Origin of the sequence: Nonomuraea sp. B1E8 (genome assembly GCF_039871515.1) — a bacterium.
In the GTDB taxonomy this organism is placed as follows: domain Bacteria; phylum Actinomycetota; class Actinomycetes; order Streptosporangiales; family Streptosporangiaceae; genus Nonomuraea.
Genome location: NZ_JBDPLS010000001.1, coordinates 1578050 through 1801004 on the forward strand (window position 1 = coordinate 1578050; position 222955 = coordinate 1801004).

Annotated in this window: 228 protein-coding genes, 4 tRNA genes, 3 pseudogenes and 1 riboswitch (2 of these 236 cut by a window edge); of the genes and pseudogenes, 105 read left to right on the forward strand and 130 right to left on the reverse strand. The window is 69.8% G+C overall.

Annotation, left to right across the window (positions count from 1 at the left end; genetic code table 11):
• From purD to ABGA98_RS07625, 5 genes are all read left to right on the forward strand, one after another.
• Positions 1–631: the 3' portion of a phosphoribosylamine--glycine ligase gene (gene purD / locus ABGA98_RS07605; RefSeq protein ID WP_347617428.1), read on the forward strand. Its footprint begins 584 nt before the window's first position; the window shows 631 of its 1215 coding nt (coding positions 585–1215); its start codon lies beyond the left edge, outside the window; its stop codon occupies positions 629–631.
• Complete coding sequence (locus ABGA98_RS07610; RefSeq protein ID WP_347617429.1) at positions 628–1464, forward strand: phosphoribosylaminoimidazolesuccinocarboxamide synthase; 837 nt, start codon at positions 628–630, stop codon at positions 1462–1464. The genes purD and ABGA98_RS07610 overlap by 4 nt, the downstream gene beginning before the upstream one ends.
• 79 nt (positions 1465–1543) lie before the next feature.
• A complete protein-coding gene (gene murA / locus ABGA98_RS07615) occupies positions 1544–2809 on the forward strand; it encodes a UDP-N-acetylglucosamine 1-carboxyvinyltransferase (protein WP_347617430.1) in 1266 nt (421 codons plus the stop codon).
• A gap of 201 nt (positions 2810–3010) precedes the next feature.
• Complete coding sequence (locus ABGA98_RS07620) at positions 3011–4300, forward strand: GTP cyclohydrolase IIa (protein WP_347617431.1); 1290 nt, start codon at positions 3011–3013, stop codon at positions 4298–4300.
• Positions 4301–4684: 384 nt separating this feature from the next.
• The gene (locus ABGA98_RS07625; RefSeq protein ID WP_347617432.1) at positions 4685–5698 is read left to right on the forward strand and encodes an EamA family transporter; all 1014 of its coding nucleotides are present in this window, start codon (positions 4685–4687) and stop codon (positions 5696–5698) included.
• On the opposite strand, the gene ABGA98_RS07630 is transcribed toward ABGA98_RS07625, so the two are convergent.
• Complete coding sequence (locus tag ABGA98_RS07630) at positions 5579–6880, reverse strand: glutamate-1-semialdehyde 2,1-aminomutase (RefSeq protein WP_347617433.1); 1302 nt, start codon at positions 6878–6880, stop codon at positions 5579–5581. The genes ABGA98_RS07625 and ABGA98_RS07630 overlap by 120 nt on opposite strands.
• Between ABGA98_RS07630 and ABGA98_RS07635 the strand changes: the two genes are divergently transcribed.
• From ABGA98_RS07635 to ABGA98_RS07645, 3 genes are read left to right on the forward strand one after another with little or no spacing between them, the layout of a single operon-like run.
• A complete protein-coding gene (locus tag ABGA98_RS07635) occupies positions 6879–7034 on the forward strand; it encodes a hypothetical protein (protein WP_347617434.1) in 156 nt (51 codons plus the stop codon). The genes ABGA98_RS07630 and ABGA98_RS07635 overlap by 2 nt on opposite strands.
• 56 nt (positions 7035–7090) lie before the next feature.
• The gene (locus ABGA98_RS07640; RefSeq protein WP_347617435.1) at positions 7091–7951 is read left to right on the forward strand and encodes a fumarylacetoacetate hydrolase family protein; all 861 of its coding nucleotides are present in this window, start codon (positions 7091–7093) and stop codon (positions 7949–7951) included.
• A 39-nt stretch (positions 7952–7990) separates the two neighbouring features.
• Positions 7991–9070, forward strand: a complete 1080-nt coding sequence (locus ABGA98_RS07645; RefSeq protein WP_347617436.1) for a helix-turn-helix transcriptional regulator — start codon at positions 7991–7993, stop codon at positions 9068–9070.
• An 18-nt stretch (positions 9071–9088) separates the two neighbouring features.
• Here the strand turns inward: ABGA98_RS07645 and ABGA98_RS07650 are convergent, their stop codons facing one another.
• From ABGA98_RS07650 to ABGA98_RS07675, 6 genes are read right to left on the reverse strand one after another with little or no spacing between them, the layout of a single operon-like run.
• Positions 9089–10405: a transcriptional regulator gene (locus ABGA98_RS07650; RefSeq protein ID WP_347617437.1), complete on the reverse strand. Its 1317-nt coding sequence runs from the start codon at positions 10403–10405 to the stop codon at positions 9089–9091.
• A 2-nt stretch (positions 10406–10407) separates the two neighbouring features.
• The gene (locus ABGA98_RS07655) at positions 10408–11208 is read right to left on the reverse strand and encodes an amidohydrolase family protein (RefSeq protein ID WP_347617438.1); all 801 of its coding nucleotides are present in this window, start codon (positions 11206–11208) and stop codon (positions 10408–10410) included.
• Positions 11205–11960, reverse strand: coding sequence for an amidohydrolase family protein (locus tag ABGA98_RS07660; RefSeq protein WP_347617439.1), 756 nt, complete (start codon positions 11958–11960; stop codon positions 11205–11207). The genes ABGA98_RS07655 and ABGA98_RS07660 overlap by 4 nt, the downstream gene beginning before the upstream one ends.
• Complete coding sequence (locus ABGA98_RS07665; protein WP_347617440.1) at positions 11957–13675, reverse strand: heparinase II/III family protein; 1719 nt, start codon at positions 13673–13675, stop codon at positions 11957–11959. Before ABGA98_RS07665 ends, ABGA98_RS07660 begins: the two co-directional genes overlap by 4 nt.
• On the reverse strand, positions 13675–14673 hold the full coding sequence (locus ABGA98_RS07670; protein WP_347617441.1) for a Gfo/Idh/MocA family oxidoreductase: 999 nt from the start codon (positions 14671–14673) through the stop codon (positions 13675–13677). Before ABGA98_RS07670 ends, ABGA98_RS07665 begins: the two co-directional genes overlap by 1 nt.
• The gene (locus ABGA98_RS07675) at positions 14657–15940 is read right to left on the reverse strand and encodes a sugar ABC transporter substrate-binding protein (RefSeq protein WP_347617442.1); all 1284 of its coding nucleotides are present in this window, start codon (positions 15938–15940) and stop codon (positions 14657–14659) included. The genes ABGA98_RS07670 and ABGA98_RS07675 overlap by 17 nt, the downstream gene beginning before the upstream one ends.
• Before the next feature lie 177 nt (positions 15941–16117).
• Between ABGA98_RS07675 and ABGA98_RS07680 the strand changes: the two genes are divergently transcribed.
• The 3 genes from ABGA98_RS07680 to ABGA98_RS07690 are packed head-to-tail and all read left to right on the forward strand — an operon-like array spanning position 16118 to position 19387.
• Positions 16118–17005: a sugar ABC transporter permease gene (locus tag ABGA98_RS07680; RefSeq protein WP_347617443.1), complete on the forward strand. Its 888-nt coding sequence runs from the start codon at positions 16118–16120 to the stop codon at positions 17003–17005.
• Between the two features lie 8 nt (positions 17006–17013).
• Complete coding sequence (locus tag ABGA98_RS07685) at positions 17014–17829, forward strand: carbohydrate ABC transporter permease (protein WP_347617444.1); 816 nt, start codon at positions 17014–17016, stop codon at positions 17827–17829.
• 22 nt (positions 17830–17851) lie between these two features.
• Positions 17852–19387: a hypothetical protein gene (locus ABGA98_RS07690; RefSeq protein ID WP_347617445.1), complete on the forward strand. Its 1536-nt coding sequence runs from the start codon at positions 17852–17854 to the stop codon at positions 19385–19387.
• 5 nt (positions 19388–19392) lie between these two features.
• Here the strand turns inward: ABGA98_RS07690 and hisC are convergent, their stop codons facing one another.
• From hisC to ABGA98_RS07725, 7 genes are all read right to left on the reverse strand, one after another.
• Positions 19393–20451 (reverse strand): histidinol-phosphate transaminase, encoded by a 1059-nt coding sequence (gene hisC / locus ABGA98_RS07695; protein ID WP_347617446.1) that lies wholly within the window; start codon positions 20449–20451, stop codon positions 19393–19395.
• A gap of 51 nt (positions 20452–20502) precedes the next feature.
• Positions 20503–22044 (reverse strand): serine/threonine-protein kinase, encoded by a 1542-nt coding sequence (locus ABGA98_RS07700; RefSeq protein ID WP_347617447.1) that lies wholly within the window; start codon positions 22042–22044, stop codon positions 20503–20505.
• A gap of 101 nt (positions 22045–22145) precedes the next feature.
• Positions 22146–22811 carry an NUDIX domain-containing protein gene (locus ABGA98_RS07705; RefSeq protein WP_132506484.1) on the reverse strand — a complete coding sequence of 222 codons (666 nt, stop codon included), beginning with the start codon at positions 22809–22811 and terminating at the stop codon, positions 22146–22148.
• A 57-nt stretch (positions 22812–22868) separates the two neighbouring features.
• Complete coding sequence (locus ABGA98_RS07710; RefSeq protein ID WP_347617448.1) at positions 22869–24656, reverse strand: DUF4434 domain-containing protein; 1788 nt, start codon at positions 24654–24656, stop codon at positions 22869–22871.
• Positions 24657–24689: 33 nt separating this feature from the next.
• Positions 24690–25778: a glycosyltransferase gene (locus tag ABGA98_RS07715; RefSeq protein WP_347617449.1), complete on the reverse strand. Its 1089-nt coding sequence runs from the start codon at positions 25776–25778 to the stop codon at positions 24690–24692.
• A 19-nt stretch (positions 25779–25797) separates the two neighbouring features.
• Positions 25798–27045, reverse strand: coding sequence for a nucleotide sugar dehydrogenase (locus tag ABGA98_RS07720; RefSeq protein WP_347617450.1), 1248 nt, complete (start codon positions 27043–27045; stop codon positions 25798–25800).
• 133 nt (positions 27046–27178) lie between these two features.
• Complete coding sequence (locus ABGA98_RS07725; protein ID WP_347617451.1) at positions 27179–28729, reverse strand: glycosyltransferase family 4 protein; 1551 nt, start codon at positions 28727–28729, stop codon at positions 27179–27181.
• A 188-nt stretch (positions 28730–28917) separates the two neighbouring features.
• Between ABGA98_RS07725 and wecB the strand changes: the two genes are divergently transcribed.
• Both wecB and ABGA98_RS07735 read left to right on the forward strand, forming a co-directional pair.
• Entirely contained in the window at positions 28918–30048 is a 1131-nt protein-coding gene (gene wecB, locus ABGA98_RS07730; protein WP_347617452.1) for a UDP-N-acetylglucosamine 2-epimerase (non-hydrolyzing), read from the forward strand.
• Positions 30049–30197: 149 nt separating this feature from the next.
• On the forward strand, positions 30198–32210 hold the full coding sequence (locus ABGA98_RS07735; RefSeq protein ID WP_347617453.1) for a glycosyltransferase: 2013 nt from the start codon (positions 30198–30200) through the stop codon (positions 32208–32210).
• Between the two features lie 4 nt (positions 32211–32214).
• On the opposite strand, the gene ABGA98_RS07740 is transcribed toward ABGA98_RS07735, so the two are convergent.
• Positions 32215–32853 (reverse strand): hypothetical protein, encoded by a 639-nt coding sequence (locus tag ABGA98_RS07740; protein ID WP_347617454.1) that lies wholly within the window; start codon positions 32851–32853, stop codon positions 32215–32217.
• A 377-nt stretch (positions 32854–33230) separates the two neighbouring features.
• Here ABGA98_RS07740 and ABGA98_RS07745 point away from each other — a divergent pair, with 377 nt between their 5' ends.
• The 5 genes from ABGA98_RS07745 (at position 33231) to ABGA98_RS07765 (ending at position 38453) form a co-directional block, all read left to right on the forward strand.
• The gene (locus tag ABGA98_RS07745; RefSeq protein ID WP_347617455.1) at positions 33231–34832 is read left to right on the forward strand and encodes a hypothetical protein; all 1602 of its coding nucleotides are present in this window, start codon (positions 33231–33233) and stop codon (positions 34830–34832) included.
• A gap of 193 nt (positions 34833–35025) precedes the next feature.
• Complete coding sequence (locus tag ABGA98_RS07750) at positions 35026–37137, forward strand: nitrate- and nitrite sensing domain-containing protein (RefSeq protein WP_347617456.1); 2112 nt, start codon at positions 35026–35028, stop codon at positions 37135–37137.
• The gene (locus tag ABGA98_RS07755) at positions 37134–37541 is read left to right on the forward strand and encodes a roadblock/LC7 domain-containing protein (protein ID WP_347617457.1); all 408 of its coding nucleotides are present in this window, start codon (positions 37134–37136) and stop codon (positions 37539–37541) included. The genes ABGA98_RS07750 and ABGA98_RS07755 overlap by 4 nt, the downstream gene beginning before the upstream one ends.
• Positions 37538–37900, forward strand: a complete 363-nt coding sequence (locus ABGA98_RS07760; RefSeq protein WP_347617458.1) for a DUF742 domain-containing protein — start codon at positions 37538–37540, stop codon at positions 37898–37900. Before ABGA98_RS07755 ends, ABGA98_RS07760 begins: the two co-directional genes overlap by 4 nt.
• Complete coding sequence (locus tag ABGA98_RS07765) at positions 37881–38453, forward strand: ATP/GTP-binding protein (protein ID WP_347617459.1); 573 nt, start codon at positions 37881–37883, stop codon at positions 38451–38453. Before ABGA98_RS07760 ends, ABGA98_RS07765 begins: the two co-directional genes overlap by 20 nt.
• 65 nt (positions 38454–38518) lie before the next feature.
• Here the strand turns inward: ABGA98_RS07765 and ABGA98_RS07770 are convergent, their stop codons facing one another.
• From ABGA98_RS07770 to ABGA98_RS07790, 5 genes are all read right to left on the reverse strand, one after another.
• Positions 38519–38896: a DUF742 domain-containing protein gene (locus ABGA98_RS07770; RefSeq protein ID WP_347617460.1), complete on the reverse strand. Its 378-nt coding sequence runs from the start codon at positions 38894–38896 to the stop codon at positions 38519–38521.
• Entirely contained in the window at positions 38893–41346 is a 2454-nt protein-coding gene (locus tag ABGA98_RS07775) for a nitrate- and nitrite sensing domain-containing protein (RefSeq protein ID WP_347617461.1), read from the reverse strand. Before ABGA98_RS07775 ends, ABGA98_RS07770 begins: the two co-directional genes overlap by 4 nt.
• Positions 41347–41402: 56 nt before the next feature.
• Positions 41403–42077 carry a DUF998 domain-containing protein gene (locus ABGA98_RS07780; protein WP_347617462.1) on the reverse strand — a complete coding sequence of 225 codons (675 nt, stop codon included), beginning with the start codon at positions 42075–42077 and terminating at the stop codon, positions 41403–41405.
• A gap of 135 nt (positions 42078–42212) precedes the next feature.
• Positions 42213–43628: an FGGY family carbohydrate kinase gene (locus tag ABGA98_RS07785; protein ID WP_347617463.1), complete on the reverse strand. Its 1416-nt coding sequence runs from the start codon at positions 43626–43628 to the stop codon at positions 42213–42215.
• Between the two features lie 169 nt (positions 43629–43797).
• A complete protein-coding gene (locus ABGA98_RS07790; RefSeq protein ID WP_132590911.1) occupies positions 43798–43986 on the reverse strand; it encodes a hypothetical protein in 189 nt (62 codons plus the stop codon).
• A 193-nt stretch (positions 43987–44179) separates the two neighbouring features.
• Here ABGA98_RS07790 and ABGA98_RS07795 point away from each other — a divergent pair, with 193 nt between their 5' ends.
• The 8 genes from ABGA98_RS07795 (at position 44180) to ABGA98_RS07830 (ending at position 50670) form a co-directional block, all read left to right on the forward strand.
• Entirely contained in the window at positions 44180–44416 is a 237-nt protein-coding gene (locus ABGA98_RS07795; protein ID WP_347617464.1) for a hypothetical protein, read from the forward strand.
• 202 nt (positions 44417–44618) lie between these two features.
• Complete coding sequence (locus tag ABGA98_RS07800; RefSeq protein WP_347617465.1) at positions 44619–45779, forward strand: MFS transporter; 1161 nt, start codon at positions 44619–44621, stop codon at positions 45777–45779.
• Between the two features lie 303 nt (positions 45780–46082).
• Positions 46083–47090 (forward strand): S1 family peptidase, encoded by a 1008-nt coding sequence (locus ABGA98_RS07805; protein WP_347617466.1) that lies wholly within the window; start codon positions 46083–46085, stop codon positions 47088–47090.
• A 152-nt stretch (positions 47091–47242) separates the two neighbouring features.
• Positions 47243–47620, forward strand: coding sequence for a VOC family protein (locus ABGA98_RS07810; RefSeq protein ID WP_347617467.1), 378 nt, complete (start codon positions 47243–47245; stop codon positions 47618–47620).
• A gap of 163 nt (positions 47621–47783) precedes the next feature.
• The gene (locus tag ABGA98_RS07815; RefSeq protein ID WP_347617468.1) at positions 47784–48944 is read left to right on the forward strand and encodes an aspartyl protease family protein; all 1161 of its coding nucleotides are present in this window, start codon (positions 47784–47786) and stop codon (positions 48942–48944) included.
• A 193-nt stretch (positions 48945–49137) separates the two neighbouring features.
• Positions 49138–49743 carry a fasciclin domain-containing protein gene (locus ABGA98_RS07820; protein WP_347617469.1) on the forward strand — a complete coding sequence of 202 codons (606 nt, stop codon included), beginning with the start codon at positions 49138–49140 and terminating at the stop codon, positions 49741–49743.
• Positions 49744–49990: 247 nt separating this feature from the next.
• Positions 49991–50374 carry a YbaB/EbfC family nucleoid-associated protein gene (locus tag ABGA98_RS07825; protein ID WP_347617470.1) on the forward strand — a complete coding sequence of 128 codons (384 nt, stop codon included), beginning with the start codon at positions 49991–49993 and terminating at the stop codon, positions 50372–50374.
• Complete coding sequence (locus tag ABGA98_RS07830) at positions 50371–50670, forward strand: hypothetical protein (protein WP_347617471.1); 300 nt, start codon at positions 50371–50373, stop codon at positions 50668–50670. Before ABGA98_RS07825 ends, ABGA98_RS07830 begins: the two co-directional genes overlap by 4 nt.
• A 254-nt stretch (positions 50671–50924) precedes the next feature.
• Here ABGA98_RS07830 and ABGA98_RS07835 read toward each other — a convergent pair whose 3' ends face one another.
• Positions 50925–51506: a hypothetical protein gene (locus ABGA98_RS07835; protein WP_347617472.1), complete on the reverse strand. Its 582-nt coding sequence runs from the start codon at positions 51504–51506 to the stop codon at positions 50925–50927.
• A 334-nt stretch (positions 51507–51840) separates the two neighbouring features.
• Here ABGA98_RS07835 and ABGA98_RS07840 point away from each other — a divergent pair, with 334 nt between their 5' ends.
• Positions 51841–56613, forward strand: a complete 4773-nt coding sequence (locus ABGA98_RS07840) for a hypothetical protein (protein ID WP_347617473.1) — start codon at positions 51841–51843, stop codon at positions 56611–56613.
• A 133-nt stretch (positions 56614–56746) separates the two neighbouring features.
• Here ABGA98_RS07840 and ABGA98_RS07845 read toward each other — a convergent pair whose 3' ends face one another.
• Positions 56747–57163 carry a TIGR03668 family PPOX class F420-dependent oxidoreductase gene (locus ABGA98_RS07845; RefSeq protein ID WP_347617474.1) on the reverse strand — a complete coding sequence of 139 codons (417 nt, stop codon included), beginning with the start codon at positions 57161–57163 and terminating at the stop codon, positions 56747–56749.
• Between the two features lie 7 nt (positions 57164–57170).
• A complete protein-coding gene (locus tag ABGA98_RS07850; RefSeq protein ID WP_347617475.1) occupies positions 57171–58106 on the reverse strand; it encodes a helix-turn-helix domain-containing protein in 936 nt (311 codons plus the stop codon).
• A gap of 41 nt (positions 58107–58147) precedes the next feature.
• Here ABGA98_RS07850 and ABGA98_RS07855 point away from each other — a divergent pair, with 41 nt between their 5' ends.
• The 3 genes from ABGA98_RS07855 to ABGA98_RS07865 all read left to right on the forward strand — a co-directional run bounded on the left by ABGA98_RS07855 (position 58148) and on the right by ABGA98_RS07865 (position 60930).
• Entirely contained in the window at positions 58148–59068 is a 921-nt protein-coding gene (locus tag ABGA98_RS07855) for an NAD-dependent epimerase (RefSeq protein ID WP_347617476.1), read from the forward strand.
• A 182-nt stretch (positions 59069–59250) separates the two neighbouring features.
• Entirely contained in the window at positions 59251–60555 is a 1305-nt protein-coding gene (locus ABGA98_RS07860) for an MFS transporter (protein ID WP_347617477.1), read from the forward strand.
• Between the two features lie 39 nt (positions 60556–60594).
• Positions 60595–60930, forward strand: a complete 336-nt coding sequence (locus tag ABGA98_RS07865) for a hypothetical protein (protein ID WP_347617478.1) — start codon at positions 60595–60597, stop codon at positions 60928–60930.
• Positions 60931–60974: 44 nt separating this feature from the next.
• Here ABGA98_RS07865 and ABGA98_RS07870 read toward each other — a convergent pair whose 3' ends face one another.
• On the reverse strand, positions 60975–61811 hold the full coding sequence (locus tag ABGA98_RS07870; protein ID WP_347617479.1) for an alpha/beta hydrolase: 837 nt from the start codon (positions 61809–61811) through the stop codon (positions 60975–60977).
• A gap of 60 nt (positions 61812–61871) precedes the next feature.
• Here ABGA98_RS07870 and ABGA98_RS07875 point away from each other — a divergent pair, with 60 nt between their 5' ends.
• Complete coding sequence (locus tag ABGA98_RS07875; RefSeq protein WP_347617480.1) at positions 61872–62468, forward strand: CGNR zinc finger domain-containing protein; 597 nt, start codon at positions 61872–61874, stop codon at positions 62466–62468.
• 32 nt (positions 62469–62500) lie between these two features.
• On the opposite strand, the gene ABGA98_RS07880 is transcribed toward ABGA98_RS07875, so the two are convergent.
• Positions 62501–63466, reverse strand: coding sequence for a hypothetical protein (locus tag ABGA98_RS07880; protein WP_347617481.1), 966 nt, complete (start codon positions 63464–63466; stop codon positions 62501–62503).
• Positions 63467–63772: 306 nt separating this feature from the next.
• Here ABGA98_RS07880 and ABGA98_RS07885 point away from each other — a divergent pair, with 306 nt between their 5' ends.
• A complete protein-coding gene (locus ABGA98_RS07885) occupies positions 63773–64336 on the forward strand; it encodes a dihydrofolate reductase family protein (RefSeq protein ID WP_347617482.1) in 564 nt (187 codons plus the stop codon).
• A gap of 213 nt (positions 64337–64549) precedes the next feature.
• Here the strand turns inward: ABGA98_RS07885 and ABGA98_RS07890 are convergent, their stop codons facing one another.
• On the reverse strand, positions 64550–64753 hold the full coding sequence (locus tag ABGA98_RS07890; protein WP_347617483.1) for a hypothetical protein: 204 nt from the start codon (positions 64751–64753) through the stop codon (positions 64550–64552).
• Between the two features lie 421 nt (positions 64754–65174).
• On the opposite strand from ABGA98_RS07890, the gene ABGA98_RS07895 reads away from it, so the two are divergent.
• Complete coding sequence (locus ABGA98_RS07895; RefSeq protein WP_347617484.1) at positions 65175–67913, forward strand: AAA family ATPase; 2739 nt, start codon at positions 65175–65177, stop codon at positions 67911–67913.
• Between the two features lie 83 nt (positions 67914–67996).
• Here the strand turns inward: ABGA98_RS07895 and ABGA98_RS07900 are convergent, their stop codons facing one another.
• The gene (locus tag ABGA98_RS07900; RefSeq protein WP_347617485.1) at positions 67997–72181 is read right to left on the reverse strand and encodes a phospholipase A2; all 4185 of its coding nucleotides are present in this window, start codon (positions 72179–72181) and stop codon (positions 67997–67999) included.
• A gap of 193 nt (positions 72182–72374) precedes the next feature.
• Between ABGA98_RS07900 and ABGA98_RS07905 the strand changes: the two genes are divergently transcribed.
• Positions 72375–72854 carry a S26 family signal peptidase gene (locus ABGA98_RS07905; protein WP_347617486.1) on the forward strand — a complete coding sequence of 160 codons (480 nt, stop codon included), beginning with the start codon at positions 72375–72377 and terminating at the stop codon, positions 72852–72854.
• Here ABGA98_RS07905 and ABGA98_RS07910 read toward each other — a convergent pair.
• From ABGA98_RS07910 to ABGA98_RS07935, 6 genes are all read right to left on the reverse strand, one after another.
• Positions 72776–74668 (reverse strand): ABC transporter ATP-binding protein, encoded by a 1893-nt coding sequence (locus ABGA98_RS07910; protein WP_347617487.1) that lies wholly within the window; start codon positions 74666–74668, stop codon positions 72776–72778. The two genes, ABGA98_RS07905 and ABGA98_RS07910, sit on opposite strands and share 79 nt — an antisense overlap.
• The gene (locus ABGA98_RS07915) at positions 74665–75216 is read right to left on the reverse strand and encodes a hypothetical protein (protein ID WP_347617488.1); all 552 of its coding nucleotides are present in this window, start codon (positions 75214–75216) and stop codon (positions 74665–74667) included. Before ABGA98_RS07915 ends, ABGA98_RS07910 begins: the two co-directional genes overlap by 4 nt.
• A 31-nt stretch (positions 75217–75247) precedes the next feature.
• Complete coding sequence (locus tag ABGA98_RS07920) at positions 75248–75808, reverse strand: MauE/DoxX family redox-associated membrane protein (protein ID WP_347617489.1); 561 nt, start codon at positions 75806–75808, stop codon at positions 75248–75250.
• 24 nt (positions 75809–75832) lie between these two features.
• Positions 75833–75991, reverse strand: coding sequence for a hypothetical protein (locus ABGA98_RS07925; RefSeq protein ID WP_347617490.1), 159 nt, complete (start codon positions 75989–75991; stop codon positions 75833–75835).
• Between the two features lie 431 nt (positions 75992–76422).
• A tRNA-Ser gene (locus ABGA98_RS07930) sits at positions 76423–76511 on the reverse strand.
• Between the two features lie 191 nt (positions 76512–76702).
• On the reverse strand, positions 76703–77263 hold the full coding sequence (locus ABGA98_RS07935; protein WP_347617491.1) for a YceI family protein: 561 nt from the start codon (positions 77261–77263) through the stop codon (positions 76703–76705).
• A 101-nt stretch (positions 77264–77364) separates the two neighbouring features.
• Here ABGA98_RS07935 and ABGA98_RS07940 point away from each other — a divergent pair, with 101 nt between their 5' ends.
• A complete protein-coding gene (locus ABGA98_RS07940) occupies positions 77365–77859 on the forward strand; it encodes a MarR family transcriptional regulator (protein WP_347617492.1) in 495 nt (164 codons plus the stop codon).
• A 73-nt stretch (positions 77860–77932) separates the two neighbouring features.
• Here the strand turns inward: ABGA98_RS07940 and ABGA98_RS07945 are convergent, their stop codons facing one another.
• Complete coding sequence (locus ABGA98_RS07945; RefSeq protein WP_347617493.1) at positions 77933–78427, reverse strand: SigE family RNA polymerase sigma factor; 495 nt, start codon at positions 78425–78427, stop codon at positions 77933–77935.
• 217 nt (positions 78428–78644) lie between these two features.
• On the opposite strand from ABGA98_RS07945, the gene ABGA98_RS07950 reads away from it, so the two are divergent.
• Together ABGA98_RS07950 and ABGA98_RS07955 are read left to right on the forward strand one after the other, a co-directional pair.
• On the forward strand, positions 78645–79583 hold the full coding sequence (locus tag ABGA98_RS07950; RefSeq protein WP_347617494.1) for a hypothetical protein: 939 nt from the start codon (positions 78645–78647) through the stop codon (positions 79581–79583).
• Positions 79584–79588: 5 nt separating this feature from the next.
• The gene (locus tag ABGA98_RS07955; protein ID WP_347617495.1) at positions 79589–80380 is read left to right on the forward strand and encodes a MauE/DoxX family redox-associated membrane protein; all 792 of its coding nucleotides are present in this window, start codon (positions 79589–79591) and stop codon (positions 80378–80380) included.
• A 103-nt stretch (positions 80381–80483) separates the two neighbouring features.
• On the opposite strand, the gene ABGA98_RS07960 is transcribed toward ABGA98_RS07955, so the two are convergent.
• Positions 80484–81665: an ATP-binding protein gene (locus ABGA98_RS07960; protein WP_347617496.1), complete on the reverse strand. Its 1182-nt coding sequence runs from the start codon at positions 81663–81665 to the stop codon at positions 80484–80486.
• Between the two features lie 274 nt (positions 81666–81939).
• On the opposite strand from ABGA98_RS07960, the gene ABGA98_RS07965 reads away from it, so the two are divergent.
• Complete coding sequence (locus tag ABGA98_RS07965) at positions 81940–82398, forward strand: MaoC family dehydratase (protein ID WP_132590854.1); 459 nt, start codon at positions 81940–81942, stop codon at positions 82396–82398.
• A gap of 2 nt (positions 82399–82400) precedes the next feature.
• Here the strand turns inward: ABGA98_RS07965 and ABGA98_RS07970 are convergent, their stop codons facing one another.
• The 6 genes from ABGA98_RS07970 to ABGA98_RS07995 form a co-directional block, all read right to left on the reverse strand.
• On the reverse strand, positions 82401–82637 hold the full coding sequence (locus tag ABGA98_RS07970) for a hypothetical protein (protein ID WP_347617497.1): 237 nt from the start codon (positions 82635–82637) through the stop codon (positions 82401–82403).
• On the reverse strand, positions 82634–84178 hold the full coding sequence (locus tag ABGA98_RS07975; RefSeq protein ID WP_347617498.1) for a radical SAM protein: 1545 nt from the start codon (positions 84176–84178) through the stop codon (positions 82634–82636). The genes ABGA98_RS07970 and ABGA98_RS07975 overlap by 4 nt, the downstream gene beginning before the upstream one ends.
• Positions 84175–84906 (reverse strand): prolipoprotein diacylglyceryl transferase family protein, encoded by a 732-nt coding sequence (locus ABGA98_RS07980; RefSeq protein WP_347617499.1) that lies wholly within the window; start codon positions 84904–84906, stop codon positions 84175–84177. The genes ABGA98_RS07975 and ABGA98_RS07980 overlap by 4 nt, the downstream gene beginning before the upstream one ends.
• 3 nt (positions 84907–84909) lie before the next feature.
• A complete protein-coding gene (locus ABGA98_RS07985; RefSeq protein WP_347617500.1) occupies positions 84910–85203 on the reverse strand; it encodes a hypothetical protein in 294 nt (97 codons plus the stop codon).
• A gap of 342 nt (positions 85204–85545) precedes the next feature.
• Positions 85546–86175 (reverse strand): response regulator transcription factor, encoded by a 630-nt coding sequence (locus ABGA98_RS07990; protein ID WP_347617501.1) that lies wholly within the window; start codon positions 86173–86175, stop codon positions 85546–85548.
• A gap of 28 nt (positions 86176–86203) precedes the next feature.
• On the reverse strand, positions 86204–87340 hold the full coding sequence (locus ABGA98_RS07995; protein WP_347617502.1) for a histidine kinase: 1137 nt from the start codon (positions 87338–87340) through the stop codon (positions 86204–86206).
• 134 nt (positions 87341–87474) lie between these two features.
• On the opposite strand from ABGA98_RS07995, the gene ABGA98_RS08000 reads away from it, so the two are divergent.
• Both ABGA98_RS08000 and ABGA98_RS08005 read left to right on the forward strand, forming a co-directional pair.
• Positions 87475–88020, forward strand: a complete 546-nt coding sequence (locus ABGA98_RS08000) for a hypothetical protein (protein ID WP_347617503.1) — start codon at positions 87475–87477, stop codon at positions 88018–88020.
• Between the two features lie 56 nt (positions 88021–88076).
• Positions 88077–88149 (forward strand) — tRNA-Arg (locus ABGA98_RS08005).
• A gap of 54 nt (positions 88150–88203) precedes the next feature.
• On the opposite strand, the gene ABGA98_RS08010 is transcribed toward ABGA98_RS08005, so the two are convergent.
• From ABGA98_RS08010 to ABGA98_RS08115, 22 genes are all read right to left on the reverse strand, one after another.
• Positions 88204–89652 (reverse strand): tyrosine-type recombinase/integrase, encoded by a 1449-nt coding sequence (locus ABGA98_RS08010; protein WP_347617504.1) that lies wholly within the window; start codon positions 89650–89652, stop codon positions 88204–88206.
• Complete coding sequence (locus ABGA98_RS08015) at positions 89649–89849, reverse strand: helix-turn-helix domain-containing protein (protein ID WP_132641527.1); 201 nt, start codon at positions 89847–89849, stop codon at positions 89649–89651. Before ABGA98_RS08015 ends, ABGA98_RS08010 begins: the two co-directional genes overlap by 4 nt.
• Before the next feature lie 178 nt (positions 89850–90027).
• Complete coding sequence (locus ABGA98_RS08020; protein ID WP_347617505.1) at positions 90028–91215, reverse strand: DUF3631 domain-containing protein; 1188 nt, start codon at positions 91213–91215, stop codon at positions 90028–90030.
• Positions 91216–91261: 46 nt separating this feature from the next.
• Positions 91262–91423, reverse strand: a complete 162-nt coding sequence (locus ABGA98_RS08025; RefSeq protein ID WP_347617506.1) for a hypothetical protein — start codon at positions 91421–91423, stop codon at positions 91262–91264.
• Between the two features lie 81 nt (positions 91424–91504).
• A complete protein-coding gene (locus ABGA98_RS08030; RefSeq protein ID WP_347617507.1) occupies positions 91505–92413 on the reverse strand; it encodes a bifunctional DNA primase/polymerase in 909 nt (302 codons plus the stop codon).
• Positions 92410–93324 carry a hypothetical protein gene (locus ABGA98_RS08035; RefSeq protein ID WP_347617508.1) on the reverse strand — a complete coding sequence of 305 codons (915 nt, stop codon included), beginning with the start codon at positions 93322–93324 and terminating at the stop codon, positions 92410–92412. The genes ABGA98_RS08030 and ABGA98_RS08035 overlap by 4 nt, the downstream gene beginning before the upstream one ends.
• Complete coding sequence (locus tag ABGA98_RS08040; RefSeq protein ID WP_347617509.1) at positions 93321–93626, reverse strand: hypothetical protein; 306 nt, start codon at positions 93624–93626, stop codon at positions 93321–93323. Before ABGA98_RS08040 ends, ABGA98_RS08035 begins: the two co-directional genes overlap by 4 nt.
• A 28-nt stretch (positions 93627–93654) precedes the next feature.
• Positions 93655–93909, reverse strand: a complete 255-nt coding sequence (locus tag ABGA98_RS08045) for a hypothetical protein (RefSeq protein WP_347617510.1) — start codon at positions 93907–93909, stop codon at positions 93655–93657.
• On the reverse strand, positions 93906–94385 hold the full coding sequence (locus ABGA98_RS08050) for a hypothetical protein (RefSeq protein WP_347617511.1): 480 nt from the start codon (positions 94383–94385) through the stop codon (positions 93906–93908). The genes ABGA98_RS08045 and ABGA98_RS08050 overlap by 4 nt, the downstream gene beginning before the upstream one ends.
• A gap of 261 nt (positions 94386–94646) precedes the next feature.
• Positions 94647–96704, reverse strand: coding sequence for a hypothetical protein (locus tag ABGA98_RS08055; RefSeq protein WP_347617512.1), 2058 nt, complete (start codon positions 96702–96704; stop codon positions 94647–94649).
• Positions 96704–97111, reverse strand: coding sequence for a hypothetical protein (locus ABGA98_RS08060; RefSeq protein ID WP_347617513.1), 408 nt, complete (start codon positions 97109–97111; stop codon positions 96704–96706). Before ABGA98_RS08060 ends, ABGA98_RS08055 begins: the two co-directional genes overlap by 1 nt.
• The gene (locus tag ABGA98_RS08065) at positions 97108–97536 is read right to left on the reverse strand and encodes a hypothetical protein (protein ID WP_347617514.1); all 429 of its coding nucleotides are present in this window, start codon (positions 97534–97536) and stop codon (positions 97108–97110) included. Before ABGA98_RS08065 ends, ABGA98_RS08060 begins: the two co-directional genes overlap by 4 nt.
• A 5-nt stretch (positions 97537–97541) precedes the next feature.
• On the reverse strand, positions 97542–97823 hold the full coding sequence (locus tag ABGA98_RS08070; RefSeq protein ID WP_347617515.1) for a hypothetical protein: 282 nt from the start codon (positions 97821–97823) through the stop codon (positions 97542–97544).
• Positions 97820–98776, reverse strand: a complete 957-nt coding sequence (locus tag ABGA98_RS08075) for a hypothetical protein (RefSeq protein ID WP_347617516.1) — start codon at positions 98774–98776, stop codon at positions 97820–97822. The genes ABGA98_RS08070 and ABGA98_RS08075 overlap by 4 nt, the downstream gene beginning before the upstream one ends.
• A complete protein-coding gene (locus ABGA98_RS08080; RefSeq protein ID WP_347617517.1) occupies positions 98773–99039 on the reverse strand; it encodes a hypothetical protein in 267 nt (88 codons plus the stop codon). Before ABGA98_RS08080 ends, ABGA98_RS08075 begins: the two co-directional genes overlap by 4 nt.
• Positions 99036–99422, reverse strand: coding sequence for an RRQRL motif-containing zinc-binding protein (locus tag ABGA98_RS08085; protein WP_347617518.1), 387 nt, complete (start codon positions 99420–99422; stop codon positions 99036–99038). The genes ABGA98_RS08080 and ABGA98_RS08085 overlap by 4 nt, the downstream gene beginning before the upstream one ends.
• Positions 99419–99610 (reverse strand): hypothetical protein, encoded by a 192-nt coding sequence (locus ABGA98_RS08090; RefSeq protein ID WP_347617519.1) that lies wholly within the window; start codon positions 99608–99610, stop codon positions 99419–99421. Before ABGA98_RS08090 ends, ABGA98_RS08085 begins: the two co-directional genes overlap by 4 nt.
• Positions 99610–99849, reverse strand: coding sequence for a hypothetical protein (locus tag ABGA98_RS08095; protein ID WP_347617520.1), 240 nt, complete (start codon positions 99847–99849; stop codon positions 99610–99612). The genes ABGA98_RS08090 and ABGA98_RS08095 overlap by 1 nt, the downstream gene beginning before the upstream one ends.
• Entirely contained in the window at positions 99849–100184 is a 336-nt protein-coding gene (locus tag ABGA98_RS08100; protein ID WP_347617521.1) for a WhiB family transcriptional regulator, read from the reverse strand. The genes ABGA98_RS08095 and ABGA98_RS08100 overlap by 1 nt, the downstream gene beginning before the upstream one ends.
• Entirely contained in the window at positions 100181–100324 is a 144-nt protein-coding gene (locus tag ABGA98_RS08105) for a hypothetical protein (protein ID WP_347617522.1), read from the reverse strand. The genes ABGA98_RS08100 and ABGA98_RS08105 overlap by 4 nt, the downstream gene beginning before the upstream one ends.
• Before the next feature lie 76 nt (positions 100325–100400).
• Positions 100401–100763 carry an RNase adapter RapZ gene (locus ABGA98_RS08110; RefSeq protein ID WP_347617523.1) on the reverse strand — a complete coding sequence of 121 codons (363 nt, stop codon included), beginning with the start codon at positions 100761–100763 and terminating at the stop codon, positions 100401–100403.
• 29 nt (positions 100764–100792) lie between these two features.
• On the reverse strand, positions 100793–100966 hold the full coding sequence (locus ABGA98_RS08115; protein WP_347617524.1) for a hypothetical protein: 174 nt from the start codon (positions 100964–100966) through the stop codon (positions 100793–100795).
• 368 nt (positions 100967–101334) lie between these two features.
• Between ABGA98_RS08115 and ABGA98_RS08120 the strand changes: the two genes are divergently transcribed.
• From ABGA98_RS08120 to ABGA98_RS08130, 3 genes are all read left to right on the forward strand, one after another.
• Entirely contained in the window at positions 101335–102120 is a 786-nt protein-coding gene (locus ABGA98_RS08120; protein WP_347617525.1) for a GntR family transcriptional regulator, read from the forward strand.
• A 7-nt stretch (positions 102121–102127) separates the two neighbouring features.
• Positions 102128–102814, forward strand: coding sequence for a 2'-5' RNA ligase family protein (locus ABGA98_RS08125; RefSeq protein WP_347617526.1), 687 nt, complete (start codon positions 102128–102130; stop codon positions 102812–102814).
• A 511-nt stretch (positions 102815–103325) separates the two neighbouring features.
• Positions 103326–103538 carry a hypothetical protein gene (locus ABGA98_RS08130; protein WP_347617527.1) on the forward strand — a complete coding sequence of 71 codons (213 nt, stop codon included), beginning with the start codon at positions 103326–103328 and terminating at the stop codon, positions 103536–103538.
• A gap of 190 nt (positions 103539–103728) precedes the next feature.
• On the opposite strand, the gene ABGA98_RS08135 is transcribed toward ABGA98_RS08130, so the two are convergent.
• From ABGA98_RS08135 to ABGA98_RS08145, 3 genes are all read right to left on the reverse strand, one after another.
• Positions 103729–103992, reverse strand: coding sequence for a hypothetical protein (locus tag ABGA98_RS08135; RefSeq protein WP_336217088.1), 264 nt, complete (start codon positions 103990–103992; stop codon positions 103729–103731).
• Entirely contained in the window at positions 103985–104338 is a 354-nt protein-coding gene (locus ABGA98_RS08140) for a hypothetical protein (protein ID WP_347617528.1), read from the reverse strand. Before ABGA98_RS08140 ends, ABGA98_RS08135 begins: the two co-directional genes overlap by 8 nt.
• A gap of 302 nt (positions 104339–104640) precedes the next feature.
• Complete coding sequence (locus tag ABGA98_RS08145; RefSeq protein WP_347617529.1) at positions 104641–105348, reverse strand: SDR family oxidoreductase; 708 nt, start codon at positions 105346–105348, stop codon at positions 104641–104643.
• A 631-nt stretch (positions 105349–105979) separates the two neighbouring features.
• On the opposite strand from ABGA98_RS08145, the gene ABGA98_RS08150 reads away from it, so the two are divergent.
• Positions 105980–106435, forward strand: a complete 456-nt coding sequence (locus ABGA98_RS08150; RefSeq protein WP_347617530.1) for a GNAT family N-acetyltransferase — start codon at positions 105980–105982, stop codon at positions 106433–106435.
• Positions 106436–106510: 75 nt separating this feature from the next.
• On the opposite strand, the gene ABGA98_RS08155 is transcribed toward ABGA98_RS08150, so the two are convergent.
• Entirely contained in the window at positions 106511–106984 is a 474-nt protein-coding gene (locus ABGA98_RS08155; RefSeq protein ID WP_347617531.1) for a tetratricopeptide repeat protein, read from the reverse strand.
• Positions 106985–107021: 37 nt separating this feature from the next.
• A complete protein-coding gene (locus tag ABGA98_RS08160; protein WP_347617532.1) occupies positions 107022–107873 on the reverse strand; it encodes a helix-turn-helix transcriptional regulator in 852 nt (283 codons plus the stop codon).
• 129 nt (positions 107874–108002) lie between these two features.
• On the opposite strand from ABGA98_RS08160, the gene ABGA98_RS08165 reads away from it, so the two are divergent.
• The gene (locus ABGA98_RS08165; RefSeq protein WP_347617533.1) at positions 108003–108998 is read left to right on the forward strand and encodes an aldo/keto reductase; all 996 of its coding nucleotides are present in this window, start codon (positions 108003–108005) and stop codon (positions 108996–108998) included.
• Between the two features lie 142 nt (positions 108999–109140).
• Here the strand turns inward: ABGA98_RS08165 and ABGA98_RS08170 are convergent, their stop codons facing one another.
• The 7 genes from ABGA98_RS08170 to ABGA98_RS08200 all read right to left on the reverse strand — a co-directional run bounded on the left by ABGA98_RS08170 (position 109141) and on the right by ABGA98_RS08200 (position 114892).
• Complete coding sequence (locus ABGA98_RS08170) at positions 109141–109956, reverse strand: class I SAM-dependent methyltransferase (RefSeq protein WP_347617534.1); 816 nt, start codon at positions 109954–109956, stop codon at positions 109141–109143.
• Positions 109957–110053: 97 nt separating this feature from the next.
• Complete coding sequence (locus tag ABGA98_RS08175; RefSeq protein WP_347617535.1) at positions 110054–111037, reverse strand: arginase family protein; 984 nt, start codon at positions 111035–111037, stop codon at positions 110054–110056.
• A 32-nt stretch (positions 111038–111069) separates the two neighbouring features.
• On the reverse strand, positions 111070–111711 hold the full coding sequence (locus ABGA98_RS08180; RefSeq protein WP_347617536.1) for an amino acid ABC transporter permease: 642 nt from the start codon (positions 111709–111711) through the stop codon (positions 111070–111072).
• A gap of 2 nt (positions 111712–111713) precedes the next feature.
• Positions 111714–112469 (reverse strand): amino acid ABC transporter permease, encoded by a 756-nt coding sequence (locus tag ABGA98_RS08185; RefSeq protein ID WP_347617537.1) that lies wholly within the window; start codon positions 112467–112469, stop codon positions 111714–111716.
• Between the two features lie 3 nt (positions 112470–112472).
• A complete protein-coding gene (locus ABGA98_RS08190) occupies positions 112473–113330 on the reverse strand; it encodes a transporter substrate-binding domain-containing protein (RefSeq protein WP_347617538.1) in 858 nt (285 codons plus the stop codon).
• Positions 113331–113349: 19 nt separating this feature from the next.
• Positions 113350–114078, reverse strand: coding sequence for an amino acid ABC transporter ATP-binding protein (locus ABGA98_RS08195; RefSeq protein ID WP_347617726.1), 729 nt, complete (start codon positions 114076–114078; stop codon positions 113350–113352).
• Positions 114071–114892 carry an FCD domain-containing protein gene (locus tag ABGA98_RS08200; RefSeq protein WP_347617539.1) on the reverse strand — a complete coding sequence of 274 codons (822 nt, stop codon included), beginning with the start codon at positions 114890–114892 and terminating at the stop codon, positions 114071–114073. Before ABGA98_RS08200 ends, ABGA98_RS08195 begins: the two co-directional genes overlap by 8 nt.
• 325 nt (positions 114893–115217) lie before the next feature.
• Here ABGA98_RS08200 and ABGA98_RS08205 point away from each other — a divergent pair, with 325 nt between their 5' ends.
• Positions 115218–115847, forward strand: a complete 630-nt coding sequence (locus ABGA98_RS08205) for a GAP family protein (RefSeq protein WP_347617540.1) — start codon at positions 115218–115220, stop codon at positions 115845–115847.
• A 57-nt stretch (positions 115848–115904) separates the two neighbouring features.
• On the opposite strand, the gene ABGA98_RS08210 is transcribed toward ABGA98_RS08205, so the two are convergent.
• Together ABGA98_RS08210 and ABGA98_RS08215 are read right to left on the reverse strand one after the other, a co-directional pair.
• Positions 115905–116297: an SHOCT domain-containing protein gene (locus ABGA98_RS08210; protein ID WP_347617541.1), complete on the reverse strand. Its 393-nt coding sequence runs from the start codon at positions 116295–116297 to the stop codon at positions 115905–115907.
• Between the two features lie 206 nt (positions 116298–116503).
• Positions 116504–117241, reverse strand: coding sequence for a hypothetical protein (locus ABGA98_RS08215; protein WP_347617542.1), 738 nt, complete (start codon positions 117239–117241; stop codon positions 116504–116506).
• A gap of 405 nt (positions 117242–117646) precedes the next feature.
• On the opposite strand from ABGA98_RS08215, the gene ABGA98_RS08220 reads away from it, so the two are divergent.
• From ABGA98_RS08220 to ABGA98_RS08230, 3 genes are all read left to right on the forward strand, one after another.
• Positions 117647–118831, forward strand: coding sequence for a helix-turn-helix domain-containing protein (locus ABGA98_RS08220; protein ID WP_347617543.1), 1185 nt, complete (start codon positions 117647–117649; stop codon positions 118829–118831).
• Positions 118832–118981: 150 nt separating this feature from the next.
• The gene (locus ABGA98_RS08225) at positions 118982–119383 is read left to right on the forward strand and encodes a hypothetical protein (RefSeq protein WP_347617544.1); all 402 of its coding nucleotides are present in this window, start codon (positions 118982–118984) and stop codon (positions 119381–119383) included.
• A 186-nt stretch (positions 119384–119569) separates the two neighbouring features.
• Positions 119570–119824, forward strand: coding sequence for a helix-turn-helix domain-containing protein (locus ABGA98_RS08230; RefSeq protein WP_347617727.1), 255 nt, complete (start codon positions 119570–119572; stop codon positions 119822–119824).
• A 46-nt stretch (positions 119825–119870) separates the two neighbouring features.
• On the opposite strand, the gene ABGA98_RS08235 is transcribed toward ABGA98_RS08230, so the two are convergent.
• Positions 119871–120854: a YafY family protein gene (locus tag ABGA98_RS08235; RefSeq protein ID WP_347617545.1), complete on the reverse strand. Its 984-nt coding sequence runs from the start codon at positions 120852–120854 to the stop codon at positions 119871–119873.
• 59 nt (positions 120855–120913) lie between these two features.
• On the opposite strand from ABGA98_RS08235, the gene ABGA98_RS08240 reads away from it, so the two are divergent.
• On the forward strand, positions 120914–121501 hold the full coding sequence (locus ABGA98_RS08240; protein ID WP_347617546.1) for a DinB family protein: 588 nt from the start codon (positions 120914–120916) through the stop codon (positions 121499–121501).
• On the forward strand, positions 121498–121959 hold the full coding sequence (locus ABGA98_RS08245) for a VOC family protein (RefSeq protein ID WP_347617547.1): 462 nt from the start codon (positions 121498–121500) through the stop codon (positions 121957–121959). The genes ABGA98_RS08240 and ABGA98_RS08245 overlap by 4 nt, the downstream gene beginning before the upstream one ends.
• Positions 121960–121988: 29 nt before the next feature.
• Here the strand turns inward: ABGA98_RS08245 and ABGA98_RS08250 are convergent, their stop codons facing one another.
• On the reverse strand, positions 121989–122375 hold the full coding sequence (locus ABGA98_RS08250; RefSeq protein WP_347617548.1) for an STAS domain-containing protein: 387 nt from the start codon (positions 122373–122375) through the stop codon (positions 121989–121991).
• A gap of 249 nt (positions 122376–122624) precedes the next feature.
• Here ABGA98_RS08250 and ABGA98_RS08255 point away from each other — a divergent pair, with 249 nt between their 5' ends.
• From ABGA98_RS08255 to ABGA98_RS08265, 3 genes are all read left to right on the forward strand, one after another.
• Positions 122625–122972, forward strand: a complete 348-nt coding sequence (locus ABGA98_RS08255; protein ID WP_347617549.1) for a MarR family transcriptional regulator — start codon at positions 122625–122627, stop codon at positions 122970–122972.
• Positions 122973–123047: 75 nt separating this feature from the next.
• Positions 123048–124118: a DUF6745 domain-containing protein gene (locus ABGA98_RS08260; RefSeq protein ID WP_347617550.1), complete on the forward strand. Its 1071-nt coding sequence runs from the start codon at positions 123048–123050 to the stop codon at positions 124116–124118.
• 10 nt (positions 124119–124128) lie between these two features.
• On the forward strand, positions 124129–124566 hold the full coding sequence (locus ABGA98_RS08265; RefSeq protein ID WP_347617551.1) for a hypothetical protein: 438 nt from the start codon (positions 124129–124131) through the stop codon (positions 124564–124566).
• An 8-nt stretch (positions 124567–124574) separates the two neighbouring features.
• Here the strand turns inward: ABGA98_RS08265 and ABGA98_RS08270 are convergent, their stop codons facing one another.
• From ABGA98_RS08270 to ABGA98_RS08280, 3 genes are all read right to left on the reverse strand, one after another.
• Complete coding sequence (locus tag ABGA98_RS08270; RefSeq protein ID WP_347617552.1) at positions 124575–125561, reverse strand: LLM class flavin-dependent oxidoreductase; 987 nt, start codon at positions 125559–125561, stop codon at positions 124575–124577.
• Between the two features lie 92 nt (positions 125562–125653).
• A complete protein-coding gene (locus ABGA98_RS08275) occupies positions 125654–126988 on the reverse strand; it encodes a glycoside hydrolase family 6 protein (RefSeq protein ID WP_347617553.1) in 1335 nt (444 codons plus the stop codon).
• Between the two features lie 139 nt (positions 126989–127127).
• Complete coding sequence (locus ABGA98_RS08280; protein WP_347617554.1) at positions 127128–127694, reverse strand: TetR family transcriptional regulator; 567 nt, start codon at positions 127692–127694, stop codon at positions 127128–127130.
• A 19-nt stretch (positions 127695–127713) separates the two neighbouring features.
• On the opposite strand from ABGA98_RS08280, the gene ABGA98_RS08285 reads away from it, so the two are divergent.
• From ABGA98_RS08285 to ABGA98_RS08320, 8 genes and pseudogenes are all read left to right on the forward strand, one after another.
• Positions 127714–128388: a transposase gene (locus ABGA98_RS08285; RefSeq protein ID WP_347617555.1), complete on the forward strand. Its 675-nt coding sequence runs from the start codon at positions 127714–127716 to the stop codon at positions 128386–128388.
• Between the two features lie 148 nt (positions 128389–128536).
• A complete protein-coding gene (locus ABGA98_RS08290) occupies positions 128537–130345 on the forward strand; it encodes an MDR family MFS transporter (protein ID WP_347617556.1) in 1809 nt (602 codons plus the stop codon).
• Positions 130342–130752, forward strand: a complete 411-nt coding sequence (locus ABGA98_RS08295) for a hypothetical protein (protein ID WP_347617557.1) — start codon at positions 130342–130344, stop codon at positions 130750–130752. Before ABGA98_RS08290 ends, ABGA98_RS08295 begins: the two co-directional genes overlap by 4 nt.
• On the forward strand, positions 130749–130985 hold the full coding sequence (locus ABGA98_RS08300; protein ID WP_347617558.1) for a hypothetical protein: 237 nt from the start codon (positions 130749–130751) through the stop codon (positions 130983–130985). Before ABGA98_RS08295 ends, ABGA98_RS08300 begins: the two co-directional genes overlap by 4 nt.
• 21 nt (positions 130986–131006) lie before the next feature.
• A pseudogene (locus ABGA98_RS08305) lies at positions 131007–131162 on the forward strand (hypothetical protein); the annotation flags it as partial.
• A 29-nt stretch (positions 131163–131191) separates the two neighbouring features.
• Entirely contained in the window at positions 131192–131923 is a 732-nt protein-coding gene (locus ABGA98_RS08310) for a M15 family metallopeptidase (RefSeq protein ID WP_347617559.1), read from the forward strand.
• A gap of 10 nt (positions 131924–131933) precedes the next feature.
• On the forward strand, positions 131934–132779 hold the full coding sequence (locus ABGA98_RS08315) for an NUDIX hydrolase (protein WP_347617560.1): 846 nt from the start codon (positions 131934–131936) through the stop codon (positions 132777–132779).
• A 291-nt stretch (positions 132780–133070) separates the two neighbouring features.
• A tRNA-Ser gene (locus ABGA98_RS08320) sits at positions 133071–133160 on the forward strand.
• 51 nt (positions 133161–133211) lie between these two features.
• On the opposite strand, the gene dnaE is transcribed toward ABGA98_RS08320, so the two are convergent.
• On the reverse strand, positions 133212–136763 hold the full coding sequence (dnaE, locus tag ABGA98_RS08325; RefSeq protein WP_347617561.1) for a DNA polymerase III subunit alpha: 3552 nt from the start codon (positions 136761–136763) through the stop codon (positions 133212–133214).
• Positions 136764–136857: 94 nt separating this feature from the next.
• Positions 136858–139011: an AAA family ATPase gene (locus tag ABGA98_RS08330; protein ID WP_347617562.1), complete on the reverse strand. Its 2154-nt coding sequence runs from the start codon at positions 139009–139011 to the stop codon at positions 136858–136860.
• A gap of 114 nt (positions 139012–139125) precedes the next feature.
• Between ABGA98_RS08330 and ABGA98_RS08335 the strand changes: the two genes are divergently transcribed.
• The gene (locus ABGA98_RS08335; protein WP_347617563.1) at positions 139126–140082 is read left to right on the forward strand and encodes an NAD(P)H-quinone oxidoreductase; all 957 of its coding nucleotides are present in this window, start codon (positions 139126–139128) and stop codon (positions 140080–140082) included.
• A 5-nt stretch (positions 140083–140087) separates the two neighbouring features.
• Positions 140088–140606 carry a bacterial proteasome activator family protein gene (locus ABGA98_RS08340; RefSeq protein ID WP_132505806.1) on the forward strand — a complete coding sequence of 173 codons (519 nt, stop codon included), beginning with the start codon at positions 140088–140090 and terminating at the stop codon, positions 140604–140606.
• Here the strand turns inward: ABGA98_RS08340 and ABGA98_RS08345 are convergent.
• On the reverse strand, positions 140597–141367 hold the full coding sequence (locus tag ABGA98_RS08345; protein WP_347617564.1) for an HAD family hydrolase: 771 nt from the start codon (positions 141365–141367) through the stop codon (positions 140597–140599). The two genes, ABGA98_RS08340 and ABGA98_RS08345, sit on opposite strands and share 10 nt — an antisense overlap.
• 250 nt (positions 141368–141617) lie before the next feature.
• Here ABGA98_RS08345 and ABGA98_RS08350 point away from each other — a divergent pair, with 250 nt between their 5' ends.
• The 3 genes from ABGA98_RS08350 to ABGA98_RS08360 all read left to right on the forward strand — a co-directional run bounded on the left by ABGA98_RS08350 (position 141618) and on the right by ABGA98_RS08360 (position 144541).
• A complete protein-coding gene (locus tag ABGA98_RS08350) occupies positions 141618–141821 on the forward strand; it encodes a cold-shock protein (protein ID WP_043619750.1) in 204 nt (67 codons plus the stop codon).
• Positions 141822–141981: 160 nt separating this feature from the next.
• The gene (locus tag ABGA98_RS08355; protein ID WP_347617565.1) at positions 141982–143307 is read left to right on the forward strand and encodes a hypothetical protein; all 1326 of its coding nucleotides are present in this window, start codon (positions 141982–141984) and stop codon (positions 143305–143307) included.
• 70 nt (positions 143308–143377) lie between these two features.
• Positions 143378–144541: an FAD-dependent monooxygenase gene (locus tag ABGA98_RS08360; protein ID WP_347617566.1), complete on the forward strand. Its 1164-nt coding sequence runs from the start codon at positions 143378–143380 to the stop codon at positions 144539–144541.
• A 9-nt stretch (positions 144542–144550) separates the two neighbouring features.
• Here the strand turns inward: ABGA98_RS08360 and serS are convergent, their stop codons facing one another.
• The 3 genes from serS to ABGA98_RS08375 form a co-directional block, all read right to left on the reverse strand.
• On the reverse strand, positions 144551–145813 hold the full coding sequence (serS, locus tag ABGA98_RS08365; RefSeq protein ID WP_347617567.1) for a serine--tRNA ligase: 1263 nt from the start codon (positions 145811–145813) through the stop codon (positions 144551–144553).
• 96 nt (positions 145814–145909) lie between these two features.
• On the reverse strand, positions 145910–146830 hold the full coding sequence (gene pheA, locus ABGA98_RS08370) for a prephenate dehydratase (protein WP_347617568.1): 921 nt from the start codon (positions 146828–146830) through the stop codon (positions 145910–145912).
• Positions 146831–146960: 130 nt separating this feature from the next.
• Positions 146961–148151: a glycosyltransferase 87 family protein gene (locus tag ABGA98_RS08375; protein WP_347617569.1), complete on the reverse strand. Its 1191-nt coding sequence runs from the start codon at positions 148149–148151 to the stop codon at positions 146961–146963.
• A 394-nt stretch (positions 148152–148545) separates the two neighbouring features.
• Here ABGA98_RS08375 and ABGA98_RS08380 point away from each other — a divergent pair, with 394 nt between their 5' ends.
• Positions 148546–150927, forward strand: coding sequence for a hypothetical protein (locus tag ABGA98_RS08380; RefSeq protein ID WP_347617570.1), 2382 nt, complete (start codon positions 148546–148548; stop codon positions 150925–150927).
• A 268-nt stretch (positions 150928–151195) separates the two neighbouring features.
• Here the strand turns inward: ABGA98_RS08380 and mptB are convergent.
• From mptB to ABGA98_RS08395, 3 genes and pseudogenes are all read right to left on the reverse strand, one after another.
• A pseudogene (mptB, locus tag ABGA98_RS08385) lies at positions 151196–152332 on the reverse strand (polyprenol phosphomannose-dependent alpha 1,6 mannosyltransferase MptB); the annotation flags it as partial.
• 92 nt (positions 152333–152424) lie between these two features.
• The gene (locus tag ABGA98_RS08390) at positions 152425–153153 is read right to left on the reverse strand and encodes a glycosyltransferase (protein WP_347617571.1); all 729 of its coding nucleotides are present in this window, start codon (positions 153151–153153) and stop codon (positions 152425–152427) included.
• Between the two features lie 30 nt (positions 153154–153183).
• A complete protein-coding gene (locus ABGA98_RS08395; RefSeq protein ID WP_132328427.1) occupies positions 153184–153531 on the reverse strand; it encodes an STAS domain-containing protein in 348 nt (115 codons plus the stop codon).
• 312 nt (positions 153532–153843) lie between these two features.
• Between ABGA98_RS08395 and ABGA98_RS08400 the strand changes: the two genes are divergently transcribed.
• Positions 153844–154125, forward strand: a complete 282-nt coding sequence (locus ABGA98_RS08400; RefSeq protein WP_347617572.1) for a hypothetical protein — start codon at positions 153844–153846, stop codon at positions 154123–154125.
• 12 nt (positions 154126–154137) lie between these two features.
• On the opposite strand, the gene ABGA98_RS08405 is transcribed toward ABGA98_RS08400, so the two are convergent.
• The gene (locus tag ABGA98_RS08405) at positions 154138–155271 is read right to left on the reverse strand and encodes an ATP-binding protein (protein WP_347617573.1); all 1134 of its coding nucleotides are present in this window, start codon (positions 155269–155271) and stop codon (positions 154138–154140) included.
• Positions 155271–155969: a response regulator transcription factor gene (locus ABGA98_RS08410; protein WP_347617574.1), complete on the reverse strand. Its 699-nt coding sequence runs from the start codon at positions 155967–155969 to the stop codon at positions 155271–155273. Before ABGA98_RS08410 ends, ABGA98_RS08405 begins: the two co-directional genes overlap by 1 nt.
• A 94-nt stretch (positions 155970–156063) precedes the next feature.
• Here ABGA98_RS08410 and ABGA98_RS08415 point away from each other — a divergent pair, with 94 nt between their 5' ends.
• From ABGA98_RS08415 to yidC, 3 genes are all read left to right on the forward strand, one after another.
• Positions 156064–156237: a hypothetical protein gene (locus ABGA98_RS08415; RefSeq protein WP_161714338.1), complete on the forward strand. Its 174-nt coding sequence runs from the start codon at positions 156064–156066 to the stop codon at positions 156235–156237.
• Between the two features lie 4 nt (positions 156238–156241).
• Positions 156242–156442 carry a DUF6412 domain-containing protein gene (locus ABGA98_RS08420; RefSeq protein ID WP_132505839.1) on the forward strand — a complete coding sequence of 67 codons (201 nt, stop codon included), beginning with the start codon at positions 156242–156244 and terminating at the stop codon, positions 156440–156442.
• A gap of 81 nt (positions 156443–156523) precedes the next feature.
• Positions 156524–157165, forward strand: a complete 642-nt coding sequence (gene yidC, locus ABGA98_RS08425) for a membrane protein insertase YidC (RefSeq protein ID WP_347617575.1) — start codon at positions 156524–156526, stop codon at positions 157163–157165.
• Here yidC and ABGA98_RS08430 read toward each other — a convergent pair.
• The gene (locus ABGA98_RS08430; RefSeq protein WP_347617576.1) at positions 157149–157586 is read right to left on the reverse strand and encodes an ATP-binding protein; all 438 of its coding nucleotides are present in this window, start codon (positions 157584–157586) and stop codon (positions 157149–157151) included. The two genes, yidC and ABGA98_RS08430, sit on opposite strands and share 17 nt — an antisense overlap.
• A 119-nt stretch (positions 157587–157705) precedes the next feature.
• On the reverse strand, positions 157706–159586 hold the full coding sequence (locus tag ABGA98_RS08435) for a PAS domain-containing sensor histidine kinase (RefSeq protein ID WP_347617577.1): 1881 nt from the start codon (positions 159584–159586) through the stop codon (positions 157706–157708).
• A 96-nt stretch (positions 159587–159682) separates the two neighbouring features.
• Here ABGA98_RS08435 and ABGA98_RS08440 point away from each other — a divergent pair, with 96 nt between their 5' ends.
• Positions 159683–160258, forward strand: coding sequence for a methylated-DNA--[protein]-cysteine S-methyltransferase (locus ABGA98_RS08440; protein ID WP_347617578.1), 576 nt, complete (start codon positions 159683–159685; stop codon positions 160256–160258).
• Here ABGA98_RS08440 and ABGA98_RS08445 read toward each other — a convergent pair.
• From ABGA98_RS08445 to ABGA98_RS08455, 3 genes are all read right to left on the reverse strand, one after another.
• The gene (locus tag ABGA98_RS08445; protein WP_347617579.1) at positions 160221–161555 is read right to left on the reverse strand and encodes a cytosine permease; all 1335 of its coding nucleotides are present in this window, start codon (positions 161553–161555) and stop codon (positions 160221–160223) included. The two genes, ABGA98_RS08440 and ABGA98_RS08445, sit on opposite strands and share 38 nt — an antisense overlap.
• Positions 161546–161658: riboswitch (TPP riboswitch) on the reverse strand. (Overlaps the previous gene by 10 nt.)
• Positions 161659–162067: 409 nt before the next feature.
• Positions 162068–162391, reverse strand: coding sequence for a rhodanese-like domain-containing protein (locus ABGA98_RS08450; protein WP_347617580.1), 324 nt, complete (start codon positions 162389–162391; stop codon positions 162068–162070).
• 202 nt (positions 162392–162593) lie between these two features.
• Positions 162594–163028, reverse strand: a complete 435-nt coding sequence (locus ABGA98_RS08455; RefSeq protein ID WP_347617581.1) for a helix-turn-helix domain-containing protein — start codon at positions 163026–163028, stop codon at positions 162594–162596.
• A 75-nt stretch (positions 163029–163103) separates the two neighbouring features.
• On the opposite strand from ABGA98_RS08455, the gene ABGA98_RS08460 reads away from it, so the two are divergent.
• Positions 163104–164582, forward strand: coding sequence for an MFS transporter (locus ABGA98_RS08460; RefSeq protein ID WP_347617582.1), 1479 nt, complete (start codon positions 163104–163106; stop codon positions 164580–164582).
• 195 nt (positions 164583–164777) lie between these two features.
• Here the strand turns inward: ABGA98_RS08460 and ABGA98_RS08465 are convergent, their stop codons facing one another.
• Together ABGA98_RS08465 and ABGA98_RS08470 are read right to left on the reverse strand one after the other, a co-directional pair.
• On the reverse strand, positions 164778–165656 hold the full coding sequence (locus ABGA98_RS08465; RefSeq protein ID WP_347617583.1) for a DNA-formamidopyrimidine glycosylase family protein: 879 nt from the start codon (positions 165654–165656) through the stop codon (positions 164778–164780).
• Between the two features lie 46 nt (positions 165657–165702).
• Positions 165703–166308, reverse strand: coding sequence for a transcriptional regulator (locus ABGA98_RS08470; RefSeq protein ID WP_347617584.1), 606 nt, complete (start codon positions 166306–166308; stop codon positions 165703–165705).
• A 23-nt stretch (positions 166309–166331) separates the two neighbouring features.
• Here ABGA98_RS08470 and ABGA98_RS08475 point away from each other — a divergent pair, with 23 nt between their 5' ends.
• Positions 166332–166991, forward strand: coding sequence for a GPP34 family phosphoprotein (locus tag ABGA98_RS08475; protein WP_347617585.1), 660 nt, complete (start codon positions 166332–166334; stop codon positions 166989–166991).
• Positions 166992–166996: 5 nt separating this feature from the next.
• On the opposite strand, the gene ABGA98_RS08480 is transcribed toward ABGA98_RS08475, so the two are convergent.
• Complete coding sequence (locus ABGA98_RS08480; RefSeq protein ID WP_347617586.1) at positions 166997–168262, reverse strand: LCP family protein; 1266 nt, start codon at positions 168260–168262, stop codon at positions 166997–166999.
• Positions 168263–168554: 292 nt separating this feature from the next.
• Here ABGA98_RS08480 and ABGA98_RS08485 point away from each other — a divergent pair, with 292 nt between their 5' ends.
• Both ABGA98_RS08485 and ABGA98_RS08490 read left to right on the forward strand, forming a co-directional pair.
• Positions 168555–169901, forward strand: coding sequence for a hemolysin family protein (locus ABGA98_RS08485; RefSeq protein ID WP_347617587.1), 1347 nt, complete (start codon positions 168555–168557; stop codon positions 169899–169901).
• On the forward strand, positions 169898–170914 hold the full coding sequence (locus ABGA98_RS08490) for a hemolysin family protein (RefSeq protein ID WP_347617588.1): 1017 nt from the start codon (positions 169898–169900) through the stop codon (positions 170912–170914). Before ABGA98_RS08485 ends, ABGA98_RS08490 begins: the two co-directional genes overlap by 4 nt.
• 547 nt (positions 170915–171461) lie before the next feature.
• On the opposite strand, the gene ABGA98_RS08495 is transcribed toward ABGA98_RS08490, so the two are convergent.
• Positions 171462–171544, reverse strand: a tRNA-Leu gene (locus tag ABGA98_RS08495).
• A 199-nt stretch (positions 171545–171743) separates the two neighbouring features.
• On the opposite strand from ABGA98_RS08495, the gene ABGA98_RS08500 reads away from it, so the two are divergent.
• The 7 genes from ABGA98_RS08500 (at position 171744) to pknB (ending at position 180445) form a co-directional block, all read left to right on the forward strand.
• Entirely contained in the window at positions 171744–172484 is a 741-nt protein-coding gene (locus tag ABGA98_RS08500) for a DUF3662 and FHA domain-containing protein (protein ID WP_132630681.1), read from the forward strand.
• A gap of 17 nt (positions 172485–172501) precedes the next feature.
• Positions 172502–172972 carry an FHA domain-containing protein gene (locus tag ABGA98_RS08505; RefSeq protein WP_132590700.1) on the forward strand — a complete coding sequence of 157 codons (471 nt, stop codon included), beginning with the start codon at positions 172502–172504 and terminating at the stop codon, positions 172970–172972.
• Positions 172969–174267: a Stp1/IreP family PP2C-type Ser/Thr phosphatase gene (locus ABGA98_RS08510; RefSeq protein WP_347617589.1), complete on the forward strand. Its 1299-nt coding sequence runs from the start codon at positions 172969–172971 to the stop codon at positions 174265–174267. The genes ABGA98_RS08505 and ABGA98_RS08510 overlap by 4 nt, the downstream gene beginning before the upstream one ends.
• On the forward strand, positions 174268–175662 hold the full coding sequence (locus tag ABGA98_RS08515; RefSeq protein WP_347617590.1) for an FtsW/RodA/SpoVE family cell cycle protein: 1395 nt from the start codon (positions 174268–174270) through the stop codon (positions 175660–175662). It abuts the gene before it with no gap.
• Entirely contained in the window at positions 175659–177119 is a 1461-nt protein-coding gene (locus tag ABGA98_RS08520; protein ID WP_347617591.1) for a penicillin-binding protein 2, read from the forward strand. Before ABGA98_RS08515 ends, ABGA98_RS08520 begins: the two co-directional genes overlap by 4 nt.
• Positions 177120–177140: 21 nt before the next feature.
• Positions 177141–178496: a protein kinase gene (locus ABGA98_RS08525; protein ID WP_347617592.1), complete on the forward strand. Its 1356-nt coding sequence runs from the start codon at positions 177141–177143 to the stop codon at positions 178494–178496.
• Between the two features lie 83 nt (positions 178497–178579).
• Entirely contained in the window at positions 178580–180445 is a 1866-nt protein-coding gene (pknB, locus tag ABGA98_RS08530) for a Stk1 family PASTA domain-containing Ser/Thr kinase (RefSeq protein WP_347617593.1), read from the forward strand.
• Between the two features lie 141 nt (positions 180446–180586).
• Here pknB and ABGA98_RS08535 read toward each other — a convergent pair whose 3' ends face one another.
• The 3 genes from ABGA98_RS08535 to ABGA98_RS08545 are packed head-to-tail and all read right to left on the reverse strand — an operon-like array spanning position 180587 to position 181933.
• Positions 180587–181159 carry a gamma-glutamyl-gamma-aminobutyrate hydrolase family protein gene (locus ABGA98_RS08535; RefSeq protein WP_347617594.1) on the reverse strand — a complete coding sequence of 191 codons (573 nt, stop codon included), beginning with the start codon at positions 181157–181159 and terminating at the stop codon, positions 180587–180589.
• On the reverse strand, positions 181156–181314 hold the full coding sequence (locus ABGA98_RS08540; RefSeq protein WP_347617595.1) for a hypothetical protein: 159 nt from the start codon (positions 181312–181314) through the stop codon (positions 181156–181158). The genes ABGA98_RS08535 and ABGA98_RS08540 overlap by 4 nt, the downstream gene beginning before the upstream one ends.
• Before the next feature lies 1 nt (position 181315).
• Positions 181316–181933: a class E sortase gene (locus ABGA98_RS08545; protein WP_347617596.1), complete on the reverse strand. Its 618-nt coding sequence runs from the start codon at positions 181931–181933 to the stop codon at positions 181316–181318.
• Positions 181934–182090: 157 nt separating this feature from the next.
• Between ABGA98_RS08545 and ABGA98_RS08550 the strand changes: the two genes are divergently transcribed.
• A complete protein-coding gene (locus ABGA98_RS08550) occupies positions 182091–182336 on the forward strand; it encodes a cell division protein CrgA (protein ID WP_132505902.1) in 246 nt (81 codons plus the stop codon).
• A gap of 35 nt (positions 182337–182371) precedes the next feature.
• Here the strand turns inward: ABGA98_RS08550 and ABGA98_RS08555 are convergent, their stop codons facing one another.
• Together ABGA98_RS08555 and ABGA98_RS08560 are read right to left on the reverse strand one after the other, a co-directional pair.
• On the reverse strand, positions 182372–183235 hold the full coding sequence (locus ABGA98_RS08555; protein ID WP_347617597.1) for a rhomboid family intramembrane serine protease: 864 nt from the start codon (positions 183233–183235) through the stop codon (positions 182372–182374).
• 177 nt (positions 183236–183412) lie between these two features.
• Entirely contained in the window at positions 183413–183952 is a 540-nt protein-coding gene (locus ABGA98_RS08560) for a peptidylprolyl isomerase (protein WP_347617598.1), read from the reverse strand.
• A gap of 221 nt (positions 183953–184173) precedes the next feature.
• On the opposite strand from ABGA98_RS08560, the gene ABGA98_RS08565 reads away from it, so the two are divergent.
• A complete protein-coding gene (locus ABGA98_RS08565) occupies positions 184174–184611 on the forward strand; it encodes a hypothetical protein (protein WP_347617599.1) in 438 nt (145 codons plus the stop codon).
• Positions 184612–184722: 111 nt separating this feature from the next.
• Here the strand turns inward: ABGA98_RS08565 and ABGA98_RS08570 are convergent, their stop codons facing one another.
• Positions 184723–185157, reverse strand: a complete 435-nt coding sequence (locus tag ABGA98_RS08570) for a hypothetical protein (protein ID WP_347617600.1) — start codon at positions 185155–185157, stop codon at positions 184723–184725.
• A 124-nt stretch (positions 185158–185281) separates the two neighbouring features.
• On the opposite strand from ABGA98_RS08570, the gene ABGA98_RS08575 reads away from it, so the two are divergent.
• Positions 185282–185953, forward strand: coding sequence for a response regulator transcription factor (locus tag ABGA98_RS08575; RefSeq protein ID WP_347617601.1), 672 nt, complete (start codon positions 185282–185284; stop codon positions 185951–185953).
• Positions 185950–187491, forward strand: coding sequence for an ATP-binding protein (locus ABGA98_RS08580; protein ID WP_347617602.1), 1542 nt, complete (start codon positions 185950–185952; stop codon positions 187489–187491). Before ABGA98_RS08575 ends, ABGA98_RS08580 begins: the two co-directional genes overlap by 4 nt.
• Here ABGA98_RS08580 and ABGA98_RS08585 read toward each other — a convergent pair.
• From ABGA98_RS08585 to ABGA98_RS08605, 5 genes are all read right to left on the reverse strand, one after another.
• Positions 187470–188423 carry a GNAT family N-acetyltransferase gene (locus ABGA98_RS08585; RefSeq protein ID WP_347617603.1) on the reverse strand — a complete coding sequence of 318 codons (954 nt, stop codon included), beginning with the start codon at positions 188421–188423 and terminating at the stop codon, positions 187470–187472. The two genes, ABGA98_RS08580 and ABGA98_RS08585, sit on opposite strands and share 22 nt — an antisense overlap.
• Before the next feature lie 10 nt (positions 188424–188433).
• On the reverse strand, positions 188434–188781 hold the full coding sequence (locus tag ABGA98_RS08590; RefSeq protein ID WP_347617604.1) for a hypothetical protein: 348 nt from the start codon (positions 188779–188781) through the stop codon (positions 188434–188436).
• Entirely contained in the window at positions 188778–189155 is a 378-nt protein-coding gene (locus tag ABGA98_RS08595; RefSeq protein WP_347617605.1) for an SgcJ/EcaC family oxidoreductase, read from the reverse strand. The genes ABGA98_RS08590 and ABGA98_RS08595 overlap by 4 nt, the downstream gene beginning before the upstream one ends.
• Positions 189156–189265: 110 nt before the next feature.
• Positions 189266–189838 carry a PadR family transcriptional regulator gene (locus ABGA98_RS08600; protein WP_347617606.1) on the reverse strand — a complete coding sequence of 191 codons (573 nt, stop codon included), beginning with the start codon at positions 189836–189838 and terminating at the stop codon, positions 189266–189268.
• A gap of 68 nt (positions 189839–189906) precedes the next feature.
• Positions 189907–190704, reverse strand: coding sequence for an MBL fold metallo-hydrolase (locus ABGA98_RS08605; protein ID WP_347617607.1), 798 nt, complete (start codon positions 190702–190704; stop codon positions 189907–189909).
• Positions 190705–190735: 31 nt separating this feature from the next.
• Between ABGA98_RS08605 and ABGA98_RS08610 the strand changes: the two genes are divergently transcribed.
• Positions 190736–191167, forward strand: a complete 432-nt coding sequence (locus ABGA98_RS08610; protein ID WP_347617608.1) for a VOC family protein — start codon at positions 190736–190738, stop codon at positions 191165–191167.
• Positions 191168–191432: 265 nt separating this feature from the next.
• On the opposite strand, the gene ABGA98_RS08615 is transcribed toward ABGA98_RS08610, so the two are convergent.
• Positions 191433–193304 carry an NAD(P)/FAD-dependent oxidoreductase gene (locus ABGA98_RS08615; protein ID WP_347617609.1) on the reverse strand — a complete coding sequence of 624 codons (1872 nt, stop codon included), beginning with the start codon at positions 193302–193304 and terminating at the stop codon, positions 191433–191435.
• Positions 193305–193495: 191 nt separating this feature from the next.
• Here ABGA98_RS08615 and ABGA98_RS08620 point away from each other — a divergent pair, with 191 nt between their 5' ends.
• Together ABGA98_RS08620 and ABGA98_RS08625 are read left to right on the forward strand one after the other, a co-directional pair.
• On the forward strand, positions 193496–193738 hold the full coding sequence (locus tag ABGA98_RS08620) for a hypothetical protein (protein ID WP_347617610.1): 243 nt from the start codon (positions 193496–193498) through the stop codon (positions 193736–193738).
• Positions 193739–193920: 182 nt separating this feature from the next.
• The gene (locus tag ABGA98_RS08625) at positions 193921–195267 is read left to right on the forward strand and encodes a hypothetical protein (RefSeq protein WP_347617611.1); all 1347 of its coding nucleotides are present in this window, start codon (positions 193921–193923) and stop codon (positions 195265–195267) included.
• A gap of 56 nt (positions 195268–195323) precedes the next feature.
• Here the strand turns inward: ABGA98_RS08625 and ABGA98_RS08630 are convergent, their stop codons facing one another.
• Entirely contained in the window at positions 195324–195758 is a 435-nt protein-coding gene (locus tag ABGA98_RS08630) for a protein-tyrosine phosphatase family protein (RefSeq protein ID WP_347617612.1), read from the reverse strand.
• Between the two features lie 77 nt (positions 195759–195835).
• Positions 195836–197584 carry a serine/threonine-protein kinase gene (locus ABGA98_RS08635; RefSeq protein ID WP_347617613.1) on the reverse strand — a complete coding sequence of 583 codons (1749 nt, stop codon included), beginning with the start codon at positions 197582–197584 and terminating at the stop codon, positions 195836–195838.
• Between the two features lie 400 nt (positions 197585–197984).
• Here ABGA98_RS08635 and ABGA98_RS08640 point away from each other — a divergent pair, with 400 nt between their 5' ends.
• Positions 197985–198854: a hypothetical protein gene (locus ABGA98_RS08640; RefSeq protein ID WP_347617614.1), complete on the forward strand. Its 870-nt coding sequence runs from the start codon at positions 197985–197987 to the stop codon at positions 198852–198854.
• A gap of 245 nt (positions 198855–199099) precedes the next feature.
• Here ABGA98_RS08640 and ABGA98_RS08645 read toward each other — a convergent pair.
• Positions 199100–199186 (reverse strand): annotated as a pseudogene (locus tag ABGA98_RS08645) (IS5/IS1182 family transposase); the annotation flags it as partial.
• Positions 199187–199304: 118 nt separating this feature from the next.
• Between ABGA98_RS08645 and ABGA98_RS08650 the strand changes: the two are divergent.
• Complete coding sequence (locus tag ABGA98_RS08650) at positions 199305–199529, forward strand: hypothetical protein (RefSeq protein ID WP_347617615.1); 225 nt, start codon at positions 199305–199307, stop codon at positions 199527–199529.
• A gap of 18 nt (positions 199530–199547) precedes the next feature.
• Here ABGA98_RS08650 and ABGA98_RS08655 read toward each other — a convergent pair whose 3' ends face one another.
• Complete coding sequence (locus ABGA98_RS08655; protein ID WP_347617616.1) at positions 199548–200663, reverse strand: alpha/beta fold hydrolase; 1116 nt, start codon at positions 200661–200663, stop codon at positions 199548–199550.
• Between the two features lie 144 nt (positions 200664–200807).
• On the opposite strand from ABGA98_RS08655, the gene ABGA98_RS08660 reads away from it, so the two are divergent.
• Entirely contained in the window at positions 200808–201389 is a 582-nt protein-coding gene (locus ABGA98_RS08660) for a hypothetical protein (protein ID WP_347617617.1), read from the forward strand.
• 12 nt (positions 201390–201401) lie between these two features.
• On the opposite strand, the gene ABGA98_RS08665 is transcribed toward ABGA98_RS08660, so the two are convergent.
• Together ABGA98_RS08665 and ABGA98_RS08670 are read right to left on the reverse strand one after the other, a co-directional pair.
• Positions 201402–202058 (reverse strand): glycosyltransferase family 2 protein, encoded by a 657-nt coding sequence (locus tag ABGA98_RS08665; RefSeq protein WP_347617618.1) that lies wholly within the window; start codon positions 202056–202058, stop codon positions 201402–201404.
• On the reverse strand, positions 202055–203035 hold the full coding sequence (locus ABGA98_RS08670; protein WP_347617619.1) for an NAD-dependent epimerase/dehydratase family protein: 981 nt from the start codon (positions 203033–203035) through the stop codon (positions 202055–202057). The genes ABGA98_RS08665 and ABGA98_RS08670 overlap by 4 nt, the downstream gene beginning before the upstream one ends.
• A 130-nt stretch (positions 203036–203165) precedes the next feature.
• Between ABGA98_RS08670 and ABGA98_RS08675 the strand changes: the two genes are divergently transcribed.
• Genes ABGA98_RS08675 through ABGA98_RS08685 form a run of 3 tightly spaced genes read left to right on the forward strand, consistent with a single transcriptional unit; the run spans position 203166 to position 205758 of the window.
• A complete protein-coding gene (locus ABGA98_RS08675) occupies positions 203166–204506 on the forward strand; it encodes a glycosyltransferase 87 family protein (RefSeq protein ID WP_347617620.1) in 1341 nt (446 codons plus the stop codon).
• A 29-nt stretch (positions 204507–204535) separates the two neighbouring features.
• Positions 204536–205150 (forward strand): TIGR04282 family arsenosugar biosynthesis glycosyltransferase, encoded by a 615-nt coding sequence (locus tag ABGA98_RS08680; protein WP_347617621.1) that lies wholly within the window; start codon positions 204536–204538, stop codon positions 205148–205150.
• The gene (locus tag ABGA98_RS08685) at positions 205147–205758 is read left to right on the forward strand and encodes a methyltransferase domain-containing protein (RefSeq protein WP_347617622.1); all 612 of its coding nucleotides are present in this window, start codon (positions 205147–205149) and stop codon (positions 205756–205758) included. The genes ABGA98_RS08680 and ABGA98_RS08685 overlap by 4 nt, the downstream gene beginning before the upstream one ends.
• 31 nt (positions 205759–205789) lie before the next feature.
• Here ABGA98_RS08685 and ABGA98_RS08690 read toward each other — a convergent pair whose 3' ends face one another.
• Both ABGA98_RS08690 and ABGA98_RS08695 read right to left on the reverse strand, forming a co-directional pair.
• A complete protein-coding gene (locus ABGA98_RS08690) occupies positions 205790–207196 on the reverse strand; it encodes an MFS transporter (protein WP_347617623.1) in 1407 nt (468 codons plus the stop codon).
• 5 nt (positions 207197–207201) lie between these two features.
• Positions 207202–208143: an NAD(P)/FAD-dependent oxidoreductase gene (locus ABGA98_RS08695; protein WP_347617624.1), complete on the reverse strand. Its 942-nt coding sequence runs from the start codon at positions 208141–208143 to the stop codon at positions 207202–207204.
• A 53-nt stretch (positions 208144–208196) separates the two neighbouring features.
• Between ABGA98_RS08695 and ABGA98_RS08700 the strand changes: the two genes are divergently transcribed.
• On the forward strand, positions 208197–208613 hold the full coding sequence (locus ABGA98_RS08700) for a MerR family transcriptional regulator (RefSeq protein ID WP_347617625.1): 417 nt from the start codon (positions 208197–208199) through the stop codon (positions 208611–208613).
• Here the strand turns inward: ABGA98_RS08700 and ABGA98_RS08705 are convergent.
• Positions 208592–209335, reverse strand: coding sequence for an NUDIX domain-containing protein (locus tag ABGA98_RS08705; protein ID WP_347617626.1), 744 nt, complete (start codon positions 209333–209335; stop codon positions 208592–208594). The genes ABGA98_RS08700 and ABGA98_RS08705 overlap by 22 nt on opposite strands.
• 160 nt (positions 209336–209495) lie before the next feature.
• On the opposite strand from ABGA98_RS08705, the gene ABGA98_RS08710 reads away from it, so the two are divergent.
• From ABGA98_RS08710 to katG, 3 genes are all read left to right on the forward strand, one after another.
• The gene (locus tag ABGA98_RS08710) at positions 209496–209951 is read left to right on the forward strand and encodes a hypothetical protein (protein WP_347617627.1); all 456 of its coding nucleotides are present in this window, start codon (positions 209496–209498) and stop codon (positions 209949–209951) included.
• 73 nt (positions 209952–210024) lie between these two features.
• On the forward strand, positions 210025–210462 hold the full coding sequence (locus tag ABGA98_RS08715) for a Fur family transcriptional regulator (protein ID WP_347617628.1): 438 nt from the start codon (positions 210025–210027) through the stop codon (positions 210460–210462).
• A gap of 31 nt (positions 210463–210493) precedes the next feature.
• Positions 210494–212725, forward strand: coding sequence for a catalase/peroxidase HPI (katG, locus tag ABGA98_RS08720; protein ID WP_347617629.1), 2232 nt, complete (start codon positions 210494–210496; stop codon positions 212723–212725).
• Positions 212726–212800: 75 nt separating this feature from the next.
• On the opposite strand, the gene ehuA is transcribed toward katG, so the two are convergent.
• Genes ehuA through ehuB form a run of 4 tightly spaced genes read right to left on the reverse strand, consistent with a single transcriptional unit; the run spans position 212801 to position 215930 of the window.
• Positions 212801–213562, reverse strand: coding sequence for an ectoine/hydroxyectoine ABC transporter ATP-binding protein EhuA (gene ehuA / locus ABGA98_RS08725; protein WP_347617728.1), 762 nt, complete (start codon positions 213560–213562; stop codon positions 212801–212803).
• 46 nt (positions 213563–213608) lie between these two features.
• Positions 213609–214262 carry an ectoine/hydroxyectoine ABC transporter permease subunit EhuD gene (gene ehuD / locus ABGA98_RS08730; RefSeq protein ID WP_347617630.1) on the reverse strand — a complete coding sequence of 218 codons (654 nt, stop codon included), beginning with the start codon at positions 214260–214262 and terminating at the stop codon, positions 213609–213611.
• Entirely contained in the window at positions 214259–214993 is a 735-nt protein-coding gene (ehuC, locus tag ABGA98_RS08735; RefSeq protein ID WP_347617631.1) for an ectoine/hydroxyectoine ABC transporter permease subunit EhuC, read from the reverse strand. Before ehuC ends, ehuD begins: the two co-directional genes overlap by 4 nt.
• A gap of 7 nt (positions 214994–215000) precedes the next feature.
• Positions 215001–215930, reverse strand: coding sequence for an ectoine/hydroxyectoine ABC transporter substrate-binding protein EhuB (gene ehuB, locus ABGA98_RS08740; RefSeq protein WP_347617632.1), 930 nt, complete (start codon positions 215928–215930; stop codon positions 215001–215003).
• A 649-nt stretch (positions 215931–216579) separates the two neighbouring features.
• On the opposite strand from ehuB, the gene ABGA98_RS08745 reads away from it, so the two are divergent.
• Both ABGA98_RS08745 and ABGA98_RS08750 read left to right on the forward strand, forming a co-directional pair.
• Complete coding sequence (locus tag ABGA98_RS08745; protein ID WP_347617633.1) at positions 216580–216840, forward strand: type II toxin-antitoxin system prevent-host-death family antitoxin; 261 nt, start codon at positions 216580–216582, stop codon at positions 216838–216840.
• Positions 216825–217232 carry a PIN domain-containing protein gene (locus ABGA98_RS08750; RefSeq protein WP_347617634.1) on the forward strand — a complete coding sequence of 136 codons (408 nt, stop codon included), beginning with the start codon at positions 216825–216827 and terminating at the stop codon, positions 217230–217232. Before ABGA98_RS08745 ends, ABGA98_RS08750 begins: the two co-directional genes overlap by 16 nt.
• Here ABGA98_RS08750 and ABGA98_RS08755 read toward each other — a convergent pair.
• Complete coding sequence (locus ABGA98_RS08755; protein ID WP_347617635.1) at positions 217229–218128, reverse strand: hypothetical protein; 900 nt, start codon at positions 218126–218128, stop codon at positions 217229–217231. The genes ABGA98_RS08750 and ABGA98_RS08755 overlap by 4 nt on opposite strands.
• A 587-nt stretch (positions 218129–218715) precedes the next feature.
• Between ABGA98_RS08755 and proS the strand changes: the two genes are divergently transcribed.
• Positions 218716–220158, forward strand: a complete 1443-nt coding sequence (gene proS, locus ABGA98_RS08760; protein ID WP_347617636.1) for a proline--tRNA ligase — start codon at positions 218716–218718, stop codon at positions 220156–220158.
• Here the strand turns inward: proS and ABGA98_RS08765 are convergent.
• Positions 220152–220358 (reverse strand): hypothetical protein, encoded by a 207-nt coding sequence (locus ABGA98_RS08765; RefSeq protein WP_347617637.1) that lies wholly within the window; start codon positions 220356–220358, stop codon positions 220152–220154. The two genes, proS and ABGA98_RS08765, sit on opposite strands and share 7 nt — an antisense overlap.
• Before the next feature lie 244 nt (positions 220359–220602).
• On the opposite strand from ABGA98_RS08765, the gene ABGA98_RS08770 reads away from it, so the two are divergent.
• Positions 220603–222009, forward strand: coding sequence for a hypothetical protein (locus ABGA98_RS08770; RefSeq protein ID WP_347617638.1), 1407 nt, complete (start codon positions 220603–220605; stop codon positions 222007–222009).
• On the opposite strand, the gene ABGA98_RS08775 is transcribed toward ABGA98_RS08770, so the two are convergent.
• Positions 221999–222955, reverse strand: partial view of an FHA domain-containing serine/threonine-protein kinase gene (locus ABGA98_RS08775; protein ID WP_347617639.1) — the 3' portion only. It continues 234 nt past the right edge of the window; 957 of the gene's 1191 nt are visible here — the last part of the coding sequence; the start codon falls outside the window, past its right edge; the stop codon is at positions 221999–222001. The two genes, ABGA98_RS08770 and ABGA98_RS08775, sit on opposite strands and share 11 nt — an antisense overlap.

The window sequence follows — 222955 nt, forward strand, 5'->3', positions numbered from 1 at the left end:
CCCGCTGCAGCTCGCCCAGGACTTCAAGCGGGCCCGCGACGGCGACCAGGGCCCCAACACCGGCGGCATGGGCGCCTACACGCCGCTGCCGTGGGCGCCCGACGGGCTCACCGACCAGGTCATGCGGGAGGTCGTGCACCCGACGATCGCGGAGCTGGCGCGGCGCGGGCTGCCCTACCAGGGGGTGCTCTACGTCGGGCTGGCCCTGACCTCGAAGGGCCCCAAGGTGGTCGAGTTCAACGCGCGCTTCGGCGACCCCGAGACGCAGGTGCTGCTCGACCGGCTGGAGACGCCGCTGGGCGGGCTGCTGATGGCGAGCGCGACCGGTGAGCTGGGGCTCGACCCGGTGTTCAAGGGCGGCTCCGCCGTCACGGTGGTGATCGCCGCCGAGAACTACCCCGGCACCCCGGTCAAGGGCGACGTGATCACAGGGCTGGAGCCGTCCGGCAACGCCTACGTGATCCACGCCGGCACCAGGCGCGAGGGCGACACGATCGTCTCCAACGGCGGCCGGGTGCTCAACGTGGTGGGCCACGGCCCCGACCAGGAGAGCGCGCGGCGCAACGCCTACGACCTGGCCGCGCGGATCACGCTGCGCGGCTCCCACTACAGGACGGACATCGCCTCATGAAGCACGTGCACTCCGGCAAGGTGCGCGATCTCTACGAGACGGACGACGGCCTGCTGCTGATGGTCGCCTCCGACCGGGTCTCGGCCTTCGACCATGTGCTGGAGCCCGACATCCCCGACAAGGGCGCGATCCTCACGCAGATGTCGTTGTGGTGGTTCGACCAGCTCAAGGACATCGTGCCCAACCACATCGTGGCCAGGGGCGACGAGCCGCGCAGCGTGGTGTGCAGGCCGTTGTCGATGGTCCAGGTCGAGTGCGTGGCCCGGGGCTATCTGGCGGGCGGCGGGCTGGCCGAATACCGCGAAAGCGGCACCGTCTCCGGGGTGCGGCTGCCCGAAGGGCTGCAGGACGGGTCACGGTTGCCCGAGCCGATCTTCACGCCGTCCTCCAAGGCGCCGATGGGGCAGCACGACGAGCCGATCTCCTACGACCAGGTGGTGGCGGAGGTCGGCGCGGAGGTGGCGGAGGAACTGCGCCGCATCACGCTGGCCGTCTACACGCGCGGCGCCGAGATCGGCCGCGAGCAGGGCATCATCGTGGCCGACACCAAGATCGAGCTCGGCTGGGACTCCGAGGGGGTGCTCACCCTGGGCGATGAGGTTCTGACGCCCGACTCGTCGCGTTTCTGGCCGGCCGATGCCTGGCGACCAGGCCGTTCACAACCTTCTTTCGATAAGCAATTTGTACGCGATTGGCTACTATCGCCCGAATCCGGATGGGACAAAGCATCTGGAAACCCCCCACCTCACCTACCTGACCCCATCGTGGAACGCACGCGCGAACGATACCTAGAAGCGTATGAGCGCATCACGGGAGCTCCCTTTAGCGGATGATTCGGCTGGGTCATGTGGTGTTAGCGACTACTGTTGGCCCGATCGAGCCTCACCGCCAGAATTCAAGGAGCCGCACGAAATGGTCCGTTACCGCGTGCGCGGTGGCAACGCACTGCGTGGAACCGCGTTCATCCAGGGCGCGAAGAACGCCGTGCTGCCCATGATCGGTGCGGCTCTGCTGGCCGCGAAGGGCCGCACCGTCCTGCGCAACGTGCCGATCATCGAAGACGTCCGCCGCGCGATCGAGCTCGCCGAGGCGGTCGGCGCGTACGTCGAACTCCACGAATCCGAGCGCACGCTCGTCATCGACGCCTCCCGGCTGTCCAGCCCGGTGCTGCCCGCGGAGATCGCCCGGCGCTTCCGCGGCTCGGTGTTGTTCACCCCGGCGCTGCTGCACCGGCTCGGCGAGGCCGTCGTCGAGGGAGTCGGCGGCTGCAACCTCGGCAGCCGCAACCTCGACTTCCACTACCTCGGCTACAAGCGGCTCGGCGCGATCGTCGACGAGGGCGAGACCGTCATCCACGTCAAGGCGTCCGGCCTGACCGGGGCGACCCTCTACCTCGACACCCCCTCGCACACCGGCACCGAGAACCTCATCATGGCCGCCTCCCTGGCCAACGGCACCACCGTGATCGAGAACGCCGCGCTCGAGCCCGAGGTGCTCGACGTCATCGACATGCTCACCAAGATGGGCGCGCGCATCAGCGGCGGCGGCACCGGCTTCATCACCGTCGAGGGCGTCGACGAGCTCCACGCCGTCGAGCACACGGTCATGCCCGACCGGCTCGACGCGGGCGTCTTCGCGATGGCCGCGGCGATCACCGGGGGCGAGCTGAGCCTCGTGGGCACCGGCCTCGACCTGGGCGTGGTGCGCTACAAACTGGAGCAGATGGGCGTCGAGTTCGCCCGGCAGGGCGCGGTGCTGCACGTGCGCTGCGAGGGCCCGCTGCGGCCGATCAACATCATCACCGACACCTATCCCGGGTTCGCGACCGACCTGCAGTCGCCGATGATGGCCGTCGCGGCGCTCGCCGAAGGCACCAGCTACATCCACGAGCGCATCTTCGACGGCCGTTTCGCGCTCGCCGGCGAGCTGAACAAGATGGGCGCCGGCGTCGAGGTCGAGGGCAGCAGGGCCATCGTGCGCGGCCGCACACCCCTGACCGGCGCCGAGGTGACAGCCCACGATCTGCGTTCCGGGATCGCCCTCGTGCTCGCCGGACTCGCCGCGGAAGGCGAGACCGTGATCGGCTCCGGCTACCTGATCGACCGCGGCCACGCGCATCTCGCCGCCCGAATGCGCGCGCTCGGCGCGGACATTACACGAGAGATTTCCACGCACTAACAAAGGCGAGAAAAACCTCGTTGAGCTGCTAGGACATCTTGTCGGGCGGTCAACCTGAACGGCTTTCCGGAAAAGTCGGGCGTGACATTACGGCCCCCGCGAGCGATCGTTCCAAAAGAGAGCACTGCAACGGACAGCAGGATGGGACGAACATTGGTCGAGAGGGCCGAAGAAACTCCCCGAGTGTCACGCCCGGGCGCCATGACACCGGACCTCACCATCGGCGTGGTCGGACCCCACGACCTTGTCGAGCGAGTAATGCTGATGGGTCACGCCGCGGCACCGCTGCCATGTCGACTGGTGGCGGCCGCCTACCGCGACGAACAGGAGGCGCCCGACAAGGTGACGAGGCTCGGACCCGGTGTCGACGCATGCTTGTTCGCCAGCCCGGTCCCCTACGATCTGGCCAGGCGATCCGGCGTGCTGACGATGCCCGCGACCTACGTGCAACTCGGCGGAGCAGCACTGGTGGCGGCGCTGGCCAAGGCCGCGCTCGACACCCGGATGGACCCCAAACGGGTCAGCATCGACGTGGTCAGCCGGGCTGACGTCGAGGAGGCGTACACCGACCTCGGCATCTCCGCCACGGACGTGCACAGCCGCGACGAGCCGGGAGCCACCGGCACGATCGCGGCCTACCACGAACGCCTGGCCAGGCAGGGCGCCACCACGGGAGCGCTGACGTGCCTGCCCTCGGTGGCCGAACGCCTGCACACGGCGGGCGTACCGGTCATCAGGATCAGGCCGACCTCCGCCGCGGTCCGCACGGCGCTGCACACCGCGGCGCTGCTCGGGGCGCATCACCGGCTGGAGGAGTCGCAGCTGACCGTGGTGCTGGTGGAGGTGCCGACGCTGCGCGAGCCCGTGCGCCGCGCCGCGCCCCGCTACTGGCGCGACGAGCTGCGGCTGTCGCTGCACCGGCTGCTGGTCCAGGAGGCGAACCGCATCAACGCCACCGTCTGGCCCATCGACGATCACAGCTATCTGGTCACGGCGACCAGAGGCTCGATCGCGGCGGCCACCGACGGCTTCCGGGTGTTGCCGTTCGCGGCCAGGATCAGGGACGAGCTGGGGCTGGCGGTCGAGGTCGGCGTGGGCATGGGTCGTACGACCCACGACGCGGAGTCGCACGCGCGGGCGGCGCTGGCCCGCACGCAGGCGGGCAAGCAGGCGCAGGGGTTCGCGGTCGACCGCGAGGGGCGGGCGCTCATCCCGGCTCCGCGGATGCCGCCGACCGGGGCCTCCGCACTCAAACCCAAAGGGGTCGAGGTGCTGGCCCGGCTGGCGGCCAAGCTGGAAGGCGGCGACACGGTCGTGGACGCCGAAGGGGCCGGCAAGATGCTGGGGGTGACACCCCGTACGGCTCGGCGGTTGCTGCGCACGTTGGTTGACGAGGGACTCGCGTGGCCGCTACCGCCCAACCGCACCCCCCAGCCCGGCCGGCCCCGGCAGCTGTACCGGCTGATCGTGGAGAAGCTCGGGCCGCGCTGATCCACCAGGGCTGATCCGGGCTGATCCCCTGGGGCTGATCCACCGGATACAGGGCCCGCCGCCGCACCTTCCCCCTCCGACGGCGGCGGGCCCTGTATCCGGTTGCCCCGCAGCGGGGCCTCCCGTGCCCTGGCGCATGTCCGGCGGGCCATGACTTGGCCAACTGGCGGTTGACATTTGGGGAAATGGCGGTTGGTCCTCGCGAGAGGGGGTATGAAATGCGACGCCCCCGATCGACGGGATTCGGACGGGGGCACCAATCTTCGAGGGTCCCTCGTCCGGCGCTGCGCAGGTGAGAGCTCCCTGCCACCGCAAGGATCGGGCCAGCAGGTTGTCCGATAGTCGCGCGGTTTCTGTCGGGCTGCTCGGCTACTGTCATGACCCATGGACCACAACGCTCCTGACCAACGATCCCCGCTCATCGTCTGGGGCGCCCTCGCCATCGTCTACGTGGTCTGGGGGTCGACCTACCTCGGCATCGGCATCGTGGTCGAGTCGATCCCGCCGCTGCTCGGCGCCTCCATGCGGTTCCTCGCCGCGGCCGTGCTCCTCGGCGGGTTCCTGCTCCTCACGTCCGGCAGGCGGGCGTTCACGATGACCCGGCGGCAGCTTCTCAGCGCCTCACTGGTGGGTGTGCTGCTGCTCACCCTGGGCAACGGCATGTTGTCCGTGGCGGAGCAGTACATCTCGACCGGGCTGGCGGCGCTGCTCGTGGCGTCGGTTCCGCTGTGGCTCGTCGCCTTCAGGTTCGCGGTGCGTGACCGTCCCAGGGCGGCCACGATGGCGGGCGTGCTGGTGGGGCTCGGCGGCGTGGCCGCGCTCTCGCTCACCGGCGACGAAGGCGCGGCCGCCACGGGCATCGCGGTGGTGCTGCTCGGCTCGCTGCTGTGGGCCGTGGGCTCGTTCCTGTCGGGCCGCGTCACGATGCCGGCCAACTCCTTCGCGACGAGCACGATCGAGATGCTCGCGGGCGGCCTCGGCCTGGCGGTGCTCGGCACCGCGACGGGCGAGCGGCTCGACCCGTCGACGATCACCGGCAGGTCCTGGATCGCGCTCGCCTACCTCATCCTCGTGGGGTCGCTGATCGGGTTCACGGCTTTCTCGTGGCTGCTCGGCAACGCCCCCATCTCGCTCGTGTCCACGTACGCCTACGTCAATCCCGCCGTGGCGGTGATGCTCGGCGCGCTGGTGCTGAGCGAGCCGATCACGCCGCGGATCCTCGTGGGCGGCGTGATCATCCTGGTCGGCGTCGCGCTGGTCATCTCGACCGAACGCAGGTCAAAGGTCCCGCAGCGCGCCGGCGAACGCGTCGACCGTGGCCGCGACGTCCGCCTCGGTGTGCGCCGTGGACATGAACCACAGGCCGCGCGGGACCATGTTGACTCCCCGGTCGAGTAGCGCGGCGTGCAACCTGGCCATCCCGGCCCGGTCGGTGGCGGCGAAGTCCCGGTAGTCGCGCACGGCGGCCGCGTCGGTGAAGTACGTCTGGAACACCGGTCCTGGGCCGTCCACGAGCATCGGCACGCCCGCGCCGGCCGCGGCCGACCGCAGGCCCTCCATCAGCGACCTGCCGCGCTCGTACAGCGTGCCGTAGATCTCGTCGCGCTGCTCGTCGAGGATGCGCAGCGTCGCCTCGGCGGCGGCGATGCCGACCGGCTGGGAGTTGAACGTCCCCGCGTGGGCCACCTTGCCCGTCGAGATGTGGTCCATGACGTCCGCCCGGCCGGTCAGCGCCGACACCTGCATGCCCGCGGCCATGGCCTTGCCGAACACCGACAGGTCGGGGGTGACCCCGAGGTGTTCCTGGGCGCCTCCGGGCGCGAGCCGGAAGCCGGTGATGATCTCGTCGAAGATCAGCAGGGTGCCGTGCTCGTCGCACAACCGCCGCACGCCCTCCAGGTAGCCGGGGTCCGGGCTGATCGCCCCGGTGTTGCAGAGGATCGGCTCGGCGATGACGGCGGCGATCTGCCCTGAGTGCCGTTCCATCAGGCCGGCCAGGGTCTCCAGATCGTTCCACGGGCAGATGATCAGGTCGTCCGCGTGCCCCGGCTGCTGTCCCGCCGTGCCGGGCACCGCCACGGGCGCGCCGGCCGGCCCGGCCGCGTCCACCGCCGGGTGCACGCTGTAGAGGACGGGGTCGAGCCAGCCGTGGTAGTGGCCCTCGAACTTGAGGATCTTCGACCGGCCGGTGTAGCCGCGGGCCAGCCTGAGGGCGCCGTGGACGGCCTCCGACCCGACGGTGTTGAACCTGACCCGTTCGGCCGAGGGCACCATGGCGCAGATCCGCTCGGCCACGCGCACCTCGGCGGCGTGCTGGGCCGAGTAGACCATGCCGCGGGCCGCCTGGGCCGCGATGGCCTCGACGACCTCCGGCGGGCAGTGGCCGAGCAGCGCGGGCCCCTGGCCGAGCACGTAGTCGACGTAGGAGTTGCCGTCCACGTCCCACAGGCGCGCGCCCTGGGCACGGTCCACGTAGAGGGGGACACCGGCCACCCGGCGGGCGTCGCTGGAGACGCCGCCGGCCAGGTAGTGCCGGCCGGCGGCATAGAGGTCACGGCTGACGTGCAAGGTCCTGCTCATGGGACCATCAAAGGCCGCGGCGCCGCACGCCGACAAGGAGGAGAGCAACAAGGAGGGCGGCATCGCAAGGACGGGCCCTTGTGACGCCCGCGACACACCTGGTGAGCTGCTCATGGAGATCTGCTGGGCGGGCTGCCACCACGGCCTGACCTGAGAGGACGTCTGAGCAGGTTTCCTGTGAGTGGAAGCGATTCCCAGGAAGGAACGGCCGTGTTTCTCGGGCGTATCCGGCGGTCTCCCGCCGAGCAAGTCGAACTGGTGGCCTGGCGCGAGGGTGGCGAACTCCTCAGCCTGGCCGGGCTGGACGCCGGTGACGATCCGGTGGCCCTGCTCGATCGGTACGGGCTGGACCGGCTCACCGACGAGGTGAACCGGCTCTGGGCCGGCGCGCCGGAGGTGCTCGACGAGTCGTCGGTGGTGTTCGAGCCGCCGGTGGCGACCTGCACCAAGATCTGCTGTTTGGCGCTGAACTACGTCGCGCACGCCGAGGAGAGCGGGCTTGAGGTGCCGCCCGAGCCGGTGCTGTTCTTCAAACCGCCGTCCGCGCTGACGGGCCACAACCGCCCGGTGACCGCTCCGGCCCGTACGAAGCATCTGGAGCACGAGGTCGAGCTGGCGGTCGTGATCGGCTCGACGGTCCGCGACCTGCCCGCCGAGCGCTGGCGGGAGGCCGTGGCCGGATACACCGTGATCAACGACATGACGGCCCGCGACCTCCAGCTGGCCAACATCGCCCGCAACGCTCCGTGGGACCAGTCCAAGGGGTTCGACACATTCGCCCCCGCCGGACCGTACCTCGCGACCGTGGACGAGGTGCCCGACCCGCAGGACCTGGAGCTGACGCTGGAGGTCGACGGGGAGGTGCGGCAGCGGGCGAACACCAAGCAGATGGTGTTCGGGATCCCCGAGCTGATCGCCGACCTGTCGGACGGGATGACGCTGCTGCCCGGCGACCTCATCGCCACCGGCACCGTGGCGGGGATCGCCCCGCTCAAGGACGGGGACGTCATGCGGGCCACCGTGCAGGACGTGGGCACCCTGGTCAACCGTGTCGACTTTCGGTCCGCCTAAACCATAGATATCGGCGCACCTTACCCGTACCTTGGAGGCATGGACTTCACGGTCGGCGCCCTCATCGACATCGACGACTACGTCGCCTCGACGCGGGCCCGCGGCCGGGAGTGGGCGCGCCGGCAGCTCGGCCAGGCCGATCGCGCGGTGCGCGCGGTGGCGGCACGGCGCCCGGCCTCCTGCGAGCCGCTGCCTCCCGACGAGTGGCTGGTCAGGCTGAGCGGCGACGACCCCGTCAGGCTGATGGGCGAGGCGACCGCGCTGGCCGAGCAGATCCGCGCCGGCATCGTCAGCGCCACCGACCTCACCGCGACCGTCAGCCTGGGCACCCCTCGGCGGGGCCCAGACAGCACCACGGTGACCGAACGGGACGCCCGGCGTACCAACGCCTACAAGCTGCTGCTCGGCGGCGACAGGGTCATCACGGCCCCGCAGGAGGAGCACTCCGAGGCGGCGCCGCCCGTGCGCATCGAGGCGGAGCTGGCCCGCCGGATCCAGGCCGGCGACAGGGGCGGCGCGGCCGGGCTGCTGGCGGGCTGGGTGGACAGGTGCGTCCAGGAGCGCGGCCTGTCCCCGAGGACGCTGCACAACTGGCTGATGGGCGAGTTGCTCTTCGTCGTGGACGTGGTCAACAGGGGCCGGCTCGCGGGCGGCTCCACCGACTGGGTCGACGCCTTCGCGCGCCTGCCGATCGAGGAGCTCACGACGGTGACCCAGATCCACGAGCGCTCCTACCTGCACATCTGGATCGAGGAGACGTTGTGGCGGCTGATGCCGCCCGCCGCGCGCGACATCCTCTCGATGGCCGAGAGCTACATGGCCGCGCACTACACCGATCCGCGCCTGCGGCTGGCGGCGGTCGCGGAGGCCGTCTCGGCCAGCCCGTTCTACATCGCGCACCTGTTCGCCGACGTGCGCGGGACGACGTTCCTGCGCCACCTGACCGGGCTGCGGCTGCGCCACGCCCGCGTCCTGCTCACCGCCACCACCGCGCCGATCGACACGGTCGCCGCGCGCTCGGGCTATCTGAGCGCGAAGGTGTTCCGGGGCGTGTTCAAGCGGCACGTCGGCTGCTCGCCCAGCGAATATCGCCGCAACCACCGGCCCGTGCCCCTGTGAGGTCCTCACCCGGGCGCGCTAGTCGACACGCGACACCAGCCGGTACGGCTGCCGCGGCCGGCCCGCCTGCGACGACCTGACCGGCGGGAGAGCCCAGGCCAGCCCTTCCTCGACGAGGTTCTGCAACACCCGGCGGGCGCTGCGCGGCGCGACGCCCAGCACCTCGGCCACGCTCTCCGCGTCGACCACCATCGCCTCGGGGTCGTCGCCCAGCCGCTGGAGGAGCCGGTCGAGCGTCTTGGCCGCCTTGGAGTCGACCATGGGCTCGTCCGCCTGCTCGCGCCTGCGCCGCTGCCGCAGGGGCAGCGAGGTCGCGGTGCCGTCACCGCTGACCAGGAAGGCGGCCGTGGCGTCGGCCGCGCGCGCCCGCTCGACGGCGATGAGGGCGTGGGCGTCGGCGTCGCGGGCGGTGTTGCCGAGCCCGATGCCCACCTCCACGACCATCCCCAGGTCTGCGCGCACCCGGTCGGCGAACGGCGCCACCCGGAACCCGTCGGTGGCCTGCGAGAGCGCCCCCACGGTAGCCGTGATCACGTAGCTGTTCTCCTCGCGCGGGGCCACGGTCGCGCCCATCAGCCGGGCCTCGGCGAGCAGCGACCTGTGCAACGACAGCTTCAGCTCCTGCTGCCAGTAGTTGCCCGGCCCCGACTGGGCGGGGCGGGCCGAGGCCGCGAGCTCGACCAGCACGATGGCGATCTGCGACTCCTCCAGGCGGCTGCCGGTGCCCAGCAGCGTCGCGGTGTTGATGGCCAGGCGCAGCGTGTGCGGGGTGGGCATCATCCGCAACACCGGCACCTTGGCCGCCTCCAGCTTGCGGGCCACGGTCCTGACCGTGGTCAGCGCCGCCGTGGTGGCGCCCTCGCGGTAGAGGCGCTCGTGGAAGCCGACGAAGTCGCGCACCGAGTCGGGCTGGCGGTATTCGGAGACGTGCACGCCGTCCATGGGCACGCCGATCTCCTGGTAGGCCTCGGCCACGTCGGCGCGCGCGATCGAGTCGATGCTCACCCTGGCGGGGTCGATCCGCATGGACAGCGTGCCGCGCAGCAGGCTGGAGTAGAGGCCGGCCCCGCTCACCGGCACGAACGTGGCGGGCACCGGCAGCTCGCCCGCCTCGGTGGCCAGGTCGTGCTGGAGCGGCCCGGTGAACAGGACCGCGTCGATGTTGCCGGCTATCTTGGCGAGCTTCTCGCGCGTCTCGTGCTCACCCGCGTGCGGGGCGCCCACCAGCCGGAACGACGCGGCCGACGGCAGGCTCGCGCCGATGTGCACGATCTGCTCGACCAGATCGTGCGGCCCCACCACACCAATCGAGATCTTGGATCGTAGCCCGTCCACCTCTATGCCCCTGTTCTCCCGAGCAGAGCGGTGATCGTGCCCCCGAGTACCGCTGCCCTGTCGTCGTCGCCGAGATCTGAGAACAGTATCCGCCCCAGCGACATGCGCAGATCGATGAAGGGGAAGTCCGACCCGTACACGACCCGGTGCGCGCCGAGCCTGCGGACCATCTCGGCGATGTCCGCGCCCGTGTTGAAGGACCCGCACACCTCCAGGATGACCCGCTCGTGCCGCTCGGCCACCTCGATCGACTGGTCGATGCCCAGCGGCGTCACCCCCGAGTGCCCCGCCAGGATCGTGGCCCGCGGGTGCCTCCCCGCCACCTCGTCGACCAGGGGCAGGTCGTTGTACGGCGAGCCGGAGTAGGTGTGGGTGAGCACCGGCCGGCCGGTGAGCTCGGCGTACTCCCAGACCGGCGCGTAGCGCGAGCCGGTCAGCGGGTATTCGTGCAGGTCGGGATGGACCTTGATCCCGCCGAAGCGCGGGTCGCCGCCCCACCGGTCGAGCTCGGCGACCGGGTCCTGCCACGGGTTGACGGTCAGGTAGCCGGTGAACCTGTCGGGCGCCCGGTCCACGATCTCCGCGGTGACCGCGTTGCCCTTGGCGGCGTCGAGCTGGATCGCCAGATGGCTGGAGAGCATCGCGTGCGCGACGCCGCACCGGTCCATCACCCCCAACATCCCGGCCGGGTCGGGGTCGGGGATGAAGAACACGCTGTACGGCCCGGCATGGGCGTGCGCGTCGACGATCCTCGTCGCCTGCTGCGGGCGGCGCTCCCACAGAGCCGTCGTCAACTCGTTCATGCCGCTCTGGTCTCCCTCCTCAGCAGCCGGTGCACGTTCCCCGCGCCGATGGCCGCGACCTCCGCCTGCCCGAGCTCCGACCAGAGCAGCCGGGTGACCGCCTCGGCGGGGTCGCGGTAGGGCGCTCCGGTGCCGAAGACGAACCTGTCGGCGCCGAACCGGGCGACCAGCCACTCCAGCCCGCGGTGGGAGGACAGGTCGGCCAGCCCGATGCTCACGTTGCCTGTCCTGTCCAGAACGCCGGCGATCTGCCGCAGTTTCCGGTAGCCCACGCCGCCGACGACGATCCGCAGGCACGGGTGCGCCCGCGCGAGCGCCTCCACCTCCTGCCAGGTGGTCTGACCGGCGTCCACGAGCAGCGGCAGGCGTACGGACTCCACGGCGTCGACAACGGCGGCCGCGTCGGCGCCCGCGAGCTCCCAGCCGTGGTCGAGCGGGAAGGCGCGCACGGCGACCACGCCCGCCTCGACGGCGGCGCCGGCGAACCCGGAGCCCGTCTCACCGCACGTGTCGGGCAACATCACCCAGCACGGGCTGAGTCTGGGCTGCCCCGCGAGCTGACCGATCAGCTCGCGGTTGCCCCGCGCCGGGTCGTGCAGCCACGACGTCATGCTGCCGGCCACGGCCTCGGCGATGCCCACGCGGTCCATCGCGGCGAGCAGCTCGGCCACGGTCCCCCCGCCCACGTCGCGACGCGGATGGCAGCCGAGCATGATGTCCGCGTCGACCAGGACCGGCCGGTCCACGCTCATCGGCCGCCCCAGTGCTCGGCGAGCCCCTGAACCTGCCCGCGCGCCCAGCCGTGCGAGGTGAACGTGTCGGTCACGCCGCCCACGCGGATGGTGGACGGGCTCACCTGGACCTCGGGCGGCGCGTCCCTGAACGGGAAGACCGCGACCGTGAACCGGCCGTCGCGGCGGCGCAGCCCCAGCGAGTGGATCTCGCCGTACGGGGCGGTCGCGGTCTCCGGGTCGGGGATCCTGGCCCGCCCGCTGCCGAAGGTGACCTCGTCCGGCGGCTCCACGGGCACCACGAGCAGCCCGGGGCCCTGGCTGCTCGCGTAGCCGCCGCCGTGCCCGGTCCACGGCGACGTCCCGTGCAGCAGCCAGATCGCCTCCGCGTCGATCGCGTCGGTGATCAGCCAGTACGACGGCTCGCTCCTGACGAAGACGATCCGGCGGTCGTGCCTGGCCCGGTAGCCGTGGTGGTGACCGGCGAAGACGTCCACGTGCTCGCCCGCGTGGAACAGGTCGCGGGCCGCCCTGCGGTCCTCGGTGTACTCCTCGCCGGGCACGAGCAGGGTGTTGTGGCCCCTGGTCGCCTGGAACCAGTCGTAGTAGCCGGGATCGTCGTACGACGGCGGGCCGCCCGCCTCCCAGGCCAGCGGCACCCCCCAGCCGGACAACACGAAGTCGAGCGCCGCGTGGTGGCTGTGCGGCTCCAGTTCGTGCCCGATGTAGGGGCCGTGGTTGATCACGGTGTGCAGGGTGCCGGCGCGGAAGATGGTGTACGCGCTGTCCTCCAGGGCGTGCGAGCCCTCGGCGGGCACGATCGCCTCACCCAGTAATCTCTCCCCGGTCCGCACCATCTCGGCGGGCCAGACCACGCCGCTGTCCTGCAGGTGCGGGACCCACCCGCCCGAGGTCGTCAGCGAGACCAGCCAGTCGTGCATGGCGCGGAAGCGCGGGTGCGCGACGAGGTCGGGGTCGACGGACGCGGCCCGCTGCACGCCTCCCAGGCACATGCCGTGGTAGCCGGGAGAACGCTCGTGGTGGCCGCCGTCCTCGCGCACGTCCCGTTCCAGATGTTCCAGGATGCGCGCCCTGGCCACCTCGGCCCACTGCCCCGACTCGGGCAGGTCGGCGAACACGCGGGCGACGTGCAGCAGCTCGCAGACGGTGGCGAACTGCCAGTTGCCGTGCCGGAACTCGTCGTGCTCCTCGGCCGCCCACCGGGCGCCGCCGAGCACGGTCTTCATCATCTGCAGCCAGCACTCGTCGCTGAGCGCGGGCTCGGTGGCGAGGACGGCCAGCGCCCGGGTGACGTGCATCGACCGGGAGGACACCCCGAGGGAGTACCAGACCACGTCGAGCCCGGGCCAGTCGCCTTCGACCTGGTCGCGGCTCGCGTACCACTGCCGGAAGAGGCGGTCCCACTCGCGGGCGTAGCGGGGGTCGCGGGTCTGCGCGTAGGCCGAGACCAGGGGCATCATCCACCGCAGGTAGTGGAACCCGTACAGCCGGGACCGGCCGTGGCCCTTGTCGAGGAAGTCGACCTCGGTCCCGATCAGCCGGTCCGCCTCCGCCACGTCCTCGGGGCGGGGCTCCGGCCAGACCGGGTCGGGCCGCCGCCACGGCCGGGCCTGCGCGACCGTCGCCACGCCCAGCTCGGCGAGCAGCGCCTCGTCGGTGATGTGCAGCATCCGCACCGGGTCGACGTGCGGCGGCTTCTCCACGTACGTCCCCATCAGAGCTTCACCGGCTGCCCCGTCCGGGCCGACTCGTGCGCGGCGGCCAGGACCGCGGTCACGTGCCGGGAGCTCTCCACGGTGATCAGCGGCTCGGTGCCGGCGATCGCGCAGTCCACGAAGTGGTGGATGGCGTCGCGGTAGGCCCCCGCCGGGACCCCGTGCACGACCCGCTGCAGCATGTTCCTCGGGTAGGTGTAGCCGTCCTCGGTGGCCAGCTGGATGTTCTCCTTCTGCCGGTCGAGCTGGATGACGCCCGTCTCGCCGGCCACGGTGACGTAGCTGTCCACCATGGTCGGGAAGGTGTTGGGGTAGATCCAGGCCGACTCGAACGTGGCGACCGCGCCCCGGCCGAACCTGGCCTGGATCTGCATGGCGTCGGGGGTGTCGATGCCCCGGCCGCGCAGTTTGCCGTATCTGGCCGTGGCGAACACCTCGACGACCTCGTCGTCGTACAGCCAGGTCAGCAGGTCGATGTCGTGGCTGGACAGGAACCAGGCGCAGGTGGTCCGGTCGGCCCAGCCGATCATCTCGGTGGGCACGTGGATCGTGTCGTCCTTGCGCGCGTAGCCCACGACCGGCTCGCCGATCACCCGCATCTGCTCCTTGGCCTGCGCGTACGCCGGCACCCAGCGGTGGTTGAACAGGCACATGGCCACCACGCCGGCCGACCGGATCGCGGCGACGGCGCGGTCGGCGTCGGCCACGGTGGTGGTGAACGGCTTCTCGACCAGGATGTGCACGCCGGCGCGGGCGGCGGCCACCATGACGTCGGCGTGCAGGTGGTCGGGGGTGGTGATGGAGATCGCGTCCACGGTGCCGGAGTCGAGCAGCTCCTGGTAGCCGGGGTAGACGGTCGCCCCAGGAGCGTGTTCGAGCGGCCGGCGGGCGACCGCGGTGATCTCGGTTGCGGGATGGGCGGCGAGGACCTCGGCGTGGCCGCGGCCCATCAGGCCGGCGCCGACGATCCCGATGCGAAGTTCAGGCAAGTGCGTCATTCCATCGTTTCTCTGCGGCGTCGAGTGCTTCCTCGGCGCTCTGGGATCCCTGGAGGAAGGCTCTGACCTCTTCCATGAGGTATTCGGCGAGCTCGGCGTCCTTGCTCGTGCCGAGCGGGAGGTACTGCAGCTGGGGCAGCCCCTTGACGATCACCTGGCGGGCGACGGCCATCGGGTCGTCGCCGGAGGCCTCGGTGAAGAAGGGGTCCTTGGTCGAGGAGACCGTGGACGGGTAGATCGGCACGATCTTGCAGAAGGCCAGCTGGTTGACGCCGTTGGTGAAGAACTTGATGAACTCGGCGGCGGCCTTCTTGTGCGTGGACGCCTTCGGGATGGAGAAGGCCTGCTGTGCGAGCAGCAGGTAGCCGCCGGTGTCCATCTTCACCGGCTCGGTGATGACGAGGTCCTTGTAGACGTCGGGGGCGTTCTTCTGGATGTTGAGCAGCTCGGCGGCGTTGGCCATCGGCTTGAAGGCGACCTGGCCGTTCTCCAGCGACTGGGGCAGGTTGCGGATGTCCTTGGAGATGGCGCCGGGCGCGATGCCGTGCTTGTCGTAGCTCTTCTTGAACGTCTCCAGGACGGCGACCGCCTCGGGCGTGTTGAAGGCCGCCTTCTTCTTGTCGTCCGTCAGCAGGGAGACGCCGTGATAGCGCAGCGCGGTGTGGTCGGGGATGGCGTTGGTGCCGTTGACCTTGGTCTTCTCGTAGACCTTGTCGGCCAGCGTGAGCGCCTCGGCGAAGGAGGTGGGTGGAGCCTTCTCGTCGAAGCCGGCCTTGCTGACGACCGACTTGCGGTACATCGCGACCGGTGAGCCGCCGTTGTACCAGGGCACGGCGTAGAGCTTGCCGTCCATCCGCATCGGCTCGACGAGGTTGGGCTGGAAGTCGGCCAGCTCTTTCTGGCCGAAATAGGCGTCGAGCGGCTCCAGCGACGGGACGAACCTGCCCAGCTCGACCGAGTTGACGTTGACCGCGTCGGGCACGTCGCCGCTGGCGACGGCGGCGAGCAGCTTGGTCGCGCTCTCCTGGCCGGGGACGTCCACCCACTTGATGCTGACCTTGGGGTGTTCCTTCTCGTACTGGGCGATCAGGCCGGTGATGTAGTCGCTGTAGTTCTTCTTCAGGTTGATCGTCCAGAACTCGACCTCACCCTCGAAGGGCGGGTCGTCCGCGGGCGCGGCGGCGGTCTGGGGCGACGTGCCGGCGACGCAGCCGGCGGTGAAGAGGGACAGCGCCAGCGCGCCGATCGTTAAGGCACTTCGAGTCATCTCCGCGAGCCTCCTGCAAGATATGGCCGTCCTTTATCGCCACTTTCGGCACCATGTCAGCCTTGCGACAGAACGTCAAGAGGCAGGTCTTGACCATGTCGATCAGCCGAATGTACGCTTCCCCAAATTCTGGCCAGCCTTTATCAAATCTTAGGACGGCAAAAAGGATGTGATGCGATGGCCGCCGGCCGGATCCCAGGGCAGCGGTGGTACACGCCCTACCTGTTCGTGATCCCGGCACTCGCTCTGTTCGGCGTGTTCTTCGCCTGGCCGGCGATCACCGCGATCCAGCTGTCATTTCTCGAGTACGACGTGGTGTCGCAGCCGGTCTTCGTCGGGGTGGAGAACTTCACCAGGATCGTCGGAGACAGCAGATTCTGGACCGCGCTGCTCAACTCGCTGCTCTTCCTGGTGGGCATGTTCCCGCTGCTGGTGGTCGTTCCGCTGCTGCTGGCCGTGCTGGTCAACCAGAAACTCCCCGGCATCAGAACGTTCCGGATGCTCTACTACCTGCCGGTCGTGACCTCGATGGTCGCCGTCGGCGTCGCCTGGGAATACGTCTTCCACCAGCAGGGCGTGCTCAACTGGATCCTCACCGGAGCCGGGCTCCTCGACGAGCCCATCCAGTATCTCCTCGACCCCTTCTGGGCGCTGCCCGCGCTCGTCCTGGTCGAGGGCTGGAAGAGCATGGGCTTCTACATGATGATCTATCTGGCCGGGCTGCAGACCATCCCCACCAACCTGTACGAAGCCGCGAAGGTCGACGGCGCCACCGCCTGGCACCGGCTGCGCCACATCACGGTGCCGCTGATGGTGCCGTACATCGCGGTCGCGGTGACGGTGGAGATGCTGGACGCCATGCAGGCCTTCACCTCCATCTACGTGATGACCAGGGGCGGCCCGCAGGACGCCACCCTCACCCTCGGCTACTACATCTGGTCGGCGGCGTTCGAGCACTACGAGATGGGCTACGCCAGCGCGATGGGCCTGGTGCTCTGGGTGCTGATGATCGCCATGGCCATCCTCAACTACCGGCTCACCCGCGGACGGACGGTCATGCCATGAGCCTGCCCATGAGACTGCGGCGCGCGGGGATGTACATCCTGCTGACGGCGATCGCCCTGGTCTTCGTCGGCCCGTTCCTGATCCTGCTCAGCGCGGGGCTGAAGCCCGCCGGCCAGGCGGTCTTCTCCTTCCCGCCCGACGTCATCCCCCGGCCGCCCGTGCTCGACTGGGCGGTCGAGGCCTGGACCGCCATCCCGTTCCCGACCTACCTGCTCAACTCGGTGATCTACGTCGGCGTGACGGTGCCGCTCTACATCGTCGTCTCCGCGTTGTGCGCCTACCCGCTCGCCCTGATGACCTTCAGGGGCAAGAACCTCATCTTCTTCGCCATCCTGTCCACGATGTTCCTGCCGAGCGAGGTCATGCTCATCCCCAGGTTCCTCGTGGTCTCCGAACTCGGGATGGCCGACACGTTCGCGGGGGTGATCCTTCCCGGAGTGCTCTCCGCCTTCGGGATCTTCCTGCTCCGTCAGACGTTCGCGGGCGTGCCCCGCGAGGTCGTGGACGCCGCCCGCACCGACGGCTGCCACGAACTGCGCATCTTCTGGCACGTCATGCTCCCCGCCGCCCGTCCCACCCTCGCGATCCTCGGCATCTTCGGCTTCATCTCGGTCTGGAACAGCTTCATCTGGCCGCTCGTGGTGCTGAAGGACTCGGCGAAATACCCGGTCGCGCTGGGGATCGCCTATCTCGCCGGAATCACCGGCACGGATGTTCGCAGCCTGGCGGCCGGAACGATCATCTCGATCATCCCGGTCGTCATCGTTTTCATGATCATGCAACGGCACGTACTCGAAGGCATGCGCGGCGCGGTCAAGGGCTGACGCCGCCGGAGGTGAGGAATCGATGGTGACACGCAGGCAGTTCGGTCTCGGCGCGCTCGCGATGGGCGTGCTGGGAACCGTGCACACGGGCACGGCTCGCGCCTCGGCGGGCCACGACTACACGGCGCGGGAGACGTTCGACCTCTTCGAGCGGACCTTCCACGAGAGCGGCGCCGTGGGGCAGCCGACCGACAACAACGAGCACGGCGGCCTGGCCTGGGGCCAGTCCTACGTGCTGGCCGCCTTCATCCGCATGTACGAGGCCTACCGCGACACCCACTACCTGGACCGGCTCGTCACCAACATCGACCTCGTGCTCGGCAACCGCGACTCCGAGCGCGGCGTGGCCGACTATCGCGGGGAGTCGCTGCCCGCGTGGCGGGCGATGCACCCCTACACGGTCGGCGTCGCCGCGTTGAAGGACGCGAGCGGCCGGCCCGTGCTGGAGGTGCGCAGCTCGCTGTCCTACGCCGACCTCACCACGGCCACCGTACGGGCGGGCAGCACCGAGGACCGCTTCACGTTAGAGGTGAAGACCAGCAGGAACGGCGCGGTCGCCACCTTCACCGACCTGTCCATGGACCCGGACTCCCCCGACTACGCCGTACGCAAGATCCTCGACGCCTACCCGACGCCCACCCAGGTCACCGCGCGCGACCTGCGCGAGGGAGGGGAGGTCGCGCCCCCCGCCCAGGGCGCGACCCGGCTCGTCTCCCAGCCCGTGATCTTCGCGGTGCACACCGGCATGATCACCTACCCGATCGCGTCGTTCGCCCGGATCGTGATGCGTACGCCGAAGCTCCACGCCGACCCGCGCTACCGGGCCAAGGCCGCGGAGTATCTCGAGGCCGCCAAGGCCGCGGCCGCCGTGCACGACCGCGAATGGCGGCAGAGCGACGACGGCGGCGGGCACCTCGCCTGGGTCAAGGGCACCCCGCTCGGCTACGACGGCACCGAGATGCCCACCAACCAGTTCCTCGCGCTCGGGCTCACCTACGCCGAGATCGCCGCCGCCACCGGCGACCCCGCCTACGCCGACCGGGCCAGGCGGATGGCCCGCACCTTCGCCCGCGAGCTCAAGACGAACGCGAAGGACGCCTACCACTGGTCGTACTGGCCGTCGTTCGGCGTGACCTACCGGGGCTTCTCGGCCGACGAGGGCATCTCCGAGTTCACCCCGTCGGGCAACGGCGCCAAGCAGATCGAGGACCTCAGCCACGGCGCGATCGACGTCGAGTTCGCCGCCCTCGCCTTCCGCCACGGGCTCGGCTTCAAGGGCACCGACATGGCCAGGTTCGCCAGGTCCTACAGCAAGAACATGGCCACCACCGACCCCGACGGCGTGCCGACCACGTTCCTGCGCGTCGACGGCACCGGCGGCCTGGCCTCCTCGGGCCAGTATCTCCAGGCGCCGCGGTGGATGGCCGTGGCGCAGTGGGACCGGGTGGTGTTCGACCACGCCAGGTCGATCTACGAAGCCCGCGCGCTCGAACCCAGCCAGGGCTCCCACATCGCCGGCGTGGGCTACCTCAACTGGCAGGCCCGCCGGCAGGAGTGACGACCCTACCTGGCGAAGGTGGCGGCGGCGGCCAGGAACGCGTCATTGGCCTCGGGAGAGCCGATCGAGACGCGTACGCCCTCCTCCGCGAAGGGCCTGACCGCCACGCCCTCCGCCGCGCACGCCGCGGCGAAGTCGAGGGTGCGCCCACCGAGCCGGAGCCAGACGAAGTTGGCCTCGGTGGGCGGCACCGTCCAGCCCTGCGCGAGCAGCGACTCCCGCACCCGGGTGCGCTCCTTGACCACCTGCTCGACCCGGTCGAACAGCTCGTCCTCGGCCCGCAGCGAGGCGATGGCCGCGACCTGCGCGAGGTGGTTGACCGCGAACGGGATGATCGTCTTGCGCACGGCCGACGCCACCGGCTCCTGCGCGATCAGGTAGCCGACCCGCAGGCCCGCCAGCCCGTACGCCTTGGAGAAGGTGCGCAGGACGCAGACGTTGGGCCGGTCGCGGTAGAGGGTGAGGCCGTCGGGGACGTCGTGGTCGCGGACGTACTCGCGGTAGGCCTCGTCCAGCACGACGAGCACGTGCTCGGGCACGCGGTCGAGGAACGCCTCCAGCGCGCCGCGGCGGATGGCCGTGCCCGTGGGGTTGTTGGGGTTGCACACGAACGCCAGGCGCGTGCGGTCGTTGATCGCCTCGGCCATGGCGTCGAGATCGTGGTCCTCGCCGGCCAGCGGCACCTGGACCGAGGTGACCCCGGCCAGGTCGGCGAGGAGCGGGTAGGCCTCGAAGGAGCGCCACGCGTAGACGACCTCGACCCCGGGCTCGCCCACCGTCTCGAACAGCTGCTGCGCCACCGTGACCGACCCGGCCCCGAGCGCGACGTGCTCGGGCGGCACGGAGCAGCGCTCGGCGATGGCCTCGGTCAGCTTCGTCGCACCGGGGTCGGGGTAGCGGTTGATCTGCCGCGCCCCCTCGGCGATGGCCTCGACCACGGACGGCAGCGGGTCGTACGGCGTCTCGTTGGACGACAGTTTGTACGACCGCCCATCGGGAGCCGCTACGGCCTTGCCCGGTTTGTACGGGGCCATGGTGTCGAGAATGTGGCGGAAACGAGGCATGGCCCAACTGTAGAAGGCGCGGCGCGGTGAAGCATCACCCCGTCCCCGCCTTCAGCGGAGCTTGACGAGGGACGCCTGGACGAACCTGGCCGCCCTGTCGCCCGCGGCGAACCCGGGTCTACGCGTGGTGACGGCCACCTGCACCCAGACGTCCGACGAGCGGAAGGTGATCTCGGTCCTGTAGAGCTGCCCGCTGAACGAGAAGGGGGACTTCTGGGTGAAACTGAACGCCTCGTCCCCGACCTTCGGCCCCTTGCGGAGCTTGGTCCCCGGGACACGTTTCGGCTCTTCCTTCATGGTCACGACCGACTGGTCGAAGGCGATCTCGACGCCCGTGGGTATGCGGCTCGCCACGAGGCTCACGTTGCTGCCGTCGTCCCGCTTCCACCCGCAGCTGGCGGAGACGACGAACTGGCGTTTCGCCGGCCCGCCGAGCAGTTTGCGCACCTGCGCGCCGGTCAGCAGGTCGCAGGCGTCGAAGTCGCGGGGCTTCTTCTTCGGCGGCGACGGCGACGACGACGGCCGCACGCTCGCGAACGTCTGCGGCACGGAGTAGGTGGTGCGGGGCGTCACGATGAACGCGATCGTGCGGATGATGTTCGGCATGAACGGCACCATGGCCACCGCCGCCGCCGTGACCAGCGCCACCGCGATCGTGGAGCCCACGACGACCCGCCGGCGCGGGCGGCGGAGCAGGCGGCCGGGCACGGTCCGCTGCGCGCGCAGGGCGGGGTCGGTCGTGGGGTTGCCCTGGGCGATGGCGTCGAGCCAGCCGGCCGCCTGGTCGGAGGTGCAGCGTCGCGCCGGGTCCTTGTCGAGGAGGGCGGCGAGCACGGGTGCGAGCGGGCCGGCCCGCCGGGCGGGGTCGGGCTCCTGCATCAGCACCGCCGCCATCACGGCGGCCTGGTTGGGCCGGGCGAAGGGCGGCGCGCCCTCCACCGCCGTGAAGAGCGTGGCGCCGAGCGACCACAGGTCGCCGAGCGGGCCGTCGGCCTCGCCGCGCAGGCGCTCGGGGGCGATGTAGCCGGGGGAGCCGCTCAGGAACCCGGTCTGGGTGAGTTCGGCGTCCCCGGAGACGGTCGCGATGCCGAAGTCGGTGAGCAGCACCCGCCCGTCGTCGGTGAGCATGACGTTGGCGGGTTTGACGTCCCGGTGCAGGATGCCCGACGCGTGCGCGGCGCCGAGCGCGTCGAGCATGCGCGTGCCGATCCAGGCGACCTTGTGCGGCGGCAGCGGCCCGCCCTCGCGTACGGCCTGGTCGAGGGAGTGGCCCCGCACCAGCTCCATGACGATCCACGGCCGCCCGCCGTCGAGGACGACGTCGTGCACGGTGACGATGGACGGGTGGGAGCGCAGCCGCGCCGCGGCCCGCGCCTCGCGCAGCGTGCGCTGGGTCAGCTCCTCGCGCGACGCCGCGTCGAGGTCGGGCGGCAGCTTGACCTCCTTGACGGCGACCTCCTGCTGGAGCAGCTCGTCCATCGCCCGCCAGACCGTGCCCATGCCGCCCTGGCCGAGCTCCGCCAGCAGCCGGTAGCGGTCGGCGAGCAGCGGCGTCATCGGGCCGTCGCCGGCGCCGAAGGGCTCCCCAGACATCCGCCGTCTCCCTTCGATGTCGCGACCGGCTCGCACATTGACATGTGATCTTACGGGCGTACGGAGCCGAATGTCCGGTTTTCTGGGTAAGCGCGAGCGCGTCAGTCTTTGAGCGTGCGCAACATCGGCGGGTGGAGCAGCTCGGCCGGGCCCCGGCGGTAGAGCTTGGCCGGGCGGCCCCCGTCGCGGGTCGTGGTCGCGCCCGTCTCCACCAGGAAGCCCTCGGCCTTGGTGACCTTGCGGTGGAAGTTGCGGGGGTCGAGCAGCCGGCCCCAGACGATCTCGTAGACGCGGCGCAGGTCGGCCACCGTGAAGTCGGGCGGGCAGAAGGCCGCCCCCAGCGGGGTGTATTCCAGCTTGGAACGGGCCCGCTCGACGCCGTCCTTCATAATGCGGCGGTGGTCGAAGGCCATGACGGCGAGCGAGTCGACCGGCTGCCAGCTCATGTGGGCCTTCTCCGAGGCCGGCAGGTCGGGGGCGAGGCCGAGGTAGGCGACGCTCAGCACCCGCTGGCGGGGATCGCGGTCGGGATAGCCGTAGGTCTGGAGCTGCTCCAGGTGCACGGGCGCCCCCGGCAGGCCGGCCCGCTCGGCCAGGATGCGGTGGGCGGCGGCCGGCAGGTCCTCGTCGAGCTGGATGAAGCCGCCGGGCAGCGACCAGCGCCGCAGGAACGGCGGATTGTCGCGCCGCCACACCAGCGCGCTCAGCGCCTGGTTGCGGACGGTGAGCACGACCAGGTCGACGCTGACCGGGATGCTCGGGACCATGGCAGGCACGTTACACGCAGCCGCGGACGGGGAGCGAACGGTGCGACGGCCCTCGGGTCAGGTGTCGATCCGCACGTGCAACGGCTCCGTCGTCGACTGTCCTGACGGCACCTTCACCCCGATCCTGACCCACTCTCCGGCCGGCACCTGCGACCAGTTGAACGGCACCCACGCGGTGACCATGCCCTCGGGCAGCTCCTCCAGCGGGTCCTCGTCGAGCCAGCCGACCGCGGACACCACGAGCTCCTGAGTCCCGCCGGACCACTGGATGGTGACCGTGCCGCCCCTGAAGTTGTAGCCGCGCACCTCCACGCCGTCCTGGACGTCACGCCCGCGGCGGATCGCGTCGACCGCGACGGGCCGCTGCCAGTCGGCGGTGATCTCCTGCTCCAGCGAGGGCCGGCCGCACGTCATGAAGTCGCTCCACATATAGGAGACGATCTTCTGCACGTAGCGCCCGGCCATGGTCACGGCCTGGTCGAGCCGCTTCTTGTCGGTCTTACCGCGGGTGCCGTGCGGGGCGCACGGCTCGTCGCCGGACGGCTCGAACGCCTCCACGTTCGCCCACAGCTGCACCTCGTAACCGGCCATGAGCAGCTCTTCGCGGGCGATCGACATCTCGCGGTAGTAGTCGCGCGTCGAGCCGTGGTACGCGGTCTCGTACGTCGACTCCCCCACCACCGGCCGCAGCCGCTCGTCGACCTCGCTGTCGCGCTCGTCGGGCCAGAACAGGCCCACCTTGCCGGTGCCGCGGCTGTCCTGGGGCGCGATGATGCCGACGCCCGTCTTCGTCAGCGCCCTGAACCCCTCGGCCACCTGCCTGGGCGTCTGGCCGAACGCCACCCGCGTGCGGGCGTCGAGGTAGGGGCTGATCAGGATGGGCTTGCCGGGTAATTCCTGCTCCACGATCCGGTGCTGGTCGGCGTAGACCTCCAGCGTCGGGTTGTCGGCCAGGGTGTCGGACATCTGGACCTCGAACGGCTGGTAGACGCCGCCCAGCGACTCGCGCTCGGCGAAGCGCACGCCGTAGTCCTGCAGGATGCGCCGCGTCACCGTGGTGAGCGTGCCGATGTGCTTCTTGTTGGCCCTGATCGGCGTCTTGGGGTCGCGGGGCGCGAGCGGCAGCGCCGGGAAGACCCGCATGCCGAACTGGTCGGCCAGGTCGAGCAGCTCCGTCAGGCTGTCCGTGGGCTTGCCCGCGATCAGGATCATGTCGTAGGAGACGGCCTTGCCGCTGAAGTCGCACGTGGAGTCGTCAGAGCCGTCCGGCTGGGTGATGAGCCGGAAATAGGTGCGCTTGGGCGTCTGGATGGCGTGTTCCATCTCGGGGCAGCGGAACAGGCTCTCGCCGAACGACTCGTCGGTTCGGTAGACGTACGTGCGGCCGATCCGGTTGCCGGGGTTGGCCTTCTTCAGATCCCGCTCGGCGGCGTCGTGACAGGTCAGGCCGTCCTCTTCGCAGGCCTCGTACAACGAGTCGAGCTCGCCGTCCTTGGTCTTGATCTCGCCGGAGGCGGTGACGGGGCGATATTGCAGGCCGTAGCCGATCCTGATGATCGTGTCGCCACCGACGCTGTGGATCTCCTGCAACTGCTTGCGCCAGGTGCAGGGGTTGGACCTGGGGGTGATCCAGTAGCCGGTGACGGCGTAGGGGGCCTGTTCCTTGGTCTCGAACGTTCCACACCGGTCGGTGACCGCGCTCACCTTCGGCGTCGGCTGGGTGCTCGACGGCTCGGGCGTGGCCGGCCGGGCGACCGGTTTCTCCGACGAGATGGGAAACACGATGATCGCCGCCGCCACCACGGCGACGATGGCCGCGCCCACAGCGAGGAAAAGCCAGCGCACGTTCAGGTACCTACCGCCCTTGAAGGAGAACCGTTATCGGCTGAGGCCCGCCCACGACTCCAGCTGGGCGACGAACCGCTTCGCGGAGTTGGGCCAGTGGTGGTTGGTGCGGGCCGCCGCGTAACCGCGTGCCCCCTGGGCCCGCCGCTCCCGCACGTCGTCGCGGAGGGTCAGCACCGCCTGCGCGACCGCCTTGGGGTCCTCCCACGGCACGACGACGCCGCTGTCGTACCGTTCGACCAGCTCGACAGCGCGCGGGGACGGGGTGGTGATGACGGGGATGCCGTGGGCCATGTACTCAACGATCTTCGTCGGCATGGAGTGCCGGTAGTTGGGCTCGTCGTGGAGTAAGGAAAGCCCCGCGAGCGCCCCGTCGAGCCGCTTGAGCGCCTCGTCGTTGGGCATGAAGTCGCGCCATTCCAGCAGGCCCTCGGTGACGGCCTGGTTGAGCATCGGGCGGCTCTGCGGGTCGGCGTACCCGATCAGCTCGACGGCCACGCGGTACGGCTGCAGCAGCTTGGCCACCTCGACGGCCTCGATCACGCCCCTGGCCCGCGACAACCAGCCGAGATAGACCACCCGGTCGTCGCCCGGCGGGGTCACGGAGTCGGGCACCCACGTCTCGTTGGGGACGATGGGGTGGGCGTCCTTGAACCGGCCCGCGTACGCCGTCTCGGCCAGCATCAGGTGCATGTGCCGCTCGGCGGTGCCTTCGAGCATGCGGGCCATGAAGCGCACGGGCGGCCGCAGGGGCGAGGGGAGCCAGGGCTTCAGCGAGAGCGTGGCCGGGGTGTCCTCGTGCACGTCCCACACCACGGGCGGCCTGTTGCGTACGCCCCACACGGCGAACAGCAACTCGGGGTCGTGGACCAGGACCAGGTCGACCTTGTCGCGCATGCGCTTGAACAGCCGCCGGGCGGCCCACACCGCGGACAGGCGTTTGCGCTGCGCGGCCCTCGGCAGATCGACGCCGGTGACCCAAGGACGGGGGACGACGCCGAAGGCGGTGAACGACGCCGCGTACGTGACCTCATGACCGGCGTCCACGAGAGCACGGATCTGCCGATGCAGAATCCTCGCGTCCTCGGGGTTATGCACCACCGTCATGACGAGCACGTGCACTGCGCGCAGCCCTCCGTCGCTACAGCCGCTCGACGCGTTCACCCTCGGCGAGAACGCCCCGGGTGTCCAGCACGAGCTTGGCTTTCGCCTCGACCATGTCGAGGTCGAACGCGGCGTGCTGCTGCAGGAGCAGCGTCACGTCCGCGTTGGTCACGGCCTCGGCGAGATCCTCCTCACGCGGCACCGGGGTGCCGTCGACCGACCACTCCTTGACGTACGGATCGGCGAACGAGAGCTCCGCCCCCAGCTCCAGCAGCGCCCGCGCCACCGGGAGCGCCGGGGTCTCACGTTCGTCGGCGATATCCGGTTTGTACGTGACGCCGAGCATAACCACTTTGGCGCCGTTCACGGGCTTCTTGTTGCTGTTCAGCAATCGCTGGACCCGCGCCACCACGTACGACGGCATCCGCTCGTTGATCTCCTGCGCCAGCTCGACGAACCGGAACGGGTAGCCCAGCTTGCGCACGGTGTAGGAGAGATAGGACGGGTCGACGGGGATGCAGTGCCCGCCGACGCCCGGTCCCGGCAGGAACTTCTGGAAGCCGAACGGCTTGGTCGCGGCCGCCTCTATCGACTCCCACAGGTCGATGCCGAGCTCGTCGCAGAAGATCGCCATCTCGTTGACGAGGGCGATGTTGACGTGCCGGTAGGTGTTCTCCAGCAGCTTGGCCATCTCGGCCTCGCGGGTGCCGCTGACCGGCACCACCTGCTCGATGAAGCGCCCGTAGAACGCCGTCGCGCGGTCGCGGCAGGTGGGCGTGTAGCCGCCCACGACCTTGGGGGTGTTGTGCAGCCCGAACTTGGGGTTGCCGGGGTCGATGCGCTCGGGCGAGAACGCCAGGTGGAAGTCCTCGCCCGCGACGAGCCCCGAGGTCTCCAGCAGCGGCCTGGCCACCTCGTCGGTGGTGCCCGGCCAGGTGGTGGACTCGAGCACGACGAGCGTGCCCTTGCTCAGGTTGCGGGCGACGGTCTTGGTGGCGCCCTCCACGGCCGACAGGTCGGGACGGTGGTCCTCGTCGAGCGGGGTGGGCACGCAGATGACGATGGTGTTGCTTCTGGCCAGCACGGTCTCGTCGAGGGTGGCGCTGAACCCGTTGGCGAGCATGTGCTCGAGGTCCGCGTCGGTCAGGTCATCGATGTAGGACTGCCCGGCGTTGAGCGCGTCGACCTTGCGGGGGTCGACGTCCACGCCGACGACCCGCAACCCGGCGGCCGCCGCCTCTTTGGCGAGCGGCATGCCGACGTAGCCCAGACCGATGACAGCCAAGTCGATTTCTGTCACAGCTGTGCCTTGAGGAGCCGGAAACAACACTTCATGGTCGCAAAGGTTATCTCAAGTCCACCTAGCTCACGCCTAATGCGACCGAACCCGTCGTAAGAGACAGCTAACACCAAGGTCATCATTCACCAAGAGACCGGTATAGAGCTTGATAAGTCTCGGCAACCCGGCTCCAGGTGCGCTTCGCCGCCACTTCGGCCCGTCCCGCATCGCCCATCTCCGCGCGCTTGGCGGGATCTTCCCTGAGCCCGGCGAGCGCCTTGGCCAGCGCGGCGGGATCGCCGGGCGGCACGAGCATTCCGGCGCCGTCGGAGCCGACGAGCTCGGAAAGCGCGGGCAGATCGCTGAGCACGACCGGCTTGCCGAGCGCCATCGCCTCGACCGGTTTCAATGGCGTAACAAGTCGGCACACGCGAAGGTCCTCGCGCGGGCAGACGAAGATGTCGATGGCGTCCTGCGCCTGCAGCGCCTCGTCGGGACCGACCCGCCCCGGCAGCACGGCGTCGCTCAGGCCCAGCTCGTCGACCAGCTCGAGCAGGTTGTCGCGCTCGGTGCCGTCGCCGACGATGAGCACCCGCACCGGGGTGCGGTCGTCGCGCAGCAGCGCGGCGGCCCGCAGCAGGGTGGCGAACCCCTCGTAGGCCACGATGCTGGACACCGACCCGACGACGATCTCGCCGGGCTCGATGCCGTACGCCTGCCTGAACGAGGCGCCGTCGTAGTGGGCCGACAGCAGCGAGTCGTCCACGGCGTTGGGCGCCAGGTGGATCTTCTCCCTGGGCACGCCGCGCTCGACGATCTCGGCGGCCATCGTCTCGGCCAGCGTCACCACGGCGTCCGCCTCGCGCATCAGGAACGCCTCGCGCTCGCGCTGGAGCACGTGCCGCTGGCTGCCGACGCGGATCGGGTCGCGCGAGGCCCAGGTCTCCTCCAGGAAGCCGCGCACCTCGTAGACGAACGGCGTGCCCGTCCTGTCGCGCACGGCGTGGGCGATCGAGCCGTTGCGGTGGTCGGTGGCGGCGTGCACGACCCGCGGCCGCAGCTCGGTCACCAGCTTGGTGACCCCGTCGGCGCCCCTCGTGATGCGGCCCTGGGTCTCGAACGGCATCTCCCCGTGCCCGTCCGGCAGCAGCCGGTAGTAGGGGATGCCGTCGATCTCTTCGTACGGAGCCGCGTCCGTGTGGCCCTGCAACATCGGCCAGCCCCAGCTCGTGACCACGTGCGGGTCGATGCCCGCGGCCTTCTGCGAGCTGACGATGCGGTGGGTGCGGACGGTGTAGCCGGCCTGCGTGTACGGCAGCGCGTTGGTGACGACGTGCAGCACGCGGTTCTCGACCCGGCTCAGGATGGCCACCTTGGGCCCCGGCGGGATCGGGTCGGGGCTGATGGCGGCCAACTCGCCGCGGTAGTAGGCGGCCCTGCGCTTGACGAAGGGGTATTTGGTGTGCGCCTCGAGCACGGCGGCGGCCTCGCTGACGCGGCCGGCGTCCCAGTGGGTCTTGGCTTCGTTCCACGGACCCTTGACCACGCGCATGCCGAACTTGCGCACCATGCGCCGGGCCCGGCGCGCGGCCGGCCAGGCCACGCTGCCCACGACGGGCCGCATCCGGGGCGGAAGCGTTTCGGCGGCGGCCTGGGCCACGCGGACGGGGTCGGATCTGACCTTCGTCATGACCACCCGGGAAACGATGATCGGGTGCTGGACGAAGCCTTTGAGAAGTCCACCGACGCCGACACGGGCGGACTTCGCGGAAACCCTGTCGGATGAGCGGGAGGAGTCTTGACGACTGGCGTCGGATGCCACGCGGTGACCGTACCATAGGCAGCGTTTTTTCCCTTCCGCTATGAAAGGCGAGGTCAATGAGGGAGAACCCCCTGGTCCTGCACGTATTGGGTGCTCGTCCCAATTTCGTGAAAGCGGCCCCGGTGGTCCGGGCACTCGGTGAACTCGGCGTGCGGCAGGGCATCATCCACACCGGTCAGCACTATGACGCGCTGATGTCGGACGTGTTCTTCGCCGATCTCGGCCTGCCCGAGCCGGTGGCGAACCTGGGCGTCGGCTCGGGCAGCCACGCCAGGCAGACCGCGGCGCTACTCGTCGGCCTGGAGGAGGTCGTGCAGGAGCAGGAGCCCGACCTGGTCGTGGTGTACGGCGACGTCAACTCGACGCTGGCCGCGATCCTCGTCTGCGCCAAGCTGGGCGTGAAGACCGCGCACGTGGAGGCGGGGCTGCGCTCGTTCGACCGCGGCATGCCGGAGGAGGTCAACCGGGTCGTCACCGACGCGCTGGCCGACGTGCTGTTCGCCACCTCGCCCGAGGCGCTGTCCTACCTGGCGTCCGAGGGCGTGCCCGCGTCCAAGGTGCACCTGGTGGGCAACCCCATGATCGACAGCCTGTACGCGGCCCTGCCCTCGCTGGACCCGGCGCCCGTGGCGGAGCGGCTCGGCCTGCCCGGCCGCTACGCCGTGGCGACCCTGCACAGGCCGGCGAACGTGGACACGGCCGAGGCCGCCAAGGAGCTGGTCGACGCGGTTCTGGACGTGTCGCGGCAGATCCCGCTCGTGGTGCCCGTGCATCCGAGGGGCAAGGCCCGGCTGGCCGAGGCGGGCCTGGTCGACGGCCCGTCGGTCAAGGTGGTGGACCCGCTGGGTTATGTGGACTTCCTCTCACTCGTCCGCGGGGCGGCGCTGGTGGTCACCGACTCCGGGGGCGTGCAGGAGGAGACGACCGTGCTGGGCGTGCCCTGCCTGACCGTGCGGCCCAACACCGAGCGGCCGATCACGATCACGCACGGCACGAACCGGCTGGTCACGCCCGCGCTGCTGCCGGCGGCGGCGGAGAAGTCACTGGCCGACGGCGCCTCGACGCCGGCGGGCGAGCTGCCGGTGTTGTGGGACGGCCAGGCCGGCCCGCGGATCGCCAAGGTGATCTCCGCCTGGCTCAAGGGGGACAACCTGGCCCCTGCCTCTCAGGGCAAACGCCCCGAATAGTGGCTATTTCCGCCGTAGCATGATGTACCTCCGCTGAGCGTTAGGCGTCCACCATGGCCGAAAATCCCCGCGGGGGGCAGGCCCCTCGCGTTCCCTCCGAAAATCTCGGTGCTTCGCACGGATCTTCTCAACACGAACCCTCCGGGTTCGTGTACCAGCGACTCGGCCCCGTCAACTGGCTGCCCGAGGACCGCAAGGTCGTCGAGCGGTACGAGGCGGAGCTGAGAGAGTTGCGGCGGCGGCTGGAGATCGCCGAGGCCAAGGCCGCGTACGCCGGCTGGAAGCTGGAGGCGACGCAGGCCAAGCGCACGTTCAAGCTGGGCGAGGCGCTGGGCTCGAAGAGCCCCGGGAAGATCGTCGAGGCGGTCAGGTCGAAGCAGAAGGCTCCCAAGCCGCCCACACCCGTCACCGAGGCCATCGAGGCGGCGAACAACCGGCCGCCGCTGGTCGACGTGCCGGCGGTGAAGTGGCCGGCGGGCCCGGTCAACAGGCCCGACCTGAAGGTCGCGGTGATCCTCGACGACTTCTCCAGGATGGCCTTCCGCTACGAGTGGGACCAGATCGAGTTCGGGCTCAAGGACTGGCCGGAGATCTTCGCGGACAAGCGGCCCGACCTGCTGTTCTGCGAGTCGGCCTGGCACGGCAACCAGGGCCGCTGGCGCTACCAGATGACCGGCACCAACGCTCCCAAGGAGCCGCTGCGCGACCTGGTGGCCTGGTGCAAACAGGAGGGCATCCCCACGGTCTTCTGGAACAAGGAGGACCCGCCGAACTTCGACTTCTTCATCGACACGGCCAAGCTGTTCGACTACGTGTTCACCTGCGACGGTGACATGTTGCCGAAATATCGCGAAGTTCTCGGACATGACCGGGTGGACGTGCTGCAGTTCGCCGCCCAGCCCCGCGTGCACAACCCCATCCAGCAGCGCCAGGGCCGCCTGCACGACGTGGTGTTCGCCGGGATGTACTTCCGCGACAAACACCCCGAGCGCCGCGAGCAGATGGAGACCGTGCTCGACCCGATCAGGGAGCTCGGCCTGCACATCTTCGCCCGCAACGGCGAGGTGGACGAGAAGTACGCCTGGCCGGAGAAGTACCGGCCGCACATCGTGGGCGAGCTGCCCTACGACCGGATGCTGGCCGCGTACCGGATGTACAAGGTCTTCCTCAACGTCAACTCGGTGCTGGACTCGCCGACCATGTGCGCCCGCCGCGTCTTCGAGCTGTCGGCCTGCGCGACCCCCGTCGTGTCGGGGTGGTCACGGGCGATCGAGGAGACCTTCGGCGAGCTCGTCCCCATCGCGCGCGAGCCGGTCGAGTCGTACAACCAGGTGCTGCACCTGATCAACAGCCCCGAGCTGCGGGCCAGGACGGGCCACCTGGCGATGCGCGAGGTCTTCGACAAGCACCTGTTCTCCCACCGCGTCGACCAGATCCTGCAGCTCCTCGGGCAGCGGACGCAGACCCGGTCGCGCTCGATCTCGGTCGTGCTGCCCACCAACCGCGCCTCCCAGATCGAGCACGCGATCTCGTCGGTCGCCCGCCAGATCCACCGGCCGCTCCAGCTCGTCATGGTGCTGCACGGCCTGGACATCGACCCGGTCGTGGTCGCCGACAAGGCCCGCATGGCGGGCATCACCGACGTCGTCGTCCTGCCCGCGGACGCCTCGCTCTCGCTCGGCGCCTGCATGAACCTGGGAATCGCCGCCGCCGAGGGCGACCTGATCGCCAAGATGGACGACGACAACCTCTACGGCGAGCACTATCTGTCGGACCTGGTCAGGGCGTTCGACTACTCCGACGCCGAGCTGGTCGGCAAGGGCGCGCACTACGCCTACTTCGAGGGCATGAACACGACCATGCTGCGCCTGCCCGGCCTGGAGCACCGCTACTCGTTCCTCGTCCAGGGCGGCACGTTCCTCGGCAAGGCAGACATGTTCCGTTCGTACGGCTTCGCGGACATCACCCGCGGCGAGGACACCCAGCTGGTACGGCGGCTGAAGGAGGACGCCGTCAAGATCTACTCGGCGGACCGCTTCAACTTCGTCTACTGGCGCAGCGCCGACGCCTCGATGCACACGTGGCAGGCCGACCACATCAAGCTGACCCGCAACGCGCAGTTCGCCTTCGTCGGCCGCCCTGACGACCACGTGCTCATCTGACCCGTCAGGCGACCTGTTCGAGGTTCTTGTCGGCGAGACGGGCCAGTTCGTACAGGCCCTGCGCCTTCACCTTCTGGCCGACCACGAGCATGCTCATGACCACGGTGCCCCGCCTGATCATGACGGAGCCGATCTGCGCGTTCTTCTCGCCGCCGGCGGCCGAGGTGAGGTAGGCCCGCGACTCGTCGCCCTTGGGCGGCATCTTCAGCGTCCTGGTCGTGTACGTCACCTGCGTGCCGCCGACGTCGGCCGTGTAGGAGGCGCACTGGCGCGGCAGCGGCTTGGGGAAGGACTCCGACGGCAGCGACACCACCGCCTGCGTGATCGAGCCGCGCTCGGCGGCGAACGCGATCACCGCGGCGGGCGCCCCCGCGATGTCGGGCTGCTCGATGTCGAGCTGGGCCGCGCCCGCGCACTCCGGCCGCTGCAGTTTGGCCTGGCGCAGCGCGGCGATGCCCTGCTGCGTGGACTTGAGCTTGCCGAACGCGCCCAGTTCGGGACCGTAGGCGACGTGCATGCCGTCGGGCACCGGCAGCAGGGCGGCGCGGAGCTTGGCCGAGGCGGCGGACGGCGAGGACGCGGACGCCGAGGCGGCGGGCGCCTGCGGCTCCTCCCCGGAGGAACATCCGGCAAGGGCCAGCATGCCCAGACATATGCCAGAAATGGCCTTAAGCATATACGCTCCAATTCACTCGCGCGGCATTGTCGAAAACGCTAGAGGAAGCGGAGAGTACGCAGCCGGGCAACGTCGCTATTCGCGGAATTCAATGGTTTCGCGGCTTTTTCCGGTTCCGCGAGCCTGCGAAGAGCGCCACGATCGTGCTGGTCAGGCACTCACCACTCCCGGACGGAGCCCGCCAGGATGCGTCGAAGGGGTGCGTGCCGGTCACTTGACTCCCCGGCCTGACATGCCGGACGGGTGACCCGATCAGGCATTCGCCGTAATAGGTCGCGCAAAATGTTTCTCGAACCACTGCGCGGCATGACGCCGCTTTTCACCCGGCTGCTGATGATCGCGCCATGGGCCTGACTCCACGCGACCTCGGGATGAAACAGATCATTTCCCGCCGGGACTTCTTCGACGGCATAGCCGTGAGCGCTCTGGGGAGCCCGGTGGCGGCGCGAGTGGCGCATGGCGCCCCTGGGCAAGCTGAGACGCCTCAGAACGCCGCGTACGGGCCGGGTAGCTTCACGGTGCGGGGAGACACCAGTGAGGCGCTCAGCGTGCCGCACGCGCTGCGGGACGGGCGGTTCTGGGCCCACGCGGGCGCGCCGGAGGCGACAGGCGAGCGCTACGACCTCGTGGTGGCCGGCGGCGGGCGCAGCGGGATGAGCGCCGCCGCCGAATGGCTGCGGCGCGATCCCGGCGCCTCCGTCCTCGTCCTCGACAACCACGACGAGGCCGCAGGGCAGCCCCGGCGCGACGCGCTGCGCCGCAGGACCCGCCAGGGAGCCGGGCGGGAACGGCCCGACGGCGTGATGTGCGACGCGGAGACCTTCGGCGCGGACACGCTCGTCAGGCTCGCCTCACCCGGATGGGCCGACGAGGCGCCGGTCGCCGAGCGGGCCAGGCGCGACCTGCGCATGCTCCACGAGGACCCGCCCGACTGGTTCCCCAGGCTGTCGGCGGAGGAGAAGCAGGAGCGGCTGGCCGCGCTCACGTACTCCGAGTTCCTGCTGCAGGTGTGCGGCGTCCATCCCGACGTCGAGCGGTTCTGCCGGACCATGCCGTGCCGCGAATGGGCCTACGACACCCGGGCCTTCGGCGCGATCGACGCCTGGGGCTCAGGCTATCCGGGGTTCGCCGGCCTCGGGCTCGACCGGGACAAACCCTCCCGGCTCAACTCGCCCAGCGTGCGGCAGGAATGGCAGGCCGGCGCGCGAGGTGACCACGTCGCCCCGCCGCCGCCCGACGGCCGGGCGCGGCTGCGGTTGTCCAGCCCGGTGGTGTTCGCGCGCGACGGCGCCCACGCCGCGACCGTGGGCTACTTCGACGGCCACCAGGTCATGACCGTCGAGGCCGGGGCGGTGATCCTGGCCTGCTGGAGCGCGGTCGTCCCGTACCTGGTGCCCGAACTCCCCGAGGACCAGCGGCGGGCGCTGCGCTCGGCCATCAGGGTGCCGCTGCTGCACGCCACGGTACAGGTGCGCGACGCGCGGGCGTGGCGGCGGCTCGGCGTCCAGCGGGTGCGCTGGACGGGCGCGTACTGGTGCTTCTGCGAGCTCGAACCGCCCGCCACCGTGCACCTCCTGGCCGCGCCCTGCCGCTCCGAGCTGGGGCCCGGCGCGGGCGCGGCGGCGGGCAGGCGGGAACTGGTCAGGACGCCGTACGGGCGGCTCGAACACACCATCCGCGGCCAGCTCGCCCGGCTGCTCGGCCCCGCCGGCTTCGATCCCGCGGCGGACATCGAGGCGATCACCGTCGACCGGTGGGGGCACGCGAACACGCCCGAGTACTGCCGGCCCTGGCACCCGTACTATCCCGACGGGCCCTTCCCCGCGGACGTCGCGCGCAGGAGGTTCGGCAGGATCGCGATCGCGGGCTCCGACTCCGCGCCCGTCGGCCGCGCCGACGCGGCCGTGTCCGCCGCGCTGCGCGCCGTCGGCGAACTCGCGCCATGACGCCATGGCTGCCCCGATCCTCCCAATAATCCCGGTAATGAACGTCTTCCCCCCACTGCGCGGGGACCATAAACGGTGCTAGTCTCCTGTGCGATCTTCCGGAGGTGTATTTACACAAGGTGTGGAAATGCCCCCGACTCGAGGTTGGGACATGGGCTCGCGAAACCGGTCAATTCGGTTCAAGATCTTCTTATTGCTGCTGCTACCCCTCCTGTCTCTGAGCGCGCTGTGGGGTTTCGTCCTCAACCTCACCATGGGCGACACCCAGTCACTACTCCGGGCCGACACGCTCTACCAGACGATCGGTGTGACCTCCACCGACCTGGGATTACAGCTGCAGGCCGAACGCGTGCGCTCGATGGAACCGCTCACCGCGCGTGAGCTCTCCGAGGTGCTCGGCGGCCAGCGCTCCCGCACCGACAAGGCCGTCGACGACTTCCGCCGGGCCGTCGACGAAGCCGGCGACGCCGTCGACGGCGACCTGCGCCGCCCGATCGGCAACCTCAACGTCGCCCTCGACCGGCTCGGCCAGATCAGAGCAGGCGTCGACGAGAGCCGCGGCAACCGCCTCACCACGCTCAACGCCTACAACCACGTGCTCGACCGGCTCTTCCTGGTCTACGACCACCTGGTCACCGTCTCCGACCTGGCCATCTACCAGCAGGCCAGCGCGATGCAGGCCATGGGCATGGCCCGGGAGTACATCGCCAGGGAGCACGCCCTCATCGTCGGGACGCGCGGCGCCGAACGGCTCAGCGAGGCCGAGGCGGCGGCCTTCACCGAGTACGTCGCCTCCAGGAAGTTCCTGCACGCGCGCGGGCTCGCCGGGCTCGACGTGCGGCTGCGCGAGCCGTACAAGCTGGTCTTCGCCACCGACCCGTTCCTCTCCTTCACCACCCTGGAGGCGCGCGTCGCCGGATCCGGCGAACTGCCCGCCGAGGAGGACCGCTGGCACGAGGTCGTCGACCGGCTCACCGCCCAGCTCGACGAGATCGGCGCCGAGTCGTCCGCGACCGTGGCCACGCGCGCGGCCGAGGCCGCCACCTCCACCATCGTCAAGATCGCCGTCGCGGGCGGCGTCGGTTTGATCGCGGTGCTCGCGTCAATCATCATCTCTGTACGCTTCGGTCGCCGCCTGGCCGGCGAGCTGGGCGGGCTGCGTTCCGCCGCGGTCGAGCTGTCGCAGACCCGGCTGCCCGAGATCGTGGCGCGGCTGCGCAGGGGCGAGGACGTCGACGTACGGAAGGAGACGAAGGCGATCAAGGTGAGCGGTTCCGCTGAGATCACCGACGTGGCCAGGGCCTTCGGCTCCGTGCAGCGCACCGCCGTCAACGCCGCGGTCGGCCAGGCGTCGCTGCGGCGCGGCGTCGGCCAGGTCTTCCTCAACCTCGCCCGCCGCAAGCAGGGCCTGCTGCACCGCCAGCTCGCGCTCCTCGACGGCATGCAGCGCCGCACGCACGACCCCGACCGGTTGGAGGAGCTCTTCCGGCTCGACCACCTGACCACCCGCATGCGCCGCCACGCGGAGAGCCTGATGGTGTTGTCGGGCGCCGAGCCCGGACGGGCCTGGCGCAGGCCGGTTCCCGTGATCGACATCGTCAGGGCCGCGGTCGCGGAGGTCGAGGACTACACCAGGGTCGCCGTGGAGGCGATGCCGGTCAGCGCGGTCGACGGCACCGCAGCGGCCGACATCACCCATCTGGTGGCCGAGCTGGTCGAGAACGCCACCATCTACTCGCCGCCCGACACCACGGTCCAGGTGCGCGGCGACATGGTGAGCAACGGATACGCCATCGAGGTGGAGGACAAAGGCCTCGGGCTGTCGGCCGGCGAATACGCCCAGTTCAACGCGCTGCTGGCCGCGCCGCCCGAGTTCGACCTGGCCGACAGCGACAGGCTCGGCCTGTTCGTGGTGGCCAGGCTGGCCGAACGGCACGGGATCCAGGTGCTCCTGCGACGCTCGCCCTTCGGCGGCACGACGGCCATCGTGCTCGTGCCACGGACAATGGTGACCGACCAGGCGACACTGGAAGCGGGCGGCGGCGACGGCAAGGCCGCCCTGCCGAGCCGTACGAGGAAGAAGGCGCTCGCGGTCGTGACCTCGGGCACCCACGCCGGGCTGCCCAGGCGAGTGCGTCAGGCCAAGCCGGCGCCGCAGCTCAAGCAACAACCGCCTGAGCCGGAGCCGCAGGCCGAACGCTCTCCCGAAGAGGTACGCGACCTGTTCTCCGCGTTCCAGCGGGGAACGCAACGCGCCCGAGAAGAAGCCTCTGAGGAGGGGCCCATGAGTAAGGGGGATGCATGAGTGTGCCGGCCACCAACACCGGTGAACTGAACTGGCTGCTGGACGACCTCGCGACGAGGGTCGCCGCGGTCCGCCAGGCGGTCATCCTGTCGACGGACGGCCTGGCGGTGGGTTATTCCAGCGCGCTGACCCGTGACGACGCCGAGCACCTGTCAGCGGTGGCGGCCGGGTTCCAGAGCCTGGCCCGCGGCACCGGGCGGCATTTCGGCGGCGGCGACGTGCGCCAGACCATCGTGGAGATGGAAAGCGCGTTCATGTTCGTCACCGCGGCCGGACAGGGCACCTGCCTGGCCGTCATCGCCGATGCCAGCGTGGACGTCGGCCACATCGCCTACGAGATGGCGATGCTGGTCAAGCGGGTGGGGCAGCACATCAGCACCAACCCACGCGCTGGAGCGTCATGAGCGATAGCCCGCAGTGGTTCGATGAGGAGGCGGGGCCGATCGTCCGGCCCTACGCTCTCATCCGCGGTCGCACGCACTCCTCCGGAGACACGTTCGACCTCGTGGCCACCGTGCGCGTCATCGGCGACCCGCCTGACGAGCTCGGCCCAGAACAGCAACTGATCCTGCGGGCAGCGCGAAACCCGATCTCGGTGGCGGACCTGGCCGTCGAGATCGACCTGCCCGTCGGCGTCGTCCGGGTCATGCTCGGCGACCTGCGTGACAACGGCCTCATCTCGGTGACGTCGCCCTCGGCTGGAGGGGCGCGCTCGAACGAGCGCATTCTCAAGGAAGTGATCAATGGACTCCGTGCTCTCTGAGGACCCCGTCGCGCTCAAGATTCTTGTCGCAGGGGGGTTCGGCGTCGGCAAGACCACACTGGTCGGGTCGATCAGCGAGATCAAGCCGCTGCGCACGGAGGAGGTGCTCTCCGACCGCGGGATCGGCGTCGACGACCTCGACGGGGTGGAGGCCAAGTCCACCACCACCGTCGCGATGGACTTCGGCCGCATCACGATCCGCGACGGGCTCGTGGTGTACCTGTTCGGAACGCCGGGCCAGGAGCGGTTCTGGTTCATGTGGGACGAGCTGTCCCACGGCGCGCTGGGCGCGGTCGTGATCGCCGACACCCGGCGGCTGACCGACTGCTTCCCGTCCGTCGACTACTTCGAGCAGCGCGGCACGCCGTTCGTGGTGGCCGTCAACTGCTTCGACGGCGCCGCCCGGCACAGCGTCGACGACGTGCGCATCGCGCTCGACCTCGATGACGACGTACCGGTGATGCTCTGCGACGTGCGGCGGCGCACCTCCGCCAAGGAGGTCATGATCACCCTGGTCGAGCACTCCTTGCGGACCCTCGCCTCCGCGAACTGACGCGCGGGCCCCGCTACCGAATTTGTCGGTAGTGCTCCGGCCTTCAGTTCACGCCGGGGAGCGCGTCAAAGGGCACGCAGGCCGTTGATCACCTCTCGGAGCAACGACTCCGAGGGGGCGGCGGCCTTGTCGCGCGGCGGGCGTACGGTCACCAGGCCGTGGTCGAGCAGGTCTCCCAGCAGCACCCGCACCACGGCGACCGGCAGGCCGAGGGTGGAGGCGACCTCGGCGACGGGCTTCGACTGCCCCGCCACGCAGGTCAGCAGCCGGCGGTGCTGGGAGCCGAGCTCCGCCTTGGCGGGCGCGGGCAGGCCCGTCGAGATGACGGTCGCCAGCAGGTCGAGCGCCGACGACGACGTGGGCTTGGTGCGCCCTCGGGTGACCGCGTACGGCCGGACGACCGGCCCCGCCTCCTCGTCGACCCACTCGTGCTCGCGGCTCACGATTCAGATCCCCCATCCCGCTCGCTGTCCTGCCGCCCGCGCTGCCAGCCGGACTGGAGCGAGGAGAGCAGCGCCCTGGCCTCCTCAGGTGAGCGCTCCGCGACCGGCTGCTCGGCGGGCGGCGCCTCCTTGAGCCGCTGCGGCAGATTCGCCTGCCGCTCGCGCCGCGGCAACCCCGTCTCCCGCTCGCGCTGGGGCAGGCCCGTCTCCCGCTCGCGCCGCGGCAGGCCCGTCTCCCGCTCGCGCCGCGGCAACCCCGTCTCCCGTTCCCGCTGGGGCAGGCCCGTCTCCCGCTCGCGCCGCGGCGGCTCGGCCGCCTCGGGATCCTGCCGCTGTGGCAACGCCGTCGGGCCGCCGCCCTGGAGTTGCTGCGGCATCGCCGTACGGCCGTTCCCCTGGGGTTGCTGCGGCACCGCCGCGCGACCGTTCCCCTGACCCTGCTGTGGCACCGCAGTGGGGCCGCTCCCGACAGCCCTTCTGCTGGTACGGATCCGGCGCGGCAACTCTCCCGGCCCGGTCGGCTCCTCCCTGACGACCGACACGGAGACGGGCTCGAAGTCCATCTGCTGCACGGGCGTGGGGATGGGCTCGACCAGCGAGCCGGGCACGAGCACGATGGCGGTGGTGCCGCCGTACGGTGAGGGTTTGACCGTGACCTTGACGCCGTGCCTGGCGGCGAGCATCGCGACCACCGCGAACCCGAGCCGCTCGGTCTGCGCGGGGTCGAACTCGGGCGCGCTGGCCAGGCGTTCGTTGATGGCCCTGCGGGTGTGCTCGTCCATGCCGAGGCCGCGGTCCTCGATCTCGACCGCGAAGCCCTTGCCGACCATCTCGCCGCGCACGGAGACCTCGTTGCCGGGGGAGGAGAACGAGGTGCCGTTCTCGATCAGCTCGGCGAACAGGTGCATGAGGTCGGCCACCGCGGTGCCGGAGACGCCGCACTCGGACATCGGGTAGACGCGGACGCGGGTGTACTCCTCGACCTGGGCGGCCGCGCCGCTCAGCACGTCCTCCATCGGGATGACGCCGCGCCACCTGCGGCCCGCCGAGCCGCCGGACAGCAGCACGAGGCCCTCGGCGTGGCGGCGCATGCGGGTGGTGAGGTGGTCGAGCCTGAACAGCCGTTCCAGGGCCTCGGGCTCCTCCGTCTGGCGCTGCATCTCGTCCAGCAGCCGGAGTTGGCGCTGGAGCAACGACTGGCTGCGCCTGGCCAGGTTGCGCAGCGCCTCCGACACGCCGTCGCGCAGCTTGGCCTGCTCGACGGCGGCGTCCACGGCCGTGGTCTGGACGCTGTCGAACGCCGCCGCGAGGTCGCTGACCTCGCTGGTCGAGTTCTCGCTCACCTTGATCGGCGGGGCCTCGGTCGCGATGTCGACGCTCTCGCCCTTGCTCAGCTTCGACACGACCTCGGGCAGCCTGATCTCCGCCAGGTCGAGCGCCGTGCGGCGCAGCGCGGCCAGCTCGCGGGTGATGCGGCGGCCGACCCTGATCGAGATGAAGACGGAGAACACGACCGCGATCAGGCCGAGCGCGCCGGCGACGCCGGCCTGCACCAGGATGGTCACGCCCGCGGGCTTCATCCTGGCGAGCAGCTTGTCGCCGGTGTCGCCGACGGCCTCCCGATATTCGGCCTGCACCTGGTCGGCGATGCCCCGCCAGAGCTGCATGTCCACCCGCTGGCCGCCGATGTAGCCCTCCAGGAGGTTCTCCATCGTGACGTAGCGGGGCGAGTAGTACAGCTTCTCGAACGGCGCCCGCAGCTCGGTGTCGAGGTTGGCCAGGGCCTGGGGATACAGGTACGTCCTGGCCCCGTCGATCCCGGCCAGCATGTGCGTCTCGTGCATGGTGGCGCGGCCGTTCGTGGCCACGATCAGCGCGTGCTCACGGCTCAGCAGCTCGCGCGCCTGGTCGGCGGTGATCAGGCCCTGCCCCTGGAGGGACAGTTCCAGGTCGGTGCTGACCACCAGCCTGGAGTACAGCAGGTGGATCTCGTCGGAGACCTTCGAGTACTCCGTTACGAGCTTGCCGGCGACGAATTCACGGTCGTCGACCTTCTTCCTGATGTCGGGGAGCCGGTCGGCCTCCGCGAGCACGGTCTGGAGCTGGGTCCGCATGTCCGGGGTGAGGACGTCCTGGGTGTCCTGCGCCATCGCGCCGTCGCGCAGCTCTTTCCTGGCCACGTCGACCTTCTCCCGCGCCTGCTCCAGCGCCTGGGGATCCGGCACCGCGCCCGCGAGCCGCTCGGCGGAGGCCAGCCGCTCGGCCTGCAGGCTGGACACCAGTGCGTCGGCCCTGTTGATGACACCGGTCCAGATGGTCTCGACCTTGAGCAGGTTGAGCGCCTCTCCCGACGTTGTGCCCGCGGCGAAGCCCCAGAGCGCGATCAGGGAGACCAAGGGGATGACGAGCAGCGTCGAGATCTTGAATCTGATGGATCTGCCCGATGCCATGACACCTGCTCCCGGATAGAAGATCGCGGGAGAGAATAGCACCGAAACAGATGGTTTTAAGGTCGACTAGCGATAAATCTGTGATATGTCGGGAAATTGACGGCCTTTGCGGCGGCCGGGCGCCAGGCCAGCCACGCCAGCCACCCCGCGAGCACCGCCAGCAACGACACCTCCGCGGCCAGCAGCAGGCGCTCCACCAACCCGATCATCACCCGCTCGCCCGGCAGCGCCACGTAGGTGATCGCCAGCAGCCCGAACCCGCCCGCCAGCGCCACCCACTCCACGGCCCGCGCGACCGGCTTCCACGCGGCGTGCGCGGTCAGCCGGGGCACCAGCAGCGCGCCCGCGGCCGGCAGGCTCACGAACGCCGCGACCGACGCGTACCTGTGGATCTGCGCCGCGAGGTCCGGATCCTGGCCGATGGGTGTGGTCGGGATGATCGCCGCCACGATCAGCGCTCCCGACCACACCATCAGCAACCGCCCGGGCATCCCCCGCACGGGCGCCCCCGCGGACCGCAGCCCCGCCAGCAACACCAGAGACCCGACCCCGAGAACCGCCATCGCCATCTCCGTCACGCCCCCGCGGTCGGACACGGCGAACTCGCTCACGGTCACGTTCATGGGGTCGAGGTAGGGGGCCGAACCGAACTGGCCGACCACCACGGCGACCACCGAGAACAGGATCGAGGCGCAGGCGATCAGGGGGTAGAGCCTCTTTGCTGCGGTCATAGGCCCTAGCCTGCCCCTGGCGACCGCTCCCCCACATCAGGCCCCACCCCCGACCCGACCCTGATCCACCCCTGAGACCCCATCTCCGTCCGTGGCACCCGCCAGTGCGGAGCCGTGAAGGAAGGCGATCAGAGATCAGTCGAGGATGTGGGCGGTGGCGCGGGCGTAGCGGTGGCGGATCTCCTGGACCGCCTGTCCTTCGTACGTCTGGGTGTCCTCCGAGCGCCAGTCGGGGGTGGTGACCAGGGTGGCGGCCTGGTGGGCGGCGCCGTCAGCGACGTATTCGGCGGGTGGCGGCACCGCGATCGGCACGCCGAAGATCGTGGGGGCGATGCGGCGGACCGCCTCCGAGCGGGCCGCGCCCCCGATCAGCAGCACGCGTTCCGGCCGCAGGCCGAGCGCGTCGTGCGCGTCGGCCAGCCCGCACAGCATGCCTTCGACGGCGGCCCTGGCCAGGTGGGTGGGGGTGGCGGTGGACAGGCTCAGCCCGTGGATCGACCCCGTCGCGGTGGGCCGGTTGGGGGTGCGCTCGCCTTCGAGGTAGGGGACCAGCGTGAGCCCTTCGGCCCCCGGCGGCGCCTGGAGGGCGAGGTCGCTCAGCTCGTCGAGCGAGACGCCGGCGACGCGGGCGGCGGCGTCCATGACGCGGGCGGCGTTGAGCGTGCACACCAGCGGCAGGAAGCGCCCCGTCGCGTCGGCGAACCCGGCGACCGCGCCGGTGGGGTCGGCGCTGGGCGTCTCGGCGACCGCGAACACGGTGCCGGACGTGCCGAGCGACACCACGACGTCGCCGGGCCGGGCGCCGACGCCGAGCGCCGCCGCCATGTTGTCGCCGGTGCCCGGTGCGATCAGCACGCGCGCGGAACCCGGCGCCGCCTCCTGCGGCCCGAGCACCTTGGGCAGGTGGGGGACGGCGCCGAGGGCGGTCTTCAGCAGGTCGGTGCGGTAGGCGCCGGTCGCGGGGGACCAGTAGCCGGTGCCGGAGGCGTCACCGCGGTCGGTGGCGAGCTGGTCGAGGGCCGGCGTGGGGGCCTCGAGCCAGGCCCGAGCGTCGAAGGGGCCGGAGGCGAGAGCGCCGGCCAGGCGCCAGGTGAGCCAGTCGTGCGGCAGGCACACCGCAGCCGTGCGCTGGACGCTGGCGGGCTCGTGCTCGGCCAGCCAGCGCAGTTTGGCCACGGTGAACGACGCCACGGGCACCGAGCCCACCGCGTCGGCCCATGCCTGAGGGCCGCCCAGCTCGGTGACCAGGTCGGCGGCGGCCTGGGCGGAGCGGGTGTCGTTCCACAGGAGGGCGTCGCGGACGACGTCGCCCGAGGCGTCGAGGCAGACCATGCCGTGCTGCTGGCCGGCCACGCTGACGGCGGCCACGTCGTCGAGCCCGCCGGCCTCCTCGATGGCCTGCAGCAGCGCGGCCCACCAGTGTGACGGGTGGACCTCGGTGCCGTCGGGGTGCGAGGCCCGGCCCTGCCGGACCAGCGCGCCCGTATCGGCGTCGCGAATGACGACCTTGCAACTCTGCGTGGAGGAATCGACCCCTGCGACCAGCGTCACCCGCGTACTCCTAACACGTGTTCCAGCACAAAGCTGGTTGAGATGGGGGGAATGCTACCCGCGCCCGGCGGGGACGCGGGCGACCGGGGCATCCGCCGCGGTCCGGGATGTGCGCCCATCGGCACGGTCGGCTCGCCCACGTCTCGATGCTCCCCCCGCGATCAGGTGTTCACAAGCCCGACGGGTCGCGGCCCACGCTGATCTCCTCGGCGATCCTGCGGATCTCCGTCACCTCGAGGCCGGGGGCCTTGGGCAGGCCGCGCAGCAGCGCGTCCATCACCACGGGCACGGGCTGGCCTGCGAGCCTGCCCGCGATGCCGTGGACAGCCCTGAACAGCGCCTCTTCGGTGTCGTGCATCGGCAATCTCCTCGGTTCGGGTACCCGGAGAACGGTACGGCCTCGGTGCGACAGTTGCGCGCCACACCCCGCCCGCGTGTCCCCCGCCGCCGCCAGGCTGCGCGAGCGTGTCCATCCCGGCCTGAAGTACCTTGGTGGTGACGGCTCCTTCGCCACGGAGCGATTCCACCGGGTGACTTCCAGGGGAACGGCCATGCCAAGCGATCCTGACCATGTGCTCGACGCGATCGACGGCGTAGTCGACGAGTGGGAGACGCTGAGCGCCGACGCCATGCGCTGGGCGCCTCCCGAGAGCAAGAGTCCCGACCTCATGACCGAGGTGACCGAGATCTTCGGCCCGCTGGTCAACGCGTTCACGGAGGTGCTGCGGCCCGTCGGCGACGCGTTCGAACGGGTCCTGCAGTCGTTCGACGACGACGACCGCGGCTGACGCGACGCACTCCACCGGCGGGGCCCGTCCGCTCGACGTGGCGCGGGCTGGGGTCGTAAAGGGGTGGACGGTGACGGAGGGCTCGCTAAACTGTCCGGTATGACCAGGCGACATTGATCCATAACCAGGGGCCGGCGCGGGGCGCGCGGGCCTCCGAGGCGACAAGCACTCGGAGTCCCTACTCGTCCCCCTGGAAGGCCTCATGCTTGTCGCGTCACTCTACGTTTACGCGTTCCTCGGCGAATTCCTGCTGATCTACCCGGTCTACACGCTGCTGTTCATCGACACCGGGTTGTCCGTGGCCGAGACGTCGTCCCTGTTCGTCATCTGGTCGGTGACGGGCCTGGTGCTCGAGATCCCGTCCGGCGCCTGGGCCGACCGGCTGTCCAGGCGCGTCACCCTGTTCCTCGGGCCGCTGCTGGCCGGGCTGGGTTTCACTCTGTGGCTGGTCTTCCCTTCCTACTGGGCGTTCGCGCTCGGCTTCGTGTTGTGGGGCGCCGAGGGCGCGCTGGTTTCCGGCGCGTTCGAGGCCCTCTCCTACGAGGAGCTGGAGCGCCGCGGCCAGGCGCACCGTTACACCGCCGTCATGGGCCGGGCCACCGCCGCGGGCACCGTCGCCACCGCGACGGCGATCGGCCTGGCCACGCCCGTTCTCGCGGCAGGCGGTTATCCGGCCGTGGGCGTCGCCAGCGTGCTGGCCTGCGTCCTGTGCGCGGCCACGGCGCTCACCCTGCCCGAGCACCGCACGCGCGGCGGCGACGGCGCTGAGGAGGGGTACCTGGCGATTCTGAAGGCCGGCCTGACGGAGGTCCGCACGGATCGCCGGGTCCGGCGCGCGGTGCTGCTGGTCGCCTTCGTGACGGCGATCTGGGGGGCGCTGGAGGAGTACGTCCCCTACCTCGCGATCGAGGCGGGCGTGACCAAGGCCGTCATCCCGATGCTCATCCTCCTGACCTGGGTCGGCGCCACGGCGGGCGGCCTGCTGGCCGGACGCGCCCGGCACATGCCGCCCCGCGCGTACGCCCTGACGATCGCCCTCGCCGCGCTGGCCATGGCGGCGGGGGCGGTGAGCGGGCACCCGGCCGGGTTCGCGCTGATCGCCCTGGCCTTCGGGGCGTTCCAGCTGGCCGGGGTGGTGGCGGACGCGCGGATGCAGGAGCGGATCACCGGCACGGCCAGGGCCACCGTGACGTCGGTCGCCGGCCTGGGCATGAACGTGGTCACGCTCGCCGTCTACGCCGCGTACGGGGCGACGTCGTCGTACGTGTCGCACGGCCTGACGTTCGCCCTCATGGTGGTGCCGTACGCGTTCATCGCCCTGCTGACGGCGCGCTCGACGGCGCTCGCCCCGGCGCGCCGGTGACCGGGGCCGTTCCCGGCGGCGGTCCTGCTCGCCGCCGGGGACGGCCTTATGGGCGGAGGGCTGACAGTTCGGGCCCACGGCCGAAACCGCGGATATAACACCGAAATAGGGCCTGTTTGACATCTGACGAGAAGCGTTAACCTCCGTTAACTTGACAGCACCCCCAACCGAGGAGTGCTCATGTTGAGTAAACGCGGTGCGGTGGCAGGATCCATCATCCTCGCCGCCTGCCTGGCCACCCCCCTCAGCCCAGCGTTCGCTGAGCCGGCACCGCAGTCAGCTCCCCCCTCCGCGCCTCCCCCCGTGATCGACGCACTCGAACGCGACCTCGGCCTCTCCGAGGAGCAGGTCATCACCCGGCTGGCCAACGAGCAGCGCGCCGCGGCCACCGAGGCCTCGCTCAGCGGCAAGCTGGGCACCGACTCGTTCGGCGGCGCCTGGCTCAACGCCGACGCCTCCAAGCTCATGGTCGCCACCACCGACGCCGCCGAGACCGCCGCCATCGAGGAGCAGGGCGCGCAGCCCGTCGTCGTCAAGCGCACGCTGGCCGAGCTCGAGGGAATCGTTCAGAAGATCGACCAGGCTCCGGAGCCCGCCAGGTCCGGTGCCGCCCTCTGGTATGTGGACGTGACCGCCAACAACGTCTCCGTCCAGGCGTCCACCGTGGAGGCCGCGCAGGCCCTCGCCGACGCCGCGGGCGTCGACAAGGAGGCTCTGAGCGTGTCGGCGACGGCCGAGCAGCCGAAGCCGTTCATCAACATCATCGGCGGGTCGGCCTACTACATCGGTTCGAGCCGCTGCAGTGTCGGCTTCTCCGTCACGCGGGGCAGCACCCCCGGCTTCGTCACCGCCGGGCACTGCGGCCGGGCCGGGTCCAGGACCACCAACCCGACCGGCACTTTCCAGGGCTCGTCCTTCCCGGGCAACGACTACGCCTGGGTCGCCGCGCCCGGCAACACCCCGCAGCCGCTGGTACGCGGCTCCGGCGGCTCGACCGTGACCGTCCGCGGCTCCTCGCAGGCCTCCGTCGGCTCGTCCATCTGCCGCTCCGGCTCCACCACCGGCTGGCGCTGCGGCACCATCCAGCAGCACAACGCCAGCGTCACCTACCCGCAGGGCACCGTGAGAGGCCTGACCCGCACGTCCGCCTGCGCCGAGCCCGGCGACTCCGGCGGCTCGTTCATCTCCGGCAACCAGGCCCAGGGCGTGACGTCCGGCGGCTCGGGCAACTGCCGCTTCGGCGGCACGACGTACCACCAGCCGGTCAATGAGATCCTCAGCGTGTACGGGCTCACGCTCCGCACCGGCTGACCTTCCAGGAGACACGCGCAGCGCGCCCGCCGTCCGGGCGCGCTGCGTTCTCTTGGTCCGCGCGGGGAGAACGTCGCGGCGGCGGCGATGAGTTTCGTGCGGCGGGCCGGTCTGTCGTGGTGGAAGGCACATCGACGACAGAGGAGTTGGACATGAGGCGACCCGTTCTCGACAGCATGCTGCTCGCGAGCACCGATCCCGACAGGCTGCGCGACTGGTACGCCGCGGCGCTGGAGCCGGAGGAGAAGACCGACGTCGGCGTGATCCGGGTGCTGAAGTACGGCGGCTTCCATCTGCTGATCGACACGCGGGCGGACATCGCCGACAAGAATGCCGAGCCCGGCAGGGTGATACTGAACTTCGACGTGGCCGATGCCCGCGCCGTGGTCGCCCGGATGGAAGGTCTGGGAGTTTCGTGGCTGGCCGAGCTGGAGGACCGCGACGGCAGCCTGTTCGCCACCGCGATCGACCCCGACGGCAACTACGTCCAGATCATCCAGCTCAGCGAGGCGCACCGCGCGGCGATGTGACGGAAGGGGCGGTCCGAGGGCCCGCCGATCGCGTGGTTCAGGGGCCCGGCGGGCAACGTCCTGTCGGGTCCAGGCCTCGCGCGAGGGCGCTCCAAGGGCGCCCTCGCCGCCGGAAACGCCTTGGAAACACGCCGCCTGGTCTCCTGGTCTGACCATGCCGTCCTTGCTTGACACCCTGTTCCGCGCCGGCCATTTCGCCCAGGCCCGCCGCGGCTACGCGGACATCCTGCGCACCGACCCGGGTGATGCCCACGCCAACGCGCAGATCGGCCGCATCGCCCTGCTGTCGAACGCGTTCATCACCGCCGAGAAGTATCTGGCCAGAGCCGTGGAGCTGGCTCCCGGCGACGACCGGCTCAAGGAGCTGCTGGCGGACTGCTACGCACGCCAGTACAAGCTTGCCCGGGCCGTCCCGGTGCTCAGGGCCGCCGGGAGGGACGCGGTCGCCGCGCAGTACGCCGCCGCCGGCGACACCCCGTTCGGCCTGTACGGCCCGCGCAGCACCAAGCTGGTCTTCCAGCAGCTGGACCCGCTGCCCACCGTGGAGGCGTCGGTCAACGGGTCGGCGCCGATGAGGTTCCTGCTGGACACGGTGGCGGAGCCGCTCCTCACCATGGAGGCGGCCGAGCGGGCACGCCTGCGCGCGGTGGCCTCCACCCGTGCCCGGGACGGCACGGAGACGCATCTCGGCGTCGTGAGATCCTTCCGGCTGGGATCGATCGAGGTGCGCGACGTACCCGTCGTCTGGCGCGACGTCGACCTGCCCGCGTCCGGCACCATCGGGATGAGCGTCTTCTCCCGTTTCCTCACCACGATCGACTACGTCCGCCAGGCTCTCGTCCTGCGCCGCAGGTCGCAGTTGCGGGCATTCAAGGCGGAGTCGGCGCGGCACGACGCGGAGATCCTGCCGCTGTGGCTGGCGGGCGGGCGTTTCCCGTGCACGCTGGGCAGCGTCAACGGCCACGGCCCGCGCCTGGTCTGCCTGTCCACGGGCGAGCCCGGCGTCGGGGTGACCACCTCGGAGAAGTTCGCCACCCGCTGTGGCCTGACGTTCGACGCCCCTCGTACGGGGAGCGGCGGCGCCCCGTGCTATCCGATCGTCGCGGACCAGGTGGCGCTCGGCGCCGCGACGGGCCACAGGATTCCGGGGGTCGTGGGGCCGTTGTTCGACGACCGTCTCGGATTCGACACGATCGCGACCTTCGGCCACGAGTTTCTCAAGCGTTTCGCCATCACGTTCGACTTCACCGGCATGGGCCTCTACGTCGCCGGCCCGCCCGCCCGACGCGACCGGGACACGGCCGCGGCGAATAACTACTTATGAGGTTTAAATCCCTTATACCGCAAAAGTTTCGTTCTATGCCTTTTGTGCCTTTTGGGGTAAATGCAACTCCGGCATGCTCAATGACCTCCGACACTGGTAGTGGAGACCCGGGTCGCGAACCCGGGCACCTCGACGCCGTGCCGGGCCCCGCCCGGCGCGGCGCCACAGAACACGGGGGTACACAGTGAAACGTATGCTTCTCGCGGCGGCCTTGGCGCTGACCGCCTCCACGGCCGGTATGACCGGCGCATCCGCGTACTCGCCGACCCTCTCCACGCCGGTCCCCTCGCCGGATTCGTCACCAGGCACCTCGCCCGGCACGTCGCCAGGGCCGGGAGGCGCCCCGATCGGTCCCGGATGCTCCGCGCTCGAGAGCAGCCTGCCGGGCATCGCCGACCAGACGGCCGCGACCGCGCTGTCCGAGGTGCCCGACCTGTCCACGCTGGACGCGGCCGTGCAGGAGGCGGGTCTGGCCGACCGGCTCGACCAGGCCGAAGAGCTCACGATCTTCGCGCCCGACAACAAGGCGTTCGAGGCCATCCCGCAGGATGCCCGCGACCAGCTCATGGGCGACAACGAAGAGCTCACCAGGGTTCTGACCTACCACGTCGTGGAGGGCAAGAAGACGCCCGCCGACCTCGAGGAGGAAGGCACGCTGACGTCGCTGGAAGGCGGCGAGATCGAGATCAAGGGATCAGGCGAGAACCTCACGGTCAACGACGCGAAGCTGGTCTGCGGCGGCGTGCAGACGAAGAACGCGACCATCTACGTCATCGACAAGGTCCTCATGCCCGAGTGACCACCACCACCGGATCCACGCCCCGGACCGGGCGCGATCGCCAGGCCACCACCCTCGTGACCGCGCCCTGACCCGGGGCGTTTCCCGTCCCGAGCAGAGGGGTCACCGTCTCGCCTTGACAGAGAGGGCCTCGCCGTGCGCTTGCGCTGTGACCGCAGCGTTAACAATAGGCGAAAGTTGAAGATCACTCATTGCAGCCGCAGGAAGGCTATGCAAATCTGGGGTCGAACAGACAGGAGGTGTATTTGTGGCGGACGCGTTCGACGCGGAGATCAGTGCGCTCGCGCGTCAGATCAATCAGCAGACAGCCCGAATCCGCGAAGCGTACGGCGAGCTTTCCACCATGAAGCACACGACGTCTTCCGACGACGGGATGGTGAGCGTGACCGTTGGCCGGCACGGCCAGGTGCGCCGCATCGAGCTGAATCCCCGAGTGTATCGCACCCTGTCCCCCTCACAGCTGGCCGACACGATCATGCAACAGATCAACAAGGCCACCGCCGCGGTCTCTGAGCTAAGCAAACAGCTCCTGCAGCCCCTCCTCCCGGACGACTTGCCACACGAGGAGGTCTTCGGGCAACACGCCACACTCGACGCGTTCTTCCCCGGTCCCGTGGAGCCGTCCCCGTGAGCGGCTACTCCGCCGAGTGGGCAGCGCTGCACCGCGAGGCCAGGGTCTACGACGAACTCGAACGCAACGCGAAGGAAGCACGTGACGACCTCCGCGCCGCCTTCGACCGGGACAGGAACACGCTCGGCCACGACATGTACGGCGCCGAACTCGCCAAAAGCCTGCCAGAGATCGAACGCGGCATCTTCGACGCCTTGAAGACGTACATCGACGAACTCGAGCACGTCGCCTGGGGCCTGAACGTCAGCGCCCGCACCTATGAGGCGGCCGAGCGGCCCCCCGGCGAACGCGGCTGACCGTTCGTGGGCTTCGACGGGTTCGCGGTGCCCGATTTCGCCAAGCCGTACGTCGGCTGGGTGGTCGGCATGGACTGGCCGGAGGGGGACGAGACGGGCTGCTTCCGGCTGGCCGACGCCTGCATGATCGCCGCACACCGGCTCGTCGAGGGCACGGACGCCGAGCAGCCGGCGAGCAGAACCAAGATCGGTTCTGCCTGGGACGGGGAAGCCCACCTCGCCTTCGCCGCCCACGTCGAAGCGGTGACAGGCGGTCAGGTCGCCGCTCTGGTCAAGAAGCTCGTGAACACCGCTGTCGCGCTCAACGGCGTCGGAGTGCAGATCCAATACGCCAAGTACATGATCGAAGTCACCGTATGGCTGCTGATCGCACAACTGGCGTATCTGCTGGGAGCGGCACTGGCCAGCGGTGGGGCGAGTCTGGCGCTCATCCCGCCACGTGTACGGCTCGCACGCATGACGGTCGCACAGATCGCCAAGCAGTGCCTGCGCAACATGGCGCTGTTCGCGGGGATCGTGCTCGGCATGGACCTGGGCGTCCAGATCCTGCAGATCGCACAGGGCCGCAGGGATGACATCGACGTCCAGCAGTTGGCGATCTCGGCGGTGAGCGGGGGCGCCATGGGCGGGCTCATGGGGTTGCTCTCCGGCGGGCTGAGCCGGCTGTCCACGTCGGCCCTGCGGGCCGGGCTGACCAGGGCCGAGATGTCCACGGCCGAGAAACTGCTGGCGGCGGCCAGTTCGTCGTTGTACGGACAGGCCGCGCAGTTCGCCCTGACCGGCGGCATCACGACCGCGGGCACCCTGTTGGCCCAGGGGCACTTCAGCTGGGACATGCTGGCCAAGGGCATCACGTCCAGCGCGCTGGGCGCCGACGGGCAATACATGGCCAGGGCAGCGCTACGCGGTCCGGACGGCTCGCCCTCCCCTCCTCCGGCCTCTCCGTCCGGAGACCCTCCGCCGTCCGGACGTTCCCCGTCCGGCCCGGACCGCGGGCCGGCAGCGCCCGCGCCGCGCACGCCCGAGATCGGCGGTGAACCGAGCCTGGCTGTGGCGGCGAACCACAACGAGCGGACCACCACGAACGCATCGGCCGGGGCTGACCTGCAGGCTGTTTGGAAGAGCCCTGACATGCTGCCCCAGCAGGGAGAGGTCTCCGGGTCTCGTCCAGTGGCCGGCCCGGAGACACCTCAGTCGGTGGTGAATGCTCCTTCGTCGTCCCTGCCCGACGGTTCGCCAGTGTGGAATAACGCGTCCACACGGCACGCGGGTGGCGAGTCGGCCCGGCCGGACGGCCCGGTGGTCTGGAAGGACAAGCCCGAGATCCATCCGCCTCCCAAGATCCATCCGCCGCGCTCGGTCGAGATCGGCGCTTTGGGCGAAACGGCCGTGCACGACGTCAAGGTCCCGGCAAACCCTAAGGCGGCGGCCGAGGCTCTGGCCGATGGCATCGCGGGTGTCACCAAACGGGAACGAACCGCGATCAGCGACTGGCTCACGCGGGCGCTCTCCGGCAGCAACCGTGACACATGGACAGACCACCTCCAAAGGGGTGTGACGCTCGACGTCGCAGACAAGGTGATCTACCTCAAGCTGCGGCCGAACGAGTTCACACACGTGGAACACCCGGGCCTACCGCCCGAGAAGCCGGTCGCGTTCGGCGGGGACGGTGTTGAGGGCAAGTCCTCCCATGCCTCTTCGCTGGAGCGGACCGGAGGGCTGGTTCGCGCGCTGAACCACTCGTCGGACGAGGCCGAGGCGAGCGCACTGCCTCGTACGGGCATCAGCACAACGTTGCGTTCGACCCACACGAACAGCATCGAGGTCATCAGCGGACACAAGTTCATTTCCGCGAAGCACGAATATTTCGTCGCGGACATCTCCCTGGACATCTACCGCGACGGTGTGCAGGTCACAGAAACCGCGGCGGTGCCCGAATTGTCTGTGACCCTGCCCTTCCCGGAACAGTTCACCCGCGAAGGGCCGCTCCTAGCCGCCGACCACCCACCGGCGCTGCCTCGGCACGAGGTCCCAGCGGGGGCCGAGCACAAGTTCCGTGATCATGGCATCGCGATCACCGGGATGGACGTCACGCCGCTGGTGCTGGAGGTCCAGCGCCGTGCGCTGGCGCAGGGCGTGCCCGCGAGCGAGGTGGTCAGAATCACCGAGCACCTCACGTCCACCGTGCTCAGCGAACAGGGGTTGAAGAACCGCAGCCAGTCGTTGTTGTCGAGCGGGGTCACCTCGGAGGCGGTCCGGTACAAGAGCTCGGCGTTGCGCTCGGCGGAGGACTCCATCGAGGTCACCAGTCGGATCGCGCGGATCGAGCCCGTTGACGGAAGCGGGCGGCCACCGATCGAGACGATGTTCCGGGATGACATGGGGCGGCGCGACAGCGAGGGGACGTCCCATCGCCAGGGCTCGAGCGTCAACATTCATGCGGGCGGCAAGATCGGTGTCGGTGTCGGCGACAGGGCGGAGATCATCGGACGGGCCGTCGGCGGGTTCGGCTTCGGATCGGACCATGTGACGACCACCCACAGAGCGCACGGCAACCACACAGTCCTGACCAGGCTGGGTGACGTCACCATGTACGACGCCCACATGCTGGTGCGGATCGAGACCGAGAAGCTGGGCGCCTTCGAGGTCGGAGTGAAGGCCGAGCTGACCATACCGGCCCGCGACGCGCCCCGGTTGGAGCAGGACATCTTCGGCCAGGATCTCCGGCCGCAAGGGGAGTTCAACGACATCCGGCAGAAACTCGCCGACCTCCACCAGGAGATAGACGGCGTACGTGCGGAGTTCGTCCGCAGCGAACCGTTCGGTGAACGTCCGGCCGGAGGCGAGCATCCGAACCGCGGCTATGACCCTCACGTACTGGAGCCGGAGACGCTTGCGGCAGGGCGGGGAACAGGCCTTGGCAGCGGCATCCGCGTCCATTCGGAGGCGCTCCTCAGCACGGACGTCCGCCAGGCCGTCGATCGGGCAGTGCCCGACCTGCCCCCGGAGATCAGGCGGCAGGTCATGCGGGACATCGAGAGCCGCTTCGGGGGCGCGGCCCTGGAAGCCGATTTGACACACGCGCTGCACGGAATCAGGTACGACAAGACGATCGGCGGTTTCACCTTCGAAATCCTGGCCGAGGGCACGCTCGGCCGGCGCCACGAGGTCGGCTCGACCGACATGACGGTGAACGAACGCAGGATCACGTCACGAACCGACACAAGCCAGCGGGAGACTTCCGTGGGAGGCCGTGCGGAGGTGCGCGGCGTCGCGCGCCTCGAGGTGACCGAAGGGTTCAAGATCGACCCTGCGAACCTGGCCCTGACTGGGAACCATGCGAGGGCGGAGGGCGTCGGTTTCTCCGCCGGCCACACGAAGTACGACCGCACGGAGACCAGCGGTGGCTTCACCATCACGCGGGACCTCTCCTTCAACGTCAGGATGCGGGCCTCACGAAACGGCGCAGTGGTGATGAACACGTCGTGGGAGGTGCACGGCAGCAAGGCGGAGATCCTCGTGCCGAACACCCATTTGCCGGAGTCCCCGGTGCTCGCGCAGGACGTCGCGCATCTGGGCCGCATCGAGTCGTCGACCGAGCCGCCCGGTGACGTGTGGGCTCACGACGACCGGCTGCACGCCACCGTCCGTCTGGGCGCCATGCCCGACCTGGCTCAGGCAGTGGCCCGGGCTTACACCGGCTGGGCTGAGCTGCCTGTGCCCGGGGAGCGCCTGGACGTTCCAACGGTGATCGAGACGGCCACCGACGTGATCAAGCTGGAAACCATGATCACGTCTCACCCCGATGGTCTGCACTACACGGTGTCCGAGCGAGAGGGATGGCGTCACGACCTGCACGTCAAGGCCGACGTGGCCGGGTTGCGGCACGTCAAATCCGAAACCGGGGTGGAGCACGAGATCTACTCGAACAGCAACTCGAGGATGACGGACAGCGAGCGCAGCAGGCAGGCCGTGGGCGGGCACGCCAGGACAGGTCTGCGCGTCACCTTCGGCCGTGACGGTGAGCACGGTGGTGAGACGGCAGGTCACGCGAGAGGCGACGAGGAGAACGGAGGAACCGAGCGGAAGGTCGTGGCGCGAGCGGGACTGCACGGCGCCGCGAAGCGGATGAACCAGGAAAGCTCCTATGTGGGCGGCAGCGACGTCGCCCGGGTCACCTACTCGGACGGAACCGCCTCGCACTGGTATCGAGGAGACCTCGTCTTGGAGGTCACACCGACCAGAACCAACGGAGAAGTGGTCGAACAGGGTCCGACCACGTACGTCCGGGTGGAAGACATCACGGACGTCGTCCTTCCCGACGAGGTGGCACGTCGTCACGGATCGGCAGGCCCGGAGCCCGCGGAGCCCGCCAAGCGGGCAGGGGACACGACCCGTGTTTATTCCGCGCCCGAGGCGGCGATGAGTGCCGCCTCCGTTCAGCATCTCGACGCGCGGGGCGTGCTTCCCAAGATCCTCGAGAAGCTTCGAGAGGAGCAGTTGCTCCTCTCTGGCCAGGAGTTCACGAACCACCCGGCGGCCGAGCACCTGCGCGGTCACTACGGCCAGGACGCGCTCATCACGAAACTAGGGGAACTTCGCGGTGGCGGGGTGTCCTCCTGGTTGTTCGCCACGGATGCACACGGCCGGGTCATTGAGCGCGTGGGCATCCGGGTCACAGCCGAGATCGGGGATGGCGTACACGTCGGCGAGCGTCCTGACACCGGCCTCATGCTCCGCAGCGAGCGCCTCGGCGGCGACCTGACCCTGCACGAGGCGGGATCCGACCGCGGTGCGGAGGCGCTGGCGCGCTACTCCAAATCCTCGGACGGCCATCTCAAGGGGGCAGAGGCGGCGTACGCGAATCACCACGACTCCCACACCGTGGACGTGCGTGGAACGAATGTGAAAGACATCAATCGTTACCAGACGCGAGAGGCCCCGCAGGAGTTCAAGCATCCGGTCACGTACGAAATCACGATCGAGCGTACCCAGGTCCGCCCTGTCCTGGAACCCATGCAGGGCGCGGCCAGAAACCTGCTGCTCAAGGCGGGTGAGGTTACCGGGCATGACGGAGCCGTCAGGCTCTTCGACAAGCATGTCGGAGTCAGCTCGACATCCAGGGCGGTCACGGACGGCGAGCTCGGCCTGCTGGTGCCGGGGCACCTCACCACGGAGGTCCCGCACGACACACCGGTCACGGCGGGCACGCCGGTCTTCGCCGCGGACCCCCGGTGGTCTGAACCGGCAGGGCCCAACACCGTGACTACGACGCTCAGAAAGGGCGTGCCCAACGGGCACGTCAGCCAGGTCGCATTCCCTGCTGCCACAGTGGTGGAACAGTGGGCGCCGGTGTCCGCGGCACCTCCAAAGCTCCGGGAAGAGGTGCCCTCGCTGGACAACCGGCCCAACGGATTCGAGCTGTCTCGCCCAGCCGGCATGTCCCTTGCCGAGGCCACCAAGGAACGGACCATGCGAGCCCATATGGAGCAGCTGCTCGCGCACGACTACGAAATCCCGGGCGTCGGCAAGGTGGGAATCGACGTCAACGGGGCACGCGAGATCACGAGCGCGCTGGTCAAGCAGCGCGTCTACGCGCAGACCATGAGCACCACAGGGCACGGGCAGGAGCAGGGCCGGGGCCGGGGCGTCCGAGGAGGCGGGTCCGCCGGATCGGCCGGGGAAGGAATCCTGGGCTACGGCGGCATCGGCGGCAGCACGAAGAACGGTGACGAAGCCGCTTCGCGGAACGCCAACATCCTCGAACGTAACTTCCTGGAGGAGCAGCACGACAACACGTACCTGGAACTGGACATCTCTGTCGTGCTCTACGGCAAGGGCGAGCCGCTGGTGATAGACGTCGACCGGGGCCTTTACCTCAGGCTCACGCCCGAAGGGCTCGCCGGGTTCGATGCCGCGCATCCCGGCGTCGTCAGGCGCTGACCCCTCCAAAACGCCTGCTGCGCAGCCTTATCCCGGCTCCGTGTGGAAGCGCTGATCCTCGCGTGAGCGACCGGCGAGCGGGCGGTCGAGGAATTCGAGCACCCCGACCGGTGTGACGCCGAGACGTGCCGCGCTATTCCGCGAAGGCCCAGCCCGACCACCGGCTCACGGTCACGAGGATCACCGGCCCGCGCGGCCGCCGCTCGCGATACTGCGCGTACTTGGTGACGAGGTCGTCGATCGCCCGGTCGTGATCCGGCCCGCCGGACACGACGCGGGCCCGGCCGTCGGCGCGCACCCACCACAACCGCGCCCACTCCTCGTCGTCGTAGCGATCGGCCAGGAGGCAGACGGAGGGGTTCTCCTCGATGTTGCGCAGCCGCCGCAGGCGGGTGGCCGACTTCGGCTTGTGATCGACGGCGGTCGCGACGACGTCGCCCGACACGGCGAACGTGACGGGCACCAGATGGGGGACACCGTCGCGACCCACCGTGGCCAGGCGGGCGACCCGCTCGCCGGCGAACAGAGCACGGGCACCATCGGGGTCCATACCCTCGCTACGTACCCGCGGGCACCTGGGTGAAGCTCGCGCGGTAGGCCGTGGGGGTGAGCCCGACCCGGCCGACCATGTGCTTGCGAAGGGAATCGGCGCTGCCCAGTCCGCTCCGCGCGGCCACCTGGTCCATGGGGAGCCGGGTGGTCTCCAGGAGTTCCCTGGCACGGTCGACGCGCCGGTGCAGCAGCCACTGGAGCGGGCTCATACCGGTCTCCGCGTGGAAGCGCCTGGTCAGGGTCCGCACGCTCATCCTCGCGTGACCGGCCAGGTCGGCCAGGGAGAGCGGGCGGTCGAGGCGCTCGAGGGCCCAGGCACGGGTGGCGGCGAGAGAGGTGCCGCGCTCGGCGGGCAGCGGGGTCTCGATGTACTGGGACTGGCCACCCGGCCGCACGGGAGGGACGACGGCGAGCCGGGCCGCCGTGTTGGCCACCGCCGCGCCGTAGTCGACCCTGACCAGATGGAGGCACAGGTCGATGGCGGCCGCCGCGCCCGCCGAGGTGTAGATGCCGCCGTCCTCGACGAAGAGCATGTCGGGTTGCACCTCGACCGACGGGAAACGGGCGGCGAGGTCGCCGGCCAGGTTCCAGTGGGTGGTGGCGCGGCGCCCGTCCAGCAGGCCGGCCTGGGCCAGGACGAACGCGCCCGTGCACAGGGAGGCGATGCGCGTGCCGCCGGCCGCGGCTTTCCGCAGGGCGTCGAGCGTCTCGGGGGGAGCCTGTTCGCCGCCGCTGCCGACGGCGATCACCGTGTCGGCGCCCTCCACCGCGTCCAGTCCGTACGGCACCACGATGTCCGGGCCTCCGAGGGTCGCCAGCGGGCCGGGGCTTGCCGTACAGATGCGCACGTCATAGTGCGGAACGCTGTTGAACACCATGAGCGGGATCGAGACGTCGAAACTCAGCACGGGGGGCACGACGACTGCGGCGATGCGGTGCATGGCCAGATCCTCCGGAATGTCGGCATTCCAGCCACTATGCCATGAATTCGCCGATCGGCATCGTGGTCGGCATGACCTTTCATGTGATCGTGGGTCGCGGGGCCACCGCGACCAGGACCGCCCTGCACCTGGCCGGCGACGGCGAGCGCGTACGAATGATCAGCCGTACCGGTGGAGGGCCCGAGCACCCGCTCGTCGAGAGGGTCGCCGCGGACGCCACCGACACCGACCGGCTCACCCGGCTGGCAGAAGGGGCGGACACCCTGTTCACCACCGCCGCGCCGCCGTACCACACGTGGCCGGAGCAGTTCCCCGTTCTGTCGGCGTCTCTGCTCACCGCGGTCAAGCGGACCGGAGCCGCCTACGTCATGCTCGGCAACCTGTACGGCTACGGGCCGGTGGACCAGCCGATCAGACCCGACTTCCCGCTGGCCGCCACCGGGCCCAAGGGACGGGCCAGGGCGCGGGTGTGGGAGGAGGCCGCCGCCTCGGGGGTGAAGGTCACCGAGGTGCGGGCCGGCCAGTTCTACGGCGCGGGCGCCTTCTCGGTGTTCAGCCTCATGGTGCAGCGCCAGGTGCTCGAAGGCCGGCTCGCCCTCGTGCCGCAGGAACTCGACGTGCCGCACAGCTACTCGGCGATCGGCGACACCGCGCGTACGCTCGTCGCCGCCGCCCGCGACGAGCAGGCGTACGGTCGGGCGTGGCACGCACCCACCTCCACCCTGTCGGTGCGTGACCTGGCCGGCCGGCTCGCCCATCTCTCCGGGGCGCCGCAGCCGCGCCTGGAAGAGCTGACCGAACGCGACCTGACCCTGCTCGCGCTGACCGATCCGTTCTGGGCGGAGTTCCACGAAGTGCTGACCAAGCCGGGCCACCCGTTCGTCGTCGACCACTCCGAGACCGAGAAGGTCCTGGGGGTGAGCGCCACACCGGTCGACGACGTGCTCCGCGAAGTGATCTGACGCGGCCACCGGGTGTGAGGTGAGCGGGCGCCGGAACACGCGGTCGCCGCACGCCGTACAGGACTGACCGTGCCTGCCGAAACCGCCGGCAACCCGCACAAAGGGGTTGAGTAACCGTCAGCGGCCGTGTTGGATGACCACGGCCTTCATCGGGAAGGGCGGCACAAAGGGCGGTGCAGCGCGTGGAACAGGCAGCGGCGGACGACGGCACGACACGAAACGGGCGCAGGCGCTGGCCGCTCCTGGTGGCCGTGGCGATCGACGCGCTGGGCACAGGCCTGTATCTCCCGCTGTCGCTGCTGTACTTCCTGGAAGTCACCGACCTGGACCTGGCGACGATCGGGGTCCTCGTCAGCGTGACCACCGCCCTGACCCTGCCGGTGCCGATAGTCGTCGGCCGGCTGGTCGACCGGTTCGGGCCGCGGCTGGTGGTCGCCGGCGGTCAGGCGCTGCAAGGGTTCGGCTTCCTGCTCTACCTGACGGTTTCCGGGGCGGGCTCCCTGGTGGTGGCCGTCCTGATGACGGGGGTCGGCCTGCGGGTCTACTGGTCCTCCGTCTTCACGCTCATCGCCGACCAGGCGGACGCCGAGAGGGCCGAAGCCAAGGACCACTGGTTCGCGAGGGCCGGGATGATCCGGGAGACGGGGGCCGGCGGCGGGGCGCTGCTCGCGGGCGCGGTGCTCACCGTCGACTCCGCACGCGTCTACGACGTGCTGATTCTCGGCAGCGCGCTGGCGTTCCTGGCCGCCGCGCTGTTGGTCGTCTTCGCGGTACCGTCCACACCCCACGCCCGCCCCCCGGCGCAGGGCCCCTCCGGCCACCGGGCGCTCCTGCGGGACCGCCCCTACCTCGCACTGATCGGGGCGTGCACGATCTTCGCGTTGTGCAGCACGTTCCTCGCCCTGTCGTTGCCCGTCTACGTCGTCCAGGGCCTGTCAGGACCGAGCTGGGTGTCCGGCCCGCTCCTGGCCCTGAACACCCTGCTGCTGGCCACCTGTACAGCCGCCCTCACCCGTTTCGTACGCCGCCGCTGCACCCGCCCCCGCGCCATTGCGTGGGCCGGCGGACTGTGGACCCTGTGGTGCGCCGCGTCCGCGGCTGCCGTGCTGCTGCCGTCCGAGGCGCTGGTGCCTTACCTGGTCGCGGTGGTGTTGTGCTACACCACCGCCGAGATGATCTACGGACCCGCGTCGAACGCGCTCGCCGCGGATGCGGCACCGCCCGGGTCCAGGGGGACCTACCTGGCGGCGTTCCAGTACTCCTTCGCTGTCGCCAACATCCTCGCCCCCGGCCTGTTCGGCCTGCTCTTCGGGCAGAATCGGCTGCTCCCCTGGCTCGCCGTGGGCCTCCTCGCCGCGCTGGGCGCGGCGCTGATGCTCCGCCTTGAGCATCGCCTGCCTCGGGAGCGCCGAACGTCCGGACACGCGGACGCCGCCCGGGACGGCGTTCCGGACACCGGGACGACCATAGAGGGGTCAGCGCATTAGCCTGGTTCAGGGACGACTCGGACGGAGGCGCGGGCGCAGATGAGCGAGACCGATCCGCACATCCACGTCGACCGGAAAGTGCTGGAGGCCGGCGCCGACTTCCGCAACGTGATCGCATCGACGCTGGGCCGCGCGCCTGACGCGCCGGGGGTCGTCACCACCGGATGCGGCATCCAGGTGTCCCGCGCGATGACCTCGCCGCATCCGGAAAGCGTCACCTGCCTCGCCTGCCGGGAACACGCCCAGCGGGAATATGTGCGCTACGCCGACCTGACGGAGCGCCTGGGCGGCGTGCCCGGCTCCCCCATCGCCGGCGACCAGGCCACCCAGGCCGCGCGATGGGCCCGCGACCGCGCGAAGCGGTTCGCCGGCTGACCCTCGCACCGACTGACTTGCGCGCCGGCCTGGTCTTCGGTCGCTCAGTCGAGGAAGCGCAGGAGCGCCTGCGCGGTGTCGTACGAGCGGTCCTCGGGAAGGAAGTGGCCCGCGTCCGGGATCATGGTCAGGATGGCGCCGGGGATCGCGGCGGCGAGGCGGGCGGCGGTCACAGGAGGGAGCCACTGGTCGTTCTCGCCCCACAGGACGTGGGCCGGAACGGTGATCTCATGCAGCCTGGCCTCGATGTCCCGGGTTTCGTCGTCGCTCACGCCCTCGACCTGATCGATCCAGCGCTGCTGCCCGGCGGCTCCGTCCCACGGGGCCAGGTAGGCGCTCGCGACGGCCTCGGACATGGGCCGGTGGGTGGCGGTGTGCAGGCGCGGGCGGATGATGTCGGCGAAGACGTGCGCGGGCATCGTGCGGTAGACGTCGGCGTGGGTCCGCATGTGGTGGGTGAACGGCGTCAGCCACGCCCCGAGGACGGCTGCGTCCAGGAGCGCGAGGCGGCGGACGGGCACCCCGTGCACCAGGTGGGCGCGGAGCGCGGTGGCCCCGCCTATGTCGTGTCCGACCAGGGCGGGGGCGTCGAGATCCCAGTGCCTGACGAGCTCGGCGAGCGTGCGGGCCTGCAGGTCGATGGACGGGACGACGCCCGGAGCCGGCTGGGAGTCGCCGTATCCGAGCAGGTCCCATACGTGTACGGCATGCTCGCGGGCCAGGATGGGAGCGACCTCGCGCCACAGGAAGGAGGAGGCGGGGGTGCCGTGGATGAGGACCACGGGAGACCCCTGGCCGAGGACGTCGGTGGCGACCTCACCGCCGGACACCCGGACCCGGTGACGAAGCTTCCACGTGCCGGACTCGGTGTGCGTGCTCATGCCACTCCTTCTGTAAGGGGTATAATCGGCTTATTCCGGTTACAGTAGGAGATGTAAGGCTTGAAGGCAACTTTTACCGGTTACGCGTGGGCGGCCGTGGTGGCGACAGAACTGGTCAACACCTCACCGGCGGTGCAGAGCGCGGGCGAACTGCTGCCCGACCCGGCCGCGCTCGCCCGGTTCCTGGCCGAGCACGACCTCCACCCCGACGCCCTGGCCGCCGGCCACACCCCGTCCCGCGACGATCTCGACCAGGTGCTCGCCCTCCGCCAGGAGGTCCGCGCCATCCTCGAGGCCACCGCCGAGGAGGACGCCGCCCTTCTGGCCACCGCGCTCGCCAGAAGGGCGGCCACCGGCCCCGGCCTCTACCGCGACGCGGACGGCAGCTGGCAGTGGTACGTCGCCACCGCTCCGCAGGCCTCCGTCGCCGACGAGCTGGCCGTACTCATAGGCGTGGGCCTGCTCGCCGTCCTGCGGACCCTCAGCCATTCCCGCTTCCGCCACTGCGCGTCCCCCGCGTGCAACGGCATGTTCGTCGACACCAGCCGCGCGGGACGCCGCCGCTACTGCACGCCCGACCTCTGCGGCAACCGCGTCAACGTCGCCAACCACCGCGCCCGCCGCCCACCCGCCGACACTGGCCCCCGTTCCGGATGAGCCGCCTAGGACCGTCTCCGGCTTGACTCCGATTACGGCTGTCGCGATGCGTAGGGTGCCGGCTGGTGGTGCTGTTGCGCGTACGGCTGCTCGTACCCCGGCTGCATGGGGGCGCCGTCCCCCCGCGGTCCGTGTGGCCGGTCCGCTGCCTGCTCCGCGGCGCCGGAACGGCGGCGAAGCAGCGGGACCGCGATGGCCCCCGCCACGCCCGCCGCACCGACGACGACCCCGGCGATGAGGGCGCCGAACACATCCGCGCGCAATGAGTTCCCGAACGCGTCGTAGACCGCCGTGACCAGTGCGGCGGTCACCTCGTCGGCCGCCAATGCGCTGTCGCCGAGCAACTGATCCTTGCCGACGTCCAGCGCGAGCATCGCACCACCCATGCCGAGCGCGACCGCGCAGCCGGCCGAAGCCAACGTCACGAACCGCCGCCGCGCGATCAGGACGGCGAGCCCCAGTACGCCGAGCGCGGTCACTGGCAGTACGCCGGCCAGCGTCCCCAGCAGGTTGACCGACTCCCGGGCCTGAGCGATCTGCGGCGAGTCGACCAGCGTGATCCGGGTGTCCGCCTCGGCCGGCGCCCGGGGCAGGGTGATGCCGTGGGCCCTGAGTCGCTTGCGGACATAATCGATCAGGTCACCGGTGTCCACCACGATCTTGGTGCCTGTGCCGTCCACCACAAGGTCACGCGCCGCCAGGTTCGCGTCCAGCCAGATCTGCCGCGCCTCCGCGGTAGCCAGGATGGTGGCCATCTGGGTGTGCACGCGGTCCTTCCACCGGCCCGGAACCGCGTAATTCTTCTCGTTGGCCGCGTCGAACGCGGCATTGGCCAACAGGCGTTGCAGTTCCCGATCCTGGAGGAGCGGAGCCACCGTGGTTCCGTACGCGTCGGTCTGCAGCTGACCATCGGCCCACCGCACAGGTACGGCGGCGATCGCCACCAGACACCCAACCAAAACTAACAAACCCGCGAAAAAGCCTCTGACAACACGCATCAGGACACCGTGCCAGCTCCCAGGGGTAGCTGTCCAACTACGTTCGGCTCCCACCGGGCCGGACCGGCTCATCCCGGGCGCGCAAGCTGCAACCCGTGCGGACGCGCGCACTGCTCCAAGACGCCCCCTACCTGACCGCGCACCAGCCAGTAGACCGGACACCGATGACTTTCGGGCGGCAGTGTCGTCTGAAGCATGAGCGACAGGACACAGGCTCCGCGGCGACGCGAGCGCTGCGGTCTTGGACGCGCACGTTCCCCTGGCAAGCACCGTCCCCAGACGGCCCGAGACCACGGAGTTCCGATCATGCGGAAGCTGATAGCGACAGTGTTCAACCACTCTCTCGACGGCCTCCTCGCCGACGAGGGCACCGAGTTCTGGAAGTTCTGCTTCGACCTGCCCGAAAACCGTGACCCCGACGACCCGGCGCACCTCGACTTTCTCCAGAGCGCGTACGCGCACCTCATGGGCCGCACCACCTACGAGAGCATCGCCGAAGCCATGACAACGTCCACCGACCACCCGTTCGCCGACATCCTGAACGCCGGGCGCAAGGTCGTCTTCTCCCGGACCCTGAAGACGGCCGACTGGGCCAACACCACCATCGCCGCTGGTGACACGGCAGAAGAGATCGACAAGCTCAGGCAGGGTGGCGACGGCCACATCGTGGTCTGGGGCGGCGTCAGCCTCTGGCGGTCGCTCATGCGGCTCGACCTGATCGACGAGATCCAGCTGAGCATGTTTCCCTACGTTGCGGGCGAGGGCACCCGGCTGTTCGACGGCGTCCCCAAGTCCTACCAGCTCGACCTGGTGTCCAGCACCGCCTCCAGCAATGGGATCGTATATCTGCAGTACCGGCGACCCCGCTGACCCAGCGACCGGCCATGCGCAACGAGCGGCAGTCACGCAAGCCTTTCCTCGGCAAGAACGTTCCACCGAACCGCATCAGCAGCTCGACGGGCCATCGTTCAGGACAGCCTCGCCTGGACCAACGCCCATCGCCGGTCTTCCCGGAACGACCTGATACGACAGTGAACTACAACCCAAACCGCAACCCGACCCGGCCACGCCCCGAACAGTCGCCTAGGAGTAGAAGCCCTTCCCGTACTCCTCGCGAGACTTCGTGAAGTCACCGGGCCGCACCTCCCGGAGGTACTCGCAGCGCTCGGCGAACCTGTCGATAGCCTCATGGATCGTGTCATCGAACTGGTCCCGCATCATCATCAGGACGGGAAGGACACGTCCACGGACGATGTGATCATCAATGGCGTCCCAGAGATCTCCCACCCGAGCATCTTGCCACGCTAACAGCTTGGGAACCGGCTACTGATCTTGCCATGCCGAGCTGAACCGGCAGGTGCGACGTGCGGGCCGCACCCGGGTGTCACATTTCTCGGTCTGGCGGCGTCCAGTGATATGACCGGCGAAACGGAGAAATGTGACAGATGACCGAGCAGGAGTGGGCAACCTGGGCCTGTCCCTTCGGTGGATGCTCATTCGTCAACCGGATATGAGCACGACCCCGTACCTTCACGTGGAGCGGGCACGCGCAGCATGGCCGGACATGGCCGTGGCGCACGCGTCGCACGACGCGGTGTGGCCAGAGCTGTAACGCGCCGCCCATGGGAGAGCGGGCAGTGGTGGCCGTTTCGCGACCGTGTCGAAGCTGGTTCGACTGAGCGGGCGCGACGACCCATTGGGACTCCCTGTGGCTGAAATCTACGGAAGAAGTGCGGAGAGGGCCGTCATCGACGAGGTGCTTGCTCGCGCACGCGGCGGCGGCAGCGGAGTCGTGGTGGTGCGTGGTGAGGCGGGAGTCGGTAAGACGGCGCTGCTGGAGTACGCCGCGGCCAACGCCGCCACAGACATGCGGGTGCTGCGTGGTACGGGCATCGAATCGGAGATGGAGCTGCCGTTCTCAGGGCTGCATCTGGTGCTCGCTCCCGTGCTGCACCTTCGGAACAAGCTGCCAGGGCCGCAGTCCGAGGCGTTGGGTGCGGCGTTCGGTCTGGTCGACCAGGCCAGGAGTGACCGGTTCCTGCTCGGGCTGGCCACCCTGTCGCTGCTGGGCGAGGTGGGGGCGGCGGATCCCCTGCTCGTGCTGGTCGATGACACGCAATGGCTGGACCGGTGCTCGGCTGCGGTGTTGTCGTGGGTTGCGCGCCGGTTGCGCGCCGAGGGCGTCGCGCTGCTTTTCGCCGTGCGAGACGGGTACCCGACGCCCGCGCAGGGCGTACCGGACGTACGGGACCTGCGGCTGACGGCCCTGGACCGGGACTCCAGTGCCATGCTGCTGGGCGACCTGGCCGGTCACGTCAAAGACCATCTTCTGGCCGAGGCCCAGGGCAACCCGCTCGCCCTGCTGGAACTGTCGGCCGCCCTCACGCCCGAGCAGCGTGCCGGTGAACTGCCCGGCGCCACGTTCCACCTCCACCACGGCCCGATGTCCGGACAACTGGAATCGGCCTTCGCCCGGCGAGTCAGAGCGCTGCCCGAACGAACCCGATCGCTGCTACTCGCCGCGGCGGCCGACGACAGCGGCGATCTGCACCTCTTGCTCACGGCGGGCCGACGGTTGGGCGCCGACGTCGCCGACCTGGAGCCGGCCGAGGACGACCGGATGATCCACATCTGCGGTGACCGGTTGAGATTCACCCACCCGCTCTTCCGCGCCGCCGCCTACCGTTCGTCGTCGCTGCCGGCCCGCCTGGCCGCTCATGCCGCGCTGTCGGAGGCGTTCAAGGAGGGCGGCATGGCCGACCGAAGCGCGTGGCATCGCGCCGCCGCCGTACACGGCACCGACGAGAGCGTGGCCGCGGAGATGGAACACACCGCCGAGAACGCTCGCGCCAGGGGCGGTCACGCAGCGGTGGCCACCGCCTATCATCGAGCCGCTCAGCTCACATCCGATCTGGGGCAGCGCGCCCGGCGCCTGGATGCGGCGGCACAGGCCGCACTCGATGCCGGGATGACCTCTTTCGCGACCCACCTGGCCGATCGCGCCTGGCCGATCGCGCGCGACCCGATGGTCCGCGCCGGCCTGGCGATGGTCCGCGCGGCCATCGCCCAGGAGCAGGACTTGCGGGCTCGGCCGGAGGAGACGGTCGAGGCCGCCGCCGGGCTCGCGACGCAGGCTCCTGACACCGCCGCCACCATGCTCCTCTTCGCATTGATCAGCGCCTGGAGCGGTGGCGATCCGTACCAGCTGCCCCAGCTCGCCGCCAGTACGGCCATCGTGCCCCGCTCTTCACCCATGCTGGCCGATGTCACCGCGGCGATCGTTCACCTCGCCGACGAGCGATGGGCGCAGGCCGTCCCCCACATCAGATCGCTCGTCCAGGAAATCTCCGCCACCGCGAACCTGGCTACCTGGCAGCGCATAACCGTACAGTGGTGGTTCCTGTGGCTCGCCGACATCCACGCGGGCCAGGAGGGCGCGGTGGTCCTGGCCGACCGATGCCAGGCCCAGGGCAACCTCGGTATGCTGCCCCGCGCCCTGCTGCATCTGGCGCGCAGCCAGTTGCTCCTCGGCCGGCACCGAGACGTGCTGTCCACCAGCGAGGAGGGCCTGCGCGTCGCAGCCCACACCGAACAGCCCCACTTCGTCGGCCACCACGCCGGACTGCTGGCCTGCGTGGCGGCGATCGAGGGCGACCAGGCGCGGTGCACCGAGCTGACCGAGGACATCCTCGCCGGCGGTGTGAGCGAACGCGGCATCGAATGCGTGTATGCACGCGCGCTGCTGGACCTGGGAAACGGACAGCACGAGGCGGTGCTGCGCCGCCTCGCGCGAGTTCCCGAGGCTCTGATGCGCCACCATCCCGCCATCGATCACAGCCTCGGCACCGCCACCCTCGTGGAGGCCGCGGTCCGCCAGGGCCACCCCACCCTCGCCGTGGTCCCTCTCGCCCGGCTGCGGCGATGGGCACACGCTACGGGCCAGCCGTGGACCGTGGCCATCGCGGCACGATGCGAGGCCCAGCTTGCCGACGGCGATGAGGCCGAACGGCACTACGAACAGGCCATACGCCTACACCGGCAAGACGATGCGTACCCCTTCGAAGCGGCCCGCACCCATCTGCTCTACGGCGAGTTCCTGCGCCGCAGGCGGCAGCGCAGCAGGGCTCGCCCGCTTCTGCGGTCCGCGCTCGACACCTTCGAACAACTCGGCGCAGTCCCCTGGATCGACCGCGTCCGCAGCGAGTTGCGCGCCACCGGCGAGACCTCCCAACCCAAGGAGCAGACGTCCGGGCTGCTGGACCGGCTCACCTCGCAGGAGCTGCAGGTCGTCAGGCTGGCCGCGGCCGGGCTCAGCAACGCCGGCATCGCGGCCCGCTTGTATCTCAGCCCTCGTACCGTCGGTTATCACCTGTACAAGGCCTATCCCAAACTCGGCATCGGCTCGCGCAACGACCTGGCCCGCATGGACCTCGACCCGGACGGATGAGGGTGGGAGGCGGTAGCGGGCCCGCCGGCGAACTCGCTGCCGTATACGTATGTGTGAGTGCCGTTCTCCATGCCACCCATTCATCAGAAATGAGCGAACTGCCGGACAAATCCGTAATATATCCAGACTATCCCTCTGCAGTTCTCGTTGTAGTTCGGCGGCAACTGGTTGTCGCACGCGAGGTACATGTCCGCGACGAGGAGCCGGTCCAGGTACAGCCGCTTGGCGTAGCCGTCCCAGCCGACGTGCTTGTAGTTCCGGTAACCGAAGTCATGCCGGGTGCAGGCCCTGGTGAAATCCACCTGTTTGGGCCACCCGATGCCCTTCGGCGGCACCAACGGGCGGGTGGGCGAGTGGGTGCATTCGTTCGTGTCCCAGTTGAAGTTGTAACTTTCGTAACGGACGTTGCGCCGCGCCGCCCAGAACATGTCGCGGCTGGCCTTGGTGTTCAGGGTCATCAGGTACATGAGGCCGCGTTTGCTGGTCCACAGGGTGGCGAAGGCCACGTTGCTGTCCGCGCTCCCCGCCCTGTTCACCGCCGTCACCTTGAAGTCGTAGTCGCCCCACGGAACGTACTTGAAGGTGATCGACGTCTTCGCGATCGGATAGCGCGCCCGCTTCCAGGAGGTGCCGCCGGCCCTGCGGTAGTGGAGCCAGTAGTAGACGTCGCGGGTCGAACTGGGGTTCCAGTTGAGGGTGACGTATCCCTGGTGGCCTTCGGCGCGTAAGGCGGTGGGCGATTGCGGCGGGGACAGCTTCGGCCCGCCGCGCACCACGTTGGTCGCCGAACTCTGACCGAAGGAATTGGCCGCGACGACCTTGAAGTCGTAGGGCTGGTCGTTCCACAGGGGGTAGCCGACCCGCGTCCGTGCCTTCAGGGTCGGGAGCTGGAAGTAGTACCAGGTGCTGGAGCCCGCCGACTTGAAGAACAGCCAGTAGTAGACGCGAGCGGTCGGGCTCGGGCTCCAGGCCAGATCCACATAGCCGTTGCCCGTGCCGAGGAACACCAGATCGGACGGAGGCTTGGGGAGGCCGGGGCCTGGCATGGCTGTGACCGTGTTGGTCGGGCTGCTCGCGCCGACGCCGTTGACCGCGACGACCCGGAAGTCGTACCAGAAGTGGTTCCACAGGGGCGCGGTCACCATCTTCTTGGTCACGGTCGCGGGCGTCGTGTCCTGCAGGACGTACCAGGCGCTGCGGTCGTGTGGTTTGAAGTGGATCTGGTAGTAGACGGGGAAGGACGGGGTCGCATTCCATTCGAGCTGGACATATCCGTCACCGGTGCCGGTGACCTGCAGGCCGGTCGGCGGTTTGGGAAGGGAGGTGGCCGCAGCCGTGGCCCCGGCGGCTTCATGCCGCGCGGCCGATCGCGCGGCCGTACTCGACTGAGCCGGGCCGGACGCGGCTGGGCGGGGCAGCGTGGCGGTGGCGGAAGAGGCGGAAGAGGTGACGGTCACGCGTACCCGGTCCGACAGCGGCCCGTCACCGGCCGCGTTGGTCCCGGCGACGGCGAACTCGTACTCGTGCCCGCCCGTGAAAGGCCCCACCTGAGCTTGGGCCGTGGTCGCGGGATACTCGAACGTCCGCAGCTCCGTCTCCCCGGCCGTGACGTCGCGGTAGTGAATCCAGTAGAAGGCACCGTCGATGGCGGTCCAGGTGAGATCGACCATCCCGCCGGCCTGCGGTGTCGCGGTCAGCCCGGCGACCTTCGGCGGCAGCGGCGGCATCGGCTTGACGGACACCACCGCGCTCGCCTTGCCCTCGCCGCCCGCGTTCTCGGCGGTCACCTTGAACTCGTAGGTGTGCGCGTTGGTCAGCAGGCCCAGCTCGGCACGGGGTTCGAACGCGGGATAGGCCAGTTTGACGAACGTGCTCTCCCCGGCGGTGACGTCGCGCTGATAGACCCAGTACGTACCGGCGGTCTCCACGGCCTGCCAGATGAGCGTGACCTTCCCGTCGCCGGCGGTCGCGGCGACGCCGGTGGGCGCGGCGGGTGGCGGCACGTCGGCCACCGCCCTCGCCACGTCGCCGGCCGGGCCCTCGCCGCCGTCGCCGACCGCCGTCACCTTGAACTCGTAGGTGTTACCGCTGATCAGCCGGTCCACTGTCGCCGTCGTGGTCTCCACCGGGGCGTCCGACCTGGCGAAGTCCGTCTGCCCCGAGGTGACGTCGCGCCGGTGGACCCAGTACGCGCCGGCCCGCGCGACCGCGTTCCAGGTGAGCTTGATCGTGCCGTCGGTCCCGGCGGTCGCGGTCAGGCCCGTTGGAGCGCCGGGTGGACGCATGGTGGCCGTGGCGCTCACGACGTTGCTCGCCGGCCCTTCGCCGCCCGCGTTGACGCCGGCGACCCTGAATTCGTAGGCGGTTCCCGAGATGAGCTGCGTGGTCCGCAGGGTGGTCGTGTCGCTGGGCAGGTCGAGCGGCGTGAACTCGGTGGTGCCGGTGGGACGGTGGTAGACCTGGTACGTCTCCGGGTCGCCGGTGGCCGACCCGGTCCAGCGCAGGGTGACCGTCGCGTCCACCTCGGCGGTCGCCGTCAGGCCCGTGGGCGCGCTGGGCGTGGCGAACCGCGCCGTCGTGGTGACGACGTTGCTCGGGAGGCTCTCGCCCACGGAATTGGCTGCGGTCACCTTGAACTCGTACGTGTGGCCGCTCTCGAGCCCTTCGATCTTCTGCGTGGTGGCCTCCGCCTCCTCCACCGGCACCTGCGTGAAGAGGGTCTCGCCTGCGGTGACATCCCGCTGGTGCACCAGGTAGGCCACCTCCTCCTCGGCCGCGGTCCACGTCAGCGTGGCGTCGCCCACGGTCCCGGCGGTGACGCGCAGGTTCGTCGGCGCGGGCGGAACGGAACTGCGGCCGCGCGTGGTGACCACGGCGCTCGGCGTCCCCTCCACCCCGTTGTCGGCGACTGCGCGCACGTAGTAGGCGTAGTTCACGCCGGGAGACAACCCGCCGTCCTGCAGGCTTCGCTCCTGGGTGGGATATCCGGTACGGGCGAAGTGCGTCTGACCGTTGTCAAGGTTCTTGCGGTAGACCCAGTAGTCCAGCGAGTCGCCCGGCGGTGGCGTCCAGCCGATCGTGGCGACCCCTTCGCTGGACACCTTCACCTGCACGCCGGTCGGCGCCGCGGGGCCGCCGGTCGACGGGGGCGGCCAGGGCACCTCCAGGAATCTGGGCCGGTAGATGCGGACGTCCTTGTAATGATCGGCGTTGTCGATGGTGTTGACGTCGTAGGACAGCAACAGCTCGCCGGGATCAGAGAGCTGCGGGTGGGCCCGGCCGTGGTAGATGAACTGGCGGTACGCGCTCAGCTCCGGCTCTGGCGCGCTCTCCAGATAGATGGGCCCGGTGAACGGGCCGGTCGCGGCGTTGGAGACGTACGCGACGAGCCAGTGACTGAACGGCTCGTGGCTCTCCTGCGTCACCAGAACGTACTGGTTGCCGCTCTTGTGGACCGAAATGCCCTCAGGGACGCCGCTCATGAACCGGGCCGACGCCGACTCCTGCGCCGACCAGCCGCTCCCGGTCCAGAACTCCCACGCTCCGCCGAGATCACCGGACGCGACCCTGGCGACGTGGCCGAACTTCAGTCCTCCGGCCGACTCGCTGCCGTAGACATAGGTGTACGCGCTGTCCTCCATGATGGCCGAGCCCCAGCCCACCGGCCCTGTCAACGACAGGTCGCGGACCGACGAGACGGTCAGGCCCGGCAGGGCGAACGTCACGAGCGAGGTCCCGACGCGTTCGAAGGCGAACGGGCCCTCCTCCTCTGTCTTGCGGAACTTCCCATAGACAGCCTGTAACTGCCCGCCCGCCACGGTCGCGTCGCCGACCCAGTAGAACTCGTCGGCGGCTGAGGCGATCACCAGGGACTTGGGCTGAGCACTGCTCCCGCCGTGGATCGTGGGGCCGAGGGCTGAACCCTGCTGCACGACGATCGAGTTGTTGATGAAGGGCGCGCTTTGCGGCCTGGAGAAGTCGCTGTTGACCGTGCCGAGGAAGGTGTCGGAGAACAACCACGCCGTACGGCCGTCAGGCAGCGGCACCGAGACGGTGGAGTCGCCGCCCGTCCAGTGGCCGCCGCTGTTGCCGTAGTTGCCGAACATGGCCCGCAACTCGGACGCGTCGGGGTTGGCGGAGCTCTGGGCCGCGGCGGCCTGGGCGGCCCCCGGCGGGGGGAGCGCCGACGCGACAGCGGGCAGCGGGGTGACCAGCACCAGGGCCGTAATCAGCGAGATGATCGCGGCCGGCAGGCGGGCGTGACGCATGGAGGCTCCCTGGTGCTTGCACCGACTGGGCACGACGTAGACGCTAGGGACCCAGGCGACCCCGCGAATCAGTCTCCTGACTGGGTTTCGCGGTATGCGCCGGGGCGGCGACCTGGCGGATCCGTTCCGGTACGGGCACTCGTGGTTCAGCCGGTGCGGGCCGCGACACTCCGGCTTGAGCTAGCATCGGCCGATGTCCTACCTCATGGCAGCTTTCGCGGTGTGCGTGGCCGCCGTAACAGCGCTGGTCCTCGCCCGCCGCCGTCTGACGATCGTGACGGTGGCGGGGACCAGCATGCTGCCTACCTACCACCCGGGAGACAGGGTGCTGGTGCGGAAGATCGCCATCCGGCGGCTGCGGCGCGACCAGGTGCTGGTGTTCGAGCCGTGCGGCCCTCAGGGCTGGAGCAGGGGCCCGCTGCCACGCCCAGAAGCCGCCGGATGGGTCATCAAACGCCTGGTCGCCTTGCCTGGCGATGCGGTGCCGCCGCAGGTCATCACCGCCGTCGGCGCCTCCGAAGGCGCGACGGTGCCGCCGGGGAACCTGGTCGTGGTCGGGGACGGCGTGGACAGTGCCGACTCCCGGATCTGGGGCTACCTCCCGGACGACCGCGTCCTGGGGGTGGTGGTGCGCACGCTGTCGCCTCCCAGAGTGGCCGGGGCGGGCTCATAGCCCGAGGCCTGCAGGTCGAACAGCCGCGCATAGACGCCGCCCGCGGCGATGAGATCGTCGTGACTTCCCCGTTCGACGATCCGCCCGTCATCCAGCACCGCGATGAGGTCCGCGTGCCTGATGGTGCCGAGCCGATGGGAGATGAGCACGCTGGTACGGCCCTGCCTGAGCCGGCGCAGGCTCATATGCACGGCATGCTCGGCCTCGGCGTCGAGGCCGGAGCTGGGCTCGTCCAGGATCAGCAGGTCACGATGGCGTCGCATGAGGGCCCGAGCGAGGGCGACTCGCTGCCATTGACCGCCCGAGAGCACGACCCCGGACTCCTGATCGTGCTCCCCGAAGAAGGTCCTGCTGAGCATGGTGTCGTAGCCGCGCGGCAACGCGCTGATAGTCCCGTGGACGCCGGCTTCGGCGGCGGCGGCCTCGATGCGGTCCCCGCCGTTGTCTCCGGCGGAGGCCAGGTCGCCCAACATGATGTTCTGCCCGGCCGTCAGATCGTAGGACATGTAGTTCTGGAAGACCGCGCCGATTCGTTCACGCAGGTCGACGGGACTGACCTCGCGCAGGTCCGTCCCGTCCCAGCGGATGACTCCGCGGTCCGGGTCGTACATCCGGCACAGCAGCTTGACCAGGGTGCTCTTGCCTGCGCCGTTGAGTCCCACCAGTGCCACGGACCGGCCGTACGGGATGAACAGGTCGATACCGCGAAGGATCCAGGCGTGATCGCTGGAGTAGCGGAACCAGACGTCCCGTAGCTCGATGCCGGCGCGCAGCGCGGGCAGCGGGGCAGGCGCGGCTGGAATCGGCAGGTCCGGTCGGTCCCGCACCACGGCGAGATAGTGCCCGAACAGCAGCAGAGCGTGGTGCGCCTCGGCCCACTGCCCCACCAGGGAGCCGAGCGCCGCCTGCACGCCTGCGGTCGCGGCGATGAAGACGGTAACATCGCCGACGCTGATGCCGCCCCCGGCGGCGCTCACGACCGCCCACAAGATCCCGGCCCCGGCCACGGCCGTCCCCAGCAGCGACAGCAGCCCATGATGGCGCAGGGCGCTCCTGTCCAGGTCACGTTCAGCGGTGTTGACCGTGCGCAACTCGGCGAGCATCAGCCCGCGCAGGAAATCCCCCAACCCGAACAGGCGGACCTCCTTGGCCGCCTCCGGCGTGGTGAGCAGGGAGCCGAAGAAGATCTGCCGCCGCATGTTGGGCGTGATCCGCGCCTGCACGGCCGCCCGGCGGCGGCTCAGCGAGAGTTGCACCCCCACCGACGGAAGCGCGGCCACGATGATGATCGCCACCATCGGCGGGTTGATCACCGCAAGCGTCGCGACGAAACCCACCATGGTCACCAGGGCCTGGCCGACCGCCAGCGAGGAGTTCACCAGGCGGTCGGGAGCGGTCTCGCCCGCCTCAGTACCCAGCCGCAGATCATCATGGAATCCGGGATCCTCGAACCTGCTCAGCCCTGGATGCATGTTGACGGCTGCGAACAGGCGGTCATAGATGAGCGTCCTGAGCGTGCGGCGCAGCTGCCCCTGCACATACGTCGACAGGGACGGCGCGGCGATGAGCACCAGCCCCGCCACCGCCAGGGCGGCCGTCACCGGCAACAGCCGGCCGAGGTCCTGCCGGGTTGCCAGGCCGTCGATGACCAGCTTGGTCAGCCATGCCGTCAGGACCGGGGCAGCGCCGGAGACCAGCGCGATCACCACCGAGCCCACCGTCGCGAGCGGGTGCGCCCGCCAGCTGAGCGCGGCAGCCGTACGGGCACGCTCGGGCAGCGAGCCCACGCCCGGCCGGGAACCGGGGACGCTCACGCCGGTGCCGACCCGGACAGCTCGGCGGGGTCGCCCGCAACCGCAACGATCACTGCGCCGGTGTCGACCAGGAAAAAGGTAGGGTACGAGGTCACCTGGAACGCCTTGCCCACCGGCCCGTCATGCGGCTCGACCACGACGGTGGCCGCCTGCGCCAGGTCGTCGGCGTAGATCGCGGCGTCGCCGTCGTCGGCCGCGATGATCGCAAGCGCCTGCCCGGCCGCCTTGGCGCGCTCGACGAACCCCGGTAGGTAAACCCTGCAGACCGAGCAGTCGGTCGAGAACACCCCGACGAGACGATAGGGCGCCGACGCCCCGCCGGCAGTCTCCGCGCCGGTGAAGAAGCCACGCGAAACGACGCTCCCGTCGAGACTCACCGCGGTGAAGTCCGGCAGTTCCGTGCCCGGCAGGGCGAATGGCGGCGGCGTGAACAGGTTGTCCAGGCGGCTGCCGTGCTCACGCAGGCGGCGCGTGACCGCGAGCACCAACAGCAGGTTGACAGCGGTCAGGCAGCCGAGGAGGATCACGGCGGCGACCAGATACGGCATGAGGCGGTCCTTGGATGAGGGCTGCGAGCGTTCACGGAGGGCGTGACCGCCGCGCTTGAACGGCCGGCCGGCCGGCGAACAGGTCCGCGAGGTCGTCGAGGAGGACGACCGCCAGTGCGGCAGTCGCACCAGCCACCAAGGCGATCACGACGCCCGCGGGATGCAGGCCGGCGGGCTGGGCTTCCTGATGAGCCGCCACACCCGCCGCAGCGGCGAGAACGAGGAGCACGTTGCGGATCAGATGCCGGCCGCCCAGCGGCGACGCCGTGGCGCCGAAACATCGGCAAGGGGTCCGGGCGCCGGTGCGGATCACCCGCCCGATCGCCGCGCAGAAGACCAGGAGCACGGCGCCGGCCAGCACGAGACCGGCCGGCGCCGTCCCTTCGGCCAACAGCAGTACGACGACGCTCGCCTCAGCGGCAACGACAGCCGCGCCGACGGCGACCGTCACCCTGGAAGGCAGACGGGGAAGCAGATCAGGCACCGACGCGGCGAACCGGCCGAACGCGTCCTTGCTTCTGAGCTTGCCGAGCACCGCCACCAGAAAGACCAGGCCGATCGCGCAACGCAAGCCCAGGGCCACGTACTGCATGTTCGAGTGAGACGGCTCGTTGGATCAGGCCTGGCGACAGTACGTCCTGCCGGCGACGATGCAGCACCGGAGGCGGTAGAAGGGGGAGGGGTACTCATACCAGCACGTCTCGGCGTTGGCCGTCGTGCTGGGCAGTACTCGGTCAAGGAGCCGGTCGGCCAGGCGATTGATGGAACGGAGCATGGGGGTTCCTTCGTTTCAAGCCGACGTCATCACGACGCGGGCAGCCGATGGGCGTGCATCACCCTCGTGCGCAAAGGGGCGAATGATCATGCCCGTATCGACCGCAAACCTAACTGTCGCGCCGCCCGGAGAACAGGTACATCATCAGAAACCAGTCACCTGTCATATACGAAACTCCTGACTGATCAGGGCGTGGTTCCAGATCCAGCGGTCCGAATGGCAGCACGGCTGCGAGTCGTGCAGGAGATCCTCGGCCACTCGCGTCACGACCACGGAGCGCTACACGCACATGGCCACGCTCCAGATGAAGGACGCCAGCCGGCGCATGGACGAAGCCCTGTGGGGACGGCCCTGACGGGCAACTGCAACCCTGATGTCCACAGGGACGGAAAAGGCCCTCATCCCGAGAACGGGCGAGGGCCTTTCAGCTGCGGAGGATCGGGGATTTGAACCCCGGATGGTGTTGCCACCAAACCGCATTAGCAGTGCGGCGCCATAGACCTGACTAGGCGAATCCTCCCGGAAGCCACCGCGGCTCAGCACAGCGTACCGGCCTTCCGGCGAGGCGGCAAAGCGATTCCCCGCCCGGCTTCGCCAAGAGTTATCAACAGGCTGTGGGTAACTGTCTGTGGATGTAGCCCGCCCACAGCGTGGACGGGCTTCGGGGCTGTGGATAACCCTATCCGGGGACGGCTGCGACCCCAACGGGCGTCAGGCGGGGTTGGCTTCGCCCTCGATCTCGATCTTGACCTTCTTGCCCACGAGCACGCCGCCCGTCTCCAAGGTCTGGTTCCAGGTCAGGCCGAACTCCTCGCGGTCGATCTCCGTGGTGATCGTGTAACCCCACACGGCCTGGCCCCACGGGTTGGTGCCGGCGCCGCCGTACTCGACCGTCAGCTCGACCTCCTTGGTGACGTCGCGGATGGTCAGGTCGCCGACGACGGTGAACTCGTCGCCCTTGTGCCCGACCACGCGCGTGCTCCTGAAGGTGATCTCCGGGTATTTCTCGGCGGACAGGAAGTCGTCGCCGCGCAGGTGGCCGTCGCGGTCGGCGACGCCCGTGGTGATGCTGTCGGCCTTGATGGTGAGTTCGGCGGACGACTCGAGCGGGTTCTCGGCGATCGTGACCGAGCCGCTGAAGGTGCCGAACGAGCCGCGGACCTTGCTGACCATCATGTGCTTGACCACGAAACCGACGCGGGTGTGAGCCGCGTCAAGGTTGTAGGTGCCGGCGGCCGGGATGGTCAGAGACTCCCAGGTGCGAGTGGTCATCGAGGTTCTCCTCAGAAGGGTTCCGGTGCAGATGTCTGCGACAACAACTATGTACATGAGGAATATTCCGCCCGTCAACTATCGTCGATTAGGCTGTGAGTGTGCTGAACTTCGACGACTCGCGGCTGACGGCCATCGGACTCCTGAGCGAGGTGTACGCCGGTCTGATGGCCCGGTTCCAGCCTGTGCTGACCGCGGCGGGGTTGTCCGAAATCGACTTCGAGACCGTCATCCGGCTGGCCCGCTCGCCCCGGCAGCGGCTGCGGATGAGCGATCTCGCCGCCCAGACCGGACTGTCCACCAGCGGCGTGACCAGGGTCGTCGACCGGCTCGAACGCGAAGGGCTGGTGCGCCGTGAGGCGTGCCCCACCGACCGCAGGGCCTCCTACGCGGTGCTGACCGACGCCGGGCGCGAGCGGCTGGAGACCGTGTTGCCGCAACATCTGCAGGACATCGACGACTGCCTCACCGGGCTGCTGAGCAGGTCCGAGCTGGAGGCGTTCCTGGGCAGCCTGCGCAAGATCAGAGCCGTCGTACGCCCCTGCGCCACCGCCGGCGCGGTCGAAACGGAGGCCGAGGCGCGGGCCTCCTCGTGAGGAAAGGAACGTCGCGCGCCTCACCCAAAGGGCCGTCGCCGGCCTCCTCGTGACGAACGCGGAGGCGCGGGCCTCAGCGTGACGGCAGCAGGGCGCTTCTCAGCTTGGCCATCGCCCGCGACACCGTGCTCTTGACCGTGCCGACGCTGATCCCCAGCGTCCTCGCGATCTCCGGCTCGGTCATGTCCTCGTAGTAGCGCAGCACGATCGCCGCCCGCATCCGCTCGGGCAGTTCCTCCAGCGCCTGTTCGAGCTGCTCGTGCACCTCGCCGCCGCCCACCGGCTCGGACGTGGTCGTCTCGGGCAGGTCGGCCGACGGATACTCCTCCAGCTTGCGGCGCCGCCACTGCGAGATGTTGATGTTCACCATGGCCCGCCGCACGTAGCCGTCGATCGCGCCCCTGTCCTCGATGCGATCCCAGGCCAGGTACGTCTTGGTCAGCGCGTTCTGCAGCAGGTCCTCGGCGTCCAGCGGATGCCCGGTGAGCTGGTTGGCTGCGCGCAGCAGCGCAGGCCCGCGGGCCTGCACGTACTCGCGGAACTCGTCTTCCCAGCCGGTGGTCTGCATCGTGGCCAGAATCGCAGCCCGATGCCCTATTGGGCCTGAACCGGAATTCAGGTTTCGGCCCACCCACGACAAAGGTCCGTCAAGGTCGGTGGCGGTTTGTACGCCGCCGGGTGTCTAGTCACTTCCCCGGGGTTGCGTATTTTGCTCTTGTCTGCCCCGGTACGGTGTAAGCCACCCCCAAGTCGTGTGAATCTAGTACCCGACGAGGGAGGGGCGCATGGGGTATCCGAGCGTTGAGCGCCGCCGGGTGCTCGCCGCCGCCGTACTGGGTCGCGATTCGGATCCCGCTCCGGACAACGCGGACCCTTTACGCGCCGTCACCGGCGAGATCTTGGACGTCAGCCCGCATCTGATCATCATCGAGACCCCCGACGGCACCGAGGAACGGCTCGTGATCGCGCCGTGGGCCACCGCGTGGCACGGCAGGGACGCGGCGCCCACCGACCTTCCCGTAGGGGCCATGGTCATGATGCGCGCCCTACGCGACGGGCGGGTGGTCGAGCGGATCTGGGCCGACGCCACGCGCATCACGGGAACGATCCTGTCCGTCCGGGGACGCAGGGACCTGACGGTCGAGCTCGACTGCGGCCCGCACCGCGGCCACCGGACGATCACCATCCCCTACCGGGCTTCAGGACGGCTGCAGGTACGGCATCCCAAGTTCGAGCCCGGTTACCTGTTCGACGCGATCGGGATCAGGCAGGACGGCGGGAGCCTGGCGCTGCTCCCCGCGACCTCCCAACCTCCTTACCTGGCGCGGGCCGTGCCCTCGCCGCCGCACGTGCACGCGGGGATGGCGGCCGGCATCTCGGGCACCGCCACCTGGTCCGACACGTTCGACGAGGAGGAGCGCGGCGCGGCCTACCCGATGCTGGAGCGGGCCGACACCGGCTGCGCCCAGGCGGGGGTGTCGTGCGCAGGGCTGCCGTACCTGTCGGTCGGGTCGCTGCTCCGGGTCACGAACGTGTGCTCCAAGCGCGCCGCCGACGTGCCGGTGGTGGCGTGCGGGTGTCTGGCCGGGCGGTTCTGCGACCGGTGCGTCGAGTGCGACACCTCGCCGCGCGGGCGGATCGTCGAGTTGTCACCGTTCTCCTACGTGGAGCTCGGCGGGGACCTGGTCAAGGGGTGCTTCAACGCTCAGATCGGATTGAGGTGACGCACGTGTGGGAATCGCAGCTCCCGCTGCTGGTCGTGCTGCTCGTTCTGGGCACCATGGCCAAGGTGATCACGGTGCGCTCGGGGGGTGAGCCGGGTGCGCTGTCCAGGCTGGGGCCGGCGGTCCTGGTGCCGGGGCGCCTGCGGGTTCCGGCGCTGCTGGTGTGCGCGGCCGGCGAGCTGGTGCTGGCCACGGGCCTGCTGGTGACCGACCATGCGATCTTCAGGTGGGCGACGGTCGCCTTCTTCGCGATGTCCACGTACGTGCTGCTGGAGCTGCGCAGGCGGCGGCCGGACGCGGGGTGCGGCTGCTTCGGCGAGGTGAGCTCGGCGCCGGTCGGGCTGCGTTCGATCGGCCGGACCGTGCTGTTGACCGGGATGGCCGGGGTGTCGGTGCTGGCGCCGGTGCCCGGGTGGGTGGCCGCGTCGCACCCGTCGTGGCTCACGGCCGCGGGGTTGGCCCTGCTGCTCGGGTTGTCGCCGGAGATCGACGAGCTGATCGAACGTGCCCGCTTCCGTGCCCCGTGCGAGCGGCGGCGCGGCCCGTCGGAGTCGGCGACGCTGGCCCGGCTCAGGTCGAGTGGCGCCTGGCGCGCCCACCGGGACGGGCTCACGTCGCCGGAGCCGTACGACAGCTGGCGCGAGTTGTGCTGGCGTTTCTTCGCCTTCCAGAACCACGACCACGACGACGTCGTCTTCGCCGTCTATCTCAGCGGCCGGCGCCCGGCGGTGCGGATGGCCGTGGTGGGCTCGGAGGGCAGCGAATCTCTGACGGAATATACGCCAGTATCGGCCTGACGCTAGAGAGCGTTAGATTTCGCTCGACAGGCAGGCTGATATAGCTCTATTGGGCTGTCTAGCTTCCCCACTAGACAGCCCAATAGAGGTCTAGGGGCGTCGCTCAGACGGGCTGAGCGCGCAGGAACTTTCCGAAGTGCGGCACCGTGAACGCGATCAGGCCGCGCTCGGCGCTGTAGATGAGGCCTTTCTTGATGAGGCTGTCGCGGGCGGGCGAGAGGCTGGACGGCTTGCGTCCGAGGGCGTCGGCCACCTCGGCGGTCGCGACCGGCTCGTCGCCGATCTGCGCCATGGCGTGCATGTAGTCGCGCTCGGCCGGGGTGGCCCGCTCGTAGCGGCTGCCGAAGAACCCGACGGCGAGCTCCTCCTCGGCCTCCGGAGCGGAGACCTTGACGTCGTCGATGGTGATCGGGCTGCGCGGCGCGAGATCCCACGCGACCTTGCCGTAGGCCTGGACGAAGTAGGGATAACCGTCGGCGGCTTCGTAGAGGGCGTCGAGCGCCTCCTGGGTGAACTCCACCTCTTCCTCGCGCGCCGGCAGGATCAGCGCCATGTCGGCGGCGTCGCGGTCGAGCTTGTCGATGCGCGCGTAGCGGAAGAGCCGCTCGGAATAGCTCTTGCTGGCCGACAACACGCTCGGCAGGTGCGGCAGCCCGGCGCCCACCACGATCAGCGGCCCGCCCGACTGCGACAGCTCGTGGCAGGCGGCGCAGAGCGCGGAGACGTCGGCGGGCTGCACGTCCTGCATCTCGTCGATGAACAGCGCGATGCCCACCGCCAGGTCGGTGGCCACGCCGGCGGCGTCGACGAACAGCTCGGTGAGGTCGATCTCCAGGTCGCCGGAGTCGGCGCGCCCGCGGCTGGCGGGCACCTCGATGCCGGGCGACCAGTGCGAGGTGCCCTTGGCCGCGGCCGGATCGCGCATGGCGAACGCCTTGAGCACCCCGAGGAACTCCTCGATGCGCTCGGGCGCGCGGTGACGCGGAGCCAGCTCGCGGATCGCCATGTGCAGGGCGGCCGCGACCGGCCGCCTGATCGACTGGTCGGGCCGGGCCTCGATCTTGCCCGTGCCCCACAACCGCTGCATGGCCATGGATTTGAACGTGTTGAGCAGGACGGTCTTGCCGACCCCGCGCAGGCCGGTGACGACCATGCTGCGCTCGGGCCGCCCACGGGCCACTCGCTCCAGCACGACCTCGAACTGCTGCAGCTCTCGATCGCGCCCGGCGAGCTCCGGCGGACGCTGCCCGGCGCCGGGGGCATAGGGATTGCGCACAGGGTCCACGCTCTCGGACTCTATTGCCGGATATAGCGGCCGTCTTAGATTTGGGAAGAAAGTGCTACGGCGTGTCCGGACAGGAGCCAGTGCGAGCACCGTCATCGGACACACCCCCTCTCACCAGGCCGAACCCTTGTTCGATTGCGGTACTGAAGACTGTAGCGCGGACTCGAACATCTATGCGATGGTTTCGAGTAAAGATCTTCGCAACAGCTCGACGCGTCCTGCTGAAGGCGGCGAACTTGGCAGCCGTGCCACCCGCGCAATAGCGTTCGGGACCATGCGGACCTTCGCGAACGTTCAGGAGCTCAAGGCGGCCGTCGGCGAGACCTTCGGCCCGACCGAGTGGCAGACGGTGACCCAGGACCAGGTCAACCTCTTCGCCGACGCCACCCATGACCACCAGTGGATCCACGTGGACGTGGAGCGCGCCAAGGAGGGCCCGTTCGGCGGCACCATCGCCCACGGCTATCTGAGCCTGTCGCTGCTGCCGTCGTTCATGTTCGAGATGGTCAAGGTCGAGGGCATCGCCATGGGCGTCAACTACGGCCTCAACAAGGTCCGCTTCCCCCGGCCGGTGCTCGTCGGCGCGCGCATCAGGGCCACCGGCGAACTCACCGACGTCAAGGGCACGCCGGCCGGCTACCTGTCCAACCTGAAGATGACGATCGAGATCGAGGGCGAGAAGCGCCCGGCCTGCGTCGCCGAGACCCTCAGCCTCTACGTGCCCGCCCAATAGCCTCAGAGGACGATCGCCGCGATCGCCGCCAGGCCGATGAGGGCGAGGTAGGCCAGCACGAGCCGGGTGTCCCTGAGCAGGCACTTGCTCCGGGTCAGCCCGGCTCGCCGCGCCCTCCAGTAACCGGCGAACCCCAGCACCGCGAACCCGAGCACCGCCCACGGCCCGAGCAGCCAGGCCAGTAGCGCGACGGTCGCGTACACGCACAACCGGAGCGGATCGGACGGCTCCTTGTTCACAACACCACCTCGAACGGGGCACGGGGCCGCGCGGCCACCGCGGACAACCGCTGCCGGGAGAGCTGCGGCCAGGCCTGCACGGCGCAGAACGGCGCGCACTGGTCCTGCTCGGCGCGCGTCCCCACGTGCACGCAGCACTGGGTGAGCCGCTCCTCGATCATGGTCGAGATGTCCATGAACGGTTTGACGGTGATGCGCACGATCCGCTCCCCCATCATCCTGCGCAGCTTCTTCCGCCGGCCCGGCAGGGCCGACGACGCCAGGGTGAGGAGGGTGGAGACGCCGAGGTCGCAGTTCTCGCAGATGTTGCGCCACAGATCGCCGATCTGCGGGTGCGAGAGCGACGACTGCTCCGACAGCAGCCCGAGCAGGGACTCCTGTACGGCCAGCCGCAGCTCGCGCGGGATCTCCGAGTCGGCGATGCGATTGGAGACCAGGCCGAGGTTCTCCTTGAGCCGGTCATGGCCGATCAGCGCCGTCAGCGAGCGCCACTCCTGGGCGTCGTCGCGGATGAGGTAGCCGACCGAGCAGCAGTGCGGGTGGGAACAGGGCAGCGCGGTCAGGTCGCGCCAGGTGACCAGGCCGCCGGTCTGCGGCCCCAGGCGGCTGAGCACGCCGGTGTGGGTGAGGCGGTCCTCCGGGTCGATGGTGCCCGACCTGCCGGAGCCGAACTGGGGCTGGAGTGACACGCCTCCGACGTACGGGGTGTCGAGGGCGAGGCGTACGACGTCGCCGATCTCGCCGTCGTTGACGCCGAGCGCGGCGGTCATGACGAGGGTGGTGAAGATCTCGCGTTCGGACAGGCGCTGCACGGCCTGTGCCTTGATGCGGGTGAGGTCGCCGCCCCTGTGGTGTTTCGAGGCCTCGGCCGAGCCGTCGTACTGGAGGTAGACCTCGACGCGATCCCTGTGCTCGGTGAGCAGGTCGAGCAGCGCGTCGTCCCTGGCGATGAGGACGCCGTTGGTGTTGATCAGGATGCGGGTGACCGGGCGGTCCGCCAGCTCGGCCAGGAGGGTGCCGAGCTCGGGGTGGAGGGTCGGCTCGCCGCCGCTCAGCATGAGGACGTCGAGCTTGCCGTTCTCGCGCTGGAGGCGCTGGTCGACGTTCGCGAGGATGTCGGGGACGGGGACGATGCCGGTCAGGTCGGGCGAGCTGTCGGCGAAGCAGGTGGGGCAGCGCAGGTTGCAGGCTTCGGCGATGTCCTCGAGGAGGATGCAGGTGTGCTGGGTCTGCATCTCGGGGAGTCCGTGGAGGTACGCCTCGGGGATCGGGAGGAAGTTCCCCGACATATCCGGCATGTGCTGCTTGGTGGGGGCGGTCCATCCCTCCAGGTACGCCAGGATTTCTGGGTCTTCGTCGTACAGAGTCCGGATATATCCGTGTTCGCGGCATCCGCGTTCCAGCCAGACCTTGCCGTCACGCTCGGCCAGATAGCCGCTCAGCCGCTCCACCCGGTCAAGGTCGCGGCCGTGACACCTCGGGCAGAACGCGTTGACGTACCTGAGAATGCGGTCGCCCCGCAGCCCCATCCCCGTGCTCATGACAGGACCTTCCGGTTGAAGAGGGAATCGTAGTAGCCGCGCCGCCAGCCGTACCCGAGCCTGAGGGCGAGCAGCAGCACGCCCGGGATCAGGAACCACTGCGGCCTGGTCAGATCCAGCCAGACCGTCTCGTTGGCCCTGGTGAACTCGACGAGGAACCGGAAGACGGCGTACGCGGCGACGTAGAGGGTGAACAACTCCCCCGGCTGGGTGAGCCGTTTGCGGGCCCAGAGCAGCGCGGCGAACGCGGCGAGCTGGAAGACGATCTCGTAGACGAACGACGGGTGCATGGCCTGGCCGGTGAGGCAGCCGGGGCATTCGGGGGTGGTCGCCGGGGCGTGCACGCCCCACGGCAGGTCGGTGGGCCTGCCCGGCGCCTCCGTCAGATGGCAGCCGATCCGGCCGACCGCCATCCCCAGCGCCACGGCCGGGGCGAACAGGTCACCGGTGCGCTCCTTGTAGCCGATGAGCTTCTTGGCCACCAGCACGCCCGCGTACGCGCCCGTCAGGCCGCCGAGAATGCTGCGGGAGCCGTACAGCCAGAGCTCCTTGACGTCGAGCGTCTCCAGCCAGCCCGCCAGGCGCATCCCGATGGCGCCGCCCACCAGAGCCCCGGCGACGGCGATCAACGACTGCTCGCTGAGCGCCCCACGCCTTCTCGCCTCCCACACGAAGACCACGGAGGCCACCAGGACGCCCAGGCCGACGAAGATCTCGTGAAAGGGCATACTTCAGCCGTACAAGCCAGGGTTGAGCCCCGTGCACAAACCGGCGGTCAGGATCGACCAGAGCGCCCACCCGATCATCAGCCCGAGGCCGGTGCCCCTCGCCCAGACCTTGCCGCGGACCAGGCACAACCCGATGCCCATACCCAGGCCGACCAGGGCGAGCACGGCCGCGCCGACGATCACGTAGGGGGTGGAACCGCCGTCGGCATCCATGGCGGCGACAAAGACGGCGAACCCGAGCACCGCGTTGACGACGCTGTAGACGGCCAGGCCGAGGAACGTGAACGCGACCAGCACACCGGTGGAGGCGCCCCCCGACGGGGGCGGCGGGCCGTACGGGAGGTGCTGGTAGGGCGGTTGTCCCTGGTACGGGCCTTGCGGCGGTGGTCCGTACGGCGATTGCCCTTGGGAGTGAGACCCCTGGGGCGGCGGCCCTTGGGACGGAGCACCCTGCGGTGGCACCCACCGCTGCTCCGGCCCCTCATCACCCGGCGTGCCCACTGACGCTCACCTCCTAGTCGGGATCAGACTAGGAGGAACCGGTTGACATTGGCCAACAGGCCCCGGCCACGCGTACAGCTTCGCAAGCGACGCCGGCGCCCACCCGATCTTCCCTCCCTGACGAGCACGGATCGGGCCTTATGCCCCTTCCGAGTAATAGATCGCCGCCTGCACGCGACTCTTCAGGCCCAGTTTGTTCAGCACCCGGCTGACGTGCGTCTTCGTCGTGGCCTCCGCCATGCCGAGCTCTCTGGCGATCTCGGCGTTGGACAGGCCCCGCCCGACGCAGGCCAGCACCTCCCGCTCCCGCGGCGTCAGAGTTTCCGGGCCTGGACGCGGCTCCCTGCGCGGCGCCTGATCCGCGAAAGCGGCGATCAGCCTCCGCGTGACACCGGGCGAGATGAGCCCGTCGCCCCGCGCCACCAGCCGGACCGCCTCGACCAGCGCATCGGCGTCGGTGTTCTTCAACAGGAAGCCGGCGGCCCCGGCCCGCAGCGCCCCGAAAACGTAATCGTCCACATCGAACGTCGTCAGGATCAGCACATCACACACCCCCGACAGTTCCCTGGTGGCGGAGATGCCGTCGAGCCGGGGCATGCGTACGTCCATCAACACCACATGCGGCCGCAACTCCCGGGCCATCGCCACGGCCTGCTCCCCGTCGGCCGCCTCACCGACCACGTCGATGTCGTCCACACCATCGAGGATCAGCACGATCCCGGCCCTGACCGCCGCGTGATCGTCGGCCACCAGCACCCTGATGCTCACCCACGCACCTCCACCACGTCACCCCTTCTCACGACTTCTCACCAGGAGCCGCGGGAAGCACCGCGGCCACCCGCCATCCGTCTCCCTGAGGACCCGCCTCGAAAGAGCCCTCGACCAGGGACGCCCGCTCCCGCATCCCGATCAGCCCCGCCCCGGCCCCCGGCAGCCGCGCTTCGCTCCCCTGGACCGGGTTGTCGACCGTCAACGACACGTGCTCGGGGCCGTAGGAAACGACGACCTCCACCAGCGAGTCGCCGTGCTTGAGCGCGTTGGTCAGCGCCTCCTGCAGGATGCGGTAGCCGGCCAGATCGACGGCCGCGGGCACCTCGCGCGGCTCGCCCTCGACCCGGAACTCCGCCTCCATGCCCGCCCGCCGGGCCCTGTCGACCAGGCTCTCCGCATCGGCCAGCCGCGGCCGGGTCACCTCTTCCGCCTCATCGTCCTCCTGCCGCAGCAGCCCGATCATCGCCCGCATCTCGGCCATGCCCTTCAAACTGTTCTCGCGTACGGACTCCATGACCTTCCGCACCGTCGCCCGATCGAGGTCCTTGCGCGAGAGCGCGGCCGTGGACTGGATGGCGATGGCGCTGAAATGGTTGGCGATCATGTCGTGCAACTCGCGAGCCATCCGGGCGCGCTCGGCCGCCACCGCCGCCTGACGGTCGAGCTCGGCCAGACGCGCCACCTGCTCGGCCCGCTCCCGCTCGGCCGCCGCCCGATCCCGCTGCTCCCGCACCACCATCGCCGTCATGATGGGAGTGACCAGCACCAGCCCCGCCTGGATGGCCATGACGGCGGGCACCCGCCAGCCACCCTCGACGAACCCCGTCACCGCCCCCACGACCACCGCCAGCACCGTGCTGATGCCGAGCAACCACCGGGCCAGCCTGGCCGGCCCGTAGAGCGCCGCGGCGTACAGGTTGTCGGTGAAGACGAGAATGGTGCCCAGCGACGGACCCACCGCCACGTCGAGGGCGGTGCCCGCCACCCCCAGCCCCAGGCACAGCAGCGGCGCCCGCCGCCGCACCAGCACCGCAGCACAGGTCAACGCCAGCGGCCCGGCGAGCCACCACTCGGGCAGGCCACGCTGGAAGTGCGCCCCGCCCGCGATCAGCACCAGCCCTGTCGCGAACGCGACCCCGGCACCCAACGCCACCCGTTTCATGACCTCATCCCACCACCCTCCTGACCCGGTTCCCTCCTGCTGCGCGACCGCCTGTGGATACACCCTTCGATGTATCCACAGACTCGTTTTCACTGACGATGTGCCGGCCCGTCCCCAGCCGGAGACTGGACAACGTGATTGTCGCCATCATCATCGGCTGCGAAATCGGCTTCTGGATCCTGCTGGCCCTCGGACTGGCCTCCCGCTACCTCTGGCACCGCCGCACACTGAGCACCGCCCTCCTGCTCGCCGTCCCCCTCCTGGACGTGATCCTCCTGGCGGCGGCCGTCATCGACATGCGCGGCGGCGCCACGGGCGACGTCCGGCACGGGCTGGCGGCGGCGTACCTCGCCTACTCGATCGTCTTCGGCCACCGCACCATCCGCTGGGCCGACGCCAACTTCCACCACCGCTTCGCCGGCGGCCCCCCACCCTGGAAACCGCCCGCCGGGGGCATGGCGAGAGCCCGGTACGAATGGGCGCTATGGCTGCGCAACGTCCTGGCGTACGGGATCGCCTGCGTCGTGCTGCTCGGCCTGGTGTGGCTCGTCGACGACCCGGCGCGTACGGAGGGCCTGGTCGCTTTCATGGGAGGGCTGTTCAAGATCCCGCTGATCGCCGTACTCTGGCCGCTCAGCTACACGTTGTGGCCCCGCAAGGTGGAGTCGGCGCGCTCATGATTGCGGCATGTGGTTCGAGGCACTCCCAAGAACCCGCTATGCTGGTCTAGCAACAAGCGGCCGTAGCTCAATGGATAGAGCATCTGACTACGGATCAGAAGGTTACGGGTTCGACTCCTGTCGGCCGCGCACAGCGGAAGCCCTGGTCATCATCACGACGACCAGGGCTTTTCTCGTCTTCGATCACGGTTCACTGTCCGGCTGTGTCCGGCTCTGATCAGCCGTCCCCGGGTGATCCTTCCCAATCCCTTCCCGAGGAACAGGGCGCAGGACCTCGGCGATGCGACGCATGGCGATCTCGTCATGGCCCACGAGGCACTTCTCGTAGGTCCGGTGCAGGACCTCCACGCTGTTGCCCGCCCACTCGGCAACCTGCTTCGGCGAGACTCCCGCGTTGAGCCACGTGGAGAGGCAGGCATGCCGCAGGTCGTATGGCCGCTTGGCCAGTGGTGATGCGTACTCCTCTGGGCTCAGGGCTTCCTTTCGCGCCTTGTCCCAGACGCGTTGAATTGTGCTCGTGGCCAGAACGCCACCGTGCGCGCCGTGGAACACGCACCCGCCGGGGCCGGCGCCGTTCTCCTTCAAATGCTTGCGGAGAATGGCCACCAGCTCAGGCGGACACGGGACAGGGCGGGTCTCTCCCTCGGCGCGGTGTTTGAGGCCACGCGTATCCCGCTGCTCTCCGGTGTCGGTCCATTCCTTGCCAGCGTCAGGGGATGCACCGGTCAGGTAGAACTCTCCCCAGGTGTCGGCAGCGTCGGGGAGGGTCATGTCCTTTTCTCGCAGATTGACGGCCTCCTCGGGGCGCAGCCCTGAAAAGTAGAGCGCCGCGAAGAACGGCATGAGAAGAACACCGCTCGGCTTCTGGCACTCAACGGCAGCCAGCAGAGCACGGGCCTGCCCAGGGTTGACCACAGAGCGGCGGTCAACCTGAAAGGTCGTCTTCGTGACCTTCCACTTGAGGTCAGGAATCGGGTTCTTGTCGAGCAGCTTGAGTTCGACGGCGTAGGCCATGGCGTTGGAGAGAATGACCCGGTGCCTCCTATTCGACGTGGCGGCCACGCGTTTGCCGTCCAAACGCGTGGTGGCGGCATTGAGCATCCCTCGCGCGGTGGCCAGGGTGGACAGCGCCGAAATCCGAAGGGAATGCCTCTCGATCCACTCAAGGATCTCGCGCGTCTTGTCCGGACAGTGGGAGCGCGCCTTGGTGTTGAACCCCCAACGCCGGAGCGCAGTACGGATGTCCTTCGCGTCATACGGGCACGCGGTGCTGTCGAGCATGCCGAACGTGGCCATCGTGAGCGCATAAGAGATGCCCGCGCGGTGCTTCGCGGACGCGTCGGTCCACTTCATGTCCACGAACTTGCAGGCAAAGCCGTACCAACTCATGTCAGGCCGGTCAGCGCGTGCCCATGAAACAGGCTCTCCGGTCGTCAGGCTGAACGGCTCGCCGTTCCGTGCAGCGGTGACCAGCTTGCTGCGGAACGCGTCCGCCTGAGCCTCCTTTGGGAATGGTCTCTTCCACATGAGGCCAGCGGTTTGCCACAGAACGCGGTACGAGGTGACCGCGCCCTTGGCGTTCTTGCGCTTTTCGGTCTTGAAGACGCGAACGTTGAATGTTGAGTCACTCATGAGGCGACGTCCTCATGGGATTCGAGCCAGCGGTCAAGGTCGGTGCGACGGATGCGGATCGACCCGTTGGGCAGGGTGATGCAGCGCGGTGCCCGACGCTTGGCGCGCCATTCGTAGAAGGTGGATCGGGAAATCTGGAGTTCGGTGCAGAGTTCAGGGATGGTGAGCATCGCGCGTAGGCGGGTGACGGTGGCCATCGAAGCGCGTTCCTTTCCGACTTCATGATCGGTGCGGGTCGTGTCTGGACGCCTCGGCGGTTGTGCTTGGCGGCTTGTCGCCGAGGTCTCTGAGCGCGTTTTGGAGGGGGTAGCCGTCCCAGCCGTCCCAGCCTCATTTCTGCTGGTCAGGCTGGGACGGCTTGTTTTGCTGGGACGGCTAAGCCGTCCCACGGTCCGAAGCCGTCCCGCGCTGACCTGCGATGACAAGGCTGGGACGGCTGGGACGGCTACCCCCCTCGAACAGCGGGATTTCGGCGTGCGGCGGGGCGTCCGGAGGTGTCGGCGTGGGGCAGTAGCGTGCCCAGGCGTCGGTGAAGTCGGCTCGCTGGTAGCCCTTGGCCTGGGTGCCGTCGGTGAAGCGGATGTTGGCTGAGCGGATCTCGTACTCGCGCAGGATGACTCCGAGCTTCATGGCGGTCAGCCCGGTGGGTCCGTAGTCGGCCCAGGGCGCTTCGGGGTCGGCCTTGAGCCGTTCCAGCAGGGTTGCGGTGGGCAGGGCGGGATCGGTGCCGAAGGCGGTGCGGCAGTCGGCCAGCAGCCGTACCCGGGCAGAGGTCTGGCCGTTGTCGTCGGCTTCGGCGGTGAGGGCCAGCACGGCGGTGCGGGCGTCGTCGGGCCAGTGGCCGCCGGCGTGGTCGGCCACGGCGACGAGCGGTTCCCAGGTGTCGGCGGCGCGGTCTTCCACCGGCATGGCGGGTTCGGCCTGCTCCAAGACGGCCAGGTCGGCGCGGAGCCAGGCGCGCAGCTCGGCTGCCAGCTGGCGCAGAGCAGGCCGGTCGCGTTTGTGGCGGTAGGGCGAGACAGTTTCGCCGGGTCCGCGGCGGCGCATGCGGATGACGACGGCGCGGTCTTCGATGGTGTCGGGCATGGCGCCGATTCCGGCGAGTGCGGCCATGGCGAAGGTGGGGATGCTCTCCACGCGGTGGGTGTTGGCGTCGTAGCGTTTGGCCGGTCGGTTGCGCTGGTGTCCGGCATTCAGCAGGCCGCGGAGGTCTTCGTTGCCGTCGGCTTTGGGGCCGAAGATGGTGTCGGCTTCGTCGACGAGCATGGTGGGCGGGTCGTCGCTGATGGAGCGGTAGACGGCGGCGCTGCTGCTGTTGACGGTGATGAACGGTTCGTGGCAGGTGGCCTCAACCACGTCCAGCAGCCGGGACTTGCCGCAGCGCTTCTCCGGAGCGCGGATGACCAGCCGCGGGGCGTGTGCCCAGGCGGGTTGTGCGTGGGTGGCGGCGATCCACAGCACAACGGCGTTGGCGGCCTCCGGGGTCGGCAGGACGACGTATCGGGTGAGCGCGGCCAGCAAGGCATCTAGCAAGGTCGCGCCGTGGGTGTCGGGTTGGTTCACGAGATCAGTGCTCCCAGGTAGGTGGTGCGGTCACGCGGTGGCGCCGCTACTGGCGGTTGGCGGCCCACGCCCGGATCTCTTCGCGTGTGTTGACCGTGGCGGAGGTCGCCTTTCGTTCCGCATCTCGGCGTTCCGCCTCCGTGACGACGTCGTCGCCGGAGAAGCCGAGGCGTTCGAGCATCGCCTTGTACTCGGGGGAGATCTTCATCGGTGATTGCCTTTCATGTCTTCACTGCTTGGAGCGGCCTGGTTCACGAGATCAGTGCTCCCAGAGTGGGCGGTGGTACGGTCATGCGGCGACGGTGCGGGGCCGTTGGGCGCCCGCGCGTAGGCCGGATGCGATGGTGGCTCGGGTTTCGGCCGGTGGTAGTCCGGCGTCGCCTCCTCCCTGTTCCAGCAGGGTTGTCACCTCCTGCTGGTTGAGCGCGCCGCCGGCCACGAGTTGGCCCAGGGCGATGGCGGCGAGGTAGAGCGCGCCGTTGCGCTGGCCTACCGGGGCGGTGGTGACGCGCTGGAGTTCGCGGGTGAGGGCGGCGTGCAGGTAGGCGCCGCGCCGCCCGTTGGGCAGGGTGAGGCAGACGGGCTGCGGGGCGGGCCGTGCGGCGGGTAGAAGCTGCTGGAACAGGGAGGGGGGTAGCGGGGCTGGGGTGGTGTTGTGGATCACCTCGTAGGGGCCGGTGCCGTCGGGCAGGTCCACGAAGCTGCCGGGTCCGAGTACGTAGCCGCCGTGGGCGCGGGTGTCGATCAGCCAGCCCAGCCCGCCGCGGTCGCCTTCGGTGTTGCGCAGCTTCGCCCCGTTGGGGGCGGTGTAGTAGAGGTGGGTGCCGCCGCGCCGGGTGCGGACGGTGAACGTCTCGAAAGGTAGGGGTTGGCCGGCGCGTTCGCACAGCAGTGCTAGGACGTCGGCGCCTTCGGTGATGCCGGGGAGGTCCCAGGGGGGCGGGGGGCGAAGCCCCTCCATTCCGGGTTTCGGCTTGTCCAGGTCCACCACCACCAGGCCGGACGGGCCGCACGCGATGCCGACGTTGTACGGCGCTCGTGACCAGCAGTGGCGGATCAGCTCGGGGTCGGTGGTGGCGTTGGCCTCCCAGTCGGTGAAGCCCTTGACTGGAGGCTTGTCTGCGATGGCGACGGGGAAGACGTGCCAGCCGCGGGCGGCGGCGGCCAGGGCGTAGCGCAGTTGGTCGTGCGAGGTCATGGGTTCTCCCTGCTGCTGTCTGCGATCGGGTCGAACAGCGTGGCCTGGTCGGTGGAGCCGTCGCGTGCGCCGGAGGAAGCGACACGTCGTTCCTGCAGGCCCGACGCGTCGCGCTCAGCTGCAGGCGACGCGTCGGTTGGGGCCTGAGGCGACGCGTCGGGCATGGCCACGGGCGACGGGTCCGGCGTGTGGGTGAAGGTGGCCCAGGCGCGGCTGACGGCGCCGGAACCGGGGAACAAGTCGTCGAAGCTGTCGCCGGGTGCGGCGCCGAGCAGGTCGAACAGCCACCGGCAGAACGCGGCGGGTTTGGCACCGATGACCCTGCCGGGCAGCGTGGTCATCGGCGATACTCCGTGCACCAGGGAATCCACCCGTCGCGCGCCGACGCGCTCGTTGGCACGCGACGGGTCGGCGGGTCGGCCCCCGGTGTAGATGACGGGCTCCCACGCGTTCAACGGCCAGCGGCTTGCCGTGGGGCGCTCGCCGCGATGCCAGGCCGCGACGCGCACGCCGGGCGGGCACAGGGCCAGCACGGAGGGCAGGGCTGCGGCGGAGGTGGACAGCGCCCATCCGTCGTAGGTCGACAAGCGACGGATCAGCGCCTCGTGGTCGACTTCCCCGGCGTAGTCGGGGTGCCCGCGATACAGCCTGGCCTTGCCTGGATAGGGAGGGTCAGCGTAGGCCAGCCGTAGCGGGCGGCCGGGATCGACGCCTGCTGTGGGGCTGCCTACAGTGCGGATGAAGCGGTGCCGGGCCTGCCGGCAGCGCACCGAGCAGCACACCGCGTCTCGCCGGGCACGGGCCGGGATCGGGCCACGGCACCAGGCGCACAGCCGTCGTGTGTCGACGAGCGCGTCGACACACGACGCGTCGGACGCCACCGTGGTGGTACGCGACGCCTGGTTCGTCATGTGGCGCGCTCCGGTTCGTCGCAGGCTCGGTCGATTGCCTGGCAGTGCTGGCAGAAGCGGTAGCGACGCCCGACCGAGGGGATGTCGTGCCAGGGGTCCCACTGGTGGCCGTCGCGCTCGCAGTCGAGGTCAGCGACGCAGCCGGGGCAGTACTCCGGGGTATCGGGGTTGCTCCATTGCCAGTCGGCGAGCCAGTCGCGGACCTGCTCGATGGTGTCGGCGTGGAGGGTCTGGCAGTCGTCGTTGACCTCCCCGCAGCGGGTGCAGGTGATGACCAGGCAGGTTCGGGTGGTGACGCTCATGGCCGTACCTTTCGTGGTGTGGTCGTGGTCAGCGGATGTTGAGCAGGCGGGCTCCGAGGCGGGGCCGGTAGCCGGTGCCGGTGCAGTCGGGGCAGTAGCCGAAGGAGTGCGCGAACAGGCGGGACCGGCGTTCGCCGGTGCCCTTGCAGCGGCGGCAGTCGGTGTAGGGGTGGCGCTTGAGGCTGGCTCGGTAGGAGGCCAGGAGGATGAGCACGGTCAGCGCCGCGGCGGTCAGGCAGAGCGCTACGTTCGCGAGCGTGGTGAGGATGGACGGGCCGGTCATCGCCGGTCCTGGCCGTTGCAGGGGTGGGCGTAGCGGCGGCCGATGCTGGTGATCTGTTGGCCGGTGGGGGTGGTCTCGATATAGCCGAGGGCTTCGAGCTCGGTCAGGGTGTCAGGGCTGACGCCGGCGCCGTGCTGAAGCGTGGCGGGCGGGAGGGGTCCGTACGCGCGGAGGTAACGTAAGGCGCGGTAGGGGGCGTCCAGACGGTCAGCGGCGGTCTTGCCCGCCTTGGTCAGATGGACGCGGAGCAGGGGGTTGTCGGCGGTTTGCATGCTGATCGGGTAGGTCTGCTGTGTCTTGTGGAGTCGGCCGGTGATGTATCGGAGGTCGGCCACAGCCACCAGGTCGGCGCGGTCGGCGCCGGTGTGCTTGCGGAGCTGCGTGGCCCGGAAGCCGACGCGGGTGGCGGTAACGCTGTAGGTGGCCAGGTAGCGCAGGACGCGCCATTGGGCCGAGGGAAGTCGCAGCAGGTTCACGTCCGGGTTGTCCTTCCGGGTGGATGGGGGCGGGCAGGCTCGCGCGCACGGCTGCACGTGGGATGCATCCGCGAAAGTTTTTGATCTTGAGTTGAGGGGGCCACGAAGGGGGCCACGCCTCAACAGAAGCGGGGGCCACGCAGGGGCCACGAGGGGGCCACAGTGGGGGGCCACGCGCTGTGGCCCCTGCTCTGAGCTGTAACTCTCTCCCCCAGCCCCCGCCCGTGGCCCCGGAAGGGGGGCCACGGGATCTTGCGGGGGTCAGGGCAGTTCGGGCCGGTGCTCCATCAGGTAGCGCTGCCGGTCGTCGTCGTAGGCGCCGATGATGCCGGCCTCCGACAGCCGCTTCATCTGCTTCTGGAACCAGGCGCGGGAGATGTCGGTGGTCTCCCACAGGACTTTGAAGTCCCCGGTGCCGACGTCGCGGGCGCCGTCGTCCCACAGCTCGTGCAGGCGCTCCATGAGCGCCGCGCCGCGCTGCTCCGGGGTCATCTTGGGCTCGGGCGGGGCGAAGGTCAGCGGCGGTTCCCCTTCGGGGAAATCGGTGATCTCGTCATCCAGGCTGACGCTCACCTCGGGGTCGGGATCGTCGGTGTTCAGGTACTCGCCTGCGACGTTGCGCACCTCCTCATCGTCGTCGGAGTCGTCGTCGTCGGCCGGATCAGCGGCGCCGTCGTTGAGGGCCGGGAGCGGGGCGGGTGCGGCCAGCGCGCTGGCGGCCAGCCGGGACAAGCCGGCGGTCATCGGGTCGATCTGCTTATGGACAGCGGGGAAAGCGGCGGCATGGGCGCGCATCTGGTCGTTGGCGCGTTCGTCGTCGAAGGCGCCGGCGGCGCTCATGCCCCAGGCGTAGGTTCGCATCGGCATCGTGATCCGGTCATCAGGAATGGACGGGGCATCGAGGTAGGCCATGCCGGGCTGCTTGTTGCTCCACAGCTCGGGCCGGCACCCGGCGTCTTCCTGGGCCTCGGACAGGCCGAAGGTGGCATCGGCGGCCGAATCGACGCCGAAGCACATCTTGGCCAGCTGGCCGCGGGCGATCGTGGGCATCTGGGTCCAGTCGCTGCGCTGAAGGCTGAGCACGACGGTGCCGCCCGCGCTGCGGATCGCCTTGATCAGCGACAGGAACTGTTCTTGCTGCTTGTCGGTCAGGGCGTCGTAGATGTCGGGGAATTCCTCCAGCCACAGCACCCAGTAGGTGAGCCCGCACCCTTCGGCCCACTTCTGCAGGCCCTTGGCCGACAGTAGGTCGGTGCGCGGCTTGATGTTGGCCTGCATCTCGGTCAGCAGGTCCTTGGCGCCTTCCTTGGTGGTCTCCAGCCGGTGCAGGGCGGCCGTGAGCGGGCCGAGCGTCTGCTCACCTTTGGTGATGTCGATGGCGAACACGGCCACGTCGGAGCGGGTGACGATCTCTCCCAGCAGGTTCCAGGCGCCGCCGATGGACTTGCCGGCGCCGGTCTTGCCCATGATCTGCACGTGGTGGCCGACGATGACATAGGCGACTTCGTCCAGGTCCTGCCACAGGCCGGGCCGCACCGGCTCAGCGATCGAGGCGCCGACGCGCGACGGGCCGGGCCAAGCGATCGGCTGCTTCATCACCCGCGGGTCGGAGATGACCACCTTGGCCTTGCTCGCGTCGTCGGGATCAACGCTGGTGACGATGGAGCCGGGCGGCAGCCCGATCCCCGATTCGACGTAGGGCACCTTCTTTTGCAGGTCGTCAGCGATCTGACGGCCCTCCGCGAGCTGGACTTCGCCGGTCACCTTGTGCGCGGATGCCTGGATGGTGCGGGCCTGCACCGAGGGCATGCCGGCCTTCTCAGCGCCGCGGCCGAACAGGAACCCCAGCGGGTCGGCTGCCGCGCCGCCCACGTCGATCTGCTTGGCGCGGATGACGGTGCGGATGTTGAACGACAGCGCGAACGCCACCCCGCCGATCAGGATCAGTCGCCCGGTGACGGTGCTGGCGGGGCCGTTGATGGTGGCCGCGCATACCCACAGCCCACCCGCGAGGGTGGTCAGCGTGGTGTGCGCGCGTCCGGTCAGGCTGCGGGCGTGCGACTGGCGCCAGGTCAGCGCGGTCAGCACGAGCACGCACGTCATGATGAGTGCGGTGGTCCAGGCGATGGTCTGCGGGTCGTCGCTGGCGAGGGTGAAGTGGAAGGCGGCGCCGAGGCCGAACAGCAGCACGCCGACGAGCCAGGGCGGGAAGTACAGCAGCGCCTTGGACACCTCGCGGGTGGCCACCTGCTCCCAGGAGTTGGAGTCCGGGACTGCGGGCAGCGTCGCGGGCGTCGGCGGGGTGGTGGTGCGGGCCATCAGGCTTCCTCCTTCCAGTTGAACTCCGGACGCCGGTTTTCGGGCTTGGCCGGCGGCAGCACTTCCACGAACTCCTTGCGGAACTGGGCGTGGAACTTCACCAGCTCCACTCCGGCGCCGCGCTGGAGTTCGGCGGCGCGCTTGAGGCGTTTGACCACGCGGCGGGCGCGGCGGCGCACGTCCGGGGCGCCGAACACGCTGAGCACCGGGTGGCCTTTGAAGCTGCGGATCAGCACCGCGTACAGCTCATCGCTGCCGAGGGCGAACTCTTCTCCGAGGTCACGGGCGAGGTTGCGGCCGACCTGGGCGTAGCGGGTGATCGCTGAAGGGCCTTGCCATGGGATGGACGACAGTTCGGGGATGCGGCTGCGTCCGGGCTTGGCGGTGTTGTTGTCGGGAGTGCTCATGAAGGTTGTCCTTCCGGAGAAGCGGCATCGTCGTCGTTGCGGCCGGCGCCGTTGTCGTCGGCGGGCCGGGCCGAGGTGCGGGTTTCGCGTACGGCCTGGCGCAGCAGCGCGGCCAGGTAGACCAGGCGGCGGGTGCCGAGCACGGCGGCCAGCAGCGCGTCGAGCGCGCCGAACAGCAGGGCGGCGAACGCTCGCATACGGGCCAGCCATGGCCAGACCAGCCAGCCGAGCACCGCCCCGTACAGCCACCAGCGCAAGCCGTACACATCCGGAATCAGCCCGGACACCAGCAGCAGCGCGGCCACCGCCACGGCCGTACGCGCCAGCACACCGGCCGGACCTACGGGACGGGCGCGGCCGGAGCCAGCGGCGGCCGTACGGGGCGGTGCGTCAGTGATGACGTACACCGTGTGCGGTTCAGTCATGACCGTCACCGCCCCCCGCGTCGCGTACGGCCACCCGTACGCTTGCCGCCTGTGCGGGTGGCCGTACGGGCAGGGGCGGGACGTGACATCCGTACGGCCAGCACGGCGAGACAGACTCGGGTCAGCGGGGCGGTCATCAACCCGGCGGTGAAGCCGGACAGCCACACCGCCACCGAGGGGGGCCACGGGGTCAGCTCAGCGGCTAGCAGCCCGACCGTGGCAGACAGTGGGATGAGGGTGACCAGGTTCCCCACCAGCAGTTCCAGGACGTTGCGGCGGCGGCTCACTGGGCCACCTCATTCTCACTGGCGCCGTGGCCGGTGTGCTCGTCAGCGTCGTTGGCGTCGGCGTTGTGGGTGGTCCTGGTCAGGGTCTCAGCAGCGGGCGGCTTGTCGTGGGCGGCCAGCGCCCGCGCGTCCCGTACGGCCTTCTCACACCACGAGCGGCGATAGCCGGAACGGGTCTCAAGCTCGTCGTAGTCCGGTTCCCACCGGTTGCCGTCTGCTTCGGCTGTACGGATCTGGCGTGCGAGATCGGCGATGAAGGCCGTACGATCCACACGTTCCGTCCGCTCCGTACGGTCGGCCCGTACGGTGGCCAGCTCGACCACGCCCGTACGGGCGGCGGCCACCGCACGCGGCGCCAGACCCGTACGGGGCGTGTGCGGCACGCGCGTCACGTGCTCCACCCGTACGGGTTCCTCCCTGACGCCCGTCGGACGGGACGGCTCTGCCGTAGGCGCGCCGTCCGTACGGGCCGGGGATGCGGCGGGTGCCGATTCCGACGACGCCGGTTCGGTGGTGTCGTCACGGGCGCACAAGGCCATCAGGTGAGCCAGCGCACCGAGCGCCACCGGCGGCACCATGCTGACCGCCACCACCAGCACCCACCGGGAGCTGCCCAGGTGCAGCACCCCTGCTTCCAGCGCGTGGTAGATGGCGTTGCCGATGATGGACACCACCACCGCGCCGACCGCGTGGATCAGCGCGTGCTTGCGGGTCTCAGCGCTGTACTTGGCGTTGACGGTAATCCGGGTGGCCACCGCGCCGTAGGCGTCCACGCACAACGGCAGCAGCCACGACAGCGAGACCTCGAGACCGCCGGGCAAGGCCAGGGCGGCATCCCATCCGGCCAGACGGCCTAGTCCGGCTTGGGCGGTGAAGGAGGCGATGACCGCGGCGGCGGCCACCACACCGACACCGCCGATCGTCCACCAGTCGCGCCGGCGGGTGGTCTTCATGTGACCACCGCCGGGTGAACGGAGTAGTGCAGCACGACGCACTTGCCGCGCAGGTGCTCGGGGATGCGCTCCTTCAGCACGTGCGTCAGCAGGTCCAGGTGGCGCATGCCGACAGGGACGATCAGGTCGAGGCTGCTGGTGGACACCTCCCCGCAGGCGGTCTGCACAGTGATGACCACGAACAGGGCGCGGGTGGCCCGCTCAGGACTCGCGCCGTTGATGGACGGGGCGTTGCCCGTGTTATTGGCCGGGGCGGTGGTCATGCGGCGGCGCTCCTTTCAGCGCAGTCGTTGCAGATACCGAGGTGGCGGGCCAGCACATAGCCCACGTCGCGCGTGCAGTCGGGGCAGGTGCGGCGGGCGGCCAGGGCCTTGCCCAACGCGGCACGCTGCCGGGCGGTCGGGGTGCGCTTGGGCAGCGCCAGCCGGACGTCATACAGGTAGGCCGCGCGCACCCCACCGCGGGCGCGGTAGCGGCGCGAGGCCCACAGGATCTGTCCCTGCGCCTCCTGGCCACCGGGGCGAAGCCCTCGCGCGGCCAGCTGGCGCATCGTGAGCAGGTGAGCGGGTGCCATCTGCCACGGCCAGGACGGCAACCCGTACCGCTGGCCGGTCGGGTCGAAGAATCGGGCCAGGATGCGGCTCACGACACGCCTCCCTCAAAGACGCGTGTCACCTCGGCCAGCCTCGCCAGCGTCTCTCCCAGCGCGCGGTGTCGGGGTCCGTCCTCAGGGGGAAGCCGGTACCCGTGCGTTTCCAGCGCACGCACAATGTCACTGACCAGCCCGAAGGTGAAGCGGGCATCCTCGCTGTGGGTGTTCTCGACGGTTGCCATCACGACCTGCCCCCGTCCTGCTGGGTGGCGGCCCAGTCCGGGGCAGGGCCGAAGCTGGCGGCCAGGGCGTTGCCGAGCGCCACCCACAGCGCCCACGCCTCATCGGCGGACATGCCGGCGCGGTTGTTGCCGACGCACAGGTACACCGGGTAGGAGCCGCCGGTGCGCACGGTGATCCGCGCGGTCCCGGACTTGTTGCACGGCGCCGGCGCCGTGACGGTGAAGTAGCGGACATCCATCACGCCACCCCCCGCACCGCATCCGGTGACACCGGCGCGGCCATCTCGCGGAGTTCCTCGGGCGTCAGCCCTGCCCAGATCCCCGACGCCGGACGCGTGTCCAGCGCGGAGAACAGGCACGAGGCCCACACCGGGCAGCCCGCGCACACCTCACGGGCCACCTGCTCCCGCGCGGCCCGCTCGTCGGCGGGCTCGTCGGTGAATGCGTCCGGGCCGGTGTGCAACTCGGGGTCGAACTGGCACGCGGCCTCATCGGCCAGGTGCCGCGGCATATCCTCGGTGATCGCGGCCAGCAGCGCGAGCGCTGGATGCGTCACCGGCAGGTCGGCGCTCATTTGCCGGCCTTCACGGCGCCGTTGTTGCCCTGGCAGATCGGGCACGGATACGGGCCGGAACCGGGGTTCCAGATCATGCCGTTACGGCAGTCGGACGGGCAGTAGTCGGACTTGGTCATGCCATCGAAGCGGGTCATCATGGTGATGCTCCTTGTGTGGAGTGAAGGGGGCGGCTCGTGTCTTGGCGGATTCGGGGCCGCCCCCGGAGTGAACGGTTCAGCGCTGGACGACGGGCTTGTCCAGGTCGCGGTGATGCAGGGTGACCGACAGGCCGTCGCGGCGCAGCCGGTTGGCCAGATGCTGAGCGAAGACAGGGGCGCGGTGCCGCCCTCCGGCACAGCCATCGGCCACGGTGACGGGGCCAGCGCTCGGGCCGGACAGGAACGCGGCCACGGCGGCGGCGGTGGCCGCCAACAGGTCGGCGATGCCGGGCGTGCCCAGCACCGTGGTGCGCACCCGTTCATCGTGCGCGGTCATGTAGCGCAGCTCGGGCGACACGTGCGGATCCTTGAAGTGATGCCGCAGGTCAATAGTCAGATGCGCGGGCGGCGGCTCACCGTGCAGGTAGCCGAACGACACGATCTCAACGGCAGGCATCTGGCCAGGGCCTAACCGAGGTTGCCGGCGAACGACGCCAGAGCGTCGGCCACCGCCATCAACCCGTTGAAGGCGTGGGTCGTGGCCACGGCAGCCTTGTCGGGCTGTCGCACCACGAACACCAGAGCGAAGCCGACGAGCACGAACAGCAGGAAGCGACGCAGCGGTTTGCGTTCGGAGTACACGAGTGATCTATCCCTTCAATCAGCAACGGCGAGAGCAGTCGGGCCAGCTGGCAGAGATGCACCACCGTTGGCGGGGACAAAGCAGAAGTTACACAGGGCGTTTCCCCTGGTAGGCCGCCTTTTCGGTGCGAGGCGGCGGCGCGGATTCTCTTGTCAAGTGGCGTGTGCTCCAGCCCGTCGGCGTGCGGCTTGCGCCGCCTTCCCAGGTCTTCCGGCCGAGCAGTAGTCCTAGTGAGTTCCTGTCTTCAGGTCCTCATTAGGACTTGCTGAGAGCAGCCTGGCACCGCACCGAGGTAGTCGTCAAGTCCTCTTGAGGACTAGAGTGGGTCACAGATGCCTTACCGTTCCGACCGCAAGGGGTGTGCCAGGTGACATCAGGGCTAGGGAGCTTCGCGCCGAAGTACCAGCGAATCGCCGATGAGCTTCGGCGAGAGATTCGCGATGGGACGCTACGTCCAGAGGATCGACTTCCCGCCGAGACAGCGCTGGTAGAGCGCTTCAAGGTCAGCGCGCCGACCGTGCGCCAGGCTCTCGGAGTGCTTCGCGCCGAAGGTTTGGTGGAGTCGCGCCACGGAATCGGCACGTTCGTCAAGCAGGTTCGCCGACTTGAGCGGCGTTCTCGTCATCGATACGGCCGCGCTCGCAGCGATCAGCAGCTTTTGACTTCACATTTGCGACACGACATCGTGTTCGCTGGACGTGAAGGCGCACCAGCACGAATTGCTGATGCGATGGGGATTCAAGAGGGCGATGAGGTAGTTACACGACGGCGCGTTCTGTACGATAAGGAAACCAATAAGCCCGAAGAAATCGGGGCAAGCTACATGCCATCAACCATCGCAGGGGACACCTTTCTTGAAGAGGCCAAAGTAACCCCCAAGGCGCTTTTCCTCTGCATGGAAGACCTAAGCGGAAAGAAATATCACTACGCCCGAGACCGATGGATAGCTCGTAGCTCGACCCCGGAAGAAGCATCAACCTTGGGACTGGTTCAAGGTAGCCATGTGGTCCATGTCATCCATACGGCCAGCGCTGAGGATGGCACCGTTCTAGAAGTGTCTGAATCGATTTGGCCAGCCGATCGAATCGTCATCATGGATGACTACTCGATCTCACAAGAAGCCGTCGCACCTGAAATGCCATCAGAGGTATGAGGCCATAATGAGCGAACTTCAAGAAGCCGCAGAGGTGCGGAACCATTGGTGGCCTCGCGAGGGCTGGCATCCCGGACGTCTGGTCTACACCTGGCATCTCACATTCGAGCACGCACCTGAGCTTCATCGGCTCGTTGAGCGCTATCAAGCCACCCTTAGCGGTCTGCAAGGCCTCGATCCAGTTCCCACACAGTGGCTTCACCTGACAATCCAAGGGGTTGCGTTCGCCGATGAGCTTACCCAGAGCCAGATAGATGAGATTGTGACGGCTGTAACACTAGAACTCGAAACCGTCCCAGCTTTTCAGCTGACGTTCGGAAAAACTGCCATCATTGGAGAGGCTATCGTTCTCCCACCTACGCCAGCAGAACCTGTACATGAGGTGTGGCGTGCAATTCGGAGTGGCATTGCGAACGTGCTGGGCCGCGAAAAGGTGCCGACAGCACATGAACAAAGCACAGGGTTCCGGCCACATGTAAGTATTGCTTATGTGAACACCTCAGGGCCCGCCGCGATCTATAGGGAAGCACTAGAAGCCATGGGCCAAGTTGATCCCGCGTCCGCCTCAGTCACCGACGTTGCCCTCATCGTGCAAGACCGCGTGTTGGCTCCCGAGTGGGTCTATCGGTGGACTACCGCAGCCACGGTACGCCTGGGCGGTTCGATGCAGCAGGAGTGCCCCGGGACGGGTTGAGGAGCCAAGCTGCTCTGCCACATCGAAGTGAGCCTACGGCAGCAAATGAGGGCACGCTGAGAAGCATCGTGCGGGGCGAACGACTGGAGACCGACGCCATACATCGCGACAAAGTTGGTCTTGTTAGAAAGCGTCTCAGTGCTTCGCAGCGGCGGTCTGGTGTGGGCCTTTTCCCAATGTCTTCCCACACTCTCGAACGAGGCGGACTCCTGTCCGGCATTCATGCTGGTCAAGTCCATAAGAGCAGCACAATGACTCTTCCCCTACGGATCAGAAGGTTACGGGTTCGACTCCTGTCGGCCGCGCTCCAGCTCAAAAGCCCTTCGGGATGATCCCGGAGGGCCTTTTTGGATCTCGTACAGCAGCGTTGTACAGCAACGCCCTCAAGGCTTAACCGTTTGATTCAGCGGTCAGACGCGCCATGGCTGCTCGTCTCGCTCGGCGGTGACCCGCATGACGGCACACCGAGTTGTACCTGGGTGAGGTCCGGCCGTTGGAGTACCGGTGCCTGATGGAGGCCGCCTTCGACAATCTCAAGGTCGGTACTTCGGCCATCTTGTCCGCGCCGTTCGTCGCTGAGCTGGTCGACTCGGATTGGGTGTCGCGGCTGACCAACCGATGCGCGGCTTGGGGCATCGATGCGGCGGTGGTGTGGGTGCGCTGCGATTGCGTGGAAGCTGAAGAACTGGGAGACGTACGTCAGCGGCCTGGACGCCGACGCTAGCCCGCAGACCGCGCACATCACCTCACGGCGCACGCCACTGACTGGACACACCCTCGGGAACACGAAAGCCGAGAGGTCGGCGATGGTTGTTGGCGGGTGGGTGCGATTGACTACCCGGACGGCGTGAACGAGCCCGATGGGGCGATGTACCTGTTGCTGCGCCGCGCCTCGTGGCCGGTGCGAGGTCGCGTCAATCACTCCAGGTAACGCGAACGATCAGCACAAGGCGCAGATGCTCCGCGATGATGAAGGTGAGGAACCCGCGGCCGCCGAACAGATCAAGCGTCCGAAGACCTGCTCCATGCAACGGGCCTCTACCGGCGTGGACCGCATCCCTCCCGAGGACTGCGAGCTGGTCGGCAAGCCGTTCAACCTCAAGGATGACGGTGGGAGGAAGCCCAGCGATGACATGCTCGGCGTCGGGGTTGTACTCCCAGGTCCAGGCGTCACTCACCGACGGCCTCTCGGCGCGCGGATGTCGTGATCTTGTTGATTTCGGCCAAGGCCGAGTCCAACTTCACTCTGTCGGTCGCGGCGGCGACCTTTGCCTCCAATGTACGCAGACGGGCCGCTCGGGCCGGATAGCGCTGAATCGCCACAAACTCACCCCATTGCTGCAAGAAGTTCAGCAGAGGTGCCACGGTGCTCTGCCGCGCCGCCTGCTCTGTCGCCTGATCGAGGTGGTCGACAAACTGGCCGAGATAGGCTGGCGCGATCTGTGCAACTGCTGCCCTGAGGGCGGCGGTGGTCAGTGGCGGGCGAGGGATCAGTGCCTCGCTGTCTTGATGCGGGGTGGACATCGTTGACCTCCAAGCCGTTACGCCTTCACGGTACCGATACAGCTGAACTCTTCCGCCCTGAAAACGCTGGTCAAGGCCTGATGTAGGTGGCCGGCGTACTCGTGTCGCCGGCGGCGGGTTCGGAACGCCCAATCGCCAGAATAGACCGCTGCGGGATGATGAGCCCGCCTCCGGGTCAGGCGGCAAACCTTGCCACCGGTCGGCCTTGGCCTGGCTACGGATAAGGCGGTTACGGGTTCGACTCCTGTCGGCCGCGCACAGAGGTCACGGCCACAGACGCCGTGGCCTACAGGAGCAGCGCGTCAGGCCGTGAGGGCGGCCGCAGCTTCCCGGTAGATGACTTCCGGGTCCTCAGACAGCCAAGCCTTCACCTGGCGGCTCCAGTCGTCGGCGAGGACCTCGGGCCGGTGCGCCTCGATCCCGTCGAGGGCCGCCTTGACGATCACCTCGGGGGCGCTCTTGTCGCCGTGGTACCAGGCCATCATGTCGGTGTCGGCAGCGCCCAGGTGCAGGCCCGTCACCAGGGTGCGCTGTTCGGCCAACTCCAGGCGAACGCTGTTGGTGAGCGCCCACTCGGCGGCCTTCGCGGCGTGGTATGCGCCCGCACCGTCGACGGCGAGCCACGAGATCGCGGACATGACGTTGAGGATCGCGCCGTCGGCCAGTTGGGGCGCGAAGGCGCGGATCACGTTCAGGGTGCCGTAGTAGTGGGTGTCCATCTCGCGGCGAATCGTGTCCAGGTCCCCGGTGACCAGGTTTGCCCCGGTCGAGATCCCCGCGTTGTTGATAACGATCTTGACGTCAGGTGCCGCTGCCGCCGCGGCGGCGATCGATGCCGGATCGGTGATGTCCAGGCGCAGCGGGACAACCCCCGGTACGTCGACGAGGTGGGGCCGGCGGGCGGTGGCGTACACCTTGCCGGCGCCGCGGTCGAGGAGGGATAGGACAAATTGTCGGCCCAGGCCCCGGTTGGCCCCGGTGACCAGCACATGTGCTCCGTTGATCTGCATGCGGATACGCTAAAACCTCACATTGGCGTCAGAGGCAAGCCCTGTGATGGAAGTCACGGCGCGAGTGGAGTCGTCATGAAGTCATCGGCAGCAACTCGCCATCCTTCTCGGCATCCCCACCGTCCAAGGAGACGACGCCGTTCCTCGTACGTGGGGCGGCGGAGGACTTGGACATGTCGCTCAGGTCTACGACCGCTGCACGCACCGGACCGCCTTACTCGGGTCCTACGCCTTGACCGAGGCCGAGATGCCGTGGGGGGAGATCAGGACCGGTGCATGGACGCAGAATGGACCCCTTGTTTTCTGGCGAACCACACGCAACCGGCTGATGATCGCGGACCTGGCCCGCATCGGTTCCACAAGCTGTTCGGCCTGAGCCGCAGCAGAGCTCTGGGACCCGACTGGGTGCGCACTTCAGAGCTCTGACCGGCAGCTGACAACGGACGAATGATCTTGAGTGCCCCCAAGCTGGTGCTGTCGGCGGGGCACGTGGTGACGTACCGGATCGGCGTATCCATCGTGCTGGGCGACGCCCTGGTCGCGGAGAAGATCGCACCCGCCGAGGTAGGGCGGTCGGGCCCGCGGGACGCCGGCATGCCAGAAGTACGGTGGTGCACTAGATTGGTGAACCGTGCACGAGTTCAAGGTCACCCTCCGAACCGGCCGCCCGGATGATGTGGACGCTGTGCTGGAGTTCTGGCTTCTGGCCGCCGAAGGCACGGACCGGCACGACTCGCCTGGCAAGGTAGCCGCGCTGCTGGCCCGCGACCCCGAGGCCCTGCTGATAGCGGAGTGCGCCGGCGAAATAGCAGGGACCGTCATCGCGGGCTGGGACGGCTGGCGAGCCCACCTGTACCGCCTCGCCGTCCACCCTTCCCACCGCCGCAAGGGCATTGCCACCGCACTGCTGGCGAGGGCAGAGGAGATCTTCACCAAGTACGGCGCCTTCCGAGCCGACGCCATGGTTCTCCACGACAACACACTCGCCCACCCGGCCTGGAACGCCGCCGGCTACGTCCCTCAACCACAGTGGTCCCGCTGGGTCAAGCCGCTTGCCGCTCCGGAGGATCCAGACAGCCTCCGCTGAGGTCCGTCGTGTTCCGGCGGGTCGGGCATGAAGGCGGGGATGAGCTCGGCGGCCTGAAGGCGGGGCTCGATGCGGTTACGCGGGCGACGTCGAATCACCGAGTCGTTCGGCCAGCCGGTCCAGGCCGCCCTTGATGAGCCGCGCGTACCCGTCGTCGCCGAGCGCGCCGATCGTGGCCTGGGCGTGCTTGAGGTGCTCGCGGGCGCGGTCGTGATCGCCCAGCTTGCGGTAGCACTCGCCCAGGTTGAGGTGCAACGACGGGTAGAGGCCGGCCACCGGAAGCGCCATTCCGGCCTGCGCCACCCGCTCATCGTTGATCGAATCGGCGGCGGCGAGCGCTCGCAGGTCCCACAGGAGCTCCTCCTGCACGTCGTCCTGCACGTCGGCCATCGAGTGGGCGAGGACGCAGATGTGCAGCGGGTCGCCCTGCTCGCCGCCGATGTCATCCCAGATCTGTGCGAACAGGTCGCGGGCGGCCTCACGCTGGCCTTGGTGGTGGTGCAGCTCCACCGCCTGGCCGATCCGGGTGAGCGTGGGGTCGGCGATCATGGCCACTCCGATCGGCGGGATGCGAACGTGTATCAGATCATTTCACGGTTGATCCCGTGGGGAACTCCTCGATGCCGAGCACGAGCAGCAGTTCCAGCCGCTCGCGCGTCTCGGCGTCCGCCGGGGTGAGCACCAGCAGTTGCTGGCCCTGGTCGGGAGTGACCAGGGTCTCGCAGTCCATGGTCAGCCGGCCCACCCTCGCGTGCAGCACGGTCTTGCGGTCGGCGCGCCGGACCGCCACCTCGTGCTCGGCCCAGAGCCGGCGGAATTCGGCGCTCGCGTCCTGCAAACGGTCGACGAGCCCCTCGACCACAGGGTCGGCGGGCCGGCGGCCGGCGACCGCACGCAGGTCGGCCACCAGCTGACGGGTCTGGTGGTCGTGCTCCTCGGGCGGGTGGACGGCTCGGGAGGCGGGCTCGGTGAACCAGCGGTACACGACGTAGCGCCGGTCGCCGGAGAAGCCGGTGTGGTCACCCGTCAGCAGGACGGCCGCCCGGTTCTGGGCGAGAACCTCGCTCAGGTCGGACAGCACCATGGCCGGGGTGTCGCCGAGCAGGTTGAGCATGCGCATCAGGCCGGCGCGGGCCAGGCGGGCGACCCCGTCGGCGGGCGGTGGCCGGTGGCCGGCCAGGTGGAACAGGTGGTCGCGCTCGTCGTCGGACAGGCGCAACGCCCGGGCCAGCGCGCCGAGCAGCTGGGTCGACGGCTGGCTGCTGCGGCCCTGCTCGAGGCGTACGACATAGTCCACCGACATGCCGGCGAGCATCGCCACCTCTTCCCGGCGCAGGCCGGCGGTGCGGCGGCGGGGGCTGTCGGCCAGTCCCACCTCCGCCGGCCGGATCGCCTCGCGGCGGCGGCGGAGGAAGTCGGCGAGCTGGTCACGTTGCATGCCTTCATCCTGCCTCGCGGGGCGCCGGCCGAGCCAGGGAGCGGCTATCCCATGATGCACGCTCCGCTTTCGCGCGTCCCGGCCCAGGCCCAGCATGGGTGGCGACATCGACGACGAGAGGTGAATGTGATGCAGCGACGAACCCTGGGCCGCACAGGACCGGCCGTTTCCGCGCTGGGCCTGGGTGCGATGGGGATGTCGGACGCCTACGGCGCAACCGACCGTACCGAGAGCATCGCGACGGTGCACGCCGCACTGGACAGCGGCGTCACGCTGATCGACACCGGCGACTTCTACGCCATGGGCCACAACGAGTTGCTGCTCGCCGAGGCGCTGCGCGGCCGGGACCGCGACAGCTACCAGCTGAGCGTCAAGTTCGGCGCCCTGCGGGGGCCCGGCCACACGTTCGGCGGGCAGGACGGCCGTCCCGAGGCGGTGAAGAACTTCCTGGCCTACTCGCTGACCCGGCTGGGCACCGACCACATCGACATCTACCGCCCCGCCCGGCTGGACCCGGCGGTGCCGATCGAGGAGACGGTGGGCGCGATCAAGGAGATGGTCGATGCCGGGTACGTACGGCACATCGGCCTGTCGGAGGTGGACGCGGCGACGATCCGCCGGGCGCACGCCGTGCACCCGATCGCCGACCTGCAGATCGAGTACTCCCTGATCTCCCGCGCGGTGGAGGCGGAGGTTCTGCCGGCGCTGCGGGAGCTCGGCATCGGCCTGACCGCCTACGGCGTGCTCAGCCGCGGCCTCATCTCCGGGCACTGGTCCACCGACCGCGTCGCCGGCCCCGGGGACCTGCGCGGCTTCAGCCCGCGCTTCTCCGGCGAGAACGTGGAACACAACCTCGCCCTCGTGGAGGCCCTGCGCCGGGTCGCCGAGGCGAAGGGCTGCACCGTCGCCCAGCTGGCCATCGCCTGGGTGGCCGCGCAGGGCGAGGACATCGTGCCGCTGGTCGGCGCCCGCACCCGCGCACGGCTGTCCGAGGCGCTGCCCGCGATGGACCTGACTCTCACCGCGGACGACCTCGCGGCGATCGAGAAGGCGGTGCCGCGCGACGCGGCCCGCGGCGACAGGTACCCGTCCGCGTTCATGGCCGGCCTCGGCGTGGGCAACTGAGCCCTCCGGCGGCGTCGCCGCGTGCCCTTTCAGGCGCCGGTGCCGCCGTCCACCGGCACGATCGCGCCGATCACCATGGCGGTGCCGCCGGGGGTGATGCGGTTGACCCGGATGCCATCAGGGACCCAGCTCACCGCGGCGGTCACGCGGGGAAGTCCAGGCGGTAGAAGACGGCCATCCTGCGCATGAACGGCAGCGTTCTCGCCACCGCGACCAGCGCGCGGTAGCCGGGCTTGAGCCTTTCGTATCCCGGCAGGTCGAACGCGCTCAGCTCGGTGACGACGCGTAGCCGGGGGTCGATGGCCTCGAGGTCGGCACGGTTGTCCACTCCCCAGTACAGGGTCGCGCCGGCGAGCCGGACCACCCGGTTGATCTTCTGCCACTTGATGCCGCGCCTGCTGAACGCGTCGAACACGAACCGGCCGGAGGGGAACCGGTCGATGATCGCGCGGAACAGCGCGTGGCCCTCGTCCTCCTTGAGGTACATGGTCAGGCCCTCGGCGACGACCAGTACGGGAAGATCGCCCTCCACCCGGTCGAGCCAGGCCAGGTCGGTGACCGACGATGGGATCACGGTGTGGTGGTCGCGTGCCGGGTAGAGGCGCTCGCGCAGGTCGATGACCTCGGGGAAGTCCACGTCGTACCAGTGCACGCCCGACCCGGGGTCGACGCGGTGGACCCGGGTGTCCATGCCGCACCCCAGGTGCAGCACGATCGCCGCCGGATGCTCGGCGAGGAAGTCGCGCGTCCAGTCGTCCAGGTGTCTGGCGCGCATGGCGACGGTCACGGCGTCGCCGCGTCTCAATCCGACTTTCGCGAAGTCGGTGTCGATGGCGCGCATCGCTTCGAGCGCCATCGTGTCGCCCAGGATGGGGGTGGGGGATTCGGCGTCCACGGCCCGGCCGTACAGAGTGGCGAGCATCGTCGCCTTCTCACCACTCAGCTGCACCTTCTGCATGGACGTTACGCTACGCCCCCGCGCCTTGTACGGCCCGGGACGATCCTCCACGAGGTCACCGCGCGGGGCGCCGGTCAGGTCCCCGCGGGACCAGATGTCAGGACAGGCGGCCCTTGCGGCGCAGGTATTCGGGGTTCTCGACGGCGCGGGCCATCGTCTCGATGGCCAGCTGGGCGCCGAGCTGGGAGGTGACGTTGGAGGCCACGTCCAGCATCGGGTTGATCTCCACGACGTCGAAGCCGACGAGCTCGTGCTCGCGGACGATCGCGAAGATCGTCTGGCGGAGCTCCTCGTACGACATGCCGTCCGCCTCGGCGGAGGCGCATCCGGGCACCAGCGGCATGTCGAGCACGTCGATGTCGACGCTGACGTACACCTTTCTGCCCTTGGGCAGGGTCGCGAGCACGTCGTCGATGCCGGCCTTCCTGAAGCCCTTCATGGTGAACACGTCGTTGCCGTTGGCGCGGCTCTCGGCGAGGTCGTCCTGGGCGGCGCGCATGCCACGGCTGCCGATCTGGACGATCTTCTCGACGTTCGGCAGCTTCCCGATCTTGAGCATGGGGCTGCCGTTGCCGTACTCGGCGCCGTGGATGAAGGGCCGGTAGTCGAGGTGCGCGTCGAAGTGGACGACGCAGATCGGCTCCTCGTAGGCCCGCACCACGCCGTAGGTGACCGAGTGCTCGCCGCCGAGGACGATGGGGACGGCCCCGGCTTCCAGGATCTGGGCGGTGCTGTGGGTGATGTTCTTGAAGGTCTGCTCGGGGTTGGAGTAGATGATGTCGACGTCGCCGCAGTCCACGATGCGCTGGTTCGCGGTTTCGTACTCGAGGAAGCGCCTGTCCTCCTCAATGTCGAAATATCCGGACCTGGCCTGCATGCGGCCGTAGCCGGCGTACCGTACCGACTGCTCCCGGATCGCCCGCGGTGCCATCCGCGCGCCCGGGTACCAGGGGGAGCCCTCGTCGTTGGGCACTCCCAGGATGGCCAGGTCGGCATCCAGCTGGGAGAGGTCGCTCACGATGGGCGACCGCTGGAAGCTCGGGATGCCAACGAACGGAAGGTTGAGCCGCAGATCCGACATAGTGCGTGATTTTCCTTCTTGTAGGTGATGCGTCAGGCATCCAGCCGCAGCTCAAGACGGCGAGCGACGCGGCTGAGGCCATAGTTGAGCAGGAAGTAGCAGACGGCGGCGAAGCCGAGCACCGCGAACGGCTCGGTCAACAGCCGGGAGTTGGTGACCTCGACCCGGTGGAAGAACTCGAAGACCCCGATGATCGAGACCAGCGAGGTGTCCTTGATCAGCTTGATGAACTCCGACACCAGTGCCGGGGCCATGCGGCGCAGCGCCTGAGGCAGCACCACGTCGCGCATCGTGCTCGCCTGGGACAGGCCGGAGGCGCGCGCGGCCTCCCACTGCCCGGGCGGCACGGAGGCGATGCCCGCGTGGACGATCTCCGCCAGATAGGCGCTGGTGAACACGCCCAGCGCGACCACACCCGCCCAGAAGGGGGTCAGATCCAATCCGAGGTCCGCCAGGACGAAATAGCAGTAGAGGATGAAAACGATCAGTGGCGCGCTGCGGATGAGCTGGATGTAGCCGATCGCCGGCCACCGGACGAGCCGCGAGCGGGCCGAACGCATCGCGCCCGCCAGCACGCCGAGCACGGAGCTGAGCACGATGGCCAGCACCGCGAGCTTCGCCGTCTCCCAGAGCCCGGCCAGCATGAACGGAAGGTTGTCGATGATCGCGCCCATGGTCACGACTCCAACGCCGGCGCCGGGGCGGCGGTCCTGGCGCCCGGCCGGATCTTGGTCAGCATCCCCCGGACGATCAGAGCCAGCAGCGCGGACTCGGCCAGGCAGATCACGATGAAGATGACGAGCGCCGCGGTGTAGGCCTCGAATGCGGCGAAGGTGGCCGACTCGATCTGCTGGGCCTGGAAGACCAGGTCGGTGACGCCGATCGCCATGACCACGGAGGTGTTCTTGGTGGCGCTGATGTACTGGTTGCCGATCGCGGGGAAGGCCAGCGCGAACGCCTGCGGCAACACCACCGCGCGCATCGCCGTCCAGTAGCCGAGGCCGCCGGCCCTGGCCGCCTCCAGCTGCCCTCTGGGCACCGACTGGATCCCGCTGCGCAGCGCCTCCGCCACGTACGCCGAGGTGTAGATCGTCAGGCCGAGCAGCCCGGCGAGGAACTGGTTGCTGTAGACCGGGTTCAGCGGCGCGGCAGCGGCCCTGACGAGGTCCAGGCTGAACATGCCGAAGCTCCAGAAGACCAGCTGCACGAGCAGCGGCACGTTACGGAAGAACTCGACGTAGGCGGAGAGCAGCCAGCGCAGCGGCGCCAGCGCGGGCGCCGTCGACACGCGGCCGAGCGCCACGAGCGTGCCCACCACCGTGGAGCCGATGATGGCGAGCACGGCGAGCTGCAGGCTCACCCACGCGCCGTGCAGCAGGAAGCTCCTGCCCGGATCCTCGAGCACCACGGACCAGCTGAGGTCGTTGAACATGGCTCAGGACCCCGCGGGAAGGACACGGATCTTGTACGGCTCGGGCAGCACCTTGCCCCACCACTTGGCGTAGATGCGGTCGTAGGTGCCGTCCTCGGCCATGCCCATCAGTACGGTGTTGACCTCGTCGCGGAGGGCGGCGTCGCCCTGGCGGAACCCCATGGCGAGCGGTCCCTGCGCGATCCCCGGGCTGACGATCTTGACCTGCTCCCCCGCCTTGTCGGCGGCCGACTTCAGGCCGGTGAGGATGCCGACCGTGGTGCTGACGGCGTCGGCGTCGCCGCGCAGCAGTGACTGCAGCGCCGTGGGCCAGGACTGGAAGCTGAGGATCTTCGCGCCCGGCGCCTTCTCCCGCAGCACGCTCTCCTCCGTCGAGCCCTGGACCAGCGCCACCGTCTTGCCGTCGAGCTGGTCGACGCTGGAGATCTTGGAGTCGCCGCGCACCATCAGGCGCTGGTCGTCCTCGAAGTACGGCTCGGAGAAGTCGATCGCCTTGTCACGCGCCCGAGTCGCGATCATGGTCGCGGTGATCACGTCGATCTTCCCGCTGTCCAGGTTGGCCACCCGGTTCTTCGGATTGACCTCGACGAACTTCGGCTTGACCTTCAGCCGCTTGGCGACCTCCGTGACGAGGTCGATCTCGAAGCCTTCCGGCTCAGTTTCGCCCTGCCCGATCGACCCGAACGGCGGGGTGTCGAACTTGACTCCGAACACGATCTCCCCGCGTTTCCTGATCTTCTCCATCGAGTTGACCCCGGTCCCGCCCTTGGTCCCCGCCACCGGGGACAGCCCTGCCCTCGGGCGGTCACCGCAGGCGGTGAGCAGGAGCAACGCGAGCGCCAGGCACACGATCCCTTTCATCCGTACAGACACCTCTCTGTCAGATATGTGAGACCCGGCGCAGGAACTCCTGGGCCCTCTCGGTCGACGGGCTGGCGAAGAAGTCCTCGGGCGCGGCGCACTCCACGACCCGACCGCCGTCCATGAACACGACCCGGTCGGCCACCTTGCGCGCGAAACCCATCTCGTGCGTGACCACGACCATGGTCATCCCGCTGCCGGCCAGGTCGACCATGACCTCCAGGACCTCCTGGATCATCTCGGGGTCCAGGGCGCTGGTCGGCTCGTCGAACAGCATGATCGCGGGGTCCATGGCCAGCGCGCGGGCGATGGCCACCCGCTGCTGTTGCCCGCCGGATAGCTGCGTGGGCAGGCTGTCCGCCTTCTCCGGTATCCCCACCCGTTCCAGCAGTTCCATCGCCCGGCGGCGGGCCACGTCCTTGGAGACCTTCTTCACCCTGACGGGGGCGAGCATGATGTTCTGCGCCACCGTCATGTGCGGGTAGAGGTTGAAGTGCTGGAAGACGAAGCCCACTCCGCTCCGCAGCTCGTTCAGGTTCGTGGTCTTGTTGTGCGGATCGCGGCCGTTGACCACGATCGTGCCGCCGGAGACGTCCTCCAGGGCGTTGATGCAGCGCAGCAGCGTGCTCTTGCCCGATCCCGACGGGCCGAGCAGAACCACCACCTCGCCCTCGGCGACCGACAGGTCGATGCCGTTCAGCACCTCAAGGTCGCCGTACGACTTCTGTACGCCGGTGAACTCAATGATCGGCATCCGGCTCAGGCCCTCCGCGCGTGTCGTGTCCGGTAGGTCCGGGCATGCCCCAGGTGAGCAGCCGCTCGACGATGGGGGCGGTCTCCTCGGTGAGGAAACGGCCGGCCTCGTCCAGCAATCGATCCATATGGGCGCGCATCGCCTCCTCCGCCGCGTCCGCCCGGCCCGCGGCGATCGCGTCGGCGATCCGCTGGTGCTCGATCACCGTGACCTCGCCGGAACGGTGGGAGTCGAGCACGACGTCCAGGGCCGCTTCCAGGCGGTCGAGCGCCGGATCGAGGACGACGTCGAGCATGGCCTTCACGATCGGATTGCGGGTACACCTGGCCACCCGGCGATGGAAGGTCAGCGCGATGTCCCGCGGCACTCCCTGGTCGTCGGCGAAATGCCTGCCGTGCCGCTCGACCAGCCGGGTGAGCGCCTCCGCCGAGGAGCCGTTGTCCTCGCAGAGCGCCGCTTCCCTGGCCGCCTCGGGCTCGACTGTCCGCCGCGCACGCAGCAGGTTGATCAGCCCTTCAGAGGTACGTACCTGCGTGCCCTCCAGGAACCGGGTCGCGGTGGTGCGCCCGCGCAGCACGGCGGCGACATGCTGGCGGCCGGACGAGGTGAGCATCCGGCCTTTGGTCCCCGCGGCCACGGTGAGCCCGCGCCGGTCCAGCAGTCGCAGCCGCCGGGCGACCGTGGCCTCGCTGATGTCCAGGTCGGTGTCCACTTTCAGCGCCTGCAGCACCTGTCGCGCGCCCAGCGGTTCCGGCGCTCCCGCGAGCACCTCGAGGATGGCGTCAGCCGAGCGTTCCTCCACCTTCACCACACCACTCCCACCGGCGGACCACCAAGAGCCCTAATGTCCGTTACATACCGTTTTGTGCCTCTTTGCCGTGTTGGTACATCAGTCAAATCTGACGGACGTCCGTCATGGGTTACAGACATGGTGCGTTTCGATAAAGAACGCGTTACGGCAGGCGCCGAGTCGCCGGGTCGGACAGCGCCGAAGCACACCCGCTCCTGGCGTTGCGGCCGCCTTCCGGCCTTCCAAGCACCTGTACGACGACTCGGCTCAAGCCGGCAGAAGACGAGGTCTCCCGGGTAGCTATGGGCTTACGACGCCACCAAGACCCCGAGGGGGAGGCGTGATGGATCTGCAACTGCTGCCCTTGGCCATCACTATGATGGCGGGCCCTCAGATCATGTCGGCGATCATCCTCGTCACGCACAGGCAGGCGGTACGGATGTCACTGGCATACCTGGCGGGCGTCACGGTGGCCATGATCGTGGGCGTGGCGCTGACCCGTCGCATCGTCGCACTGCTCAGTGACAACATCTCGCTGGGCGACCCCGCCGACACCGGCTCGCTGGGCTCGGTCGTTCAACTCGTTCTGGTCGGCCTTCTGATGGTCCTGGCGGTCAGGAACTTCCGGACACGCGCGACGTCCGAAGCCCCCGCATGGCTCAGCACGCTCCTCGAAGCCGGACCCGGCCGAGCTTTCGTCGTCGGGCTGCTCCTGATCCTGCTGATGCCCACCGACATCGTGACCATGACCACCGTCAGCGTGCACCTCGAGCAGACCGGATCGCCACCTGCCGCAGCCATACCCTTCATGCTGGCCACGCTCATCTTGGCCGCTCTGCCGCTCCTGGGCTACCTGCTTTTCCGGCGCCGGGCGGAGACGGTCATGCCGAAGATCCGGGACTGGATGAACTCCCGCGGCTGGTTGATCAACATCGGCGCGTGCCTGCTGTTCATCGTCCTCATTCTGACGTGAAAGCCCCGGCGGGGGCGAGCACGCCACCCGGCCGGACCAGGCGGCGAGACGCACCGTTCACCTCGCCAAGACCTTGGCCTTGGCGTGCTCGTACTCCTCTGCGGTGAGTTCACCATGGTTCTTGAGATCGGCCAGACGAGTGAGTTCGTCGGCCTGGCCGGTCGTCCGTCCCAGGCGGCGTTCGACGGCTTCGTAGTAGCGGGACTCGCGTCCGGCCCTCACCGCGAGCTCTCTCTCGCCCATCCCCTTGCCGCGAGCGATCAGGTACACGAGGACGCCCAGCAACGGCAGCACGACGACGAAGATCGACCAGCCCGCCTTGCCCCAGCCACTCAGCCTGTCGTCGCGGAAGATGTCGATGATGATCTGGAAGAGCAGCATCAGCCACAGGACCCAGAGAAAGAACCACATCATCGTGAGGAAGATATTGAGCAACGGATAATCATCCATTGACCCTCGCCCCTTCCAGCTAGCCTTCCTGGCGTTTCTGGATCCGTCACCGGAGAGCCATGGAATCGTCAGTTATGCAGCCTCACCTATAGCCGCAGTCTACGAAACCCTCCCACTGCGGGCAAACCACCAATCAAGAAAACGCGCGAAACAGCACGAAATTTTAAGATGGATCACCTCGACTTTTCCCCGAAAGCCGCAGGAGATTACCGCGGTCGCATCAGGTCGAGGTCCTCGCCCCATGCGTCCAGCACCGCGCCGTGCCCGGCGCGCCGGGCCGCCGCCTCGACCTGGGCGAAGAGGCGCCGCTGCAGACGTACGTCGCCCGTTGCCGAGATGCGGTCGACGGCGTCCAGCAACATGCCGGTGTCCCAGCCCGGAAGTGGGTGCCGGGTGAGTTCCCATTCCAGGTACTTGTTGTAAGGGCGGGGCCGGCGGTCCATGGCGAAGAGCAACTCCAGCAGGAACCGGACGCTGTCGGCGGCGTCGAGGCGGGCGGCGAGCGCGTGTCCGTCGCGGTCGTTCTTGACGGAGCGGTAGAGCGAGTTGGCGTAGGCGTCGAGCCATTCGCCGCAGTCGCGGAACGCTTCGTCGGCGCCGAGCCGCGCCTTGGCAGCCAGGATCCGGGCGATGCCTCCGTCGAGGCGGTCGAGCACGATCCTGGCGCGGGCGAGGGCGTAGCGCTCGAAGCCGGGCATGCCGACCGTACGGAACTCGGCGAGGGAGACGATGACGAGGTCGAGTTCGGGGCTGCGGTGGCCCGCGAACCGGGTGAGATCCGTTGTGGCGCCATCGGCGAGGACGACGTACAGGTCGTGGTCGGAGTGTTCGGTGATCATGTCATCGTGGGCGCGGGAGCCCTTGAGGACGAGGCCGACCACGGCGGGGTCCGCTTCGGCGCGTTCGACGAACGCGTGGTAACCGAAGTGCTGGCGAGCGCGCATCGTGACCTCCGACAAGTAGGGAATGACCGCCGTCCCGTACGCATACTGACACCAAGTCCAGCAAGCTCCGGCCACAGTGCGGAGGAAACAGCGGCAATCCGCCTCCTCACAGAGAGTCATCCCTGTGGAAAATCCTTGGGCGTGCCATTGTTACCAGGCCCGCCCGAGCGCGCCGAGGCGGAATGCATCCACCTCGTGATCATCCGTCACGATTTCGGTCGTCACGAATCACCGGCCGTATGAAACTTTCACCGCACCCCATGGCCATAATGGGGACGCCCACCTTCCCCACCTGGTCACGCGCCGCTTTCCGGAAAATCAACTGATACGAAAGCACCCGGCCGACGAATACCGGACGCGCGTTTCAGGGAGACACGACCAATGGCGACGTCACGGGGAGAATTCATGGGCGACCTCTTCGGCATGCTCAAGAACCGGGTCGACGACAACGCGAGGAGAGTGGTGGACGCCTGCGTCGGCGAGCTCGCCGGTTTCCAGGCGATCGAGCCGAGAGCGCGGGCGTCGATGATGGAGTTCGCGGTCGTCGTACGGCAGCGGACGGCCGACCTGGCCGCCTCCGGCGAGCCGCTGCTGGAGAGTGACCTGGCCTTCATCGAGTCGGTCGGCGAGCAGCGCGGCATGCAGGGCGTGGCTCCGGGATGCCAGCGCGGCGCGCTCGCGCTGCACGCGGCCTTCACCATGCGGGAGATCTCCGAGGCGGCCGGCCCCGGCGACCTGACCGACACGATGCGCATGATCGACTGGCTGGCCCAGCAGGGCGCGGCGGCGCAGGCGGTCTACACCCGCGGCTACTTCCGGGGATATGAGCGCTTCCTGCCGACCGCATCGCGCGTCCACCTGCTGGCCACCATGGTGCTGCACGACGACCCCATGGCCGGCGGGCTGGCCGGCAGCCTCGGGGTGCCGGTGGCCGAGCACTACCTGGTCACGGTGGTCCGGGTGGCCACGGCGCCGCCGAAGGAGTGCCGGGAGGAGGTCGTGTGCACCCTGCTGCAGCGGCACCGCGTGCCGTTCGGGTGGCAGGAACCGGACGAGTTCGTGGCGCTCGTGCCGTACCACGGGACGCGGCCGGAGCACCGGGCGGCCGCGGAGAGGTCAGGACTGGCGCTGGCGCAGGCGGTCGCGGAGGGCGTGGGACGGCCGTGCTCCGTCGGCATCGCCCACGGACGCCGCCGCGCGCTCGTCCAGGCGGCCGCGCTGGCGCGGAAGGTCAGCCGGGTGGCGCCGATCGAGCGGGTGCCGCGCCGGTCGTACGGGGTGGCCGACGTGTTCGCGGAGCTCGGCGCGGTGGAGACGCCGCAGGTGGACCAGTGGTTACGGGAGACCGCGCAGCGGCTCGGCGACGGGCCGGAACTGGTGCCCACGCTGGACGCCTACTACCGCAACGACATGAACCGCCTGCGTACGGCCGAATCCCTGCACATCCACCCCCGCACCCTCGACTACCGGCTGCGGCGGGTGCGGGAACTGGTGGGGATCGAGCCGGGCTCCACGCACGGCGTACGGGTGCTGAGCACCACCGTCACGCGCATGCTGGCAGGCGCGTGGACCGAGCACGGCCTGGCCTGAGCGCGCCTTTTGACACCAGTGACAACCCTCCCCCGGCCGCCGCGGCGGAGATTTGCGGAAAGTGACGATGACCGGCGCTCACCGCTTGGCGAAAGTAGCACTGACAAGGCTCGGCCGGCCGCCAGGAAACCCAGCGAGAGGTTCGATCACATGACTGTACATGCGAGAAGAACGCTCATCGGCGTGCTGGCCGCGATCGCGGCGCTGTTGTTGTCTGTCGCGCTGCACACGGGTTCGGCCGCCGCGGCGCCCGAACGCGGGTTCACCGACCAGTCGACCGAGCTTTCCGACGCCCCGGGCGCCCGGGCCGGCAAGGACGGCGTGGTGTCCCCGGCCGCCACCTACTCGTGCTCCCGCAGCGTCCCCATCCCGGCGTACTACGTCGACATCGACTGCTCGGTGTTCAGCGGGGCGATCAGGGTCGTGGTGATCTGCTCCGACGGTTACCAGTTCGCCAGCCCGATCATCTTCGCCGGCTACCGGTTCACCGGGCGCGGCACGTGCGGGCCGCCGTGGACCGTACGGACCACGAACGTCGAGCAGGTGTTCTGACCGGGACATCCGTCGCCTGAGCCACCCGGGACCGCCGGGTGGCTCTTCCATGCCCCCCGTGACGGTCAGCCTTCCGGGTAGAAGAGGAACAACGTGCAGCCCGTCACCGTCTGCGGCACGTGCGAGGAGCCCGCGGGGGCGTGGATGAAGGAGCCGGCCGGGTAGTCCCCGGCCGCGCACGCGGGCCTGTCGGCGCGCACGCTCACCCGGCGGTTCGTCGACCAGCTCGGCACCAGCCCGGGGCAGTGGCTGCTCGCCCAGCGGATCGCCACCGCCCGGGGCCTGCTGGAGTCGTCCGGCCTCCCGTTGGACGCCGTCGCCCGCCGCGTCGGTCTCTCGTCGGCCACCAACCTCCGCAGGCCCCGTTGGCCGCGTTTCCGCTGCTGGTCGCGTTGTTGCTGTCCGTGGAGCCGTTCCCGTTCGCGAAGTTGCCGCCGTTGACGGGATCGTGCCCGCCGGCGCCTACCAGCCCGGCCAGTGGGGGTGATTACACCGGTCCGGCGTCGGCCGCGCCTGCCGCGAGCAGTCTGTCCGCCAGCTCGCGGCAGCGCCTGACGAGCTCCGGAGGCTCGAGCACCTCGAAGCCGTGCCCCAGCAGGAGCACGTGCATGAGCACGAGGTCGAGGTTGCCGCCGCCGCTGAGCACCTCGCACCGCCCGTCTCCGCGCGGTCGCACCACGGCCGCCGACGGCGGGACCTGCGCGCGCACCGTGCCGGCCGGGGCGTGCACGAGGAAGCGCGCCTGGTGCGGGTAGACCCGGCTCGCCACGCTCTCCTGCACGTACGCCGCCGCGTCGGGTGCCGCGCGCGGGCGGAAGCGCCAGGTCCTCGCCGTCACGCCGGCCATCCGGTCGACGCGGAAGCTGCGCCAGCCGTCGCGGTCGAGGTCGTAGGCGAGGAGGTACCAGCGCCGGTCGGAGGCGACGAGGCGGTAGGGCTCGACCCGCCGCCGTCGCACCTCGTCGCCTGACGGGTAGTCGAAGCCGGCCTCGACCTCGTCGCGGCAGGCTCGGGCCAGCGTCATGAGCACCTCGGGGTCGACCGGCGTGCGGCCCCCGCCGAACGACTCGACCGAGCCGGACAGGGCGCGGATCTCGTGCCGCAGCCGGGTGGGCAGCACCCGGTCGAGCTTGCTCAGCGCCCCCAGCGCGGCGTCGCCGGCGCCGGCCACCGCGCCGCCCGCGCCGGCCAGCAGCGAGACCGCGGTGGCGATGGCCTCCTGGTCGTCGAGAAGGAGCGGCGGCAGGTCCTGCCCGCGGCCGAGGCGGTAGCCGCCGCCGACGCCCTGGGTGGCGTGCACCGGGTAGCCGAGAGTGCGCAGCCGCTCGACGTCGCGGCGTACCGTGCGCGGCGTGACCCCCAGCCGCTCGGCGAGCTCGGGGCCGGTCCAGACCTGGCGCTGTTGCAGCAGCCCGAGCAGGGTGAGCACCCGCTCGGTCGTCCCACGCTCGTCACCGTTCACCACGTCCATGCCGTCAGCCTGCCAGATAGCGGACCGATGCTGTCCGCTAGGAGGGTGACGCTGACTCCATGGACGAACAAGCACCCGACTGGAACCGCACGCTGCGCGAGCAGGCGGAGTGGCACTGGAACCATCACCTCAGGCCCCGGTTCGACGGCCTCACCGACGACGAATACCTCTGGTCCCCCGTGCCGGACGCATGGAGCGTGCGGCCCCGCGGGACTTCGACGGCGCCCGTGCAGGCCGGCGCCGGAGATTTCACGATCGACTACGCCTTTCCCGAGCCGTCCCCCTCACCCTTCACCACGATCGCCTGGCGACTCGGCCACGTCATCGTCGGCGTGCTCGCCGTGCGCAACGCGGCGCACTTCGGCGCGCCGGCGGCGTCGTACGAGACCTGGGAGTACGCAGGCGACGCGGCCACCGCGCTCGACCAGCTCGAGACCCAGCTCGACGTCTGGCTGGCCGGGGTGCGGGGTCTCGGCGGGGACGGGCTGCTGGTGCCGGTCGGCGACAAGGAGCCCTACCCCGACGCGCCCATGGCCGACCTGGTGCTGCACATCCACCGCGAGCTGATCCACCATCTGTCCGAGGTCTGCCTGCTGCGCGATCTCTACCAGCACACGCGGAACGCCCCGAACGGAGCCGCCCGATGAGCCGCGAGATCCAGGTCACCTTCGACGCCCACGATCCGAAGGCGCTGTCGACCTTCTGGCGTGACGTGCTGGGTTATGTCCACCCCGGCCCGCCCGGGGCCGACCTGCCCGAGGGAGCCGATCCGCTGGCCGCGTGGGACGCCTTTCTCGAGCGCACCGGCGTGCCGGAGGAGCAGCGCAATATGGCGTCGGCCGTCGAGGATCCGGACGGCCGGGGGCCGCGGCTGTTCTTCCAGCAGGTTCCGGAGGGCAAAGTGGCCAAGAACCGCGTCCACCTCGACGTCCGCGCGGCCCCCGGGCTGGAGGGAGACGAGCGGATGGCGGCGCTGGAGGCCGAGTGCGACCGGCTCGTCGCGTTGGGCGCGACGCGCGTGCGCCGCCACGAACCCGACCTGCCGATGAGCGCCGGCTTCATCGTGATGGCCGACCCCGAGGGCAACGAGTTCTGTCTGGACTGACCCGCCCTCGCCGGAACGGGGGCGGCGCTTCAGGTGAAAAGGGTCAGGCCGAGCAGGCCCGCCAGGCGGCTCAGCTGCGGCTGAGCGTTGCAGATGACGGCTGAGCCGCCGGAGGCGAAGGACTGCAGGGCCCGGACGGCCGACACGTCGGCGAAGGAGACCCCGCTGAGGTCGATGATGAGGTGATCGTCGATGTAGCGGGCCTTGTTCAGCGTGCGCAGGACCTCTCCGCTGTTGCTGGAGTCGATCTCCCCGATGAGACGGACCGTGGAGGGCCCGGCGTTGACGGTGCAGGTGACCTGCAGGATGCGGTCCATGTACAACAGGTGCTCCGGCGTGGGCGGAGGCGCTGACAACACCATGTCGCCCTCGTCGGCGCACGAGGTGTCGACGATGGCGTGGTGGTCTCGGCGCACCTGCGGAGCCGCGTTCGTCGGGCGACGCGATCCAGAAGCCGGTCGCGGCTTGACGGTGTGCATCGTCGTGTGCGACATCGCATCCCCCCTGATCATCATGGGCTTTGAGCCTGGGCGAGCTGGACGCCTCAACGGTAAACTAGTAAGGACAATACCGGAATAGCTTTTCTGCATTCAAATTTCGTGCAACGAGATGCAGGCCAGCGTATGCTGCTGGTCAGCTCAACGCCGGGGAGGAGTCGCACAGGGATGGACAACGAGGGCGCACGTCGCGCAGCGTGGACGTTCCTGACCAACCATGCCCGGGTGCTCCTGGCGATCGCCGCCGACCCTCAGGTGCGGGTCCGTGACATCGCCGCATCCATCGGCATCACCGAGCGCGCGGCCCAGAGCATCGTCTCCGACCTGGAGGAATCCGGCTACATCCAGCGCAACAGGGTCGGCCGCCGCAACCACTACCAGATCTTGCCCGGCCTGAGCTTCCGACACCACACCGAGGCCGGCATGCCCGTGCAGGTGCTGATCGACATCTTCACACACCGCGATCTGCCCGATGGCAGCACCCCCGCGCGCAAGGAGCAGGGCCAGGCCTGTTAGCCGCTGGACACGGCCGACGCCGATCTGTCACCATTCATTCATGATCGTGAGAAAGGACGACGCCACCCGCATCCGGTGAGCGTCCACGCGCAGCGGGAAGCTGCCGCAATCCGCGAAGCATGGCTGGGCCGGGCGTTGTCGACGCGGCCCGCCGACCGTCCGGCCGCAGAGGCCGCCATCACGGGGCTCTACCGCCTGATCGGCCTGCCCCCACCCCGTTTCCACTGGGTCTCGTCGCCCGCCAAGGCCCTGGCCACCGCGCCGCCGGGGACCCGCGCCCGGGAGAGCATCGACCGCCTGGCCGAATGGCCCGTGCCCAGACGGCTGTCCACGCTGGCGAGCACGCTGCGCCACGAGCTCGACGCGCGGGCCAGACCGCGCCTGCAGCCGCTCGACCGGCTCATCCGCCGTACGACGTTCTTCCCGCTCCAGCGGTCCGTCACCAGCACCCTCGTCCCGGCGCTGAACGCGGCGCACGAGTCGCCGGTGCTCCGGCGCGGCTGGTACGACACGCTGTACGTCTCCTGGATCGCCGAGTACGACGCGCTGCGCCGTGCCGCCGGCGCGGTCTTCACCGGCGAGCAGCGGCGCCACCTCGGCCTGTGGACCGCCGCGACCACGTCGTGCGGCTGGTGGTGGCCCAGGGAGGACACGTGCGTGGTCTCCGAGCGTCCCGTCGCCCTGCACACCGAGGTGTGCGGCGAGAACGGCGAGGTCCGGCCGCACCGCGCGGACGGCCCGGCCGTGCGGTACGGGGACGGCTGGGACCTGCACGCCTGGCACGGCATGCCCGTGCCCGCCTGGGTGATCACGGATCCGAGCGTGCGGCGGATCGCGGACGAGCCGAACGTCGAGGTCAGGCGGTGCGCGATCGAGCACATGGGCTGGGCCGCGTACGTCGACCGGGCCGGGCTACGGCTCGTCGCCACCGCGCCCGACCCTGGCAATCCCGGCTGCGAGCTGCGGCTCTACGACATGCGAGGGGGAACGAGGGTGCTCCTCGCCGTCAACGGATCCGTCGAACGCGACGGCCACCGGCGCCGCTACGGGCTCACCGTGCCGGCCTTCGACGACCCGATCGCCGCCGCCGGCTGGACCTACGGGCTGTCCGCCGAGCACTACTCCCTGCTCCAGCGCAGAACCTGAGGTGATGACCATGAACGTGACTCTTGCTTCCCTGACCCGGCGGACCGGGCTCACCGTGCTCGACCACCTCGAGCAGTCGGTCCGCATCCCCGTCGTCGACGGCCTCCAGGCCCAGGGCGACCTCATCGTCATCCCGCTCGCGATGGTCGCCGGCTCGGTCAGGGCCCGGCACGACGCCGAGTGGGAACCCGTGCCGTCGGCGGGCGTCGAACTGCTGCGCGGCGAGGCCGGCGGCAACCCGCACACGCTCGTCGCCGACCCCGGAACGTGCCTGTGGACGAACGAGGTGCTGGACTCCGACCGGCTGGCGATCGGCATGTTCCAGGCGCACGCCACCGTCTACCTGCTGCACCCCGAGCACGGAGGCACGGGGTGCGCGCCAGGCACGTACGTGGTGCGGCGGCAGCGCGAGCGCGAGGGCCCCAGGATGCGCCTCGTCGCCGACTGACTCCGCTCTCAGGCGCGCAGCCCGTGGACCTCCGCGAGGAGCTCGGCCGAGCGCATCCAGGCCTTCCTGTCGACCGCGGAGAACGCGACGATCAGCTCGTCGGCCTGGGCGTGCCCGGCGAAGCGGGTGACGTACGCCTCGACCTCGGCCGGGTTGCCGACGGCGGAGTATTTGGCCATCTGCACGATCTGCTGCCCGGCCGGCGACTCCAGGATCATGTCGGCCTCCTCCTGCGTGAACGTGCGCCCCCGGCCGAGGAACCGGGTCACCCTGAGCCGCTTGGAGGCCAGGAACTGCTCCTCGGCCTCCTCCGTCGTCTCGGCGGCGATCACGTTGAGCGCCGCGATGACGTGCGGCCGGTCGAGCTGCGCGGACGGCTTGAAGTCGCGCCGGTAGACGGCCACGGCCTCCTCCAGCGCGTTGGGCGCGAAGTGCGAGGCGAACGCGTACGGCAGGCCGAGCGCCGCCGCGAGCTGGGCGCCGAACAGCGAGGAGCCGAGGATGTAGAGCGGCACGTCGGTGCCCTTGCCGGGCGTGGCCTCGACGCCGGGGATGCGGGACTCGCCCGTCAGGTAGCCCTGGAGTTCGAGCACGTCCTGCGGGAACGAGTCGGCCGAGGCGGGGCTGCGGCGCAGGGCCCGGAAGGTCTGCTGGTCGCTGCCCGGCGCCCGCCCGAGGCCGAGGTCGATGCGCCCGGGGTGGAGGGTCTCCAGGGTGCCGTACTGCTCGGCGATGGTCAGCGGCGCGTGGTTGGGGAGCATGACGCCGCCGGCGCCGAGGCGGATGGTGCTGGTGTGCGCGGCGACGTGGGCGATCAGCACGCTGGTCGCGGAGGAGGCGATGCTCGGCATGTTGTGGTGCTCGGCGTACCAGATGCGCTGGTAGCCGAGCTCTTCCGCGCGCTGGGCGAGCGCCACGCTCGCGGTGAAGCTGTCGCGCGCCGTCTCGCCCTCGCCGATGTGCGCAAGATCAAGAATGGACAGCGGCAGAGCCATGGGTACGCGCCTTTCGAGGAGTGCGGATGGCTCTGTGCAACATCGTGCGGGGCGCGGATATTTCGCCGGGCCCGGTCGGGCCCGGCGAATGATCAGGAGGCGGTGCAGGTGAGGGTGGACGGTGTGCCGTTCTGGCCGCTGTGAGAGGCGAGGAAGCCGAACGTGGTGCTGCCGCCCGCCGCCACGGCACCGTTCCAGCCGAGGTTGGTGACGGAGACGGAGCCGCCGCCGCCGCCGGACAGGGTGCCGTTCCAGAGCTGCGAGATCGTCTGCCCGTTGGGGAACGTCCAGCCGACCTGCCAGCCGCCGATCGGCGACGAGCCCGTGTTCGTGACGGTGACCTCGCCCTGGAAGCCGCCCTGCCACTCGCTCGTCACCTTGTACGTCGCCGTGCACCCGCCGGGGCCTGCCGTGGGCGTCACGGTGGGCGTCACGGTCGGCGTGACCGTGGGGCTGACCGTGGGCGAGGGCGCGGCCATGGCCAGGTCGTACGCCCGCTGCGGCACGAACTGCCCGGCGGTCGCGATGCACCCGTCGGCCTCGCCGGGCGGCTTGACCCACAGGAAGGCGGCGATCGCCGCGTCACCCGTGTCCGTGGTGCTCCAGATGCCCGTCGCGCGTCCGGGCGGGTCGCACCACTCGCTGCCGGAGGGGCCGTTGCCGTTGCGGCTGGTGTCGATGACCGCCTTCAGTCCGGACACGCCGGTCGCCGCGATCACGTTCTTCGCGTACGACACCAGGCCGGGTGTGGAGCGGTAGTTGGAGGTGTTGACCGCGATGCCGTCGGCGCTGCCGGCCACGTCGGCGCCGTTCAGCCTGGTCGCGGCCTCCGAGGCGGACAGCCAGGCGTCGTGCCCGATGTCGAAGTAGACCCTGGCCTGCGACGACGCGGCCTTGAACTTCTTGCCCGCGTACGCCATGGAGGCCTGGACCTGGGCCTGCTCGGAGGAGTTCATGCAGTTGGACATGATCGCCAGCGCGTCGGGCTCCAGCACGATGGTCGCCGGCCGGCCGCCGAGCCCGGCGGCGATCTGGTCGATCCAGCCCCGGTAGGCGGAGTGGTCGGGGGCGCCGCCCGCGCTGGGGCCGCCGCAGTCGCGGTTCGGCATGGCGTATACGACCATGATGGGGTTCTTGCCCGCCGCCGCTGCCGCGCCGACGTACGCGTCGACCTGGCCGCGCACGGTCGAGGGGTTGTACGTGGCGAACCACCTGCCCTGCGGCACGGCGGCGATCCGGTCCCTGATCACGGGGGTACGGCTGTCGCCCGGGTTCTCGGCCACCCATTCGGCGGCGTTCGTCTGGGGATCCACGTAGAAAGCGGAGTCGGCGGCCCTGGCTGTGGACGAGGAGAGGACGACCGCCCCCGCGGCGACCGTGGCGGCCGCGGCGAGGAGCACCCCCAACAGGGGCTTCCTGCGAGACATGGGTTTTACTCCGTCCGTCATGTGGGAGCGCTCCCACCGGCACCCCGGATGGTAGGGAGCCGTCACCGCCCGCACCAAGACATCGGATCGATCACCACGCCATCACCCCAGGTCAGAGCCGCCACGGGAGCTGAAACTTTCAGCCGGCCAAGCACGCCTCGAAGACCGCGGTGAGGCGGTCGACGTCGGCCCGCGTGGGTTCCCGCGGGCCGAGGCGGCGGCGGGTGGCGCCGATGCCGAGGAAGACCGCGGTGGCCATGCGGGCCCTGACCTGCGCGTCGGGGCCGTCGAGTCGCTCGGCGATGGGATCGAGCACGGCGGTGACGAGGCGCTCACGGGCCACGGCCCGTACCTCGGGGTGGGCCGCGGAACGTTCGAGCGCCCGCAGGATCGGGCTGTCCGGCGGTCGCCGCATGCGCTCGGCGGCGTATTCGGCCAGCTTGCGCGGCAAAGCCTCCGCGTCACCCTCGAACAACGTGTTGAGCGTCGGCTCGCCCTGCAGGACAGCGTGGAAGAGCCCGGCCTTGGAGCCGAAATAGCGGCCCACCAGGGCGACGTTGGCCTCGGCCGCCGCGGCGATCATGCGGACGGTCACCGTCTCGTAGCCCTGCTCGCCGAACAAGGTGCGGGCCGCCTGCAGGATGCGCTCGCGCGTGGCCTCCCGGTCGCGCGGCCTGGCTCCCGCCTCCGTTGCCTGGCCGTCCATCAGAGTCTCCCGAGGGTTCGTGGTGCTGTCGTGCGACGACGTGCCCGCCGGACCGCTGCCCGCCGCCGGCGCGGTCGCGGGGATCGACATGGGCGTGGCGTCGCTCGTCACGACCAGCGACGGACAGCATCTGAGCAACCCCCGTCACCTGGCCGCCTCCGCCGGCCGGCTGGCCGCCGCTCAGCGGGCTCTGGCCCGGAAGAGGCGGGGTTCCAAGCGGCGGCGCAAGGCGGTGGCCCGCGTGGCCGCGCTGCACGCCAAGGTACGCAGGCAACGTCTGGACGGCGCGCACAAGGCCGCGCTCGCCCTGGTCCGCATCTATGACGTGATCGTGCACGAGGACCTGCGGATCGCGAACATGACCCGCTCGGCGTCCGGCAGGATCGAAGCTCCCGGCCGGAATGTCGCCGCCAAGTCCGGCTTGAACCGGTCGATCCTGGACGCGGGCTGGGGGGTGTTCCTGACGATCCTCGCGCACAAGGCTGAAAGCGCCGGTCGCACGCTGATCGCGGTGAACCCCGCCGGCACCTCCCGCACCTGCGCCCGCTGCGGGCACAGCGCGAAGGAGAACCGCGTCACCCAGGCCGACTTCGCCTGTACGGCGTGCGGGCATGCCGCGCACGCCGACGTGAATGCGGCGGTCAACATCGTGAGGGCAGGGCTTGCCCTTCGCCAGGCTGCGGAAGCGGCTTAGCGAGAAGCCGCTCCCTTCAGGGAGCGGAGGAGTCACACCAGAACTCTAGTCGGCGGCGGCGCGCGACCCGCCGACCCACTTGCCGCACGGCTAGTAAACGAACGTATACTCCACTGGGTCACGACTTTTTCAGGGGGGATGTGGTGTCTTGGTAGCCCAGGCACATACCGCGACCCCCACGAAGCGGCAGTACACCCACCGCGAAATCCTCGAGATCATGTCCGGGCTGATGCTCGCGATGCTCACGTCGATGATCTCGACTTCCGTGGTGGGCACCGCGCTGCCGACGATCGTGGGGGAACTCGGCGGTCAGGATCAGTACTCGTGGGTCGCGAGCGCGACCATGCTGACGATGACGGTCTCCACACCGTTGTGGGGCAAACTGTCCGACCTGTTCGGGCGCAAGCTGCTCTTCCAGACCGCCCTGGGGTTGTTCGTGGCCGCGTCGGTCCTCGCCGGAATGTCGCAGGACATGGGGCAGCTCATCGCGGCGCGGGCCGTACAGGGGCTGGGCGTCGGCGGCCTGTCGGCGCTGTCCCAGGTGATCCTCGGTGACATCGTCTCGCCCCGAGAGCGCGGCCGCTACTCCGGCTACATGGGAGCGGTCTTCGGGATCTCCACGGTCGCGGGCCCGCTGCTCGGCGGGTTCATCGTGGACGCCGACTGGCTGGGCTGGCGCTGGTGCTTCTACGTCGTCGTGCCGTTCGCCATCGTGTCCTTCCTGGTGATCCAGAAGGTGCTGAAACTTCCGGTCGTCAAGCGGGAGACCTCGGTCGACATCTGGGGCGCGACGACCATCACCGCCGGCGCGAGCGCGCTCATGCTGCTGCTGACGCTCGGCGGCAACGAGTTCGAGTGGAACTCTGCGTGGACGTACTTCCTCGCCGCGATCGCCCTGCTCATGCTGGCGCTCGCCGTGTTGTCCGAGCGGACCGCGCGCGACCCGATCCTTCCGCCGCGGTTGTTCCGCAACCGTACGTTCGTGCTCACCAGCCTCGCCTCGCTGTTCGTCGGCGTGGCGATGTTCGGCGCCATGATCTACCTGCCGCAGTACCTGCAGATCGTCAAGGGCCTCAGCCCGACGGACTCGGGTCTGATGACGCTGCCCATGGTGGCGGCGCTGTTCGTGTCCGGCGTGATCTCCGGGAAGATCGTCACCCAGACCGGCCGGTGGAAGCTGTTCCCGGTCGCGGGCCTGCTGGTGGTGGCCGCCGGGCTGCTCCTGCTGTCCAGGCTGCACGTCGACTCCAGCGAGTGGCTCATCGGGTTCGACGTCGCGGTGCTGGGCACCGGGCTCGGCATGTCCATGCAGATGCTCATCCTGGCCGCCCAGAACGGCTCCGAGCCGCGTGACATGGCCTCCACCACGTCGGGTGTGTCGTTCTTCCGCTCGCTGGGCGGCGCCGTCGGCGTGGCCGCGTTCGGCGCGATCCTGACCAACCGGCTCAAGGACGAGATGGCCGAGATGCTCAGGGCCGCGAACATCGCGCTGCCCGGCGGCTCCGATGTCAAGCTCGGCAGCCCCGACGCCATCCAGCGGCTGCCCGAGCCGATCAAGCACATCGTGCTGGAGTCGTTCACGCGCGGCCTGGAGACCGTGTTCATGGTGGGCGTGCCCATCGCCCTGCTCGGGTTCGTGGCCACGATCTTCCTCAAGGAGCTGCCGCTGCGCGGGTCGACCATGGCGGCGGCGCCCGAGCCCAAGCCGCTCAGCAAGGACGACCTGGTGCTGGCCGGGCTGCTGCTGGAGCTCGTGGCCCAGCGCATCGAGCGGACGAACGGCCAGCGTTCCGCGCTGCTCGCCGCGGTCGCGAGGATGGCGCCGCCGGACGGCCGCTCCGAGCGGGAACGGGCCAGGTCGGTCGCCCAGGACGTGTTGCGGCCCACCTCGCGCGCCCTGATCGCGCAGGCCGCGCCACCGGAGAAAGACCTTGTCACGAGAGGAATCTCGCAATGATTCGCACGTTTGTCGGCGCCGTCACGGCCGCCCTGGCCACCCTGGCCGGGTTGTGGCTGATGATCGCGCCTTTCGCCCTCGGCACCCAGCCGGAGGCCGGCGACTGGACGGACGCCACCCGCTCCGAGTTCTTCACCGGCCTCGGCGTGGCCGTCGTGGGCCTGGCGGGCGCGATCGCGTTCGCGCTGGCCATCCACGCGGACCTGGTGGCCCGCGGCCTGGTGGAGGTCAGGCAGCGCGCCCCCGAGCCGGCGCCCGAGCCGGTGCCGGCCCCCGCGCCGCAGGCGTCGTCCGCGGAACTGGCCACCCTGCTCGCCCCGCTCGTCGAGGCGCTGCGTGAGGACCTGAACAACACCCCTCGCCCGAACGGCAAGGGCTCCCTGATGGGAGTGGAGGAGAACCGGTGAAGGCCAAGGTGGGCGTATCCGCCCTCGTCCTGTTGTTCCTCGGCGGCCTGTGGCTCGTCGCGGCCCCGTTCGTCGTCGGCTACCAGCCCCGCGGCGCGGCCTACGCGGACGCGACCGTCAACGACCTGTGGCTCGGCGGCTCGATCGCCGCGCTCGCGTTCGTGTCCCTCGTGTTCTACGTGGCCGACGCCCTGCGCGAGCTCACCCGCCGCGGCAGGCACGCCGACACCTGACGAGAGACCAGCCGTGTTCGGCGGTGGCACGGACCACCCTCACGGGGAGCCGTGGGAAGGCCGGCGCCTACCGTGGCCGACGCCATCGTGGTGGGCCGCTCGCGCTCCCGCCTGGGCGGCTCGGTGGCGGCCAAGCTGGCCAAACGGGCTCGCCGTACGGTGCTGATCGTCCCCTGACCTGCTCCGACGTCGCATATGGTGGCCAGATGAAACGTACTGCCGCCATGGCGTTCGTGGTGCTCGCGTCCGTTTCGTGCGGGGCTCAGGAGCAGGGCGCCTCGCCCGCGACCTCCGTTCCCGTCCCTCCCGCGTCCGATCCGGCACACGAGACGTCCAGGCCCGTGGCCGTCACGCCCACGCCGGCAGACCCGCCGCCGTTCAGCGCCAAGGTCTCGCGGGTCACCCGCGACCGCCTGCCGTACTCCTGGAAGGCCGGCTGCCCGGTCTCCTACCGCGACCTGCGGCTGGTCACGCTGACGTACTGGGGGTTCGACGACAAGCCGCACACCGGGGAGCTGGTGGTGCGCAAGACGGTCACCGACGACATCGTGACGGTCTTCGAGAAGCTGTACGACCAGCGCTGGCCGATCAGGAAGATGAAGCTGGTCGACGCGTACAAGGCGGACGACTACGACTCGATCGACGCCGACAACACCTCCGCCTTCAACTGCCGCCGGGCCACCGGATCGAGCAATTGGTCCAATCACGCCTACGGGGAAGCAATAGACATCAATCCCCGCGAGAACCCATATGTCACCGCCAGTGGCAACACCGCACACCAGAATGCGAAAAAGTTCACTAAGCGCCCAACTAAGGGTAAAGGTGTGATAAATCCTGGTGACAAGGTCGTCAAGGCGTTCGCCCGGGTCGGCTGGGAGTGGGGCGGCTACTGGTCGGGCACCAAGGACTACCAGCATTTCTCCAAGGGCGGAGGCTGAGCATCACGCCATGACGGCCAGAGACGGCGACGGCTGGACCGAATGCGCCCTGGGGCACCGCCACTGGGGCATCCACGGCGCGTCGGGGCTTCTCGTCGTCCACCATGACGACCGCGGCGTCCCGCACGTGCTCATGCAGAAACGCGCCGTGTGGAGCCACCACGGCGGCACGTGGGGCCTGCCGGGCGGAGCCCGCGACAGCCACGAGGACGCCGTCACCAGCGCGCTGCGCGAGGCCCGCGAGGAAGCAGCGCTCGCCGGCGACGCGCTCCGCGTGCAGGGCGTCTACCTCGACGACCACGGCGGGTGGGCGTTCGAGACGGTGATCGCCGAGTCGGCCGAGCTGCTGGCCGCGGCGCCCGCCAACGCCGAGAGCGACGAACTGCGCTGGCTGCCGCTGCCCGAGGTCACCGGCAGGAACCTCCATCCGGGCTTCGCCGCGACCTGGGGCGAGGTGCAGGCGGCGATCAAACCCGAGATCATCGTGCTCGACGTGGCCAACGTCGTCGGCGCGCGGGCCGAGCACGGCTGGTGGAACGACCGGCTCGGCGCCGCGACCCGCCTGCTCCAGGACGTCTCACGGCACCGGCTGGCGCATCCGGTGCTGGCCCAGTGGTTCCCCAGGATGGTGGCGGTCGTCGAGGGCGCGGCGCGGAACGCGCCGGACGTGCCGGGCATCCAGGTGGTCGCGGCCACCGGCAGCGGCGACGACGCGATCGTCGACGTCGTGCGCAGGGCCAGGCCGTGGCAGCGCATGGTCGTCGTCACCGCCGACCGAGGGCTGAAGGAGCGGGTCGGCGCGCTGGGCGCCGAGACCATGGGCCCGAAGTGGCTGCTGGCCCAGCTCGGCACGTAGGCCCCGCCAGGGGCCCGGGCGAAGCGGGTCAGCGGTCGGTGGACGCGACCCTGTGGACAGCGGCCCCGAGGCGCGTCAGCCGTCGGCGGACGTCGATCATCAAGGAGTACGTCGAGAGCCAGAAGCGGCCAGGCTGAGCCACCCGCAGAGACCGACTGTCAGAGCACCGCTCGGGCCTGGGAGCCCTCCCGCGCTGTCGTTTCCTCCCGGGCGCAAACGCCCGGGGTTCCACGCCAGATCACGCTGAACGTACACCCCTGCCACCACAGCCGCTATCGTGGGTTCCGCACAGGAGGGTTCGCATAGTGGACGAGTGCAGCCGCCTTGAAAGCGGCCAGGTCAGCGATGGCCTCGTGGGTTCGAATCCCACACCCTCCGCCAGGTGATGTCCCAGGCCCCCGGACCCACACAGGCCCGGGGTCTCCCGCCGGTTCACAACGTGATCGCCTCCGGCCCCAGCAGCGCCTTCACGTCGGCGGCGAAGCTGGGCTCCGCGTTGACGGGGAAGTCCGGCACCGCGAGCACCATGGTCTTCCCGGCCGGGCGCTTCAGGTTGATGTGCAGCGGCACCTTGCCCTCGTGCAGCTTCAGCACCTGCCGGAGCTCCTCCAGCAACTGCGGGGTGACGCGTTCCTCCCTGAGCAGGAGGGTGATCGGGGCGCCGTCACTGTTGACGCCGGACACGTCGACCAGGGTGAGATCCGTCGCGAAGATGCTGATGGCGCCGTCCCGGTTGTTGATCTGGCCGCGGACGGCCACCACGCTGTCCTCACGCAGCGAGTCGGCGTACAACACGTAGCTCTTGGGGAAGAACAGGCACTCGACGGCGGCGTCCATGTCCTCGACCGTGGCGATCGCCCAGAGGTTGCCGGCCTTGTTGACCCTCTTGTCCACCTTGGTGACGAGGCCGCACACGCTGACGTCGCCGCGGTCGTCGCGGCCGGATTCGAGCAGGTCGGCGATCGTGGTGTCGCGGTTCCTGGCCAGGAGCCGTTCCGTGCCGGCCAGGGGGTGATCGGAGACGTACAGGCCGAGCATCTCCCGCTCGAAGTCGAGCTTCGTCTTCTTGTCCCACTCCGTGTCGGGGACCGTGACGGTGAAGGCGTCGTCGGCGCCCGCGTCGGCCAGCCCGCCGAACAGCGAGTCCTGGCCGTGCGCTTCCTGCTTCTTGATGCCGCTGACCTGGTCGACGGCCTGTTCGTGAACCATGAGCAGGCCCTTGCGCGGGTGGTCGAGCGAGTCGAACGCCCCTGCCTTGATCAACGATTCGATGACCCGCTTGTTGCAGGCGGCCAGCGGGATCTTGCCGAGAAAGTCGTTGAAGTCCCGGTAGAGGCCCTTCTCCTTGCGGGCCTTGACGATCGCTTCGACGACGTTCTCACCGACGTTGCGGACCGCGCCCATGCCGAACCGCACCTGGGTGTCGCCGACCGCGACGAAGTCGAGCTGGCTGTCGTTGACGTCCGGAGGCAGGACCTGGATGCCCATCTTGCGGCACTCGGCGAGGTAGACGGCCGCCTTGTCCTTGTCGTCTCCCACGGAGGTCAGCAGGGCGGCCATGTACTCGGCGGGGTAGTTGGCCTTCAGGTACGCGGTCCAGTAGGCGACCAGGCCGTATCCGGCGGTGTGGGACTTGTTGAAGGCGTAGCCGGAGAACGGCAGCATGACGTCCCACAGGGCCTGGATGGCGTCGTCGCTGTAGCCGTTGCCGCGCATGCCCTTCTGGAAGTTGGCGAACTCCGCGTCCAGGATCTCTTTCTTCTTCTTGCCCATGGCGCGGCGCAGCAGGTCGGCGCCGCCCAGGGTGTAACCGGCCAGCTCGCGTGCGACGGCCATGATCTGCTCCTGGTAGACGAGCAGGTGGAACGTCGGGCCGAGGATCGGCTCCAGAGCCTCCTTCAGCTCCGGGTGGATGGGCTCGATGTCCTGCCGGGCGTTCTTTCTGTGCGCGTAGTTGGTGTGCGCGTTGGCCGCCATCGGGCCCGGCCGGTACAGGGCGAGTACGGCGGCGATGTCCTCGAACCGGGTCGGCTCCATGAGTTTCAGGAGCTGGCGCATCGGCCCGCCGTCGAGCTGGAACACGCCCAGCGTGTCCCCGCGCGCCATGAGCTGGTACGTCTTCGCGTCGTCGAGCGGGATCGTCAGGGTGTCGAGCGTGATGCCCCGGTTCTGCTCGATGATCTTGATGGCGTGGTCGATGATGCCCAGGTTGCGTAGCCCCAGGAAGTCCATCTTGACCAGGCCCATGTCTTCACACGACGGGTAGTCGAACCCGGTGATGATCACACCGTCTTTGTCCCGCCGGTGCAGGGGGATCAGGTCCATCAGCGGCGCCGAGGACAGGATGACCGCGGCCGCGTGCACACCGGTGCCGCGGATCAGACCCTCGATGCCGCGGCCGGTGTCGATCACCTTCTTCACGTCCGGGTCGCTCTCGTACAGCGCGCGGATCTCGCCGCCCTCGTTGTAGCGCGGGTGGTCCTCGTTGAACATGTCGGCCAGGGGGACGCCCTTGCCCATGACGTCCGGCGGCATCGCCTTGGTGATCTTGTCGCCGACGGCGAACGGATAGCCGAGGATGCGCGACGCGTCCTTGACGGCGGCCTTGGCCTTGATCGTGCCGAACGTGTTGACCTGCGCGGTCATCGCGCTGCCGTACTTGTCGGTGACGTAGTTGACCATCCGGTCCCGGTGGCGGTCGTCGAAGTCGAGGTCGACGTCCGGCGGGTTGATCCGCTCCGGGTTCAGGAACCGCTCGAACAGCAGGCCGTGCTCCAGCGGGTCGAGCTCCGTGATCCGCGTGGCGTAGGCGACGATCGATCCGGTGGCGCTGCCACGACCGGGACCGACCGGGATGCCGTTATCCCGCGCGTAGCGGCAGATGTCGGCCACCACGAGGAAGTAGGAGGAGAAGCCCATCGGCCCGATGACCTTCATCTCCGTCTCGTACCGCTCCATCACCTCGGCGGGGACCGGGGCGCCGTACCGCATCTCCAGGCCGCGCTCCACCTCCTGGCGAAGCCACGACTCCTGCGTCTCGCCCTCGGGCACGTCGGGGTAGTCGGGCATCCGGTCCACCTGGGCGAACACGTCGCTGTAGTCGCCGACCATCTCGGCGACGAGCAGCGTGTTGTCGCACGCCTCCGGAAGCTCGGAGAACAGCGCGTACATCTCGTCGGCGGGCTTGAGGTAGTAGCCCGAGCCGTTGAACCGGAACCGGTTGGGGTCGTCCTTGTTCTTGCCGACGCCGACGCACAGGAGGCTGTCGTGGGCGTCGGCCTGGTCCTCGGTGACGTAGTGGGAGTCGTTGGTGACCAGCAGCGGGATGTCGAGCTGCCTGGCCAGCCGCAGCAGGTCGGCCCGCACCTCCCGCTCGATGTCGATGCCGTGGTCCATCAACTCCAGGAAGTAGTTCTCCTTGCCGAAGATCTCCTGGTATTCGCCGGCGACCTTGACGGCCTCGTCGTACTGGCCGAGCCGCAGACGCGTCTGCACCGCGCCGGACGGGCAGCCGGTGGTGGCGATGATCCCGGCCGCGTGCTGCGAGACCAGCTCCTGGTCCATGCGGGGCTTGCCGTAGTAGCCCTCGACCGAGGCCAGCGACGACAACCGGAACAGGTTACGCAGCCCGTCCGCGTCCTTCGCCCACATGGTCATGTGGGTGAACCGGCCGCCGCCGGAGACGTCCTTGCCGCCCTCGCCGTCCGCGACACCGGTCTCCGCGCGAGAACCCCAGAAGACCGGTTTCTTGAAGAACCGGGATCCGGGCGCCACGTACGCTTCGATCCCGATGATCGGCTTGACCGGGCTGTCCTTCGCCACCTTCTGGAACTCGTACGCACCGAACATGTTGCCGTGGTCCGACATGGCGATGGCCGGCATGTCGAGCCGCGCTGCCTCTTTGAACAGCGGTTTGATCTTGGCCGCACCGTCCAGCATGCTGTATTCGGTATGCACGTGCAGGTGCACGAACGACTTGCTCACCCGTCCCCCGATCCCACTTCGCCCGACCTGTCGCCTGAGCCTATTGCGTCTCACGGGACGGATGACGCCTGCCGCTAGGCAGGCGCCCGGGGCATCACTCGGGGACGCCCGCGAAGCCGTCGCCCACGCTGGCGGCCAGCTGCAGGTAGGCGTCCCTGGTGGGCTCCTGGAGCCGGTCCAGGTCGATCTCCGCGCCCTCCTCCAGGTGCGGGTCGTACGGCACCCGGATCACCGCTCGGCACCTGGCGGCGAAATGGGCCTCCAGCTTCTTGATGTCGACCGCCGACTTCGAGCGCGGCCTGACGCTGCACAGCACCACGGTCGCGTTCTTCACCAGATCGCCGTAATGGTGCGCCTCCAGCCAGTCGAGCGTCGCCGACGCCGCCCTGGCGCCGTCCACGGACGGGGAGCTGACCAGCACGATCTGGTCGGCGAGCCCGAGCACGCCGCCCATGGCGGAGTGGAGCAGGCCGGTGCCGCAGTCGGTGATGCAGATGGAGTAGAAGTTCTCCAGCACCTGGGAGACGTCCTGGTAGTCGTCGCCGCTGAACGCCTCGGAGACCGACGGGTCACGGTCGGAGGCGAGCACCTCCAGCCGCGACGGCGCCTGCGAGGTGAACGCCCTGATGTCGACGTAGCGCTTGACCTGGTCGCGCTCGTTGAGCAGGTCACGCACGGTCGCCGAGGTCTCCAGGACGAGCTTGTCGGAGAGCGTGCCCCTGTCGGGGTTGGCGTCCACGGCGATGACGCGGTCGCCGCGGATCTGGGCGAGGGTGGCGCCCAGGCCGACCGTGGTCGTGGTCTTGCCCACTCCGCCCTTGAGGCTCAGCACGGCCACGCGGTGGTGCCCGGCGGTCACCGGAGTGCGGGCCCTGGTGACGAGCTCGCGGCGGCGGCGCACCTCTGGGGGTTCGCCCGGCTTGATCCAGCCTCCCGACGCCTTGTAGACCACGCGGCGCCACCCCTTGGAAGGAGCGTTACGCCGTCCGCGGAGCAGGGACTCCGGGTCGAGGCTCTCGGCCGTCGGCCTCCCGGTGACCGGGGGTCTGGGCGGGGCGCTGAAGACGGGCGCCGGGGCGGGGCGGCGACGCGGCGGCGCCGGCGGGATGTCCCGGTCCGCGGGGCGCCAGTCGGGCTGGTCGGCCCAGGGCGAACCCTCCTGCTCGGCGGGACGCTCCCGCCGCTGATCGTCGTGGGGCGGGCGGTCCTGGCGCTGGGAGCGCTCCAGCCGCAGGGGACGGTCCTGGTGCCGAGGACGGTCCTCCTGGACCGGCTCGGCCCACGGAGAGCGCTCATCGGGCTGCGGACGCTCCTCTGGCTGCTGCTCGGGCTCGGCCCGCTGCTCGGAGCCGGTCCACTGCGGCCCGGAGTCGGCCCGCTGCTCGGGACCGGTCCACTGCGGCCCGGAGTCGGCCCGCGGCTCGGGACCGGTCCACTGCGGCCCGGAGTCGGCCCACCGCGGGCTCTCGTTCCGCGGCAGGGTCTCGTCGGAACCGGTCCACCGCGGGGCCTCGTTCCCTGGAAGGGTCTGCTCGGATCCGGAGGACCACTGCGGAGGCTCGCTCTTGGGGAGCGTGCTCTCCCAGGCGGGCTTCTCCTCGTCGGCCGGCTTCTCCTCCGCCTGCTTCTCCGCGCGTGAGGTCTCCTCCGCGCGTGAGGTCTCCTCTGCCGCGGCCGGCTGCCGGGCCGTCAGCGGATCCTCCACAGCCGATCCCTCGGCCGGCTGGGTGGACGGCGCCGGGGACGGGGATGACGCGGACGGCTCAGCGGGCGGCGGCCACTCGGATGGCGTGGGCCACGGATCGTCCGCCGGCTCCGCCGTCTTGTCCTTGCCGGCCGTCTCCGGCGGCGCGAACGACAGCGTGAAGGTCTCGGTGTCGTCGGGGCGCGGCAGCGGCTTCAGCGGGGTGTTGAAGGGGTCGTCCGCGGGCGGCGCGGGCGGCTCCTCCTTCTTGGCGACTCCGGCTTCACCGAGCCACTCCCCGGCCTCGCTCTCCCCTTCGGGTACGTTCTCGGCCGCTGCCGTGCCGTACACGGAGTCGACGGCCGCGCGGAACAGCGGCGGGGTCGGCGTCTCGTGCTGCTGGGGCACCAGCGACCACGGGTCCTGGGGGTACGGCGAGGCGACCGGCTCGTCGGCAGACGCGGTCGAGACGCTGACAGAGACGGGGGTCTCCTCCGTCTCCTTGATCGCGTCAAGCCAGGCCAGCTGTTCCTCGAGAGATTCTTCTCGATCGTGTCTTGCCACCGTGTTCCCCCTCGGGTGGGTCTAAAGGGGCAGCAAATACCTTGCAGGTTAACGCCACCCGCTCCTACGCAGCCCGCCAACCCGGAACTTCTTTGCCCGGCTACCGTGGTTCGCATGCGAGCCATTGAGATCACCGAGCCGGGCGGCCCCGAGGTGCTGGAGTGGCACGAGGTGCCCGATCCCGAGGTGGGGCGCGGAGACGTGCTCATCGACGTGACCGCCTCCGCGGTCAACCGTGCCGATGTCCTGCAACGTCAGGGGTTCTACGACCCTCCTCCCGGAACGTCGCCCTACCCGGGGCTGGAGGCCTCGGGCATGGTGGCCGCGGTGGGCGCCGACGTCGAGCAGTTCAAGGCCGGCGACGCGGTGTGCGCGCTGCTCGGGGGCGGCGGTTACGCCGAGCGCGTAGCCGTGCCCTGGCAGCAGGTCATGCCGCTGCCTGACGGGGTGTCGCCGCGCGAGGCGGCCGGGCTGCCCGAGGTGGCCTGCACCGTCTGGTCCAACGTGTTCATGATCGGGCGGCTGCGCAGGGGCGAGACGCTGCTCGTGCACGGCGGCGCGAGCGGGATCGGGACGTTCGCGGTGCAGCTGGCCAAGGCGCTCGGCTCCCACGTGGTCGCGACGGTCGGCACGGCGGAAAAGGCCGAGCGGGTCAAGAAGCTCGGCGCCGACGAGGTGATCAACTACCGCGAGGAGGACTTCGCGGACAAAGTACGCGCCGACGTCATCCTCGACATCATGGGCGCGAAATACCTCGCGGGCAACATCAAGGCGCTGCGCACCGGCGGCCGGCTGGTGATCATCGGGCTCCAGGGCGGCCGCAAGGCCGAGCTCGACCTGGGCGCCCTGCTCGCCAAGCGCGCCTCCGTGCACGCGACAGGGCTGCGCTCGCGTCCCGTGGAGGAGAAGGGCGCCATCGTCCGCAGCGTCGTCGACAACGTCTGGCCGCTGGTCGGGGCCGGTGCGGTGCGTCCCGTGGTCCACGCGGAGGTGCCCATGGCGGACGCCGCCGAAGCTCACCGAATGCTGGATTCCGGGGAGCACGTCGGCAAGATCCTGCTAGTACGGTGAGAGTTATGAATGCTGAGGACAACAACACCCCCCACATCGTGGTGGTGGGTCCTGACTTCCAAGGTCAGGGCGATAGCGGCGAGGACGATCGGTCGGTCACCAACCTGGTCGAGCAGCCCGCGAAGGTGATGCGCATCGGCAGCATGATCAGGCAGCTTCTCGAGGAGGTCCGCGCGGCTCCCCTCGACGAGGCCAGCCGTAAGAGGTTGAAGGAGATCCACGAGTCGTCCATCAAGGAGCTCGAGGACGGCCTGGCGCCGGAGCTGGTCGACGAGCTGGAACGCCTGTCGCTCCCGTTCACCGACGAGACCGGCACGCCGCCGAGCGAGGCCGAGCTGCGCATCGCGCACGCCCAGCTCGTCGGCTGGCTCGAAGGTTTGTTCCACGGCATCCAGACCACGCTGTTCGCGCAGCAGATGGCCGCCCGTGCCCAGCTTGAGCAGATGCGCAGGGCGCTGCCCGGGGTGCCGCACGGTGAGGAGCCGCAGCCGCGGCCGCCCGGTGGTTCCGGCCCCTACCTGTAAAGCTTCTCGATCACCTGCGCGACGCCGTCGGCGTCGTTGGTCGCCGTCACGTGATCGACCGCCGCCAGCACGGCGGGATGCGCGTTCGCGACGGCGTACGCCGTGCCTGCCCAGCTCAGCATGGGCAGGTCGTTCGGCATGTCGCCGAACGCCACGGCCTGCGCGGGTCTGATCTCGTGCTGTGCGGCCAGCGCCGCCAGGGCGCTGGCCTTCGTGACGCCTCGGGCGCTCATCTCGATCAGGCCTCTGCGGCTGGAGTGGGTGGCGGTCACCAGGTGCCCCACCAGCTCGTGCACGGTGGCCTGGAGTTCGTCCGGGCCCATGCCCGGGTGCAGGGCCAGCAGCTTGGCACACGGACGTGCCGTGAGGGAGCCGGCGCGGGCGGTCCCCTTGGCCTTGTCGAGGGTGCCGAGGAGGAAATCCGACTCGTGCGCAAAACCGGCTTCATACTCGACCGAAAATGCGAGATCGGACACGTTCGCTCTTAGCTGAGCCACGACTTCCTCGAGTACATCCACCGTGATCAGGTGAGATTCCACTATCCGTTCGGTATGGAGATCGTAGATCAGTGCCCCGTTCGCACAGATGGCGAGCCCGTGGTGACGCACCGCACCCGCGACCCCGCCCATCCAGCGCGGCGGCCGCCCTGTCACGAACACCAGCGCAGCCCCCGATTCCTCGACTTTGGCGAAGGCCGCAGCCGTGCGGGGAGACACGGTTCCGTCGGTGCGCAACGCGGTGCCGTCCAGGTCGGTGGCCACTAGACGGGGTGTGGGAAGGCTCTGCATAACAGGTTCCAGTTTGCCTGGTGATGCCGCCTGACAGAAATCTTCCTAGGGACGGGAACACCAACGCGCCAGAATGGTGTTAGATGTGATGGCGTTGTATTAGCTGATCCCGTAGTGAAAACCAGCATGACTTTGTCTGAGCCACCCCGGGTGCTTGCTGTACGACACACCGGGATCCACGAGGTGTGGGTCCCATAGATTCACATCCTGAGGGAGAGCTTTTATGGCTCAGGGAACCGTCAAGTGGTTCAACGCCGAGAAGGGCTTCGGCTTCATCGCCCCGGACGGCGGTGCGCCGGACGTGTTCGTGCACTTCTCCGAGATCGTCGGCAACGGCTACCGCAGCCTTGAAGACGGCCAGCGGGTCGAGTTCGAGATCACGCAGGGCCAGAAGGGGCCGCAGGCCTCGCAGGTTCGCGCCATCTGACCTGTAGCAGCGAGAGAGACCGGGGTCCGCATTCCAGCGGGCTCCGGTCTTCGCATGTGTCGGCTTGGTCACGGCTGTGACTCGACTCACGCAGCCCTTGAACCGCCGGACCCTCTGATACATCGACCTCTATATGAGGTATGCGTGGTCATGTCACCCCGTGACCGTCGCCGGGGTCTTCGTACTGCTGGTCAACGACCACCTGCTCAAGCAGGCCTGGCCCGGGTTCGTCACGGGCAAGCTCAGCGACGTGGCAGGGCTCGTGGTGGCGCCCGCCCTGCTGGCGCTGCTCTTCTGGCGCCGGGCCGATCTGGCGGCCACCGTGCTCACCGGGGCGCTGTTCGCCCTCGCGAAATCGACGGAGACGGGCGCTGAGGTCGCCTCCCAGGTCTGGACCCTCGTGGCGGGCCCGTCGCGCGTCCTGGCCGATCCCACGGACCTGCTGGCCCTCCCCGCGCTCGCGCTGGCCTGGTGGGTACGCGGGCGCAGCCTCCAGGCGCACTCCTCCAGATGGCGGATCATCGCGGCGATGCCGCTGACCGTGCTGGCCGTGGCCGCCACGTCGGCCGACCACATGCCCGCCGCGGAGTCCGTCGAGGTGGACGGCGACCGGATCGTCGTGCACGTTTCGAGCGGCCCCGACCAGATCTCCCGCGACGGCGGAGCCACCTGGTCGCAGATCGACGCGGTGACGGCGGACGAGCCCAGGAGCCCGCAGAGCGCCGCCTGCGTGCCCAGGCAGGCGACCCGGTGCTACCGGGTGGTGCCGGACCGGACGGCCGTGCAGCAGTCCGACGACGGCGGCAGGACGTGGCGGCCGTCGTGGCCCACGTCCGAGGACGACCGCGAGCGGCTGCGCAGGACCTACTCCGGCGGCCACGAGCACCACTCGATGGGCCTGGCCGCGGTGCCCCGGCCCGGCGGGCACGTCGTGGTCGTCGCGAACGGCCGGGACGGCATCCTGGTCCGCGACGTCCAGGGGACGTGGCGGCGGGTGGGCTGGCCCGGCTCGGCCGCGGAGCCGGCCGCGACCGTGGACCTGAGCCTGGAGCGCGGCGTGGCGCTCTTCCTGGCCGCCTGCATGTTGTTCGGCGGCGTCGGGGCGGGGCTGCGCCAGTTCCACCGCGTGTACACCGGCTTCGCCATCTTCGCCTGCCTGGGCGTCTTCTCCGTGGCCGCCGAGGCCGCTCTTCCGGGCAATGACGCGTTCGGCCTGGTCGCGCTCGGTGTCGTCGCGGCTTTGATCGGGACCCCGGTCTGCCTCGTGCTGGCGTTCGCGGGCCGGGCGCGTCCCGTGACGGCCGCGGCCGGCGTCATGGGAGCGCCGCTCGTCTACGCGGCCGTCTACCTGCCCTTCGACGGCTGGGCCGGCGGCGCGCCCGACGCGTACGAGGTCGCCGTCGCGATCGCCGCGGTGCTCACCGTTCTCGTGCTGGTGGCGGGCGCCGCCCTCATCAGGAACGACGCGAGCCGTTCCGGCCCGTGACCTGGGACACCTCTACCCCCTGCTACTCTGTGGCACAGATTGATTACTTTGCGTCACAATGGGGGCTCCGGTGAAAGTCGCCTGCGTCGGCGGTGGACCCGCCAACCTGTACTTCTCGATCCTGATGAAACGTGTGGATCCGTCCCACGACATCACCATCTACGAACGGAACCCGGCCGGCTCGACATACGGCTGGGGCGTGACCTACTGGGACGAACTGTTCAACGATCTCCACCGGGCCGACGCCGACTCCGCGCGGGCCATCAGCGAGAGCTCGGTCCGCTGGGACTCCTGGGTCGCCGACATCCGCGAACGCGCCACGGTGACGGTCGAGCAAGGGGAGGCCGGCTACGGCATCAGCCGGCGCCGGTTGCTGGGCATCCTCGCGGAACGCGCCGAGTCGCTCGGCGTACGCATCGAGTGGGAGCGCGAGATCACCGACGAGGACGAGTTCGGCGACGCCGACCTCGTCGTGGCGGGTGACGGCGTCAACAGCGGGCTGCGCGACCGCCACGCCGAGCACTTCGGCCCCGAGTTCCATACCGGCCAGAACATCTACATCTGGCTCGGCACCACCAAGGTCTTCGACGCGTTCGTCTTCGCCTTCGTGGAGACCGAGCACGGCTGGATCTGGTGTTACGGCTACAAGTACAGCAAGGAGCACAGCACCTGCGTCATCGAGTGCACCCCAGAAACCTGGCGAGGGCTCGGGCTCGACCAGGGGAAGGAAGCCGACAGCCTGGCCATCCTGGAGAAGCTCTTCGCCGACCTCCTCGACGGGCACCCGCTGATCGGGCGGGCGCAGGCCGACGGCACCGCGCACTGGCTGCACTTCCGTACGCTGACCAACCGCACGTGGCACCACGGCAACGTCGTGCTGGTGGGGGACGCCGCGCACACCACGCACTATTCCATCGGCGCGGGCACCGCCCTGGCCCTGGCGGACGCCTCCGTCCTGGCCAAGGAGCTCTACCAGCAGAAAGACCTCGAAACGGCCCTCACCGCCTACGAACGAGAGTCGAAGGCGAAACTCCGCTCGCCGCAGCGGGCCGCCCGCTACAGCGCCCGGTGGTTCGAGAACCTCCCGCGCTACATCGACCGCTCGCCCATGCAGGTGATCACGCTGCTGGGCCAGCGGCACTCGGTGATGCAGACACTCGTCCCGCCGGCGCTCTATTACCGGTACGACCGGATCGCCGGGCGGGTCGGAGGGCTCTTCGGGTTCGGGCGCTGACGGCGGCCGTTATTTGGCCGGCTCCAGCACGTCGAGGCCGACGTAGGGGCGCAGCGCCTGCGGGACCACCACGGAACCGTCGGCCTGCTGGTGGTTCTCCAGGATCGCGACGATCCAGCGGGTCGTGGCCAGCGTGCCGTTGAGCGTGGCCAGGTGCTGGGGCTTGCCGTCCTTGTCGCGATAGCGGACGGCGAGCCTGCGCGCCTGGAACTCGGTGCAGTTGGAGGTCGAGGTCAGCTCGCGGTAGCGGCCCTGGGTCGGGATCCACGCCTCGCAGTCGAACTTGCGGGCCGCCGACATGCCGAGGTCGCCCGCCGCCGTGTCGATGATGCGGTAGGGGACCTCGATCTTGGCCAGCATCTCCTTCTCCCAGGCCAGCAGCCGCCGGTGCTCCTCCTGGGCGTCCTCGGGGCGCACGTAGGAGAACATCTCGACCTTGTCGAACTGGTGGACCCGGATGATGCCCCTGGTGTCCTTGCCGTACGAGCCCGCCTCGCGACGGAAGCACGACGACCAGCCCGCGTAGCGCAGCGGCAGGTCGTCGGCCGCGAGGATCTCCTGCGCGTGATAGCCGGCCAGCGACACCTCGGAGGTGCCGACCAGGTAGAGGTCGTCCTCAGGGAGGCGGTAGATCTCCTTGTCGTGGGCCACGTGGAAGCCGGTGCCCTGCATGGTCTCCGGCTTGACCAGCACCGGAGTGATCATCGGCGTGAACCCCGCCTCGATCGCCTGCTGCATGGCCATGTTGAGCAGGCCGAGCTGCAGCCGGGCGCCGACGCCCTTGAGGAAGAAGAACCGCGAGCCGGACACCTTGGCGCCCCGCTCCATGTCGATGGCCCCGAGCGCCTCGCCCAGCTCCAGGTGGTCTTTGGGGGTGAAGTCGAACGCGCGCGGCTCGCCATGGGTCTCCAGCACGACGTAGTCGTCCTCGCCGCCCTCGGGCGCGCCCTCATCGACGATGTTGGGCACCGCCTGGAGCGCCTCGTCGAGCTCGGCCCCCAGCTTCTCCGCCTCGGCTTCCGCGGCCTTGACCTGGCTCGCGAGGTCTTTGGCCCGCTGGAGCAGAGCGGCCTTCTCCTCGCCCTGCGCCCTGGAGACCGACTTGCCCATGCTCTTTTGCTCGGCACGCATGGACTCGAACGCGGTCAGCGCGGAACGCCGGCGTTCGTCCAGGTCGAGCAGCGTGTCGACGACGGAGTCGTCCTCACCGCGGGCACGCTGCGACGCCCGTAGCCGGTCGGGATCCTCACGAAGGGTACGCAGGTCAATCACAAGGAAAAGGCTACCGGCGCCGGAACGCGGCCCGCCCCTCTATTACGCCGAGTCGCCGCCACCCCGCGTCGCGGGCCGTCGCATCTGCCGGCGTGCTCAGACCTGGCCGGCGCGGACCCGCGCCAGCCACTCGGCCGCCTCGCCGAACGCGTCGTCGGACGTGCCGCGCCTGATCTGCGGCGTCACCCCGTCGGCCCGCGGATAGCTCCCCAGGAACCGCACCTCGCCGCAGACGCGGTGCAGCCCCGCGATCGCCTCGCCGACACGGGCGTCGGCGATGTGGCCCTCGAAGTCGAAATGGAAGAAGTAGCGGCCGATGCCGTCGCCGGTCGGCCGCGACTCGATGCGCGTCAGGTTGACCCCGCGTACGGAGAACTCCGTCAGCATCTCCAGCAGCGCGCCCGGGTGGTCGTCGGCGAGGAAGACCACCAGCGTGGTGCGGTCGGAACCGGTCGGCGCGGGCAGCGGCTGAGGGCGGCCGACCCGGACGAACCTGGTCACCGTGTCGGACCTGTCGCCGATGTCGGAGGCCAGCTCGACCAGCCCGTAGTGCTCGCCCGCGATGCGGGCGGCGATGGCCGCGTCGTAGGGAGAGCCGGGCAGCGACACCTCCTGGGCCGCGGCCGCCGTCGACGGGGCGGCCACCACGACGGCGTCGGGCAGCTCGCGGGAGATGAAGGCGCGGCACTGGGTGATGGCCGCGGGATGCGTGTAGACCCGCTTGACGTGGGCCATCTCGGTGTCGGGCCGGGCCAGCAGCGAGAACTGCACGGGCAACAGCAGCTCGGCCGTGATCAGCAGCGGCTCGCCCCAGGCGAACTCGTCGAGCGTCGTGGTGATGGCGCCCTCGATGGAGTTTTCCAGCGGCACGACGGCGCCGTCGGCATCGCCCGCGCGGGCGGCGTTGAGTGCGGCGCTCACGTTGGCGCAGGGCAGGCGCTCGGCGGTGGGGTCGAGGAGCCGCAGGGCCTCTTCGGTGAAGGTGCCTTCGGGTCCGAGATAGGCGAGACGGGGCATGAGTCCAGAGTATCCGCAGGTGGACAGCGCATGGTGACCATTCGGCCGAGCGCGTGGCGACGACCGGCTGAAGCTGCCACGAAGCCCGCGCCGTGATCAGCGGACCCAGCCCCAGGCGGGCCGCGCCGGGTCAAGCGAGCATCCGGCGTTTCGGCACCCAGGACGCCAGCAACCACACCAGGGCCAGCGCCCCCAGCCCGAACCCGTTCTGGACGATCTTCCCGAGCACCAGGCTGGCGCCCGGGATGTCGGCCGCCTTCAGCGTCACGCCCCACCACGGGACGGGCACCACGTAGTACAGCCACACCCCGGCCGCGACCCGCAGCCTGACCGGGTCGCGGCCGTCGCCGACGATCGCGCCGAGCACCACGACCACGTAGGCCAGGTGGTGGATCCAGGCGACCGGCGAGAGCAGCACGGCCATCAACCCGACGAGCGCGACCGCGGTGATGGAGTCACCGGCCTGGTACGCGTCCCGCGCGCCGCGGAACCCGTACCAGCCGACCGCGGCCACGATCACCACCCAGATCGCGAACGTCAGCAGGTCGGGCAGGTAGAGGCGGATCAGCATGCCGCGGATCGACTGGTTGGTGGTGGCCGCGTTCGCGCCGAGGCGTTCGGGATCGAGCAGCGCCGAGAACCAGAAGTCGGCCGCGTCCTGCGGGATCACCCCGAACGGCAGCAGCGTGAGCACCGCCGCCGCGAACGCCGCCATGAAGAACGTCCGCCACTGCCTGGTGACCAGCAGGTAGATCAGGAAGACGCCGGGCGTCAGCTTCACCGCCGTGGCCAGCCCGATCAGGAACCCCCGCGGCCACCACGGCCTCCTGGCCACGCAGTCCGCCAGGCACAGGGCGACCAGCAGGATGTCGACCTGGCCGAACCGCACCTGGTCTCGGATGGGCATCATGTACGCGCAGGCCACCATGAACAGGGCGAACGCCCACGGCGCGTACTTCCGCCACGTGCCCAGGGCATCCCTGAACGCGAAGCCCACGGTCACGGCCAGCGCCACGAAGATCCCGGCCGTCCACACCCACTGCGCGACCCCCCAGGACATCCCGGCGAGCCCGACGGCCAGCATCGCCGCGACGGGCGGGTAGGTGAACGGCAGCAGTTGCGGCGCGGGAGTGAAGTAGTCGTACACCGGCCGCCCGTCGAGGAGCATCTGCCCCCCGGTGCGATAGACGTCCAGGTCGACCAGGCGTTGATCGTCCGCGTTGGTGAGCCATGTGTGCACCAGCGGGGTCACGGCCGCCGCGACGACGAGCACCACGACCGCCCACGCCCACCACTGCCGCCGCCCCGCGCCCCCGGTCATCGGACCTGCTCCGTCGCGTCGCGGGGCAGGCGGGTCGCCGGCGGAACGCTCACGGGTGGTCTTCCTCGGTGATCGCGCAGGCGTGGCCGTCGGCCCGCCGGAGGGTGCCGGGCCGGGAGTCGCTTCGGGATCGGGGCTTGACGTGGCCAAGGGTCAACGGAGTGTTGCTCGCCGCACGGTTGGCACAGGCCCCGCTCCCTCGGGGTGGCACGTACTCACGGACCTCATGACCGAGCAGCGTACCGTGCCGGGCCGGCCATGCCCGCCGCCGGCTTGCCCGCACGCTCGGGCACCGGCGCGCGCCCACGCGCCGTGCCGACGGCCGAAGCCCGCCTGCGCTCAGCATCTACGATCGGACGCACATCCTTCCCCGAAGACGCTGGAGTTCCCGCACATGCCCATCGACGCCAGGCCGGACCCGTACGGCGGCGGGCACGAGTCGCGCGGCCGGCGGCGTGTGCGATCAGGCCGTCCCCTCCGCCGCGTGATGACGTTGCTGCTGGGCGTCGCCCTGGCCACGGCCATCGTGCCCGCGGCGGCGCACGCCGGGACGCCGCAGGCGGACCCCGCGGCAACGGCGCAGGAGCGGGCGGTCATGGGGCGCGTGGCCCTGGTCGGCGTGCCCGGCCTGGAGTGGAGCGACCTCGACCGGTCACGAACGCCCCACCTGTGGGACCTCGTCGGCAAGGGCTCCTCCGCCTCGCTCTCCACCCGTACGGTGCCGCCCCCCGACCGGGGCATCACCTGCCCCACGGCGGGCTGGCTGACCGTCTCGGCGGGCCAGCGAGCGGGCACGCCGGGCAAGGGCTGCCCCCCGGCCCCCGTGCCCCGGCAATCGGGTCAGGGCGCCACGGTCCCAGGATGGGAGGCGCTGAGCGCCCACCAGGGCGAGACGGGCTTCGACGCCCGGCTGGGCACCCTGGGCCGGGTCGTGAGGGACGGCGGAGGGAAGGTGGCCGCGATCGGCCCCGGAGCCGCGCTCGCGGCGGCCGACACCTCGGGAAACGTCGCCACCTACGCCCCCGACCTGGGCTCCGCCGCCGACCTGACCCCCTACGACCTCGTCGTCTTCGAAGCCGCGGACCTGGCGACCACCTGGGCCGCCCGGCCCCTGGACGAGTACGGAGTCTCCACCCCGATGCCCGCCGAGGTCAGGAAGGCGGCGGTGGCCCGGGCCGACCGGCAGATCGGCGCCCTGCTCGGCAAGCTGCCCGCCGGCACCTCCGTCCTGCTGGCCGGCGTCTCCGACGTGACGCCCAACGCCCACCTCCACGTGGCCGTCGCCGCCGGCCCGTCGGCTCCCGGCGGCCCGCCGTTCCCGCACGGCCGCCTCACGGCCACCTCCACCCGCCAGGACTCCCTGGTCACGATCACCGACCTCACCGCCACCGCGGTCCAGCTCCTCGGCCTGCCGGCGCCCCGCGAGGTCGTCGGCCGCCCGTGGCGGTCCGGCGACGCCGCCCCGCCCGACCCGGCCGGCACGGTGACGGACCTGGCCGACGCCGACCTGGCCAGCCAGGTGCTCCGCGACGTACGCGGCCCCTTCTTCACCGTCCTGGTGACGGTGCAACTCCTCTTCTACGCCCTCGCCGCCCTGGCCCTCCGCCGCCGCTCCAAGAACGGCCGGCCCCGCACCCCGCCGGAGACACCGGCCGCCTCCGGGGTCGTGCCACCGCCGGACGGCGCGGCCGCGGGCCTGGCGAGCGCGTCCAGGCTGCTCGTCGCCGTCCAGGTCGTCGCGGTCGTCAGCGGCGCCATTCCCGTGTCGACCTTCCTGGCCCAGCTGGTGCCCTGGTGGACGCTGCCGGTCCCGATGGTGTCGGTGATCGTGACGATCGTCGCCATCGCCGCCCTGATCACCGCCGCGGCCTTCGCGGGGCCGTGGCGCTCCCACGTGCTCGGCCCTCTCACCGTGGTCGCCGCCGTCACCTCGCTCGCGCTCCTCCTCGACGTCATGACCGGCTCCAAGCTCCAGGTGAACGCCGTGACCGGCTACGAGCCCGTCACCGGAGGACGGTTCTACGGCTTCAGCAACATCGCCTTCGCCGTCTACGCCACCGGCACCCTGCTCGGCCTGGCCGGGGTGGCCCAGTGGCTGCTCGGCAGGGGGATGTCCAGGGTCGTGGTCGTCGCGGCGTGCGCGGTCTATGGAGGGCTGGCCGTCTTCGCGGACGGATGGCCGTCGTGGGGGGCCGACTTCGGCGGCGTGCCGGCCTTCGTGATCGGTCTGGCCGTCTTCCTCATCCTCCTGTCGGGCCGGCGCGTGTCCCTGCCGAAACTGGCGCTCGTCGGCCTGGCGGGGGCGCTGCTCGTGGGGACGCTGTCGGTGTTCGACTGGCTGCGGCCCGAGCCTGAACGCACCCACCTGGGCACCTTCGTGCAGCAGATCATCGACGGCCAGGCGTGGACGGTGGTCCTGCGCAAGCTCACCGCCATGGTCGGCGTGACCGTCGGCAACTGGTCGCTGACCCTCCTCTCCGTGGTCGCGCTGGCCTTCCTCTTCCTGGTGCTCGCCCGCCCATCACACTGGGGCGCCTCCGCGCTGGGCCAGGTCTACGCGCTGGCCCCGGTGCTCAGGGCGGGCCTTTTCGGTACGCTCACGTGCGCGTTCGTCGCCTTCCTCATGAACGACTCGGGCATCGCCATCCCCTCTATGGCGTTGACGGTAGCCGTGCCGCTGACGCTGGCCGCGTGCGTGCGCGCCCTGCAGCTCGCCACGCCCACACCAGCAGCGCCACGGTCAGGGCCAGCAGGGCCCACGCGAGCCGGGGTCTGAGCTCGGTACTGAGCCACACGAGGTCCTGTGGCTGGCCCTCCACCCTGGCGGGCAGGTAGGCCAGCGACAGGACCAGCAGGTGCGCGACCACGAACCTGTCGAGTGCCGACGCCGTCACGAGCGCCAGCAGGCCAAGCGCCAGCCCGTCGTACCACGGCAGGATGTAGGGGGTCGCGAACACGTACGCCACCACCAGCACCGCCGCCACGACGGGAGCCTCCAGACCTCCCCCATCCGTGGCCACCGAACCGGCACCCGATGCCGTACGGGACGCGAGGCGGAACAGGAACCAGGCGACGAGTGCGAGCACCAGGAGGGAGCCCACCTGGATCTCTCCTCGGTAGGCGCTGCCGGTGCCCACGACGGACTGCAGCCAGCCCTGGGCGAGCTTCCAGAACGAGGCGTGCGAGACGGCCTTGCTGGTGCGGGTCATCGGCTCGATCGCCGCCGTGCCGACGATCGCGTAACCGGCGACCACCACGGCGAGGGCGCACCCGGCCATGAGCGCCAGCCGGGCAGGGCGCCGTCGCAACTCCCAGGCCGGGCCCAGGGCGACGAGACCGGCGTTGATCTTGATCGCCACGCCGAGGCCGAGCAGGACGCCCGAACCCGCGGGGCGGGCCCTGGACAGCAGGGCGGCGACCATGCAGGCGATGGCGAGGGTGTCGACGTGCATGCCCGCCACCAACTGGTAGAGCAGGAGCGGGTTGGCCGTCCACAACAACGCGGCGCGCAGGCGTCTCGCCGGGTCGCCACGGGCGTACCGGTCGATGAGCAGGCCCGTCACGATGAAGGCGGCGGCGTTGAACAGGGCCAGCACGAATATCGTCAGCCGGAGCGAGTCGCCGCCCACCCAGCTCGCCACCGCCTGCAGAGCCGTCGCCACCGGGCCGTAGACGCTCGGCTCCTCCCGCCACGGCTCCTCGACCGCATCGGCGACGGGGTCGCCGGGAAGATCCACCGCGCCGTGGGTGTAGGGGTCGGCGCCCAGCGTCACCATGCGGCCGTAGACGGCGTAGTTGAGGTGGTCGCCGGAACCCGAGGGAGGCAGGAACGCGAGCAGGCCCGCCGCCAGGCAGCCGATCATGACCACCGTGCGCGCGAGGTCAGGGGGGACCCGGGGACCGCGGGTGAGGGACAGGGCGAGCAGGAGGCCGAGGCCGCCGAGGACGAGGGCGGCGGCGGCCATGGCGACCGTGAGATGGGGGTCGGGCCGGACCTCGAAGGAGTAGGGCGGTTGCCAGGCAGGGCCGGTCAATGCGGGGACCATCGGCGAAGGACCGAGCAGGCCGATGGTGAGCGTCAGCAGGATCGAGGCGCCGATCGCCGCCGTGGCCGCCCACGCGAGCCGGCCTCGTGCCTTGTCGCGCCACGCTTGCGAAGTCACCGGAAGATTCCAGCACATTCGCCAGGTGGTCCCGGACGGACGAGGTCAGACCTCCCCACGCCGGACGTTTTCCCGCTCACCGAGCGGAACGTTTCCCGCACGGCACGTGGTCAGCGCTTGAAGCCGAGTTTGTCCAGATTTTGCGTGACAAGTGGCTCCCGCGTGGCCAGCGCGCGCGCCACATCGCGCAACTGCACGGCCCGGTGGAGCTGCGCCCGCCAGTCGGTGCCGGTGGCGCGGTGTGCCATGTCGACCTCGACCTCGGTGACCCGGAACCCCTTGCGCAACAGGTCGATCGTCAGCGCCGTCTCCACGCCGAACCCGTGCGCCAGCGGCCTGGCCGCCTCGAAAGCGGCTCTGGTGAGGCAGCGCTGGCCGTTGAGCGGCTGGGCGGGCTCGAAGCCGGTGGCCCGGCGGATGCCCTCTTTCGACAGGCGGACGACTAAGCCGTGGCCGCCGAGCCGCACCCGGGTGGTGAACACGGCGATGGTCATGTCGGCCTCGCCGGCGCGTACGGGCTCGATGAGCGGGGCGGCGGCCTGGGCCGTGTCGCCCAGATCGGCGTCGAGGAAGAGGAGATGCCGGGGAGCGGCGTCCTCGTCGAGGAGGCGTACGGACTCCGCGCCTGTCTCCATGGCGGCAGCCTTGCCCTTGTTGCGGCTGTGGCGCACCACCCGGGCGCCGGCCGCGCGGGCGACCCGTCCGGTCTGGTCGGACGAGCCGTCGTCGACGACCACGACGAGGTCGACGCCGGGCAGCGCCGCCGCCGCCCTGACGGTGGCCGCGATGCGGTCCGCCTCGTTGGCGGCCGGGATGACGGCCGCCGTGTCACCGCCCATCGGGCGTCACCTCCGCACGCGCGGCTTCCGTCATGATCCCTCGGCTATGAGAAACTCCTGCGGCACCTCGTCGTACACGGTGAACACCGAGTCGAGCCCCGTGACCTGCAGGATCTTGCGTACGGCGGGACGCGGCGCGGCCACGTCGAGCGCCCCTCCCTGCTCTTTCATGCGCTTGAGTGCCGAGAGCAGCACGTTCATCCCCGTGGAGTCGCAGAAATCCACGGCGGACATGTCGATGACCACCCGGCTAGGCCCTTCCTGCAGGAGCCGAGTGAACTCGGACTGCAGGTGGGGCGCCGTGTACAGGTCGATTTCTCCGGTGATGGCGACGAGCGCGCACCCGGCCTGTGATCGAGTCGAGACCTTGAGCTCCACATGGGCAGGCTAGCGGCGCGGAGGCTTCCGGTCACGTTGTCACGCCGATAGGGCGACCACAGGTTTTTGTCCTCCGTTTGGGCTCCATGGAAACGGAGAGTACGCGAAGCTTGACAGCGTGACATCGGAACTGGCAACCGCGTCATGGCGAAGGAGGGGCTGGGGCACGTCAGGCGGGCCCCCGGATCGATGAACGCAGACAATCCTGAAGATCCTCAGCGTCAGGGCCTCCGCGAACGACTGGAGACCATCCTCATCCGCACAGAGAAGGCCACCTCATGGGATGACGAAGCAGGACGCCTCCGCGGCCTGGTGAACCACGAAGGCTATGTCCCCATCCGCACCCGGCTCGCGATCGAGGACCTCGACTTCCTCGCCGGCGCGCGCGCCGACCTGCTCAGGTTCTCCGAGCTCGGGCTCAGGCTGCTCGACCTCCACCAGCCGAGGGACGCGGGGGGCATCACGAGTGACACGGCTCACCCGATCCTGCGGTGCAGGAGTTGCATGTGGCGCTGGCCTTGCCCGACATTTCGGGCAATGTCGGAGTCATTCGGCCTGCCCCGCTCCGACGTCGACCTTCCGGAAAGCGCCTGAGCGCCCGAGGGATCAGCCGGCGACCAGGGGAAGCCGGATCTCGAACCGGCACCCCGGCCCGTCGTTGACCACCTCGATCCTCCCGTCGTGCGCCTCCACGATCCCCTGCGCGATGGCCAGCCCGAGCCCCGCCCCGCCGTCGGCCGTAGGAGTGCGTGCGGCCTCCCCTCGGAAAGCCACCTCGAACAACCGGGGCAGATCCTCCTCCGGGATCCCCCCGCAGCAGTCGGTCACCGACAGGCATGCCATGCCCGTCTCGTCCACGCGGGCCCGCAGCACCACGGTCTGGTCAGACGGCGTGTGCCGGATGGCGTTGACCACCAGGTTGCCCAGGGCCCGCCCCAGCGCCCCCGCGTCGGCCTCCACGGGCACGACGGCCGCCGCCTCGGCCGTCAGCACCACGCCCTTGGCGCGGGCCAGCGGCTCGGCCCCCGCCAGGGTGTCGGCGACGAGATCTGCCAGCCCGATCCTGGCCCGCGACAACCGCAGGGCGCCCGCGTGGATGCGTGACAGCTCGAACAGGTCGTCCACCATCGCGGAGAGCCGCTCCACCTCCTGCTTGATCTGCCCGTGGTAGCGCGCGACCGTCTCGGGGTCGGAGACCACGCCGTCCTCCAGCGCCTCGGCCATGGCCCGCATCCCGGCCAGCGGCGTGCGAAGGTCGTGGCTCACCCAGGCCACCAGTTCCCGGCGCGCCCCTTCGAGCGCCTGCTCGCGCGCGTACGCCTCCTCCAGGGTGTTGGCGATCGTCTGGAGCTCCGCGGGCAGCCCCTCGGGTGCCACGAACGGCGGATGGAGCACGGCGGCCACCAGCCGCCTGCTCTCCCCGACCACCCGCTTGGCCAGCACGAACGCGACCCCGAGCCCCACGAGCCCGCCCACGGTCACCACGCTCAGCACGAAGTCCTTGACCGCCCCCTCGATGATCATCTTCATGATGATCGCCACGACGCCCGCCAGCGTGGCCGCCACGGCGACGACCACGACCACGGCCAGCATCACGCCGATCGACCGGGTGCGCAGCCGCCACATCACCGCGACGCCCGCGAACGCGATCAGCAGACCGAGCCCGGCCGTCACGGCGACGACCATGGCCAGGTCGCCGACGGCCACCGCCGGCTGCGTCAGGGCGGTCGTCCGAGGCATCAGGGCCCGTCTTCCAGGGGTTCGTACCGGTAGCCGACCCCCCACACCGTCACGATCCTGCGCGGCCTGGTGGGGTCGGGCTCGATCTTCTCGCGCAGCCGCCGCACATGCACGGTCACGGTGGACGAGTCGCCGAACGACCACCCCCACACCTGGTTGAGCAGCGCGGACCGGCTGAACGCCTGTCGGGGGTTGCGCATGAGGTGGGCCAGCAGGTCGAACTCCCGCGCCGTCAGCATCACCTCCGCACCCTCCAGGTGCACCTCGTGGGCGCCCACGTCCACCACCAGGCCCCCGTCGCGGAGCACGCCGGTGCCGCCCGTGACGGAGGCGCCGCGGGCGCGGCGCAACACCGACTGGACGCGCAGCGCCAGCTCGCGCGGGCTGAACGGCTTGGTCACGTAGTCGTCGGCCCCGGTCTCGAGCCCGGCCACCCGGTCGATCTCCTCGCCGAGCGCGGTCAGCATGATCACCGGTACGGGCCAACGTTCCCTGAGCTTCCTGCACACCTGAAGCCCGTCGAGCTTCGGCAACATCAGGTCGAGCACCATCAGGTCCGGCGGGTGGGCCAGCGCCCTGCGCAGCGCCTCGACGCCGTCGCCCACGCATTCGACCTCGTGCCCGTCGCGCTCCAGATAGCGGGCAACGACCTCGGAGACGGTCGGATCGTCGTCCACGACCAGGATGCGGGTGTTCACCACTTCACGGTACGGCCCGGCTTTACGAAGGTGGCAAGGACGTCATTACTTCGTAAGCGTCGCGGATCATGCCATGAGGACGTACGGTGGCCTCATGGGTAGAGTCGTGATGCTCGTTCTCGGGACCCTGCTGGGTCTCTTCGTGTTGTTCAACTTCCTCCTGCCGATGGTGCTGGGGCTGCTCAAGGTCGCCCTGATCATCGGTGTGGTCGCTCTGCTCGTCTTCGTCGTGGTCACGGTGATGGGCAAGTCCTCACGGTCGCACTGAGCCGGTGACGCAGCTCCTGTTCGACCCGTGGCTGGCGGGGATCACCCTGGTGGCGGTCCTGCTGCTGGTCACATGGGCGGCCACGTTGCTGCCCGCCTTCGGCGGCGAGCCGCGACGTTTCCCGCTGACCTACGCGCGGCGCACGGCGTTCCAGCGCCTGCGCGACCCTGACGCGGCCGGCCGCCCGCGTCCACGCGCACCCTAGGCATGCCCCGCTTCCTTCCAAGCGGGGCTCCTCAGGCGCAGGCCGAGTGAGCCCTTCCTCTCTCACGCGGAAACAGGGCTCATGATCGATTCTCTTGTCACGTTCGTCATCACCGTGTCCGGGGGCCATGCCGCGCTCGGCATCGTGCTCTTCACGCTGGCCGTACGCCTCCTGCTGCTGCCGCTCAACGTGCGCCAGGCCCGCACCAGCAAGATCAAGGAGAGGCTGGCACCCAGGCTGCGCACGCTGCAGAAGCGCTACCAGCGCAATCCCGAGCGGCTGGCCAAGGAGGTCTCCGCCCTCTACGCCAAGGAGGGCAGTTCGCCGTTCGCCGGGATCATGCCGATGCTGGCGCAACTTCCGTTCATGTGGCTGATGTACCGGGTGGCCACGCATCCGACCGCGCTGGCCGGGCATGACCTGTTCGGGGCTCCGCTGGGGCAGCAGGTGGCGGGCGTGATCGCTAATTACGGTCTGGTCAGCACCCCGGTTTTGGTCTTCTTCTTGGTCATCGTCCTGGTCGCAGCGGTGGCGTGGTTCTCCGCGAGGCAAATCAAGATCACCGAAGAGCAGCCGGAGCTGATGAAGAAGATCATGCCGCTGCTGCCGTACGGCTCCGTGCTCGCCGCACTCGTGCTGCCGCTGGCGGCCGGAATCTATCTGCTCGTCTCCACGGTGTGGGCCGTGAGCGAGCGGGCCGTGCTCGCTAGCCGGCCTCTCTGAGCGCCGCCACCTGCCCGTTCACCGAGCCGTTGCCGTGCGGAGCGGGCAGGATGGCCCACACCGTCGTGGTCTCGCCCTCGTGCCGGACGCCCCAGCTTTCCGCCACATATTCGACGATGCCGAGCCCTCGGCCCCCGAGCGAGGACAGGGTCGGGCGGCCGGCGCGTGGCTCCGTCGCCGCTCCTCCGTCGCTCACCGCCACCTCGATGTGGTCCTCGTTGCGCAGCCAGGCGACCCGCACCATGCCGGAAGGAAGCGGGTGCGCGTGCCGCAACGCGTTGCTCAGCAGTTCGCTCACCACGAGCACGGCGTCGTCGATCGCCGCGGAGAAAACCCCGCCGTCCTGCAGGTCAGTGCTCAGACGCTGGCGGGCGACGGCGACGCTGGACGGCGCGTACGGGAGCAGCACCACGCTTGACACACCCACCTCCCCGTTCCCTGTGCCCCCCATGGGAACACTCCCCGGTACGACCGAAATGCCCCGTTAGCCGACTCCAGAAACCGCATCTCGATCACAGCTTGTACACATTGGACGATAGATCAGCGCAACTGTGACCGCCTCGTTACCGCATCGGTGTGTCGGATCCGATAGGGCAGAACGAGCCGCATGCGGGTGCCACCTCCCGGTCTCGGATGGGCGCTCACGTCGCCTCCTTGTGCCCTCGCGAGGCTGCGGACGATGTAGAGCCCGAGCCCTACTCCACCAAACCTTCTCCGGTCGCCGCTGTCCACCTGGACGAAGCGCTCAAAGATCCGCTCCCGGTCAGGCGGGGCGATTCCGACGCCCTCGTCGTCGACGACCACGACGACGTTGCCGGCCTCGGGCCAGGCCTCCACGGCGATCAACCCGCCCTCGGGCGAGTACTTGAAGGCGTTCTCCAGCAGTTGCCCCAGAACGATGTCCGTGGCCAGCGCGTCGCCCAGCACGTTCGGCAGTTCGTCGGGGAGCGTCACCTCGACCCGGTGCTTGTCCGACAACACGGGCAGCCCGAGCGTGGCGGCCCGGATCCGCTCGGCCAGGTCGAACTCCTCGATCCGGACCTTGAGCTCGTCCGCCCCCGCCCTGGAGCCCAGCAGCAGGTGGTCCATGAGCTGGCCGAGCGACCTGGACCGCTCGGCGATCGTGTGCACGGCCGAACGGCGCTCGGGGTCGCTCAGCTTGTCCCAGCGCGAGTCCAGCGTGCTGGCGAACCCCCGCACGATCGTGATCGGAGTGCGCAGCTCGTGGCTGGTCGTGGCCAGGAACAGGTCCTTGGCCTCCTCGAGCTCCTTGGCCGCGGTCACGTCGCGGAAGTCGATGACCACCTCGCCGGTCTCCTCGATCCGCGCGCTCACCACGTCCAGCCAGCGGCCCGTCTCCAACTGGAACGTGACCTTCTCGCCCGGCTCGGGCAGCGGGAACGGCGGGGGCCCGCCGATGACGTCGTCAGCCGAGAACCCGGTCAGAGCGGCGGCGGCCGGGTTCCAGCGGACCACGCGGCCCGCCCCGTCGAGCACGGCGATGCCGTCGGCACTGGCGTCGAAGACGGCCCGCTCATGGGCCCGCTGCCGCACCGCCTCCTGGTAGGCGACCGCGTTGCCCACGGCGATGCCCGCATGACCGGCGAGCAGCTCCAGCAGTTCCAGTTCGAGATGCCCGGGGACACGCCGGGCGAAGAGCGCGTAGAGGGCTCCGTACGGGCGCCCGCCGACGGCGGCCAGGCCCAGAGTGATCGTGTGCAGGCCGTCCAGCCGCGCCCACACCAGCTCGTCGAGCCCGTTCGTCTCCAGCATGACGGTCTTGCCGGTGCGTAACAACTTGTCCACCAGGCTCGTACGCAGGTCGGTGGTGGTGCCCCTGATCGCCTCCGGCAACTGGTAGGTGCTGACCAGCCGCAACCGGTCGCCCTCGATCAGCACGAACCCGCCCGCGTCCGCGCCGGTGAGCTCCGTGAGGCTGGCCGAGATCCGGTCGAGCACGGCCGACAACTCCAGCTCGGAGTTGATGTCGCCGACCACGTCCGTCAGCCTGCGCACGAGGCGTTCCCTGCGCGCCATGCGGTGCCTGGCCAGCTCGTCGGCCCGCGCCGGATGGTGCACGCAGACGTATCCGGCCACGGCGTTGCCCAGGCGCAGGGCGCTGATGTCCACCCGGAGGTCGAGCAGGACGCCGTCCTTGCGCAGGCGTTTGGTGCGCAACGACACCGACTCTCCCGTGCGTACGCGCTCCAGCACGGCGTTGAGCTCGGCGGTCAGCTCGCCGGGCACGATCGGCGCCCGCCGCCCGAGCATGTCCTCGGCCGCCCACCCGAACAACCGCTCGGCGGCCTCGTTCCAGACCAGCACGCTCTGGTCACGGTCGAGCGCCACGACGGCGTTGGGCGACCCGGCGAGCACCGCGCGTGCGATCTCGTCGTCACTACCGGCCCATTCGTCCCCCACACCTCCATAGTGCACGTGGCTTGGTAGGTGCGTCGGGCGATCCGTCCGATACGCTGCGGTCACGGCGATCTCGGCGGGTGTGGAGGGTGAGGGCGAATGGCGAGCGGTGATCTCGATGCCCTGTTGCGGGTGACCTCCAGCACCTACCGCGGCGAGACGCCGCCCGACATCGCGTTCGGCACCTACGACGGCGCCGTGGGCAGGCTGGTGCTGGCCGTGACGGGCAAGGGCATCGCGGCCTGCAGCTTCGAGAGCGAGAACGACGTCTTCGAGCTGGTCAGCCGGCATGTGGGCACGTTCATCGGCAACGACGCGCGACGGCTCGACCCGGTGCGCAGAGAGCTCGACGCCTACTTCTCGGGCCGGCTGCGCGCGTTCGCCACGCCGGTCGACTGGGCGCTGGCCACCACGTTCGCCCGGTCGGTGCTGCAGAAGACCACGGCGGTCCCCTACGGCACGACCACGACGCTGGAGGAGATCGGCCAGAGCATCGGCAGGCCGCGTGCGCTGCGTGCGATCGGCAACGCGCTGGCCTCCAACCCCGTCTGCGTGATCGTGCCCTGCCACCGGGTGGTGCGCGAGGACGGCGCGCTCGGCGAGTACGCGGGTGGCGCGAGCGCCAAGCAGCACCTGCTCAACGTCGAACAGCGCGCCTCCGCAGCACGCCGATGAGCGCGGTCACGAGGGCCGCCACCACCGCCGCGCCGAGCGCGCCGTTCATCCACGGTTGCCTGGTGAAACCGATGGCGTCGCGGGCCGACGCCCAGAACCCGTCCCACGCCGCGATGGTGGGCGTCGAGGTGGTCAGCCAGTAGGCGGCGAAGCCGAGCGCCCACGGCACCAGCATCGACCAGCGCGAGGGGGCGTCCTCGTCGGTGTTCCAGCGGTCGGAGCGGCCGAACCCGAAATAGTCGACGGCCAGCACCGCGAACATCGGCACGAACACCGCCCCGATCACGCCCAGGAACGCGCCGTACGAGGTGACGTCGACGACCAGGGCGATCACGACCGTGAACACGCCGATGGCGGTGGAGATGACCCGCCGGTCGACGCGCGGCATCAGGTTCTGCAGCGACATGGTGGTGGAGTAGACGTTCGCGAACGACTGGTCGGTCTCGCGCAACACCAGGATGCCGAAGAACAGCGCTCCGAGCGGCGCGGCCACGAACGGGCTGAACACGGCCGTGTTGTCGGCCTCCACGACGGCGGCGCCGGCGATGGCCACGGCGTAGACGCCGAGCCCGAGGCAGGCCACCTGGGCGATCGTGTAGCCGCCGACGATCCCGGTGAACGCGGCGCGCCCGGAGCGGGAGTGCCGGGCGAAGTCGGCGGCCAGCGGCACCCAGGACACCGACAGCGCGATCACGTAGTCGACGGCCGGGGCGAACCCGGTCCACGACCCGCCGGCGGGTGCGGGCGCCTCGGACAGGAAGAACCAGGTGAACCAGATCATCGACACGATCACGCCGACGGTGACGTACCGCCGCAGCAGGCGGATCGCGCCGAGCGGCCAGATCGTGAGCGCGGTGGTCAGCACGCCCGCCAGCACCACCCACACGGGGTACGCCACCCCGTCGAAGATCGCGGTGGCGGCCTTGGCGATCACCCACAGCTCGAAAGCGCCCCATCCGAGCATCTGCACGATGTTCAGCACCGTGGGCGCGAAGGAGATCCTGGCCCCGAACAGGCCGCGCAGCAGCACCATCGCGGGCTGGCCCGTGCGGGTGCCGGGGATGGCGGACAGGCCCACCATGGCCGTGCCGATCAGGCTGCCGACCACCGTCGCCACCAGTGCGGCGGCCAGGCTCAGCGGCGCGTCGCCGGTCGGGTTGAGCAGGAGCAGCGCCCCTGAGAAGCCGAGGAGGCTGACACCGAGGTTGGCCCAGAGCGCGCCCTGATCGAGCACGCCCAGGGTCTTGGGGGCCTGACCGTCGAGAGTCAGCGGAACTTCGTCGGCGACGTGCGACATCGCACACTCCCTACGCCGGCATTACCCGGACAGGTTCATGCGGTCGGCGACAGCCGTAGTCGCCCTCTCAGCCTGATTGCCTCAAGCTCCCGCGGATTGATTTGTCGGTGCGGAGCCGGAATGTCCGAGTTCCGCGGGCCCCATGATGCCTCATCCCTCCACGTTCGGCCAGCCCGGGATGCCATGACCCGCGTCACGGCGGGAGAGCGACCTCCGCGCGGATGGCCGGCGGGCGTCCGGCAGGAAAGGAGGGATTCTTGTCCCTTCACACCATCGCATGGCCCGCTCAAGCCTGCATATCCTGCCCATCAATTGCCGGCCTGCGGCGAAATTCCACCGCAAGCCGGTTGTGTCCAGCAGCGCAATAGGCAATCGCCTTGGGGAGGCGAAAAGGGGGAAAGCTGACGGCACTCCGTAGCCGTACAAGCGTCGAAAGGGCCACCCACGAGTGCCATGGGTGGCCCTTCGGCCTGCTCCGGAGCACCTATGGCGCGCGGTGGCAGGCGTCCGGCTCAGGCCACGAAGGGCTGCTCCCCCGTCTCGCTGACCAGCGGACGCCCGGCCGCCTCCCACGACTGCATGCCGCCCCCGACGTTGACGGCGTCGCGCCCGAGCTGGTTGAGCCAGGCCGCCACCTGCAGCGACCGGCCGCCCACCCGGCAGACGACGTAGACCGTCCGGTCGCTCGGCACCTCGTCGACCCGGCCCTGGATCTGGGTCATCGGGATGTGCACCGCCTCACGGGCGTGGCCCGCCCGCCATTCGTCCTGCTCGCGGACGTCGAGAAGGTAGGCGTCTGCCGGGATGCCGCCCGGCTCGATCTCAGGAACGGTCATGACCCCATCATCTCCCGGCGAGGGAGTGCCGTCGCCTGGAGGAGGAGCGACGAAGGAGCGACGGGGGAAGGCGCCGGCACCAGACGACCGAGCCCGCCTCACGAAGTGAGGCCATGAACACGCGAGGGAGTGCCGTCGCCTGGAGGAGGAGCGACGAAGGAGCGACGGGGGAAGGCGCCGGCACCAGACGACCGAGCCCGCCTCACGAAGTGAGGCCATGAGCGCGCGCGTCGTACGCGGCGCGGGCGCGGGCGATCTCCTCCTGGTGGGCCTCGGTCCAGGTGACCAGGGACTTGATGGTCTCGTGCAGCGTACGGCCGAGCGGCGTCAGCGCGTAGTCGACCCTGGGCGGGACGACGGGGTGGACCGTGCGGCTGACCAGGCCGTCGCGTTCGAGCTGGCGCAGCGTGACGCTCAACATGCGCTGGCTGACGCCGTCGATCTCCCGGCGGAGCTGGGTGAAACGCAGGCTCTTGCAGTCGAGCAGGGCGATGACGAGAAGCGACCACTTGTCGGCGATGCGATCGAGGATCTGGCGCACCTCGCAGTCCTCACGGGTGTCCCACTGGCGCGCGTCGTAGTCGTCGTCCATGGTGCCTGCGGAGTAACCGAGTGACTCGGAAGTGCCTTCTTCCATGAAATCTCATAATGGCCAATGATGTGGACGGTTACAACAAGGAACCAATATGATTTTCGGTAACCGGGGGTTGTCATGCCTGTCCCTGCTCGTGCGTGGGGCGTACTGATCGTTCTTTGCGGGGCCATCTTTCTCGAAGGCATCGACGTCGCCATGTTGAACGTCGCCCTTCCCGCCATCCGGGCCGATCTCGGCGTACCCACGAGCATGCTCAGCGGGGTGGTGAGCGCCTACGTCCTGGGGTACGGCGGCTTCGTGCTGCTCGGCGGCCGGGCGGCCGACCTGCTGGGCCGGCGGCGCATGTTCCTGCTCTGGCTGGGGGTGTTCATGGCCTTCTCCGGGCTCGGCGGAGTGGCGAACGACGGCTGGGTGCTGCTGTTGGCGAGGTTCGTGACCGGAGTGGCCGCCGGCTTCATGACGCCCGCGGGGCTGTCGCTGATCACCACGAGCTTCCCCGAGGGCCGCGACCGTAACCGCGCCCTGATCATCTACGGCAGCACCGGCGCCGCCGGCTTCGCGCTCGGCCTGGTGTTCGGCGGGGTGCTCACCACGTTCGGCTGGCGCTGGGTCTTCTTCGCCCCGGTGCTGATGTCGCTGGTGATCCTGCTCGCCGCGATCCTGCTGATCAAGAAGCCGCCCGCGGAGGAGCGCCCGGCCGGCGGTTTCGACCTGGCGGGCGCGGCGAGCGTGACGGGCGCGATGATGCTGCTGGTCTATGGAGTGGTACGCCTTGAGCGCCCGTCCGAGGGCCTGCCGCTGACGCTCGCGGTCTTCGCCGCGGCCCTGGGACTGCTGGCGGCGTTCGCGGCCATCGAACGCCGCTCACCGCACCCCCTGGTCCGCCTCGGCATCTTCAGGTCGGCGGCGCTGGTACGGGCCAACGTGATGGCCGTCCTGCTCACGGCCTCGTTCTTCGGCTTCCAGTTCCTGGTCACGCTCTACCTGCAGGAGTTGCGCGGCTGGTCACCCATGCAGACCGGGCTCGCCCTGCTGGCGGCCGCCGCCGACGTGGTGATCGCGCCGACGCTCACCCCGTGGCTGGTCAACCGGTACGGCAACGCCAAGGTCATCCTCGGCGGCCTGCTGTCGGGCCTGCTGGCCTACGTGCTCTTCCTGGGCGCCGGGCTGGACTGGACCTACGCCGCGATGGTGCCGTCGATGATGCTGATCGCCCTGATGTTCGCCTTCGCCTACGGCCCGCTCATGATCACGGCCACGGACGGGATCGAGGCCCGCGAGCAGGGGCTGGCCGGCGGGTTGATCAACTCGTCGTTCCAGTTCGGCGCCGCGCTGGGCGTGTCGATGGTCACGGCGGTCAACGTGGCCGCACTCGGCGGCGCGACCACGCAGGAAGCCGGGATGACCGCCTTCCGCACGGCCCTGGCGGTCCCCTTGGCGGCCGCCCTGCTGGCGACGGCCATCGCGGCGACCGCCCTGCTCTCCAGGCGACCCGGGGGCGCACCCAGGAACTGGGGTCGCGCGGGAACCACGGAACACGGCCAAGAAGGCGCTCGTCACGGCGAGCAACCCGTGAGCCTTCACGACCGGCCATGACAGACGGCGGCCGGCGTCGGCGCGTGCGGTGACGTCGGCTGTGCCGTAACACGGAGAAACCAACCAACAAACAGAACACCCGGCGTCGGCGCGTGCGGTGACGCCGGCTGTGCCGTAACACGAAGAAACCAACCAACAAACAGAACACCCGGCGTCGGCGCGTGCGGTGACGCCGGCTGTGCCGTAACAGATGGATTATTTCAACAAACGGGACAACCTCCGGTCGGCGAGGGGCTTGCCGCCGGTCTGGCAGGTGGGGCAATACTGCAGGGCCGAGTCCGCGAACGACACCTCGCGGATCGTGTCGCCGCAGACGTCGCACGGCTGTCCCGCGCGGTTGTGCACCCGCAGCCCCGACTTCTTCTCCGCCTTGAGGTCCTTCGCGGCCAGCCCGTGCGCCCGCTCGACCGCTTCGCCGAGCGTGGTGACGATGGCCTCGTGCAGGTCGGCGATCTGCGCGTCCGTGAGCGTCGCGGCGATCTTGAACGGGGACATCCTGGCCGCGTGGAGCACCTCGTCGGAATAGGCGTTGCCGATGCCCGCGATGACCTTCTGGTCGCGCAGCAGCCCTTTGATCTGCGTGCGGTTGCCGCCCACGATGCGCTTGAGCGCGGCGACCGTGAAGGACGGGTCGAGGGGGTCGGGGCCGAGCGCTGCGATGCCGGGGACCTCGCCCGGATCTCGCGTGACATAGACGGCGAGCCGCTTCTGGGTGCCCGCCTCCGTCAGCTCGAAGCCGGGCGCCGCCCCCTCGTCGTCGGGCGCGAGCCGGACCCGCAACGCGAGCGGCCCCTTGCCGGGGCGGACGGGCTTGGCGCCCGACAGGTCGTCGCGCCAGCGCAGCCATCCCGCCCTGGCCAGGTGGATGACCAGGTGCAGGCCGTCGCAGTCGAGGTCGAGGAACTTGCCGTGCCTCGCCACGCCGGTGATGCCCAGCCCGCCGAGCGCCGTGGCCGGCGGGTCGAACGTCTTGAGCGCCTGGAAGCCGACCACGTCGACTCCCACAATCGTGCGGCCCACCGCCCGCTCGCGCAGGAAGTGGGTAAGTGACTCCACTTCGGGAAGTTCCGGCATGTCACCAGGGTACGGTCCGCGCCGCGCCGTCCACAGCCTGTGGATGCTACGGCACGCTCCAGAAGGCCAGCTCGTGCGCCATGCCCTCCTTGAACTTCGCCTCCGCCCGCGCCGGGTCCGGGTCGGCCTCGTCGATCATCTGGGCGATGCGTACGGCGAGCGCGGCGAACCCGGGGTCGGCGTACGTGTCCACCCAGGCCCGATATCTCAGCTCAGTAGGCGGATTCTCCGCCAATATCTGCCCGAGGGTCGAATATCCCCACATACACGGGTACAGCGCCGCCAACCCCTCCCCGTACGACGCCGCCGACTCCAGCAGGAACCCCGTGTACGCCGCACACGCCGGCCCCTTCACCGCGCCCTCCAGGTCGGCCCCGAACTCCGCCGACAACGACCTGTGCAGGTTCAGCTCGTCGTGGTACGTCGCGTGCGCCAGGTCCACCAGGTCGCCCAGATGCGGGTCGGGCGCCTGCCAGGCCAGCCGCGCGAACACCCGCACATAGTCCAGCAGGAACAGGTAGTCCTGCTCCAGCCACGACCTGAACACCGGTTCCGCCAGGTCGCCGCGGCCGATCCCGATCACCGTGGGATGGCTGAGTTGTACCTGCAGCAAGGGACGGCCGATGGCGTGCAACCTCTCCGAAATGCTCATGGCTGGGAGGTTAGTGTCGGAAGATGACTGTGACGATCGCCGAAGAGTTCCTCCTGCTGGCCTACCGGGACGACAAGGGCACCCCGCTCATCGACTCCACGCGACTCGACTCCGCGCTCGCCGGCGCGCTCCTCGCCGAGCTGGCCGTGGCCGGGCGGCTCGAGTTGTCCGGCAAGCAGGTGGCGGTCACCGACCCGAGCCCGCTCGGCGACGCGGAACTGGACGCCACGCTGACCCGGATCGCCACCGAGGGCAAGGCCAGGAAACCCGCCTGGTGGGTGCAGCGGCTGAAGACGGGCAAGCTGCGCACGCGCCTGCTGGCCAAGCTGGCGGAATCAGGCGTGCTGGCCGAGGAGCGCGGCAGGGCCCTCGGCATCTTCCCCGTCACCCGCTGGCCGGAGGCGCACCCCGGAGTCGAGGCCGACGTGCGCGAGCGGGTGTCGGCCGTGCTCGCGGGCGCCACCCCCGACGCCCGCACGGCGGTGCTGATCGCGATCTCGCACGCGGCCAGGCTTGACCGCAAGGTCTTCCCTGACGCGAGCAAGCAACGGATCAAGGAGATCTCCGAAGGCGCGTGGACGGCCGACGCCGTCGCCAAGGCCATCGCCGCCATCAACGCGGCCACGGTGGCCGCCATCAGCGCCGCGACCACCGCCGCCGCCGGCAGCGGCAGCGGCGGCTGACGGCATCAGCGGGCGTCGAGCACGCTCTTCGGCACCGGCTTGTCCTCCTTCAGCGCGTTGAACAGCGCCAGCGCCTTCTGCCGGTCCGACTTGACGGCCACGCCGCCGTTGGGCAGGTTCTCGTTGCCGCCGAACGGCACCACCGTCGTCACCGGGCTGTCGCCCATGGCGAGCCCCAGGGAGAGCAGGTCGAAGGCGCCCGTGCCGGAGTCGACCGTGACCGCGTCCGTGGCGCTCATCGCCAGCGGGATCGACGTGAACGGGTTGATGAGCACCCCGGGGCTGGCCGCCTTCTTCACGACCGCCGCGAGGAACTGACGCTGCCGCTTGGTGCGCTCGTAGTCGGGCAGCGCGCCGCCCTTGCGGGTGCGTACGTAGCCCAGGGCCTGGGCGCCGTTGAGCACCTGCTTGCCCTTCTTCAGCTTGAGCCCCGCCTTGGGGTCGTCCACGGCGGCCGTCACGTTCATCTCGACCCCGCCCACCGCGTCCACGATGTCGACGAACCCGGCGAACCCGATCTCCATGTAGTTGTCGACGCGCAGGTCCGTGACCGTCTCGATGGTGCGGACCAGCAGCTGCGGCCCGCCGTTGTAGGCGGCGTTGAGCTTGTCGCGCTGCTTGCCGTAGATGGTGACGGCCAGGTCGCGCGGCAGGCTGACCAGCGTCGGCTGGTCGTCGGTGTCGGGGATGTGCAACAACATCATCGAGTCCGTACGCTGCCCGACGGCGCGCCCGGTGGCCAGCTTCTTGCGCTCGGCCTTCGACAGCCCCTTGCGGCTGTCGGAGCCGACGAGCAGCCAGTTGGTGCCGGGACCGTCAGCTGGACGGTCATCGTAATCGGCGAGCACGTCGTCGATGCCGGCCAGCCTCGAGTCGATCCAGAAGAACATGCCCACGGCCGCGACCAGCAGCGCGACCAGAAGCCCCGCGACGATCTTCACGATCGTCCTGCCCGAAGGCCTCTTGCGGGGTTCCCTCGGCTCCTGCCCGCCCCTCGACCTCAGCGGCCTGACGGGACCGCCCCCGCCGCCGGAGCGCTGCCTGCCGTACACGCGCCCGCTCGACCGGCGCGGCTCGGAGCCGGGCGGGCCCGGCGGCGGCTCGGGGATCTGGGATGCGGCGGGAAGCTTGTGAGTGGGCGCACCCGGCCCGCCCGCCGGGAACCGGTGCGCGGGGGCGCCCCCTGAGCGCGGGACGTCGTTGGGCCGCGGTGGCAGCGGGCGGCCGTCGCCCGGCGAGCGCATGGCCCGCGTACGGTCGTCCTCAGACACTTCGCCTTCTCCCCTTCGCTTCGTACATAGACGCTACGTCCAACCCCCCGGCAGTGAAGGCGTTCGGTCAAGGAATTCCCACGGAAAAGTACATAGAACCAGCCGACCGTAACGGTGGAGGCAGGCCGCCGCCAAACCGGCGACGAGTCCTCGCGCGGGCACAGGAAACATAGAGGCCATCGGCATCGTTACGGTTATGGACGACCTCTATCGAAGGGATGATCGTGTCCGCTCCGGACTCGTGGAGTCTTTGCCCGTGCTCAGGCACGGGTTCCCCTGAAGGCTCACTGCGGTGAGCGCTTATCTCGGGCTGCTGTCCCTCATCCTCCTCACGGCGGCGACCGGCTATTTCGTCGCCCAGGAGTTCGCCTTCGTCGCCGCCGACCGCGGCATCCTCCGCGAGCAGGCCTCCGCCGGTGACACCGCCGCCGAGAGGGCCCTCCAGGTGACGTCCCGCCTCTCCTTCATGCTCTCAGGCGCGCAGCTCGGCATCACGGTCACCGCGCTGCTGGTCGGATTCCTGGCCGAGCCCGCGATCGCCGTGATCGTGCGCCCGTGGTTGTCCGACTGGGGGCTTCCCGAGGGCATGATGACCGGCGTCTCCGTGGCCACGGGCGTGTTCGTGGCGACGGTGGTGCAGATGGTGCTCGGCGAGCTGGCCCCGAAGAACCTCGGCATCGCCAGGCCGGAGGTGGTGGCCAAGTTCCTGGCCCGCTCGACGCTGGTCTATCTCACGGTGGTGGGGCCGGTGATCCGGTTCTTCGACTCGGCCGCCACCGGGCTGCTCAGGCGGGTTGGCATCGAGCCCGTGGAGGAGATCGAGCACGGCGTGACGCCCGAGGAGCTTTCGCGCATCATCGCGGAGTCGACCCAGGCGGGCGAGCTGCCTCCCAAGCTGTCGGAGCTGCTCGAACGGGCGCTGGAGTTCGGCGACCGCAACGCGGAGGAGATCATGGTCCCGCGGCCCCGCGTGGTCGCGCTGCGCGACGCGCAGCCCATCTCCGACCTGCTCGACGCCATGCGCGAGTGCGGGCACTCCCGCTACCCCGTTCTCGCCGAGGACGGCGACGTCGTCGGCGTGACGGGCGTGCGCGAGCTGCTCACCTCCGGCCTGGAGGAGGGCCCGATCTCCACGATCACCCGCCCCGCGCTGCTGGTGCCTGCCTCGGTGCCACTGCCCGCCGTACTGGAGAGAATGCGGGTGGCCAAGGACGACGTCGCCTGCGTCATCGACGAGTACGGCGGCCTGGCCGGCGTGATCACCGTCGAGGACCTGGCGGAAGAGCTGGTCGGCGAGCTCGTCGACGAGAACGACCCGGAGCCGGTCGGCGCCCTCGAACACCCGGGCGGCGTCTGGGAGGTGCCGGGCAGTCTCAGGCTCGACGAGGTCGAGCGGGCCACCGGCGTGGCGCTGCCGGAGAGCGACGACTATGACACGCTCGCCGGGCTCGTGCTCGCCAAGCTGGGCAGGATGCCCAACCAGGGCGACACGGTGACCGTCCCGATCAAACCCGACTCCGACCCGTTCGCCGAGGACGTCGAGGAGCACCTGGCGGAGCTCACGGTCATGTCACTCAACCGCAGGGTGCCCGAGTGGGTGCGCCTGGCTCCTGTGCGACACGCGGAGGCGGCCCGATGAGCATGATCATTCTGAGCCTGGCGCTGCTGGCCTTCAACGCGCTGTTCGTGGCCGCCGAGTTCGCCTTCGTCTCCTCGCGCCGCCACCGCCTCGAGGAGATGGCCTCGGGCGGCAACCGCCTGGTCAGGCTCACCGCCAAGTCGGCGGTGCGCGGCGGCCGCCAGCTCTCCCTCATGCTGGCCGGCGCCCAGCTCGGAATCACCCTGTGCACGCTGGGCCTGGGCCAGGTGACCGAGCCGGCGATCGAGCACTATCTGGAGCCCGTCTTCGCCATGGTGGGCGTCCCTGAGGGCCTGCGCCTCCCGATCGCCCTGACCCTCTCCCTGGCCCTGGTGACGTTCCTCCACATGGTCATCGGCGAGATGGCCCCCAAGTCCTGGGCGCTGACCCACCCGGAGCGCGCGGCGCTCCTGCTGACCCTGCCGTTCCGCGGCTTCACGTGGCTGATGCGCCCGCTGCTCTCGGCGCTCAACGGCCTGACGAACGTCATACTCCGCCTCTTCGGCGTCAAGCCGAGAGACGAGCTGGCGACGACCAGAACCCCGCGCCAGCTCGCCATGCTGGTGGGCGAGTCGGGCCGCATGGGCCTGCTGGACAGGGAGGAACACGACCTCCTGACGCGCGCCCTGCGCCTTGACGACGAGGGCATCGAACGCCTGATGACCCCCATCGCCCGAGCCGCCAAGGTCGCCCCCACGGCCGACACGTCGGAGATCAAGCAGACAGCGGTGACCACGAACCACCTGCGCCTCCTGGTGGAGAACGAGTCGGCCATAGAAGGCGCCCTGCACGCCAGGGACGCCCTGCTCAACCCCGGCAAGACGGCACGCGAGCTGACCAGGAAGGTGCCCAGGCTCCGCAGCACCACCCAGATCCCCGAGGCAGTGACGGCCCTCCAGGAGGCCAGGGCCCACCTCGCCCTGGTCACGGACCAGCAGGACGCGGTCATCGGAATGGTGAGCCTCATGGACCTGGTGGGCGAACTCCTGGACACCAGAACCAAAGCAGCGTGACTGTGAACTAAAACACACAGCAACGGTCAAGTGACCAGAAAGCATCTTGCAAGCACCAAGGCGTACAGTCCCGAGAGCCCCCATCACCGACAGATTCTTGAAAAGGAAGACGCCGACCCTTGCGATCCGCAACAAGCTTCGCCAATGTGGGTCTGCACAAAAGAACCCAGGAACACCACCGGACACCCACAAAGGCGCTGCCCGGACACAACCCGAGAACGGTTGGCCGGACCCCACGAGGGTGCCGGCCGGAGACCACCCGCAAAGGGCCTGGCCGAACACCAGCCACAACGCGGTTGTGATGGACACCAACCACACGGGGTTGTGATGAAACACCACCCACAACGCGGATGTGATGGACACCAACCACACGGGGTTGTGATGAAACACCAGCCACAACGCGGTTGTGATGGGGGCCCGGGGGTCTCCCCCGGGAGCGCCAGCGACCTGCCTGGGGGTCCGGGGGTTATCCCCCGGGAGACACGACGAGGGGACCCGAGGGAGCAACGCCTGAAAGGCTTGCGACCAAGGATCCCCTGTCAACGAGTGGGCGAGGAGGGATTTGAACCCTCACGTCCTTTCGGACACACGGACCTGAACCGTGCGCGTCTGCCGTTCCGCCACCCGCCCTTGTGGGTGCGGAAAGAACAGTAGCACGGAACAGCCACTGGTACTGAACCCGGATACGATCGCATAAGACACGGGAGCGGAGGAGCTGGGCGCGACAGCTGACGAGCGCCAGGGACGCCGTGAAGTGGAACGAGCGGAGACCGGGCGCCACGAGCGCCTGGGGGCCGCGATCATATGCACGGAGGAAGGGAGGTACCCGGTGGGAGTCCTTCAGCGCTTCGAGCGAAGGCTCGAAGGCTTGGTTGAGGGAGCCTTTGCGCGGGCGTTCAAATCTGACCTTCAGCCGGTCGAGGTCGCCAGCGCGGTTCAGCGGGAGATGGATGAGCGTGCGGCGATCGTCGCCCAAGGCCGCACACTCGTGCCCAACGACTTCGTGGTTGAGCTGTCCACGACCGACAGCGAGCGGCTTGAGGTCTACGCCGACAGCATCAGCCACGAGCTGGCCAACCTCGCCAGGGAGTACGCCAAGGAGCAGGGCTACTCCTTCGTGGGACCGGTCCGGGTGCGTTTCGAAACGGCCGGCGACCTGGCTGTCGGACTGTTCCGCATCAGGTCAGGCGTCATCCGCGGCGCCACGGTGGAGCAGGACGAGATTCGCCACCCGGCGAGCGACCTGCCTCCGTCGAGGCCGCACGCGTTCCAGGGGCGGCCCAGGCTGCTCGTCTCCACCCAGGACGACCCGCAGGGCGACCGTTCCTACGAGCTCACCACTCCGGTGACCTTGCTAGGCAGGGGCACCGACTGCGATCTTCGTCTGGTCGATCCGGGCGTTTCGCGTCATCACGCGGAGCTGCGTGTCGAGGGCCAGCTCGTGGCTCTCGTCGATCTCGGGTCGACGAACGGCACTTTTGTCAACGGCCAGCCGGTACGCAGGATCGAGCTCCAGAACGGCACGCGAGTGACGTTGGGGCGCACGACTCTGGTGTTCCGGCGCGATTAGAGGTAGACAGACGGTCCATGTCCGAGCTCACGCTGCTGCTGATCCGGCTCGCCTTCCTGGCGGTGCTGTGGTTTTTCGTCATTGCCGCAGTCGGCGTGATCCGGACTGACTTGTTCGGTTCACGCACGGCTCCCGCAGGCCCACGCAAAGGCGTGAAACCCGCCAAACCCGTGGCCAAGCCCAAGAGCAAGAAGGGTGAGCCACGCCAGCTCGTCGTTACCGGTGGCCCCCTGCAAGGCACCACCATTAACCTCACGGAGACGCCCATCACCATTGGCCGGGCGAACGACGCCACGCTGGTAGTCAGCGACGACTACGCATCCAGCCGGCATGCCCGGCTCTTCCCTCAGGACGGTCAGTGGATCGTGGAAGATCTCGGTTCGACGAACGGCACGTATCTCGACCGCTCGAAAGTCACCCGCCCGACCCCGGTGCCGCTCGGTGTTCCGATCCGCGTCGGCAAGACAGTCATTGAATTGCGCAAATGACCATCGCACTCCGCTACGCCGCCCGCTCGGACGTCGGCCTCCTCCGCGAAGGGAACGAGGACTCGGCGTACGCTAGCGGCCGCCTGCTCGCCGTCGCCGACGGCATGGGCGGGCACGCACACGGCGAGGTGGCGAGCTCAGTCGCCATCGACGCCATGGCCTCTCTGGAAGAGGCTCAACAGGGGGGTGACCTGCTCAACGCCATCGAGGCAGCCGTACGCGACGCCAACCGCAAGCTGCACGAGATGGTGGGGCGGGATCCCAGCCTCAAAGGCATGGGCACGACTCTCACGGCCATGCTCTGGCACGGCACCCAAGTCGCTTTGGTGCACGTCGGCGACTCGCGCGCCTACCTGCTCAGGCGCGGGGAGCTCTACCAGATCACTCATGACCACACCCTGGTCCAGCAGCTCGTCGACGACGGGCGCATCACGCCGGAGGAGGCTGCCACGCACCCGCAGCGGTCGATCCTGCTACGCGCGCTCGACGGCAGCGGTGAGGTCGATCCCGACCTCACGCTCCGCGAGGCGCAGGTGGGCGACCGCTACCTCCTGTGTTCCGACGGCCTGTCGGGCGTGGTGAGCGCTGAGACGATGCACGCCACGCTCACCAACATCGACGATCCGGAAGAGGTCGTCCGCCAGCTCATCGACCTGGCGAACCGAGGCGGCGGGCCCGACAACATCACGTGTGTGCTGGCCGACGTGCTCGAGATCACCGATGAGCAGCAGGTGCCGGCCGAGGCCGCCGTCGTGGGCGCCGCGGGCATGAACCGCCTGCGGGGCGCCGCCCAGGAGGCCGAGCCGCCGGGGCGAGCCGGCGCGGTGACCGCACCCCAGCCGGTGATCGCGGACGATGGCGACTTCGACGAGCCGGTCGCGCAGGCGTCCCGGCGGTCGGGCCGCCGTCGTCTGTGGCCCGTGCTGGTCACCGTGCTCGGCATCGGCACGCTCGCCGTCGGTGTCGGCGGTTACTTTGGATACCAGTGGACCCAGGACCAGTTCTTCGTCGGTGCGAGGGGCGACGAGGTGGTCGTGTTCCAGGGGATCAAGGTAGAGGTGGGCCCCTTCCAGCTCTTCGAGGTCTCGCGGCCCACTGGCCGGCAGCTCTCCCAGCTGTCGGAGGCGGATCAGGAGCTCATCAAGAGCACCTTCCCCGTCACCACCGTCGACGAAGGCATCACGAGGATCAACGCGTTGAAGTTCTCCGAGGACCAGCAGAGCGAAACGTCCCCGTCCGCCACCACGTCGCCCACGCCGACCGCGAGCGCGACCAAGACGAAACAGCAGCAGTAGATGAGCGAAGTCGCCGCCGAACCGGTCTCGATGCCGGCCAAGCGCCGCGGGGCTCAGCTGGTCATGCTCGCCCTCGCGGTGCTGACCGTCATGGGCGCGTACGCCAACGTGGGCCTGGCGATGGACGGCGCGATCCCGTCGGGGATGCTGACGTACGGCCTGAGCCTGGGCGGGCTGATGCTGGCCGCCTACGCGGTGCTGGCGAAGTTCGCGCCGTGGGCCGACCCGCTGATCCTGCCGCTGGTGACGCTGATCAACGGGCTCGGCCTGGTGATGATCTTTCGGCTCTCCGAGTCCGACTCGAACCTGCCCTCCGCCAGGCTGGCCTCGCCCAACTCGCAGCTGATGTGGACACTCGTCGGTATCGTGCTGTTCAGCGTCACGCTGATCTTCTTGCGTGACCACCGAGCACTGCAGCGCCTGACCTACACGGCGGGCGCCCTAGGCCTGCTACTGCTGGTCTCGCCGTTGATCCCGTTCCTCGGCCAGGAGATCAACGGCGCCAGGATCTGGATCGGCATCCCCGGCCTGGGTCAGCTGCAGCCTGCCGAGTTCGCCAAGCTGGCGCTGGTCATCTTCTTCGCCGGCTATCTGGTCGCCAAGCGCGACGTGCTCGCCCTCGCCGGGCGGCGGTTGCTCTTCATCGACCTGCCGCGCGCGCGTGACCTGGGTCCAGTCCTCATCACGTGGGGCGTCAGCCTCGGCGTCCTGGTGATGCAGAAGGACCTGGGGTCGTCGCTGCTGCTGTTCGGCACGTTCATCGCCCTGCTCTACATCGCCACGCAGCGTGTCTCCTGGGTGATCATCGGCATCCTGCTCTTCGCGGGCGGCGCCATCCTGGCGGGCCTGGTCTTCGACCACGTCCAGCAACGGTTCGAGGTCTTCCTCAACCCGAGCGACCCCGCGCTCTTCGACCGCGTCGGCGGCAGCGCGCAGCTCATGCAGGGGTTGTTCGCCATGGGCTCGGGCGGCATCCTCGGCACGGGGCTCGGCCAGGGACACCCCGAGTTGATCCCGCTGGCCTTCTCCGACTTCATCTTCGCCGCGACGGGCGAGGAGCTGGGCCTGACCGGCCTGATGGCGCTGCTCATGCTCTACGCCCTGGTGGTGCAGCGGGGCCTGCGCACCTCGCTGGCGGCCCGTGACCCGTTCTCCAAGCTGCTCGCGGGCGGCCTGTCGTTCATCCTCGCCTGGCAGGTGTTCATCATCGTGGGCGGCGTGACCAACCTGATTCCCCTGACCGGCCTGGTGACGCCGTTCATGTCGCAGGGTGGCTCGGCGCTGCTGGCTAACTGGATCCTTATCGCGCTCTTGGTACGCATGTCGGATGCGGCGCGTAAGCCTCCGCCCCAGGCGATCCAGAACGAAGGGATGACGCAGGTGTTCCAGCGATGAACAGCACAATCAAGCGCACGGCCGTGGCCTGCCTGGCCATGTTCGCGCTTCTGATGGTCAACGTGAACTACCTGCAGGCCGTGAGGGCCGAAGGCTTGAGCAGCGACGCCCGTAACACCCGTAACTTCTACGACCGTTACGCCGTCGAGCGTGGCCGCATCACCGCCGGCGGCAAGGTGATCGCACAGTCCGTCGAGACCGACAGCAAGCAGTTCAAATTCGTCAGGAAATACCCCGAGGGCGAGCTCTACGCGCACGTCACCGGCTTCTTCTCGCCAGAGAGCGCGAGCGCCATCGAGGGCACCCAGAACAAACTGCTCGACGGCTCCAGCGCCGACCTGCTGCTGAGGCGGAGCATCGACCTGTTCACCGGCGAGCCGACCAAGGGCGCCAACGTCGAGGTCACGATCGATCCCAAGGTACAGAAGGCCGCCTACGACGCGCTGCGCCAGAGCGGCAAGCGCGGCGCCGTCGTCGCGCTCGAGCCGAAGACGGGCGCGATCCTCGCGATGGTCTCGCTGCCGACCTACGACCCCGCCGAGCTGTCGCTGACCGACAAGAGCAAGGTGTTCCCGCGCTACGACGAGCTGGCCAAACAGAAGAACCAGCCGCTGCTCAACCGTACGATCGACCGCACCTACCCGCCCGGCTCGACGTTCAAGGTCGTGACCATGGCGGCCTACCTCGAGGACGACACCTCACGAGGGCCGCAGACCACTGTGGAGGCGCCGCAGCGGCTCCCGCTGCCCAACACGAACATCAGCCTGCCCAACTACGGCGGCGCCGCCTGCGGCAGCGGCCAGGTCACGCTGGTCTTCGCGCTGGAGAGGTCGTGCAACACGCCGTTCGGCAAGATGGGCATCGACCTGGGCTACGACAAGGTGCAGGAGCAGTCGGTCAAGTTCGGCATGGGCGAGCAACTCGCGATCCCGATGCCCGTGGCGAAGAGCGACTTCGGCCCCCGTGAGGACGAAGCGGCCGTCGCGATGGCCTCCATCGGGCAGCGCAGCAACCAGATGACGCCGCTGCAGATGGCCATGATCTCCGCGGGCATCGCCAACGAGGGCACGGTGATGAAGCCGTACCTCGTCAAGAAGATCACCGACGCCAAGGGCGACTCGATCGAGGAGGCCGAGCAGGAGGAGCTGAGCGAGGCGGTCAGCACCGAGACGGCGGCCAAGCTGCGCGACATGATGGTGAGCGTCGTCAGCAACGGCACCGCCAACCGGGCGCAGGTGCCGGGCGTCCAAGTAGCGGGCAAGACGGGCACCGCGGAGACGTCCGACGACCAGCCTCCGCACGCCTGGTTCATCTCCTTCGCGCCGGCCGAGGATCCGAAGGTGGCCCTGGCGGTCATCGTCGAGTCCGGTGCGGCCAACGTCGGCGCGGAGGCCACGGGCGGCGGCACCGCCGCGCCGATCGGCAAGGCCGTGATGGAGGCGGTGCTGAACAAGTGAGAGACGGTAACCTGCTGGACCATGCGGCTCCGTAACCGCTACCTCCTGATCTCCCGCATCGCCACCGGCGGTATGGGAGAGGTCTGGCGTGCCCGCGACGAGCTGCTCGGGCGCGAGGTCGCGGTGAAGATCCTGCGCAGCCACATCCACGCCGACCCCACTTTCCTCGAGCGGTTCCGCAACGAGGCGCGGCTCACCGCGGCGCTGGCCGACCCCGGAGTGGCCCAGATCTTCGACTACGGCGAGGAGAGCGACCTCGCCTATCTGGTGATGGAGCTGGTGCAGGGCGAGCCGCTGTCGGCCATCCTGGCGCGCAACGGCGCGCTCGGGGCCGAGGTGGCGCTCGACGTCGTGCACCAGACCGCCAGGGCGCTGCACGCCGCCCACTCCTCCGGGATCATCCACCGCGACATCAAGCCCGGAAACCTGCTGGTCACGCCCGAGGGCACCATCAAGGTGACCGACTTCGGCATCGCCCGGGCGCTGGAGGCGGCGCCGGTGACGCAGACGGGCACGGTGGTGGGCACCGCCCAGTACGTCAGCCCCGAGCAGGCGCAGGGTTTCCCGCTCACGCCCGCCACCGACCTCTACTCGCTCGGCGTGGTGGCCTACGAGTGCCTGGCGGGGCGCACGCCGTTCCGCGGCGACACCCAGGTGGCGATCGCCCTGCAGCACCTCAACGAGCAACCGCAGCCGCTCGGAGTGGACGTTCCCTCGCAGGTGCGCGCGCTCGTCATGGCGCTGCTGGCGAAGGAGCCGGGCCAGCGCCCGGCCACGGCGCTCGAGCTGGCCGAGCGGGCCCACGCGCTGCGCGAGTCGCTGGCGGGCGCCCAGTCCGGCGCCGACCTCAGCATGCTGACCGACCCGGGCGGCTTCCGCGTACGCGAACCCTCGCCCGAGGACCAGCAGGCGACCGACCACATCGCCCCGGCCACCGAGCCCCATGCCCCGCCGGCCCGCAGGCGCCGTAAGGGCGCCAGGACGCTGGCCGTGGTCGCCACGGCCGGCTGCGCGGCCGCGGTCGGGCTCAGCGCCGTCACCTTCGCCAACCGCCCGCCGCCCGCGCCGACGCCTGACGTGGCCGAGCCGCGCGAGTCTCCGCCGCCGACGCCGACGCAGGCCGAGCCCACGAAGAAGAAGCGCACCAAGCGGCCACCGGCGCTTCCGGCGAAGTCGCAGCGGCCTATACCCTCTCGGTCGGCTACGGTAAGCAAGTCGGCAACTCCCAGCAAGAAGCCGACGCCGAAACCGACCCCGACACGGACGCGGACCCCGACGCCCACGCCAACCCCGACGCCCACCACCACACCCACTACCCCGACACCCACCGCCTCGCCGGACCCGGGTGAGACAAACCCACCCAAGGAGCAGACGTGACGCGCAATGGGGTCGATGATGGACACCGGCGGCCCCCCGAGCAGGCCGGTACCCAAGATGAACGGTAAGGGACAGTGCAGGAAATGACTCAGCCTCGGCTACTCGGAGGTCGTTACGAGCTCGACGGTGTCGTCGGGCGCGGCGGCATGGCCGAGGTGTATCGCGCCCGAGACATCCGGCTGGACCGCATAGTCGCGATCAAAACGCTCCGGTCCGACCTGGCTCGCGACCACACCTTCCAGGCCCGGTTCCGCCGTGAGGCGCAGTCGGCGGCCTCACTCAACCACCCTGCCGTGGTCGCCGTCTACGACACCGGCGAAGACGTCACCGACGGCACCCCCGTCCCGTACATCGTGATGGAATACGTCGACGGCCGGACGCTGCGCGACCTGCTGCGCCAGGATCGGCGGTTGCTCCCCGAGCGCGCGGTCGAGCTGGTCGACGGCATCCTGCGGGCCCTCGACTACAGCCATCGCGGCGGCATCGTGCACCGCGACATCAAGCCGGCCAACGTGATGATCACGCGGGCGGGCGACGTCAAGGTGATGGACTTCGGCATCGCGCGGGCCATGGCCGACTCCGCGGCCACCATGACGCAGACGGCGCAGGTGATCGGCACCGCCCAATACCTCTCGCCCGAGCAGGCTCGGGGCGAGCGGGTCGACGCCCGCAGCGACATCTACTCCACCGGCTGCGTGCTCTACGAGCTGCTGACGGGCCAGCCGCCGTTCACCGGCGACTCGCCTGTCGCGATCGCCTACCAGCACGTGCGCGAGGAGCCGATCCCGCCCTCCCAGATCGACCGCGAGATCCCGCCGTGGGCCGACGCGATCGTGCTGAAGGCCATGGCGAAGGACCCGGCGCACCGCTATCAGAGCGCGGGCGAGATGCGGGCCGACATCCAGCGGGCGATGTCCGGCATGCCGGTCGACGCCCAGACGATGGCGATGACCGGCGACTACGGCCAGGGCACGCGCATGATGGCCTCGCCCCAGACGTCCGGCGGGCCGGCCACGCAGCGCAGTGGGGCGATCCCGCCCTACGAATATGACGAGGGCGACGGCGGTGGCCGGGGCGGCCGGCGCAGGGCTCCCAGCGGCGGTGGGGGCAACGCGGTCAAGACCGCGATGTGGATCATCATTCCGCTGCTGATCATCGGCGGGTTCATCACGGCCGGCTACCTCGTGTTCGGCTCCAAGGACACTCCGGCCGAGACCCAGGTCACGATCCCCGAGCTCACGACGCAGAAGGGCACGTTCGCCGAGCAACAGCTCAAGGGCCTGGGGCTCACCGTCCAGGTGGTGCAGGAGTTCAGCTCCGACGTCGAGAAGGGCACCGTGATCAAGACGGAGCCCGCCGCCAATTCCAAGGTCGACAAGGGCTCCAGCGTCCAGTTGTTCGTATCCAAGGGCACCGAGCGGGTGAAGGTGCCCGACGGCCTCGTCGGCCAGTCGCAGGCCGACGCCATGGCGGCCCTGGAGGCGGCGGGGCTGCGCGGCACGGTCAAGACCAGAAACTCCACCAAGGAGCAGGGCACGGTCATCGACACCAGGCCGAAGGCCGGCGAGTCGCTGGAGAAGGGCGGCACCGTCACCCTCTACGTGCCGAAGGACCTCGCCGAGGTGCCCAGCGTGATCGGGCTCACCAAGGAGGACGCGACCAAGCAGATCAGGGGCGCCGGGTTCAAGGTCAAGGTCTCCGAGCAGCCCAACGAGCAGCCCGAGGGCACGGTCATCCAGCAGAACCCGGGCGAGGGCACCAAGCTGCCGCAGGACACGACGATCACGATCGTGGTGTCCACCGGTCCCTCGGTCACCGACGAGGCGCCGCCCACGGACGACTTCCCGACGGATGATTTCCCGACGGATGACCCGCCGACCGACGACTTCCCGACAGAGGACGAGCCGCCGGCCGACGACAACCCGATCGGCGACGGCGGCTTCAACTGAGCCTCGCACGTGACAGGGCCGTCCACCCCTCCGGGGGTGGACGGCCCTGTCGCTTTCGCCGCGCGCACACAAGAACGCCCCCGCCGCTCGGGGGCAACGGCGGGGACGCTCACTTGTCTGTCGCTCGCCGCGAGAGGTTTGTTACAGGATCCGGCGCAGCCAATTTCCGAGCAGCCGGTGCCCGTGCTCTGACAACACGGACTCGGGGTGGAACTGGATGCCTTCGACGGGCGCCAGGCGGTGGCGCAGGCCCATGATGACGCCGTCGCCGGTGCGAGCGCTCACGTCGAGCACGTCGGGCACCGTGCCGGGCAGCACGGCGAGCGAGTGGTAGCGGGTCATCCGCACGGGGGAGGGCAGCGCCTCGAACACGCCCTTGCCGTCGTGGACGACGGCGCTGGTCTGCCCGTGGAAGAGCTCGGGCGCGCGGGCCACGGTGGCGCCGCAGGCGATGGCGATGGTCTGGTGGCCGAGGCAGACGCCGAGCAGCGGCAGGCCGCGCGCGACCGCGTGATGGACCAGGGGGACGCTCACACCGGCCGCCTCGGGCGTGCCGGGGCCGGGGCTGACGAGGACGCCGTCGAAGCCGTCGGCGTCGCTCACGGCCACGTCGTCGCGCGGCCGCACGTCGCAGTCGGCGCCCAGCTCGCGCAGGTATTGCACGATGGTGTGGACGAAGCTGTCGTGGTTGTCCACCACCAGCACACGGGTCATCTTCTGACGGTCACCTCGTCCAGCGGCACCACGGGCTCGAAGAGCGGGAACACCACGAACCAGAGTACGGCCACCGCCGCCGCGACCAGCACCAGGGCCGTCAGCACCCTGGTGCGCGGACTGCCGGGCAGCCTGCGCCAGAGCCAGGCGTACATGTCACTCCTCTCTCGGTTCGGTCTCCTTTAGCACGCCGTACACGATGAGGCGCTCGGCGGCCGAATATTCGGGGTGGCAGGTGGTCAGGGTGATGAAGGCGCGCACGGGGCGGATGCCGGGCTTGCCGGGCACGGGGGCGAGCACGTCGACCTCGTCGGGGGGCACGATGTCCTGGGAGGTGACGCGGTAGATGTAGCGGGCCTCGCGGGCCTCCACGACGATCTCGTCGTCGCGTTCGAGCTCGTCGATCTCGTTGAACGGGGCCGCGTACGTGGTGCGGTGTCCCGACACCACGAAGTTGCCGATCTGGCCGGGCATGGCGCTGTCGGGGTAGTGTCCCGGGCCGCGTTTCAGGTGGGTGGCGCCGACGCCTTCGACGATGGCGTACTCGTAGTCGTGGCCCAGCCTGGGGATGCGCAGCACGGCGAGGGCCTGGCCCGGCGTGACCGTGCGCAGGCGCTCCTGTGCCGCCCGGTCGGCCGCCAGCTCGCGCTGGAGCAGCAGCTGCTGCCTCTGGGTGTAGGCGCCGGTGCCCCACAGGAGGTAGGCGCAGAACAACATGAGGATGAGGCCCGCGGTGATGCTCGTCTCCCCCACGGCCCGGAGCATGGCCCGCATGCGATCAGGGTATTCCTGGACGATGCGGGCTCCAGGGATCGCCATGTCATGCGCGTGGCGACTATCCTTGGCACGCTCGCACTACTGTGCTTCAACTACGCTTACCGAAAGGCCTGTGGACGATCCGGAAGCCCAGGCCCTCAGCAGGAGTTACCCAGTGCCCAAGTCGAAGGCTCGCAAGAAGGCGGTTTACACCCCGCCGCAGAGGTCCCAGCAGGTCAAGGTCAGCCCCCGCTGGCTGGCGCCCACCATGGTCACGGCGTGGATCATCGGCATCCTGTGGATCGCCGTCTATTACGTCGCGCCGCAGACGCCCTTCATCGGCGACCTGCAAAACTGGAATCTGCTGATCGGGTTTGTTTTCATCATCTTCGGTGTGGTGCTTTCCACCCGCTGGCGTTAGTTCTTTCCACAGTCTTTTCCACAGCCTGGGGAAGCTCAGCTCATGGCCAGGATGGCCGACACCCTGACCAGCACGAGCACGGCCAGCAGGATCAGCGCTCCGCCGATCGCCAGCACCTGCCACAGGGTCCTGTTGTTCTTGGGGGCGTAGGCCAGCGCCCCCGCCAGCAGCGAGCCCGTGATCAGTCCGCCGATGTGTCCTGTCCAGCTGATGTTGGGGAAGACGAAGGTGATGACCAGGTTGATCACGATGAGCACGGCGATGCCGCGCACGTCCATGTTGAGCTTGCGGCCCACCACGAACACCGCCCCGAACAGGCCGAAGATGGCTCCGGACGCGCCGACCGTGGGCTGGGTGACCGGGTCGATCCAGAGGCCGAGCACCGAGCCGCCGAGCGCGCTGATCAGGTAGAGGGCGACGAAGCGCGCGTGGCCGAAGGCTCGTTCCAGATAGGGGCCGATGACATAGAGCGCCCAGCAGTTGAACAGGATGTGGAACACGCCGCTGTGCACGAACGCCGCCGTGAGCAGGCGGTGATACTGGTCTCCCAGGGCCACGCCGGCGGGCCACATGGCCAGCTGACCGGTGACCCCCTCGGTGAGATATTGGGCGCCGAAGACCAGGACGTTGATGACCAGGATCGTGTACGTCACGACCGGCGTGCGCACGATGCTGCCGCCGAAGGTCGATTTGGCCTGGCGGATGCCCTTGTTGCCCTCGGCCACGCACTCGGGGCACTGGAAGCCGACCGCCGCGTCACGCATGCAGTCGGGGCAGATGGGACGCTCGCACCGCTGGCAGCGTACCCAGGTCTCCTTGTCGGGGTGCCGGTAGCAGGTGGGCACCGCCTCAGCGGGCTGCTCGGGCTGCGGGGGCGGGCTCGGCGGCTGGCTGGTCATGACCGAAGCCTATGGCTTGTGCGGGGATGCCGCGTGACCGCGGCCTGAGGCCGGCGCGGGAATGCCGTGTGGCCGCGGGCCTGAGGCCGGCGCGGGAATGCAGCCGGCCGCGGGACCGCACCCCGGCGAGGCCGCCGCGGATCGGGCGGCCTCGGAGCGCCGGAGCGTGGTGCCGGGTCAGGCCGGGACGCGGTCGATGGTGACCGACTCCAGGACGACGTCCTCCACGGGGCGGTCGTTGGCGCCGGTGCGGGTCTTCGAGATGGCGTCGACGACGTCCCGGCCCTCGACGACCTCGCCGAAGATCGTGTGCTTGCGGTTGAGGTGCCGCAACGGCGCGTGGACCGTCACGAAGAACTGCGAGCCGTTGGTGCCCTTGCCGAAGCGGATGCCCGCGTTGGCCATGGCCAGCAGGTAGGGGCGGTCGAAGAGGAGCTCGGGGTGGATCTCGTCGTCGAACTCGTAGCCGGGGCCGCCGACGCCCTGGCCCAGCGGGTCACCGCCCTGGATCATGAAGCCGGAGATCACCCGGTGGAAGATCGTGCCGTCGTAGTAGGGGCCGACGCCCTTCTCCCCGGTGCCCGGGTGGGTCCACTCGCGCGTGCCCTCGGCGAGCTCGACGAAGTTTCGCACCGTTTTCGGGGCCTTGTTGGGAAAGAGCTCTATTTTGATGGTGCCGCGATTGGTCTGCAGGTTAGCGATCAGCTTCTCAGCCACGAGACAGCTGCCCCCCTCTATGTACAGGGTTGATTCGTCATGTTCTGAGGACTATGGCCGTACGGCCTGCCCGGGCCATCCTCCCACGGACGGCCATGATTGAGCCGCCTTGTCCAGGGAAGGTCAGGCTCGGGCACCCAACGACAGGGGAGGTTGTCGTGTCCCTGACAATGAAGAAACGCCGCGTGGTAGTGGAGATTCCCGCCACATGGATGGGCCGTATGAGGGCCCAGGCCGTCCGTACGGGCCACCGTATGGCGCCGATGGCGGACCAGGCCAAAGTGGTCACCGCCCGGCGCATCGAGGACGCCCGCTACTGGGCGGCGCCGCGGCTGGAGTCCGCGGCACACGGGTTCGAGGAGCAACTCGCCCCCAAGGTCAGCCACATGCTGACCACGGCGGCCAGGAAGGTCGACCCCAAGCCCGAGCGGTCGCGGCGATGGCCGATGCTCATGCTGCTGACCGGCCTCACGGTGGGGTCGATCGGCTACATGTTCTACCGCCGCAACGCCCAGCAGTGGACCGAGCACATGAAGGACTCCGCTTCCGATGCGTCACGCTGGGTCAACGAGAGTGCGAGCACGACCGCGGAGTCGGCGGACCGGATGGCCACGAAGGCGTCCACCAAGGCGGATGAGGCGTCTCGTAAGATGTTTTGAGTTCGCTGGGAAGCGCGACCCCTGTCGACAGGGGGCGCGCTTCCGTTGTGCCGAGGGCCGCATCGACGTTCGCGGCGCGGGTCCGCAGCCGTCGTCAGCGGAGTGACCCGGTTACTCGACCTTCTCGCACTCGATCTCGACGGTCCTGGCCACGCCCTTGGGTGCGTCGGCGTGCTCCCTGATCAGCACTCCCTCGGCCGGCAGGGCGGGCGCCGCCACCGCGTAACCGTCCTTGATCCGCGCGCGCCGTTCCGCCTCGTCCTCGGGGAGCGGCAGGGCCTTCACCTCCGCGGCCGGGTCGCCGTCCCGGAGCGCCACCGTCTCCCCGGGCTCGGCCTTCCTGACCTCGCCGTCGGGGCGAGTCGCCTTGAATCCCTTCACGGGCCGGACCTTGAACATCTCGATGGTCTTGCCGTCGCTCGTCTTGCAGATCACCTTCGTGCCGGCGGTGGGGCTGGCGGGCTCGTCGGCCAGGGCCGAGCCGGCCAGCCCGGTCACGGCCAGGGTGGCAACGGCGGCGAGGACCGCGAGACGTCGCTTGAACATGGTTCTCCTTACTCGATGTCGATCGAACGCCTCCGAGCGTGCTCGCGCGTACCTGAAGCGACCCTGAAGAGACCCGAAACGATCTTCAGGTTGGCTTTAGGTGCGCTGCGGCACTCTTGTGCGTGTGCGAGTGCTACTGGTGGAGGACGAGGAGCGGCTGGCCGACCTGGTGAAGGGCGGCCTGGCCGGTGAGGGCTTCGCGGTGGACGTGGCGCACGACGGGCGCGACGGGCTCTGGATGGCCACCGAGAACACGTACGACGTGATCGTGCTCGACGTGATGTTGCCCAGGATGAACGGCTACGCCGTCTGCTCCAAGCTGCGCGAGGCGGGCGACTGGACGCCGATCATGATGCTCACCGCCAAGGACGGCATCTACGACGAGGCCGAGGCGCTCGACAACGGCGCCGACGACTACCTGGCCAAGCCGTTCTCCTACGTGGTGCTGCTGGCCAGGCTGCGGGCGCTGGTACGGCGGGGCGGGCGGGAGCGGCCCGTGTCGATCAGCGTGGGCGACCTGGTGATCGACCCGGCCGGGCTGCGCTGCCACCGGGGCGCGGCGGGGATCGCGCTGACGCCGAAGGAGTTCGCGGTGCTGCACGCGCTGGCGCGGCGGGCCGGCGAGGTGGTGTCCAAGAGCGAGCTGCTGGCCCAGGCGTGGGACTTCTCCTACGACGGCGACCCGAACATCGTCGAGGTCTACATCAGCGCCCTGCGCCGCAAGATCGACGTGCCGTTCGGCCGGACGACGCTCGTGACGGTGCGCGGGGCCGGCTACCGGCTGGAGGCGGCATGAAACGGCTGAGGCTTCCGTTCCCGGGGCTGTCTTCGCGGCCGTCGTCTTCGAAGTCCTCGGAGCGGTCGGCCTCGGAGCGGTCGGCCTCGGAGCGGTCGGCCTCGGGGCTGTCGTCCGTACGGCTGCGGGCGACCGCCGCGGCGACGCTCGTGGTGGCGCTCGCGCTCGGCGCCGTCGCCCTGGGGCTGGTGGCGGTGCTGCGGGGCAGCCTGGAACGCAGCGCCGACGCCGCGGCGGTCAGGAAGGCCGTGGAGGCGGTGCCGTACGCGCAGACCTTGTCGGTCGTGCCCGCCCAAAGGGTCACCCCGCCGACCGCCGGGTCCCTCACCGGGTTCCGCCCGGTGCAGGAAGCCACCGAGCCGCCCGCCGGGCCGTCCGGCCCCGCGGGGAAGGCGGAGCCGAGCGGCGAACGGCCGGCGGGCGCGGAGAGCACAAGAGAGCTGATCTACGGGAGCGACGGCGCGGCGGTCAGGATCGCCGACCCCGACGTCATGCTGACCAAGGCGAAACCCGCGCCCGCCGCGACCGTCGAATGGGCCGAGCCCGGCGAGTACGCCATCGCCGGCGTCGAGGTGAGCACGGAGGCCGGCCCTGCGATGGTGTGGTCAAGGGTTTCCCTGGCGAGCGCCGAGGACGCCCTGAACACGCTGTACGGCGCCCTGCTGCCCGGCGTGCCCGCCGTGCTGGCCGTGGTGGCCGGGATGACCTGGTTCTCGGTGGGCCGCGCGCTGGCACCCGTGGCCGCGATCAGGGCGAAGGTGTCCGACATCACGGCCAGGGACCTGCACCAGCGGGTGCCCGTACCTGATTCCAAGGACGAGATCGCCGCGCTGGCCACCACCGTCAACGCGACGCTCGACCGGCTGGAGACGGCGGTGGGCACCCACAAGAGGTTCGTCGCCGACGCGGCTCACGAGCTGCGCAGCCCGATCGCCACCCTGCGCGCCCGGCTGGAGCTGGCCGAGCGGAGCGAGCTCACCCAGGAGGCGCTGGCCGACGTCGAACGCCTGCAGTCCCTGGCCGCCGACCTGCTCATGCTGGCCAAGCTGGACGCGGGCGAGCCGCCGCGCACGACGGAGCTGGACCTGGGGCAGGTGGCGGCCGAGGAGTCGCTGCGGGTCAGGCGGCGGGCCGACGTGCGGGTGGAGCTCGACGTCGAGCCCGACGTGGTGATGAAGGGCTCGCGGGCGCATCTCGACCGCCTGGTGACCAACCTGGTCGACAACGCGGTCCGGCACGCCGCCTCCACCGTGCGGGTGGGGGTGCGCGCCGAAGGTGATCAGGCGGTGCTCGAAGTGGCCGACGACGGGCCCGGGATCCCGCCGGAGCACAGGGAGGCGGTCTTCGACCGGTTCACCCGGCTGGACGAGGCCCGCGCCCGGGACGCGGGCGGCGCCGGGCTGGGGCTGCCGATCGCCCGCGACATCGCCGCCCTGCACGACGGGACCCTGGTGTACGAAGATGCCGGATTTATCGCGAGATTTTCCCTGAGCCCGGCCGAGGCCGCCAGCGGAGGTCAGGGGAGAGAGCGGAGGTAACTGGTGCAGCGACGCGTGACGGCGAAGCCCGACCCGGTGTAGACGCTGACCGCCCCGGTGGGGTTGTGGGCGTCGACGCCGAGCCCGGTGCTGGTGTAGCCCTGGGCGGCGAAGGCGGACAGGGCGTGCGCGATCAGCGCGCTCGCCACGCCCTTGCCGCGCCACTCCTTCAGCGTGCCGACGATCTGGATCCAGGCCTGGCGCTCACCGGTCAGGGCGAACTTGTGGTCGAAGAAGTGGGTGACCAGCACGCCCACCGGCTGGTCGCCGGCCAGGGCGACGAACGTGGCCTCGGGGACGAAGTTGCGCGAGCCGGTCAGGCTGTGGCGCCAGCTCTCGGGGGTGTGCGGCACGCTGCCCCAGTGGTCGCGGAACGCCTCGTTGCGCACGTGGCGGGCGCCGTCGTCGAGCTCGGGCGACCAGGCGACGATCGACACGCCCTCGGGCGGGCGCGCCGAGGGCAGGTCACCGGTCAGGGACCGCTCCATGCGGGCGAAATAGCGTGTGGCGGTGAACCCGGTGTTCTCCGCGAGCACCCGCGTCCCCGGCAGGTGGTCGTAGACGTCGAACGAGACCTCCACCGGCAGCCCGGGATGAACCCGCGCGCTCACCCCGGGCGCCGCGCGCAGGCTCCAGTCGATGACCCGCCGGCCCAGCCCTCGCCTGCGGTAGGCCGGGTGCACGCCGCCCCACAAGTGCATGAGGTGCACGTCGCCGGCGGACTGCCGGGCCGGGAGGCAGCCGAAGGCGACGATCCGGTCGCCGTCTCTGGCCGCCAGCGTGCCCTCGGTCATGTCGAGCAGGCGGGAGGAGAGCCGCTCCGCCACGTCGTCGGCGCCGTAGACGTCACCGGTCATGTCCTCGGCCTCGATGGCGGCCGAGAGCTCGGCCAAGGGCCGGGCGTCCTCCCGTGTCAGCGGTCCCCATTCCATACCGGGGAGCCTAGGTGAGCCGGGTCGGGCACCCCAACTTCTCTCCGATGCGGGCCAGTCCCTCGGCGAACGCCTGGCGCGTCCGCCGGTCGAAACCGATGAAGAGCCGGTTGGCCAGCGGCACGCCCCACCGCAGCCACTCGGCCACGTTGTAGACGCGGTGGACGACGCGGGCGCCCTCGGGGTGGGCGGTGACCGACCATTCGCCGCGGTACCACCAGCCGCCCTGGTAGGCGACGGTGTGCTCGCCCACTTCGGTCTTCACCGCGCCGCCTGGCCCCTGGCCGAGCAGGGCCTGCCACACCTGCTCGACGGGGGCCGCGACCACGCCGGTGACCTCGGTGACCAGCTTCTTCACGGCCGCTGCACCCGGGTGTTCTGGAACGAGGCGAAGCGCCAGCCCTCAGGGGTGCGCAGGGCGGTGAGGGTGATGATGGAGGCGCGGCTCGGGTCGGGCTCGCCGTCCACGGTGGAGCCGCCGCCCGAGATCACCAGGGCGACGTCGTCGGACAGCTCCTTGACCAGCGGCGCCCGGTCCGCGGGTGCGAGCTTGATCGGGGTCTCGAACAGCTTCCTGTGCGTGTCCTCGATGGCCTGCCTGCCGCGCAGGTGCAGGCCGAAGAACGTGATGTACTCGGCGTCCTGCGTGAACAACTCGGCGTACGCCCTGGCGTCCCCGGCGTTCCAGGTCTCCGTCATGCGGGCGAGCAGGTGGGCGACTTCTGCGGACATGGCACTGCTCCTTCTGTCGCGGCGCCTATCCTGTGAATGCGAGTTCGGGCAGGGCAGGCGCCTTGTTCGGGTTTACGGCCGCCGGGGTGTTGGCGCACTCCGGCGGCCTTTCACATCTCGATCGTGGGGGCCCAGTCGAGCTCCCCCTTGCCGAGGCGGTCGAGCAGCCCGGTGATCCAGCCGAGTTCGGCGGTGTAGAGCGCCTGCTCGTACTCGATCTCGAGCATGAGGACGCGCGGCAGGCCGCCGGCGTCGAGCGCGCGCATGTGGGCGTCCAGCCCGGCCAGGATGCCCTCGATCGCGGCCCCGCGGCTGCGCAGCGCGCGCTGCGCGTCCGCCAGCGGGAGGCAGCCCATGAGGGAGACGGCCGCGACGAACGTGAGCCGGTTGGGGTCGGGCGTCTCCAGCAGCCGGCGCAGCCGGGTGGCCAGCTCCTCACGGCCCTCGTCGGTGATCTCGTAGACCGTGCGCTCCGGCCTGCGGCCCTCGCGGCCGGTGCCCGCGGGCACGATCAGCTCGTCCTTCGCCAGCCGCTCGACGGCGTGGTAGAGGCTGCGTGGCAGGCCGGTGATGAAGTCCTTGTGCGTGTCGACGATGAACCGGTGCAGCTCGTACGGATGAGCGGCGCGCACCGTGAGCATGGCCAGCACGGTGAGGCCGACCAGGTCGTGCCGTCGCGCCATGCCGCCTCCTTCTATATTGCAAAATGCAATATAGCGCGACGATGCCGGCCGTGTCGACCGCAGGCCCCTCAGGCCGCGTCGAGCTGCATGAACGCGCGGTCGATCGCCTGCCTGGTCACGTCCTCCGGATAGGGGAAGAGCCTGATCAGGTCGCGCAATCCCTCCACGTGGGCCCGCTCGGCCAGCTCGGCCACCAGGGCCAGCTCCTCGCGCTGCGCCAGCGCGTACGCCCGGTCCACCACCGCGCCGTGCCCCGGCACGACCACCGGCTCGGGCATCTCCTCCAGCATCTTCCCCACCGTCAGCGGCCAGTCGAGCGGGTAGGAGTCGCTGAACGCCGGAGGCGCGCCCTCCTCCACCAGGTCACCGGCGAACACCACCCCCGCGTCGGGAACCTGCACGACGACGTCGTTACTGCTGTGCCCGAGCCCGAAATGCCGCAGGTGCACCATGCGGCCGCCGATGTCGAGACCGGCCGCGGCGCTGAACGTCTGGTCCGGGGGCACGATGGTGAGCTCCTCCAGGTCGTCGCGCAGCTCCGGCGAGCCGCCTATGACAGAGGCGCGCTGCTGCTCGCCGTACAGCTCCAGCTCCTCCGCGCACCTGACGTGGCCCCAGATCTCCGCGGGACGGAAGAGGGCGTTGCCGAAGCAGTGGTCGAAGTGGGAGTGGCTGTTGACGACCGTCCACGGCGCGGAGGTGATCGTCCTGATCGCCGCGATCAGGTCCGCCGCCTCCCGGTACGACGTGCGCGTGTCGAGCACCAGGCAGTGCCCGTCACCAACGACCAGACCCACGTTCATGTCGTACGACCGATGGCGCCGGACGTAGACCCGGTCACCGACCTCCTGCCACTGCTCACTCATGCCCACGAACCCTACTTTTAGCATTGGACTCATGGCATATGACTTCCAAGTCGTCATCGACACGGTCGACCCGCATCCCCTCGCCGACTGGTGGGCCGACGCACTCGGCTGGCAGGTGGAGCCCTCGAACGAGGCGTTCATCCGCGCCATGATCGAGAAGGGTCACGCCACCGACGACGACACCACCACGCACAACGGCGCGCTGGTGTGGAAGGCGGGCGCGGCCATCAGGCACCCCGACGGGCTCGAACGCGCACCTCGCGTGCTGTTCCAGCTCGTGGCCGAGCCCAAGACGGCCAAGAACCGCGTGCACCTCGACGTACGCGTGGGCGCCGACAACATCGAGCCCGTGGTCGAGCGGCTGGCCGCGAAGGGGGCGAAGGTGCTGCACCGCGGCCGCCAGGGGCCCAACTGGTGGATCACCATCGCCGACCCCGAGGGCAACGAGCTCTGCATCACCTGAGCACCGTCCGGTCAGCCCCGCAGGTACGCCGGCACCGCCAGCACCCTGCGGTGCCCGTCGGCGGCGGGCGGCACGGCTCCCGCGACGACCGCCGCACCCACGGCGAAGCCCTGGGCGACTCGATGAGCGTCACGGCGATGGCGGCGAGTGCCGTCAGCACGACCGTGGCCGGCGGGGCGAACGCAGCGCCGACATGGCCCTGGCGGCCGAGCACTACCGGCAGACCGTCTCGGGCAACGGTGACGCCCGCTGAATGATGCTCCTGTCATCTCTGGTCAGAAGCTTCGCCGTCATCGCTCGGTCCGACGGTGGGATCGGATCGGGACTGACATTGGGCGCCGTACCGGAATTCCAGCCCCTCGAACGCGCCCGACGTACGCCAGCGATCGATGTAGTCGAAGTACGCCATGGCCCCGTGCGGATAGCCGGCGTTGAGCCAGCTGCGCAGGCCGAGGTCCCGACCCTCGTTGTTGTAGTAGCCCGGCGTGCAGTCGGGGGAGCCGAGGATCCCGCCGCCGCCTGACAGCAGCAGCTCGATCCAGGCGTCCTCGGCCTCCTTGGTGACCTCGATCTCGCCGTAACCGTGGTCGAGGGCGTGCCGGATGGTGAGCGCGATGGTCCTGCCCGCCTCCGTGAGGTTGTGCGGGATGTTGGAGATGAGGTTCGCGCCCTGCGTCGGCTGGACGAGGAAGACGTTGGGGAAGCCGTGCACGTGAATGCCGTGCAGCGTGCGCATGCCCTCCGCCCAGCGGTCCGACAGCCTGACCCCGTCGCGTCCCGTCACCTCGTAGCCCGCGCGGCGGGTGTAGTCGGTGCCCACCTCGAAGCCGGAGGCGTAGATGATGCAGTCGACTTCGTACTCCCTGCCCGCGGCCACGACCCCCTTCTCGGTGATGCGTTCCACGCCCTTGCCGTCGGTGTCGACGAGGTGGGTGCCGGGGACGTTGAAGGCCTGCAGGTATTCGTCGTGGAAGCAGGGGCGCTTGCAGAGCTGGCGATACCACGCCTTGAGCTTCTGCGCGGTCTCCCTGTCGGTGACGATGGAGTCGACGCGGGCGCGGATCTCCTCCATCTTCTCGAAGTCGGAGTCCTCGAACGCGGCCAGCATGTGCTCCGTCGTACGTTTCGCCGGCGGGAGCGCCTGGATGCGCGAGCGCACGCGGCGGGCGAGATCGGTCCAACCGTCCATGACCAGGTCCTCGTCTGCCTGCGCGCCGGTCTGGTTGGCGGTGAAGTTCTCCAGCCAGCGCTGCTGCCATCCGGGGGTCGCGACCCGGGCGAACCACTCGGGGTCGGTCGGCCGGTTGTCCCGCACGTCGACCGATGAGGGCGTGCGCTGGAAGACGTACAGCTCCGCGCAGGCCCGCGCCAGGTGCGGCACGGACTGTACGGCCGTCGCGCCGGTGCCGATGACGGCTACGCGCTTGTCGGCCAGCCGGTCCAGGGGCGCGCCCGAGGGGTCGCCGCCGGTGTAGGCGTAGTCCCAGCGGCTCGTGTGGAACGCGTGCCCGCGGAACGTCTGGATGCCCGGGATGCCGGGGAGTTTGGGCACGTGCAGCGGGCCGATGCCCATGGTGACGAATCGGGCGGTGAAGTGGTCGCCCCGGTTCGTGCTGATGCGGCAGCGGGAGCGGGCCGTGTCCCATTCGAGGCTCTTGACCTCGGTGTGGAGGAGGGCGTTGTCGTACAGGCCGAAGTGTTTGCCGATGCGGCGGCAGTGTTCGAGGATCTCGGGCGCGTGCGCGTACTTCTCCGTCGGCATGTGCCCGGTCTCCTCGAGCAGCGGCATGTACACGTACGAGGCCGTGTCGCACTGCGCGCCCGGGTAGCGGTTCCAGTACCAGGTGCCGCCGAAGTCACCGCCCTTCTCGACGACGCGCACGTCCTCCACGCCGGCCTCCTTCAGCCGCGCGCCGGTGACGAGCCCGGCGAAGCCGCCGCCGATGACGGCGACCGTCACGTGGTCGGTCTTCGGCGGGCGTTCGGTGACGGGGGTGTAGGGGTCGTCGAGGTAGTGCGCGAAGCGGCCGGTGAGGCGGAGGTACTGGTCGTTGCCGTCCGGACGCAGCCGCTTGTCACGCTCTTCCCGATATTTCAGGCGAAGTGCCTTTTTGTCGATAATCGGGCGATTGGTCATGCATCCTCCGCAACGAGTGGCCAGGACGCTGGGGCACCAATTCCAGAATGACATTCGGGAAAACCCTCCGGCAAGCCGAGTCCCCGATCGCGCTCAGGCGTCCCGCTGCGTCACGAAGGTTCCCTTGCCGTGCACGGCTCGGACCAGTCCGCGCAGAGCTGGACCTGTCGAACATGTGGGGTGTGGCTCGGATGACCACCCGCCGCGCGATTCGCGAGCTGAGCGATCGCTTCGTGGCTCACGTCTTCAAGGTCGGTTCGCTTGATGCCCGGGACGCGTACCTAACGATCGACGTCAACGACGCCTACGACTGGCTGGATGAGCATGTCGGCGATGGTCACTATGGCGACATTGCGGTCTACGACATCTCGTTTCCAAGCAAGCGCGAGCCGACCCTCGTCAAGACCCTTTCCGGCACCCGCAGGCGTGTGTAGCCGGGGCGCCCGCAGGAAGCCCTCCGTACGATCTCGGACAGCACAAGAGCCACTATCCACACCTGGTGGCTACCTGCCGGCCCTCGTGCCCCTGTGGCGGCGGATCGGGGCGATCCCGGCCCCCGCTCGGTGACCGGAACACCCACTATTGTGGGGGCCCCGGCTCACGAGGAAGCGGATTCATGTTGGCTCATCGCGCACTGGTCATCGCCATGCTGCCCGCGATCGGGCTCCGCGTGCTCACCCTGCTCGGGTTCCCGCCGGCGCTGCTCTTCTACGGCGACTCGTTCGCGTTCCTCAGCGAGGAGCTGGCGCCGGGCACCACACGGCCGTCCGGATATTCGCTGCTCCTGGCGCTGCTTCGCCCCGCACACAGCCTGACCCTGGTGACGGTACTGCAGCACCTGCTGGTGCTGGGGCTCGCCGTGGCGATCTACGCGCTGCTGCGGCGCCGCGGCCTGCCGGGCTGGGGGGCCGCGCTGCTGGTCACGCCGCTGCTGTACGACGAGTTCATGCTGCTCCTCGAGCACATGATCATGGCGGACGCGATCTTCATCGTGCTCGTCACCGCCGCGGTCGTGCTCATCGTCCGGCGCGTCAGCCCGGCCACGGCCGCCATCGGCGGGCTGCTGCTCGGCCTGGCCGGCATCACCAGGACCGTCGGGCTGCCGCTGCTCATCCTGGTCGCCGCCTACCTGCTGATCCGCCGGTACGGCTGGCGCCCGCTGGTGGCGCTGCTGGTCGCCGGTGCTATCCCGCTCGGCGCGTACGCGACGTGGATGAAGGTGGAGAAGGGCAAGTTCGGGCTGACCGAGGCCGACGGCAACTTCCTGTGGTCGCGGACCATGAGCTTCGCCGACTGCGGCGTGATCAGGCCTCCAGAGCGGCTGGCCGTGCTCTGCCCCGACATGCCGGTGGAGCAGCGGCCCTACCCGCCGCACTGGCTCTGGGAGGACTTCTCGCCGCTGCTCAAGGTGCCGGGCAAGGCCAACCGCAACCAGCTCGCCGGCGAGTTCGCCAGGATGGCGATCCTGGCCCAGCCCGGCGACTATCTGGCCGCGGCGGCGACCGACCTCGGGCAGTTGCTGCGCTGGGAACGCACGGCCGTGGACGAGAAGACCCCCTACAAGCTCCCCGAGTCGGAGCGGCCGATCAACGAGTCGGTGCGCGACGTGGCGGAGTCGTACGAAGCGGGGCCGGCCGCGACCCGGGTGGTGGAACCGGTCGCGGGGTGGCTGCGCGCGTACCAGCGGTTCGGTTACGTGCCCTTCCCGCTGCTCATGCTGGCCCTCGGCGGCGCCCTGGTCGCGGCGGTGGTGTGGCGGCGGTGGGACGCGCTCCTGCCCGGGGTCGCGGCGCTCGCGCTGGTCGCCTCGCCGCCCTTCCTGGCCGCCTACGACGTCAGATATGTGATCCCGGCGATCCCGCTGGTGTGCCTCGCCGTGGGGCTGGCCCTCGGCACCCGCTCACCGTCGCGCCAGGACCCGGCCGCCGCCGAACCCGAGCCCGCCGGTCACGCTCGGGCCTGAGGCAGGCCGCCTGGTAACGCACGGGCGTGAGCCAGCCGACGTTCGCGTGCAGGCCGCTAGGCCGAAGGGAAGCCGCGGACGAAGCGGCGCTGCCACGGGGTCTCGACGGCGCCCTTGGCGTAGTGCTCGCGTACGTAGGCGACCGCCTGGTCGCCGGGCACGCCGTCGAGCACCGCCAGGCAGGCCAGAGCCGTGCCGGTGCGGCCCCGGCCGCCCCCGCAGGCGATCTCGACGCGCTCCGACCCGGCACGCCGCAGCGCCTCGCGCAGGGCCTCGATGGTCGCGTGCCGGTCGGACGGCAGCCAGAAGTCGGGCCAGCGCAGCCACCGGTGTTGCCAGCCGACCTCCGGCGGGCGGCGGCCCAGGAGATAGAGGGCGAAGGCGGGCTCCGGCCCTTCGGGCAGCGGATGCCTGAGCCCCCGGCCGCGCACCAGACGCCCCGAGGGCAGTCGCATGACGCCCTTCGCCGCTGGATCCCAGGTATCGGCCATGACGCGAGCGTAGACGTACGGGCGGGCACGGTGGCGGCATTCGGCTTCCGGCTGATCAGGAAGGCCCTCGGGTGCTGCTAGTCGATGGGGAGGTTCTTGAAGGTGCCCAGATCCAGCAGGTCGAGGTCGGCTTTCTCGGCCTTCCCTCCCGGCACGTCGGGGAAGATCGCGTGGAGGGTGACCGACTCGTTCGGGTCGATGGCGTTGGCGTGGCTCGACCACTGCGTGCACGAGCAGGACTCGCTTGTCCCGTCGGGGAAGACCCGCTCGGTCGTGCCGGACGGAGTCAGGGTGACGGCCTGGAGGTTCCACGCCGGCCTGCCCAGCATCGAATAGAAGTCAGCGCTCGCACCGGTGGAGCTGAGGTTCGTGAGCGACCCTTCGAAGCGGATATCGCCGCCCCACCGGTGGAGCGATTTGATCGTGAGGGAGAGCGGCACCCGCTCCCCTGACGCGTTCGTCATCGACGTGTCGCGTTGCGCGAGGGCGTCCGGATCACGAGGCGGGCGGGTGACCGACGGTGTGAGGGTGGCGGCGACCGGCTGGGAGCCCGCGGCGGTCACCCGGCCATCCGCGGGTGGGCCGGTCTGCAACGTCTGCCACAACACGGTTGCCGTACCCGCCGACGCCAGCAGCACGGCGCCGATCGCCGCCGCCGGCCGGCCCCACCGCCGGCGCGGCAGCCGCTCCCAGCCCTGCAGGGACAGGAGCGGAGAGCCAGGCCAGAACCGGCGCGAGGATTCCAGCCAGAACCGGCGCGAGGATTGCGAACCGGACCGGCTTGGAGCCGACACCGGGTCCGCGGTCCCGGGCGAGCGGTCGGAGCCTCCAAGCCTCTCGGACGACGGATCCGAGCCGCCAGGCAACCCGGACGAGAAGTCCGGGCCATCAGGAAGCCCGGACGCGGGGTCAGGGCCACCAGGCAACCCGGACGATGGATCCGGGCCATCAGGAAGCCCGGACGCGGGGTCAGGGCCGTCGAGCAGGCGGGCCGACCAGGAATCGCTCACCAGGTGCGTCGCCGTGGCCGCCTTGATCGCCTCGCGGCCGAGCAGGCGGTCGAGGAGCTGCTGGGCCGTCGGCCGCCGCTCCGGCTCCTTGGCCAGCGCCTGCTCCACCAGCGGCCGCAGCCGCTCGTCCATGCCGCGCAGGTCGGGTGCGTAGTGAACCACCCTGAACAGCACCTCCGGCGCGCCGCCCGTGCCGAACGGCGCCCGCCCGGTGGCCGCGTACGCCACCACGCCGCCCCAGGCGAACACGTCGCCGGCCGCCGTGACCTGCTCGCCGGTGGCCTGCTCCGGCGACATGTAAGCGGGAGTGCCCACGATCGACGCGGACCGGGTCGCGTCCGGCTCCACCAGCTGGGCGATGCCGAAGTCGATCACGCGCGGTCCCACGGAGCTGAGCAGGATGTTGGCGGGTTTGAGATCGCGGTGCACGACGCCGGCCTGGTGGATGGCGGTGAGCGCGGTCGCCACGCCCACCGCGAGCGCCTCCAGGTCGGCCCCCGTCATGGGCCCCTTCTTCTTGATCTCGCCGGCCAGGTCGGGGCCCTCGACGTAGTCGGTGACGAGGTAGGGGACGTCGCCGTCGATGCCCGCGTCCAGCACGGGGGCCGTACAGAAGCGTGCCACGCTCCGCGCCGCCTCGATCTCCCTGGTGAACCGGCGCCTGAAGTCGGCGTCGGCGCCCAGGCCTGGGCGGAGTGTCTTGAGCGCGACGAGCTTCGACTCGCGATCGCGGGCGAGGTACACGATGCCCATCCCGCCCTCCCCCAGCGGGCGAACGATGGTGTACGGGCCGATGTGCTGGGGTTCGTGACTCACAGTGGTGATTGTTCCGAAAGATCCTTGGCGACAGGTAGCAGATCGCTTGATTCCGCGAGCCCTCGAACGGGGCGACGATCAAGGTGGCCGGCCCGCCCACAACACTGGGACCGAAATGTCCGATTTACGAAGAAATCAGAAATCGAGCGAGACAACAAATTCGGAGCACCAGGTCCGCTGATTAGACCGTGCCATTCTCTTGATGATCTTACTCAGGAAGCACGCTCTGACCTGCGAAGATGCCGCACTTTCCCACCCCGTTATCGAATCGCATTCTAGACGTGAACGATCTGACACAGCCGCATCACGATCGCCGTGACGCATGGTCAAATTTCCCTCATCCTCTGTTATGGTCCCTTCTTGCCCGAAAATAAGGGACACCCTTTACCCGAGGAGGATCATGCGGAGCGCCCGAAGGATCATCGCCATCAGCACCGTTCTGGCGGCGGCCACCGCTCCCCTGCTGGCTGTTGCGTCCCCTGCCGCCGCGCAGCCCGCGACGACGACGGTCCAGCGGAACCTGCCGCTGGACGACGTGCTTCCCATCCAGGGTCTCAACCCCGTGGCACAGCTGAAGCGCGTCAAGCAGCTGCTGAAGAGCGGCTACGTGCCGCAGGCGCTGAGCGTGACGAACGCGGCCAACCCCCAGTACGCGTCTCTGTGGGTCAAGGACGCCACCCGCAAGGTCAACGTCCTGCAGGGCCTGACGGCCATCGACTTGCAGAAGCGCATCACCGAGCAGCTGAAGCTGGGCTACGTGCCCACCATCATCAGCGGCACCGGCTCGGGCCCTGGCGCCATTTTCGCGGCGGTCTTCGAGAAGAAGGCCTCCGGTAAGGCCGAGGCCGAGGTCGACCTGACCAAGGACGCCTTCCAGAAGCTCAACGCCCAGCTCAGCGCCGCCGGCCTCGGCCTCGCCTCGGTCGACGTCTACGGCACCGTCGAGAAGCCGCTCTACGCGGCCGTCTGGGTCGCCGGCGCCGCCACCGGAGCCGTCAAGGTGAGCCTCGGCCAGACCGTGGAGGAGCGCGGCAAGGAGCTCCTGGCGATGGCCAGGCAGGGCCTGCGCCCCGTCCTCATGGCCATCGAGCCCGGCCAGCTTTACACCACCGTGTGGAGCAAGGGCCCCACGACCGGCCTGAAGGAGAACCTGCAGCTGTCCCGCGTGACCTACACCCTGCAGAACACCAAGATGAAGGCCCTGGGCTACAAGCCTGTCGTCCTGGACACCGCGGGCAACACCTTCGCGGCGATCTGGAGCAAGGGCTGACGACTCGCTCGTGAGAGCCGAGGATCCCGGTGCAGCCGCGGCCCCCGTGATCCTCAGCGCGCGCCCGACGCCACCTCGCCGGAGCCCGACCTGCCGACCGCGCGTGACCGGCGGCGTACGGGACGAGCGGGGTGCGGCGCGCCGATCCCCCCGACGCCGCGGCGGCCATCCCCCTCCCCCGGCGATCAGGGACGTCCTTTCCCTGATCGCCGGGCGGGCCGCAGGTCATGCGCATCGGGCGACTGCGAGCGTTTCGTGCCCTGTTCAGCCCGATCGACCGGGCTCTTGTCGGCGCACTCGCCGCCGGAAGGTGCTTTGATGATGCAGCCGTCGGCGTCTCAGTACACATGCCCCGTCATGGTCGTATGCCAGCGCATGCCGGCGACCATGTGCTCCAGATAGTCCGCGTCGCTGACCGTCACCACAATCTCTGCGTACGGAAGCGTGGCAATGGAGTGGTCCTCGCTCGACCCGGCGCCGCTGGTGCGGTCGTTCCTGACCGGCGCGGTGGACGCCGGGGTGCGCCGGCGGCGCGGCACGGAGGACCGCGTGACCAGCACCGTTCCCGACGTGACCGGGCGCCCGGCCCGGTCGTTCGCCGAGTTCGTCACCGAGCACCGGGCCGCGTTCGCCGCCACCGGGCACGCGGACGAGGGGGCCACAACACGCCGTTGAGCCGGTCGGCCGGGGCCCCTAGGCTTCGCCGGCGCCCAGGCCGCCGAAGAAGGTGCGCAGGTCCGCGGCCAACTCCTTCGGCGTCTCCATCGCCGGGAAGTGCATGCCCCGCTCGTGCTCCGTCCAGTGCGCGCCGGCGGGCGGGCCGACGAGCCTGCGCACCGTGGGATCCGCGCCGAACACCGCGAACCCCTGCGGCACGGCCGGCGGCGCTCCCCAGTCGGAGGAGTGGGCCTGCTCGTACAGGAAGCGGGCGGCGGAGACACCTGAGCCGGTGAACCAGTACAGGCTCACGATGGTGAGCAACTGATCCCGGTCGTACGGCAGGTCGGTCGCCCGCTCGAAGCTCTCCGCTATCCAGCCGAGTTGCCCGGCAGGTGAGTCGTTGAGCAGGTAGCCCATCGTCTGCGGGCGGCTGTTCTGGATCGCCAGGTAGCCGCTGTCCTCGGTGCGGAATTGAGCCATCCGGTCGAGAGCCGTCCGGTCCACCGGATCCGACGGGTCGAGCCGGTCGCCGATGCCCGGGATGAAGGTGGCCGTGGCCGCCGCGGTGTACGGGTCGGTCACGATGTGGACGCCCACGACGTGCTCGCCGTCCAGGCCGGCCACCGCGCCCGACACACCGCCGCCGACGTCGCCGCCGTGGACGCCGTACCGGTCGTAGCCGAGGCGGCGCATCAGCTCGATCCACGCCCGCGCGGTGCGGCCCATCGACCAGCCGGTCTCGCGCACAGGGGTGGAGAAGCCGAAGCCCGGCAGCGAGGGGATCACCAGGTGGAAGTCCTCCCGCAGTTCCTCGATCAGCTGGGTGAACTCGGCGAATCCGCTGGGGTAGCCATGGGTGAGCACCAGCGGGAGCGCGCCGGGGTTGCCGGAGCGGACGTGCAGGAAGTGGATGCGCTGCCCGTCGATCTCGGTCGTGAACTGCGGGAACGCGTTGAGCTGTGCTTCGGCGGCTCGCCAGTCGTACCCGTCGGTCCAGTACGCGGCCAGTTCCTTGAGGAAGTCCAGCGGCACGCCGCGGGTCCATCCGACCCCGGGGAGCTCGTCGGGCCACCGGGTCCGGGCCAGCCGGTCGGCCAGGTCGTCGACGTCGGGTTGGGGGATGGCGATGGTGAACGGCCGGATATCCACAGGAGGGCTCCTTGTCGGCTGGAAGGAAGACCCACGCTAGGAATCATTGCGGCAAGGATCTTTCCGCTTTATCGGGAGAACCGAATGTCGGTGGGCGGCCGTAGGCTGCACGTCGTTCTTCGGCAGACAGGCAGGAGGAAAGACGTGGGAGATTGGTTCCAGACGATCGTGGACGTCGAGGCGTCGCCCGAGGAGGCGGGCGCGCTGGCGGAGGGCGTGCTGAGCTGGCTGGTCTCGTCCGGCGTGGTCGCCGCCGAGCGCACCGACTGCGTCCTGGGCGCCGAGCTCGGCCACGCGTCGGGCCCGCGCGCCGGCGAGGTGGTGGACGCCTCCGGCTGGAGCGGGCCGTGGCAGGGCGGCCTGGCGATCAAGGTCGGACGCACCGTCTTCGACGCGGGGCAGGGCGACCCGACGGCGGTGACCTGCCCGCACTGCTCGGCGACGGTCGAGCTCATGGGCGACGACTTCACGCTCGACCACCAGGCGTGGGAGCCCTTCCGCGACGTCGTGCACGACTGGGACGAGGGGCTCGACGTCGTCATCCCCTGCCCGTCCTGCGGCCGGCCGGTCGAGCCGACCGGCTGGCGGTGGGCCGACGACTATTTCGCGTTCGGCCACCTGGGCTTCACGTTCTGGGGCTGGCCGCCGCTCCGCACCGGCTTCGTCGACGGGATCACCGCCCGCCTGGCCGGCCACCGCGTCGTGTTCCTCGACGGCAAGCTGTGAAGCACTGCGGGATCACCCGAGTTCGGCCATGACGCGCCGCATGTCGGAGACGGCCTGCAGGGTGCCGCGAACGGTCCCGGTCACCTTGGAGCGTCCCGTCCTGGGCAGGTAGTCGACCTCTGTCTCGGTGATCCGCCAGCCGGCGGCGGCGGCACGCAGGACCATCTCGCACGGATAGCCGAACCGGCGGTCGGCCAGCCCGAGCGCAAGGAGCCGCTCGCGCCCGGCGGCCCGCATCGGCCCGAGGTCGTGCAGCGGGGCCCCGGTGCGGCGGCGCAGGGTGCGGGCGAGGACGGCGTTGCCGAGCCGGGCATGCCAGGGCCAGACGCCCACCGTGCGCGGCCGGCGGGCGCCGAGCACGAGATCGGCGTGGCCGCCGGTGACCGGCGCCACCACCGCGGGGAGCTGGCGAGGGTCGAGTGAGGCGTCCGCGTCCATGAAGCAGACGACGTCGGCGGTCGCCGCCAGCAGGCCGGCGTGGCAGGCGGCGCCGAAGCCCCGCCGCGGCTCGTGCACGACGTGGGCGCCGAGCTCGCGGGCGACCTCGGCCGAGCGGTCGGTCGAGCCGTTGTCGACCACGACAGGGCGATAGCCGGCGGGCATGCGTCCGAGGACCCAGCCGAGCGCGGCCTCCTCGTTCAGGCAGGGCAGGATCACATCCACCGTCATGACCGGGCGAACTCCTTCATCCCGGCGTCGAAGCCGACCTCGGCGCGGAAGCCGAGTTCGAGGCCGGCCCGTTCAGGAGAGGCCACGATGTGGCGGACGTCGCCCAGCCGGTAGGCCCCGGTGATCTCCGGGCTTGGTCCGCCCTGCTCGGCGGCCAGCGCGTCCGCCATCTCGCCCACGGTGTGCGGGGCGCCGCTCGCGATGTTGTACGCCCTCAGCGCACCGGGCTTCGTCGGGGCCATGACCGCCGCCAGGTTCGCTCGGGCGACGTCGCGCACGTGCACGAAATCCCGGAGCTGGCGGCCGTCCTCGAACACCTTCGGGGCGCGGCCCGCCGCCAGCTCGGAGCGGAAGATCGCGGCCACTCCCGCATAGGGGGTGTCGCGGGGCATGCGCGGGCCGTACACGTTGTGGTATCTGAGCGCCACGGCGCTCCCGCCGGTCTCCCTGGCCCAGTTGGCGCTCAGGTGTTCCTGGGCGAGCTTGCTGGTGGCGTAGGCGTTGCGCGGATCGGGTGCGGCGTCCTCGCCGATGGAGGCGCAGCGCACCGGCTCGCCGCACTGCGGGCAGGTCGGCTCGAACCGGCCCCGCTCCAGGTCCGGCACGGTACGCGGCCCCGGCCGGACCCGGCCGTGCCGGACACATTCGTAGTCGCCCTCGCCGTAGATCACCATGGAGGAGGCGAGCACCAGGCGGCCGATGCGGTGCCTGGCCATGGCGGCCAGCAGGACGGCGGTGCCGTACACGTTGACTGAGGCGTAGTCGGGCAGGTCGGAGACGTCCACGCCGAGCCCCACCTTGGCGGCCTCGTGCACGACGACGTCGACGCCCGGCAGCAGCGTGTCCAGGATCGCCGCGTCGCGCACGTCGGCGCCGTCGCGCAGATCCAGGCCGGCGACCTCGTGACCCGCCGCCTCCAGCGTCTCGGCCACGTGCCCGCCGATGAAACCGGCCGAGCCGGTGACCATCACTCTCACGTCGCCGACGCTAGCCCGTCGCCCCGGCTGCGCCGAAGAGACGTAAGCGGTTCGTAAGGGCTCTTACGGACGGCGAACGGACGTCGCCTCCGCGACTCGGACAGGGCCCCGGAATGCGAGGCTGCCGCCTGTGAAGCGAAGCCTGCTCCTCGCCTGCGGGGCCCTCGCCGCCCTGGCGGCCGTCCTGCTCAGGATGGTCGCCGGACCGCCCGGCCTGGGCTGGACCCTGGCGGCCTGGGCGCTGTTCGCGGCCGCCCTGTGGCTGGTCAGGCGGGTGCCGGAGCGGCGGCTCGGCGCGCTGGTCGTCGCCGGCGGGATCGTGCTGGCCGCGACCGGGCTGGCGGCCCCGCCGAGCAGCAGCACCGACTCCTTCCGGTACGCGTGGGACGGCCGGGTGCAGGCCGCGGGCATCTCCCCCTACGACCACCCGCCGGCCGACCCCGCGCTGGCCGGGTTACGCGACGACTGGCTCTTCCCGCCCGGCTGCGACGCGCCCCGCCTGTGGCCCCTGCCCGGCGACGGCTGCACCAGGATCAACCGCCCCGCCGAGCCCACGATCTATCCGCCGGTCGCGCAGGGGTACTTCCTGCTGATCCACTGGCTGTCGCCCGAGGGCTCCCGGCACAAGGTCCTCCAGCTCGGCGGCTGGGTGATGGCCGGGCTCGCGCTGGTGGCGCTGTGCCGGCTCGCGGGCGCGCGGCGGGCGGCGTACTGGGCGTGGTGCCCCGCGGTGCCGATCGAGGCCGTGAACAACGCGCACGTCGACATGCTCGGCGTGCTGCTGGTGGTGCTGGCGTTCTGCGCGGTCGGCGCCGGTCGTGCCCGCGGCGCGCTGCTCGGCGCGGCCGTGGCGGCCAAGCTGCTGCCCGCGACGGCGCTCCCCGGCGCCCTGTCCGGCGTGCTGGCGAACGGCGTGGCGTGGCGGCGCCTCCTCGTCACCGTGGTGCCCGCCGTGCTCGTGGTGGCTCTGTCCTACCTCCCCTACGTGCTGGCCTCGGGCACCGCCGTCCTGGGATACCTGCCGGGCTACCTCAAGGAGGAGCGCTACGACGGAGCCGGCCACGGCAACCGCTACGCCGTCCTGCGGCTGCTCCTCCCGGACTCCTGGGCCCCTTATGCCGCGATCGCGCTGCTCGTCCTGGTGGCCCTCCTCGTCCTGCGGTACGGCGACGCCGACCGGCCCTGGCAGGGCGCGCTGCTGGTCAGCGGCTCGCTCCTGCTGCTGTTCACCCCCGGGTACTCCTGGTACGCGCTGCTGGTCGTCGCGCTGGTCGCCATGGACGGACGGGGGGAATGGCTGGGCATCGCCCTGGCGGGCGCGGTCGCCTACACCGCGGGCCCGGCCGACCCCGACAACCTCGGCGCCCCCTTCTACGCCGCCGCCGCACTGGCCGTGCTGATCGGCTGGGCCGTACGCCGGCGGACCCGCCCGGCACGAGCCGGCCGGCTGTCAGCTTCCAGGAAGGACTGAGCACCCTGAACCATCACCCGTTCCAGATCGTGGTCATCGCCAAGGAACCGCTGCCGGGGAAGGTCAAGACCCGTCTCACCCCGCCCTACAGCCCGGCCGAGGCTGCCGCCCTCGCCGAGGCCGCGCTCCGTGACAGCGTGCACGCCGCCGTCGGGGCGCCGGCCACCCAGCGGGTGCTCGCCCTCGACGGACTGCCGGGCCGCTGGTTGCCCACGGGGTTCGTGGTGGTCCCGCAGCGCGGCGTCGGCCTGGATGAGCGCCTGGCGGCGGCCTTCGCCGACGCCCACCGGCTGCGGCCGGACCCCGTCGTGCTGATCGGCATGGACACACCGCAGGTCACCCCCGCGCTGCTGCGCGAGGCCGGGGAGGCGCTGGAGCGGCACGACGCGGTGTACGGCCCGGCCGCCGACGGCGGCTTCTGGCTGCTCGGCCTGCGGCGGCCGGACCCCGAGTTGCTCCTGGGGGTGCCCATGTCGCATCCGGAGACCGGCAAGTTCCAGCTGGACCGGCTCGAACGTGCCGGGCTGGCCGTGCACCACCTGCCCGAGCTGGTCGATGTCGACACCGCGGCGGACGCCGCCGCCGTCGCCGCCGCCGCGCCGGCGTCCCGTTTCGCCGCCGCATTGAGGGAGCTGAGCCGATGATCGGGGAACTGTACGCCGACGCCCTCGCCGGAGAGAGCGCCGAGCTCGAATACGTGGACGGCACCCGCGACACCCTGGAGACCGCTCGCTGGTTCGAGCCGATCGACGGCGACGAGGAACTCCTCCGCTGCTGCTCCAGCCCAACGCTGGACGTCGGCTCCGGTCCCGGGCGTCTCACGGCGGCGTTGACCCGGCGCGGGATCCGCGCGCTCGGCATCGACGTCACACCGCGCGCCGTCGCCCTGACGCGCCGCGCCGGAGGTTTCGCCCTGCTCAGGGACGTCTTCGACGACGTTCCCGGCAGTGGCCGCTGGGCGACGGCGTTGCTCGCCGACGGCAACATCGGCATCGGGGGCAACCCCGAGGCGCTGCTGCACAGGGTCAGGCAGCTCCTGCGGCCGGGCGGCACGATCGTGGCGGAGGTCGCGCCGCCCGGGACCCGCAGCCGGGTCGACCGGCTCCGGCTGCGCCGGGGACCGCTGGCCGGCGAATGGTTCGGCTGGGCGACCGTTTCCACGAGCGACATACGGCGGATCGGGCTGGCCGCCGGCTTCACGGACGCCGACTACTGGACCGCGCACGGCCGCTGGCTGGCCCGCCTGCACTAGGCACAGGTCCAGGCCTTTCGGCCGGGCAGCGTCAGGCAGGCGTCACGGGCCGATCGACCGTCCTCGGCAGCGCGGCCATCAGCGCCACCAGCACGACGGCGACCGGCGCGCCCCAGATGAGCACGTCGGGGACCGCCGCGGCCATCGACTCCGGGCCGGGGACGCGGCCGTCGAGCTCGCGGGTGAGCAGGTTCCCCGCGGCGGCCACGCCGGCCGACAGGCCCAGGCCGCGCACCGACACCGTGGCAGAGGTGGCGGCGGCGAGGTCCTCGGGGGTGGCCGCGTTCTGCGCGACGACCACGAGGTTCTGCATCAGCAGGCCGAAGCCGAGCCCCAGCACGCCGATCTCCACGGCGAACAGCGCGTAGCCGGCGCCAGGGCCGAGGTCGCCCAGTAGGACGAACCCGGCCGACGCGATCACCGCGCCGGCGATCAGGTACGGCCTGTACCGCCCGCTCGCGCCGATCCGGGTACCGGCGAGCGAGGAGACCGCCATGAAGGTCAGCACGTACGGATTGAGCGCCAGCCCCGCCTGGGTGGCCCCCATGCCGTGCGCCGCCTGCAGATAGGTGGGCAGATAGACGATGGAGCCGCCGAGCAGAGCGCCGAGCAGCGCACCGGCGGGCAGGACGAGCCGCAGCGTGCGGTCGGCGAACAAGCGTGGCGCGAGCAGCGGGTTGGCGGCACGTCGTTCCCGCCGTACGAACAGGGCCACCAGCACGACCAGCACCCCGACCAGCGCGAGGATCACACCGGAGTCCCACGCGTGCACGCGGCCTCCCCACTCGGCGATTAGCAGCAGGCTCACCGTCGCACCCACGATCAGCGCGGCCCCCGGCAGGTCCACCTTGCCGTCTCCGCCCACCCTGGGCAGCCGCAGCGCGTACGCGACGAGCGCCATGCTGATCAGGCCGAGCGGCAGGTTGACGGTGAAGATCCAGCGCCAGCCCGCGGCGTCGGTGATCGCTCCACCGGCGAGCGGGCCTCCCACGCTGGCCAGGGCGAACACGCCGCCGGTGAAGCCCTGCACGCGGCTGCGCGCCCGCTGCGGGTAGAGCTCGGAGAGCACGATCGTGGGCAGCACGAACAGCGCGCCGGCGCCGATGCCCTGCACGGTCCTGGCGGCGATCAGTTGGGGCATCGTCTGTGCCAGACCGCACAGCGCGGACCCCGCGACGAAGACGGCGATCGCGACGAGCAGGACCGGGCGGCGGCCGTACCGGTCGCTGATCCGGCCGTAGAGCGCGCCGGTCGCGGTCGAGGCCAGCACGTACGACGTGACGACCCAGCCGATCGCGTCCATACCGCCCAGGTCGGCGGCGATGTCGGGCAGGGCGATGGCGACCACCGTCTGGTCGAGGACCGACAGCAGCATGCCGAGCAGGAGGCCGGCGGTGGCGAGCGGCACGTTGCTCGTCCTGGATGAGATCCGGAGCACAGCGGTCAGCTCCTCGCCCGCGCGAACGGGTCGGGCAGGCCGAAGTCGGCGCCGATCAGGTCCTGGTCGATGACGGCGCCGGCCAGGGTGCCGCCGGCCGCGGCGGCGACGACGGCGGCCAGCGGCATCGGCACGGTGGCCCGCCGCGCCATGTCGCCGGCCGCGTACACGCCGGGCACGTTCGTGCGGGCGAACTCGTCGATCTCGACGCACCCGTCGGCGAACGTCGCGCAGCCGAGGCGGGCGGCCAGGCCGGAGCGCTGGCGCGGCACGTTCACGACGAACACCGCCTCCCTGGCCAGGGGTGGACCGCCCTCGAAGACGACCCGTTCGAGCCGGTCGCCCGTGCCCTCCAGACGGGCGACGGGCTCGCACCGTACGGTGACGCCGTTCGTCTCCAGCGTGGCCCGCGACGCCGCGTCGAGGGGCTCGCCGCCGGTGCAGAGAGCGACGTCGGCGGCGAAGCGGCTCAGCTGCAGCGCCAGTCGCACCCGGGCGGGCGCCGCGCCGAGCACCGCGACCCGCTTGCCGGCGCACTCGTAGCCGTGGCAGTAGGGGCAGTGGAAGGCCGAGCGGCCCCACAGCGCCTCGACCCCGCGCGGGCCTGGCAGGTCGTCGGCCAGCCCGGTGGCCAGCAGGAGCCGGCGCGCGTCCACCGTGCCGCCGTCCGCCAGGTCCAGGCGGAAGCCGCCGTCCAGCACCGCGGCGTCGATGATCGTTCCGGCCTGGACCCGCACCGACGCGTACGCGGCGAGGTCGGCGCGGCCGAGCTCCCGCAGCCGGGCGGGCGGCGTGCCGTCGCGGGTCAGGAAGTTGTGCACCTGCTCGGCAGGGGCGTTGCGGCCCTCGCCCGCGTCGATCAGCAGGACCGTACGGCACGTCCTTCCCAGGGTCAGGGCGGCGGCCGTGCCGGCGGGACCCGCGCCGGCGATGACGACGTCGAACATGTTGTCCTCCACGTGTCTTGACGTGGAGGACAAGTCTGCAAGTTAATGTCAACATGAAGTCAAGCGAATCCATGCGGATCGGGGAGCTCGCCGAGCGGTTCGGGCTCGCGCCGCACGTGCTGCGCCACTGGGAGGCGATGTCCCTGCTGGCGCCCGCCACCAGGGTGAACGGCCGGCGCCGCTACACGCAGGAGCACGCCATTCGCGTCATGACGATCATCCGTGCCAAGTCGGCGGGGATGAGTCTGGAGCAGATCAGGGAGATCCTGAACGTCTCCGGACAGGCCGAACGCCAGGCGCTCCTCCGGCGGCACCACGAGGAGCTCGAACGCCGGCAGCGGGAGATCGCGGCGTCCAAGACGCTGATCGAGCACCTCATGGAGTGCCGCGCGGACGACTGGACCCGGTGCCCCGACTACCGGCGCATCGTGGAGACCGCGACGCCCGCTCAGGACATGTGCATGATCTGACCCGACCGCCGGCAGCGGCGGACGACCGGCTCCAGGTAGTCGACCAGCGGCCCGCCCAGCTCGGCAGGGGAGCGTACCAGGGCGATCCGGTCGAACTCCGGGACCTCCTCCGCGGCCTCCAGCGCAGCGAACCGTTCGCGCAGGAACGCCGCCGGCCGGCTCGGCGCGCTGAACAGCACGCCGACGTTCCCAGTGGCTCCGCGCGTGACGAGCCAGAGGCTCAGGTCGTCGGGGGCCGTGTCGACGCCGGTCTCCTCGGCCAGCTCGCGGGCGGCGTGCCTGCCCAGCGCGGCCAGGTCGAGAGGTTCGTCGCCCTGGGGCGGTTCCATGGAGCCGCCGGGCAGCTGCCAGCGGCCGGGCGCGACCGTGACCCGCGACATCCGCCCGACCAGCAGACGCCCGTCGTCCGCCGGCTGCACGACGGCGACGAAGAGGGACGGCAACCAGGCGGCGGAGCCCATGACCCGGCGCAGGACGTGATGCCGGAACGTCGTGCGCACCCAGGAGATCACCAGGCTGTGCGGCCCTTCCCAGCCGAGGCTCGCGCACGCCACCACCGGACCGTCGAAGAGGTTCGGGTTGGCCAGGACCGCCTCCTCCCACAGGCGGTCCATGGCCGCCCGCTCGTCCGGCGACAGCCGGGGCGCGGCGGTCTCGACCAGGGAGAGCCGGTGGACGTCCAGGAGCTCGACGCCGGGCGTGCGCGGCAACGGTCGGGTCATACCCCATGGTCACCCTTGGTGATGAATCCATCACCGGACTTGACCTGACCTTTGTCGCCGGAGCACCGGCCGGCACGGCCGCGCGGGATAAGACGTAGGGTCCAGATCTGCACCCATTCCCGGCCGCGCGCACGCCGGCCCTCGCGAGATGGACGCCGACATGACCGTCACTCCCGCACGCCTGCGCGACCTCGCGAGCCGCGCCGAGGCGCTCACCGCCGAGGTCCTGGCGCTCTGCGACCGCGCCGCCCAGCCGGAGCCCGAGCCCGTCACGACCGCACGGCAGGCCGCGAGCCGGCTGGCCCGGGGCGCGGAGGACCTCCACCGGGCGGCCGCCGACCTGGCCAGGCTCCAGGTCCAGCCGTGCGGCCTGCCGTGGGGCGTCTGCCCCGAGCACGGCAACACCCTGTCCTCCAGGGCCGGTGTCACCACGTGCCGCGTGTGCGGGCACGCCTGGGATCATGACCGGCTCGGCCGGCCGTGCGAGGAGCCGGTGACCTGGAAGGTGGTCGACCGGGCCGGCACGGAGACGCGGATGTGCGACGGGCACGTCTTCGGCGCCCGCGCCGCCGCCGCGGGGGCGACCTTCGTCCGCCTCGACGAGAGCGGAGCCTGATCCGCGACACGCCACTAAATTGCATGGTTCGTTATCTTGTATCGTTCGTGTTTATGGGGATACGGTGGCGGCCATGACCGCACCCAAGACGCCGACGACCGCCGATGAGCTGCGCGGGGCAGGGCTTCGGGTGACGGCGGCCCGCGTCGCGCTGCTGGAGACCGTCAGGCACGGTGACCACCTCGGCGTCGAGGCGATCGCCGCCGGGGTGCGCGAGCGCGTCGGCCACATCTCCTTGCAAGCCGTGTACGAAGCCCTTCACGCGCTCACCGCCGCGGGCCTCGTACGCCGCATCGAGCCGGCCGGCAGCGCCGCCCTGTTCGAGGGGCGGGTCGGGGACAACCACCACCACGTCGTGTGCCGGTCGTGCGGTGCCGTCGCCGACGTCGACTGCGCGGTCGGTCACGCACCCTGCCTGGCCGCGTCGGACGACCACGGTTTCTCCATCGACGAGGCCGAGGTCATCTACTGGGGCCTGTGCCCCGGCTGTTCCACCAGTCGTAGTTCCTGAGTGCCAGAAAGCCCGATATCGGAAGGAATCCATGTCCGAGAACCACGAAGCAATCGTCACTGACCCCAAAACCGAGGGCGAGGGCGGCTGCCCGGTGGCGCACGAGCGCGCGCTGCACCCGACGCAGGGCGGCGGAAACCGCCAGTGGTGGCCTGAGCGGCTCAACCTGAAGATCCTCGCCAAGAACCCCGTCGTGGCCGACCCCTTCGGCGGGGAGTTCGACTACGCCGAGGCGTTCAAGAGCCTCGACCTCGCGGCCGTGAAGCGCGACATCGCGGAGGCGCTGACCACCTCGCAGGACTGGTGGCCGGCCGACTTCGGCCACTACGGCCCGTTCATCATCCGGATGGCGTGGCACAGCGCGGGCACCTACCGGATCAGCGACGGCCGCGGCGGCGCCGGCTCCGGCCAGCAGCGTTTCGCCCCCCTCAACAGCTGGCCGGACAACGCCAACCTCGACAAGGCCCGCCGCCTGCTGTGGCCGGTCAAGAAGAAGTACGGCAAGAACCTGTCCTGGGCCGACCTGCTGGTCCTGTCCGGCAACGTCGCCCTGGAGTCGATGGGCTTCAAGACCTTCGGCTTCGCCGGCGGCCGCGAGGACGTGTGGGAGCCGGAGGAGGACGTCTACTGGGGTCCCGAGTCCACCTGGCTCGGCGACGAGCGCTACACCGGCGACCGCGAGTTGGAGAACCCGCTCGGCGCGGTGCAGATGGGCCTCATCTACGTCAACCCGGAGGGCCCGAACGGCAACCCCGACCCGCTCGCCGCGGCCCGTGACATCCGCGAGACGTTCCGCCGCATGGCGATGAACGACGAGGAGACGGTCGCCCTGATCGCGGGCGGTCACACCTTCGGCAAGACCCACGGCGCGGGCCCGTCCGACCACGTCGGCCCCGACCCCGAGGCGGCCTCCTTCGAGGAGCAGGGCCTCGGCTGGCGCAACACCTTCGGCACCGGCAAGGGCGCCGACACCATCACCAGCGGCCTCGAAGGCATCTGGACGAACACCCCGACCACGTGGGACAACAGCTTCTTCGAGATCCTCTTCGGCTACGAGTGGGAGCTGTTCAAGAGCCCGGCGGGCGCCCACCAGTGGCGGCCGAAGGACGGCGCGGGCGCCGGCACCGTGCCCGACGCCCACGACCCGTCGAAGCGTCACGCCCCGACCATGCTGACCACCGACCTGTCGCTGCGGGTCGACCCGGTCTACGAGCCGATCTCGCGCCGCTTCCTGGAGAACCCCGACGCGTTCGCGGACGCGTTCGCCAGGGCGTGGTTCAAGCTGACCCACCGCGACATGGGCCCGGTCGAGCGTTACCTCGGACCGGAGGTTCCGTCCGAGACGCTGCTGTGGCAGGACCCGCTGCCGGCGAGGACGTACGAGCTCATCGACGCGGCGGACATCGCCGAGCTCAAGGGCAAGATCCTGGCCTCGGGCCTGTCGGTGTCGCAGCTCGTGTCCACGGCGTGGGCGTCGGCCTCGTCGTTCCGCGGCAGCGACAAGCGCGGCGGCGCCAACGGCGCCCGCATCCGCCTCGAGCCGCAGAACGGGTGGGAGGTCAACGACCCCGACGAGCTGGCGCTGGTGCTGCGCTCCCTTGAGGGGGTCCAGCAGGCCTTCAACGCCGCCCAGACCGGCGGCAAGCAGGTCTCGCTGGCCGACCTGATCGTGCTCGGCGGGTGCGCGGCCGTCGAGAAGGCCGCCAAGGACGCCGGCTTCGACGTCGAGGTGCCCTTCACGCCGGGCCGCGTGGACGCCACTCAGGAGCAGACCGACGTGGAGTCGTTCGCGGCGATGGAGCTCACCGCCGACGGCTTCCGCAACTACGTCGGGAAGGGCCACCGGCTGCCCACCGAGTTCCTGCTGCTCGACCGGGCCAACCTGCTGACCCTGAGCGCGCCCGAGATGACCGTGCTCGTCGGCGGCCTGCGTGTCCTGGGCGCGAACCACCGGCAGTCGCCGGTCGGCGTCCTCACCGAGACGCCCGGGAAGCTCACCAACGACTTCTTCGTCAACCTGCTCGACCTGGGCACGACGTGGAAGTCGACGTCGCCGGACCAGACCACGTTCGAGGGCCGTGACAGCGCCACGGGCGAGGTCAAGTGGACCGGCACCCGGGCCGACCTCGTCTTCGGCTCGAACTCCGAGCTGCGCGCGCTCGCGGAGGTCTACGCGAGCGACGACGCGAGCGAGAAGTTCGTGACCGACTTCGTCGCGGCGTGGGACAAGGTGATGAACCTGGACCGGTTCGACCTGCGCTGATCAGGCGGCGTCCAGGCCGGCCGGCGCGGGCCGGCCTGGACGTCCTCAGGCGTCCAGCACCGCCTGAAGAAGACGTCAGGCGTCCAGCACCGCCTGGAGGAAGTCCCGCGTGCGCTGCTGCTCCGGCTCGTTGAAGATCTGCTCCGGAGGCCCGTCCTCGACGATCTGCCCCTGGTCGAACATGAGGACCCGGTGGGAGATGTCCCTCGCGAAGTTCATCTCGTGGGTGACGCACAGCAGGGTCAGGTTGCTCGAACGCGCGATGTCACGCAGCAGGGACTGCACGCCGGAGACGAGCTCAGGGTCGAGCGCCGAGGTGACCTCGTCGAGCAGCAGCACTTCCGGCTCCATCGCGAGCGCCCGCGCGATGGCGACCCGCTGCTGCTGGCCTCCCGACAGCTGCGACGGATGCGCGAGCGCCTTTTCGGACAGCTCCACCATCTCCAGCAGCTCGCGGGCCTTCTCCTCCGCCTGCTCGCGCGGGACGCCCAGGGCCCGCACCGGCGCCTCGGTGATGTTGCGCAGCACGTTCATGTTGGGGAACAGGTTGAACTGCTGGAACACCATGCCGATCTTCTTGCGGACCTGACGCAGGTGCTTCTCGTCGGCGGGCACCATACGGTCGCCGCGCTTCATGTGGGACAGGCACTGGCCGTCGACCTCGATGGTGCCGGAGGTGACCCGTTCGAGGGTCATCAGCAGGCGCAGGATCGTCGTCTTGCCCGACCCGCTCGGCCCGATCAGGGTGACGCGTTCGGCGGGCTTGACGTGGAAGTCGAGCTCGTTCAGGACCGTCACGTCGCCGAACCGTTTGACGACCTTGTCGAACTGGATCATCCACTGCTGGTCGTTGCCCACACGTGGATCTTTCTCGGACTGCGTATCAGGTATCAAGACGGCGCTCCATACGACGGACGAGTATCGACGCCGGAATCGCGATGAGCAGGAAGAACAGCCCGGCGATGGTCATCGGCTCCAGGTACCGGAAGCTCTCGGAGCCGATCCCGCGGGCGAGCCCGACGACGTCGACGACGGTGATCACAGACAGCTGCGGCGACTCCTTGAAGATCGCCACGACGTAGTTGCCCAGGGCGGGCAGCGCCCGGCGTACGGCCTGCGGGAGGACGATGCTGATCCAGGTGTAGGGGCGGGGCATGTTGAGGGCGATCGCCGCCTCCCACTGCCCCTTCGGCACACCGTCGATGCCCGCACGGTAGACCTCCGAGGTGTAGGCGGCGTAGTGCACGCCCAGCCCGATGATGCCCGTCGTCAGCGCGGTCATCTTGAACCCGAAGTCCGGCAGCACGTAGTAGAGCACGAACAGCTGCACCAGCAGCGGCGTGCTGCGGATGAACTCCATGACCGCGCCCACCGGCCGGCTGATGTACGCCCTGCGCGAGCGGCGCAGCAGCGCCACGAACAACCCCAGCACGAACGCGAGCACCGCGCCGCCGAGCGTCGCCTGGAGGGTGACCAGCAGTCCCTGCGTGAGCAGCTGGGGAAGGATCTCCAGCGTCCAGTTCCAGTCCCAGATCATCGGGCCGCCTCCACTGCCGCCGTGGCCCGCCGCCGCCGCGGCTTGCCCCGGCCCACCATGCGCGCGGCCCGCCGCTCGACGAACCGCATCACCAGCGTGATCGCGTACGAGAACAGGAAGTAGATGACCAGCATCAGCGCGAACACGATCAGCTGGTCGCTGCCGGAGTTGACGAGCAGCCGGCCCTCGTAGGCCAGGTCGGCCACGGTGATGACGGACAGCAGCGACGTCGCCTTGAGCAGCTCGATGAGCAGGTTGTTCATCGGGGGGATCATCTCGACGAACGCCTGCGGCAGGATGACGTAGCGCATCCGCTGCAACGGCGTGAAGTTCAGCGCGATCGCGGCCTCACGCTGGCTGGGGGGCACGGCCTGCAGCGCGCCGCGCACCACCTCCGAGCCGTAGGCGCCGAGGTTGAGTCCGAGCGCCAGCACGCCGGCGAAAACCTTGTCCAGCTGGTAGCCCGTGAGAATGGGCATCGCGTAGAAGAGCCAGAACAGCTGGACGAGGACCGACGTGCCGCGGAAGAACTCCATGTAGACGCGGGCGACACCCCGGACGGTCCGCAGGGGCGAGGACGCCATCAACCCCACGATCAGGGCGATGACGATGGCGAGCGCGGCGCCGCCCGCCGCGCTCTGCAACGTGACCGCGGCCCCCTGGCACAGGAAGGGCATCGTCTCGCCGAAGACGCCTGGCAGGTCCCCGCTGCACGGGTTGACAGTCATCATGCTCGCGTCAGGAACCCGCGCAGAGCTGCTGGGCCGTGAGCTTGGCGGCGTTGTCGACCTCGGTCTTGGTGAAGCCGAACTTCTCGATGAGCGGCAGCACGCCGTTCGAGTCCTGCAGCTTCTTCAACTCGGCGTTGAACGCCTCGATGAGCCCGGTGTCCTCCTTGCGGAAGCCGAACCCGCCCGCGCCGACCTGCTCCTTGCCGTCGACGACCGGCACGAACGACTCGGTCACCTCCAGCGGCTCGTCCGCGTACTGCTGCTGGAGCGTCCAGCGCAGCGAGACGGCGGTCAGCGCGATGGCGTCCACCCGGCCGGCGAGGATGCCCTTGAAGGCCGCGTTCTGGTTGGGGAAGACCTGGATCTGGCCGCCCTTCACACCGCCGGCCTCCGCGTAACCCTTCTCGACGGCGCCTTCGAGCACGCCGACCTTGGCGCCGACCTTCGCGATCTCCTCGAAGCTGGTGATCTTCTTCGGGTTGCCCTTGGCGACCAGGAACGCGGTCGTACCGGCGTAGTCGGGGTTGGAGAAGGCGATCTGCGAGCACCGCTCGGGGGTGATGAACATGCCGGCGGCGATGAAGTCGTACTGCTTCGACTGCAACCCGGGGATCAGGGAGCCGAAGGAGTCGACGATCTGCGCTTCCAGGTTGTCCACACCGAGCGCCTTGAAGATCACGCGGGCCACCTCCGGGGCCTCGCCGGTCAGGTTGCCGTCCTTGTCGCGGTAGCCGTACGGCTGCTCGTTGGCGATGCCGACCTTGATGGTGCCCGTCTGCTTGAAGCGGGCGAGGGGGTCGGCGCTCTGCGAGGCACCCGTGGTGCCTTCGTCGACGCGGCTGCAACCGGCGATGAGTGCGGGGCCGCCGACGAGGGCCGCCGCAGTGAGTCCCGAGGTTCTGAAGAAATCCCGACGCGTCCAACGGTTGGCCGTCACGCTTCACTCCCGTTCGTGCCGTTGTCGTTACTATGTTCATCCGAACGGATCATCAACCGCCGTTCGGTTTCCCGTGCAAAAGAGGAAGGCCCGGAGGTACCGTGGCCTCGCGATGCGCTCCGCCGCTTCGGCGCCGCTCGAAGACACCCGGCCCCGCGCACGCGGGCAGGGCCTCCATGCGTACGTCGAACCGGCGATGCGTTTCGCCAACATGGGCCCCGAACCTAGCGGACGGACCTGTGTGCTCCTCCGAACCGTTTTCGGTCCGCGATGTTTGAGGCCCCGGCATCACCGGGTAGGGAAAATGGCTTGTCCGTTTTCCGAGTCGCCTGGTGGGTTAAACTTCCTGCCTCGTGCGCATACTACCCAGCCTGAGCTGGGGAAACGTCGCCGGTGAACACGATCTCCCCATCCCGCCGTAACGCTTTCGAGGCCGTCACGGGATGATCTCAAACAGAGCACGAGGCGCTTGTCCAGAGAGAAAATATGTGATTCGCGTTACGTGACATTGATGTCAACCTGTGACCTGGATAAACCCACCCGTCCCACTCGCACCACCTGCGCGCGGACCCGCAATGTCCCAGGTCAAGCAAGCGGAACATGGCGCACTTGGACTGGGCAGCGCCTTGATATCAGATAATCTGATTCCATGAAGGTGATGACCGCCACCGAAGCCTCCCGGACCTTCGCCGCCGTCCTTGACCAGGCCGAACACGGGGAGACGATAGTGGTGACCCGTGGAGGGAAGCACATTGCCGTGATCGGCCCCGCGCCTGTCGCACCAGGGCGCATGGTCAAGGCGTTTCTGGCCAGAAGCGCGGGGACGCTCGACGATGATTTCGAAGCCGATGTAGCGGCGGCCCGTGAGGCGGTCGATCACGAGATGAGGGGCACATGGCCCGACGCCTGATCTTGGACACAGGTGTGCTCATCGCCGCAGAGCGCGGCAGGGCGTCCATAGGCTCAGTGATCGGCGATGCCGATGATGTCGCGATCGCGGCGATCACTGTGGCCGAACTGCTGGTCGGTGTGGAATTGGCCGATGCTGCGCGACGGTCCGACCGGCAGACCTTCGTGGACGACGTTCTGGCGTTGATTCCTGTCGAGGAATACACGACCAACGTCGCCAGAGTCCATGCACGTCTCATGGCGCATGCTCGACGAGAAGGCAAGCCACGTGGAGCGTACAATCTGCTGATCGCCGCGACAGGCGCGGCCACTGCGAGAACAGTGATCACGATGGACGCCTCGGCCACGTTCGATGATCTGCCGGGCGTCCGCGCTCAGGTGGTTCCCCGCTAAGAGCCGGCCGTCATCCCCGGCGAGGGCTTCACGTGCAGCGTCACCACCGCCGCGAGCAGGGGGATCGCGACGGTCAACAGGCCGATCGACGTCCACGGGGTCCCGAACGACACCCGCGGCGGCGCATCCCAGCCAGGCGAGACCGTGAAGGGCCAGGCCAGCAGCAGGCCGATCGCGCACCCTGCCAACGCACCCGTCACGGTGCCGCAGGCCGCGGCCAAGGCAGCCCGGCACGCGATGAGACCGCGTACGGCGAAGCCGGAGCCGCCGCCCACCCGCCGCAGCAGCAGGTGCGAGCGGTTCGACCGGATGGTGGCCACCAGCGCGCCCGCGAGGGCGATGAGCGCCATCGTCCCGGCGACGTACAACCAGCGGGACGAGGCCTGATACCCCTGTTCCAGGTACACCTCGGCGCTGTCGCCCAGCCGGTCCTGGAGCCGGTCGCGGTCGGCTTCCGAGACCCGATGCAGGGAAGGATCGACGATCAGAGCCTCCGTGTCGAGTTGCAGGCCCAGCTCCCGCACGACCTTCGCGGGAATGAAGACGGCCCCGACCTCGGTAGTCGCGGGTCCGGCGCTGATCGCGGGCACGGCTTTCACGGTCGTCTCAGCGGACGGCGCGGAGGCGTACGTGATCTCCACGCTGTCGCGCCGGCCGTCCTCCCCCGTGACCGCCACAGCCCTGCCCTCGTCGTAGGGCGACGACGGATCTCCGGTGAGGTAGCGGAGCAGCGATTCGTCGCCGATGTAGGCCCTCCGGGAGCCGGCGCTGCGGATGGTCGTCACGCTGAGGGCCGCCGGCTCGCGCGGGGCGAGACCCTGCGCGACCGGCGCGCCGGGTAACTCGCTCCGTACGGTCGCCAGCGCGGTCGTCGCGTGCTCCGGTGCGAACCTCACGACGAGCGCGCCCGAGCGGGCCTGCGGAGAGTAGTTCGCCCTGGCCTGGTGCCGTCCCGGCCGCCGCGAGGATCGCCACGGCGACGGTGACGGCCGTCGCGGTCATGGTCGCCGCCACCGCGGGAGCCGTACGCGCGCGATGGTCGGCAAGGTGGCGGGCCGCCAGCCGTAAGGGCGCCGGCAGCCGTACCCCAACCCGCCCGAGCACTCCCAGCAGCCACGGGACGAACGGCCCGAGCCCGAGAACGACCATCATCGCGCCCACGATGACTCCCAGCAGGGCCATCGCCGAGACGTCATGGCGCCCGTCCTCGCGCGTCGACCACGCCACGAGCGCCATGGCCAGGAGGCCGAAAATGACCAAGAACGCTCCCGAGGCCAGGTGAGCGAAACGCATCTCGCCGTACCTGCCGCGAGGAGCCGTGACCGCCGCGAGGATCGTCGAGCTGAACGTCAGCGCCACGGGTAAGCCCGCAAAGGCCACGTAAACCAGGAGAAATCCGATGTCCACCATGGAGGGACACTACGGGCAAGACGATCAGGTAGGGCGAACCACGATGGCTGGCCATGAGCGATATTCTCCGGTCATGGGACGTGACGAACGTGGTGTGACTCCTCAGCATGAGGACTTCTCGGCCTGGTACAACGAGCTGGTCGCCAAGGCGCAGCTCGTCGACAGGGGCCCGGCCAAGGGCACCATGGTCATCCGACCGTACGGCTACCGCCTGTGGGAGCTCATCCAGGACGAGCTCGACCGCCGGATCAAGGACACCGGGCACGAGAACGCCTATTTCCCTCTCCTGATCCCCGAGAGCTACCTCCAGCGCGAGGCTAATCACGTCGAGGGGTTCTCGCCCGAGCTCGCCGTCGTCACGCACGCCGGCGGCAAGGAGCTCGAGGAGCCGCTGATCGTCCGGCCCACCTCGGAGACGATCATCGGCGAGATGATGGCCAAGTGGGTCTCATCCCACCGTGACCTGCCGCTCCTGCTCAACCAGTGGGCCAACGTCGTGCGCTGGGAGCTGCGGCCGCGCATGTTCCTGCGCACGACGGAGTTCCTCTGGCAGGAGGGGCACACGGCGCACGCCGGCGAGGCCGACGCGATGCGCGAGACGATGCTGGCGCTCGATCTCTACACGGAGGTCGCGCGGGACGTCGCGGCGATCCCGGTGGTGCCGGGCGAGAAGACGGCCGGTGAGCGGTTCGCCGGCGCGGTCCGTACGTTCACCATCGAGGGCATGATGCGGGACGGCAAGGCGCTCCAGGCCGGCACCTCCCACTACATGGGCACCAACTTCGCCAAGGCCTTCGACATCCAGTACACCTCGGAAGCCGGGCAGCTGGAGCTGTGTCACACCACGTCATGGGGCATGTCGACGCGGATGATCGGCGGGGTCATCATGACCCACGGCGACGACAAGGGGCTGGTCCTGCCGCCCAGGCTGGCCCCCTACCAGGTGGTCATCGTGCCGATCGGACGCGGCGAGCAGGGCGTGCAGACCGCGGCCGCGGCGCGGGAGCTCGCGGGGCGGCTCAAGGCGGCCGGGTTGCGCGTCCACGTCGACGATCGTGCGCAGCTCTCGCCCGGTTTCCGGTTCAACGACTGGGAGCTGCGCGGAGCTCCCGTACGTCTTGAGCTCGGCCCTCGCGACCTCGAGTCCGGCACCGTGGTGATGGCCAGGCGGCTCGGCGACGAGGGCAAGCAGAGCATCCCGCTGTCGTCCGCGCCGGAGCTCCTTCCCGGCGTGCTCGAGGATTTCCAGGCCTTCCTGCTCCGGCGGGCCACCGAGTTCCGCGACGGTCACACCGTGACGGTGGACACCTGGGACTCCTTCACGGAGGCCGTCGCGGCGGGATGGGCGTTGGCGTTGCACTGCGGCAAGGCCGCGTGTGAGGCCGACATCAAGGCCAAGGTCGCGGCGACTCCGCGCTGCGTTCCGCTCGACGGCGCCCCCGAGACCGGGCGGTGCGTGCTCTGCGGCGATGCCTCCGCCTACGGCAAGCGGGTCATCTTCGGGCGGGCCTACTGATTCTCGCGGGCGTCGATCAGCTCGTCCATGTGCGTCTCCGCCCAGGCACGCGCCGCGTCCAGCAGCCCGAGATGGCGCGGCGCTCCGGGAACCGACAGCGCTGAAGGTGCGTGAGCAGTCGGGCGACGAAGGAGTTCTCCTGGCTGTTCCGAAAAACGCTCCCGCATGACGAAGCCCGTTGTCGGACTCTCATCGATCACGTTTTAATGACGAAGAGTTTAGGCGCCCGTCGACCCAGGGAGGGGAAGCGTGCGACCGACATTCTGGAGAGCGCGGTCAAGGCATCAGTGACGGGTGGGAGTCCAGATGTATGACGAACCGGCGCCGGCACCCTCACTCGCCGCGCGCGTCTGGAACCTCTTACGCCAGGTGGGGACACTTCTCCGCCGAAAACTCGTGGTGATCGTCGTTGTTGTCGCCGTACTGATATCCACTGTCGTCCTCGTGAATTACACCCAGGGGTGGTGGCCCTGGGGCGGTTGCGAAACGCAGAGCGAGGACGTCGTCTCCATCGACGGCGAATGCGTCGGGCTGATGGACCCGGCCGACGGGACGATGGTCCTGGGCGAGGAATACCGGTCGCTGCTCGAGGTCATCGCGGCGGAGAACCGCAAGGTCACCGAGGGCACCGACTACAGCACGATCGCGCTCATGGCCCCGATGGGGGCGGGCCCGCGCGGGCTGGTCGGAGATCGTGCTCTTCACCAGCTCGAAGGGGCGTTCATCGGCCAGTACCGAGCCAACCAGTCCGAGACGTTCCCCAAGATCCGGCTCGTGCTGGCCAACACCGGGCACGACGGCTCGAAGTGGCGTACGGCGGTGCAGGCGGTGCGGAGGAACGCCGCGACGGGCGCGACGGGCAGTCCCGGTCAGATCGTCGCGGTCACCGGAATGGGCCCGAGCCAGCAGGAAAGCATCGACGCCGCGAGGGCCCTGGCCAAAGATCCCGGAATTCCGATGGTGGCCGACTTCATCACCGCGGCCGGATTCAACACCACCGGCGAAATCGACGACAGCGGTCCCATTCCCGGTCTCACCCGCACCGCGGTCAGCACCTCTGCTCAGCTCGAAGCCATCGCGAAAGAGCTCAAGGACAAGAAGGTCAAGGGCAGCGCGGCGCTGATGTGGGCCGACGTGACCCCGCAGGGCACCAAGGACCTTTACGCCCTGTCGTTGAAGGACGCCTTTCTCGACCCGGAGCTCGGGCTGAAGCCGTACGTCGACGAGTCCGGGCTCAGTTTCCCGTTCGACCCGCGCGGCGGCCCCTCGCTCCTCCGGACCATCAGCGACACGATCTGCGGCACGAAGACCGACATGATCTTCTACGCCGGCCGCCAAACGTTCATGCCGACGTTCCTCAAGCTCCTGCGCAACCGGCCCTGCCGGTCCACGCCGATCACCGTGGTCACCGGCGACGACGCCCAGAACCAGGATCCGGACGACCCGTCGCTGCACGACCCGGAAGCGCCCATCAAGGTGATGTTCGTGCCGCTCGCCGACCCCAAGCGGCTCGACCACGAGGACAACGAGCACCGCCAGCTCTACCAGCAGTTCCGTGACGAGTTCGTGGCGCCCCACCATGGCGAGACGTTCTCCGCGGCGCATCTCGGCAGTGGGCTGGCGATCATGGCGTACGACGCGGTGACCGCCGCGGCCACGGCGGTGCAGAAGGCCGCCATCGGCGCCGACCCGTCCCAGCTCAGCCTGCCCTCCACGGCGGCGGTGCGCGGGCAGCTCTACCTGTTCACCGGCACCAACGTCATCCGCGGAGCCAGCGGCGCGTTCACCCTCGACTCCAAGACCGGGGAACGCGTGAACATCACCGCGCCCACGCCCGTGACTATCCCGTGACGGCGACGACGGCCATCAGCGCCACCGCCGCGACGAGGAGCAGCAGCAGCCACCAGCGCGCGGCGGGCATCCGGCCGAGCCGTACGCGCTCCAGCTCCCCCGCCTCGGTGAGGCGGAGCACCGCCGTGCCGATCGTGAACCGATCGCCCGGTCGCAGGGTCGCGTAGAGCACGGGGCTGCCGTCGATGTACGTCCCCAGGCCGCCGCTGTGGTCGTGCAGCCGGTAGCCGGCGCTCACCTTGCGGACGGTGGCGTGCGCCGGGGCGATCCCCTCCTCGTCGATCACGATGTCGGCCGCGGGCCCGCTGCCCAGCGTGGTGGTCTCCTTCAGCGTTCCGATGACGGCCGACAGGATCCTGGTGCGGGGCACCGTCGCCTGCGCGTTCTCCGACTGGTGCCCCACGAGGCGGCCGAGCAGCTCCATGGTGGTCGGCCGCCGCGCCGGATCCTTGGCGAGGCAGTCGGCGATCAGCGAACGCAGCGGCTCGGAGATCACCGCCACGTCGGGGGTCTCGTTGAGGACCCGGTTGATGATGACGGCCACGTTGCTGCCCGCGAACGGCATCCTGCCGGTGGCGGCGAAGTACATGGTGGCCGCCCAGGCGTGCACGTCGGCGGGGAAGCCCACTTCGGCGTCGGCCCCCACCACCTGCTCCGGCGCGAGATAGCCAGGGGTTCCCACAGGCGTGGTGATCACGGCGGTCGCCTCGAGGGCCCGGGCGACCCCGAAGTCCACGACACGCGGCCCGTCCGGCCCGATGATGACGTTGGCGGGTTTGAGGTCCCGGTGGACGACCCCCACGCCGTGGATCGCCGCCAGGGCGGTGGCCGTATAGGTCGCCAGCCGTTCGAGCGCGGGCCCCGACAGCGGCCCGTGGTTGTCGACGAGCTTCTGCAGGGACGGGCCTTCCACGTACTCGCTCACGATGTACGGCTGGTCACGGTC

Bases quoted from the DNA above. Each gene is read 5' to 3' on its own strand.
- ABGA98_RS08545 (WP_347617596.1), bottom strand. From the start codon at position 181,933: ATGCGGGCCATGCTCCGGGCCGTGGGGGAGACGAGCATCACCGCGGGC.
- ABGA98_RS07670 (WP_347617441.1), bottom strand. From the start codon at position 14,673: ATGACGCACTTGCCTGAACTTCGCATCGGGATCGTCGGCGCCGGCCTG.
- ABGA98_RS07630 (WP_347617433.1), bottom strand. From the start codon at position 6,880: ATGAGCAGGACCTTGCACGTCAGCCGTGACCTCTATGCCGCCGGCCGG.
- ABGA98_RS08160 (WP_347617532.1), bottom strand. From the start codon at position 107,873: ATGCAACGTGACCAGCTCGCCGACTTCCTCCGCCGCCGCCGCGAGGCG.
- ABGA98_RS07625 (WP_347617432.1), top strand. From the start codon at position 4,685: ATGGACCACAACGCTCCTGACCAACGATCCCCGCTCATCGTCTGGGGC.
- ABGA98_RS07845 (WP_347617474.1), bottom strand. From the start codon at position 57,163: ATGGACCCCGATGGTGCCCGTGCTCTGTTCGCCGGCGAGCGGGTCGCC.
- katG (WP_347617629.1), top strand. From the start codon at position 210,494: ATGTCCGAGAACCACGAAGCAATCGTCACTGACCCCAAAACCGAGGGC.
- ABGA98_RS07790 (WP_132590911.1), bottom strand. From the start codon at position 43,986: ATGCACGACACCGAAGAGGCGCTGTTCAGGGCTGTCCACGGCATCGCG.
- ABGA98_RS07655 (WP_347617438.1), bottom strand. From the start codon at position 11,208: ATGAACGAGTTGACGACGGCTCTGTGGGAGCGCCGCCCGCAGCAGGCG.
- ABGA98_RS08210 (WP_347617541.1), bottom strand. From the start codon at position 116,297: ATGGATGATTATCCGTTGCTCAATATCTTCCTCACGATGATGTGGTTC.
- ABGA98_RS08390 (WP_347617571.1), bottom strand. From the start codon at position 153,153: ATGGGCGGTGACACGGCGGCCGTCATCCCGGCCGCCAACGAGGCGGAC.
- ehuD (WP_347617630.1), bottom strand. From the start codon at position 214,262: ATGATCTGGGACTGGAACTGGACGCTGGAGATCCTTCCCCAGCTGCTC.
- ABGA98_RS08055 (WP_347617512.1), bottom strand. From the start codon at position 96,704: ATGGCCCGCACCACCACCCCGCCGACGCCCGCGACGCTGCCCGCAGTC.
- ABGA98_RS08185 (WP_347617537.1), bottom strand. From the start codon at position 112,469: ATGTTCAACGACCTCAGCTGGTCCGTGGTGCTCGAGGATCCGGGCAGG.
- ABGA98_RS07820 (WP_347617469.1), top strand. From the start codon at position 49,138: ATGCTTCTCGCGGCGGCCTTGGCGCTGACCGCCTCCACGGCCGGTATG.
- ABGA98_RS08460 (WP_347617582.1), top strand. From the start codon at position 163,104: ATGCCTGTCCCTGCTCGTGCGTGGGGCGTACTGATCGTTCTTTGCGGG.
- ABGA98_RS07660 (WP_347617439.1), bottom strand. From the start codon at position 11,960: ATGAGCGTGGACCGGCCGGTCCTGGTCGACGCGGACATCATGCTCGGC.
- ABGA98_RS08235 (WP_347617545.1), bottom strand. From the start codon at position 120,854: ATGGACGTGGTGAACGGTGACGAGCGTGGGACGACCGAGCGGGTGCTC.
- ABGA98_RS08065 (WP_347617514.1), bottom strand. From the start codon at position 97,536: ATGACTGAACCGCACACGGTGTACGTCATCACTGACGCACCGCCCCGT.
- ABGA98_RS08010 (WP_347617504.1), bottom strand. From the start codon at position 89,652: ATGAGTGACTCAACATTCAACGTTCGCGTCTTCAAGACCGAAAAGCGC.
- ABGA98_RS08610 (WP_347617608.1), top strand. From the start codon at position 190,736: ATGGCATATGACTTCCAAGTCGTCATCGACACGGTCGACCCGCATCCC.
- ABGA98_RS08615 (WP_347617609.1), bottom strand. From the start codon at position 193,304: ATGACCAATCGCCCGATTATCGACAAAAAGGCACTTCGCCTGAAATAT.
- ABGA98_RS07880 (WP_347617481.1), bottom strand. From the start codon at position 63,466: ATGCGTGTTGTCAGAGGCTTTTTCGCGGGTTTGTTAGTTTTGGTTGGG.
- ABGA98_RS07700 (WP_347617447.1), bottom strand. From the start codon at position 22,044: ATGTCTGGGGAGCCCTTCGGCGCCGGCGACGGCCCGATGACGCCGCTG.
- ABGA98_RS07675 (WP_347617442.1), bottom strand. From the start codon at position 15,940: ATGACTCGAAGTGCCTTAACGATCGGCGCGCTGGCGCTGTCCCTCTTC.
- ABGA98_RS08295 (WP_347617557.1), top strand. From the start codon at position 130,342: ATGATTCGCACGTTTGTCGGCGCCGTCACGGCCGCCCTGGCCACCCTG.
- ABGA98_RS08265 (WP_347617551.1), top strand. From the start codon at position 124,129: ATGAACGTGACTCTTGCTTCCCTGACCCGGCGGACCGGGCTCACCGTG.
- ABGA98_RS08650 (WP_347617615.1), top strand. From the start codon at position 199,305: ATGGAGTGGTCCTCGCTCGACCCGGCGCCGCTGGTGCGGTCGTTCCTG.
- ABGA98_RS08705 (WP_347617626.1), bottom strand. From the start codon at position 209,335: ATGACCCGACCGTTGCCGCGCACGCCCGGCGTCGAGCTCCTGGACGTC.
- ehuA (WP_347617728.1), bottom strand. From the start codon at position 213,562: ATGATCCAGTTCGACAAGGTCGTCAAACGGTTCGGCGACGTGACGGTC.
- ABGA98_RS08585 (WP_347617603.1), bottom strand. From the start codon at position 188,423: ATGGAATGGGGACCGCTGACACGGGAGGACGCCCGGCCCTTGGCCGAG.
- ABGA98_RS08405 (WP_347617573.1), bottom strand. From the start codon at position 155,271: ATGCCTCGGACGACCGCCCTGACGCAGCCGGCGGTGGCCGTCGGCGAC.
- ABGA98_RS07870 (WP_347617479.1), bottom strand. From the start codon at position 61,811: ATGAGCACGCACACCGAGTCCGGCACGTGGAAGCTTCGTCACCGGGTC.
- ABGA98_RS07900 (WP_347617485.1), bottom strand. From the start codon at position 72,181: ATGCGTCACGCCCGCCTGCCGGCCGCGATCATCTCGCTGATTACGGCC.
- ABGA98_RS08415 (WP_161714338.1), top strand. From the start codon at position 156,064: ATGGGTAGAGTCGTGATGCTCGTTCTCGGGACCCTGCTGGGTCTCTTC.
- ABGA98_RS08275 (WP_347617553.1), bottom strand. From the start codon at position 126,988: ATGTCTCGCAGGAAGCCCCTGTTGGGGGTGCTCCTCGCCGCGGCCGCC.
- ABGA98_RS07610 (WP_347617429.1), top strand. From the start codon at position 628: ATGAAGCACGTGCACTCCGGCAAGGTGCGCGATCTCTACGAGACGGAC.
- ABGA98_RS08700 (WP_347617625.1), top strand. From the start codon at position 208,197: ATGAAGTCAAGCGAATCCATGCGGATCGGGGAGCTCGCCGAGCGGTTC.
- ABGA98_RS08340 (WP_132505806.1), top strand. From the start codon at position 140,088: ATGAATGCTGAGGACAACAACACCCCCCACATCGTGGTGGTGGGTCCT.
- ABGA98_RS08625 (WP_347617611.1), top strand. From the start codon at position 193,921: ATGTTGGCTCATCGCGCACTGGTCATCGCCATGCTGCCCGCGATCGGG.
- ABGA98_RS07690 (WP_347617445.1), top strand. From the start codon at position 17,852: ATGGTGACACGCAGGCAGTTCGGTCTCGGCGCGCTCGCGATGGGCGTG.
- ABGA98_RS08600 (WP_347617606.1), bottom strand. From the start codon at position 189,838: ATGGCGCGACGGCACGACCTGGTCGGCCTCACCGTGCTGGCCATGCTC.
- ABGA98_RS08630 (WP_347617612.1), bottom strand. From the start codon at position 195,758: ATGGCCGATACCTGGGATCCAGCGGCGAAGGGCGTCATGCGACTGCCC.
- ABGA98_RS08140 (WP_347617528.1), bottom strand. From the start codon at position 104,338: ATGTCCACCCCGCATCAAGACAGCGAGGCACTGATCCCTCGCCCGCCA.
- ABGA98_RS08445 (WP_347617579.1), bottom strand. From the start codon at position 161,555: ATGTCGCACGTCGCCGACGAAGTTCCGCTGACTCTCGACGGTCAGGCC.
- ABGA98_RS07725 (WP_347617451.1), bottom strand. From the start codon at position 28,729: ATGACGAAGGTCAGATCCGACCCCGTCCGCGTGGCCCAGGCCGCCGCC.
- ABGA98_RS07795 (WP_347617464.1), top strand. From the start codon at position 44,180: ATGCCAAGCGATCCTGACCATGTGCTCGACGCGATCGACGGCGTAGTC.
- ABGA98_RS07705 (WP_132506484.1), bottom strand. From the start codon at position 22,811: ATGGTCCCGAGCATCCCGGTCAGCGTCGACCTGGTCGTGCTCACCGTC.
- ABGA98_RS08240 (WP_347617546.1), top strand. From the start codon at position 120,914: ATGGACGAACAAGCACCCGACTGGAACCGCACGCTGCGCGAGCAGGCG.
- ABGA98_RS07995 (WP_347617502.1), bottom strand. From the start codon at position 87,340: ATGAAACGGGTGGCGTTGGGTGCCGGGGTCGCGTTCGCGACAGGGCTG.
- ABGA98_RS08095 (WP_347617520.1), bottom strand. From the start codon at position 99,849: ATGGATGTCCGCTACTTCACCGTCACGGCGCCGGCGCCGTGCAACAAG.
- ABGA98_RS07850 (WP_347617475.1), bottom strand. From the start codon at position 58,106: ATGCACCGCATCGCCGCAGTCGTCGTGCCCCCCGTGCTGAGTTTCGAC.
- ABGA98_RS08715 (WP_347617628.1), top strand. From the start codon at position 210,025: ATGACCGCACCCAAGACGCCGACGACCGCCGATGAGCTGCGCGGGGCA.
- ehuC (WP_347617631.1), bottom strand. From the start codon at position 214,993: ATGATGACTGTCAACCCGTGCAGCGGGGACCTGCCAGGCGTCTTCGGC.
- ABGA98_RS07885 (WP_347617482.1), top strand. From the start codon at position 63,773: ATGCGGAAGCTGATAGCGACAGTGTTCAACCACTCTCTCGACGGCCTC.
- ABGA98_RS08475 (WP_347617585.1), top strand. From the start codon at position 166,332: ATGACTGTGACGATCGCCGAAGAGTTCCTCCTGCTGGCCTACCGGGAC.
- ABGA98_RS08315 (WP_347617560.1), top strand. From the start codon at position 131,934: ATGACGGCCAGAGACGGCGACGGCTGGACCGAATGCGCCCTGGGGCAC.
- ABGA98_RS07950 (WP_347617494.1), top strand. From the start codon at position 78,645: ATGGGGTATCCGAGCGTTGAGCGCCGCCGGGTGCTCGCCGCCGCCGTA.
- ABGA98_RS07760 (WP_347617458.1), top strand. From the start codon at position 37,538: ATGAGCGATAGCCCGCAGTGGTTCGATGAGGAGGCGGGGCCGATCGTC.
- ABGA98_RS08025 (WP_347617506.1), bottom strand. From the start codon at position 91,423: ATGAAGATCTCCCCCGAGTACAAGGCGATGCTCGAACGCCTCGGCTTC.
- hisC (WP_347617446.1), bottom strand. From the start codon at position 20,451: ATGCCTCGTTTCCGCCACATTCTCGACACCATGGCCCCGTACAAACCG.
- ABGA98_RS08335 (WP_347617563.1), top strand. From the start codon at position 139,126: ATGCGAGCCATTGAGATCACCGAGCCGGGCGGCCCCGAGGTGCTGGAG.
- ABGA98_RS08215 (WP_347617542.1), bottom strand. From the start codon at position 117,241: ATGCGCGCTCGCCAGCACTTCGGTTACCACGCGTTCGTCGAACGCGCC.
- ABGA98_RS07680 (WP_347617443.1), top strand. From the start codon at position 16,118: ATGGCCGCCGGCCGGATCCCAGGGCAGCGGTGGTACACGCCCTACCTG.
- ABGA98_RS08030 (WP_347617507.1), bottom strand. From the start codon at position 92,413: ATGACCTCGCACGACCAACTGCGCTACGCCCTGGCCGCCGCCGCCCGC.
- proS (WP_347617636.1), top strand. From the start codon at position 218,716: ATGGGACGTGACGAACGTGGTGTGACTCCTCAGCATGAGGACTTCTCG.
- ABGA98_RS08665 (WP_347617618.1), bottom strand. From the start codon at position 202,058: ATGACGGTGGATGTGATCCTGCCCTGCCTGAACGAGGAGGCCGCGCTC.
- ABGA98_RS07920 (WP_347617489.1), bottom strand. From the start codon at position 75,808: ATGCAGTACGTGGCCCTGGGCTTGCGTTGCGCGATCGGCCTGGTCTTT.
- ABGA98_RS08170 (WP_347617534.1), bottom strand. From the start codon at position 109,956: ATGCAGAAGGTGCAGCTGAGTGGTGAGAAGGCGACGATGCTCGCCACT.
- ABGA98_RS08105 (WP_347617522.1), bottom strand. From the start codon at position 100,324: ATGATGACCCGCTTCGATGGCATGACCAAGTCCGACTACTGCCCGTCC.
- ABGA98_RS08175 (WP_347617535.1), bottom strand. From the start codon at position 111,037: ATGTCGGATCTGCGGCTCAACCTTCCGTTCGTTGGCATCCCGAGCTTC.
- ABGA98_RS07645 (WP_347617436.1), top strand. From the start codon at position 7,991: ATGGACTTCACGGTCGGCGCCCTCATCGACATCGACGACTACGTCGCC.
- ABGA98_RS08510 (WP_347617589.1), top strand. From the start codon at position 172,969: ATGACCATCGCACTCCGCTACGCCGCCCGCTCGGACGTCGGCCTCCTC.
- ABGA98_RS07665 (WP_347617440.1), bottom strand. From the start codon at position 13,675: ATGGGGACGTACGTGGAGAAGCCGCCGCACGTCGACCCGGTGCGGATG.
- ABGA98_RS08375 (WP_347617569.1), bottom strand. From the start codon at position 148,151: ATGACCGGGGGCGCGGGGCGGCGGCAGTGGTGGGCGTGGGCGGTCGTG.
- ABGA98_RS08145 (WP_347617529.1), bottom strand. From the start codon at position 105,348: ATGCAGATCAACGGAGCACATGTGCTGGTCACCGGGGCCAACCGGGGC.
- ABGA98_RS08040 (WP_347617509.1), bottom strand. From the start codon at position 93,626: ATGAGCGTCACCACCCGAACCTGCCTGGTCATCACCTGCACCCGCTGC.
- ABGA98_RS08060 (WP_347617513.1), bottom strand. From the start codon at position 97,111: ATGAGCACTCCCGACAACAACACCGCCAAGCCCGGACGCAGCCGCATC.
- ABGA98_RS08090 (WP_347617519.1), bottom strand. From the start codon at position 99,610: ATGGCAACCGTCGAGAACACCCACAGCGAGGATGCCCGCTTCACCTTC.
- ABGA98_RS08710 (WP_347617627.1), top strand. From the start codon at position 209,496: ATGACCGTCACTCCCGCACGCCTGCGCGACCTCGCGAGCCGCGCCGAG.
- ABGA98_RS08640 (WP_347617614.1), top strand. From the start codon at position 197,985: ATGCGGAGCGCCCGAAGGATCATCGCCATCAGCACCGTTCTGGCGGCG.
- ABGA98_RS07945 (WP_347617493.1), bottom strand. From the start codon at position 78,427: ATGCAGACCACCGGCTGGGAAGACGAGTTCCGCGAGTACGTGCAGGCC.
- ABGA98_RS08075 (WP_347617516.1), bottom strand. From the start codon at position 98,776: ATGAAGACCACCCGCCGGCGCGACTGGTGGACGATCGGCGGTGTCGGT.
- ABGA98_RS08505 (WP_132590700.1), top strand. From the start codon at position 172,502: ATGTCCGAGCTCACGCTGCTGCTGATCCGGCTCGCCTTCCTGGCGGTG.
- yidC (WP_347617575.1), top strand. From the start codon at position 156,524: ATGATCGATTCTCTTGTCACGTTCGTCATCACCGTGTCCGGGGGCCAT.
- ABGA98_RS07975 (WP_347617498.1), bottom strand. From the start codon at position 84,178: ATGAGCACGGGGATGGGGCTGCGGGGCGACCGCATTCTCAGGTACGTC.
- ABGA98_RS07775 (WP_347617461.1), bottom strand. From the start codon at position 41,346: ATGGCATCGGGCAGATCCATCAGATTCAAGATCTCGACGCTGCTCGTC.
- ABGA98_RS08695 (WP_347617624.1), bottom strand. From the start codon at position 208,143: ATGTTCGACGTCGTCATCGCCGGCGCGGGTCCCGCCGGCACGGCCGCC.
- ABGA98_RS08745 (WP_347617633.1), top strand. From the start codon at position 216,580: ATGAAGGTGATGACCGCCACCGAAGCCTCCCGGACCTTCGCCGCCGTC.
- ABGA98_RS07740 (WP_347617454.1), bottom strand. From the start codon at position 32,853: ATGCTGGCCCTTGCCGGATGTTCCTCCGGGGAGGAGCCGCAGGCGCCC.
- ABGA98_RS07835 (WP_347617472.1), bottom strand. From the start codon at position 51,506: ATGTCCCAGCTGAAGTGCCCCTGGGCCAACAGGGTGCCCGCGGTCGTG.
- ABGA98_RS08015 (WP_132641527.1), bottom strand. From the start codon at position 89,849: ATGGCCACCGTCACCCGCCTACGCGCGATGCTCACCATCCCTGAACTC.
- ABGA98_RS08080 (WP_347617517.1), bottom strand. From the start codon at position 99,039: ATGACCACCGCCCCGGCCAATAACACGGGCAACGCCCCGTCCATCAAC.
- ABGA98_RS08165 (WP_347617533.1), top strand. From the start codon at position 108,003: ATGCAGCGACGAACCCTGGGCCGCACAGGACCGGCCGTTTCCGCGCTG.
- ABGA98_RS08125 (WP_347617526.1), top strand. From the start codon at position 102,128: ATGAGCGAACTTCAAGAAGCCGCAGAGGTGCGGAACCATTGGTGGCCT.
- ABGA98_RS08455 (WP_347617581.1), bottom strand. From the start codon at position 163,028: ATGGAAGAAGGCACTTCCGAGTCACTCGGTTACTCCGCAGGCACCATG.
- ABGA98_RS08570 (WP_347617600.1), bottom strand. From the start codon at position 185,157: ATGTTCAAGCGACGTCTCGCGGTCCTCGCCGCCGTTGCCACCCTGGCC.
- ABGA98_RS08310 (WP_347617559.1), top strand. From the start codon at position 131,192: ATGAAACGTACTGCCGCCATGGCGTTCGTGGTGCTCGCGTCCGTTTCG.
- ABGA98_RS08155 (WP_347617531.1), bottom strand. From the start codon at position 106,984: ATGATCGCCGACCCCACGCTCACCCGGATCGGCCAGGCGGTGGAGCTG.
- ABGA98_RS07935 (WP_347617491.1), bottom strand. From the start codon at position 77,263: ATGACCACTCGCACCTGGGAGTCTCTGACCATCCCGGCCGCCGGCACC.
- ABGA98_RS08130 (WP_347617527.1), top strand. From the start codon at position 103,326: ATGGAGGCCGCCTTCGACAATCTCAAGGTCGGTACTTCGGCCATCTTG.
- ABGA98_RS08465 (WP_347617583.1), bottom strand. From the start codon at position 165,656: ATGCCGGAACTTCCCGAAGTGGAGTCACTTACCCACTTCCTGCGCGAG.
- ABGA98_RS07745 (WP_347617455.1), top strand. From the start codon at position 33,231: ATGGGCCTGACTCCACGCGACCTCGGGATGAAACAGATCATTTCCCGC.
- ABGA98_RS07865 (WP_347617478.1), top strand. From the start codon at position 60,595: ATGAGCGAGACCGATCCGCACATCCACGTCGACCGGAAAGTGCTGGAG.
- ABGA98_RS08515 (WP_347617590.1), top strand. From the start codon at position 174,268: ATGAGCGAAGTCGCCGCCGAACCGGTCTCGATGCCGGCCAAGCGCCGC.
- ABGA98_RS08255 (WP_347617549.1), top strand. From the start codon at position 122,625: ATGGACAACGAGGGCGCACGTCGCGCAGCGTGGACGTTCCTGACCAAC.
- ABGA98_RS07925 (WP_347617490.1), bottom strand. From the start codon at position 75,991: ATGCTCCGTTCCATCAATCGCCTGGCCGACCGGCTCCTTGACCGAGTA.
- ABGA98_RS08750 (WP_347617634.1), top strand. From the start codon at position 216,825: ATGGCCCGACGCCTGATCTTGGACACAGGTGTGCTCATCGCCGCAGAG.
- ABGA98_RS08470 (WP_347617584.1), bottom strand. From the start codon at position 166,308: ATGAGCATTTCGGAGAGGTTGCACGCCATCGGCCGTCCCTTGCTGCAG.
- ABGA98_RS08620 (WP_347617610.1), top strand. From the start codon at position 193,496: ATGACCACCCGCCGCGCGATTCGCGAGCTGAGCGATCGCTTCGTGGCT.
- ABGA98_RS08540 (WP_347617595.1), bottom strand. From the start codon at position 181,314: ATGTACGCCTGGCTCTGGCGCAGGCTGCCCGGCAGTCCGCGCACCAGG.
- ABGA98_RS08490 (WP_347617588.1), top strand. From the start codon at position 169,898: ATGAGCATGATCATTCTGAGCCTGGCGCTGCTGGCCTTCAACGCGCTG.
- wecB (WP_347617452.1), top strand. From the start codon at position 28,918: ATGAGGGAGAACCCCCTGGTCCTGCACGTATTGGGTGCTCGTCCCAAT.
- ABGA98_RS08220 (WP_347617543.1), top strand. From the start codon at position 117,647: ATGGGCGACCTCTTCGGCATGCTCAAGAACCGGGTCGACGACAACGCG.
- ABGA98_RS08450 (WP_347617580.1), bottom strand. From the start codon at position 162,391: ATGACCGTTCCTGAGATCGAGCCGGGCGGCATCCCGGCAGACGCCTAC.
- ABGA98_RS07915 (WP_347617488.1), bottom strand. From the start codon at position 75,216: ATGCCGTATCTGGTCGCCGCCGTGATCCTCCTCGGCTGCCTGACCGCT.
- ABGA98_RS08580 (WP_347617602.1), top strand. From the start codon at position 185,950: ATGAAACGGCTGAGGCTTCCGTTCCCGGGGCTGTCTTCGCGGCCGTCG.
- ABGA98_RS07780 (WP_347617462.1), bottom strand. From the start codon at position 42,077: ATGACCGCAGCAAAGAGGCTCTACCCCCTGATCGCCTGCGCCTCGATC.
- ABGA98_RS08520 (WP_347617591.1), top strand. From the start codon at position 175,659: ATGAACAGCACAATCAAGCGCACGGCCGTGGCCTGCCTGGCCATGTTC.
- ABGA98_RS07810 (WP_347617467.1), top strand. From the start codon at position 47,243: ATGAGGCGACCCGTTCTCGACAGCATGCTGCTCGCGAGCACCGATCCC.
- ABGA98_RS07755 (WP_347617457.1), top strand. From the start codon at position 37,134: ATGAGTGTGCCGGCCACCAACACCGGTGAACTGAACTGGCTGCTGGAC.
- ABGA98_RS08100 (WP_347617521.1), bottom strand. From the start codon at position 100,184: ATGAGCGCCGACCTGCCGGTGACGCATCCAGCGCTCGCGCTGCTGGCC.
- ABGA98_RS08280 (WP_347617554.1), bottom strand. From the start codon at position 127,694: ATGGACGGCCAGGCAACGGAGGCGGGAGCCAGGCCGCGCGACCGGGAG.
- ABGA98_RS08685 (WP_347617622.1), top strand. From the start codon at position 205,147: ATGATCGGGGAACTGTACGCCGACGCCCTCGCCGGAGAGAGCGCCGAG.
- ABGA98_RS07980 (WP_347617499.1), bottom strand. From the start codon at position 84,906: ATGCCCTTTCACGAGATCTTCGTCGGCCTGGGCGTCCTGGTGGCCTCC.
- ABGA98_RS08245 (WP_347617547.1), top strand. From the start codon at position 121,498: ATGAGCCGCGAGATCCAGGTCACCTTCGACGCCCACGATCCGAAGGCG.
- ABGA98_RS08440 (WP_347617578.1), top strand. From the start codon at position 159,683: ATGGCGAGCGGTGATCTCGATGCCCTGTTGCGGGTGACCTCCAGCACC.
- ABGA98_RS08380 (WP_347617570.1), top strand. From the start codon at position 148,546: ATGCCCATCGACGCCAGGCCGGACCCGTACGGCGGCGGGCACGAGTCG.
- pknB (WP_347617593.1), top strand. From the start codon at position 178,580: ATGACTCAGCCTCGGCTACTCGGAGGTCGTTACGAGCTCGACGGTGTC.
- ABGA98_RS08350 (WP_043619750.1), top strand. From the start codon at position 141,618: ATGGCTCAGGGAACCGTCAAGTGGTTCAACGCCGAGAAGGGCTTCGGC.
- ABGA98_RS07965 (WP_132590854.1), top strand. From the start codon at position 81,940: ATGCGGACCTTCGCGAACGTTCAGGAGCTCAAGGCGGCCGTCGGCGAG.
- ABGA98_RS08605 (WP_347617607.1), bottom strand. From the start codon at position 190,704: ATGAGTGAGCAGTGGCAGGAGGTCGGTGACCGGGTCTACGTCCGGCGC.
- ABGA98_RS08205 (WP_347617540.1), top strand. From the start codon at position 115,218: ATGGATCTGCAACTGCTGCCCTTGGCCATCACTATGATGGCGGGCCCT.
- ABGA98_RS08270 (WP_347617552.1), bottom strand. From the start codon at position 125,561: ATGGCTCTGCCGCTGTCCATTCTTGATCTTGCGCACATCGGCGAGGGC.
- ABGA98_RS08045 (WP_347617510.1), bottom strand. From the start codon at position 93,909: ATGACCGGCCCGTCCATCCTCACCACGCTCGCGAACGTAGCGCTCTGC.
- ABGA98_RS08565 (WP_347617599.1), top strand. From the start codon at position 184,174: ATGAGGGCCCAGGCCGTCCGTACGGGCCACCGTATGGCGCCGATGGCG.
- ABGA98_RS07620 (WP_347617431.1), top strand. From the start codon at position 3,011: ATGACACCGGACCTCACCATCGGCGTGGTCGGACCCCACGACCTTGTC.
- murA (WP_347617430.1), top strand. From the start codon at position 1,544: ATGGTCCGTTACCGCGTGCGCGGTGGCAACGCACTGCGTGGAACCGCG.
- ABGA98_RS08225 (WP_347617544.1), top strand. From the start codon at position 118,982: ATGACTGTACATGCGAGAAGAACGCTCATCGGCGTGCTGGCCGCGATC.
- ABGA98_RS07800 (WP_347617465.1), top strand. From the start codon at position 44,619: ATGCTTGTCGCGTCACTCTACGTTTACGCGTTCCTCGGCGAATTCCTG.
- ABGA98_RS08555 (WP_347617597.1), bottom strand. From the start codon at position 183,235: ATGACCAGCCAGCCGCCGAGCCCGCCCCCGCAGCCCGAGCAGCCCGCT.
- ABGA98_RS07855 (WP_347617476.1), top strand. From the start codon at position 58,148: ATGAATTCGCCGATCGGCATCGTGGTCGGCATGACCTTTCATGTGATC.
- ABGA98_RS08180 (WP_347617536.1), bottom strand. From the start codon at position 111,711: ATGGGCGCGATCATCGACAACCTTCCGTTCATGCTGGCCGGGCTCTGG.
- ABGA98_RS07635 (WP_347617434.1), top strand. From the start codon at position 6,879: ATGGGACCATCAAAGGCCGCGGCGCCGCACGCCGACAAGGAGGAGAGC.
- ABGA98_RS07685 (WP_347617444.1), top strand. From the start codon at position 17,014: ATGAGACTGCGGCGCGCGGGGATGTACATCCTGCTGACGGCGATCGCC.
- ABGA98_RS07905 (WP_347617486.1), top strand. From the start codon at position 72,375: ATGTCCTACCTCATGGCAGCTTTCGCGGTGTGCGTGGCCGCCGTAACA.
- ABGA98_RS08035 (WP_347617508.1), bottom strand. From the start codon at position 93,324: ATGACGAACCAGGCGTCGCGTACCACCACGGTGGCGTCCGACGCGTCG.
- ABGA98_RS08525 (WP_347617592.1), top strand. From the start codon at position 177,141: ATGCGGCTCCGTAACCGCTACCTCCTGATCTCCCGCATCGCCACCGGC.
- ABGA98_RS08535 (WP_347617594.1), bottom strand. From the start codon at position 181,159: ATGACCCGTGTGCTGGTGGTGGACAACCACGACAGCTTCGTCCACACC.
- ABGA98_RS08595 (WP_347617605.1), bottom strand. From the start codon at position 189,155: ATGTCCGCAGAAGTCGCCCACCTGCTCGCCCGCATGACGGAGACCTGG.
- ABGA98_RS07765 (WP_347617459.1), top strand. From the start codon at position 37,881: ATGGACTCCGTGCTCTCTGAGGACCCCGTCGCGCTCAAGATTCTTGTC.
- pheA (WP_347617568.1), bottom strand. From the start codon at position 146,830: ATGCCCCGTCTCGCCTATCTCGGACCCGAAGGCACCTTCACCGAAGAG.
- ABGA98_RS08190 (WP_347617538.1), bottom strand. From the start codon at position 113,330: ATGAAAGGGATCGTGTGCCTGGCGCTCGCGTTGCTCCTGCTCACCGCC.